157 protein-coding genes and 1 pseudogene (1 of these 158 cut by a window edge) are annotated in these 230,686 nt (G+C 64.4%); 75 read left to right on the plus strand and 83 right to left on the minus strand.

The features are described 5' to 3' along the window. The 3 genes from KF886_08050 to KF886_08060 form a co-directional block, all read left to right on the plus strand. The coding region (locus tag KF886_08050; GenBank protein ID MBX3177296.1) for a hypothetical protein at window positions 1–699 on the plus strand (699 nt) is incomplete at its 5' end. Window positions 700–717: 18 nt separating this feature from the next. Beyond that, window positions 718–1,725 carry a hypothetical protein gene (locus KF886_08055; protein ID MBX3177297.1) on the plus strand — a complete coding sequence of 336 codons (1,008 nt, stop codon included), beginning with the start codon at window positions 718–720 and terminating at the stop codon, window positions 1,723–1,725. Between the two features lie 45 nt (window positions 1,726–1,770). Then, window positions 1,771–2,253 (plus strand): hypothetical protein, encoded by a 483-nt coding sequence (locus KF886_08060; GenBank protein MBX3177298.1) that lies wholly within the window; start codon window positions 1,771–1,773, stop codon window positions 2,251–2,253. Window positions 2,254–3,294: 1,041 nt separating this feature from the next. Here the strand turns inward: KF886_08060 and KF886_08065 are convergent. Further along, window positions 3,295–3,381: pseudogene (locus KF886_08065) on the minus strand (DUF2497 domain-containing protein). A gap of 2,197 nt (window positions 3,382–5,578) precedes the next feature. Between KF886_08065 and KF886_08070 the strand changes: the two are divergent. The 4 genes from KF886_08070 to KF886_08085 are packed head-to-tail and all read left to right on the plus strand — an operon-like array spanning window position 5,579 to window position 9,997. Next, complete coding sequence (locus KF886_08070) at window positions 5,579–6,880, plus strand: 3-deoxy-D-manno-octulosonic acid transferase (GenBank protein MBX3177299.1); 1,302 nt, start codon at window positions 5,579–5,581, stop codon at window positions 6,878–6,880. Between the two features lie 4 nt (window positions 6,881–6,884). Then, window positions 6,885–7,871, plus strand: a complete 987-nt coding sequence (locus tag KF886_08075; GenBank protein ID MBX3177300.1) for a sugar ABC transporter permease — start codon at window positions 6,885–6,887, stop codon at window positions 7,869–7,871. Beyond that, window positions 7,868–8,677 (plus strand): carbohydrate ABC transporter permease, encoded by an 810-nt coding sequence (locus tag KF886_08080; GenBank protein ID MBX3177301.1) that lies wholly within the window; start codon window positions 7,868–7,870, stop codon window positions 8,675–8,677. The genes KF886_08075 and KF886_08080 overlap by 4 nt, the downstream gene beginning before the upstream one ends. A gap of 6 nt (window positions 8,678–8,683) precedes the next feature. Further along, window positions 8,684–9,997 carry an extracellular solute-binding protein gene (locus tag KF886_08085; protein ID MBX3177302.1) on the plus strand — a complete coding sequence of 438 codons (1,314 nt, stop codon included), beginning with the start codon at window positions 8,684–8,686 and terminating at the stop codon, window positions 9,995–9,997. Window positions 9,998–10,064: 67 nt separating this feature from the next. Here KF886_08085 and KF886_08090 read toward each other — a convergent pair whose 3' ends face one another. After that, window positions 10,065–10,286, minus strand: coding sequence for a hypothetical protein (locus tag KF886_08090; GenBank protein ID MBX3177303.1), 222 nt, complete (start codon window positions 10,284–10,286; stop codon window positions 10,065–10,067). Window positions 10,287–10,487: 201 nt separating this feature from the next. Between KF886_08090 and cysC the strand changes: the two genes are divergently transcribed. Continuing rightward, complete coding sequence (gene cysC / locus KF886_08095) at window positions 10,488–11,099, plus strand: adenylyl-sulfate kinase (GenBank protein MBX3177304.1); 612 nt, start codon at window positions 10,488–10,490, stop codon at window positions 11,097–11,099. A 655-nt stretch (window positions 11,100–11,754) separates the two neighbouring features. Here the strand turns inward: cysC and KF886_08100 are convergent. Next, a complete protein-coding gene (locus KF886_08100) occupies window positions 11,755–14,382 on the minus strand; it encodes a hypothetical protein (GenBank protein ID MBX3177305.1) in 2,628 nt (875 codons plus the stop codon). Between the two features lie 219 nt (window positions 14,383–14,601). Between KF886_08100 and KF886_08105 the strand changes: the two genes are divergently transcribed. Both KF886_08105 and KF886_08110 read left to right on the plus strand, forming a co-directional pair. Continuing rightward, on the plus strand, window positions 14,602–16,806 hold the full coding sequence (locus KF886_08105) for a serine/threonine protein kinase (protein MBX3177306.1): 2,205 nt from the start codon (window positions 14,602–14,604) through the stop codon (window positions 16,804–16,806). Further along, the gene (locus KF886_08110) at window positions 16,806–19,079 is read left to right on the plus strand and encodes a hypothetical protein (GenBank protein MBX3177307.1); all 2,274 of its coding nucleotides are present in this window, start codon (window positions 16,806–16,808) and stop codon (window positions 19,077–19,079) included. The genes KF886_08105 and KF886_08110 overlap by 1 nt, the downstream gene beginning before the upstream one ends. A 10-nt stretch (window positions 19,080–19,089) precedes the next feature. On the opposite strand, the gene rfbA is transcribed toward KF886_08110, so the two are convergent. The 3 genes from rfbA to KF886_08125 form a co-directional block, all read right to left on the minus strand. Then, entirely contained in the window at window positions 19,090–19,968 is an 879-nt protein-coding gene (gene rfbA, locus KF886_08115; protein ID MBX3177308.1) for a glucose-1-phosphate thymidylyltransferase RfbA, read from the minus strand. After that, window positions 19,965–20,981 carry a dTDP-glucose 4,6-dehydratase gene (gene rfbB, locus KF886_08120; protein MBX3177309.1) on the minus strand — a complete coding sequence of 339 codons (1,017 nt, stop codon included), beginning with the start codon at window positions 20,979–20,981 and terminating at the stop codon, window positions 19,965–19,967. Before rfbB ends, rfbA begins: the two co-directional genes overlap by 4 nt. Before the next feature lie 238 nt (window positions 20,982–21,219). After that, a complete protein-coding gene (locus tag KF886_08125; GenBank protein ID MBX3177310.1) occupies window positions 21,220–22,215 on the minus strand; it encodes a PEP-CTERM sorting domain-containing protein in 996 nt (331 codons plus the stop codon). A 785-nt stretch (window positions 22,216–23,000) separates the two neighbouring features. On the opposite strand from KF886_08125, the gene KF886_08130 reads away from it, so the two are divergent. The 15 genes from KF886_08130 to KF886_08200 all read left to right on the plus strand — a co-directional run bounded on the left by KF886_08130 (window position 23,001) and on the right by KF886_08200 (window position 48,019). Further along, on the plus strand, window positions 23,001–23,813 hold the full coding sequence (locus tag KF886_08130) for a PEP-CTERM sorting domain-containing protein (protein MBX3177311.1): 813 nt from the start codon (window positions 23,001–23,003) through the stop codon (window positions 23,811–23,813). Between the two features lie 911 nt (window positions 23,814–24,724). Then, entirely contained in the window at window positions 24,725–27,172 is a 2,448-nt protein-coding gene (locus KF886_08135) for an SEL1-like repeat protein (GenBank protein ID MBX3177312.1), read from the plus strand. A gap of 654 nt (window positions 27,173–27,826) precedes the next feature. Continuing rightward, a complete protein-coding gene (locus KF886_08140; protein MBX3177313.1) occupies window positions 27,827–28,546 on the plus strand; it encodes a hypothetical protein in 720 nt (239 codons plus the stop codon). Between the two features lie 1,080 nt (window positions 28,547–29,626). Then, window positions 29,627–30,400 carry a hypothetical protein gene (locus KF886_08145; protein ID MBX3177314.1) on the plus strand — a complete coding sequence of 258 codons (774 nt, stop codon included), beginning with the start codon at window positions 29,627–29,629 and terminating at the stop codon, window positions 30,398–30,400. Between the two features lie 729 nt (window positions 30,401–31,129). Then, window positions 31,130–31,861, plus strand: a complete 732-nt coding sequence (locus KF886_08150; protein ID MBX3177315.1) for a hypothetical protein — start codon at window positions 31,130–31,132, stop codon at window positions 31,859–31,861. Window positions 31,862–32,200: 339 nt separating this feature from the next. Beyond that, a complete protein-coding gene (locus tag KF886_08155) occupies window positions 32,201–38,185 on the plus strand; it encodes an Ig-like domain-containing protein (GenBank protein ID MBX3177316.1) in 5,985 nt (1,994 codons plus the stop codon). 125 nt (window positions 38,186–38,310) lie between these two features. Next, complete coding sequence (locus tag KF886_08160; GenBank protein MBX3177317.1) at window positions 38,311–39,513, plus strand: polysaccharide pyruvyl transferase family protein; 1,203 nt, start codon at window positions 38,311–38,313, stop codon at window positions 39,511–39,513. Between the two features lie 35 nt (window positions 39,514–39,548). Then, window positions 39,549–40,961: an oligosaccharide flippase family protein gene (locus tag KF886_08165; GenBank protein MBX3177318.1), complete on the plus strand. Its 1,413-nt coding sequence runs from the start codon at window positions 39,549–39,551 to the stop codon at window positions 40,959–40,961. Between the two features lie 5 nt (window positions 40,962–40,966). Continuing rightward, window positions 40,967–41,758 carry a CatB-related O-acetyltransferase gene (locus KF886_08170; protein MBX3177319.1) on the plus strand — a complete coding sequence of 264 codons (792 nt, stop codon included), beginning with the start codon at window positions 40,967–40,969 and terminating at the stop codon, window positions 41,756–41,758. Window positions 41,759–41,844: 86 nt separating this feature from the next. Then, entirely contained in the window at window positions 41,845–42,999 is a 1,155-nt protein-coding gene (locus KF886_08175) for a Coenzyme F420 hydrogenase/dehydrogenase, beta subunit C-terminal domain (protein ID MBX3177320.1), read from the plus strand. Window positions 43,000–43,027: 28 nt separating this feature from the next. Next, on the plus strand, window positions 43,028–44,335 hold the full coding sequence (locus KF886_08180; protein ID MBX3177321.1) for a hypothetical protein: 1,308 nt from the start codon (window positions 43,028–43,030) through the stop codon (window positions 44,333–44,335). Next, window positions 44,332–45,333: a glycosyltransferase family 2 protein gene (locus tag KF886_08185; protein ID MBX3177322.1), complete on the plus strand. Its 1,002-nt coding sequence runs from the start codon at window positions 44,332–44,334 to the stop codon at window positions 45,331–45,333. The genes KF886_08180 and KF886_08185 overlap by 4 nt, the downstream gene beginning before the upstream one ends. After that, a complete protein-coding gene (locus KF886_08190) occupies window positions 45,330–46,280 on the plus strand; it encodes a sulfotransferase (GenBank protein MBX3177323.1) in 951 nt (316 codons plus the stop codon). The genes KF886_08185 and KF886_08190 overlap by 4 nt, the downstream gene beginning before the upstream one ends. A gap of 32 nt (window positions 46,281–46,312) precedes the next feature. Next, window positions 46,313–46,972 (plus strand): polysaccharide deacetylase family protein, encoded by a 660-nt coding sequence (locus KF886_08195; protein MBX3177324.1) that lies wholly within the window; start codon window positions 46,313–46,315, stop codon window positions 46,970–46,972. Between the two features lie 492 nt (window positions 46,973–47,464). Continuing rightward, entirely contained in the window at window positions 47,465–48,019 is a 555-nt protein-coding gene (locus KF886_08200; GenBank protein MBX3177325.1) for a peptidoglycan bridge formation glycyltransferase FemA/FemB family protein, read from the plus strand. 54 nt (window positions 48,020–48,073) lie between these two features. On the opposite strand, the gene KF886_08205 is transcribed toward KF886_08200, so the two are convergent. The 7 genes from KF886_08205 to KF886_08235 form a co-directional block, all read right to left on the minus strand. Continuing rightward, the gene (locus KF886_08205) at window positions 48,074–49,036 is read right to left on the minus strand and encodes a class I SAM-dependent methyltransferase (protein ID MBX3177326.1); all 963 of its coding nucleotides are present in this window, start codon (window positions 49,034–49,036) and stop codon (window positions 48,074–48,076) included. A 109-nt stretch (window positions 49,037–49,145) separates the two neighbouring features. Further along, window positions 49,146–53,228 carry a tetratricopeptide repeat protein gene (locus KF886_08210; protein MBX3177327.1) on the minus strand — a complete coding sequence of 1,361 codons (4,083 nt, stop codon included), beginning with the start codon at window positions 53,226–53,228 and terminating at the stop codon, window positions 49,146–49,148. Window positions 53,229–53,561: 333 nt separating this feature from the next. Then, window positions 53,562–56,033, minus strand: a complete 2,472-nt coding sequence (locus tag KF886_08215; GenBank protein ID MBX3177328.1) for a hypothetical protein — start codon at window positions 56,031–56,033, stop codon at window positions 53,562–53,564. Beyond that, on the minus strand, window positions 56,030–56,698 hold the full coding sequence (locus KF886_08220) for an exosortase-associated EpsI family protein (GenBank protein ID MBX3177329.1): 669 nt from the start codon (window positions 56,696–56,698) through the stop codon (window positions 56,030–56,032). The genes KF886_08215 and KF886_08220 overlap by 4 nt, the downstream gene beginning before the upstream one ends. A gap of 103 nt (window positions 56,699–56,801) precedes the next feature. Then, the gene (gene xrt, locus KF886_08225) at window positions 56,802–59,423 is read right to left on the minus strand and encodes an exosortase (GenBank protein MBX3177330.1); all 2,622 of its coding nucleotides are present in this window, start codon (window positions 59,421–59,423) and stop codon (window positions 56,802–56,804) included. After that, window positions 59,420–59,818: a UDP-N-acetylglucosamine--LPS N-acetylglucosamine transferase gene (locus KF886_08230; protein MBX3177331.1), complete on the minus strand. Its 399-nt coding sequence runs from the start codon at window positions 59,816–59,818 to the stop codon at window positions 59,420–59,422. Before KF886_08230 ends, xrt begins: the two co-directional genes overlap by 4 nt. A gap of 536 nt (window positions 59,819–60,354) precedes the next feature. Next, entirely contained in the window at window positions 60,355–63,981 is a 3,627-nt protein-coding gene (locus KF886_08235; protein ID MBX3177332.1) for a PKD domain-containing protein, read from the minus strand. Window positions 63,982–64,866: 885 nt separating this feature from the next. Here KF886_08235 and KF886_08240 point away from each other — a divergent pair. From KF886_08240 to KF886_08255, 4 genes are all read left to right on the plus strand, one after another. Continuing rightward, window positions 64,867–66,828 (plus strand): DUF1592 domain-containing protein, encoded by a 1,962-nt coding sequence (locus tag KF886_08240; GenBank protein ID MBX3177333.1) that lies wholly within the window; start codon window positions 64,867–64,869, stop codon window positions 66,826–66,828. A 203-nt stretch (window positions 66,829–67,031) separates the two neighbouring features. Further along, on the plus strand, window positions 67,032–68,324 hold the full coding sequence (locus tag KF886_08245; GenBank protein MBX3177334.1) for a DUF1552 domain-containing protein: 1,293 nt from the start codon (window positions 67,032–67,034) through the stop codon (window positions 68,322–68,324). A gap of 100 nt (window positions 68,325–68,424) precedes the next feature. After that, complete coding sequence (locus KF886_08250; protein MBX3177335.1) at window positions 68,425–70,248, plus strand: BamA/TamA family outer membrane protein; 1,824 nt, start codon at window positions 68,425–68,427, stop codon at window positions 70,246–70,248. Further along, window positions 70,245–74,987: a translocation/assembly module TamB domain-containing protein gene (locus KF886_08255; GenBank protein ID MBX3177336.1), complete on the plus strand. Its 4,743-nt coding sequence runs from the start codon at window positions 70,245–70,247 to the stop codon at window positions 74,985–74,987. Before KF886_08250 ends, KF886_08255 begins: the two co-directional genes overlap by 4 nt. A gap of 6 nt (window positions 74,988–74,993) precedes the next feature. On the opposite strand, the gene KF886_08260 is transcribed toward KF886_08255, so the two are convergent. Beyond that, window positions 74,994–77,093 carry a hypothetical protein gene (locus KF886_08260; protein MBX3177337.1) on the minus strand — a complete coding sequence of 700 codons (2,100 nt, stop codon included), beginning with the start codon at window positions 77,091–77,093 and terminating at the stop codon, window positions 74,994–74,996. Window positions 77,094–77,464: 371 nt separating this feature from the next. On the opposite strand from KF886_08260, the gene KF886_08265 reads away from it, so the two are divergent. The 7 genes from KF886_08265 (at window position 77,465) to KF886_08295 (ending at window position 88,008) form a co-directional block, all read left to right on the plus strand. Next, a complete protein-coding gene (locus KF886_08265) occupies window positions 77,465–77,911 on the plus strand; it encodes an OsmC family protein (protein ID MBX3177338.1) in 447 nt (148 codons plus the stop codon). Window positions 77,912–77,968: 57 nt separating this feature from the next. Continuing rightward, on the plus strand, window positions 77,969–78,868 hold the full coding sequence (locus KF886_08270; protein MBX3177339.1) for an SMP-30/gluconolactonase/LRE family protein: 900 nt from the start codon (window positions 77,969–77,971) through the stop codon (window positions 78,866–78,868). A 105-nt stretch (window positions 78,869–78,973) separates the two neighbouring features. Next, window positions 78,974–79,369: a VanZ family protein gene (locus tag KF886_08275; GenBank protein ID MBX3177340.1), complete on the plus strand. Its 396-nt coding sequence runs from the start codon at window positions 78,974–78,976 to the stop codon at window positions 79,367–79,369. 403 nt (window positions 79,370–79,772) lie between these two features. After that, a complete protein-coding gene (locus tag KF886_08280; GenBank protein ID MBX3177341.1) occupies window positions 79,773–82,037 on the plus strand; it encodes a PBP1A family penicillin-binding protein in 2,265 nt (754 codons plus the stop codon). A 788-nt stretch (window positions 82,038–82,825) separates the two neighbouring features. After that, window positions 82,826–84,100, plus strand: coding sequence for a Gfo/Idh/MocA family oxidoreductase (locus KF886_08285; GenBank protein ID MBX3177342.1), 1,275 nt, complete (start codon window positions 82,826–82,828; stop codon window positions 84,098–84,100). A gap of 155 nt (window positions 84,101–84,255) precedes the next feature. Beyond that, the gene (locus KF886_08290; GenBank protein ID MBX3177343.1) at window positions 84,256–87,168 is read left to right on the plus strand and encodes an insulinase family protein; all 2,913 of its coding nucleotides are present in this window, start codon (window positions 84,256–84,258) and stop codon (window positions 87,166–87,168) included. Window positions 87,169–87,354: 186 nt separating this feature from the next. Continuing rightward, the gene (locus tag KF886_08295; GenBank protein ID MBX3177344.1) at window positions 87,355–88,008 is read left to right on the plus strand and encodes an NTP transferase domain-containing protein; all 654 of its coding nucleotides are present in this window, start codon (window positions 87,355–87,357) and stop codon (window positions 88,006–88,008) included. Window positions 88,009–88,678: 670 nt separating this feature from the next. Here the strand turns inward: KF886_08295 and KF886_08300 are convergent. The 3 genes from KF886_08300 to miaA form a co-directional block, all read right to left on the minus strand. After that, on the minus strand, window positions 88,679–89,638 hold the full coding sequence (locus KF886_08300) for an SDR family oxidoreductase (protein ID MBX3177345.1): 960 nt from the start codon (window positions 89,636–89,638) through the stop codon (window positions 88,679–88,681). A 93-nt stretch (window positions 89,639–89,731) separates the two neighbouring features. Further along, a complete protein-coding gene (locus KF886_08305; protein ID MBX3177346.1) occupies window positions 89,732–91,030 on the minus strand; it encodes a hypothetical protein in 1,299 nt (432 codons plus the stop codon). After that, entirely contained in the window at window positions 91,027–91,935 is a 909-nt protein-coding gene (miaA, locus tag KF886_08310; protein MBX3177347.1) for a tRNA (adenosine(37)-N6)-dimethylallyltransferase MiaA, read from the minus strand. The genes KF886_08305 and miaA overlap by 4 nt, the downstream gene beginning before the upstream one ends. A gap of 184 nt (window positions 91,936–92,119) precedes the next feature. On the opposite strand from miaA, the gene ppk1 reads away from it, so the two are divergent. Together ppk1 and KF886_08320 are read left to right on the plus strand one after the other, a co-directional pair. Continuing rightward, window positions 92,120–94,141 carry a polyphosphate kinase 1 gene (gene ppk1 / locus KF886_08315; protein MBX3177348.1) on the plus strand — a complete coding sequence of 674 codons (2,022 nt, stop codon included), beginning with the start codon at window positions 92,120–92,122 and terminating at the stop codon, window positions 94,139–94,141. A gap of 14 nt (window positions 94,142–94,155) precedes the next feature. Then, window positions 94,156–94,674: an NYN domain-containing protein gene (locus KF886_08320; GenBank protein ID MBX3177349.1), complete on the plus strand. Its 519-nt coding sequence runs from the start codon at window positions 94,156–94,158 to the stop codon at window positions 94,672–94,674. A gap of 31 nt (window positions 94,675–94,705) precedes the next feature. On the opposite strand, the gene coaD is transcribed toward KF886_08320, so the two are convergent. The 9 genes from coaD to KF886_08365 all read right to left on the minus strand — a co-directional run bounded on the left by coaD (window position 94,706) and on the right by KF886_08365 (window position 105,279). Beyond that, the gene (gene coaD / locus KF886_08325; protein ID MBX3177350.1) at window positions 94,706–95,203 is read right to left on the minus strand and encodes a pantetheine-phosphate adenylyltransferase; all 498 of its coding nucleotides are present in this window, start codon (window positions 95,201–95,203) and stop codon (window positions 94,706–94,708) included. After that, window positions 95,196–96,608 carry a nickel pincer cofactor biosynthesis protein LarC gene (gene larC, locus KF886_08330; GenBank protein ID MBX3177351.1) on the minus strand — a complete coding sequence of 471 codons (1,413 nt, stop codon included), beginning with the start codon at window positions 96,606–96,608 and terminating at the stop codon, window positions 95,196–95,198. Before larC ends, coaD begins: the two co-directional genes overlap by 8 nt. 86 nt (window positions 96,609–96,694) lie before the next feature. Then, window positions 96,695–97,456 (minus strand): nickel pincer cofactor biosynthesis protein LarB, encoded by a 762-nt coding sequence (gene larB / locus KF886_08335; protein ID MBX3177352.1) that lies wholly within the window; start codon window positions 97,454–97,456, stop codon window positions 96,695–96,697. A 63-nt stretch (window positions 97,457–97,519) separates the two neighbouring features. Beyond that, window positions 97,520–98,791, minus strand: a complete 1,272-nt coding sequence (locus KF886_08340; GenBank protein MBX3177353.1) for an insulinase family protein — start codon at window positions 98,789–98,791, stop codon at window positions 97,520–97,522. Window positions 98,792–98,940: 149 nt separating this feature from the next. Further along, on the minus strand, window positions 98,941–101,253 hold the full coding sequence (gene pnp, locus KF886_08345; GenBank protein ID MBX3177354.1) for a polyribonucleotide nucleotidyltransferase: 2,313 nt from the start codon (window positions 101,251–101,253) through the stop codon (window positions 98,941–98,943). Window positions 101,254–101,546: 293 nt separating this feature from the next. Beyond that, complete coding sequence (gene rpsO / locus KF886_08350; protein MBX3177355.1) at window positions 101,547–101,816, minus strand: 30S ribosomal protein S15; 270 nt, start codon at window positions 101,814–101,816, stop codon at window positions 101,547–101,549. A 114-nt stretch (window positions 101,817–101,930) separates the two neighbouring features. Further along, window positions 101,931–103,124, minus strand: a complete 1,194-nt coding sequence (locus KF886_08355; protein MBX3177356.1) for a phosphoglycerate kinase — start codon at window positions 103,122–103,124, stop codon at window positions 101,931–101,933. A gap of 2 nt (window positions 103,125–103,126) precedes the next feature. Continuing rightward, window positions 103,127–104,125: a type I glyceraldehyde-3-phosphate dehydrogenase gene (gap, locus tag KF886_08360; GenBank protein MBX3177357.1), complete on the minus strand. Its 999-nt coding sequence runs from the start codon at window positions 104,123–104,125 to the stop codon at window positions 103,127–103,129. Window positions 104,126–104,757: 632 nt separating this feature from the next. Then, window positions 104,758–105,279: a hypothetical protein gene (locus KF886_08365; GenBank protein ID MBX3177358.1), complete on the minus strand. Its 522-nt coding sequence runs from the start codon at window positions 105,277–105,279 to the stop codon at window positions 104,758–104,760. 203 nt (window positions 105,280–105,482) lie between these two features. Here KF886_08365 and KF886_08370 point away from each other — a divergent pair, with 203 nt between their 5' ends. From KF886_08370 to dut, 3 genes are all read left to right on the plus strand, one after another. After that, window positions 105,483–108,746, plus strand: a complete 3,264-nt coding sequence (locus tag KF886_08370; GenBank protein MBX3177359.1) for a PD40 domain-containing protein — start codon at window positions 105,483–105,485, stop codon at window positions 108,744–108,746. Window positions 108,747–108,831: 85 nt separating this feature from the next. Next, window positions 108,832–110,943, plus strand: a complete 2,112-nt coding sequence (locus tag KF886_08375) for a penicillin acylase family protein (protein ID MBX3177360.1) — start codon at window positions 108,832–108,834, stop codon at window positions 110,941–110,943. Window positions 110,944–111,052: 109 nt separating this feature from the next. Beyond that, complete coding sequence (gene dut / locus KF886_08380) at window positions 111,053–111,502, plus strand: dUTP diphosphatase (protein ID MBX3177361.1); 450 nt, start codon at window positions 111,053–111,055, stop codon at window positions 111,500–111,502. A 388-nt stretch (window positions 111,503–111,890) separates the two neighbouring features. Here the strand turns inward: dut and KF886_08385 are convergent, their stop codons facing one another. The 5 genes from KF886_08385 to KF886_08405 all read right to left on the minus strand — a co-directional run bounded on the left by KF886_08385 (window position 111,891) and on the right by KF886_08405 (window position 118,759). Next, complete coding sequence (locus KF886_08385; protein MBX3177362.1) at window positions 111,891–114,593, minus strand: hypothetical protein; 2,703 nt, start codon at window positions 114,591–114,593, stop codon at window positions 111,891–111,893. Between the two features lie 48 nt (window positions 114,594–114,641). Then, window positions 114,642–115,571 (minus strand): decaprenyl-phosphate phosphoribosyltransferase, encoded by a 930-nt coding sequence (locus KF886_08390; protein ID MBX3177363.1) that lies wholly within the window; start codon window positions 115,569–115,571, stop codon window positions 114,642–114,644. Continuing rightward, window positions 115,544–116,302: an SDR family oxidoreductase gene (locus tag KF886_08395; protein MBX3177364.1), complete on the minus strand. Its 759-nt coding sequence runs from the start codon at window positions 116,300–116,302 to the stop codon at window positions 115,544–115,546. The genes KF886_08390 and KF886_08395 overlap by 28 nt, the downstream gene beginning before the upstream one ends. Then, a complete protein-coding gene (locus KF886_08400) occupies window positions 116,302–117,615 on the minus strand; it encodes an FAD-binding oxidoreductase (GenBank protein ID MBX3177365.1) in 1,314 nt (437 codons plus the stop codon). The genes KF886_08395 and KF886_08400 overlap by 1 nt, the downstream gene beginning before the upstream one ends. A gap of 151 nt (window positions 117,616–117,766) precedes the next feature. Beyond that, entirely contained in the window at window positions 117,767–118,759 is a 993-nt protein-coding gene (locus KF886_08405; protein ID MBX3177366.1) for a 3'(2'),5'-bisphosphate nucleotidase, read from the minus strand. Between the two features lie 256 nt (window positions 118,760–119,015). Here KF886_08405 and KF886_08410 point away from each other — a divergent pair, with 256 nt between their 5' ends. From KF886_08410 to KF886_08435, 6 genes are all read left to right on the plus strand, one after another. After that, the gene (locus KF886_08410; GenBank protein ID MBX3177367.1) at window positions 119,016–119,663 is read left to right on the plus strand and encodes a PilZ domain-containing protein; all 648 of its coding nucleotides are present in this window, start codon (window positions 119,016–119,018) and stop codon (window positions 119,661–119,663) included. 202 nt (window positions 119,664–119,865) lie between these two features. Next, window positions 119,866–121,599 carry an N-acetylmuramoyl-L-alanine amidase gene (locus KF886_08415; GenBank protein MBX3177368.1) on the plus strand — a complete coding sequence of 578 codons (1,734 nt, stop codon included), beginning with the start codon at window positions 119,866–119,868 and terminating at the stop codon, window positions 121,597–121,599. 287 nt (window positions 121,600–121,886) lie between these two features. Further along, complete coding sequence (locus KF886_08420; protein MBX3177369.1) at window positions 121,887–123,062, plus strand: LL-diaminopimelate aminotransferase; 1,176 nt, start codon at window positions 121,887–121,889, stop codon at window positions 123,060–123,062. Window positions 123,063–123,118: 56 nt separating this feature from the next. Further along, window positions 123,119–123,568 carry a PTS sugar transporter subunit IIA gene (locus KF886_08425; protein ID MBX3177370.1) on the plus strand — a complete coding sequence of 150 codons (450 nt, stop codon included), beginning with the start codon at window positions 123,119–123,121 and terminating at the stop codon, window positions 123,566–123,568. Between the two features lie 115 nt (window positions 123,569–123,683). Further along, complete coding sequence (locus KF886_08430; GenBank protein ID MBX3177371.1) at window positions 123,684–123,878, plus strand: hypothetical protein; 195 nt, start codon at window positions 123,684–123,686, stop codon at window positions 123,876–123,878. 104 nt (window positions 123,879–123,982) lie between these two features. Next, the gene (locus tag KF886_08435) at window positions 123,983–124,732 is read left to right on the plus strand and encodes a glycosyltransferase family 2 protein (GenBank protein MBX3177372.1); all 750 of its coding nucleotides are present in this window, start codon (window positions 123,983–123,985) and stop codon (window positions 124,730–124,732) included. 119 nt (window positions 124,733–124,851) lie between these two features. On the opposite strand, the gene KF886_08440 is transcribed toward KF886_08435, so the two are convergent. The 10 genes from KF886_08440 to KF886_08485 form a co-directional block, all read right to left on the minus strand. Then, a complete protein-coding gene (locus tag KF886_08440; GenBank protein ID MBX3177373.1) occupies window positions 124,852–125,778 on the minus strand; it encodes a glycosyltransferase family 9 protein in 927 nt (308 codons plus the stop codon). Then, window positions 125,762–126,958, minus strand: coding sequence for a glycosyltransferase family 4 protein (locus KF886_08445; GenBank protein ID MBX3177374.1), 1,197 nt, complete (start codon window positions 126,956–126,958; stop codon window positions 125,762–125,764). The genes KF886_08440 and KF886_08445 overlap by 17 nt, the downstream gene beginning before the upstream one ends. Continuing rightward, window positions 126,955–127,521, minus strand: coding sequence for an acyltransferase (locus KF886_08450; protein MBX3177375.1), 567 nt, complete (start codon window positions 127,519–127,521; stop codon window positions 126,955–126,957). Before KF886_08450 ends, KF886_08445 begins: the two co-directional genes overlap by 4 nt. A 46-nt stretch (window positions 127,522–127,567) precedes the next feature. Continuing rightward, window positions 127,568–128,326: a class I SAM-dependent methyltransferase gene (locus KF886_08455; protein ID MBX3177376.1), complete on the minus strand. Its 759-nt coding sequence runs from the start codon at window positions 128,324–128,326 to the stop codon at window positions 127,568–127,570. A 1-nt stretch (window position 128,327) separates the two neighbouring features. Beyond that, window positions 128,328–129,194, minus strand: coding sequence for a glycosyltransferase family 2 protein (locus KF886_08460; GenBank protein MBX3177377.1), 867 nt, complete (start codon window positions 129,192–129,194; stop codon window positions 128,328–128,330). Next, window positions 129,191–130,360, minus strand: coding sequence for an MFS transporter (locus KF886_08465; protein MBX3177378.1), 1,170 nt, complete (start codon window positions 130,358–130,360; stop codon window positions 129,191–129,193). The genes KF886_08460 and KF886_08465 overlap by 4 nt, the downstream gene beginning before the upstream one ends. Before the next feature lie 1,110 nt (window positions 130,361–131,470). Further along, complete coding sequence (locus tag KF886_08470) at window positions 131,471–132,877, minus strand: sulfatase (GenBank protein ID MBX3177379.1); 1,407 nt, start codon at window positions 132,875–132,877, stop codon at window positions 131,471–131,473. A 44-nt stretch (window positions 132,878–132,921) separates the two neighbouring features. Beyond that, window positions 132,922–134,352: a hypothetical protein gene (locus KF886_08475; GenBank protein ID MBX3177380.1), complete on the minus strand. Its 1,431-nt coding sequence runs from the start codon at window positions 134,350–134,352 to the stop codon at window positions 132,922–132,924. Window positions 134,353–134,494: 142 nt separating this feature from the next. Next, a complete protein-coding gene (locus tag KF886_08480) occupies window positions 134,495–136,690 on the minus strand; it encodes a CehA/McbA family metallohydrolase (GenBank protein ID MBX3177381.1) in 2,196 nt (731 codons plus the stop codon). After that, window positions 136,687–137,352: a hypothetical protein gene (locus tag KF886_08485; protein MBX3177382.1), complete on the minus strand. Its 666-nt coding sequence runs from the start codon at window positions 137,350–137,352 to the stop codon at window positions 136,687–136,689. Before KF886_08485 ends, KF886_08480 begins: the two co-directional genes overlap by 4 nt. Before the next feature lie 231 nt (window positions 137,353–137,583). Here KF886_08485 and argS point away from each other — a divergent pair, with 231 nt between their 5' ends. Beyond that, window positions 137,584–139,281, plus strand: a complete 1,698-nt coding sequence (gene argS / locus KF886_08490) for an arginine--tRNA ligase (protein ID MBX3177383.1) — start codon at window positions 137,584–137,586, stop codon at window positions 139,279–139,281. A gap of 12 nt (window positions 139,282–139,293) precedes the next feature. Here argS and KF886_08495 read toward each other — a convergent pair whose 3' ends face one another. The 3 genes from KF886_08495 to KF886_08505 all read right to left on the minus strand — a co-directional run bounded on the left by KF886_08495 (window position 139,294) and on the right by KF886_08505 (window position 143,137). Next, window positions 139,294–139,593 (minus strand): HigA family addiction module antidote protein, encoded by a 300-nt coding sequence (locus KF886_08495; GenBank protein ID MBX3177384.1) that lies wholly within the window; start codon window positions 139,591–139,593, stop codon window positions 139,294–139,296. A gap of 169 nt (window positions 139,594–139,762) precedes the next feature. Next, window positions 139,763–141,061, minus strand: a complete 1,299-nt coding sequence (gene hcp, locus KF886_08500; GenBank protein MBX3177385.1) for a hydroxylamine reductase — start codon at window positions 141,059–141,061, stop codon at window positions 139,763–139,765. A 162-nt stretch (window positions 141,062–141,223) separates the two neighbouring features. Continuing rightward, window positions 141,224–143,137: a hypothetical protein gene (locus KF886_08505; GenBank protein MBX3177386.1), complete on the minus strand. Its 1,914-nt coding sequence runs from the start codon at window positions 143,135–143,137 to the stop codon at window positions 141,224–141,226. A gap of 305 nt (window positions 143,138–143,442) precedes the next feature. On the opposite strand from KF886_08505, the gene KF886_08510 reads away from it, so the two are divergent. Together KF886_08510 and KF886_08515 are read left to right on the plus strand one after the other, a co-directional pair. Next, entirely contained in the window at window positions 143,443–144,321 is an 879-nt protein-coding gene (locus KF886_08510; protein MBX3177387.1) for a ThuA domain-containing protein, read from the plus strand. 64 nt (window positions 144,322–144,385) lie between these two features. Then, the gene (locus KF886_08515; protein MBX3177388.1) at window positions 144,386–146,263 is read left to right on the plus strand and encodes a DUF4838 domain-containing protein; all 1,878 of its coding nucleotides are present in this window, start codon (window positions 144,386–144,388) and stop codon (window positions 146,261–146,263) included. 9 nt (window positions 146,264–146,272) lie between these two features. Here the strand turns inward: KF886_08515 and KF886_08520 are convergent, their stop codons facing one another. The 7 genes from KF886_08520 to KF886_08550 form a co-directional block, all read right to left on the minus strand. Continuing rightward, a complete protein-coding gene (locus KF886_08520) occupies window positions 146,273–147,334 on the minus strand; it encodes a Gfo/Idh/MocA family oxidoreductase (protein ID MBX3177389.1) in 1,062 nt (353 codons plus the stop codon). 107 nt (window positions 147,335–147,441) lie between these two features. Continuing rightward, window positions 147,442–148,209, minus strand: a complete 768-nt coding sequence (locus KF886_08525; protein ID MBX3177390.1) for a hypothetical protein — start codon at window positions 148,207–148,209, stop codon at window positions 147,442–147,444. Between the two features lie 398 nt (window positions 148,210–148,607). After that, complete coding sequence (locus KF886_08530; GenBank protein MBX3177391.1) at window positions 148,608–149,780, minus strand: glycosyltransferase family 4 protein; 1,173 nt, start codon at window positions 149,778–149,780, stop codon at window positions 148,608–148,610. After that, on the minus strand, window positions 149,777–153,361 hold the full coding sequence (gene smc, locus KF886_08535) for a chromosome segregation protein SMC (GenBank protein MBX3177392.1): 3,585 nt from the start codon (window positions 153,359–153,361) through the stop codon (window positions 149,777–149,779). Before smc ends, KF886_08530 begins: the two co-directional genes overlap by 4 nt. A 79-nt stretch (window positions 153,362–153,440) precedes the next feature. Then, window positions 153,441–154,232 carry a TIGR00282 family metallophosphoesterase gene (locus KF886_08540; protein ID MBX3177393.1) on the minus strand — a complete coding sequence of 264 codons (792 nt, stop codon included), beginning with the start codon at window positions 154,230–154,232 and terminating at the stop codon, window positions 153,441–153,443. Between the two features lie 351 nt (window positions 154,233–154,583). Continuing rightward, window positions 154,584–156,146 carry a ribonuclease Y gene (rny, locus tag KF886_08545; GenBank protein ID MBX3177394.1) on the minus strand — a complete coding sequence of 521 codons (1,563 nt, stop codon included), beginning with the start codon at window positions 156,144–156,146 and terminating at the stop codon, window positions 154,584–154,586. A gap of 375 nt (window positions 156,147–156,521) precedes the next feature. Then, window positions 156,522–156,989, minus strand: coding sequence for a hypothetical protein (locus KF886_08550; GenBank protein ID MBX3177395.1), 468 nt, complete (start codon window positions 156,987–156,989; stop codon window positions 156,522–156,524). 145 nt (window positions 156,990–157,134) lie between these two features. On the opposite strand from KF886_08550, the gene KF886_08555 reads away from it, so the two are divergent. Further along, the gene (locus KF886_08555; GenBank protein ID MBX3177396.1) at window positions 157,135–157,425 is read left to right on the plus strand and encodes a hypothetical protein; all 291 of its coding nucleotides are present in this window, start codon (window positions 157,135–157,137) and stop codon (window positions 157,423–157,425) included. Between the two features lie 56 nt (window positions 157,426–157,481). On the opposite strand, the gene KF886_08560 is transcribed toward KF886_08555, so the two are convergent. Next, a complete protein-coding gene (locus KF886_08560) occupies window positions 157,482–158,849 on the minus strand; it encodes a sigma-54-dependent Fis family transcriptional regulator (GenBank protein MBX3177397.1) in 1,368 nt (455 codons plus the stop codon). Between the two features lie 85 nt (window positions 158,850–158,934). Continuing rightward, on the minus strand, window positions 158,935–160,695 hold the full coding sequence (locus KF886_08565) for an FHA domain-containing protein (GenBank protein MBX3177398.1): 1,761 nt from the start codon (window positions 160,693–160,695) through the stop codon (window positions 158,935–158,937). A gap of 369 nt (window positions 160,696–161,064) precedes the next feature. Here KF886_08565 and KF886_08570 point away from each other — a divergent pair, with 369 nt between their 5' ends. The 5 genes from KF886_08570 (at window position 161,065) to KF886_08590 (ending at window position 169,461) form a co-directional block, all read left to right on the plus strand. After that, a complete protein-coding gene (locus KF886_08570; protein MBX3177399.1) occupies window positions 161,065–162,078 on the plus strand; it encodes an AAA family ATPase in 1,014 nt (337 codons plus the stop codon). Then, entirely contained in the window at window positions 162,075–164,096 is a 2,022-nt protein-coding gene (locus tag KF886_08575) for a hypothetical protein (GenBank protein MBX3177400.1), read from the plus strand. The genes KF886_08570 and KF886_08575 overlap by 4 nt, the downstream gene beginning before the upstream one ends. 49 nt (window positions 164,097–164,145) lie before the next feature. Further along, entirely contained in the window at window positions 164,146–165,624 is a 1,479-nt protein-coding gene (locus KF886_08580; GenBank protein MBX3177401.1) for a polysaccharide biosynthesis/export family protein, read from the plus strand. 4 nt (window positions 165,625–165,628) lie between these two features. Next, entirely contained in the window at window positions 165,629–167,887 is a 2,259-nt protein-coding gene (locus KF886_08585; GenBank protein ID MBX3177402.1) for a polysaccharide biosynthesis tyrosine autokinase, read from the plus strand. 62 nt (window positions 167,888–167,949) lie between these two features. Beyond that, the gene (locus tag KF886_08590) at window positions 167,950–169,461 is read left to right on the plus strand and encodes a hypothetical protein (protein ID MBX3177403.1); all 1,512 of its coding nucleotides are present in this window, start codon (window positions 167,950–167,952) and stop codon (window positions 169,459–169,461) included. A gap of 66 nt (window positions 169,462–169,527) precedes the next feature. On the opposite strand, the gene KF886_08595 is transcribed toward KF886_08590, so the two are convergent. Next, a complete protein-coding gene (locus tag KF886_08595; GenBank protein MBX3177404.1) occupies window positions 169,528–171,030 on the minus strand; it encodes a PilT/PilU family type 4a pilus ATPase in 1,503 nt (500 codons plus the stop codon). 177 nt (window positions 171,031–171,207) lie between these two features. Here KF886_08595 and KF886_08600 point away from each other — a divergent pair, with 177 nt between their 5' ends. Further along, on the plus strand, window positions 171,208–172,713 hold the full coding sequence (locus tag KF886_08600; protein MBX3177405.1) for a sugar ABC transporter ATP-binding protein: 1,506 nt from the start codon (window positions 171,208–171,210) through the stop codon (window positions 172,711–172,713). A gap of 755 nt (window positions 172,714–173,468) precedes the next feature. On the opposite strand, the gene KF886_08605 is transcribed toward KF886_08600, so the two are convergent. From KF886_08605 to fliQ, 6 genes are read right to left on the minus strand one after another with little or no spacing between them, the layout of a single operon-like run. Further along, on the minus strand, window positions 173,469–174,335 hold the full coding sequence (locus KF886_08605; protein MBX3177406.1) for a MinD/ParA family protein: 867 nt from the start codon (window positions 174,333–174,335) through the stop codon (window positions 173,469–173,471). Further along, the gene (gene flhF / locus KF886_08610) at window positions 174,328–175,635 is read right to left on the minus strand and encodes a flagellar biosynthesis protein FlhF (protein ID MBX3177407.1); all 1,308 of its coding nucleotides are present in this window, start codon (window positions 175,633–175,635) and stop codon (window positions 174,328–174,330) included. Before flhF ends, KF886_08605 begins: the two co-directional genes overlap by 8 nt. A gap of 1 nt (window position 175,636) precedes the next feature. Beyond that, entirely contained in the window at window positions 175,637–177,724 is a 2,088-nt protein-coding gene (gene flhA, locus KF886_08615; protein MBX3177408.1) for a flagellar biosynthesis protein FlhA, read from the minus strand. Continuing rightward, entirely contained in the window at window positions 177,725–178,840 is a 1,116-nt protein-coding gene (gene flhB / locus KF886_08620) for a flagellar biosynthesis protein FlhB (protein ID MBX3177409.1), read from the minus strand. A 10-nt stretch (window positions 178,841–178,850) separates the two neighbouring features. Beyond that, on the minus strand, window positions 178,851–179,618 hold the full coding sequence (fliR, locus tag KF886_08625; protein MBX3177410.1) for a flagellar biosynthetic protein FliR: 768 nt from the start codon (window positions 179,616–179,618) through the stop codon (window positions 178,851–178,853). A gap of 45 nt (window positions 179,619–179,663) precedes the next feature. Beyond that, window positions 179,664–179,936 carry a flagellar biosynthesis protein FliQ gene (gene fliQ, locus KF886_08630; GenBank protein ID MBX3177411.1) on the minus strand — a complete coding sequence of 91 codons (273 nt, stop codon included), beginning with the start codon at window positions 179,934–179,936 and terminating at the stop codon, window positions 179,664–179,666. A gap of 302 nt (window positions 179,937–180,238) precedes the next feature. Between fliQ and menB the strand changes: the two genes are divergently transcribed. Genes menB through KF886_08650 form a run of 4 tightly spaced genes read left to right on the plus strand, consistent with a single transcriptional unit; the run spans window position 180,239 to window position 184,520 of the window. Continuing rightward, window positions 180,239–181,063 (plus strand): 1,4-dihydroxy-2-naphthoyl-CoA synthase, encoded by an 825-nt coding sequence (gene menB, locus KF886_08635; protein MBX3177412.1) that lies wholly within the window; start codon window positions 180,239–180,241, stop codon window positions 181,061–181,063. Between the two features lie 24 nt (window positions 181,064–181,087). Then, window positions 181,088–181,981, plus strand: coding sequence for a 1,4-dihydroxy-2-naphthoate polyprenyltransferase (locus KF886_08640; protein MBX3177413.1), 894 nt, complete (start codon window positions 181,088–181,090; stop codon window positions 181,979–181,981). Then, a complete protein-coding gene (gene menC / locus KF886_08645) occupies window positions 181,978–183,114 on the plus strand; it encodes an o-succinylbenzoate synthase (GenBank protein MBX3177414.1) in 1,137 nt (378 codons plus the stop codon). The genes KF886_08640 and menC overlap by 4 nt, the downstream gene beginning before the upstream one ends. Further along, window positions 183,111–184,520 carry an AMP-binding protein gene (locus KF886_08650; GenBank protein ID MBX3177415.1) on the plus strand — a complete coding sequence of 470 codons (1,410 nt, stop codon included), beginning with the start codon at window positions 183,111–183,113 and terminating at the stop codon, window positions 184,518–184,520. Before menC ends, KF886_08650 begins: the two co-directional genes overlap by 4 nt. A gap of 280 nt (window positions 184,521–184,800) precedes the next feature. On the opposite strand, the gene KF886_08655 is transcribed toward KF886_08650, so the two are convergent. From KF886_08655 to KF886_08695, 9 genes are all read right to left on the minus strand, one after another. Further along, on the minus strand, window positions 184,801–186,033 hold the full coding sequence (locus tag KF886_08655) for a glucuronate isomerase (GenBank protein MBX3177416.1): 1,233 nt from the start codon (window positions 186,031–186,033) through the stop codon (window positions 184,801–184,803). A gap of 68 nt (window positions 186,034–186,101) precedes the next feature. Further along, entirely contained in the window at window positions 186,102–187,157 is a 1,056-nt protein-coding gene (locus KF886_08660) for an FAD:protein FMN transferase (GenBank protein MBX3177417.1), read from the minus strand. Between the two features lie 4 nt (window positions 187,158–187,161). Further along, window positions 187,162–188,385: an NADH:ubiquinone reductase (Na(+)-transporting) subunit F gene (nqrF, locus tag KF886_08665; protein MBX3177418.1), complete on the minus strand. Its 1,224-nt coding sequence runs from the start codon at window positions 188,383–188,385 to the stop codon at window positions 187,162–187,164. A gap of 105 nt (window positions 188,386–188,490) precedes the next feature. Next, the gene (nqrE, locus tag KF886_08670) at window positions 188,491–189,105 is read right to left on the minus strand and encodes an NADH:ubiquinone reductase (Na(+)-transporting) subunit E (protein MBX3177419.1); all 615 of its coding nucleotides are present in this window, start codon (window positions 189,103–189,105) and stop codon (window positions 188,491–188,493) included. 6 nt (window positions 189,106–189,111) lie between these two features. Next, window positions 189,112–189,741: an NADH:ubiquinone reductase (Na(+)-transporting) subunit D gene (locus KF886_08675; protein ID MBX3177420.1), complete on the minus strand. Its 630-nt coding sequence runs from the start codon at window positions 189,739–189,741 to the stop codon at window positions 189,112–189,114. A 2-nt stretch (window positions 189,742–189,743) separates the two neighbouring features. Continuing rightward, a complete protein-coding gene (locus KF886_08680) occupies window positions 189,744–190,508 on the minus strand; it encodes a Na(+)-translocating NADH-quinone reductase subunit C (GenBank protein ID MBX3177421.1) in 765 nt (254 codons plus the stop codon). Next, window positions 190,495–191,748 (minus strand): NADH:ubiquinone reductase (Na(+)-transporting) subunit B, encoded by a 1,254-nt coding sequence (locus KF886_08685; protein ID MBX3177422.1) that lies wholly within the window; start codon window positions 191,746–191,748, stop codon window positions 190,495–190,497. Before KF886_08685 ends, KF886_08680 begins: the two co-directional genes overlap by 14 nt. A 16-nt stretch (window positions 191,749–191,764) precedes the next feature. Next, a complete protein-coding gene (locus tag KF886_08690; GenBank protein MBX3177423.1) occupies window positions 191,765–193,144 on the minus strand; it encodes a Na(+)-translocating NADH-quinone reductase subunit A in 1,380 nt (459 codons plus the stop codon). A 210-nt stretch (window positions 193,145–193,354) separates the two neighbouring features. Beyond that, complete coding sequence (locus KF886_08695; protein MBX3177424.1) at window positions 193,355–194,551, minus strand: NTP transferase domain-containing protein; 1,197 nt, start codon at window positions 194,549–194,551, stop codon at window positions 193,355–193,357. 136 nt (window positions 194,552–194,687) lie between these two features. Here KF886_08695 and KF886_08700 point away from each other — a divergent pair, with 136 nt between their 5' ends. The 3 genes from KF886_08700 (at window position 194,688) to KF886_08710 (ending at window position 196,620) form a co-directional block, all read left to right on the plus strand. Then, window positions 194,688–196,004 carry an alpha-L-fucosidase gene (locus KF886_08700; protein MBX3177425.1) on the plus strand — a complete coding sequence of 439 codons (1,317 nt, stop codon included), beginning with the start codon at window positions 194,688–194,690 and terminating at the stop codon, window positions 196,002–196,004. 61 nt (window positions 196,005–196,065) lie between these two features. Further along, on the plus strand, window positions 196,066–196,314 hold the full coding sequence (locus tag KF886_08705; protein ID MBX3177426.1) for a hypothetical protein: 249 nt from the start codon (window positions 196,066–196,068) through the stop codon (window positions 196,312–196,314). Between the two features lie 3 nt (window positions 196,315–196,317). Beyond that, a complete protein-coding gene (locus tag KF886_08710) occupies window positions 196,318–196,620 on the plus strand; it encodes a type II toxin-antitoxin system RelE/ParE family toxin (GenBank protein ID MBX3177427.1) in 303 nt (100 codons plus the stop codon). Between the two features lie 334 nt (window positions 196,621–196,954). On the opposite strand, the gene dauA is transcribed toward KF886_08710, so the two are convergent. Continuing rightward, window positions 196,955–198,652 (minus strand): C4-dicarboxylic acid transporter DauA, encoded by a 1,698-nt coding sequence (gene dauA / locus KF886_08715; protein MBX3177428.1) that lies wholly within the window; start codon window positions 198,650–198,652, stop codon window positions 196,955–196,957. Between the two features lie 176 nt (window positions 198,653–198,828). Then, entirely contained in the window at window positions 198,829–200,298 is a 1,470-nt protein-coding gene (locus KF886_08720; protein MBX3177429.1) for a hypothetical protein, read from the minus strand. 288 nt (window positions 200,299–200,586) lie between these two features. Here KF886_08720 and KF886_08725 point away from each other — a divergent pair, with 288 nt between their 5' ends. The 7 genes from KF886_08725 (at window position 200,587) to KF886_08755 (ending at window position 212,432) form a co-directional block, all read left to right on the plus strand. Then, window positions 200,587–201,471, plus strand: a complete 885-nt coding sequence (locus tag KF886_08725; protein MBX3177430.1) for a ThuA domain-containing protein — start codon at window positions 200,587–200,589, stop codon at window positions 201,469–201,471. A 170-nt stretch (window positions 201,472–201,641) separates the two neighbouring features. Next, window positions 201,642–202,625: a Gfo/Idh/MocA family oxidoreductase gene (locus KF886_08730; GenBank protein MBX3177431.1), complete on the plus strand. Its 984-nt coding sequence runs from the start codon at window positions 201,642–201,644 to the stop codon at window positions 202,623–202,625. A gap of 41 nt (window positions 202,626–202,666) precedes the next feature. Further along, a complete protein-coding gene (locus KF886_08735; protein ID MBX3177432.1) occupies window positions 202,667–203,662 on the plus strand; it encodes a Gfo/Idh/MocA family oxidoreductase in 996 nt (331 codons plus the stop codon). 326 nt (window positions 203,663–203,988) lie between these two features. Then, window positions 203,989–207,618, plus strand: a complete 3,630-nt coding sequence (locus tag KF886_08740; protein ID MBX3177433.1) for a hypothetical protein — start codon at window positions 203,989–203,991, stop codon at window positions 207,616–207,618. Window positions 207,619–207,841: 223 nt separating this feature from the next. Continuing rightward, a complete protein-coding gene (locus tag KF886_08745) occupies window positions 207,842–208,186 on the plus strand; it encodes a PilZ domain-containing protein (GenBank protein ID MBX3177434.1) in 345 nt (114 codons plus the stop codon). Window positions 208,187–208,283: 97 nt separating this feature from the next. Continuing rightward, window positions 208,284–210,539, plus strand: coding sequence for an alpha/beta fold hydrolase (locus KF886_08750; GenBank protein MBX3177435.1), 2,256 nt, complete (start codon window positions 208,284–208,286; stop codon window positions 210,537–210,539). Between the two features lie 195 nt (window positions 210,540–210,734). Then, window positions 210,735–212,432 (plus strand): hypothetical protein, encoded by a 1,698-nt coding sequence (locus KF886_08755; GenBank protein MBX3177436.1) that lies wholly within the window; start codon window positions 210,735–210,737, stop codon window positions 212,430–212,432. Window positions 212,433–212,541: 109 nt separating this feature from the next. Here KF886_08755 and KF886_08760 read toward each other — a convergent pair whose 3' ends face one another. Next, the gene (locus tag KF886_08760) at window positions 212,542–213,162 is read right to left on the minus strand and encodes a hydrolase (GenBank protein MBX3177437.1); all 621 of its coding nucleotides are present in this window, start codon (window positions 213,160–213,162) and stop codon (window positions 212,542–212,544) included. Between the two features lie 127 nt (window positions 213,163–213,289). Here KF886_08760 and KF886_08765 point away from each other — a divergent pair, with 127 nt between their 5' ends. Then, the gene (locus KF886_08765; GenBank protein MBX3177438.1) at window positions 213,290–213,622 is read left to right on the plus strand and encodes a helix-turn-helix transcriptional regulator; all 333 of its coding nucleotides are present in this window, start codon (window positions 213,290–213,292) and stop codon (window positions 213,620–213,622) included. A gap of 74 nt (window positions 213,623–213,696) precedes the next feature. Here the strand turns inward: KF886_08765 and KF886_08770 are convergent, their stop codons facing one another. After that, complete coding sequence (locus tag KF886_08770; GenBank protein MBX3177439.1) at window positions 213,697–215,355, minus strand: hypothetical protein; 1,659 nt, start codon at window positions 215,353–215,355, stop codon at window positions 213,697–213,699. Continuing rightward, window positions 215,355–216,116 (minus strand): ABC transporter ATP-binding protein, encoded by a 762-nt coding sequence (locus KF886_08775; GenBank protein MBX3177440.1) that lies wholly within the window; start codon window positions 216,114–216,116, stop codon window positions 215,355–215,357. Before KF886_08775 ends, KF886_08770 begins: the two co-directional genes overlap by 1 nt. Window positions 216,117–216,286: 170 nt before the next feature. Here KF886_08775 and KF886_08780 point away from each other — a divergent pair, with 170 nt between their 5' ends. The 3 genes from KF886_08780 to KF886_08790 all read left to right on the plus strand — a co-directional run bounded on the left by KF886_08780 (window position 216,287) and on the right by KF886_08790 (window position 218,822). After that, complete coding sequence (locus KF886_08780) at window positions 216,287–216,784, plus strand: hypothetical protein (GenBank protein ID MBX3177441.1); 498 nt, start codon at window positions 216,287–216,289, stop codon at window positions 216,782–216,784. Continuing rightward, window positions 216,733–217,755, plus strand: a complete 1,023-nt coding sequence (locus KF886_08785; GenBank protein MBX3177442.1) for a Gfo/Idh/MocA family oxidoreductase — start codon at window positions 216,733–216,735, stop codon at window positions 217,753–217,755. Before KF886_08780 ends, KF886_08785 begins: the two co-directional genes overlap by 52 nt. 83 nt (window positions 217,756–217,838) lie before the next feature. Continuing rightward, on the plus strand, window positions 217,839–218,822 hold the full coding sequence (locus KF886_08790) for a Gfo/Idh/MocA family oxidoreductase (GenBank protein MBX3177443.1): 984 nt from the start codon (window positions 217,839–217,841) through the stop codon (window positions 218,820–218,822). Between the two features lie 526 nt (window positions 218,823–219,348). Here the strand turns inward: KF886_08790 and KF886_08795 are convergent. The 9 genes from KF886_08795 to KF886_08835 all read right to left on the minus strand — a co-directional run. Beyond that, window positions 219,349–220,209: an oxidoreductase gene (locus KF886_08795; GenBank protein MBX3177444.1), complete on the minus strand. Its 861-nt coding sequence runs from the start codon at window positions 220,207–220,209 to the stop codon at window positions 219,349–219,351. Continuing rightward, window positions 220,206–220,412, minus strand: coding sequence for a hypothetical protein (locus tag KF886_08800; protein ID MBX3177445.1), 207 nt, complete (start codon window positions 220,410–220,412; stop codon window positions 220,206–220,208). Before KF886_08800 ends, KF886_08795 begins: the two co-directional genes overlap by 4 nt. Window positions 220,413–220,414: 2 nt before the next feature. Then, entirely contained in the window at window positions 220,415–220,996 is a 582-nt protein-coding gene (locus tag KF886_08805) for an RnfABCDGE type electron transport complex subunit A (GenBank protein MBX3177446.1), read from the minus strand. After that, a complete protein-coding gene (locus KF886_08810; protein MBX3177447.1) occupies window positions 220,986–221,624 on the minus strand; it encodes an electron transport complex subunit E in 639 nt (212 codons plus the stop codon). Before KF886_08810 ends, KF886_08805 begins: the two co-directional genes overlap by 11 nt. After that, the gene (locus KF886_08815) at window positions 221,621–222,319 is read right to left on the minus strand and encodes an FMN-binding protein (GenBank protein ID MBX3177448.1); all 699 of its coding nucleotides are present in this window, start codon (window positions 222,317–222,319) and stop codon (window positions 221,621–221,623) included. The genes KF886_08810 and KF886_08815 overlap by 4 nt, the downstream gene beginning before the upstream one ends. Further along, complete coding sequence (locus KF886_08820) at window positions 222,312–223,361, minus strand: RnfABCDGE type electron transport complex subunit D (GenBank protein ID MBX3177449.1); 1,050 nt, start codon at window positions 223,359–223,361, stop codon at window positions 222,312–222,314. The genes KF886_08815 and KF886_08820 overlap by 8 nt, the downstream gene beginning before the upstream one ends. Continuing rightward, entirely contained in the window at window positions 223,358–224,701 is a 1,344-nt protein-coding gene (gene rsxC, locus KF886_08825) for an electron transport complex subunit RsxC (protein ID MBX3177450.1), read from the minus strand. The genes KF886_08820 and rsxC overlap by 4 nt, the downstream gene beginning before the upstream one ends. A gap of 253 nt (window positions 224,702–224,954) precedes the next feature. Beyond that, window positions 224,955–229,847: a 2-oxoacid:acceptor oxidoreductase family protein gene (locus KF886_08830; GenBank protein ID MBX3177451.1), complete on the minus strand. Its 4,893-nt coding sequence runs from the start codon at window positions 229,845–229,847 to the stop codon at window positions 224,955–224,957. A gap of 81 nt (window positions 229,848–229,928) precedes the next feature. Beyond that, on the minus strand, window positions 229,929–230,686 hold the 3' portion of the coding sequence (locus tag KF886_08835) for a 4Fe-4S binding protein (GenBank protein ID MBX3177452.1). Its footprint extends 124 nt past the window's final position; 758 of the gene's 882 nt are visible here — the last part of the coding sequence; the start codon falls outside the window, past its right edge; its stop codon occupies window positions 229,929–229,931.

The following is a 230,686-nucleotide window of genomic DNA, read 5'->3' on the forward strand; positions in this document are numbered from 1 at the left end:
GGCGGCCCGGGAATCGGCGGTGGCGGCCTGGGCGGCCCGGGAATCGGCGGTGGCGGCCAGCAGGCCGATCAACCCTCGGTCGCGGGCGAGAGCGTTTATAGTACGGGTTTTCCCGGCGTTACGGCGCAAAACATGGGCGGGCGTGGCCTCGGTGGCCCGGGCGGCATCTTTGGCGGCTATGACGACGAAGATGAAGACTATGGCATGGGCGGGGGGCTGGGCGGCGGCATGGGAATGCCTGGAGCGCGGGCCCAGCAGCAGGAGCTTCCACAACCCAATGGATTGCGCGTAATCGGTTTTGCCGAATCCGTAAGCGGAATACAGCGCTTCGTGGAGACGCTTCGGGCGAGCGAACGCACCGTGACGGGAGGCCCGACGATCTCGGTCAAGAAAGTGCACTTCAGCGAAGCGAGCGTGTTGAAGGTGCCGCGTCAGGTTCTGATGCAGGCTCCGGTCACCAGCATGCGCACGGCGCTTGGCCGGGGAAACATGGGCGCAAGCCCGATCGAAGAGCAAAACGTCTATGCGTTTGAGGTCAACGTCGAATTCGATGGCCCGTATTACCAGTCACTGCCGGAAAACCCGGTGGTCCCGGGCATGGGTCGGGGAGCGGGCGGGGCGTCGATGGGGCCCGCGTTCGACGCGGATGATGACGATGATGGCGGGCGCGGTCGTGGTGGCCGTGGCCGTGGCCGCTGAGAAAGGTAGCTCACGAATATGAATAGAGATCGCATCATCTACTTCGTGGTACTGCTCTCGGTGTTTGCCGCGTGTTTTGCCGTGTACCAGTTTTACTTTAAGGCGAAGCTGGAAAAGTACGCGCAGGACAAGCAGTTGCTGGAGAATCTGAACAGCACTTATTCCAGCCTGAGCGGCGCCTTCCGGGGAGAGGACCCCGATACGGTGATCGCGCAGTATCGCAGCGTCGTCCAGTCGTGGCGTGATGCGATCGACGCGCGCGTGGGCTATTTCAACGACGCGGAATGGCGCGACTACCAGAATCCGCCGGAGGACGTCTTTATCCTTCAGTACTGGTACGGCGAGCGTACCCGCGAGATGACGGCGGCGCTCTGGGAGAAGGCGCAGGGGAAGTACGGCGCCGAAGTCTACCAGCGCTTCCCGGCGGACATTCAGGGGATGCTTGGCGTGCCGTATGCGGAGCAGTGGCAGGGATACGACATCCAGCGCAGCCACGTCACCAGTAATCTGGAACGTCTCAGCTACGGCATTTCGGTGCTGGATTTGCTGCTGGACAGCAACGCGCAGGCGATCCGGCAGGTGGCCATGTACGACCCGCAACCATCGCGAACCATCGGCGCCGACGTGGTTTACCACCGGCTTGGCGTGTCTTTCGTAATTGAGGTGAAGGACTTCGTGGGCATGATCGAGAAGTTCCGCGCGGCCGACCGTTACTTCAACATCGAGGGAATGAAGGTTACGCACCCGTATATCGCCGTTCGGTACGAGCCCCGCCTGGAGGTGGAAATGTTTATCGTTCGGACCAAGCCGAAAGAATCATTCCTTGCGGGCACGGTGGCGGCGGGCGGGCCGGCCTCCAACGTACAGCAGGCCTTCAGCGCCTTTTCCGCCGGTGGGGGCGCGCCGCTCCAGAATCCGTTCCGCCTCCAGGGCGACGACGATGAGGAATATGTCCGCGAGCCAGAGCCCACGGGTGTCGCGCGAGCGTGGCGCTGGTTCAAGCGGACCGTGCTGTTTACAAACTGACGACCGGGCGCGGACAGCGCCGGCGTTCGGAAAGAAGTGGAAGCAATGGATAAGCTGCAAAAATTCTTCAAAGCCATCTGGCGGTACAAGGAACGAATTGTCTTTGTCGTGCTGCTGGGCGTGCTGGGGTACCGCGTGTACCAGCTGTTTAACCCGCAGGAGCCGGTTTCCGCGGCAAGCCCGCCCACAGGCGCGCCGGAGCCGCCCCAGATAGCACCCAACGCGCCATCGCCGGATCCGCCGGGTCAGTATTACAACATGATACACCGCAGCCCGTTTTCCTATTACTCGGACGCGGAGGTCGATCCGAACCGCGTTCGCCCCGAGGATCTAGGTCTCCAGTTGCTCGACATCAAGCCGGTCGGCGGGAAGTTGCGCGCCCGGGTCAAAACGGAATCGGCGCGGAAATGGTACGACGAGGGGGAGAGTTTCGAGGAGTTTATCCTGGAGTCCATTGACGCCGAAGACCGGTCCGCCGTGGTTTACGTGGAACGGCTCGGCCAGTCGGTGACGCTCCGGTTGCCTTGATAATTGACTTGGTCGCAGTTTGCACCTTTGGAACGCATTTCGGTATAGTGCTGAGAACAAGCGGAAGGAAGACACGGTAATGAAAAACGGCTACAAGCGCGCCAACGCATGGGGTTGGTTGGTGGCTCCCATGGCGCTCGTCCTGCCCTTGGTGGCGCATGGGGACCAGCGAAGCCACGCGACTCGCGATGAGAACAAGCCCGTTCGGATGGTACTGGCCCAGGCGGCCACGGCCACGCCGGCGGAAGAGGCCTTTCAGCGGGGAGTCGCCTTCTACAAGGAGGAGCGTTTCCGCGAGGCGCAGACGGAATTCAACCGCGCGCTTGCCCTGAATCCGGCCTACGCCGAAGCGCGGGAATTCCTGGAAAAGAGCAACAGCCGGCTCATGCTCGAATCCATCGGAGACGCGCCCGTCGCCGCGACGTCATTCGAGACCTATGATCCGGAAGCCATCAGCGCGAGCGAGACGCCGTCGCTCTCCCCGGAGGAATTGAAGCGAATCAGGGTTCGCGAGCACCTGAAATACGCGAAGCTGTACCTCGAACAGCAACTTTTCGCGCAGGCGGTGGAAATCTACAGCCACGTTCTTCAGCTCGACCCACAGAACAAAGAGGCCAAGGAAGGCCTGCACCAGGCATCGCTCGGCCGCAGTTCGGAGGCGATGCAGGACGAACTGCGCAACGTTGATCTGGACCGTGACAAGATCCGTCGCTATGTGGAGGAGTCCAAGCAGCTTCCGGAAGGCGCCGACGCCAAGGGAATCAAACAATACGTATTCCGCGTTCCCGAAATCGAAGAGGATTTCAAGGAAGAGCGCCAGATATCCGAGATTGAGCTCAAACTCCGTTCCGCCGTCAATATCGAATTCGAAGATATTCACATCAAAGACGTCATGGAGTTCATCCAGGACAGCTTCGACATTAACGTGGTCATCGACAAGCGCGCCGTGGATCCCGAAGTCGACAGAACTCAGGCCGCAACGGCCCTCCCGGGCGGCGGCGCCTTTGGCGGTCCCGGCGGCGCCTTTGGCGGTCCCGGCGGTTTTGGCGGCGGCGGTTTTGGCGGCGGCGGCTTTGGCGGCGGTGGCTTTGGCGGCGGCGGCGGCGGAGTGGGAATCGGCGGCGGTGGGCCGCGCGGGCGTTTTGATACAGACGATGACGAGCCCGGCTTTGCCTTCGGGCCGGGTTTTGGCGCTGGCGCGGGCGGCTTCAACCAGGCCGGCAGCCAGTTCAACCTGCAAAATCTGGACGAGTTTTACGGATCCCGTAGTAACGGGATGATCCCCTACATCAACCTGAAGAACACACAGTTGGGCGAAGCGCTGAAGGCGCTGTTGCGCCCCCTCGGCCTCGCCTACAAGATCGAGCCCGGCTTCCTCTTTGTAAGCAAGCCCATAATCCTTCAGCGCGAGTCCTTCGAGGACATGGATACACGGTACTACGAATTGCGTAATGCTGGCGCCGAGACGCTCTTCAAGATCGTGCTTCGCAATCGCTTTGCGGTCAGCCCGCTTGGCGGCGGCGGCGGCGGCGGCTTCGGCGGCCAGGGCGGCGGCGGTTTTGGCGGTGGTCAGGGTGGCTTCGGTGGCGGCTCAGGCGGCTTCGGCGGCGGCGGCTTTGGCGGCGGCGGCTTTGGTGGTGGTACAGGCGGTTTTGGCGGAGGCTCGGGCGGTTTTGGCGGCGGCTCGGGCGGTTTTGGCGGCGGCGGCTTTGGTGGCGGCGGTTTTGGCGGTGGCACAGGCGGTTTTGGCGGAGGCTCGGGCGGTTTTGGCGGCGGCGGCTTTGGTGGCGGTGGCTTTGGTGGCCAGGGCGGCGGCGGCTTTGGCGGTGGCGGCTTTGGCGGCCAGGGCGGCGGCGGCTTCGGCGGCCAGGGCGGCGGAGGCTTCGGCGGCGGTGGCGGCGGTGGCAGCGATGTCACGGCAACCAGCAATATCTCCGAATTGTTCTCAACGATTGACGACGCGATGGTGGGTGAAATTCCGGCGACGCAGTTCATCGTCGGACTGGAGGGAGGCGGCACCGGCACCGGCGGCGGACTGAACCAGCGGGGCGGTCTCGCTGGCGCGCAGGGCGACGACGGCGGCGCGGGCCTCGGCGGTACCGGCGGCACGCAGCAGCTCAGCGGCGAGTCGCCGATACTCGAGCTCCTCCAGCGCCTGATCCCCGATGTGTATGCGCCGTCCTCCGAAGAGCGGTTGTCGGACATGATCTACAATCCGTCCAACAACATGCTTATCGTTACCAATACGCCGTCGAATCTGGACCGCTTTGAGGAACAGCTCGCCCAGCTCGACGTCACCCCGAAACAGGTGAGCATCGAGGCGAAATTCCTGACCATCCGCGTGGATGATATGGACAAGGTCGGGTTCCAGTGGGACATCAGCTCCGAGAGCAACCGCGGCACGCGCTTGCCCACCGGCCTGGAAAACCAGACCTACGAGTATGACATCAATGGCGACAACGTGTTGGAGACCATCCCGATCACGGAGCGCCCGGACGGCTCGAACGCCTTCAGCAACCGCTTCCGCGAGAGTGTCGTCGGAGCCGTGGTGAATCCGGGTCCCGGATCCTCGACCTTTAACCTCGTCCACTCCATTCTCGACAATGGCAGCGGCGACAGCCTCTCCGTTACCTTCGACTACCTCAACAGCCTGGAGGAATCCGAGCTGTTGAGCGCCCCGCGGGTCACCACGATGAACCGCAAGCCGGCCGTAATCGTCGACTACACGACGGAGTGGTTCCTGGTGAACGTTGACACCATCGTCGTGCCGGGTAACCCGGGCGGCGGTCTGGGCGGCGTAACGCAGCCCATCGTGGCGACGAATCCGGTGCCGGCGCCGTTCAACTTCGGTATCGGCCTCTCGGTGACGCCGCAGATTCGCGACAACGACCAGGTGCGCCTCTGGCTCAACCCCGAAGTGCGCACGCGCATCGGCGAAAAGACGTTCCGCACGACGAACACCATCGGCGAGACGGAGTCGGTGAACACCATCACGCTTCCGACGACGTCGTGGCAGGCGGTGTGGACCAACGTGATCGTGCATGACGGCGACACGCTGGTGCTGGGCGGCCTCGTTCAGGATCAGTCGATCAAGAACAACCAGAAGCTGCCGTACATTTCGGACCTGCCGGTCATCGGCTTCCTCTTCCGCGGCAAGTCGCGCGAGGTGACCCAGTCGAGCCTGCTCATCTTTGTCACCCCGGATATCATCGACTCCACGGGCGCGCGGTTCTTCGACATCGCGTCCGCCCGCTAAACGGCGTCGAGCGAAAGCAACATTCGCGGGCGGTCCAGCGAGTCTGGGCCGCCCGCGTTTTGCATGTTCATGAGATTCCTGATCTATAGCCTGACCCTGGCGCTTCTGGCGCCGGCAACCCGCTGGTGGCTGCGCCGCGACGCACGGCGCCGATCCCTGGCCGATCGCTTCGACCCCGGCTTTCCCGAACTGCCGGAGCGCCCGATCTGCCTGCACGCGTGCAGCCTGGGCGAGGTGAACGCGGCCCGCACCCTGGTCGAAGGACTTATCCAAGCCTATCCCCACGCGCCAATCATGGTCACCACCTCCACATGCGCGGGGCGCGCGCGCGCGGAGGAGCTCTACGGTGCGGATCGCGTTGCCTGGTTCCCGTTCGACACCCGCCGCGCGGTCTCTCGTTTCCTCGACCGCGCCAACCCCCGTATACTCCTGCTCTTCGAGACCGAGCTCTGGCCCAACGTACTGTCCGGCTGCCGCGCCCGGGGTATTCCCGCCGTCCTGGTGAACGGGCGCCTCAGCGACCGCCACGAGCGGCGCTACCGGTGGCTGGCCTGGTGGTATCGCGCCATGGTTCGGGACCTGTCCGCCGCCTGCATGCAGACCGAGCGGCACGCCGAGCGCATTATGGCGCTGGGCGCTCCCCGCGAACGCGTCCACATCGCGGGCAACCTCAAATTCGACGCCGTACGGACAAGCACGGAGCCTCGCGCCCGCCACCAGCTGCGGGCGGCCTGTGGAATGAAGCCCGGCGCGCCCGTATTGGTGTTTGGCAGCACGCGCCCGGGCGACGAGGCCCTCGCGTCGGCCTGCTGGGCCACGCTCCGCGAGGAATGCCCGGAACTCCGGCTCGTCGTCGCGCCGCGCCACGTCAATCGCGCGGAAGAGGCGATCGCCCCGTTCAGCGAGCCGGTCATTCGGCGCTCCGCCATGCGGGTGGGGGGCAGGAGCCGGGGTGAGCGGGTAATTCTGCTCGATACGCTCGGCGAGCTGAGCGACTTCTACGCTATCGCCAGCGTCGCGGTTATTGGCGGTAGTTTCTACCCCGGCGTAAACGGGCACAATCCGCTGGAGCCCGCCGCGCTCGGTGTTCCCGTCGTGTTCGGCCCGTACATGGCCAATTTCGCGGATTCCGCGCCCGTGCTCGTGGCCCGGGGCGGCGCCCGCCAGGTCGCCTGTCCCGAGGACCTCTACCTCGCGTTGAGCGAACTCCTGGGCAACGCCGCCGAGCGGCGGCAGATGGGTACGCGCGCGCGGCGCGCCGTGCTCGAGAATCAGGGGGCCACGGAAAGAACGGTCGCCCTGTTGGCATCCTGGATTTATCCCGGGGAACGCGGCCGGAGCAGCGGGCACACCCCCGCCGCGGAGCGGTAGCGCCATGCGGGTACTGGACGCCGCGTTCGCCTGGATCGACGACCGCCTGTCGCGCGGGGGGCGTCCGGAGCGCGATGGCTGGCGGGCCGCCGGGGTATTGCTCGCGCCGGCGCTGGCCATCATCGGGGTCTTCGGCCTGCTACCCGTAATTTACGCGATCTACCTCAGCCTCCACGATGGCCAGTATACTCGGGGCGCTTTCGCGGGCCTGGCCAACTATCGTGAGGCGTTGGGGCGCCCCGCATTCTGGAACAGCGTCCGCGTCACCGGATGGTACATCTTCGGGACCGTACCGGCCACGATTGTCATCGCATTTTTTCTCGCACGGCTTCTGATGCATATCACCCGTGCACGCGCGCTGTTCCGGACGATCTACTTCCTGCCCTACATCACCTCGGCCTATGCCGCCGCACTGGTCTGGCGCGCCATGCTTCACCCCCAGGGCGGCTTCGCCAACGCGCTGCTCGGTTGGCTCGGGCTTCCCGCGCAGCAGTGGTTCCTCGAGCCCCGCGGGGTGCTCCACCTGGTGAGCGGGGGAGTGCTGCCGCCGGACATGGGGCCCAGCCTCGCGCTCTGCTGCGTTATCGCCTTCGACATCTGGCACGGCCTCGGTTTCGCGGTCGTCATTCTGCTCGCGGGCCTCTCCGCCGTGCCGCGCGAACTCGAAGAGGCAGCCCGGGTCGATGGCGCCGGCCCCCTGCGCGTCCTGTGGCACGTGACCCTGCCCGTGATCAGCCCCTCGATCTATTTTCTCTTCATTCTCGGCACAATAAAATCCCTCCAGGCCTTCAATTCGTTCTATGCGATGACACAGAGCGGGGGAAACACACTGGGAACCACCGAGAACCTCGTGCTCTATCTTTTCGCCCAGTTCTACGAAAACGGGCGCTGGGGCTACGGTTCCGCCATCGCCGTGTTGCTGCTGGCCGCCATCATCGGGCTCACACTGCTTCAGGCCGTGCTGGCGCGCCGATGGGTGCACTACGCATGAAACGCGCCCTGCCATACATCCTCCTCGCCCTCGGGGCCGCCATCATGGGCTATCCGTTCCTGTGGATGCTGGGGACCGCCTTCAAGACCTTCCCGGAGTCCCTGGCCACGCCCTCCTCGCCCTTTCCGAAAACGTTGCAATGGGGCAATTTCGCCGAAGCGTTCCGCGCGGCCCCGTTCGGCCGCTATTTCCTGAACTCGCTCATCACGAGCACCCTTTCCGGCGCGGCGGTGGCCGTCACGTCGCTCCTCGCGGGCTACGCCTTCGCGCGCATTGCGTTTCGCGGGCGCACAATCCTCTTCGGGCTACTGCTCGCGACGATGATGGTTCCCTTCGAAGTGACCTTCATCCCCAATTTCGCCACCATCACCTGGCTCGGCTGGTACAACACCTACGCGGCGCTCATCGTGCCCTGGTGCGCCAACGTATTCGGCATCTTCCTCGTCCGGCAGGCCTTCCTGGCGATACCACCGGACCTCTACGACGCCGCGACCATCGATGGCTGCGGGCACCTGCGCTTCCTGCGGCACGCCGGCGCGCCCCTCGTGCGCCCCGCGCTGGCCGCCGTCTTTCTCTTTTCCTTCCTCGGCAGTTACAATGCCCTCCTGTGGCCGCTCATCGTCACCGGCGACACCTCCATGCGCGTCGTGCAGGTGGGCCTGGCCGCGTTCCTCCTCGATGCCGGGGTGCGCCTGAATCTGCTCATGTGCGCATCCTCGATAGTGATTGTGCCGGGCATTCTTCTGTACCTGGCGACCCAGCGCCACTTCGGCGAGAGCAATCTCGGCGCGGGATTGAAAGGCTAGAACCCGTTGAAACGCACCGCAAGCACCCCTTTGATCCTCCTGGCGGCGCTCGCCACACTCGCGGCCGCGGGCTGCGCCCAGAAACCGTCCGGAGACGCGCCCTTCGCGCCGATAGACGAGGCGCGGGCCGTGTTCTGGGACCGCCAGACCACCGAGACCGGCGCGCTTATGGAGAAAATTGCGAACCGCTTCAATGAAAGCAACCCGCCGCTGCCCCTGAAGATCGAAACCACCGGCAACTACGGCGACATCTTCCAGAAGGTCATGGCCAGCATTCGCGCGGGACGCCTGCCCGCCATGGCGGTGTCGTATGAAAGCATGACCGCGCAATATGCCGCGTCCGGCGCCGCGCTCCCACTCGATCCACTGATCGAGGCGCCCGGGACCGGCTTGACGCCGGAGGATCTCGCGGATTTCTTTCCCGCCGTGCTCGAGAGCAACCGCTTCTCGGAAGAGGGGGGCGCCATGCTCTCCTTCCCGCTCACCAAGAGTGTGCTCATGCTCTACGCCAACCATCGGGTGCTGCGCGAAGCGGGCATCGAGCGTCCCCCGGGAACCTGGGACGAATTCCTCGGCCAAAGCCGGGCCATCAAGGAAAAAACCGGCAAGCACGCCTGGGCCGTTGCGGTGGACTGCTCCACCATCAGCGCCATGATCTTCAGTCGCGGCGGAGAGGTGCTGGTCGGCGGCGTTCCCCAATACGATCAGCCGGCATCGCTCCAGACCTTCGAGTTGCTGGAGACCCTCGTGAAGGAAGATCTGGTCTACACCATCCCCGCGCGGACCTTCGAGGACGAGGCGGCCTTTGCGGCGGACCGCATCGCCTTCACGCTTCGCACGAGCGCCGGCAGCGCCAACATGGCTATCGCGATGGGCGGGAAGAACGCGGAGTGGTCGCTTAACCCGATCCCGCAGTCCGATCCCGCGCGCCCGGCCACGGTGCTTTTTGGGCCCAATGTGACCTTGTTTGACGTGGGCGCCGATCAGGCCGCCAGCGCCTGGGGCTTCACCCGCTACTTCACCTCGCCCGAGGTGATGGCCGAGTGGTGCCTCGCCACGGGATATGTCCCCATTCGCCGGTCCGTGGCGCGGGATCCGCGGCTCGTGGCCTATTTCGAGGAATGGCCCTCAAACCGCGCCCCCTTCGACAGCCTGGCGTTTGCCCGAACCGAGCCCAACGTGCGCGGGTGGCAGGCGATTCGAAAACAGGTCGAGCAGGCCCAGGCCGCCGTCATGTCCGGGCTTCAAGGCGGCCGCGAGGCCGCGCTGGCGCTCCAGCAGGCCGCTGTGGAAGAACTCGCGCGCGGCGCGGGCCAATAAGAAAAGCGGGCCCAGAACCCCGGGGTCCGGCGCCCGCCATTGGAATCTGATTCGCATTCCGCGCGCGCTATATGCGCCCGTCGTGCTCCTCCGCAAAGTCTTCCAGCGCCTCCTGAATCATGCGCTTGTGATCCGTTTCGTACAGCTCACGGTCCGCCTTGCGCCGGAAGTTCTTGCGCTGTTCGTGGTCGAAGGGAAAAGCCTGCGCGCTGCGCCGGTTGCTCTTGCGCCGGTCGGGCTGCCAGTTTCCGAATTCGTCCTTGTAATAGCCTGCTCGGTGTTCGGTCATGTCGCTCTCTAACCTTTGTTTCGTGACGATCGCACGCGCTGTATCATTCGCGCAAGTATAGAGTTAGCGCGGATCGCCAATCAATTCCATCGTATCGGGTCGCGCCCGTTGCCCTTCCCTTGTTACACTACCAATCTTACCCCATTTACCCGGGATTGCAACCCGGGCGGCCAGAATCAGCCACAGGAGCCCGCGTCCCGCATGCAGCCAGAATCGAAGTCCAGCAATATCACCTGGCACGACGCCGCGATCACCGCCGATGACCGCGCCGCGCTCCACGGGCACCAGCCGGCCCTGCTCTGGTTCACCGGCCTTTCCGGATCGGGCAAGTCCACGCTGGCCAACGCCGTCGCGCGCGCCCTCCACGATCGCGGCGTCCATACCTACGTCCTCGACGGCGACAACGTGCGCCACGGCCTCAACCGCGACCTCACCTTCTCCGCCGGGGACCGCGTGGAGAACATCCGCCGCATCGGCGAGGTGGCGAAGCTCTTTGTCGACGCGGGTCTGGTGGTAATGACCGCGTTCATCTCCCCCTACCGCGATGATCGTGCGCGCGCGCGAGAGATCGTGGGCGATCGTTTCATCGAGGTGCACGTCGACGCCGACCTGGCCACGTGCGAGCAACGCGACCCCAAAGGGCTTTACAAGAAAGCCCGCGCCGGCGAGATTGGCGATTTCACCGGCATCTCCGCGCCCTACGAAGCCCCCGAGAATCCCGAGCTGCGCGTCGACACGTCGGCGATGCCGCTCGAAGACTGCGTGGCGGAAGTCGTGGCGTACCTCGAAGCGCGCGGAGCCTTGCGTCCGTAACCCAGGCCGTATGGCAGCATTGGGTAAGTCCCGCGCCGCAAAGGATCGCGGACATTCCGCGGCAAAACAAGCCACAAGACCAGAAGCGCCTTTCCCCCTTCGCTCTACCCGCTTCACGCTTCACTCTTCCCCCTTCACCACCCGGAACTCGTTCCCACGGTCCACCGTGGGGATGCATACCGTTCCGCTCAGCGGAACAATCCCCACACAAGAATCCGTAAACCCTTTCCGCAAAAAGTAGGATAGCCGTCCCGGCTGTCCACCGCGCCGAAGGCGTAAAGGATCGCGGACATTCGTGTCCGCGGCAGTTTGAACCCCAATCCTCGCGAAAGCCCGGCGCCGGAGCGAAGGCCATGCATTGTATGAATCATGGGCGGGGTGCGGCCAACATTCCAGCGTTTGCGCGCTCGTCGATAGCCAAAGCTTCCTCTGCCGCGGAATGTCCGCGATCCTGTGCGCCTTGCTGCGCGGGCGGCTTTGCCGCCGGGGACAGCCGGGACGGCTATCCTACATTTGCGCCTTGCGGCGCTGAACACAGGCGGGACGCCTGTGCCACTTTCTTTTTGCGGTGGCTTTGGTGGGGCGATGTGCTCCCGTCTGATTTGCGCTTCCTCTGCCGCGGACAAGAATGTCCACGATCCGCTATCCGGCGCCATCATTCCTTCTTCAACAGCCACGCCTCCGAGCAGATCGTGCCCCAGCCGCCGGAGTTGCGCCATTGCTCGACGGTGACGCGGTCGCCGCGGGCGACGTCGGGGGCGCGTTCGAAGTGGATGGTCAGCTTGCCGTCTCGGGTGGCTTCGGCGGGGATGTCGAAGGTGAAAAAATCGCTCATCTGCGGGGGTAGTTCGATATTGTCGGCGATCTTCACGCCATCCGCGAAAATGCTCTGCGACTTCTGGTTCATGCGCATGGCGTAGCGCTCCTGGTACCACGGGCGCACGAGCGTAAACCGGATCTGATAAGCCGCGGCGGGGTCGAGATCGCGGTATTCGAGTGTGACGCCCTGGTCCTCGTCCTGCGTGAAGTGCATCGAGCGCTGGCTGGGGCGGTTGCCTTCATCCAGCATCCCGTGGACGTAGGGTTGGCCGTGATCGTAGGGGTAGCCGGCCATCACGTTCGGCGCGGGGTTCGCCGTGCCCAGGTTGTCGTAGTGCCCGCCGGGGCCCGGGTCCTCGTAGGCGGTGATCATGCGCAGGAGATCCGCGCGTTCCTCGCCTTCGGCGGCGTGCGCGCGTTCCAGCTGTCGCTTCAGCCAGCCGAGCCCGATGAAGTCGTGGTCGAGCGTGAAGAGGCCGTCGTTCCGCACGCCGTAGAGCTCGTTGCTTTCCGCGCCGAGGCGTTCCGCTTCCTCGCGCAGCGCGCGCATTTCGAGCGTCTCGCCCAGGCCGCTGAACCACCCCAGCGCTTCCGGGATGGCCACGTCCTCGCCGCCGGACGCCAGGGCGTCGGCGATGTGCGCTTCGATGCGCGACTGGAGCGCGACCTGTTGCCGCGCGTTCATCTGGGTGTAGCGGTCCAACGCGCCCTTCTGCATATACTCGCGCCATAGCCAGTTGTTTTTCATCCAGTGCGCGGGCATTTTCTCGCCGGCGGCCTTCACGCGCTCGTAATATTCACCGACGCTCGCCTTCTCCGGCAGGGGCTCGCCGGGAATCTCCTCCATGTTGCGTTCAAGGAGGTAGAGGGCTGCGGCCATGTCCTCCGCGGCTTCCGGCCCGAACCACGTGCGGCAGTATTCCCCCACCACCTCGTCGACCGTCAGTCGCGGATCAACCAGCAGGCGCATCCACATCCACTGGTTGAAATGGTCGTGATGGCCGCTGGAATGTGTAATGTCTCCGACGCCGTAGGGCATGAGGTCGTGGAACACGCGGTAATAAAAGCGCGGCCAGGCGTAGAAGGAGAGGCGGTTGTAGACCATGGTGAGGAACTGGTCGGGCCGGCGCTCGTAGATCTCGTGGCTCCAGTGCGGCGGCAGGTCGCCGTTTCGATCGGCGCGCGGATACATCTGGATGTAGGCGTGCTGCGCGTACTTCCAGTGCGTGATCTCATTGTAATAGACCAGCGCGTGTCGCTTCGGCATCTGGTGCAGGATTTCCTTCGGATACAGCCCGTAGGGGCCGTAGCCCGGATAGCGGAAGAGGTCCATGCGGTGCGTCTGGCGGTGGCCCGGCTGCCACGAGGCCGCATCCGAACCCGGGCCATAGCCCCACGCCCACAGCCAGTCCCGCGGCGCCTCGTTCAGGTAATCGAAGACGGCGTTGTCGTCCGCGTTCTGAAACTTCTGGTTGGTGAAGTAAATGCGCGTGTCCGGATGGTGTTGGTGGATGCGTTTCGCCATTTCCTCCACGGTCTGGATGAAAATCAGCCCATACGGGTGGCACAGGTCGCACTCGCAACCGCCGCCGTCCCCGCCGTGGAACTTGATGAAGTCGTAGGCCGGCGCGTTCTTAAACTCGTTCTCGCACTTCTCGATCATGTAGGCGCGCGCCTCGGGCACGGAGAGGCAAACGTAGCCCGTGCGCCCGATGGACTCCTTCGCTTCCCACTCGGGCTTGTCGGAAGGCAGGCCCGTGTTCGCTCCGAAGCCGCCCAGCGCCATCAGGTCGAAGGACTTCAGGAAGTCGTACATCGGCCCCGGGCCGCAGTCGAAGACGTTGGCGCCCGCAAGCGCGTAATCGAGAATGGCGCGGTGCAGCTCCGCCTCGGTCCAGTCGCGCACCTGCGCCACGCTCTTCGCGATGTGACTCTGGCCCACCTGCGTACCCCGGACCTCGAAGGCCGGCGCCGTGCGCACGTGCAAATCATCTGGGAACGTAACGCTTCCCGCGTCAAACGTGGCCTGGCGGAGCAGTTCGCCGGCGGCGTAAAGACAGCCCCGCCGATCGATGCCCGCCGCCAGGATCGCCGGCCCGCCCGCGGTCTCGACCGTGCGGACGAGATAGCCCTCCGGCCCCGGCGCCAGATCGGTCAACGGGGGAATGCGGTACTGCTCGAACAGCGCCGCAATGCTCTTGTGGTGCGCCGGGATGCCGAGCAGGATGCGGGGGGCGCCCGTCGGCCGCGCGGTTTCGGGACGCACGACCACCTTGACGCCCGTTCGCTCGCTCAGCCGATCCGCCAGCAGGCGCGCCACGTTCATCTCAACGGGCGTGGAGGTCTCTCCCACGACGATGTCGAAGCTGGTGGCCGTCAGGGCCGGGGCGGATGGGGCGAAGGCGGCCAGGGCGCAGGCGGCGAGGGCCAGCAGCGCGCAATGCGGGCGGCGGTAGCGGCGCATGGGTCGGGTACTTTCCGGGGGTTGGTTGAAACGGGGCATATTCCGGGAACCATTGTAGCGCGCGCGCCGATTGAATAAAAGCCCGGAAATCTCGAATCCTTTGCCGGCGCCTCATCGATCCCGCATGTGGGAAGTGCGCTCGTCCGCTTGCGGCGCACCCGCGGCCTCGGTTATCGTGGGGGGGCGATGGCACGCCATGGGCGCGTGGGGATGGGTCGTTTGAACGAATGGGCAAGCGAAGAGGCCCGCCGGATCGGGAAGTACGCGATCCTGCGCGAGTTGGGACGGGGGGGCATGGGGGTCGTGTATCTGGCGCGCGACACGGATCTGGATCGCGAGGTCGCCCTGAAAATGGTGCAGCCGTCCCTGGCGCGGGACGAGCGCAGCCTGGCGCGCTTCAAGAAGGAGGCGCGCGCGGTCGCGGCCCTGAGCCATCCAAACATCGTGCACATCAACGCCCTCACGGAAATCGACGAGTTGCTCCTGATCGAGATGCCGTTTCTGCCGGGTGGATCGCTGCGGGATACGGGCGCCGCGCGCCCCTCGCCGGCGATAGTCGCGCACGTGCTCGACCGCATGCTGGATGCGCTTGGCCGCTGCCACGAGCGCGGGATCATCCACCGCGACGTGAAGCCGAGCAACATTCTTTTCGACGCCGATGGCGTTCCCAAACTCACGGACTTTGGCGCGGTGGCCCTTATGGAAAGCGAATGGGCGCAGGCCCGCGGCGAACGTACGCTGACCATGACTTTTTCGGGCACGCCGCAGTACTGTTGCCCGGAGGCGTGGGACGGCCAACCCCCGACGCCCAGATGGGATCTGTACGCGCTGGGCATGGTCGCGCGGGACATGCTGTCGGCCCAGGGTATTCGCCCGGTGACGACCCCGCTCGCGCATATCCGGCAGCTGCTCGAATCCGAAGAGCCGCCCATCCGCGAGCTGGTCCCCGATCTCTCCGAGGCATTCGCGGAGTTGGTGGACCGGCTGACGTCCCGCGACCCCGACCGTCGCCCCGCCAGCGCGGGCGAAGCGCTCGCGCAACTGCGCGATACCCCGGAGTTTGTGGTTTCCGCGAGCGCGGATGCGCACACGATCAACCTGCCCGGCCCCATGCGTGGCCTGACTTCGGAACCGTCCTCCATAATGACGCGCGGTTGGCGCCGGATCCGGCGTCCGTTGCGCCGTGCGGCCCCGTGGCTGGCCGTGCTGCTGGTTGCGGTGTTCTGGGCCGTCGAATACGCGACGCGCGCGCCCGTAATGCCCCCGGACGCGGAGTCGGCTCAAACCGGCCGCGCCGCGCGGGCGCCGAGCCAGCGCGAAACCTTTGAGACGGCGGCCCCGGCGGCCTCGGCGATTCCACTGCTGCGCCACGATTCGGTTCTGGGGCGCTCGGGCCTGTATACGCTCCGCACGGCCCGCCAGCCCGCCAGCGACGCCCATTTCGTGTTCCGGCGCCAGCCCGGCGATGATCGGCTGGTCGCCCTGGGCCTGCTCGGCGGCCAGATCCACTATCTGGAGCTGGAGCCGCCCGCCGCCCCCGGCGGCGCGTATACCATGACGGGCTTTTCGGGCGATTACACCCCGGCCTCCGCACCCCTGATCCAACTTTCCCGTATTCGCGGCGAGGCGGAATGGGACGGGAATTTTGACGCCCCGATGTGGCTCGCGCTGCGCTCGGAAAGCGAAATTTACCCCGAGTCCTGGAGCGACGCCGTACTTGCGGTCCCATACGCCGGCCCGATGACGGACACGGCGGTGGTGATGGACTGGGAGGCCCACCCGACCGCGCTGCCGTTCTTCCTGCGCGAAATCGTGCCGCGCCACCCGCGCGCGCTCACGCTGGAGAGCGTGCCGCTGCCGTCCATCGCCGGCGCGCGCCTGGTCGCGGATGCCGGTGGCGACGCCCGGGACCTGTCCGGCGCGGAATCGCTGGCGGCGGCCGCGGATCGGTTTACGGCGGTGCTGCCGGGGCGTCCCCACGCGCGCGGGAGCTGGCTGGCCGCCGATCACGATGGGGCGCGGGCGCGCTTCGTGATTGCGGTTCCAGATGCCGATCGCGCCCTGATCGCGGTTGACCTGTGCATTCTGCCGCGCTACCACGCCCCGCGCGAGGACTCGCCTTTTTTTCATGTCTATCGGGGCGAATCCGGCTGGCGCGCGGAACGGATCCAGGCGGGCGAGCGCGCGCCGATCGATCGCGGGTGGTCCGCCGCCACGGCGATCGTCTCGGACGGCCACCTGGCCACCATCGAGTTCGATCTAACGGCGCTGGGTCTGGAGGCGCCGCCGCTGCCCCAGACATGGATCCGCGTGAACGCCTCGGCCGAACAGGAAGCGCGGGGGGGCGATGCCGGCGTACATATCTGGGGCTGGCCCGAGGTTGAGGCGGCCTGGCGCGGAGCCCTTGTGGAGCTGCGGCGCTGATGCGCCCGCATCCGGCAGTCCGCGTTGCCCGGGCCCTGGTGGCCGCCGCGCTGCTGGCGTGCGGCGCCGCCGAAGCCGCCCCGCCGCGCCCCCGGCTGGAGCCAGACACCGGTTCCCGGCCTTCGTTTCTTACGGTAGCGGGCGATCACCTCTTCTTCATCGCGGACGACGGCTTCGCCGGACCACAAATCTGGGCGCTGGACGAACACGGCGCGGCCCGCCGCCAGAGCCTCTTCCGGCCGCAGCCCGGTGGCGCGCCACCCGGCGAGCCCAGAGCGGCGGGCGGGGACGTAATCTTTACCGCGCCCGATGGCGGGGGGCTGTACCAGACGCGCGTCGGCCGGGGGCCCGCCGTGGCCCGGGCCTTCGCGCCGCCCGACACAAGGATCACCACCGCCGCCTCCTGGAACGGGCACGTGTACTTTGGCGTGAGCGGGTCGGGCAGCCTCGGCGAGTTGTGGTATGCCGGCGCTCCCGGCGAACAGGCCCGCCGGTGGCGCGGGCCCGGCGAAGGGCAAGACGCGCTGACGCCGTCGCTCGCCCGGCTCTTCTCGCTGCCCTCCGGCGTCGTGTATTCACACTTCGGGCGGGAACTCGATCTCAGCCGGAACGAATACCGCCTGCTCACCGCTCCCGACCAACCCGCCCGCCGGTTGGGCGCCCCCGGAGAGCCCATCGAGGGCGTCCACGACATGTTTGCGACCGGCGAGGATCCGGTGTGGTATTTCGCGTCGAACATGGGGCTCTGGCGCGCGAATCTCGATACCGGGGAGGCCATCCAACTGATCGATACGCAGGCCGGGCCGGTGCGGCGGGTGGGCGTGCCGGTCCTTTCGGGAGGCCGCCTGTTCTTTCAGGGCCACACCGCGGAAACCGGCGCCGAGCTGTGGACCTCCGATGGCGCGCCCGAGGGCACGCGACTGGTCAAGGACATCGCCCCCGGCGTATCGGATGGCGGGGCCTACTACCTCGCGCCATTGCGCGGCGGCGTGTGTTTCGTGGCCAAGGACAACGCCCACGGCGGCGAACTGTGGTTTTCGGATGGGACGGAAGCGGGCACGCGCCTGGTGCGCGACCTGATACCCGGGCCGCGCAGCGCGGAGCCCTACCAGCTCACGGCCTGGAATGGCCACGTGTATTTTTCCTGCTACAACGACACCTACGGCGAGGAACTGTGGCGGACCGACGGCACGGAGGAGGGTACGGAACTTGCCGCCGAGATCAACCCCGGCCCCGGCAGCAGCGAGCCGTACTATATCACCGTGTTTCAGGACGCGCTGTACTTCTCCGCAACCGATGGGGTCAACGGTTTCGAAATCTGGCGATCCCGGGGAACGCCGGAAACGACCGAGCAGGTGACCCGAATTCGCCCGCCGGCCTCGCTGGTCCGTTCGTCATCTCCCAGGGAATTGACCGCACTGGGCGACGTGGTGTACTTCACCGCCGTCCTGCCGGATCGCGGGCGCGTGCTGTGCGCGAGCGATGGATCGGCGGAGGGCACGGGCCCGGTGGCCTATCCGGAGGGAGACGGCGCGCCGCTGAATCCGCGCGGGCTCGAAATTCACGACGGCGCGCTCTACCACCAGACCGGTCCCGAGGAAGCGCCGCAATGGTGGCGGATCGGCGCCGCGGGTGGCATGCCGGAAGCCGCCGCGCAGGGGCCGGCGCCGACCCCCGAGACGCTGCCCGGCGCGGAGGCCGCGGGGCTGCGAGTCGTTCCCGGAAGCCCGGTCGCCTTCGCCGGCGGCTATGTCTGCGCGGCGTACACCCCGGAGCACGGCATCGAGCCGTGGCGCCACGATCCGGAAACGGGACGCTTCGACCTGATGGGCGACGTGTTCGCCGGGCCGGCCAGTTCGGCCCCCGCCAATTTCACGGTGTCCGGCGAGAGTGTGTATTTCACCGCCAACACGCCCCACGGCGGGACCGAGCTTTTCAGGAGTGGCGCGGCGCCGGGATCGGTGGAGCAGGTGTGGGATCTGCATCCCACTCCCATCAGCAGTATGCCGGACCGCCTCCACGCCGATGCCAATGGGGTGTCGGCCCTGATTCGATCGCATCCCGAGGGGTACCTTCCCCAGGGCGCCGGGCGCGGCGAACAGGCGCCCCACTGGCTCGCCCCCTATGTCCAGCCCGGCGAGTTCGCGGTTACGTCGAACGCGGAGTTTTTCGTGTGCGATACGCCCGACACCGGCGCGGAGCTCTGGCTCAGCACCGAAGGCCACGCCAGCGCCTGGCTCGTGCGGGATCTTTACCCCAACGTGACGCCCTGAGGCGGCGCGTTCAGGGGCGCCGCCGCGACTTCAGCAGATCGCGGAGGTAATTCCCGTACATGCTCTTGCCCATCTGCTCCTGCGCCCGCTCCACCATCGCCCGCGTGATCCAGCCCTGGCTCCACGCGATCTCCTCCAGGCAGGCGATCATGAGGCCCTGGCGCTCCTCCACCGCCTGCACGAACTGGCTCGCCTCCAGCAGGCTGTGGTTCGTGCCCGTGTCCAGCCAGGCGATGCCCCGGCCCAGCACGGACACCGAGAGCCGGCCCTGCTCCAGGTAGATCCGGTTCAGATCCGTGATCTCCAGTTCCCCGCGCTTGCCCGGCTTCAGATTTCGCGCCAATTCCACCACGTCGGGCGAGTAGGCGTAGAGCCCCGGCACCGCGAAGCTGCTCTTGGGTTCTTCGGGCTTCTCCTCCAGGCTGATCGCGCGGCCCGATTCATCGAACTCCACCACGCCGTAGCGCTCCGGATCGCGCACGTGGTACGCGAAGATCATCCCGCCGTCCTGGAGCCCGCGGAGAGACGCCAGCGTGTTCGTCAGGCCGTGGCCATAGAAAATGTTGTCGCCCAGGATCAGGCAGGCAGGCGAATCGCCCACAAAGTCCGCGCCGATGGTGAAGGCCTGCGCCAGGCCCTTCGGCTCTGGTTGCTCGGCGTAGGCGAACCGCATCCCGAGTTCGCTCCCGTCGCCCAGCAGCTCGCGAAACATCGGCAGGTCGCGCGGCGTGGAAATGACCAGCACCTCGCGGATCCCCGCCAGCATCAGCGTGCTCAGCGGGTAATAGATCATCGGCTTGTCGTACACCGGCAGGAGCTGCTTGCTCACCACCCGCGTCAGGGGGTGCAGCCGCGTGCCCGCGCCGCCCGCCAGGATAATCCCCTTCATGCCCCGGCCTCCTGGCGTTCCTCGTACTGCCGGCGGTAGTACTCCTTGAACTCGCCAGACTTAATCGGACGCCACCAGGCCTCGTTCTCCCGGTACCACGCCACCGTCGCCGCCACGCCCTCCTCCCAGTCCATCTCCGGGGCCCAGCCCAGCGCGCGCAGCTTCGACGCGTCAATCGAGTAGCGGAAGTCGTGCCCCGGGCGATCCTTTACCAGCCGGATGAACGACGCGTCCCGCCCGCAGAGCTCCAGCAGCTTGTGCGTGAGGACGATGTTTTCCCGCTCGTTGCCGCCCGCCACGTTGTACACCTGGCCCGGCGTCCCGGCGCGCAGCGCCGCGTCCACGCCCGACGCGTGATCGTAGACCCAGAGCCAGTCGCGCACATTGTGCTCGCCGCCCTGGTACAGCGGGACCTGCTCGCCCTCGATCAGGTTCGTGATAAACAGCGGCATCACCTTCTCCGGGTACTGATACGGCCCGTAGGTGTTCGACCCCCGCGTGATCATCACCGGCGTCCCGAAGGTCTCGTGGTGCGCCAGCGCGATCAGCTCCCCGCCCGCCTTGCTCGCCGAATACGGGTTGCGCGGCCCCGGCGGGTCCGACTCCGTGAAGGATCCCTCCCGGATACTGCCGTACACCTCGTCCGTCGACACCAGCAGCACGCGCGGCGTCCCCAGCTCCCGGGCCGCCTCGCAAATGTTGTACACCCCCGTGCAGTTCGTCGCGATGAAATCCGTCGCGCCCATGATGCTGCGGTCCACATGCGTGTCCGCCGCGAAATTCACGATCGCGTCGCACCCGTCCATCGCCGCCTGGATCGCCGCCCGGTCCGCAATGTCGCCCTGGACAAACGTATGCCGCGCCGGATCGCAATCCTGCACGTTCGCCAGATTCCCCGCGTACGTCAGCTTGTCAAAGTTCACAATGTGAACGTCCGGATACGTCTCCAGCTGATACCGGACAAACGCCGATCCAATAAACCCGGCGCCGCCGGTCACACAGATCCTTTTCACCCGATCGATCTCCCTGCGCTGCGGTTACGTATGTCGTCAAAAGCCGCCCCGGCGGTGTTCTCCCACGCCCGGTGGAGTATAGGGGGCGGGGACGAAGGAATTCCAGCAATTGGCGGGCTGGAGGGCCGCGTAGACTGCCGAGCCGGGGCAAAAAAAGCGGGTGACAGATTCCCATTGCTCTGTCACCCGCTCGATTCGATTTGTTCTACACTCCGCGACAGCGAAGCGTGTTGGCGCATCAGGCCGCGGCGCGCTTCCGACGGCGCGCGAACGCCACCAGGCCAAGTCCCAGCAGCCCCATCGGCGCGGCGGCCGGAACGGGGACTACGGGGGTGTTGAACGTCGTACCGGTAGGAAGATAGCCTGCGGCGTTCAAAAAGTCGTTGCCACAACTCATTGTCCAGTGCACCGTCCATCCCCAGCCATAGTTATTTCCGGTGTCGGCGTAAATCAACTGGTTCAGGATGCTCTGGTCGGTGATTTCATAAGAGAATTCGTAGACGTTGTGGTCTTGACTGGCTGTCCAACCATCCAAGGCGCCATTGTTGCTATAACCGAACGCAACGGCGCCGGACTGAAGCGTGCCGCCGATCGCGCTTAATGGCCCCGAATTATAGCCAGGCGCGCCGGTGGGGGAATCGTCAATGACGAACGGAGCTTGTCTCGCATCCAGCGAGGTGTCGCTTGCCGTCGCACCTGCAAGGATAAACGCCAGATCCCAGCTTCGCTGGCCGGCATGCAGATCGTAGACATTGTCCGAATCAGGCAGGTAATTGCCGAAATCAATGAAGACATCGCCCGCAAAATAGTTGATTCCACTGACCGTCTCACCCTCGATATCAAATCCCGTCACGAGCGCCACGTAGAGCCTGTTTGTGCTTATATCGAATCCGGTGTAAAGGGCTTCCACGTCGAAATTCTGACCACCATATCCCGGCCCGACGTAACCGTTCGAACCCGTCACGGAATCTTCCTGCACCCAACCCGCCCCCAAGTTATTCGTGGGCGTCCAGTTGTTGCCGTTCACTCCCGTTGGAGTGGCCACACCCCAATCGGTGCCGATGCTACCATCCACCGTAATCCCGCTAACCAGGCCGGCGCCGGCAACCGAGCAGTATCCCGCAGCCAGCGCACAAGTAGCCGCGATCTGGAACCTTCCAATTCGTTTCCTCATCTTCATTTCGCAAAACCCCTTCTTGGTTGTGTTGGCCACCTTGACGTGTTTCGCAACCACGTATGGACCCAATTTCTTACGAACTTCACACCACATACACTACCTGTAGAACACATTGCACTCGCTTCGCGGGAAGGAGACGAGCGAACGGTCCCGGTTTAAACCCATTGACCGAACCCGTAGATCCTTCCAAGTAACACCTAATCGCTCGCACGTTTTGTGCCATTTCCGAATGTCTTATATTGCAATTACTTACAACATACGGAATGCTATCGAGCAGCATAAGATTGTCACCTGTGACAACTATATGACACCTGCGCCTCGAAAAATTACACACGGTGTGGGGCATTTCACGCGCCTGCGCTATTCGTGCACGATTTTCCGGATCCCGTTCATGGTGAGTGTTCGGAGGTGGCAGCCCTGCCCTGCCGGCACTCCCCGTTGGATAGGCGCCTTGTCCCCGACACCCGCCCCCGGCAGGCCGTGCCCCCTCGTGAATCCACCCCAACTGCCCGACGCCACGCGCCGCCGATGTTGTCGCATGTCAGAAAGTTGTCATACGTGACACAATCGTGCGCCTCACGCGCTGCAATGTCCACCCGAGCATAACGTCCCGCAAGCGGGGAAACGTTTTCAGGGTAGAGGCTTAGCGCCAACTCTGCGAATCCGGAACAAATCTTGCTCCAACGTGGGACACTTGGCGAGGGAGCGGTCGGCGATTCGGCGGTGTGACTTGGGATGGGTCGTCGCGCTTTTTCTCATCGGTTCACGAGAAGGTCGGGGTGTGCCCGGCCCGGTGTGTGAAGCAATGGGGCAATGCGCCCCGAGAAAAGGAGATACGGGCTTTGAAGAACAAGATGATGTGCCTGGCAGCCGTTGTGGCGACTCTGGGAATGGCCGGGACCGCGCATGCGGCGATCGAATTCAATCAGGACGTGACGCCGGACGTGATTTTCGGCAGCGGCAACGCGAACGGGAGTTTCACGACGGACCGCGACAATGGTGTTGAACTGGGCTTGCGCGGCAAACTCCGGCACAATGCCGCCGGACAGCCCGAAAATACGTTCAACAGCAACGGGGACGGGACGTACAGCTTTGCTGCGGGCGTGGCGCCGACGCAGTCTTCTCCGACGGCAGTCTGGAGTTTCGAGTGGTCGATCAATACCGATTTCGATGGTTCCAGCGGTCTTAACCTGGATGATCTGACCTACACTCTCGGTCTGGATATGGATCCCAGCCAGGGTACGAATTTCTTCACATTTGATCCCATCAATGATGCCAATCCCGCAACGGGTTTCACGGTTCAGTGGGATCACGCTATTGGGGACAATTCCACCGGCAACGGTGGAGGAGCCTCCATCGCGAACAACACGTCCAATACCGCACTCTATGCCCAGCGGATCGCGGACAACAATGTCGCCCAGAACTCCTGGAAGCCACACTGGTTTATCGCTGGTTTCGACCCAACCCTCGACGCGACATATGATTTCTACCTGGCTGCGTTCGACAGTCTCGGAAATCAGCTGGCCCGCACCAACATCCAGATTATCGTTGGCGCTGGCGGCGCCGTCGTCCCCCTCCCGGGCGCGGCGGGGCTCGGCCTGCTGGGCCTCGGCCTGGTGGGCTATATGCGCCGGCGGAAGTCGGTTCAGGCCTGATCTTTCGCCCTGAAGCATTCTACGGGGCATCCGGTTGATACACCGGATGCCCCGCTTTCGTTTGTGCGTAGGTACGTCGCGCGAGTCAAGGGACGGACTCGCGCCGGTGACCTTGCGTTCGTATCGCCCGATGGCGTCCAGCAATAGGCCCGGCCGTCACCCACACACGCCACAGGGCGCGTGCCCGTCCCGGCTGGGGTAGTCTGCGGTGGCGTGATACCGCGTCAGAGCCTGGCGCCACTCCGAACGCAGGCGCGCACAAAGAAGGTTGGGCATCTTGCCCGACGCAACACAAGCTACACGCCAGCAAGACCGCGACATTGGCGGACAAATCCCCGTGCCACGCGATGGCGCCCACCCGCCTTCGTGTGCCTGGAGCAAGGCGTCCCCCGACCCCGCCAATACCACCCCGCACGAGCGGCGCCCCAGGAGGTTGGGCATCCTTCCCGACGCAGCGGGCGCCACAAGTCATCACGACGGCGACATTGGCCGGTAACCAGGCGTAGGGTCCTATTCAGATACGCCACGGCAGTTTTCCGTCCCGAGCTCACCCTGCGTCGGGCAAGATGCCCAACCTCCCTTTGTGCCGCTCGGTTGGGCGAGGGTTCTTGGGATTGGGGTGACGTGACCACGGGCACACGAAGGCGCTGGGGCGCCATCGCGTGGCACGGGCGTGGGGAGCCGCGGCCCTTTGTTGGCCAATGACTCGGTTTTGCTGGCGTCTGGCGCCAGCTGCGTCGGGCAAGATGCCCAACCTCCGGTGTGTCTGGCGCGAAACTTGCCGCCAAATTGCATATCCCGCTGTACACCGCGCGCGATCGTGCGGTACACTTCAGGGGCTTCAAGGATGGGCTCCGGCGGGGGAGGCTCTGGCGCGGAGGGCGCGCCGTTCCAAAGCTGGGTTTCGGGCGATGATCGAATTCAATTGCGAACACTGTGACGCGCTGCTGCGCATGGACAACGCCTTCGCGGGGCGCGATGGCTGGTGCCGCGAGTGCAAACGGATGGTGGTGGTTCCGGATGGCGCGGTGGTCCCGCGGGTGACGGATCTGCCGCCGGACGAGGCGATCGCGCGGCTCCAGCAGCTGCTGAGCTACGCCGCGCGCAAGGCGGACCTCTACAAGCAGCACGTGGCGAAGGCGCCGGACGCGAAGAAGGCGCTGGAAGCGCTGGAGGTGGAAGCCCGCACCGCGCGCCAGGCGCTCCACCAGGAGCAGCGGCGCACCGCCGATCTCCAGGATGCCCTGAAGGCGGCGCGCGCGGCCCTGGCGGGAGCCGAATTGCGCCAGCGGGAAACGGACGCCGCCCGGGATGTCGCGGGCCGCGCCGAGATCGAGGCGATTCAGGCGCAACTTGCGGACGCGCAACAGGCCCGTTCCGAGGCCGAGACGCGCGCCAATCGCCTTGCCACGGAGTTGGAAACCGCGTGCGGGCAGGCGGAAGGCGCCTCGGACGCCGAAAAACGCGCCTCGTCGGCGGAATCCCGCGCGGAATCACTTGCTGCGGAGCTGGAAACCCTGCGCGCCGAGCTGGAAGCCGCTCGCGGACAGGCCGAAGGCGCGTCAGACGCCGAAAAACGCGCCTCGTCGGCGGAGTCCCGCGCGGAATCACTTGCTGCGGAGCTGGAGACCCTGCGCGGGCAGCTAACGGGCGCGTCGGACGCTGAAGCACGCGCCTCGTCGGCGGAATCGCGTGCGGAATCACTCGCCAATGAGCTGGAGGCCCTGCGCGCTGAACTGGAGACCCTGCGCGGGCGGGCAGAAGGCGCGTCGGACGCCGAAAAACGCGCAGCGTCCGCAGAATCGCGCGCGGAGTCGCTCTCGGCCGAGCTGGAGGCCCTGCGGGGGCAGCTAACGGGCGCGTCGGACGTCGAAAAACGCGCAGCGTCCGCAGAATCGCGCGCGGAGTCGCTCTCGGCGGAACTGGAATCCCTGCGCGCCAAACTGGAGGCCGCACGGAGCCAGGCGGCCGAAGCCACCACCCAGGCGGAGAACCTGGACGCGGAAATCACGTCCAACCGCGCGTTGCTGGAGGAGTCCGAGCGCGACCTGGAACAAGCGCTGGAGGAAAGCCGCGCCCGGGAAGCGGCGCTGGCGTCGCTCCAGTCCACCCAGGAAGCCCTCGAGCGCGAACTGGCGGATCTGCGGGCGCAGGCGGACTCGCGCGCGGCGGAGGGCGATTCGGACGCCCAGGCCCTGGATCAGGCGCTTCAGGCGCGCCACGCGCTGGAGCACGAGTTGGTCTCGCTCCACGAACGGCTCGCCGCCGCGGAGGCCGAGCGCGACGAATTGCTGGACGCGCCACAAGGGGACGCGGCGCCGGATTGGGCGACCGAACTGGAACATTTGCGCGAGCGTTGCGCCGCGCTGGAGTCCGAGCGGGATCAGCTGCGCCACAGCCTCGAAGAGGCCTTGGCGGAGCCCGCCGCACCGCCAGCCGCGACCGACGCCTCTCCTGCTTCGGAGCGCCCCGCGGTCTCCACAACACCCGCGCCTCCCGCGCCGGACGCCCCATCGGCCCCACGTCCGGCGGAGCAGGTGGATCGATCGGGCTTCGTCGCGCGGTGGCGCCGCGAGGCCGAAGAAGAAGGCGCCGTGAAGGCGCAGTTCCGCCTGGGCGTCCGCTACGAAATGGGCCTGGGGGTCGCGCGCGACGAGGCCGAGGCGCACCGCTGGCTGGTGCGGGCCGCCGAGCAGGGCCACGCCGGCGCGCAGTACCACCTGGGCCGGATGTGCCTGGACGGGCGCGGCGTCGCGGCGGATCGGGCCGCCGCCATCGGTTGGTTCCAGAAAGCCGCCGACCAGGGCGAAGGTGGCGCGCTCTATGAGCTCGGGCGAATCTATTTGCATGGGGAGGGCGCCGCGAAGGATGAGGCCCTTGCGCGCGAATGCTTCCGGAAGGCCGCCGACGCGGGCGAGGCCCCGGCGGCCTACGAGCTGGGGCTGCTGCTCCAGGCGGGCCGCGGCGGCGCGCCGGATCCCGTCCGCGCGGCGGGCGCGCTGCGCCAGGCGGCGGAATGCGACCACGCCGACGCCCAGTTCGCGCTCGGCCAGTTGCTGCTCGAGGGCGAAGGAGCCGGGCGCGACGAGCCCGGCGCCGTGGCTTGGCTGGGCCGCGCCGCCGCCCAGGGCCACGCCGCCGCCCAGGAGCGCCTCGGCGAATGCCTGGAGCAGGGGCGCGGCGCCGTGCAGAATCCCGTCCGCGCCTACGCCTGGTACGCGCTCGCCGCCGTCCAGCGCGAATCCGCCCGCGACGCCCGCGATCGCCTCGCCGCCGCCCTGCCGCCCGATCAGGTGGCCGAGGGCCAACGCCTGGCGGAATCCCTCCACGCCGGCGCCCGCGACAGCGCCGTGGCGTAGAAGGTGCGGCACGTCCGCCGCAGGCGGAAAGGGCGAAGGGTGCGCCGCAGGCGCAATACTATGGAGCGCTGGCGGCCCGCCGGCATCGCGCCGCAAGGCGCAAGCCAGCTATGTAGCGCCGGTGGCCCGCCGGCATCGCGCCGCAGGCGGAAAGGGCGAAGGCCAATCGCACCGAAACTCGATCTCGGTATATGGACGTGAACTTGAGTCGGTTTGGAGACTTGAATCAACGAAAGTGAGCGTTTTGGAGCGCCGGCGGCCCGCCGGCAGATTGCGCCGCAGGCGCAATACAGCTATGCGCTCGGTTCGAGCGGGAAGTTTAAATGCGTCCGCCGCAGGCGCAATGCGGGCGCCGGAAATTGGGCGATTTTACGGTTGTCGGAAGAAAATGCCGGGGGGTCAATACCTTGTCAACAGTGAGTACATTTGAACGCCGGACGGGGTGTTTGGCGGATTGGTCGGTGCGTAAGTCGTGTAATGACAACATTTCGCTCGTTGGCATGGATATTGCCAACAATCTGGCAGTAAAAACCGGGTTGTGGGGAGTGCAGTACGCATGGCGGTCGATCGGCGCGCGCTACTCATGGGGGTAGCCAGGCGCCGCCCGGTAGGTGTTAGAGTGTGTGAAGGCTTTCAACAACGAAAGGCAGGAACATGAGAAGATTGAAAAAGATTGGGCTGCTGGCCATGGCGCTCGCTTGTGCGGGATTGATCGCGCCGGTGGCCGGGGCGGCGACGATCGACACGTTCGCTGGCGATTTCCAGCAGGTATCGGATAGCACTTCGGACAATGTGGCGGTGACCAGCGTTTACGACTCGAGCTTGGCACCCGACGCAATTGGTGGCTATCGTGAGCTGTATGTTAACCGAGACGCTGGTGTGCCAGGGTTTACATCGCTGACGGTAGACGGAGGGGTTGCGTTCAGCAACAATAATCCCGTCGTCGGTATGCTGAACTATGGTGTAGCCCACATAACGTGGGACGGGACTGCTAATATCGCAGGCCCAGCACCGATTACCGAATATGCTCTCGGCGAAGACTTCACGGCTTGGAGTCAATTTCACATCGTCACCCCAGGTAATCTCCTTAACGATTCAATGGTCAGTGTCGAATTGTGGGATTCTTCAGGAAGTTACAGTGGGCCCGTGTCTTGGACGCTTGCAAACAACACAGCGAACCACTATCTTAGTTTTTCAAATTTCGCTGGTTTCGATTTTGCGAATGTGGGTGCCATCCGATTGAACTTCCTCACCGATAACGTATATATCACCTCCTTCGGTGTCGTTCCGGTACCGCCGGCGGTGGGCCTTGGCCTGCTGGGCATGATGGTTGTCGGTGGGCTTCGTCGCCGGAAGAAGGCCTCCGCGGCCTGATTCCTGTACTTGCGTCCTTCATCGCGGGCGCTCCGTTCTCCCCATGGGATGGAGCGCCCGCGGTCTTTTTTGTGGGTAACACTTTAGCGGAATGAAGTTGGCTTGATTCCTCGACGACACAAACCCGCCCCGCAACGGAAGGGCGGACCAATGGGAGCGCGGGCGGCCCGCCCGCATCGCGCCGAGGGCGCGATTTTGATCAACGGCGGTGGTCCGGGTCCAATCTTCCTCCCAATCAAATGTGCCGATATTGCGAACATGCTATGCACCTCCGGTGCATTGCAGGCGGGGACGCCCTCCACGGCGCGTCTTCGACCTGCGCTCCCAGCCTTGCGCGCTCTCCTCGTAGTGTCGCGGCAAGCTAGAAAAAAGACTGGCTCAACTTCAGTCGGCTAAAGTATTACTTTTATGGGGGGTTGGGCATCCCGCCTTGGCAAGATGCCCAGCCTCCTGGCGCCGCTCGTGCGGGGTGGTGTTGGGAAGTTCGGGGACGCCTTGCTCCAGGCACACGAAGGCGCGGGGGCGCCATCGCGTGGCACGGGGATTTGTCCGCCAATGTCGCGGTCTTGCTGGCGTGTAGCTTGTGTTGTGTCGGGCAAGATGCCCAACTTCCTGGGGCGCCGCTCGTGCGGGGTGGTATTGGCGGGGTCGGGGGACGCCTTGCTCCTGGCACACGAAGGCGCTGGGGCGCCATCGCGTGGCACGGGATGACGCGCGGGGGGTGGGGTGTTGTGGTGTCGGGGGGCTATTGCGGCGTCGGGCGGGTCGGGGACGCGCCGTGGCGGGATGCCCAATCCGCCTGCGGCGGACTTTCAGCCCACATCGGCGTTGGCTGCGACTCCCACAAGAATTGTTCATAATTGCGCAAGGTTTGTTTTTCGGAAGCTGGAATTCCCCGAAAAGCCCTGTAAGTCGAATAACTACGCGCCAAATATTTGGCACAAATTTCGCTACTCTCGGCTGTCGGTGCGAAAGATTCCGCCACGACGCGGGTTCGTCCGCAACCGACAGGCGGCAGCGGATGGCTTCATCCCTTCCAGCAAGTACGGCAGGTCGTTCAGTAACCCCAGGAGAGGTAGTATGAAGGCGACGCTTTTAATGAGTGCGGATTTCGCGCGCGGTGGAATCCGGGCCGTGTTTGCGCTGGCGCTGTTGCTGGCGGCGTACGTGGCGCCGGCGGACCCGGTCTACGATCCCACCGCTTGGATCGATTTCGAGTTCACCGGGCTGTTCTACAATGTGGGCGACGACGCGTCGGGCCTTTCCACCACGCTGGCGGGCCAGGTCTCCTTCCTGGTGACGATGCCGGCGGCGGACCGCGCCAGCTTCACGATCTTCTTCGACGACGACCCGCACGATACGGGCTTCATCAACCGGGTCTACTGGGACACGCATACCCCCCGGGTGTTGAATCAGTTTGTCGCCTTGCCGACCGGTTGGAGCGTGGGCGCCAAGCCGGACGACCTGCCCGAGGGCAATCATGCGACGCCCGCGTTTGACGCGGTGCTCGCCAGCGATGTGGATCCGCCGATGGGCGGCAGCAACCCCAATGTCATCAGCCCCGGGGAGTCCGCCACCTTCACCTTCAGCCTGCTTTCCGGCGCCAGTTGGTTCGACCTCGCCCGGGAGCTCCTGGAAGACGACCTCCGGATGGGCTTGTTCGTCGCCGGGATTGACGGCCCGAACGGGAACGGCCGGAGCGACCACTTCGTGTCGTACGTTCCGCCGCCGCCGCCCGGCCCGAATGATCCGCCGGGAACCGTGGTTCCTGTGCCTGGTGCGGCGGGCCTGGGCCTGCTGGGCCTCGGGTTCGTGGGCTATTTGCGCCGGCAGAAGAAGGCCGCGCTGGCCTGATTTCTGGACTTGCTCCCATTATCGCGGGCGCTCCGTTTTCCCCCAGGGGATGGAGCGCCCGCTTTTTTTATGTGGGGGGTTGGGCATCTTGCCCAACCTCCTTTTTGCCGCTCGTGCGAGGTGATGTTGGGAAGTTAGCGGACGCCTTGCTCCTGGCACACGAAGGCGCTGGGGCGCCATCGCGTGGCACGGGGGTGGATGCCCATGTCGCGGTCGTGATGTCTTGTAGCTTGTGTTGTGTCGGGCAAGATGCCCCAATCCGCCTGCGGCGGACTTTCAGCCCACATCGGCGTTCGCTGGAGGGCTGGGGTGGATTGCGGAGGGGTGCGGTGGAAATCGACACTCGCGTTGCGCCGTCGCAGGATGCCGAGCCTCCTGGCGCCGCTCGTGTTTTATCGCCTTCATTGAATCGACAATGAATTGTCAGCGGTGCATAACATTTCCGTGGGTTCATCGACCCGGATCGGCAGAATTTCGTCGTAACCCCTTGGCGGAGAATAACAATCGATTCTGGCGCGAAAATTGCTGTGTACTGGCAGCGACTTGGGATGGGGAGAAGTCCCCATGGCGGTTATCGTGGTGTATATCGCTCGGCGACCACGAAGTTGGGTGCGTTCGTCGATGGATGCGGTGTATGCGACTTCGTCAAATGGAATGGATCACAGGCGCGTCGTTGGGGTTGTGAAGACGGGCGGCGCGCCCGGGAATTCCTGACCGAGGAGAAATGGGATGTGCGAAGAACTCAGAAGGAAAATAGTGGGGGTGGGGTGCGCGCTGGCGTTGCTGTTGGCGTTGCCTGCGTCGGCTGCGTCGATCAGCGATTTCTCGCTTTCGACCGCCATCGACACCCAAGGTGGACAGCAACAGTTTGCCCTCACTCAGCTTGCGCGAGATATGCCTCCTGTATCGCAGGGGCTGGACATCGGTATGCTGGTCAGTTACGGTACGATCAACGCGGGCGAGTCTGACGAATTCACGGGGATGTTTTTCGAATTTGTCAATCGCTCCGTTGCCCCAAACAGCAGTTCCGTTCTCACCAGTATCCTCTTTGAAACGAATGCATTGATCAGTACACCGAGCTATGACGACTGGTCTGGAACACAAGTCAGTTACAGCATCGGTGGCGCATTCAACGGTGGTGGCTTTGGGATAACGTTCGCAACGACGGCGAATCCAGGTTCACCCCCACCAAAGAATGGTATCGGAGCGGGTGAGAACCTCCTTCTTGGCTTCACGATCAATCCCAATACCCCCACGCAGTACGAGAGCCTGCTCGCTGGCCTCGTCGGGGGCAATTGGATCGTCGCCGCTCACCTTCAGGAGGTCAGCGATCACCCGGATGGGTCGCTCTGGCTTCAAGCACAGCCCGTCGTCCCCCTCCCTGGCGCGGCCAGCCTCGGCCTGCTTGGCTTCGGCATGGTGGCCTTCCTCCGGCGCAAGCGCGCGGGCGGATTGACCTAACGGGTAGCGCTCGCGGCGCGTCCGTTACCATGCTCAGGGACGCGATGCACGACAGAAATGCCGGGCGGTTCCGGTGGTGAACATTCCACCGGGACCGCCCTTTTTCACGCGGCGTCGAAGGTTCCCCGGGGTGGCCAGGGCCAACGCTACGCCCGAAAGCCCGCTCCGCCTTGACAAAACCTTGAACTTCGCGGAGAATTACTCTAGTCTCTCTGTTCGAAGTACTTGTGCACGGGTTTCGCGGTGCGCGCGCATGTTTTGCGCGTGTTCCATACGCCGCCGGGCGGGCTGGCGTTGGGCCCGTGTGTTTTTGTGGGGATTCAGCGAGGAGTAAATGGGATGAGGATGTTATCCGCGGGAATCGTGCTGCTTGCGCTCGGGCTGGCCCTGATGGGCTGTCCCAGCGGATCGGCGTCCCCGCAGATCAGCATCAGCCCACGCTCCGCCGAGCTGGAAGTGGGGCAATCCACCACCTTTACTGCTTCTTCGTCCGACAGCGCCGACAGCTTTACCTGGGCCTCGGACAACACCGCCGTGGCCGGGGTATCGAACCAGGGGCGGGTGACGGCGGTGGGCGAGGGCACGGCCCGGATCACCGCGACGAGCGCCCGCAGCGGCGCCAAGGCCACGGCCACGGTGGTCGTGGTGGGGCCGGCGGTGGAGCCGGGCGCGGTGACGGTGACGCCTTCGGCGGCGACGATTGTCGTGGGGGGGAGTGTCCGACTTGAAGGGGTTACGTCGGGCGATCCTGTGTCGTTTCTCTGGTTTTCCAACGACGAGTCCATCGTCACGGTGAACGCCAGCGGGCTCGTGACGGGCGTGGGGCCGGGGACCGTGACCGTGGAGGTGCGGGTGTCCGGCGGAGCGCCCTCGGAGCGCGCCGAGGCGACCATTACCGTGGTGGAGCCGGCGGTCCATTCCGTATTGGTGCGCCCGCTGGGCGCGAGCATCCTGGTGGGGGAGACGGTGGCGCTCTCGGCGCTTTCGACCGATCCCGAAGACGAATTTGAATGGAGCACGGAGTTCGCCAGCACCGCGACCGTAAGCACGGGCGGCCTGGTGACCGGCGCGGGCCCGGGCGGCGTGGTGATTAACGCGCGCGGGACGCATAGCGGGGCCATTGGCAGTTCCGTGGTGACGGTGAGCGCGCCGGCCGAGCACCAGGTGACGATTTCACCCACCACCCTGACCCTCTCCGTGGGGGACACGGTGGTCTTCAAGGGCAGCACGACCCGCGAGGACGGCATTTTGAATTGGTCGTCGGACAATCCGGCGATCGCTTCTGTCGGGCCATCGGGCGCGGTCACGGGGACCGGTGTGGGCGTGGCGGCGATTGTGGTGGAGGGATCCGGCCCCTCGGAGCGCGCGTCGGCCATGGTCCGCGTGCTGGAAGGCCGGCCCCGGATCGCCAGTGTGCGCCCCGTCAGCTCGAGCATCCCGGCGGGCGAATCCATCGCGCTCACGGCGACCTCCAGCGACATTGCGGAACGGTTTACCTGGACCTCGGACGCAACCGGCATTGCCACGGTGGACGATGCCGGCGTTGTGACGGGCGTCGCGGCGGGTGAGGCGCGGATTACGGCGGTGGGCCAGACCACCGGCGCGACCGGCCAGGCGATCGTGCTGGTCACGGCAGCCGTGCCGCACCGCATGGCGATTTCGCCGGCCGCGGCAAGCCTGGAAGTGGGCGAGATGTTCCGCTTTAAGGCCGCAAGCACCCGCGCGGGCGACCGGATCGAATGGACTTCGGACGATGAGGCGGTGGCGACCGTGAGCCCCGTTGGCGTGGTGACCGGGGCGGGCGCGGGCGCGGCGACTATCACCGCGACAGGGCTCGACTCCGGCGTATCGGCCTCGGCGGCGGTTACGGTTTCCGAGCCGGTCGCGCATGCGGTGGAGGTGCACCCGCTCGCGGCGACGATCGCGCCGGGCGAGACGGTGGAACTGACGGCCAGCTCGACGGAGCCGGACGATCGCCTGGAGTGGTTCGCCGAGAATGAAGACATTGCCACCGTGGGCCTGGACGGCGTCGTAACCGGCGTGGCCCCGGGCGTTTCGGCGGTGGTCGTGCGCGGGGACCTCACCGGCGAGGAGGCCAGCGCGCAGATTACCGTGGCGGAGCCGACGGTGCACGAGATGCGCGTGCTCCCGCGTGGCGCGACCGTGGAAGAGGGCGATTCCGTCCAGCTGAGCGCCGCCAGCACGCGCGACGGCGACCTTCCGATCTGGACCACCTCGAACGCGGGTGTGGCCACAGTAAACGGGGCGGGGCTCGTCACGGGCGTGGCCGAGGGCACGGCGGCGATTACGGCCACAGGGTCGTTGACCGGCGCGGCGGACGACGCCACGATCACGGTGACGCCGCGCGAGGCGGAAGTAGCGCTTATCCGGCCCATCGAGGCGAGTGTGCTTGTGGGCGAGATTGTGGAGTTCTCCGCGGAGTCCTCCGACCCCGAAGAGAGCTTCCTCTGGGAATCCAGCAATGCGGCCGTGGCCAGCGTGGACGCCGTGACCGGCGTGGCGGCGGGCGTGGCGGCGGGCAGCGCGACCATCACGGCGACCGGGCAGAACACCGGCGCGACCGGCAGCGGCACGGTGCTCGTGAGCGAGCCGGTGGTCCATGAGGTCTCCGTCACCCCATCCGAAGTGCTGCTGGTGGCGGGCGACACCATACAACTTACGGCCTCCAGCACGCGCGCGGGCGACAGCTTCACCTGGTCCTCCAGCGCAAGCGGGGTGGCGTCGGTGAATGCGACGGGCCTGGTATCCGCCGCAACGGCGGGCGACGCCACGATTACGGCGCAGGGCGGCGTGCCCAATGAGCGCGCAACGGCGCGGGTGACCGTGGTGGATCCAGTGGTGCACACCGTTAGCGTGCAGCCCCGGAACGCCAGCATCACGGCCGGCGCGGCAATTCAGTTCTCCGCAACCTCCACCGATCCGTTGGACTCGTTCACGTGGACCAGCTCCAACGGCGCCGTGGCCACGGTGGACGCGGCGGGCCTGGTTACCGGGCTTGGCGGCGGCGGGGCAGAGATTCGCGCGCGCGGGACGCATAGCGGCGTCACCGCGACCGCCACCATCGCCGTGGCCGAGGCTGAAATGGAGTTTGTGGCCGTGCTGCCGCAAACCGCCACCGTCGAAGTGTCCGCGACGCTGTCGCTCTCCGCCACCTCGACCGTGCCCGGCGATACCTTCGCCTGGAGCTCGTCCAACAGCGCGATCGCCACCGTCAGCGCGTCGGGCGTGGTGAGCGGAATGGGCGTGGGCACGGTGAATATCACCGCAACGGGCTCCGTGAGCGGGCTTTCCGCGTCGTCCGCCGTAACGGTCATCGACACCGTGCCGCCAACCGTGGCCATCGGGCCGCCCTCCGTCGCCGCGACGCGATCCGGCCCGGTGGAATTCCAGGTTGCCTACAGCGGGGCCTCCGCCGTTACACTGACCAGAGACGACGTTAACGTACACGCCACCGGATCCGTGACGGCGCTCCTCGGCGATGTGGTCGTCGCGGGCGCCACCTCGGCCACCGTGCGCTTCACGTCCATCGCGGGCAACGGCACGCTGGGCATCTCCATCGACGCCGGCACCGCGACCGATCCGGCGGGCAACCTGGCCCCGGCCGCCGGCCCAAGCGCCACCGTGCTGGTGGACAATATCGCGCCGGCGCTCTCGATCGGGGCGCCCTCCGTGACGCACACCCGGAGCGGCCCGATCAATTACCGCGTATCCTACAGCGGGGCCGACCAGATCACTCTGACAAAGGCCAACGTCTTCCTCAACGCCTCCGAAGGCATCGCCGCAACCCTCGGCGACGTCCAGACGACCGGCGCCGCAGAACGCACCGTCACCTTTACCAGCGTCAGCGGAAACGGCAACCTCGGCATCTCCATCGACGCCGGCACCGCGCGCGACACCGCCGGCAACGAGGCCCCCGCCGCCGGCCCCAGCGCCACGGTCGTGGTCGACAATACGCCGCCCACCGTTATGATCGGCGCGCCCTCCGCAACCACGACGAACACCGGCCCCCTCAGCTTCCGCGTGACCTATGGCGGCGCATCGGCGATTACGCTCGCGGCCGCCGATGTCGTGGTCAACAGCACCGGATCCGTCGTGACCTCCCTCCCGACCGTCACCGAGACCGGCGCAAACGAGCGCACCGTCACCTTCGAAACCATCGGCGGCGACGGCGCCCTCGGCATCTCCCTCGCCGCGGGCACCGCCGCCGACGAAGCCGGCAACCAGGCCCCCGCCGCCGGCCCGAGCGCCCAGGCGACCATCGACAACACGCCCCCAACCGTCGCCATCGGCGCCCCCTCCGTCGCCGTCACCAGCGCCGGACCCGTCGTCTACCCCGTGACCTACACCGGCGCGAGCGCCGTCACCCTGCGCGCGCAGGACATCACCATCAACGGGACCAACACCGCCTTCGCCACCGTCCAGTCCGTGGCCGACGCGGGCGGCGGCGTATGGATCGTCACCCTCGCCAGCGTCATCGGCAACGGCCAGATCACCATCAGCCTCGCCCAGGGCACCGCCGCCGACACCGCCGGCAACCCCGCCCCCGCCGCCGGACCCAGCGCCGCCTTCACCGTGAACAACGTCGCGCCCACCCTCGCCATCAGCGCGCCCTCCGCCGAGAACACCTTCGAAGGCCCCGTAACCTACACCATCACCTACGCCGACGCCGCCGCCGTCGCCCTGGCCCCCGCCGACATCACCCTCAACAGCGCAGACGGCGTCACCGCCAGCATCGCCGTCACCGGGACCGGCACGGCCCAGCGCACCGTCACCCTCAGCAACATCGCCGGTCTCGGCCACGCCGGCATCAGCATCGCCGCCGCCACCGCCACCAACACCGGCGGAACCCCCGCCAACGCCGCCGGCCCCAGCGAAACCTTCCGCGTCAACCCCCTCCTCGAAGCCGGAACCGGCTTCACCCAGCCCACCCCCCAGCCCGACCCCATCGGCGACCCCGGCGACTTCGGCATCGACGCCAAAGCCATCGCCCGCTGGGACGTGGTGCCCTACCAGACCTTTGACGCCTACTTCGAAATCGGCGTCGTCGCCTTCCACATCAACGGCATCGACCGCGTCGAATTCTCCGTAAACAACGGCCCCTGGACCGCCGTCCGCGAAATGACCCTCAACCCCAGGACCGACGTCGTGGAATACTGGGTAGGCCTCGACGCCAGGGACTTCGCCGACGGGCCGATTGAAGTGCGGGCGGTGGCCTATCCCGTGGTGGGGGAGGCGCGGGTGCTCGAAGGCCCGCAGCAAAGTGAGAAGACCAGCCGTGGTGAATTCTCGCTCTTCCTCAATACGAACGCCAATGGGACCTTGCCGGAAATCGAGACATACGTCTCGATATCGGGCAGCGATGACTCCGGAGACGGTTCCGAGGGAAATCCATACCGTTCCATAATGCGTGCGGCCCGGGCAATACAGGACGCATCACCACTCGGCATGGCGGACGGGGGCACGATTTTTCTTGAGGCGGGCGAATATCGTATTGGGACATATTCCTTCGCTCTGAATACGCTAACGTCTGATCGCTGGTTGACGATTCGTCCGAAAGTGAACTTGCCGAAGGGGGCTGCACGTATCGTGGGGGCGGATGCGGGCGGGCTAAGGACGAAACTAGTGCGGTTAGATTCACTTTCAGTGACACCGGCTTCGTCCTCGGATCAAAACGTTATTAGATCTAGTGGTCCTCTAGAAGATTATTATTGGGTATCGAATTGCGAATTGATTGGTCCGGGACGTGAGGTAAATGGACAGTGGGTCAGCGGCATTTCTCTAGTCTTCGTTTCCGGGACCTTCGTGACCAATTCACGAGATGGTTTGGCAGGAGCGATTGTTCGAAATGTTAGGGTGGAGAGTATCGGTTCGGACGCATTTACTGGGTCCGATCTGGTGCTTAACAGTTCGGCTTTCCGACTGGACAACACGGGCACTCCATTTCATGCAGATGTCCTTCAGTACTTTACCTTGTTGACTATTGAAAACAAGATCGCCTACGGCGTGAGCGCTGAATCAGCACGCGGCCAAGGATTCTTTGCTGGGAATGAAGTTTCGATAAAGGACATTGCATTTGTGGACTGTTCAATAAACAATCAGCTTGAGCCCAATATATCCCGAGTATTTCAGTTCGCCGGGCCAACAGAGAATTTGTATGTATTACGGTGTATGTTCAATGGGCCGGCCAATTGGAGGACCGACTTGAGTTTCTCAGCCCACAACGTTGTTGTCGAAGACACAATTTTTACCAATGGCGGAGTTCAGGTTTCGCTCCCATTAGTGCCGGGCGTTGAATATCGATGAGAGAGGATTGGCAAAGGATTGAGTGTGAAAGCGATTTGACACTGGGCCTTTTTGGGGCAAGCATGGAAACCGGAAACTTGGGTGTATCGGCTCTTGGTACATCGATAGTTGCGGGGATTGCATCGATGTCGCCACGAACGTCGCTGATTGTATTTGGCTATGGTCGCGGTATCAGTGTGGCCAGACGGACTATCGGCACTCATACTTTTGAGTTCCGGCAGTGTGGCGCATATCACACGAGGCGCGTCTATCAGCCCGAATCACTAGCAAATATTAGGGTCTGCGCGAGGTTGGGAGGGCTGCACAATGCGTCCGCCAGCGCGATTCGGTCAGCGGACGCGATACTGGATATAAGTGGGGGCGACAGTTTTTCGGACATATATGGTTCGCGGCGATTTCGGGCAGTAACGCTTCCGAAGATTATCACGCTTCAGCAAAACAAGCCCCTGATACTATTGCCACAAACATTTGGGCCGTTCAAGAAAGCTTCCAATGCGTCAGTCGCGAAGAGAATCGTCAGCGCTGCAACTATGTCTTGGGCGAGAGACACTCGAAGTTTTTGCGTGTTGCAGGAATTATTGGGGCGCTCTTTTGACCCCGAGAAGCACCGAGTCGGAGTCGATGTGGCGTTTGGTCTCCCCGCAACGCGCCCTAGCGACTCAGTATTGGGATACGCTTCGGACTGGTTGGAGGACAAAGGTACCGCGATTGTGGGGATAAACGTGAGCGGTTTGTTGCACAACGCCCCTGATGCGGCGACCGCGCAGTACGGTTTTAGGGCTGACTATCGACAGGTGATAACGGCGTTTATTGGACGCTTATTGAGTGAAACGGGCGATCGGATCTTGTTAGTGCCCCATGTCGTAAGTTCACCGGGGCACTATGAATCTGATATTCAGGCGTGTCTTGACGTCGCGGACTCGTTTCCACACGAGTTAGGCGTCAGGGTCGCGGTATCTCCAGTTGTCTCCGATCCTTGCGAAGCGAAATGGATTATTTCTCGCTGTAAATGGTTCTGCGGAACAAGAATGCATTCCGCAATTGCGGCGCTGTCATCGGGCGTGCCTGCAGCGGGCATAAGTTACAGTCCGAAGACATTGGGCGTCTTCGAGTCGTGTGGACAAGGTGAAGGCGTAACCGATCTTCGCAACCTAACCTCGGAGGAGGCAATTGAGCAGTTGTGGCGGGCATATCTGGGACGTGAGAATTCCCGGCTTGCTCTCGAGGAGAAACTTCCAATGGTATTGCACCAAGCTCGGGTACAATTGGAGGAAATACTGTCCACTTGTTGTGAACTGGGCTCGGTACAGGAACACGGATTCCTTTAATGGGCTTTCGGCGGAAGTTGTTAGGGGGCGGCGGAATGCTCCTGGGGGGACAGGCGCTCGGGCAGGCGTGTTCTTTTGCCCGCAACGTCGTCGTGGCCAGGTTGCTGACGCCCGAAGACTTTGGAATTGCCGCCACCTTTGTTATCGCAGTGTCCCTGTTCGAGATGATCAGCAACCTTGCGGTGGATCGTTTGTTGGTCCAAGCGGAAGATGGCGACGATCCGGACTTCCAGGCCACGGCCCATGCGTTTCAGGTGGTGCGCGGCATCGGCATGGCGCTGTTCCTGTTCCTGCTGGCTTGGCCATTCTCCCGATTGTTTGGCATTCCCCAAGCCTTGTGGGCCTTTCAGTTCGTGGCATTGGTTCCCTTGCTCCGTGGATTCATGCACCTTGACCCGAAACGGTTGCAGCGGACATTCGGTTTTGGCGCCGACGTCGCCACCGAGCTCCTGCCGCAAATTCTCCTCGTACTTGCCGCGTGGCCCTTTGTGTGGTGGTTCGAGGACTACTCCGCGATGTTGTGGTTGCTTGTATTTCAAGCTGTCGTAATGGTGGTCGTGAGCCATGCGTTAGCGAAACGTAGTTACGGATGGAACTGGGATCGTAACTATATTCGGCGAATGGTCGCATTCGGCTGGCCGCTGTTGTTCAACGGTCTCTTGATGTTTCTTGTATTTCAGGGGGACCGCATGATTGTTGGCGCGGCGTATGACATGACGCAATTGGGTGTCTACTCGGTCGCGTTCACCACGACATTTGTTCCCACCATGGTGATTACGAAAGTGGCCTCGGCCTTGCTCCTTCCCCTGTTGTCTCGTGTGCAGACCGATATCCGGAGTTTCATGGAATACTACGCGCTTTCAGTCTGCGCATTGTGCCTGATAGGTGTCGCGTTCTCCACGGGATTCGTTCTCCTCGGCCAGCAGGTTGTGGTGCTGACCTTTGGGGAACGATACGGGGCTGTTGGTAGTTTCATTGGATGGCTCGGCGTAATGCAAATGATCCGTGTATTGCGGGTCGGTCCGACCATCGCCTCCATGGCCTGGGGGGACACCCGGATGCCGCTTGTGTCGAACTTCGGTCGCATTTCCGTAATCCCGCTGGCCATCTGGCTGGGTCTGACGGGGAAGCCGTTGATGTGGGTCGTGATTGCGGGGTGTTTAGGGGAACTTGTCGCGCTACTGTTGATGATAGGAATCTTGCATCGTAGTCGAGCACTGATGGCCGGGCACACGCTCAAACCGATGTTGATAGGGGCGGGAGCGGTCACGATAGCCTTCGCATTGTCGCTGTCCGCGGAGCATCACTACTCGCTGATTGTCGCTGTGACGGGACTTGTAGTCATTGTTGTCGGTGCATTTGTGGCCATGGTTTGCTATATTCCCTTTTGTCGGCCGCATGTACGTAGTCTTGTGCGGAGCCACATGCCGCAACCAGGTCAGAAATGAATCATATGGAAACCATGGAAAGCAAAAACTCCAAGGCCAATCCCGATTTGGAATGCGCGGAACGGATTTCGTTCGCCACACTCGATAACGAGGATGGGCTTCGCCGGTCAAGCCGCGCGCAGGTGTTGGCGCGGGCGTGCGGCGCGTTGCGCAAAAAAAACCGGCGCTTGCTTTCCATTGCGGCCCGGATGGAAGGCGGTAGCTTCTTCTCGTACACATTGAGACAGGTCCTGTTGCGGCGGCACGGGGTATATGCGGGTGCGTACAGCTACGGTGCATGGACCGAGCCCGGAGCGTTTCCAGCAGGTGTGGTGATCGGGCGTTACGTATCGATTGCGGCCAACGTAAAGGTGTTTCTGAGAAACCATCCCTATGAGCGACTTTCCATGCACCCCTTCTTCTACAACAATGCGCTGGGATTTGTTAAAGAGGATACCATTGAGACGGGGAGTCTTTGGATAGGGCACGATTCCTGGATTGGTGAATCGGCCATCATTACGCCGGGATGCTCCCGTATCGGTATAGGGTCGGTTGTCGGAGCGGGCGCTGTGGTTACAAGAGACGTACCCGATTTCGCCATGGTGGGGGGAAATCCCGCCAAGGTCATCAAGTACCGGTTCGAAGAGCCCGAACGTACTCGAATTTTGGAGAGCCGATGGTGGGAACATACAGTGGAGGCCTTGATGCCGTATCTTGCGGAGTTTACCGCGCCCTTCGTCCAGATTGGCTCTAACCATCCATTGTTGACAGGCGCATTTCGATCATCTCTTGGAATCTCAGAAAAGGGGCATGCATGAGAGTCAGCAGTATTCAAGGTGTCGTCGATGCGCGCCTCTGCAGCGGCTGTGGCGCCTGCGCCTATGCGTCGCCGGAGGCCATCACCATGGTCGATATCGAAGCTGAAGGCCGGCGCCCGAAAATAAATCCGAGTCACGAGGTCGGCCCCGACGCATTGCGGGTTTGTCCCGGGGTCGGCCTCGCCCACGCCCCGGCAATGCCGGGAGATCCGTACATTCCGGAACTGCGTTCCGCGTGGGGGCCGGTCCTCGGCGTCTGGGAAGGCTATGCGGCGGATCCGGAAATCCGGTACTCTGGATCCAGCGGAGGCGCGGCCACGGCGCTCGCACTGTACTGCCTGGAAGTGGGCGGCATGAAACACGTGCTGCACACGGCGGCGCGCAGCGATGCGCCCTATTTAAACGAAACCGTGACAAGCCGCACCCGTGCCGATTTACTTCGCGCCACTGGATCGCGTTACGCCCCGGCCAGCCCGTGCGATGGCTTGCAGACTATAGAGGACGCCGGTGGCCACTGCGTGTTCATCGGCAAACCCTGTGACGTGGCCGGGGTCCAGAAAGCATGCAAGCTTCGGCCAAGGCTGGACGAAAACCTGGGGGTGACCATTGGATTCTTTTGCGCCGGCACCCCGTCGACGCGCGGCACGCTCGAGCTGTTGAGACGGATGGGCGTGGAAGAGCCATCCTCACTGGTGAGTCTTCGTTACCGGGGCAATGGGTGGCCGGGAAAGGCGACCGCCGTGTTTCGCACCAAGCGAGCTGAAGAATCGCGGGACTTGACGTATCAAGAGTCCTGGGGCGATGTGCTTTCGAAGCACCAACAGTGGCGTTGTAAGCTCTGCGCGGATCACACAGGTGAATTCGCGGATATCGCAGTCGGCGACCCCTGGTATCGCACGATTGAAGAGGGTGAGCCGGGACGTTCGCTGATACTTGCGCGGACCGAACGGGGCGCCATGCTTGTGCTTGCGGCCGCGAAAGCGGGTTTCCTTGAAGTACACGATGCGGATCCAGGCATATTGCCAAGTTCTCAGCCAAATCTATTGCGGGCTCGCGGGGCTCTCTGGGGTCGATTGCTCGCGTGTCAGCTCTTATGTGTATCATATCCAAAATATGTGAACATTCCACTATTTAAACATTGGTGCGTTCAACTAAATATACTCCAGAAGCTTAAGTCTGTATTAGGAACAATTCGGCGGATACTGACTCGAAACACAACTTTGGATCTCCGTAAGTCCTAATCGCCACAGTGGTTCGAGAGGCAATGGGATGGATGTATACATCGTCGGAATCAGAGAGTGGCACAATCAGACTACTTTGCATCCATTGGGGCTGACCGCGACACTTGTACTGGCTTTACTAATACTTACGCTACCCCGCCGGTTTGCGGTCTTGCCGATGATCCTGCTCGGATGCTTCATACCAGTTGCGCAGCGTATAGTTATTATGGGCAACGACTTCACCTTGCTCCGGATCCTAGTGTTATTCGCATGGGTTCGTTTGCTGGCTCGCAATGAGTACAGTGAGTTTAGATGGAATTCACTCGACTTGATGGTTGTTTCATGGAAGCTAAGTGGAACTATAATACATACGCTCGCATATGGTACGCTTTCGGCATTCATAAACCGTTGCGGATGGGTATTTGACGGAATTGGCATGTACTTCTTTTTTCGCTGCGTATGCCGCAGCAGGGAAGATATTATGTTTTTGGCGCGCTCATTTATGCTAGTTAGTGTTCCCGTTGCCATAGCCTTCCTGGTTGAGCGCTCAAGTGGTAGAAATATGTTCTCAGTATTTGGCGGTGTTCCGGAGATTACCGTAGTGCGGGATGGGAAACTACGTTGCCAAGGGGCATTTTCGCACGCAATACTAGCTGGATGCTACTGGGTGTTGACCATGCCGTGGATGATCGGAGCAATGACGCGCGGACGCACATTGTTAGGCATCGCAGGGCTTCTGTCAGGTCTAATAGTCGTAGGTTCTTGCGCGTCGAGCACGCCAGTGTTGGCGTTGGGATTCATGGCCATTGGAATGACGTTGTATTTCGTGCGAGAACAAGTTCGGGCAATTCGCTGGACATTCTTCCTGGTATTGTGTGTGCTTCACCTTATCATGGAGAAGCCAATATGGCATTTGATCGCCCGCGTCAATGTGGTGGGCGGTTCGACAGGCTTTCATCGGTACAAGATAATGGACGCCACAATCGAAAACTTTCCAAAGTGGTGGCTGCTTGGGGAGACAAACCCCATGAGTTGGGGGGTATGGGAAATGCGCGATGTTACAAATCAATACATTCTAGAGGGATTACGCGGTGGGTTAGTAACGTTGCTACTTTTCATAGGAGTAATCGTGGCTGCATTTAGACTGGTAGGGAGGGCTCTTGCGACAGAGAAGGATTCCGTCGTTATTTGGAGCTTAGGGGCAACATTGTTCGTCCACGCGTCGATATTTTTCTCGATTTCGTATTTTGGCCAGTTGATGATGCTGTGGTATCTTACTCTTGCCTTAATAGGCAGTTTGCCCGATATACTGAGATTAGAGAAAACCACGAACAGTGGCCTAGAGAATCCTGTATGAAGCATAGTGCCGAACAATTATTTCGCATTGATGACGTCGATGGAGCTGTACTTTCGATCATCATCGTAAACTGGAATGCGAAGCCCGAGTTATGCGCCTGCCTGGGCTCACTAAATATGGAGGCTTGGGGTGCCGCCATAGAGGTGATCGTCGTTGATAACGCGTCATCCGACGATTCCGTGGCCGTAGTAAAAGCTTGCTTTCCTTATGTTCACGTATTGGAGAATTCCACAAACAGAGGATTCGCCGCTGCGAACAATCAAGGGATGAGACAGGCAACCGGAAGGTACATACTATTACTGAACCCAGATACCGAACTGCGAACGGACACGTTGGAGGCCACGCTGACATATCTAGGTCGGCACCCCGATGTGGCGATCGTCGGCTGCCGGTGCATTCGAGCCAACGGCGAGATTCAGTCAACCACCTTTCGTTACCCGAGGTTGTCCGATGTTTTCATAAACGTTTTTGTGCCTAATTCAGTGATGCGCCGGAGTAAACTATTGGGGCGCGCAAGGTACGTGGGCGTCGATCCGGGACGTGAGCGCAATGTTGAAGTGATCGCCGGTTGCTATATGTTTTTCCGGCGACAAGTGTACGACACGATAGGCGGTTTGGACGAGCGGTTTTTCATGTACGGGGAAGAGGTTGACTGGTGCTATCGAGCAAGTGCGGCCGGATTCGTGATTCGTTACGTCCCGCATATCGAAATAACGCACCTTGGCGGCGTAAGCGCCGCGCAATGTGCGGAGGAAATGAGCTTGGCAATGGCTCGAAGCCAACTTTTGCTCATCCAGAAGATCCGCGGGACATGTGCTGCCTACGTGGCAAACCAACTCATGTTGTGGCGTGACGTCACAAGAGTCACAGTCTATGGGCTTGTATCATGGCTGCCGTCGGTTCGGCGCCTTGTGGCGAAGGAAAATGTTTCAATTGCTCGAAAGCGCTTACCAGTATACGTAAGAGGGCTCGTTAAGGCAGATTGGACTAATGAATGAAAAGAATCTTGATCGCTCCGATTCGGGCCGCAGCTACAGGAGTGTTGTATCCAGCAGAGTTGTTCCTGCGAAAGGCATGTAGAACAACGGTTAGACCCTGCTTCATCATTGGGGCACCGCGATCCGGTACGACACTCTTCTTCGAGGCCCTTGTAACGCGCTATAATTTCGCATACTTTTCAAACTTTGCACACAGGCTTCCCTACACGCCGGTCGCCGCAACTATGATTGCAAGAAATGCAATTGCCCGGCGAACCAGTAGTTTCTCGAGTAAGTACGGGCATGTCGCGGGATGGGTGGCTCCAAATGAAGGTGGATGGATTTGGAATCGATGGATTCCAGAGCGGTGTCACCTGACTGAGCATGATCTTCACGGCAGGCGAGTAGGTGAAATGCAATCGACGGTGAGCGGTGTTGCTACAGCACTAAGATCGCCATTCGTCAGCAAAAACGTGATGCATAGTGTCCATATGCGGTTGCTAGATGCCGCCTTTCCTGGGTGCAAGTTCATTCACATAGTAAGAAACAAGGTAGATAATATTCGATCCTTGGTACGTCTCAGAGAGAGTGGTGCTAGACTGCGTCCGCCGGAGAACTGGGTGTCGGTGAAGCCCCTTGGGTGGGAGCGGTACGCTTACGAGCATTACGTCATTCAATGTAGTGCCCAAGCTTTCCTAACAGATAGAAACATAGAACTGGATCGCGAGATCATTGGTAAAGACCGAGTCTTTCAGGTGAAATATGAGGAATTCTGCAGGGACCCAAACCACGCAATGGACAATTTGCGAGATTTCTTGATAACGGGAGGTATAGTTGTTCAAGAGCGGATTAAACTTCCAAATTCATTTGTGATTTCTACTGGCCATAGACTCCCAAACGGGTATGAACAGCTAATTGAGCAGTTCGTAGTTGAACACACTTCTCTTCCTGGCTTGGAGGGAAAATAGACTCAACTCATTGCCAACCAGGGAAGATAAGTGTGAAAAATGACAATTATAGAGTAGTTCTTACAGGGCACGGGGTTGGGGAGCCGCCCGCCACCATTAGGAACCCAACGCGAGAAATGTGGATGTCCGAGGAACACTTTGTACGTATCCTTGATGCCTTAGCGCCGACTTCAGAACTGACGTTTGACGACGGATTCAAGTGTTGTTTGGAAATCGTTGTGCCATTACTAGTATCTCGAGGTATTAGGGCAACATTCTTCGTATCTTGGGGTCACGTTAACACGCCAGGCTACTTGTCCGAAGAAGACTTGCGCGAAATGTGCCGACTTGGGATGGAGATCGGCACTCACGGGATGTATCACCGTCCTTGGAAGAAGCTCAAAGGGATTACTCTAAGGGAAGAAATAATTGATGCGAAAAGCCAGCTAGAGGATGTCTTGGATAGGCCTATCACCAAAGCTGCATGCCCATTCGGGGCATATGATCGGAGATCGCTAAAGGCCTTGAAACGATCTGGAATCGAGAGCGTTTACACAAGTGATCGTGCGCTGTGGAGGTCGAAGTCCCCGATCATTCCACGTTATACAATCAGAAGCTCGGATACACACAAATATATTGAAGAAGTGATATCTGGAAAGCACGATGCGTCTATCTTGGGCAAAATTAAGATGTTTGCAAAGCGCTGTCTATAACAGGAGAGTAAAGTGGCGTCTAGTGTGACTTCGAACGTGTGGATGGAGCCTGTTGACCGGAAGAGTTGGGAAAGCAGCTTCGTAGGATTTTGTGACGCGAACTATCAGCAAACGTGGGCATACTTGGATGAACTAGCGAATAGGCGTGGGTGCAGTCATGAGGAATTTGCATTCTGGTCGAAGGGGGAATTGATTGGACTCGCGTCCGCACGTGTCTGGAAGTCGCCATTGTTTGGATTTGGAGTCGCTTACATCGCGGGTGCGCCAATTGTCAATCGATGTCAAGTGGGAGACTTGACTCGATTGAGCGACTGTTTGAGATGTTTAATTGAAGAGTACGTGGTAGGGAGAGGGTATTCCTTACGCGTGCTTCCTCCGCTTGGTGACTTGTCTTGGAATCAGGCTGCCAGCGAGAGCATGAGAAAACTAGGGATGATAGAAAGTCGCGGTAAGCGGCGATATCGGACCATATTGCTTGACCTGAATCGGTCGTTGGACGAGATTCGGCGCGGTTTGGCGCAAAAATGGCGGAACTGCCTAAACTCTGCGGAAAGGAGCGGACTCGGTGTTAGTTGGACTACTGATAACTGTGCGTTTGCCGAATTTCGAAGGCGGCACGACGAGTTCGTGTCGAAGAAGGGCTTTGCACTTGATCTCAATTCGGAGTTTTTCTGTGCGGCTAGAATGAAAGAAGAGAGCTCCCCAACGCTGGAAATCGCAATAGTAGAACTAGATAGTCAACCTGTCGCAATGCATTTAGGAAGCTACGTCGGTGATACAGCAACGTATTTGTTGGGTTTTTCCGAATCAGTTGCGCACTCGACGAAGGCGACATACTTGTTGCATTGGGAGGTTATAAAGAGGGCTCACGGTGCCGGACTAAAATGGTATGATTTGGGTGGGATTGACCCTGACGAAAACCCTGGGGTATTCAAGTTCAAGAGCGGTTTTGGAGGCAAAGAGGTTGTATCCTCAGGGCCCATGGATTTATACCCTGGACTATTAAGTCGTTGGGCGTTGAGGGCAATCGAGTCCGTTAGGCGCTGAAGAAAGTCATAATCAAAATTGGTGTGCCCAAGTGTGAATGAAATCGCTATCCATTCACGATTTCCTTCTTATGTAGAATGATCCGGGTGGCCGTTCAGTGGACAGTTCCGGCACAACTGCGCCAAGTTCGTTCGGATGGTGGTGAAAGAGGTAGTTCAGGGCTCCCACGACTTGCCAGGAGGCATTGTGGCTCAAAAAAGCCTCCAGAAGATACTGTTCATTCCAGAACCTGACGTCCCGAGCAATCCATTGTTCGGGGTAGTTCTTCGGAGAAAAGATGTCGTGGATATGCACGATTACACCAGGTTTCAGGCTGGGCAAGAGCTCTAAATACTCGAAGAGCACATCGCCTTGCGGTCGGATTATGTGGGAGGAGTCAATGAAGAGAATATCATCCTCGTCGAGTTCGAGGAAGAACTCTCCGCCAACGTGCTCGACTGGCTTCCGGATAAGCGTTACGCCAGACCCGTCCAGCCATGGGCTCTCAAACGGCTCGATGCATACGTGTTTGCAAGCGTAATCAGGGTCGTCCTCGCGGTTCATTTCGAGAGCGAGCCGCGCGACGATCGTGGAGTTCCCACTACCTATTTCGAAGATTCTCTTCGGCTTAACCGCCCGTATGATCTGGTACCAGTAATCCGCGTCGCCGTAGGAAAAAAGGGAGTTTTGATACGAGAAGGGGGGTATACCTTCCAGCCTTCTGCCTTCCAGTTCCGCCAGTTCTCCGAAATGGGTGAACTTGCCTAGCATCCTCAGCTGCCCATCAACATTCCAATCAATTCCAGGGAGGCTTCGATCTTTGGCATAGCCACCCGCCAACTCTCTGTGATCAAATTGGGGCTCGTAATAGTGGTTTACCAGGGGGAAGACCCCTAGCCTAAAGAGGGCGTTTTTGCACAGCGGTAGCCGATGGACGCCGATCCGGCGAAATAGTTTCATTGGAACTGCACCAGGAAGCAAAACCATTAGCAGGAGAACGTCCAAAATGGCGTAAAGCTTCGGGTGTCTATTCCTCATTAGCTGGCTCTACTCGCCTTGGCGGCGGATAATGGTCGGACCAATTGCGTAAGCGAAGTCCCCCTATTCTAAACATCTGACTCATCGGAGTAAAGGCCTCGTATCGAGTCTACAATCCCACGGTCGTAGGCGATTGTCCAGGATTCCCAGCCCCCAACGCCGCCTCCGCCTTTTTCTGCTTGAACAGCTCGACGCGGTCGGTCCATTCGCGGTTTCGGGGTTGTAGCTCGGCGGCTTTTTCCAGCGCCTGGATGGCGGCGTCGAGGTCGCCCCGGGCGGCGTGGACCTGGCCGAGGGTGTCGTGGTAGTTGGCGTTGTTGGGGTCGGCCTGGGTGATCTCCTGCGCGAGCTGGAGGGCCTGGTCGAGGTTCCTTTCGCTGGCGACATAGCGCATGGCGAGGTTGTTCTTGGCGACGTTGAGGGTGGGGTCAAGCTCGAGGGCGCGCCGGTAGTGTTCCTCCGCGGCCTCCGGGTTGCCGTCGCGTTCGGCGGTGACGCCGAGGGCGAAGATGGTGCGCCCGTCTACGTCGGGGCGGCTCGCCAGCGCCTGGATGAGGCCCTCGGCCTTTTGCTTGTGGCCCGCGTCGCTGGTCTTTGCGGCGAGCTCGTACCACGCCGACGCCAGGGCGAGGCGCTCTTCGATGGCGTCCTCGGGGATGAGCGGCGCGACCTGGTCCAGCCATTCCGCCGCGAGGGCGTTGTCGGGGAGGTCGAGGACGGCGAGCTGGATCCAGAGCATGCGCCAGGGGCTGGCCTTGTCGAGGCGCGGCTGGATGAGCTCCGCAGCCTCGGGGACGCGCCCGGCGTTGATGAGGGCGCGGGCCTGGCTGGCGAACATGGGGGAGAACTGGTTCGGGTCGCCGCCCTCGCGCGCGAGGTAGGGGCTGATGGTGTCGATGGCCTCGCTCGACCGGTCCAGGCGGATCTGCGCCGTCGCGATCATGAGGTCCGCCGCGTCCGGGTTGCCCGGGGCGCGCCGGCGCCATTCGCGTGCCGCGCCCAGCGCGTTCACCCAGTCCTCGTTCGCCGCGTGGGCCTCGGCGGCCAGCAGCGCCGGCTCGATTTCGTTCGGGAAGTCGCGCATCGACTGGCTGGCGAGGTCGGCGGCGTCCTTGTGCCGGTTGAGGGCGGCGTACAGGCGCACGAGCTGCATTTTGAGCGTGAGGAACGTGGGGTTCTGCTCGGCGAGCCTGCGGAACTCGATAGCGAGCGTCTCCTGGCCCGTGGCGGCGCTGTCGCGGACAACTTCCAGCGCGCGGAGGGCGCGGTCCAGGCTACCGGGCTGCTCGATGGCGGCGAGGATGAACGGCGACGCGATCGCGTTGTCCCGCAGGCCTTCCAGCAGGTCGACCTTTTCGTTCAGGGTCGCGAAGGCCTTTTCATTCGGACACGCCGCGTGCGCTTCGGGCAGGCGCGCGAGAGCGTCGTCGATTTTCCCGGCGCGGACGAGGTAGGCGAGGTTGCGCCGCCAGATAATCGGGTTGTCGTCATCGGCTTCCAGGGCCGCCTCATACCAGCGGCCCGCTTCCGCTGGATCGCCATAGAAGCGGTTGAATTCGGCCAGGATCATCTCCCGCACGCCGGCGGGTGTCTCCTCCAGGGCGTCGAGCCGCGCCAGGACCTCCCGGCCCTCGTCTCGACGGCCCTGGGAGGCCAGCAGATCAGCCGTGAACTCGATCACGCTGGCGTTCGGTTCCTCCTCCAGCACGCGCCGGCAGATGGCCTCGGCGTTGTCATACTGGCCGGCGCGGCGGTAGAGCTGCGCAAGCAGCATGTCGCGTGGAGCCTCGCGTTCTTCTTCCGGGTGCAGCTGTAGAAGCACATCGATCGCGCGCTGCACGTTGCCCTGGCGCGCGAGCAGCGCGGCGGCGCGGCGGCGGTCGGCGGGCTGTGCGGTCGGCGTGTTCAAGACATGGTCCAAGTGGATGGAAGCTTGATTGCCCCGCCCGCTGTCGCCGTAGAGGCGCGCCAGCTCGAAGCGCACGGCGGCGGAATCGGGCGCGATTTCCACGGCCTGTTCCAAACGGTCGATGGCGCCCTGGGCATTGTTCAGGCGCTCCAGGGCGGTGGCCAGCAGGGTGTAGCGCTGGGCCTCCGGGAGGGAGGTGCGCAGGGTGTCGTTCACCAGCGCCGCCGCTTCCGCCGCCGCCTTCTGCGACGTATCGGTCAAGAGCAGCCAGCGCGCCCGTGCGACGCGCCAGGTGACCGCGCCTTCGCCTGTGATGGTCTTGAGCTTCTCGATAACCCGGTCGATCAGCGCCGTGTCGTCCCAGGCGCGCCGGGAATCGAGAATCCGCTGGAGCACCGCGGCGTTGTTCATGTCTTCATCCACCACGGCGGCCCACGCGGCGGTTGCGTCCGGCGAGCCGGCGGCGTCGAGGTACTGGGCGGTCATGAGCTTCCACTGGGGATTGTCCGGCGTTTCGGCGGCGGCTTCGTCGAGTAATCGCCGCCCGGCGTCGGCATCGCCGCTCCGAAGCGCCGATAGGGCTTGCGCGAGCACGGTGGCCGGCGTCTGTCCGACGGAGGCGCCGATGGCGTCGAAACAGGCCTGCGCCAGGCCGAGGCCGTGCGTATCGCTTGTTTGCGCCAGCTTGAGCAGCGTGGCCTCGGGCAGGGGCTGGAGCGCGTCGAGCGCCGCCTGGAGCTTGCTTGTCGCGGTTGCGGTGTCGCCCTGGCGCGCGTACAGCTCCACCACCAGCGGCAGTGTGCGCGGCTCGTTCGGACTCGCCTGCTGCACCTGCTCCGCGAGGGCCAGGAGCTGGCCAATCCGATCCTCGGGCAATGCGTCGATGTTCGACCCGATGATCTCCGCAGAGGCCGCCGCCACGCTCACATTTTGCGGCGCCCTGCGCATCGCCTCCTGTACCAGGCTGACCGCCTCCCCATGCCGCCCGATGCTAGCGAGCAGCCCCGCCCCCCGGAGAATGGGATCGATCCATGCCGGCGCCGCGCGGACCGCGTTCTGCCAGGCGACGATGGCCTGCTCCCGCTCGCCGAGTTGTTCGTAGGCGAGCCCCTGGAAGTAATGGAAATAAGGATTGCCCGGCTCGGCCTCCACAGCCTCCGAGCAAATTTGCACCACCTCCTGCGGCGATCCGGCGCCGCCCAGCCACACCGCCCGGAGAAGCGGGGCCCAGGCATCCGCCACGGTATCGTCCGAGCGCGCATCCAGTTCCGCGGCGATGGTTTCAAGCTCCGCAGTGTTGTTCTCGCGCCCGAGGGCCATCCCCCGGATCGCCAGCAACGTCGAATCCAGCTCCGCATAGGGCTTTTCGCCCGTCTGGGCGAGGACCTCGGCAATGTTGCCGGACTCGAAGAGCCGCTGGCAGTAAAGCTGGCGCAACTGGACGTTATCGGAGCCGGGCGCGGTCCGCGCGAGCAGCCCCAGCGAGTCATCGTAAAGCCCGAATCGATTCAGCAGATTGACCGTTACCGGAACATCGTCCGAGCCGGCCTCGACGGACTGTGCGGCTTCCCTGGCGAATTCACGGGCGCGGCCGTTGTCCCCCGCGAGTTGGTGCGCCACCGCCTGCACCAGCTGATACTTGGTGGTTCCCGGTTGGAGGCCCGGCTGGTTCCCGGCGTAAGCGAGCATCTCCGCGTCTGGGGCGGAGGCGTTCTCCATAAGCGCGAGCACCAGGAAGTGGTTGTCCGTGTTCTCCGGCGCGACTTCCGCGATCCGGCGGGCGCGCGCCAGGGCCTCGTCGAAGCGGCGGAGCATGGCCAGGGCGCGTGCTTCCGCGCCAAGCGCCCGGACATCGCCCGGGTCGCGCTCAAGGACCTTCTGCGCCAGGTCAAGCGTCTCCTGGCCGTATCCCGCGAGCACGTAAAGGTCGAGCAGTTCGTGCTGCGCCTTCGTGTAATTCGGATCGATCTCCAGCACCTGCAACAGGAGCGCTATCGACTGCGAAATGTGCCTCGCGTTGGGCAGAGGAATGTTCAAACGCGCGTGCGCGTACTCATAGAGCGCCTCGGCATCCTCCTTCTGACCGAATCGCTGGAGATAGGAGCCGAGACTATGCAACGCATCGCGATGGTTGCCGGCCTGGGCCGCTTCCATACCGCGCTCCCGGTTGGCCAGCGCGCGCTGGTCCAGGAATTGCTGGCGGAAAAATACCGCGCCACCGCCACCCGCGACTATTACTACGAGGAGGGTGACCAGGATGATGATGCGGTGTTTTCTGCGCATGAGCGATGTCTCCTTCGGGCCTGAGCCGCTGTGCTTCCGGGTCCGGGCCGTCAATTCCGCGCGCGGACCGCATTCCCCCGAGCCGATTTCAATCGGCGTTGGCTGCAAAAGTTCATACGATTGGGAGGGCGTTGCAAACGCCGCTTCCCGCGATGTCCTGGTTAATTGAAACTACGCAATGGATTCCCGCATCCCTGCACAGGGCCATCGCGATGCCTTTGTTCCTTTGTTCGCGCCGAACGCACATACGCCATGCCGGCGACCGGAGCGCGTGGCGCAATGGCGCTGGCGGCCCCGCCATCTCCCATTTGAGCTTCACCCTCCGCGCCGCAATCAAACGGGCGCGCCGGCCTCGGAGAAGACCGCCGGGTGCATCGTGGAGAGCCACACCGACTGCGGAAGCGGCCCGTACCGGGCAACTGTCTCCAGAAGTTCATTCATATTCGCGGCGATGGGTTCCTCGTGCTCATGTTCATGCGGATGCGCTTCCCGCTTGCCGCCGGAGACGGTGGAAGACGAATATCGAGAGCGTTCGATGTCGAGCGCGTCCGCGCGATTGAACACCAGGCCGACCACGGGCACGTGAAGTTCCTGCAGGTACTGCAGGGCCCGCTGTATATCGCCGCCCTGGTCCCCGCGCGACGCCACCATGATGACGCCGTCCGCGCACGTCGCCATGATCGTGGCGTCCGTCGGCCCGGGGACGGGACCGGCGTCAATGAGGATTACGTCGAAGGAGGCGCGCAGTTCGTCCAGCATGCGGCGCACCACAATGGGCGACATGGCGTGCGTCCGGGCGCCGTTGCGCCGGGAGGCCGGAAGAATACTCAAGTGGGGCACGCCCACATCCGCCAGACAGTTCTCCACCGGTTCCCCGGCCAGCGCGTCTCCCAGCCCAAGCCCGGCGTCCTTCTGCATGGAGAGGCCCTCCTCCAGATCCTGCTCGCTGATATAACCCAGCTCCAGAAGGGCATGGCCGATGGGGCGGCCGGAGCCCCGGGCCATCTCAAGCGCGTGGCGCGACTCCTCCTCGGTAATCACTTCGTACTTGCGGAGCACGTGGCCGAGTTTGCGCCGGGCCGTCGCGCCGGTGCGGCGGGTAAGGCCCGTACCAACCACATCCCCATCGATAATCAGCGTCCGCGCGCCGGCCGAGGCAAAGGAGAGCCCGAGTGACAGGGCGAAACTGGTTTTGCCGGCGCCGCTGTTGGACGCCGTGATGGTCAGGGCCAGGGGCTCGTGCGGCGGCATGTGGGCATGTAGAATCGTCCGGATCTGATGGACGCACTGGGCGGCGGAAAAGGCCTCCAGGGGATTTCCGATCGCGTCCGGCAGGAGCGGCAGCGCGCCGAGAAGCCTGGGCCGGATATCCTGCGCGTCTTCGATGTCGCGCAGGCGGGAATTGAGGAATCCGAGCGCCAGAACGAGCGCGACGCCTATGCCGCCCCCGGCCAGACCGCCCAGAATAGTGAACTGGGTCCGGCGCTTTGCGTTCGACGGCCCGGACGGCGGCTCCGCTTCACTCAAAACCGTGATGCGGCCCCCCAACGCGGCGGTGGACTCGAGGCTGAGCGCTTCGATTCGGGAGTTCGTGAGGCTCAGGCTCTCCTGAAGCCGGGCCAGATTGCTGCGAAGCTCACGTAACCTGAGATTCTTTCGCCCGATATCGAGTGTCCTGGTTTGCGCCTCGTCGTACATGCTTTGAAGCCGGTCCACGCGCGCGCGCAACTGATCGGCGGTCATGGCCGGAAGAAAATTCTCGTCGGCGCCGGCCGCGCCGGGCCCCCACAATATCGGGTTCTCCCGGTACGTCTGGGCGTACGATTCGATTTCGGCGTCCTGCAACTTGAGCGACTCTTTCGCGAGCCGGTACTCCGGGCGCGACTCCGGACGCCGCATCGTGGCCTCGAACGCATCGATCTCCCGCTGGATCCGCTTCTTCTCGTCGAGCAGGCTCTGCATCCGGCGGTCGCGCAGCGCTATTTCGTCAATGGTCAGCTTGGTGTGGTCCAGCGCGTCGGATTCGACGGGCTCCTGAGTCCCCGAACCGAACGCACTCAACTGAAGCTTGGCGGCTTCCAATTCCGACTGCAACGTCTGCACATTGTTCACTTCAAACGCGTGGGCCGCCGTGAGATCGTCGGATCCGAATTCGTGGGCGACCTCGAGTATTTGTGCGTCCAGTCCGTCGATCTGATTGTTCAACGAGCGGGCGCGTTCTTCCAGGAGTTGCAGGCGCTGATTCTCCCGGGCCTGGTCGGTTTCGCCATATATCGTCGTATAGGAGTCCACCACGGCCTTGGTGGCCGCGCGCGCGCGCGCCGGATCCCCATCGGTAAAGCTGACTTGGATAAGCTGGCTGCCCCGCGGTTGGACCACCTTCAGATTTTCCATGAAGTCCGTAAAGGCCTCCACGGAGTACTCGCCGCCCACCGACCGCCAGGTTGTGGTCTGCATGGCCATCTCGACGACCCGGCGGCTGGTAATGAGCGCCACCTGCGTATTCAGGAACGAGTCGAACATGGGCATCATGCTGTTCTGGTCGCTCTCGTACAGGATCTTCGGCAGCACGGGCGCAATCCGAATGGTGGAATTGCTCGTATACTCCAGCGGGAGCGCGAAGTAGCCGATGGCCGCGCCGCCCGGGCCGAGAATGCAGGCGAGAACGATCGCAATGAGATACCGGCCGCGCAACAGCTTGTGCACGAGCAGGAGCGGGTTCTCCGCCGGTTTGGGCCCTTCCATAGGGTGGGTCGGGCGCGGGGCGCCGGGATCGGCGGGCGCGGGAATCAATTCTCGGCTCATGAGGGAATTCCTGCCTGTACGGCGGCGAGCCAGGGGGCGGCCGCCTGGTAAAGCATTTCGTAGGTCTCGCGGCGCTCTTCTTCCGGCAGCCCGGCGGTCACGATGAACTGGACACTCGCGCCGCCGTAAAAGGTGAAGCGCCGATCGCGCGCCATGCCGTCCAGCAGGTTCATGTCCGGCCCGATTCGGCCGTCGGGCAGCACGGTAAAATGCAGGACTTCGAGCGAGCTCGACTGCTGGAGCAGGTCGTACGCGAAGACATACTCGGTAGCTGACTGTTCGCCGTCCGCTGAAGCGAAGGACTGTGGCGAAGCCGAAAGCTGGCTCCAGCCCTGAGACGGGTAGCAAACCGGCGGATAGTGCCCGAGCAAGCTTCTCGCATCCGCGCACTGCACCAGCAGCAGCGTCGCCGTGTCGCCGGTGATCAGGTGCCGGAAAACGCGGCTCACGGTGCTGTTCGCATCCAGGATTCGAAGCGCCTCCTGGCGGATTTCGGTATCCGTGCCCACCCAGTTCCCGACGTTATAAGGGATTTGCTCCACAGCCGCGCGGATGCTTTCGTGATAGGCGTCCACGCCCGCGGGAACACGGTGCCGCGCGGCGTTGCCAGCCGCAACGCCCGCCAGCAGAGCGCATGTCACCACGGGGGCAACCAGCTTAATCATGAAATCCTCCAGTACTTCGAATGCCCGCGCCCGGCCAACCGGTTCATGTCCGGCCGGAGCGCGCCGCGCCACCCGCCGGGGCTGCCATTGGGTCGAGCCGGCGTCATGTTTGAGAGTGTTTCGGCGCCACAAGGGGCGCCGCCGAAATGTCGTCTTTCGCCTCGGGATCTTCGCGCAGCGCCCACGTGAACAGGGCGTTGACGCCGATTAGTCCGAACAGCGCCACGGGCATCATCGCCCAGCCCATGAAGTCGTGAAAGGCCTCCGCTGTTTCCATGCTGGCGTAGCCGTAGAGATAGACCGTGGGCACGAGCCGCACCACATTGACGATGATCGCCACCACCGGGCTGGCCATCAATATCAAGAGGCGCGTTCCGGGGCGGAGTTCCGCGGAGAACGCATAAAAAAAACACACGAGCGCCAGCGCAAACACCATGCGTATGCCGTTGCAGGCCTCCGCGATGCCCACCGAGACGCCGTTCACGATCAAGACCTTGCCGCTCAGCGTTACCGGTTCACCGACCGTCTGCAATAAGTAGGCGGTCATTTGGGCGGTGATCGTCTGCATGGGCGGCGCGATTTGCGCGCGCACTATGGCCGGCACCGGGATCAGGAACAGAAGCACCACAAACGCGGGCCAGAGCCGGTACAACGCCTGGCGACCGATCACCGACGTGATACACCCCACGGCAATCAGGATCGCGCCAAAGTGCCAGATGCTCTGGTAAAGCTGCACATCGCCAAACCCGTAGAGAAACCAGCCAATAATTACCATCACGGGGCCGAGCCACGTGCCGGTACGCCGCGCGCCCGCGACATAGTCGCGCCGGATCCACGCGAGCCAGATCGCGGCCGGGATAGCGAGCAGGACATGGCTCGATTCCTCGTCCCGCATCCCGAGCCGGTGAATGTCCAGCCACGCATCGGAGGCGACCCAGACGCCCGCCGCGGCGAGCAGCGCCGCCATCGCCAGGATGGGCTTTTTCCAGTATCCACTGATCCCTGCCGAACCAGCCCCTCCCGCGGACGGTTCTGCTACGTTCACTGCCGCTGCTTCCTCCTGTTTAACCGCTTCAATCGCCTCCGGTTCCCGGAAACGAAGGCCCGCGTCCTTCAAAGTGCTCACCACCGCGGCGGCCTTGGCCGCCCACGTTTCGCCGGCAACCCGCGCCCGCAATACCGCCGCGTCGGGCGGCGATTCCAGCGCGGCGCGCACCGCTCCGGCGAACTCCGCCGGCGTCTCGGCAACCGACACGTACTCATTATACCGCATAAGTTCGTCAAATGGGGTGCTGACCACCGGACGCCCCACCGCCAGGTACTCCTTCAGCTTCACCGGGTTGCACGCCTTGATCCACGGGCTGCGGTTCCACGGCATGATCAGCACGTCACACGCCGCCATGTAGGCGGAGACTTCCTCGTACGGCTTGCGCCCGAGCAGGTGCACGTTCTCCAGCGCGCACCAGCCTTCCGGCAGGGAGCACCCGCCGACCAGCACAAAGGAACATTCCGGCATTGAGCGCGCGACCTCGAGAAAAAGTTCCGGGTCGAAGGTATGCCTGTCAATCCCGCCCACAAACCCGACTCGGGGGTGGGGGATGGAACGCACATCCTCGGGCTCCGGCCCGCCGGCGGCATTCGAGAAGGTATCGTAGTCCACGCCGTGGTCCACGAAGCCCGCGCGCAAGCATTCGTCGCGCTCGTCCTCAAAGACGCTCGTGGAACAGAAAACCGTCAAGTCCGCCTGGCTCTTCAGGGAAAGGTCGTAGGCGCGAATGCGCTCGGTGTTAACACCGGGGTAGTGTTCGAATCTGTCGGTGCGCTGATAGACCACGGCGGCCGCGGGCAGCCGCTCGATGACTTCGGCAGCGGGTGGGCAGGCGGCCCAGATCAGTGGATTGTTGATTCCCATCCAGGCAGCCGAATCTTGAACTTGTTCAATCAAATGGCGCTGCGCCCATGTTGATTGGTGAAACTTCGGTACCGAGACCGGACTCAGTACGCCGAAATTGGGGCGAATCAATTGCAACCCGCGCGACCAGCTCCGCAACTTCCGGGCGACTCGACCGAAAAAGACCCTTCCTTCTCCCACGGACGGCGTTCGCATCCCTATGGAATTCACGTAGAGCACTGGCATGTGCCGGCTCAACTCGCGCATCATCTGTATGTCGTAGTGTCCGCGGTTGTGGTACCACCAGTCCACACCACCGAAGCAAATGACCCCATCGATTGGGCGGGTCGCGCTTGGGTTATCAAGAAACTCGCCGATTGCATCACAAAGTTCACCGGTTGCGTATGGGGAGATCTGATGGCGGGCCTTGATGTCCGTCAGGCAGGTGTCCAGCCGCGCAGCCAGTTCGGATTCGTCCCAGGCAACGCTTACCAGATCCAGATGCTGCAGCTGTTTGGCCGTCGCTACCTGGTGATCGTTTCGCGTTTCCAGCAAGTCGCCCCGCCGCGGCATGACCAGGATCGGCCGTCCAGCCTGAAGCGACGTAATAATTGTCCCCATACCGGCATGGGCAACCACGACATCGGAGGATTGAACCAGCGTACGGAGCTGATCGGGAGTCACGAACTTGTCCCAGCGGATGTGCCGGGGTTCGTAATCCGTTTCGCCAATCTGAGCGTATACGTAGGCCTGTGTATTCCTGCCTGCCCATTCATCCACAGCCCTGATCAGGCGGTCGAACGGCATCTGGGCGCCCACAGTAACAAAAATCACAGCACGGCTCCCTTGCAGCGAAGGCCGATCTTGTCCACCGCCAGGTGAGGCCATTGCGTCAGCCACAGATCGGCGTACGGGCCGACCTGCGAACCCGAGCGCGACATGCGCTCCACGTTGGCGACGCTGTCGAGCCAGATCGTCTTCGCGCCGAGCATCTTGGCAATGCGCAGCGCGAAATAGCCGGGGGCGGCGCCCGTGGATATCACGATTTCAGGCCGTTCCATCAGCACGATATATAAGATCTGAAGCGCCTGGCGAACGAGTTTAAGCTTGTTCCAAGCCGTGGCGTCCACGATCGTGTACAGCTTCAAGCCCTTGATATCGCACGCGTACGCGGCGTTGACCGTTACAAACGTCACATCGTGCTTCTCGAGCAGGTGGAACAGCCTCATCAACTGAACCCAATGGCCTCCGCCCGACGATACAGCCAGCACCTTCCGCCTGACTTTGCGTCTTTCCACTTCGCAAACCCCTCGGTAATGAACGAAGCACAACGTTTGGGCCGTCGAACGGCCCACGCGCCTGAACTCCCCTTCGCACCGGGAGACACGCGCTATCGCGTTTCATTCGTTGTTGGTTCGTACTGACCTACGTCGCCCATCCCAGAAGACATCATGTAGATGCAGGTTTTGTGCCAGAACATAGTGCCTGAAATTCAACAACTTAGACAACAAATTCGCACATAAGAATCAAGAAAGAACAAGGAGTACTCAAAAAAGAACAATAAGTTTCAACACTTCGAAATCCGACACAACGCCCTATTCGCATCGAGATATGCTTCGGACCGACCGCCATGTGTCGGCGCGTGCGTCATGCTCCGACTTCCCACTGTAACCAGCAAGTCTCGGAACATCTCCATAGATTCTACATGAATGCGGGCTCTTGTCAAGTCTTCATCCGAGCCCGTATCCAATTACAACACATAATCTTAACGAAACGCGATGTGGCGCGCCGTCACGGCGGAAGTAGCCAGGACTGCCAGACTCGCCGTAAGCACATCGCCCCAGAATACGCGCAGTCCGGATCGGACTTCCTTCGCGAGCCGACACCCCGCGGGTTCCGGAGCGCGCCCCTCAAGTTCCTCTCGCGTCAGAAAGTTATCGCCATTGGCGTCGAGCGCCTGGAATTGCGCCTGGGTCAGATTCGGGATCGCATTACGGGCTTCGCCGAAGCTTAGCCGGCCATCGGCGTCGCTATCGATGGTCTCAAACGCGTCCAGCAGCACCTGCGCGGGATTAACGGGCTCGCCCTCGCCCTCACCCTCACCCTCACCCTCGCCCTCGCCCTCGCCCTCGCCCTCGCCCTCGCCCTCACCCTCACCCTCACCCTCACCCTCACCCTCACCCTCACCCTCACCCTCACCCTCACCCTCACCCTCACCCTCACCCTCACCCTCACCCTCACCCTCACCCTCACCCTCACCCTCGCCCTCGCCCTCGCCTTCGCCTTCAGCCCCGCCCGACCCGGCGGTGATATAACCCCGTCGGACGATGGTGTCGCTGCTGCCCGGGGCGGTGACACTCAGAGAGACGTCAAAGCGACCGTCTCGTGTGTAAACATGAGTTGGGTTGGCTTCAAAGCTCGTGGCGCCGTCGCCGAAGTTCCAGAACCAGGTTTGCACCGTAGCGCCTTCCACCGTTGAAGCATCACTGAAGTGCACGGTCAATGGAACCGGCCCACTGGTTATACTTGCGGTGAAGTCGGCCACAAGGATGATCTCACCTTCACCTTCCCCTTCCCCTTCCCCTTCACCTTCTCCTTCCCCTTCACCTTCCCCTTCACCTTCCCCTTCTCCTTCTCCTTCCCCTTCTCCTTCCCCTTCTCCTTCTCCTTCTCCTTCTCCTTCTCCTTCTCCTTCTCCTTCTCCTTCCCCTTCCCCTTCCCCTTCGCCCTCGCCCTCGCCCTCGCCCTCGCCCTCGCCCTCGCCGCCACCATCGTCGGTCACGATAAGCCAGACTTCCGCCAGTTGACAGCCGCGTCCGCTTACCAGGTCCCACTGCAACTCCAGTTCCCCGTCGGCGGTAGCGGCCATGGGAATGTCATACTCGCGCGGGGGGTAAATCTGGGTACCCACGGGGCCGTGGATTTCCATTCCATCGGCGCTCAAGGTCATGGTGGGGTTGAAGCGTCCCGCGTAGGTCGCCTTGACGCGGTATTGAGCGTTGGGATTCAGGCCGGTATAGCGCATTATCAGCGGTTCCCCGTACAGCGTGTACGCCTGATCCTGCCAGGACAGCCGCCCTCCGCCGCGGGTAGCGCTCGTGATGTCCAGGTTGTGCCAGGTGAACTCCTGCCCGGGAGACTGAACGTGCCCGGGGTCCTGTTCCCACGTGAGCGGGCGCACGAGGCGGGGCGCGCGGTCAATTGTGCCGAGGTCGTCGTAGAATCCGCCGGGGCCCGGCTCTTCCCAGTGTACGATCTCGTGAATTCGCGCGAGTTTTTCGTCCTCGCTCGCCATCGCCGCAATACTTTCAAACTGGTTCAATAAGAAGGGCCGGTCATTCGTCGGGTGGTCCAGCGTGTCCAGAATCGCGCCCCGTTCCGGGTTTCGCGCCAGGTACGGCGCATTCACGCTGGGCTGAAAACCGATATCAACCCACAAGCCATCGCACAAGGCAACGATCCGGTTGCGCAGCGCCTGCAATTCGGCGGGGAGCGTGTCGGCCTGCGCCAGCGCGGAGGCGGCGTTCGCCATGGCGTTGGCCGCGCCCGTGGCGGCGGCCTGGGCCAGGGCGGCGTAGGCCTCGGCCTCGTAGTCCGCTTCCAAAAGCGCCCGCTCGCGGATGTACGCATCGTAGTACGCGCGCACGAGGTTCAATTTCCAGCGCCAGTTCGATTCCAATCCGGGGTGGTCGGCTTCCAGGGCCTGCCACGCGGCCAGCGTACCATCGACTCCGGTGTTCGTGAGCACGGGGAGCGTCCAGTTCTCTTCCAGTGCGAGGATGCCGGCCGTCGCTTCTTCCGCCACGCCCGGGCTGAAGAAGAAGCGGGTATACTCCTCCATCATGGCCTCTACAGACATCGAACTATCCCAGCCGCGCATACTCCAGACATGCTTGTTCACATCGTCGTGGATGCCATCGGAATACGCGATAAACCCGATCGTGCTGGGCGCGTGTTGGTTGTGGATATGCGCGGTGTCCGCCGGCCGCGGATTGATCGCTTCGCGCCCGAGCAGGTGGGCGAAGGCGCGGTCAAAATCGCGCTGGGGGAACTGGCACCGCACGTTGTGCGTAATGTCGGGATAGTGGCGAATGGGGTACTGGTTCGGGGTGCGGTCGCGCGCTTCCTGAATCGTGTGCTTCGTCCACGGGCCGTAGACCACGCCCGTGAGCCAGCTGGGCATTTCGTTTTGGAGATATGCGAAGAATTCGTCGTTCTCCTCGTGTTCGAAACCCTGGTTGGAGACCCAAAGCTCCGCCCCGGGGAAATAAGATCGCAGGAGCGTCCCAAGCTGCGCCAGGTAGTTCATCACGTCGCCGGGCGCATTGCTGCCGGGGTCGCCGCCCGGCACAAAAATGGCATCGAGCCGCGGCAGTTGCTGAAAGAGCGCCTCGCTCGCCGCAAGATTTGACGCCGTGGCGCTGGGGACGATCCCTTCGATCGGCGTCCAGATCCAGTAGTCGATATCATACTCCGCGCAGATCTCGCTGATGTTAACGTGCATTTCCTCCGAACTGGGCGGAAAATGCGGGCTGCCATCTCCGGAAAACACGTTCTCAATCGCATTGGTTCCGAAAATGACCAATTCCCGGATGAACTGTGCGTACGTGTCGCGGTCCCAGGCGTCGTAGGCGTTGGCGGTATGCCGGTAGCCGAGTTGGTGGCCCCGGAGCGGGTAGTCCGGGATGGAATCGATCGCAGGCGCGGCGGGAAGCGTCGCGCTGCCCGGGCCCCATTCCATCAGGCGCAGGAGCTTGCCCGCCCCATAGAGCGCGCCGTGCGGATCGTGGCCAACAATCCAGATCGTCGTGCGGTCGCCTTGCACCTCCGAGAAGATGCGGAAACTGTCCGGCGCCGGCGCCGAGAGGAGGCCGGTCAGGTCTCGGGTGGTGATGGCGATCGACAGGCCATCGACCGGCACGCTTGTCGCCAGCGGGAGCGAAAGCCCCGTTCGTTTCTCGATCTCCTCGGCGAGTACGATGGCCGCCTTCGATTCCGCGGCGGGCCGCGTGCCCGCGTTCGTGACAATCGTGGCGCCCGACAGGTCGATGCTTCCGTTGGCGGGCGCGCTGGCGCCGCCAACGACAATGAAATCCTCTTTCGTGACCGAATAGTCCACGCCGCCCACGGTGACGGTCAGGGAAACGTCGTAGCGCCCCGGAGCGCTGTAGGCATGGCTCGGCTCGACGGCGACGTCCGTGGCGCCGTCACCAAAATCCCACACCCGCGCGGTAATTTCGCCCCCGCCCGCATCCGTCTGATCGGAAAACGTGACCGGTAAACCATCGATCGTGAGCGTGACGTCGGCGGAAAAATCAGCCGTGACCTGCGCGGGCGCAAGCCCCGCAGTTCCGGCCAGGAGCAGAAGGGCGCTTGCCAGATATCGCATCATTTACATCTCCCCGGGAGCGGCGCGAACGCCCCTCTCCCCATGTTCCTCCACCGCACGAATGGCGGCGAATGTTCCCCCGTGGCCCTACGCGCGACCGGTCCCTCGCTGACGCGAAATCTCTTCATCCGGTTGGCGCATGAACAGCTACCCCTATCGTAGCAACAACAGCCTGGTCTGGCAATGAAAAAGTCGGCTCATCCGGTTTGAAGGTACATCGGCAACGATGGCGGCAAATATGGGTAGTTTGCTCGGTTCTCTTTTCCGGACGGCGATGCTATGAGCGTATACAAGATTCCTTGGACCTTGTCTGTAGCGCAGACGGTATACTCGGTAGAAGAACTGGATGCCAACGCATTCTTTCGGCCCGAAGGGCCAACGGAGTTCTCAGCCCCGGGCAACGCCCGGGGATTGAGCGGCGGGTTTCTTATACGCCCTGAAAGGGCAGCGCAGTTGAACTTCAGAAACGCTGGACTGGCTCACCACTGCGCTGCCCTTTCAGGGCGGGGAAGGTGGCGCCCCCGTATTCCCCGGGCGTTGCCCGGGGCTGGGAGCTGCACTGGCCCTTCGGGCCGAAAGAGCAGTCGATACGATTACTCCGACAAAGGCCCCAACCAGCATACATGGGCGGTTCCAGATAATTCGGGCACGGAGAAACGCCTGTGAATAATCCCGTACGCTCAAACCGGATGAGCCAAAAAGTCGCGCGGAAGATCGGATTGGGGCGGGGTTTAGCAGTATACACACGACGGACTCGCTTGGAGGTCGCTTCCCCATCTGGTATCATGTCAGGGGCCGGTGCAGGCAGCATGTGGCCAGAATTGCCGCATGACAGGTGCGCGACCGGCGTCCCGGGCGCGCCAATGCCATTCGTTGTAGAGGTATCCCATGAATCGAATCGTGTCCGCCATTCCCGTGGCGTTTGGACTCACCGCGGCTGCGTTCGCGGCCGCGGAAGATCCCATCCCCTTCGAAACCGCCGTGCGCCCGCTGATTGTGGAGTATTGCACCGATTGCCACGACGAAGTCCTTTCCCGGGGCGATTTGAACCTGGATCGTTTCCAGACGCGGGACCAGGCCATCGAGTCGCTCGCGCTCTGGCAGCGGGCCGGAATGCGCGTTCAGAACAAGGAGATGCCGCCGCGCAATAAGAAAAAGCAGCCCACGGACGAGGAGCGCGCCCTGATCCTGGAATGGATCGGCACGCTGCAGGTCAACGAGGCGGACTGCAACCAGATCGCGAACGAGGAATCGACGGCCTGGTACCGGGGCGACGTGATGAGCCGCCGGCTGAACCGGCTGGAATATGAGAACACCCTGCGTGACTTGCTCGGGGTGGATTTGGCCGTCGCCGACATGTTCCCCGCCGACGGGGCGGGCGGCGAGGGCTTCGACAACAACGGCGGAGCGCTGTTCCTCTCGTCCATACAGATGGAGAAGTACCTGGCGGCGGCCGATCTGGCGATAGAGACCGCGCTGCCCCCGCGCACCGACAACCTGACGTGCGCCGTCGAGTGGACCGGCGCAACGGGCGTCGATCCAGCCGCCGACGCGCGGTATGCCGCCCTGATCCCCGAGGCGGGCGAGCGCGGCGCGGTCGGCCGGGATGCGGCGGAGCGGGTAATTGAGGCATTCGCGGCGCGCGCCTGGCGCAAACCGCCGGATCCACAGGCGCTGGAGCGGCTCCTGACCGCCTACGACACCGCCGCGGATCGCGGCGATTCCTTCACGGAGGCCGTTAAGTTTGCGATGAAGGGCGCGCTCGTCTCGCCGCGTTTCCTGTTTCTCGCGGAGCCGCAGCCGGAGAAGAAGGGCAACTACCCCCTGGGCGACTACGAGCTGGCCTCGCGCCTGTCCTATTTCCTGTGGTCCAGCATGCCCGATGCCGAACTCTTCGCGTTCGCGGCGGAAGGGCGCCTGCAGGACCCCAACGTGCTTCAGGGGCAGGTGCGGCGGATGCTCCGCGACCCGAAGGCCTCCGCGTTGGGCCGTTCCTTCGCGGGGCAGTGGCTCGGCATTACGCAGCTCGCCGAGACCGCGAAGCCCGACGCGGGGCGCTTCCCCGAGTTCAGCGACGACCTGAAGGCCGCGATGCAGGCCGAAGCCTACACCTATTTCACGGAACTCGTGCGCGAGGACCGGAGCCTGCTTGAACTCATCGATTCGGACTACCAGTACGTGAACACGTCCCTGGCCCGCCTCTACGGCATCGACGGCATCGAGAGCGACACGCTCCAGCGCGTGCAGGTGGCCGATGCCCGCCGCGGCGGCGTGCTGGGCATGGCCGCCGTCCTGACGGCCACCTCCCACCCCCTGCGCACCAGCCCGGTGCTGCGCGGCAAGTGGGTGATGGAGCAGATCCTGGGGGCGCACGTGCCGCCGCCCCCGCCGGACGCGGGCGCCCTTCCCGAGGATGACAAACACCCCGAGGGGCTGACCTTCCGCCAGCAGCTGGAAATCCACCGGGAAAAAGCCGAATGCGCCAGCTGCCACAGCAGGATGGATCCGCTGGGTTTCGGCCTGGAGAATTTCGATCCCATTGGACGCTGGCGCGACACCCAGGCGGATCAGCCGATTGACGCCTCCGGCGTTCTGCCCTCGGGCGAAGCCTTCAATGGCCCGGTGGAGTTGAAGGGTATCCTCATGCGGCAGAAGGATGAGTTCGCGCGGAATCTGACCCGGAAAATGCTGGGCTACGCGCTCGCCCGCGACCTGAACCGGTACGACAAATGCGTGATCGACGATTGCATGGAGGCGCTGAAGGAGAACGATTACCGCCCGAGCGTGCTTTTCACCGAAATCGTGTTGAGCTATCCCTTCCGGCACCGGTATAGCGCCGGTCAGTCGTGAGGGGAGATGGACCGAGTGGACGGGTTGGAGATAGCGGACGGCCGATTTCCACGCGGTCCACATCGTCCATCCGGTCCGCTTGACCTTGCAGGCGCCGCCCGGACATGGCTATAGTTAAGCCGTTGGCAGGAATACGAACCGCAGGAACCGTCATGAACGTTATCAAGAACCACCGCATTTCCCGCCGCACCATGTTGCGCGGCATGGGCGCAGCCCTGGCCCTTCCCGCCCTGGACATCATGGCGCCCGCCCGAGCCTCGGCCGCGGCGAAGCCCCCCGTGCGCATGGCGTGCATCTACTTCCCCAACGGCGTGTGGGAAAAGGCCTGGATCCCCGAGGCCTCCGGGACGGATTTCGCGTTGCCGTATTCACTGGAGCCGCTGGAAGCGCTGCGCGGCGATATCAATATCTTCTCCGGCCTGGACAAGGCCGCCAGCCGCCAGGGCGACGGGCACTACGCGAAAACCGCGAACTTTCTCACCGGCGAACCGGTCGCGAAGACGATCGGCAAGAACATCAGCGCCGGCGGTATCTCGCTGGACCAGCTCGCCGCGCGGCACGTGGGCGGGCAGACCCCGCTTCCGTCGCTCGAACTGGGCATCGACCCGGTTATTTCCGGTATCGACAGCAACGTGGGCTTCACGCGGCTGTACGGCTCCTACATCTCCTGGCGTTCGGCCACCCAGCCGGTCGCACGGGAGATCAATCCCCGATTCGTCTACGAGCGCCTCTTCGGCGACAGCGCTCAACATGAACTCCGCAACGACCGCTACCGCAGCCTGCTGGACATCGCGCTCGAAGACGCCCGGCAGCTCCGCGGCAGGCTCGGCCGCGACGACCAGGTCAAGCTGGACGAGTACATGGACGCGGTGCGCTCGGTGGAGGAGCGGATCGAGTTTGCCATGAAGCCGGATCCCCGCGAGTGGAAGCCCGAACAGGCGCCCGAGCTCGGCGGCGCGCCGGACCCCGAGATCCCGCGCGATTTCCCGGAGCATGTCCGGCTGATGCTGGACCTGATGGTGCTGGCCTTCCAGACGGATTCGACGCGCGTGCAGACCTTCATGTTCGCCAACGACGTATCCGGCCGGAACTTCAATTTCGTGGAGGGCGTGAACGCCGGCCACCACGATCTCTCGCACCACGAAAACAAGGAAGACAAGATCGAGCAATACAAGCGGGTCAACCGCTGGCATACGGCGCAGTTCGCGTACCTTCTGGAGAAAATGCGGGCGATCCCGGAGGGCGAGGGGAACCTGCTGGACAACAGCATGATCCTCTTCGGCTCCAGCATCTCCGACGGCAACCGGCACGATCCGAACAACCTGCCCATCCTGGTGGCCGGTAAAGCCGGCGGCGCCTTCAGGACCGGCCAGCACATCGCCAGCGAGAAGAATACCCCCCTGTGCAACCTGTATCAGACGATGCTGGGCGGCATGGGCGTGGAGGTTGAGCGTTTCGGCGACAGCACCGGCGTGATGAAGGAAGTAATCGCGTAGCAACGGGCTGCTGGCCCCCGGGCGCAATGTATTCTGGTTTGGGCGGGGTCCGCGCGGGCCCCGCCCGATTGCATTACGGCAGGAAGGAACCCGATCCGGCGTGCATGGTCTGGAACGAACGCGAGGAAGCGCCAGGCGGTGGGCCGCGCTCCTGGTGTTGGGGCTGGCCGCCTCGTGCGCGCTTTCCGCCGCCGCACAGGTGGCCTACGAGACGCGCATCGAAGGCGTGGAGGCGGGCCCGATGCGCGAACTGCTCTTCTCCGTCTCCGAATGTCTACGCAAACAGGGCGAGCCGCCCGCAAGCGCCCTGCACCTCCGCCGGCGGGCCGCGCGCGATCTCGAACGCTTCAAGGACGCCTTCCATTCCCGGGGGTACTACGGCGCCACGGTGAACGTGGCGCTGGACAGGGAGGCCCGCCCCATCACCGTAACCTTCTCCGCCGATCCGGGCCTCCCGTATGTCCTCGGAACGATCCGGGTGCGCGCCGCGGACGATCCAGACGCCGCGGCGAAACTGCCCGCCCCGGAAGCCGCCGGCCTGGTGGAAGGCGCCCCCGCGATGGCGGACGCCATAGCCGGGGCCAACGCGCGGATTTTGAACCACCTGCGCGCGCGCGGTTACCCGAGGCCACGGATTGCCCGGCGGGATGTTGCCGTCGATCATGCCGCGCGCTCCGTGGCCGTTACCTACGACGTCAATCCCGGGCCACGCGCCGTCTACGGGGAGCCGCGCTACGAGGGCCTGGAACGCACACGTCCCGCCGTGCTGGATCGCCTCCTGCCCTGGGCGCCGGGCGAGCCCTATGACCAGCGCCAGATGGGCGAACTGCGGACCCGCCTGTACGACACCGGTCTGTTTTCCACGGCGACGGTGGAACCGCTGGCGGGAGAAATCGGCGAGGACGGCGCGGCCCCCATTCGGGTGGCCGTGACCGAACGGCCGCCGCGCACGATGACCGCCGGCATCGAATACAAGACCGACGAGGGCGCGGGCGCGAAATTTGGCTGGGAAAACCGCAACCTCCGGGGCCTGGGACACCGCCTGGGCCTCGAAACCACCCTGGCGACCGAGCTGCGCGCGCTGGACCTGCGCTACCGGATCGACCGCTTCCGGCGGATGGACCAGGTGCTGAACGCCTCGCTTTTTATCGGGCAGGAGGAGCGCGAAGCCTACGACAGCGATCGCGTCGAAGGGCTCGCGCTGGTCGAGCGGACGCTGAGTCCCCGGCTTACGCTTGGGGCGGGCGCGGGCTTCCGGATCGGGCGCGTGGAGCAATTGAGAGCGCGAAACAGCCACGAGTTGTTCTATTTTCCGTTGGAATTGCGGCTGGACCGATCGAATGATTCGCTCGATCCCTCGAACGGGTTCAAATTTCGGGCCCGCGTCGCGCCCTACATCGACCCCCTCGGCGATCGCACCTATTTCGGGCGGGCCGACCTCGAATTCAGCTACTACCACGGCTGGGGCACGTTAAAATCCGCCGACGGGGCAACCATCCCCCTCTGGGTGCTCGCGGCGCGCGCGCGAATCGGGGCCATCGCGGGCGCCTCCCGGGATGAGGTCCCGGCGGATGTCCGCTTCTACGGCGGCGGCGGCGGCTCCATTCGCGGCTACCGCTACCTGACCGTGAGCCCCCTTTCGGGCGATGATCCGATCGGCGGGCGCTCGCTGGCGGAGTTCTCGCTGGAATTTCGCCGACGCCTGAGCGAATCACTCGGCGTCGTATTCTTCGTGGATGCGGGCTCTGCGTTTGAAGGGGCCTATCCCGATTTCAGCGAAGATCTCCAGGTGGGCGCGGGCGCGGGTATTCGCTACTACACACCGCTCGGCCCGCTTCGCTTTGACCTGGCGATACCAGTGAACAAACGCGGCAAAATCGACGACGCGTTTCAAATCTACCTCAGCATAGGGCATGCGTTTTGACGGACGATGCAACCAGGAAGAAACGCTGGCCGAAGCGGCGCGCGATGGCGCTGCTGGCCCTGGCGTGCCTCGCGCTGGCGGGCCTCCTGTTTGGCGCGCTGCAAACGCCGCCCGCGAAACGCTTCCTGGCCGCGCGGCTGGCGGAAACGCTCTCCGGCGCGCTGCCCTGGCCCGTTCACATGGAAGGGATCGGCGGCGTTCTGCCGTTTTCCGCGACCGTGGCCGCTTTTCACATCGGAGATGCGGGCGACCCCTGGCTGGAGGTGGCGGACGCGGGGGTCGCGCTGGATTTGTTCCCGCTCTTGCGGGGCCAGGTTGCGCTGGACCGCGTCGCCGCCGCCAGCGTGACGCTGCACCGCCTGCCGCCCCCCGGCCCGCCGGAACCCGAGGAACCCGCCGGACCGCTCGCCCTGCCCGCCCTGCGCGATCTGCCGGGCTGGCTTCGTGTCGGCCGATTGCAGGTGGAGCGCGTGGCGCTGGGCGCGCCGGTGCTGGGCGAAGCCCTCGCGATGTCGCTGGCGGGCGCCTACCACCCGGAAGCGAACGAGGCGATCCAACTGGATGTGCGCGGTCTCGGCGGCGCAGATCTGCGCCTCGCCGCACGCGCCGCGCTGCGCGATGGGGCCGTTCTGTTGCGCCTGGAGGCCCGCGACGGCGTCCTGGCCCCCGTCCGGGCCGGCCTGGACGGGCCCCTGACGGCGAAAGTCGCACTCGAAGGCCCTCTGGAATCCGCTGCCTTCTCGCTGGACCTGGACGCCAACGCATCGGCCCTGCTCGCACTGAAGGGAACCCTCGGCTATACGGAACCCCTCGCCATCCAGGCGACAGGCCAGGCAACGCCTCCGGCGGACCGCCTGCCAACGTCCGTTCGCGAGCGATTTGGATCGGCCTTCGACATTTCGCTCGACGTGGCCCTGGAGGACGGCCAGCGGGTGGCCGCGCGCGAAGTGCGCGTGGGCTTTTCCGGAGGCGACCTGACCATCTCCGGAGCGTTCGGCACACTGGATCGCGCGCTGGACGCGCTCGTCGCGTTCGACTACGACGACTTTCACCGCCTGACCGGCCAGCCGCTGGAGGGCGATCCCGTGGCGCTGGCGGCCCGCATTCCGCTCGGCGGCGCCCTCGACCGCATCGCAATTCAGCCCGAACTCACGGCGGGCGGCGCGCCGCTGCTGTCCGGCGCCCTGGACATCGCGCTCGCGGACGGCGTAACCGCGACCGGGGCCTTAAGGGCGCACCCCGCCGTCCCGGGGACCCCCGCCGCGATTGCGGACCTGCTCTCGGAGGGCGCCGGACTGGACATTGACGTACGCTACGCGAATGGCGAAGCGACCTTCACCGAAACCCGCCTGACAGCCGCGCCGGCATCCCTCCGCGTAAACGGGACCGTTGCTCCCGAGACTGGCGTGCTCGCGCTGGATGTGGAGGCCGTCGCGGAAAACTTGAACGCGTTCGAGCAATTGGCCGGCTTCCCCCTCGCCGGACGCCTTGCCGCGAACCTGGCGCTGAACGGGCAGGACGCCGGATCCTCCGCACGCGGCGAGATCGCCGTGGCAAACGTGCAAGTGAATACAATCACCGCGCCGGAGGGCGTGCTGGAGCTGGACATCAGCGCCGGACGCTTTCCCGACGCCCTGGCGGAACAGATCGAGGCGGTGCTCTCGGGGCGCTTCCCGGGATTCTCGCCCCAGCCGGGCCTGCAACGTGACCTCGATCTCGCGGGAACCCTTGTATTGGAGGACCTGCGGGGCCTGACCGTCCGGGGGCTCGACATCCAGGACGGCAACCTGAGCCTGACCGGCGATGGCGCGGTGGATTTGGAGTCGCGAACCGCTGACTTTCAGGCGGGGCTCAAGGTCGCACAGATCGGCGATTACGCGGGGGCATTCGGTCTTCCCTATCGCGGCGGAGTGGACCTTCAGGCCAGCGTCCGGTCGGGCGAGTCCCCGGGCGAACTCCTGGCCGACCTCAACGGGGCGCTGAATGCCCTGGACGGCCTGCCCGCCCCCGCCGCCGGACTCCTGGGGAAGCGCGCGACGCTTTCGGGGCAACTGGCTCATGCCGGGGAGCAACTTAAGCTAAACGCGTTCAAAATAGAGGGTGGCGGGGGTGTGACCGTGGAGGCCGCCGGGGACTACCGACTGGACGAACGCCAGCTCCAGGCCCGGGCATCCGGCCGCATAGCCGATCTGGGGCCGCTGAGCGGCGTGGCCGGGCGTCCCCTCTCCGGTGGGGCGACTTTCACCCTCGAAGCTGGCGGTCCCGTGGACCGGATGGCCGCCCGGGCGTCGGTCAGCGGAACCGGCCTGGATCTCGATGTGCTGATGGCGGACACTGCGGAAGTGACAATCGACGCCGCGGGAATCCCCTCGGCGATTGCCGGCGATGTATTGGTCACGCTGAACCGGGACGGGGCCGTTCTCAGCCTCCGGGCGAGCGGTGGCCACCGCGGCGGCCTGATTTCGATAGAGTCGCTGAATCTGGAGGCGGGAGGGAACCGCCTGCGGGCGTCGGGCTCCTTCGTACCGGCGTCCGCCCGGGCAGGCGGAGAGGTTGAACTGGATGCGCCCGCCCTCGAAGGCCTCCAGACCTGGCTGAACCTGCCACTTTCCGGGAGCCTGCTGCTGTCCGCTTCACTGGACAGGGCCACGGGCGCTTTCTCCGGGGAATTGAACGCGCATGATTTAGTGCTGCCCGGATTGACGCTGGGGCGCGCTGTGGGACGGGCCGACGTAGCCAACCTGCGTGAATTTGCGGGCGCCGACGTGAACCTGGATATCGAAGCGGTTGCCGCAAGCGATATAGCACTGGACGCGGCAATCATTCGCGCGCAAGGGGATCGTGACGCGCTGGCGCTCACCGCCTCAGGTCAGGGCGAATTCCAGGATCTGACGCGCTTTAAGGTGGAGGCCGGCGGACTGTTCGGCGCCGGCGCCGCGACCTTCGAAATCAGCACGCTTGCCTTTCAATTGGAGGACGACGCCTTCGCGATAGAGGGGCCGGCCGTGATTTCGTGGGCGGATGGGGGCGCATCCCTGGGGCCGCTGGCGATCGCGGGCGACGCCGGGCGCGTGGAAGTGTCGGGCCGGTACGCCGCCGGCGCTGTGGACGTCCGCGCACAGTGGAGCGACGTTTCGCTCGGGCTCCTCGCGCTGGCCGGCATCGATCCCGCGGGGGGCGCGGTGTCCGGCGCGCTCTCCGTAACCGGCGATCCCGCCGCGCCCGAGGTGTCGCTCGACGCGGTGCTCCACGGCTACCGCGCCATGCTGGACGACATGGACACGCCCGGGCTGGACGCGAGGTTGATGGCGGAAATGGGGAGGGGCGGTGTGGAGGCCGCCCTGGAGGCCAGTGTGCCCGACGCGGCGCGTTTTGATGTCAGGGCGGCGCTACCCCTGGAGTTCGCGATTTCGCCCTGGCGATTCGCGATTCCCGAGGATGCCGCCTGGAGCGGCGTTCTGGCCGGCAATGCGGATCTCGCGGCGGTCGCTCCGCTCTTCGCGCTGGAGGGCCACGAGATTCGCGGCAAACTCAGCGCGGAACTGCGCGCGGGCGGCGCCGTGTTCTCTCCACGGCTGGACGGGGCCGTGACGATCACGGACGGCTACTACGAGAACGGCAACACCAGCACGATTTTGAACGCAATCAAGGCCTCGATTGAGGCACAGGGAGACACCCTGCGGCTCACCGAGTTCCACGCCGACGACACCGCCGGCGGCGTGTATTCGGCGGACGGCTATTTTGCGCTTCGGCCGGAAGAAAGGTCTCCCTTTGAATTCCACCTGCGGCTTGACGGGCCGAGGCTCGTTTATCGCGACGATCTGCGGGCGGAAGGGGATGGCGAGCTACATCTCGTGGGGGACAGCGGCGGCGCGTCGTTGACGGGCAATCTATCCGTGGGTCCGGCCTACCTGACCATACCCGAGGGATCGGGCGAGACCCAGATTACAACGGTGGAGTACCGGGTAAAGGGAGAGCGCGCGGAGGAGGAGGAGGAGGAGGGAAGCGCGGCGCCGGCGGGGTATCCGATTGCGCTTGACCTGGCGCTGAACCTGCCGGGGCGCATCTTCCTCACCGGCCCCGGGCTGGATTCCGAATGGTCGGGCAACTTCCGTATCAGGAACACGGCCAGCGAGCCCGGGGTCGAAGGTATCCTGCGGGTCAACAAGGGCACGCTCGACTTCCTCGGCCGCGCCTTCAGCCTGGCGGAAAGCACGATCACCTTCGATGGACAGCACCCGCCCTCGCCGTACCTCCGCATCACCGCCGAGACCGAAACGGCGGATGTACTGGCGCGCGTCCGGATGGAGGGGCTGCCGGAATCGATCAACATCACACTTGAATCCGAGCCCCCCATGCCGCAGGACGAGATTCTTGCGCGCGTTTTGTTTGGCCGGCGGCTTTCCGATGTGAGCCCCGTTCAGGCGCTCACGCTGGCCCGTTATGCGTCCCTGTTCAGGGGGCGGCAGCGCGGCGGGAGCGTCCTCGGGCGCCAGGGCCCGCAGCCCTTCCTCGTGGACCGGGTGAGCGTTCGCAGCGGTTCCGGCGTGGGAGATATGACGATCGCCACCGGCAAATACCTGAGCGACGATTTCTACCTGGAGTTCGAGCAGGGCCTCGGTGCGGCCCAGAGCCTCGTTTCGCTGGAGTGGCTCTTCGCCCCGCGCTGGTCGCTCAAGGCGCGCACCACCTCCCAGGGCGAGGGCGGCTTCGGCGTGTTCTGGAAGAAGGACTACTGACCCGGGCTACGCTTCGTCCCCGTCATTGCCGAGGCGGCGCAGCAGGAATTCATCGATCTCCCGCGCGATGCCCGTAAGCGTGGGTTCGATCGCGCTCGGCCGCATCCCCCGGGCTTCGAGCCGTTCAATGCCCTTCCGGTGCTCCTGGTGCAACCGCGCGATCTTCTCCGAATTTGTTACCCGAACCAGCATCCGCAGCGAGCGATAGCTGGATTCCAGGCGCGAGGTGGAGCTGGTGAGCGTGGTCCCGTCCTCGAAGCGGGTAAACAGGTCCCGCCACGCCATACCGAACGGCGCGGCGTAGGCGATGGCGAAGGCCTGCTCCGCCGGATTCGCGTAGCAGCGGAGGATCGCGCCGCCGACCTTCATGCAAACCAAATCGCCCAGATACGCGAAGCCCAACTCCCGGAAAGCGCGGTCGAAATCCTTCGCCTGATTCAGCGCGTTGCGCATGCCCTCGTCGATGGACTTGGCGTGGTAGTCCGGCGCCCGGAACTCGGATGCGCGGCCCTGGTAGATGCACTCGCCGGTTGCCGGGGGCGCGGACTCCTCCTCGATCTCGCGCTGCATCGCGATCCAGTCCGAGAAACTGGTCGCCAGGCGCGCTTCAATCGGCGCCGTGTCCCAGCGGTGTTGGTAGCGCCCCCGGAGAATCAGCCCCGCCAGGTCGCCCGCATCGCGCAACTTCGCCGGTTGGATCGCGAGGCCGTCTCGCCGGGGCATGGTGTCGTACAGGCCCATGTCCCGGGAAGCGAGCGCCATAATTGCCTCGGCCTCTTCCTCGTCCCGCGCCATCTGGGGCGCGCCCGTTTCCGCCGCGCGCGCTACGGTCATCAGCCCCGCAATGTCCTCCGGCGCCAGCGCAACGGCGGCGGCGTCCACCAGCCATTGCCCATCCGCCACCTTTCCCGTGAAGCGGTGGCGCGCGTACTCGCCATGGGCGAGCAGTTCGAGCCGCGCCCCGGCGGGCAGCGCGCTCAAAAGCCGCCCGATTCGCGCGCGGGCGCGCGGTGCGAACAGCACGCCGCCGCCCGAGCAGTAGAGGCTCGCTCCTCCGCCGTACCGAAACACCTGAATATAGGTCGGCGGGCGCTCCGCCGGCCAGGCGTCCCCGCCGGATTCGAAGGTGATACGAAACCCGAACTCCGGGTGGATATCCAGCGCGGCAGCAATGCGGCCCAGCAGCGGCGCTTCCTCCACCGAAACAACGGCGGGCCCGCCCTCCAACGGGTGGAGCGGGAGATCGCCCGCATGTCGCAGCACCGGTTCACACGGGTCGTACGGTTCCGCTTCATCCAGCGCGCGGCTCGCCTCTTCCGCCTCCACCACGGCCCGGTGAAACTGCTCGCCCAGCCCCAGGTGGTCGAGAAAGCGCCAGAGATTGCCCGTGTCATTGTCCAGTTCCACGCGGGAGATGTTCTCTCCCGTCAAGATGCGGATCACCTCCGCGCGATCGTGCGGGATCCCGAAGCGCGCCAGTTCCTTCGCGATCACTTCCGCGTGCAGTTCGAGGAATCGACGGTACAATGCCCGTCCCGCCAGATCCTCGAGTTCCCCAAGCAATTCGGGGGGCAGCGCGACCCCGCGCTCGGCGTACGCTTCCGCGATCGCCTCCAGCGGGCTCGTTTCGCCATACTCGTCCTCCTCATCGTCCTCTTCCTCGTCGTCCGCGCAGGGCTCGAAGAAGTCGTCTTCAAAGTCGAGGGGCGCCAGACGATGTTCCGGCAGCGGCGGAAGCGCGAGCAGATCCACCAGCTGGATGTCCCCATCCTCGCCGTAGATGTCGTCGTAATCGTCGTTCTCGGGCGCGCTTTCGCCCGCCCCGATCCAGCAGAATTCGTGAATTGTTGAGAAGGGTTCCTGTCCCGCCCGGCGCAGGTGCAGGATCCACCGGCACCCGTCCTCCGTGGTTGCGAGCAGTGCGGGGCCCTCCAACGCTTCCAGGGCCTTCAGCAGCTGGTCCGCGCCCGTCGTCCACACCGAGGCCATGGCCCAACACCAGCCATCCGCGGTTTCGACCGCGGAGACAGAGCAGTCCGCGAGGGCCGCGGACAGGGCATCGGGCGTGGTGTTGCGCGCGGCGGCGATGTGCCTTCGTACAGCCATGGGGGAACCTCCTGCGGCAATTACTCTATTGGAACTCCCCGCGCCGTAACAAGGGTGTTGCAAACATCCTGTCCGTATGAAGTTGGGCCGAAACGCTTACCGGTATTCCCTGATGCTGTGACGGGAGTGCGCAAGGCTGGAAGCGCAGGCGTCCCCGCCTGCATCTTGCGCCGCTGGCGCATCGAAGACCTGCCCTCCCAGCCTCGCACGATGGCATTCCAGGATCAGAATCGAGTTGTAAACTTCCGACGCCTGAAAGGCTCCGGCCAATTCTTCGGCGATTACCCCGCCGCCGGGCGTAAACCCGCACCCCGGGACGTCATTCATGGTACTATCACCAGATTGAACGGAATTACCGGAGGCAACGCACCATGTCCGAACACCGCGTGACGGTCCGCTGGGACCGCACTTCGCCCGACTTCACCTACGACACGTACAACCGCGAACATACCTGGACGTTTCCCGGCGGGCAATCGCTCGATGCGTCGTCCGCACCGGAGTATCTGGGCGACTCAACGTGTGTCAACCCCGAGGAGGCCTTCGCCGCGTCGGTGTCGTCGTGCCATATGCTGACCTTTCTTGCCATTGCGGCCCGAAAGCGCTATACCGTGGAGTACTACATGGATGACGCGGTGGCTGTGCTGGAGAAAAACGCCGATGGCGCCCTTGCCGTCACCCGGGTGGAGCTTAACCCGTCCGTACGCTTCAGTGGGCCGCCGACGCCAAGCCCGGAGGAAATTACCGCCCTGCACGAAAAGGCGCACCAGCACTGCTTCATTGCCAATTCGATCAAGTGTGAGGTCGTGGTGAACGAATAGGCCGCACAACGCCCGAATGGAACCCGCGGCCGCCGCCGCGGATATAAGGAGAACACCATGCTTACGAACCTGATAACATCCATCGCCCTGACCGCGCTTGCGGGCCTGCACGACCCGGCCTCCCTGGAGAAGCTGACTTCCGGCTACCAGTTTACGGAGGGGCCGGTGTGGCGCGCCGACGGGACCCTGCTCTTCAGCGATATTCCCGCAAACCGCATTTACACCGGTACCGGCGAAGTCTTCCGCGATCCGAGCCACCAGTCCAACGGGCTCACCCTGGATCGGGAAGGGCGCCTGATCGCCGCCGAGCACCAGTCCCGCCGCGTGACCCGCACCGAGAACGACGGCAGCATCACCGTGCTCGCGGAGACCTTCGAGGGCAAGAAGTTCAACAGCCCGAACGACGTAATCGTGCGAAGCGACGGCATGATCTTCTTCACCGACCCGCCCTACGGCCTCCCCGGGGGCATGGAGGACTCGGAGCTGGGTTTCACCGGCGTGTATGCGCTCGACCCCGAGACAAAAACAGTTACACTCATCGGAAAGGACTTCAACCGCCCGAACGGCCTCTGCCTCTCGCCCGACGAGAAGACCTTGTATGTGGCGGACACCGAGGGCGATCACGCGCCCAATACCAACGACAAAAAGGGCGATATCTGGGCCTTTGAGGCGGACGGGAGCGGATCCTATGGCGGCGGAAAACTTTTCTGCCAGCTCCCGTATCCCGATGGCATCAAGGCGGATGTCGAAGGCAACATCTGGGCCACCTGCACCGCGGGCGTCCAGGTGTTCAGCCCCGAAGGCGCGCTCCTGGAAACCGTCGAGACCCCGGAAGGTCCGGCGAATTGTGCTTTCGGCGGCGCCGATGGCAAGACGCTCTATATCACCGCGCGGACGAGCGTATACACCGTGCGGACCAATGTGCAGGGCATCTATCCGGCGAACCGGGATCGGTAGCGCGCGTTTCCGCCCACGGCGTCGCCGCCGCTGCCTGGCCCAGGCTTTGAACGTGTTCATGTCCCCGCCGGTGATCTTGCCGGCGCGACACGACGGAGGTAGATCGTGCAACGAGCCTATTACGCAGCCATCCTCTGCTATTGCGGCCTGATTTTCTGGATCTCCAGCCGCCCCGTTCCCGAGCTCAGCGGCCCGAAATTCCCCGGCCAGGACAAGCTGCTGCACCTGATGGCCTACGGCGTCCTGGCCGGGCTGGTGTCGCTTGGTTTGCACCGATCGGGCCGGGCCTACGCGCCGCGCCTCTTGTACTGGATTCCCGTGCTCGTTTCGGCGCTCTACGGCGTTTCCGACGAGATCCACCAGTATTTCGTGCCCGATCGCACCTTCTCCTTCGGCGATATGGCCGCGAATCTTACCGGCGCGCTGCTCGCCAGCGCCGTATGCCTTCTCTTCTTCCGCCGATTTCCCCGGTTGATCCCCGCGGAGGCGGAAGGAACCTGACACGCAGGCGAGGGATAACAGTCCATACGACTATCCGTCAACGGCTTCTCTTCTTTTCAGGATTCTCCGGTCCAATTCCGACAGAACCGTCACCGATCCACAATCACCCAAATAATTCAACGCCCGCCAACGTGGCTCAGCCTTCCAGGCTGAGGCAGCGCGAGAGGCGGTTTCGAACAGCCCATTGAGGCCGTGAACACAGCCTCGGAAACCCCAAAGCGAGACGATCCTTTCTTCATTCGTGTCCCTTCGCGTTAATTCGCGGTTCAACGTTGTTTGGTTACGGCCCGGGGCTGCGCGGTGCGCATTCCCGCCAGCCGTTGCCCCGGTTTGCGGGCGAATGCTAAGCTTATCGGCAAGCGCCGCGGGCAGTACCCGCCGGCCCCGATCACAGGAAACCCCAATGTCCACCAAGGCTCCCGGCCCCCCACCCCGAAAAATCACACGCGCCATGAACCGCGGCTGCGCGGGGCTGTTCTTCTTCCTGATGCTCGTCGCCGGATCGGTCTGGGGCGCGAGCCTCGGCGTCTTCGTTTGGGTGCTGGAGGACGCGAAATCCACCATCGAGGCGCTTGAGGAATTTCGCCCGAATATCGGCAGCAAGGTCTATTCTTCGGACGGCGAGCTGTTGGGCCAGTTTACCATCGAGGAGCGGCAGCTGGTGCCGCTCAACGAGATGCCTTTGCACCTGATCAAGGCGTTCCTGGCGACCGAGGATCACCCCTTCTACGAGCACCGGGGCGTGCGTCCCGACGCCATCATAAATGCGGCGCTGACCGGCCTGCAGACCGGGCATTTTCGCGGCGCCAGCACCATCACCCAGCAGGTGGTCCGGAATATCAAGGACCTTTCGGTGGGCACCGAGGTGACCCTCGAGCGCAAGATCCGCGAAGCGATCACGGCGCTCCAGGTGGAGCGCGAATTCACCAAGGACGAAATTCTCGAGCTCTACCTCAACCAGATTTTCCTCGGCATCAGCGCCTACGGCGTGGAAGCGGCCTCGCGCCAGTACTACGCCAAGAGTTGCCGGGAGCTGACCCTGGGCGAGGCGGCGACGATGGCCGGGCTGACCCGCGCGCCGAACATCAACAACCCCATCTACAACATGAGGAACGCGCTGGCGCGGCGGGACATCGTGCTGGGGCAGATGTTGGATAACCGCTTCATAACACAGGCGGAATACGAAGCGGCCCGGGCGGAGGACCTCGACGAGTCGGTGATCACGCCGGAAGAGCGCCTGGCCCTGGAGGACGCCCGCAGGGGGGTATGGGCCCCCACCAAGTTCAAGGCGCCTTACTTCGTGGAGGAGGTACGCAAATACATCTACGCCCAGTACGACAAGGAAGAAGTGCTGGAGCAGGGCATGGAGATTCACACCACGGTCGACATGCGGATGCAGCGGGCGGCCGAGGGGGCGCTCTTGAAGGCCCTCGACGATTTCGACCAGCGAAAGCTCACCTGGCTGACGAAGGTCGGGCGAGAAGAAGAGTTTGTGCCCGTCTCCGGCGCGCTCGTCTGCATCGACAACCGCGAAGGATACGAGGGGCAGGTCCGCGCCATGGTGGGCGGGCGCGATTTCGACACCATAAAATTCAACAGCGCCACCCAGGCCAAGCGCCTCATCGGCTCAAGCATCAAGCCCTTTGTCTGGGCCGCCGCCATCGCCGAGGGCATGAGCCCCTCAACCGTCATCGTGGACGAGCCCTTCGTCCGGCTCGACGGAAACCGAAAGCCGTGGGCGCCCAAGAATTTTGATGGCAATTTCCGGGGGCCCATGTCGATCCGCCACGCCCTGGAGCGCTCGACCAACATCGTCTCGGTCAAGCTCGTGGAGCGCCTCGGCGTGCCGGTCGTGCGTTCCTACCTCCAGAGTTGCGGCATAGAGACGGACGTCCAGGGGCTCACGATCGCGCTCGGCACCCCGCAGGTGTCGGTGCTGGAACTGTGCGCCGCCTACTCCACCTTCGCCCGCGGGGGGAAGCTCCACCGCCCGGTTATGATCACGGAAATCAAGGATCGCGACGGCCTGACGCGCTACCGTCAGCCCGATATCGCCCCCGAGATCGCCATGCGCGAAGACGTCGCCTTTGTCGTAAACCACATGCTCCAGGGCGTCGCCACCCCCGCGAGCGGCGGCTGGCAGCCGACCGCCTGGCGCACCCACGAGATCGGGCGGCCGCGCGGCGGCAAGACCGGCACCACCAACGACAGCCGGGATGCCTGGTTCGCCGGCCACACCGCGGATTTCACATGCGTCGTGTGGCTGGGCTACGCCGACAACCGGCCCCTCGGGACCGGCCGCGACGCCGAAGGCCGCACCTTCACGGGCGGACACCAGGCGGCCCCCGTCTGGATCGAATTCATGAAAGAGGCGCAGGAAGGGATGCCCGTCCGGGATTTCGAGGTCCCCGCAAATATCGAGTTCTTCAATATTGACCGGATCACCGGTGTGCAAGGCGGCAGCTACCGCGAGGCCTACCTCAAGGACGGGCCCAAGCCGCCGGGCCGCTGGTACGCGGACGTGCAGCGCGAAATCCAGGAAGTGGAGCAGTCCGTGGACCTGGAGTCCATCGCGCCGGACGATACCGGCTTCGCGCCGGGTTTTGGCCAGGCGCCGGGCCTGCAATCCGCGCCCCTGGCCCCGCTGGTCCCGCTCGAAGCCCTGTAGGCCACCAACCCGCCGTAAACCCCAGGTCATGCAACCCGCGCCAACGGGTGCTCCGTGTTCAAGCCGCCCATCAACATCGGAAACGCAGCCTCGGAATCCCACGTCATACGTGTGAATTCGTACCCTTATTCGTCATTTGCATGTTTTCCAGACAAGTCTTTCCGAAGTAAACTCGGAAGAGCCATAGTCACCCCACAGGTTCAACGCCCGCCAACGTGGCTTGGGCTTCCAGCCTGAGGCAGCGTGAGCGCCGGGTTCGAACGGCCCATTGATGCCGTGAATACAGCCTCGGATTCCCAATGCAAGATGGTCCTCTGTTCATTCGTATCCATTCGCGCTAATTCGCGGTTCAACGTTGTTCGGTTTCGGCCAACGACCGCCGCCCTGCGCCCTTCGTGGTGATCAATTCCTTGGTGGCGCCCAGCGGCTCCCCCGTGTTCTTTGTGTTCTTTGCGCGCTCTGTGGCTCCAAATCCAATCCCCCGACCGCCCAAACCGCGCGTCACGCCCTCGATCATCGTCTTTGCGCTTTCGCGTGACTATCAATCCTTCTCCAACTTCTTTCCTTCGTGCTCTTCGTGCCCTTCGTGGTGATCATTTCTTCGGTTGCGGCCAATGGTTGCCCTGCGTACTCGGTGTAATCTTTGCTCCCCCAATCCAGGTTCCCTCCGGCCGTGCCCCCGAGCCCCCCGGGCGATGCCCTTGGCGCCCCCGCCACCCATGGTGTACCATGCCCTCTTGCGCAGAAACGGGCGCACCACGCGCCCCCCGGTAGAAGGAGCTATGCCCATGCAGATGAACCGCCGCCATTTCCTCGCCCTGTCCGGCGCCGCCGCAGTGACCATCCTGCCCGCGTCCGCGCGGGGGGCCAACGAACGGATACGGGTCGGCGTCGCGGGCTTGCAGAACCGCGGCCGCAACCATATCTCCGGAATTCTCGCCGCGGAGCACGCCGACCTCGTCGCCGTATGCGATGTGGACCAGTCCGTGCTGGACCGCGAGGCGAAGGCCGCCGAGGAAAAGCTTGGCCGCCCCGTGAAGCAATACCGCGACTACCGCGACATGCTGGCGGATCCGGAGATCGACGCGGTCACCATCGCCATGCCGAACCACTGGCACGTGCTCGCCGCCATCTGGGGCCTGGACGCTGGCAAGCACGTCTACGTCGAAAAGCCGCTGTGCCATACCTACTGGGAGGGCCTGCAACTCATCGCGGCGGAACAGCGCGCCGGCAAGATCCTGATGCACGGCACGCAGCGCCGCTCCGAACCGCTCTGGCAGCGCATGGTGGAACGCGCCCGCGCCGGCGTCATCGGCGACATCTACCTCGCGCGCTGCGTATGCTTTAACCGCCGCGACGCGATCCCCGCGCAGCCGGATTCCGAGCCGCCCGCCGGCCTGGACTGGTCGCTGTGGCAGGGGCCCGCGCCGGAACAGGCCTTCAACCCGGCCTACGTGCACTACAACTGGCACTGGTTCTGGCGCTACGGCAACGGGGAAGTCGGCAACAACCTGGTCCACTTCACCGACATCGCCAATTGGGCGCTGGATCGGGGTCTCCCCGTCAAGATCCACACGCAGGGGGGCCGTTACGGGTATGAAGACGCCGCCGAGACGCCCAACACGCAGGTCAGCACCGCCACCTTCGCCGATGGCACGATGCTGGTCAACGAAGTCCGCGGGCGCTTCAGCCCGAAGGAACACAACACGCAGGTGGGCCTGTTCCTCTACGGTTCCGAGGGCTGGATGGCCGAAGGCAAGTTTTTTGACACGGCGGGCCAGGAAATTCCCGACGAGACCCCGTTGGAACGGGTCAACGCCACCGACGCGCACCTGAACAACTTTGTGGAGGCCATCCGGAACAACGACCCGCGGCGCATTACATCCACCGCCCGCCAGGGCCTGGAAGCGGCCGCCATCTGCCACTTGGGCGATATCTCGTACCGGGTCGGCCGCACGGTGCATTTTGACGCCGATCGCCACCAGATCCTGAGCGACGCCGAGGCGAACGCGCTGCTGACCAGGGAGTACCGGAAGGGCTTCGAGGTGCCCGCGCTGGCCTGACAGGCCGGGAACGCGCGCCAGGGTAGCTACACAGGTTTGGGCGGGTTCCGAATAGAGTGGAGCACGATGCGGCGGCGCCCGGGCGCCGGAGGATAACCGAATTAACCACGTACCGGCCGGATTGCCGGGAACGACAGCGTAAGGATGCTCATTTCATGGTAAGTACGCGTATCTGGTGCGCCGGCCTGATTCTGGCCCTCGCGGCCGTGTGGAGCGGCCCCGCGGCCGCGGGCTACAAACAGGTCAATTCGCCCAATCCCAACGACGAAATGGCCGTGTCGATCTATGAGCTGGACAACGGCCTCACCGTCTACCTGACCGTGAACCGCGAGACGCCCCGCTTCTACGCGGAAATCGCCGTCCGCGCCGGCAGCAAACAGGATCCGGCCGAATCGACCGGCCTCGCGCACTACCTGGAGCACCTGTTGTTCAAGGGATCCACCCAGCTGGGCACGCTGAACTACGAGGCCGAGCGCCCGCACATCGAGCGGATCGAGGAACTCTACCAGCAGCACTTCCACGAAACCGATCCCGAAAAGCGGAAAGCACTCTACGCGGAAATCAACGCCGAGACCATGAAAGCCGCCGAATACGCCATCCCCAACGAGATGGACCGCCTCTATAAGGCCATGGGCGGGACGATGCTCAACGCGCACACCTGGCACGAGGAGACTGTCTACAAGATCAACCTGCCAAAGAATCGCCTGGAGCAGTGGGCGGCCATCGAAGCGGAACGCTTCGCGAGCCCCGTGTTCCGCCTCTTCCAGACCGAGCTCGAAACCGTGTACGAGGAGATGAACCGCGCCCTCGACAATAAGGACCGGATCATCCAGTACGCCGTGGACGGCCAGCTCTACAAGACGCATCCATACGGCCAGCAGCCGACGCTCGGCAAAGTGGAGCACCTGAAGAACCCGTCGCTGAAGAATATCGGCGACTATTACGACACCTATTACGTCCCCAACAATATGGCCATCTTCATCTCAGGAGACATTGACAAGGACGAGACGATCGCGCTCATCGACCAGTACTTCTCGCCGTGGGCGCCGAAGCCGCTGCCCGGCCCGCAATCGTGGGACGAACAGCCGCTCCAGGGCCGCGAGGAAGTGGTCCGCACGTACCAGGGCGAAGAGTTCGTCATGCTCGCTTTCCGGACCGCCTCCAACAAGCACGAGGACTACGAGGCGCTCACCCTGCTCGACATGATACTCGACAATGCCTCCGCCGGCCTGATCAACATCAACCTCAACCAGCAGCAGCGCGTGCGCCAGGCGGGCTCCTATCCCGGAATCTACAACGACTACGGCGCCCAGTTCCTCTGGGGCATCCCGAAAGAGGGGCAGACCCTCGCCGAAGTCGAGGCGCTCCTGCTGGAGCAAATCGAGCGCATCAAGAACGGTGAATTCGACGATTGGCTCCTGCCCGCCATTATCAACGACTTCAAGAAGACCACCAAGCGCGGCCTCGAATCCGACCCCGCGCGCGTCGCGGACATGCGCTCCACGTGGCTCGAATTTCAGGACTGGGATGAGCACGTCGCCCGCTTTGAGCGCCTCGAAAAAGTGACCAAAGAAGACGTCATGCGCGTCGCCAAAACCTACTTCGGGGACAACTACGTCGCCGGCCTACGTAAAGACGCGCCGCACGAAGTGCCGGATATCGAGAAGCCCGAACTCGCCGCCATCAAGATCGACCCGCAGCGATCCTCGGAATTCGCGGCGCGCATCATGCAGATGCCGGTCGAGCCCATAGAACCGGAATTCGTCGACCGGGACAACGATCTGACCATCGTCGAACCGCTGAACGGGGTGCGCCTGTATTACGTGCAGAATCCCCTGAACGACCTCTTCAGCCTGTCGATTCGCGTCCCCGTGGGCACCCGCACCGACAACACGCTGAACATGGCCGCCATGCTTTTCGACAAATCCGGCACGAAGGACCTGAGCGCCGAGGATCTCCGAAAGGAATGGTACAAGCTCGGCACCGATCTCAGCATCGGCGCCGCGGAGGAGGAGTCCTCGATCAGCCTCTCCGGGCTCGACGAGAACTTCGCTTCATCGGTGTCGCTCCTCCAGGCCCTGATGTCGGATCCCCGCGCCGATGCCGGTGTCCTGGACGAACTGAAGAAGATCATTCTCGTGCAGCGCGAAGACGCCCAGAAACAGGTGGAGAGCATCGCGAGCGCGCTCGTGGCCTACAACCGCTTCGGCGCGGAGTCGGAGCACCTCACCCGCATGACGAACGCCGAGGTGCAAGCGATCGGCGCGAAGGCGCTCTACGCCAATGGCCGCGCGCTGTTGGACTACCCGCAGGACGTGACGTATGTGGGCACGTTGCCGCTGGAGACGGTGGTGGACGCCCTGAAGCGGTTCTATGGCCCGCGCAGGACCGTCAAGCCGGCCCCGGACTTGCCCGAACGCCCGATTCGCGCGCCGGGGAACACCGAAATTTACTTCGTGGACAAGGACGCGGCCCAGGCCCAGATCCGGCTGGAATTCGGCAGCGTGAAATACGACCCGGGTCTCAGCCCGGCCATTGACCTCTACAACAACTACTTCGCGGGGGGTATGGCCGGCATCGTGTTCCAGGAACTTCGCGAGGCCCGCGCACTGGCCTATTCCGCCGGCGCCCGCTACATCGAGGGCGACGAAATCGGCGACCAGAGCCTCATGGTGGGCGTCATCGGAAGCCAGGCCGACAAGACCGTCGAGGCGGTGAAGGCCTTTATCGAACTGCTCGACGATCTGCCCGCATCCGAGGAACGCTTCGCCACCACCCGGGAAGCCCTGATCAACCGCTACCGCACCGGCAAGATCGGGTTCCGCGGCGTGGCCGGCGCCGTGCGGGGCTGGGAGAAGCTTGGGCTGCCCGGCGACCCGCGTGAGGCCGCCTTCAACTCCGTGCTGGCGAGCAGCCTGCCAAACCTGCTCCAGTTTCACGGAAGCATCATCGCGGATCAGCCGAAGCTCATCTCCGTCGTGGGCGACGGCGACAAGATCGGAATGGAGAAACTCGCGGAGATCGCGCCGGTCCGGAGCGTGAACCTGAAGGAAATTTTTTCAGAGTGACTGCTGGCGCCGGGAAGGGCCGGGGCCAGCGCCACCGGCCCTTCCCGCGCGCCGTCTCGATCAGGATTCACGTGTAAGGCGCGGGAAGCCCGAACAGGCGTGCGCCACGCGTGAATCCTGTCTGCATTCGGGCAACGGGAGCGCCATAGCGCGGCGTATGGGAGCGCGGTCGCAGTGAATATCGCCATGATACCGGCGCGGATGGGAAGCCAGCGCCTGAAGCAAAAGAATCTGCGCCAACTCGGCGGCGTCCCGCTCATCGCGCGCGCCATACGCAAGTGCCACGCGGCCGGCTGCTTCGACCAGATCTGGGTGAACTCCGAGCACGAGGCCTTCGCGGAAATCGCCGCCGCCGAGGGCGCCGGCTTTCACCGCCGCCCCGGGGAACTGGCCGACAACGCCGCCACGAGCGAGCAGTTCGTGGGCGAATTCCTGCGCGCGCATCCCTGCGATCGCGTGTTCCAGGTGCATTCCATCGCGCCCCTCCTCACCGAAGCCGAAGTGCGCGGCTTCGTCGAGGCGATGATCGCCGGCGGCGAGGATACCCTGCTCAGTTGCACCCACGAGCAAATCGAGTGCGCGCTCGACGGCGTCCCGGTCAACTTCACGTTCGCGGAAAAGACCAACTCGCAGGATCTGCGTCCCATACAGCGCATCAGCTGGAGCATCACCGGCTGGCGCCGCGAACCCTACCTCGCCGCCATCGACGCCGGCGCAACCGCGACCTACGCCGGCCGCATCGGCTTCCACGTGATCGGCCGCCTCGCCGGACACATCATCAAGACCGAGGAAGACCTCCAGATCGCCGAGGCCCTGCTGCCCCGCTGCGAAGGCGCATAACCCCGGGGGACTGGAGCCCGCGACAGCATGTGCCCGGCCGCGAAAGCGCCCCAACCACCCAAAAATCGCGGGCGCCTGTACCCGCCACCTCCAGCGCGGCTGAAAGAGTAGGATAGCCGTCCCGGCTGTCCCCGGATTGCAACGCAATCCGAATCATTCCCCCAACCCTCTGACTGGTGTGACGGCAATCCGGGCTGCCGCGATCATGCTGTCAGATCTCTTCGGCCCGAAGGGCCAGCGCAACATAGCCCAAGGCATCGCCTCGGGAAATCCTTTAGCGGAATGAAGCTGGGCTTGATACCTCGACGATACAATCCCGCGCCGCAACGGAAGTGCGGACAAATGGGAGCGCGGGCGGCCCGCCCGCAACGCGCCGGAGGCGCGAATCTGTTAAACAGCGGTAGTCCGGTTCCAATCGCCTCTCCGATCACATGTGCCGATATCGCAAACACGCCATGCACCTCCGGTGCATTGCAGGCGGGGACGCCTGCGCTCCCAGCCTTGCGCGCTCTCGTCGTAGGATCGCGGCATGAAAAGAATGGGCTGGCGCTTCTTCAGACCGCTAAAGTGTTACGGAAATCCTTGCGGCTACAGCATCTGGAGGTTCGTGCATTTCCGTTCCATACGGCGACACACGCCATCCGCCCGATGCAGTCCCCCGGGCCCCCACCTACCCCCGCGGCAGCCCCCGAAACACCTCGATGTTATAATAGCGTGGTTGCCCCATGTCGCCGTACCCCGGCAGATGCTGGTACAGGTCGCGCGTGATGTCCGGGATGGCGTATTTCGGCTGGAAGCCCAGGTACGTCTTCGCGCGCTCACACGAAACCTTATAGTTACGGAAGTCCTGGATATCCTTAATCGTGACCCGCACCTTCCTCCCCGCGCACGCCTCCACCTCGTCCTTCACGAAATCGGCCACCTGGCCCACCGTGAAGTTGTCCTTCGCAATGTTGAACACCCCGCTGATGCCCCTGTCCGCCTGTACCGCGCGGAGAAACGCGCTGCACGTGTCCCGCACGTCAATGAGCGGGCGCCAGATCGCCGGGTTGTTCACCGTGATCACGCCATCCGCCATCGCGCACTTGAACATGGTGTTGATGATGAGGTCGAAACGCATGCGCGGGCTGTGTCCGCAGACCGTGCCCTGGCGCAACGCGATGGCGGAGAAGGAATCGTCCTGCAACTGCATGACGCCGTACTCGCCCGCCAGCTTGGAGATGCCATACGGGTACGCGCACGTAACCGGCGCGTCCTCGTTGTACAGCTCGTTGACCGTATAGCCATAGACCGAGCACGAAGAAGCGTACACAAAGCGGCGCACGCCCGCGCGTTTCGCCTGAAAGGCCAGGTAGGAGGGAAGCGCCCCGTTCTGCACAAAATTCATCGCGGGGTCAAACTCCGCCATGGGATCGTTGGAAAGCCCCGCGAGAAAAATGACTTGGTCGTACCCCTTCAGGTCGGCGTCCGTGAGCGTGAAGAGGTCCTTCTGAATGACCGGCGTGCCTTCCGGCAGGTGGTTGCCGAACCAGAGCAGATCGGCCACATCCACGTCATAGCCGTGCTCCTGGAGCATGGGAACCAGCACCGAGCCAATGTAACCGGCCCCGCCGGCGGCCAGAATGCGCATGAATACCCTTCCTTCCGTCGCGCGCGCCCCGGTGAGCGGGCGCGCAGGTCGGGCATTATAGCAACCGTGCGCGCCGGGGGCGTAATGCGCCGTTCAGGGGCGCCACGCCCGAAGCTGCCCGATCAATGCCCGCTGGCCGTCCAGATCGTCCCGCATCGCCGCGCAAGGGACCACGGGAAGGCCGATCCCACGCCACTGCGCGACGCGCCCGATGGCCTCGAACAGGTCCTGCCGCGGAAAACCGTGATCGCGGAGGTGGTGGACGAGTTTTAACGTGCGGAAGGCGTCGAACCATTGGTGGAATTGCCGCGTGCGCTGTTCCATGCCGCCGCCCTGCCGCAGGATGTTATCCCAGGCCGCCTCAAGACCCTGCGCGGCCAGAAATCGCGCGAGTTCCGGGCTGATCCGCGCGGCGCGCTCCAGGAGGCGCGCGCCCGGTTCGGCCAGCGCGCCGGGCGCCGATTCAAGCCAGGCCTGAAGCACCTGAAACGTCTCCGGATGGTAGGTCCGGTAGGCGTCGTCCGGGTCCGCCGCGAAGGCCCCCACCTTGCGGCCGGTGCCGAATGGGACGCGGTGCGAGGGGCGGCCCGACGGGCGCACGGTGGTCTCCCAGATCCGCCCGATCTCGCCCGTCTTCGCGAGCTGTTGCAGGAAGTAGAAATCTTCGCCCGCCTGGCGGCGGTTCATGCCGCCGGACGCCGCATAGGCCCGGGCGGTGCAGGCCATGGCGGAGCCGATCGCGGGATAGGCGTACGGCGAGCCCGCATAGCCCCAGGCAAGCTCCTGGTAGCGGAGGTAGAGCTCGTAGCTGAGAATCGGGCGGGCCGTTTCGGGCGCGCCAACGACCGGGTGCGCGTAGGCCACCGCAACGCCCCAGCGCGGGCCGGCTTCGAAGAAGGCGTAAAGGGCTTCCAGGTAGTTCGCGTCGACCCGCGTGTCCGCGTCGAGACAGATAAGCGGCGCCTTGGGCTGGCCGGCGGCGTGAAGTCGTTCCAGCGCCGCGTCCAGCCCGATCTTTCTTGCGAGGCCGACGCCTTCCCGGGGGCCGAGTTCGCGCCCCGGGGAGGCGGCGTCGATCCAGGCGAGGCGGAGTTCGGGATGCGCCGCGGCGAAGTCCGGCAGCGCGCGGAGCGTGCGCTGGTTGTCGGCGATATCGGTGTCCCGCGCGATGCCGGGGGCCCGGTTGTTGATCACGCAGAGCACCAGGGTCCTGGCCAGCAGCGCGGGTCCGCAACAGGCGAGATCCCGGAGCGTATCGAAGAGGCGATCGTGTTCCGCGAGCGCGGGGATCACCACGGCCCCGGCGAGGCCATCGGGCTGATCGTGACCGTGCGCTGGAAGCCAGGCGGCGTGCGCGGCGCGCTTGCCCAGGTAGCGCGCGATGGGGGTCACTGGGCCGCCCGAATCGCGGCCAGGGCCTCTTCCAGGCGGCCTTCGGGAATCCACTGGATCGGCACGCCCTGGCGCTCCATCCGGCGGAACCACGTATCCTGCCTTTTGGCGAAGCGGCTGATTTCGCCGCTGAGCTTCTGGTACAGGTCGTTCCGGTTCTTGATGGCGCCGCGAACATAGCGCGAAACGTAGCGGTACTCCAGGCCGAGCTGTTCGAGGCGCTCCCACGGCACGCCGGACGCCATCAGGTCCTCCACCTCCTCGATGAGGCCCTCGTCGAGCCGGATATTGAGCCGCCGCGCGATGCGCTGGCGCAGGACCTTGCGGTCCCAGGCGACGCCCAGCACGAGGGGATTGAGCGGCGGCGCGGGTTCCGGGGTGCTGTTGTCGGTGTGCACCGCGATTTCGATAGCGCGCAGAACGCGGTCCCGATCCAGAAGGTCCGTGGTGTTGTGGGTATCGGGCCGCAGGGCGACCAGGCGCTCCGCGAGCACCTCGGTGGACATGGGCTCCATGGCGGCGCGCAGTTCGGCGTTGTAGGGCACGGGGACCATCATTGCCGGGGAGAGCGCCGCTTCGAGGTAGAGCCCCGTGCCGCCGGCGGTGATGGGGAACTTGCCGCGCGACTGCACCTCCGCAACGGCGGCGAAGAAATCGCGCTGGAACTGAAACACGCTGTATTCGTCGCGCGGGTCCACGATATCGATCAGGTGGTGGCGCACGGGCGGGCCACCGATTTCGTATTCGTGGAGGTCTTTTCCAGTCCCGATATCGAGGCCCCGGTAGACCTGCCGGGAGTCCGCCGAGATAATCTCGCCGTCCAGGATGCGCGCCAGGGCGATCGCCAGCGCGGTCTTGCCGGATGCAGTGGGTCCGAGAATGATTAGGGAATCGTTAGCGGGCATGGGCGGGGACCTTGTACTTCCAGCGCTTTTCCGTGCATCGGGGGGCGTGTGGACCCGCCTCACGGAAAACTGACACAATAGCAGGCTCTATTATACGCGAAGCGGGCAGCCGTTGCGCGTGGGGGCGGGCCGCGCACGGTTGTGCGGCCCGACCGCGCGCCGCCGCGCTTCAAGATTCGGGGTTATGAAGAACGTACACCAGATACGCGAAATCTCGACCCTTTCGTTCAACGAGCGGGTCCTCCAGGAAGCCGAAGACGAACGGAATCCGCTCCTCGAGCGGCTGAAGTTTCTCGGCATCTTCTCGTCCAACATGGACGAGTTCTTCAAGGTCCGGGTGGCGAGTATCCACCGCCGGATCGAGCTGGGAAAGCGCGGCTTCCAGGGCATCCTCGAGGTGCTCAACGACAAGGCGCGCGGGCTGGACGAGCGCTTCCGCGCGGCCTACGACCGCATCACGCGCGAACTGGCGGACAAGGGCATCCGGATCGTCACCGAGATGGATATCGTCGCCTCGGGCGATGGCATGGAAACCTGGGTTAAGGACTACTTCCGGGCGAACATCCTTCCGGGACTCGTGCCGCTCATCTGCTACAAGACCCAGCCCTTCCCGCAATTGACCGACGGCGCGCTCTACCTGGCGGTCGTGATGCGGGGAAAGAAAAAGCGCTACGCGATCCTCGAGGTGCCCCCGGAGGTGCCCCGCTTCGTGGAATTGCCCAACGGCAACATCATGTACGTGGACGACGTTATCCGGCTCAACCTGAACGAGCTCTTCTACATCTTCGAATACGAGGAGATCGGCGCCTACGAGTTCAAGGTTTCGCGCGACGCCCAGCTCGACATTGACAACGATTTCACGGAGGGCTACATCCGCAAGATGGAGCGGGTCCTCAAGCAGCGCAAGGGCGGGCGGCCCACCCGGCTCGTGTACGACGCCGCCATGCCGCAGGGGTTCCGGCGCATGCTGCAGAAAGAGCTGAATATCGACGAGGACGATACCCTCATCCCGGGCGGGCGCTACCACAACATGAAGGATCTCATGCAGTTCCCGGCGAAGCGGGAGGACCTCATGTTCCCCAGGCTCCCCGCACTGCCGCATCCGGTGCTCGATTTCGACGTGCGCCCGATGATGGACACCATCCGCGAGCGGGATGTGCTGATCACCTACCCGTACCAGTCCTTCGGCCACGTGATCCGGCTGCTGCGCGAAGCGGCCATCGATCCCCACGTGAAGTCCATCAAAATGACGATGTACCGTTCCGCGAACCATTCGCAGGTGGTGAACGCGCTCTACAACGCGGCGCGAAACGGGAAAAAGATCTTCGTATCCATCGAATTGCAGGCCCGCTTCGACGAGCAGCACAACATCCATATCGCGGAAACGCTCACGGAGGTTGGGGCCCACGTGGTCTACGGGGTGCCGCCGCTCAAGGTGCACTCCAAGCTCCTGCTGATCGAGCGGCGCACGAGCCTCTTCGCCGGCCTGTCGACCGGCAACTTCAACGAGGCGACGGGCCGCCTGTACGTGGACAGCATCCTCCTCACCAGCGACAAGCGCATGACCGCCGAAGTGGCCGAGGTCTTCTCCTATCTGGAGACCGCCGCGATGATGCGCGCCGTGACCGCGCCGCGCTTCAAGCACCTCCTCGTCTCCCCCTTCAATTCGCGCCGCCAGCTGATGGCCCTGCTCCAGCGGGAGAAGGAAAAGGGCGAGGCGGGCTACGTCCTCCTGAAGACGAATCACCTGACCGACCCGAAGATCATCAAGAAGCTCTACGATCTGGCCGACGCCGGGGTCCAGATGGATTTCATTGTGCGGACGACCTACGCGATGAAGCCCCACCCGAAGATCCGGGCCATCTCCATTCTCGATCGCTACCTGGAGCACCAGCGCATCTATATCTTCGGAACGGGCAAGGACCGGCGGGTCTTTCTTGGTAGCGCGGATCTCATGGAGCGGAACCTGGACTGGCGAGTCGAGGTCGCTTTTCCGCTCCTGAACGAGCAGCTCGCCGAACACGTGCACGACCTCATGCAAATCCAGATCGCGGACACGGCCAAAGCGCGTATACTGGACGATACCCAGAGCAACCCCTACGTGGGCGACAACGCGGATGGCCTGCGCGCCCAATGGGCCACGCGCGCGCATTTTGAGTCCCTGCTGGCGGAGAACGCCAACGCGGTGGACGCCGCCGCGACGTAAGAGGAACGGCCGGGATGGCGGAGAAACTGCTGGTAGACGGGTACAACGTGTTGCACCACTCGCGGAAGTTGTTGCGGCTGGTGCGTCAGGACATGGAAACCGCACGCGAAGCCTTGATCGACAAGGTCGCCCACTACTGCATTCAGACCGGCCACCAGGTGACCATCGTGTTTGACGGGCAGGGCGCGCAGGTGGTGCAGCGGGTCGAGCACTACCGATCCGTGCCGGGGCTCGAAGTGCTCTACGCGCCCGGACAACTGACCGCGGACGCCGTCATCGAGCGCATGGTCTACCAGACGCCGCGCAAGATGGACGTGGCCGTGGTCACGAGCGATCGCGGCGTGCGCGATCTGTGCCGGGGCATGGGCGCGCTGGTGATGGACGCCAACAACTTTTTGCAGAGCATCCAGGATTCACGCGCGGACGCCGGGGAAACCGTCCGCAATACCCAGAAGCCGGCCCCGGTCAACGTGGAAGACCGCCTTGACGAACGGTCGCGGTCGATACTGGAGCAGCTCCGGAAGAAGCTGTAGCCACCGCTCCCGCCCCCCGAAATCACCCCGCTCAGGCCTTGCGTTCTTCCTCAAGTTTCTCCTTGAGCCGCTTTTCCACCGCCGGGCTCACGAAGTGGCTGAGCGATCCCCCAAAAGCCGCAATTTCCTTCACAAGGCGCGAGCTGAGGAAAAGATACGGTTCGCTCGGCATCAGGTTGACGGTGTCGATTTCGGGGGCGAGCTTGTGGTTGTTGATCGCCATCGTAAGCTCGAATTCGAAGTCCGAAACCACCCGCAAACCCCGGATCAGCGCCACCGCCCCCTTCTTCTGCGCGAACTGCACCGTGAGCGACTTGAAGTGATCGATCGATACCCTCGGAATGCCCGCGACCATCTCCGTGAGCATCTCGACGCGCTCCTCCACGGAAAACAGGCCCACCTTGGCGTCATTCACAGCGACGGCCACGATGACGTGGTCGAAAATGTTTACCGCGCGCTCGATGAGGTCCAGGTGGCCGAGTGTGGGGGGGTCGAAACTGCCGGGATACACCGCGATCCGCTCAGGCATCCGTATACTCTCCTTTTACCGCGGCCGCCAGGGCGCATTCGTAGACCTTGCGGACGGGGACGCCCGCCTGGGCCGCCGCCCGCATGCAATCCTCGTATTCCGGCGCGGTGCTGATGGCCTCGCCGTCGCGCGAGCCGATCTTTATCCGAACCGGGCCCCACGGTGTGGCCACCGTCTTCCAGTCGCGGTCCAGTATCACGCGCTGCTCCGTTCGCGTGCGCACGCCCAGCGTCGTGGAGTGGCTGAACAGGATGTCGCACAGGGCCCGGGCGCGGGATTCCTCCGCCAGCACGGTGACCTTGTGTGCGGGGCGGCCTTTCTTTCCGATGACCGGCGTCAGGAAGGCATCCAGGGCGCCGCCGTCCATTAGTCCGGCAACCAGCGGTGCCAGCAACTCGCCCGACATGTCGTCGAGGTTGGCTTCCAGCACCTGGATGGATTCGGTGGCGCCCGCGGCGCCCTCGCTCTCGCCAATCAGGACGCGCAGCACATTGGCGCGGTCCGGCAGGTTTTTCGTGCCGCTGCCGTAGCCGATGGCCTCCACCCGCATGAGGGGCGCCGGGCCAAACTCGCGCACGCGGTGGTCGACCAGCGCGGCGCCGGTCGGCGTGACGAGTTCGCCGTCCACCGCGCCGCCGTAGGTCGGCTTGTTCTGGAGGAGGCGCGCCGTAGCGGGCGCGGGCACCGGCATAATGCCGTGATCGCATTTGACTGTGCCCGACCCCACGTGGAGCGGCGAACACACGAAGCGCTCGATGCCCAGCAGGTGAAAGCCCAGCTGCGCGGCGACGATGTCGACGATGGAATCGACGGCGCCCACCTCGTGAAAGTGGACCTTGTCGATGGTGGTCCCGTGGACCGAGGCCTCCGCGCGCCCCAGCGCCTGAAAAGTCTCGATGGCCGCATCTTTCACCGGCCCGGGCAGCGCGCTGTGCTGTATGAGCTTCTCGATATCCGCCAGATGCCGGTGCGGCTGTTGGTGATGATGGCCATGATCATGATCGTGGTGATGGTGATGCCCGTGACCATGCTCATGTTCGTGATCATGATCATGATCGTGGTCATGGTGATGATGCTCGTGGCCAGGATCATGGTCATGATGATGCCCGTGCCCGTGCCCGTGCCCGTGCCCGTGGTCGTGCTCGTGATCATGATGATGGTGATGGCCGTGGTCATGATCATGGTGGTGATGGCGCCCGTGTTCGTGGCCATCCTCAATCACCTTGAATTGCGTGGCGTGCACGCCTTTCTTGAGCACCTTCTCCGCCGTGACGTGGTAGCCCTCGACCCCCAGCGATTCGAGGCCCGCCTGTATGGCGGCAAAATCGGCCCCCGCGTCGATCAGGGCGCCCACCGTCATGTCGCCGCTGATGCCGCTGTAACAGTCAAAATAGATGGTTTTCATGGTTCGCCTTTACCGCGGCGCGGCTTGTTCGTTGGTCTTGCGGCCAGAGAATTCCGCGACATCTCGCGGGCGCCGCTGGCGCGCCGTCATGCGCATCCGCTCGCCATGCGGTTGATGGTGGAAGCGGCCACGGCGGCCCCGAAACCGTTGTCGATATTGACGACGGTGACCCCCGTGCCGCAGGAGTTGAGCATACCAAGCAGCGCCGCCAGGCCGCCGAAACTCGCGCCGTATCCGACCGAGGTTGGCACCGCGATGATGGGGCAACGCACGAGGCCGGCGAGCGCGGACGGGAGGGCGCCTTCCATGCCGGCGCAGCAAATGATCACGCTGGCGCGCAGCAGCTTGTCGCGCTGGTGAAGCAAACGGTGGATCCCCGCCACGCCGACATCGGTAATGGTCTCGACCGGATTCCCGAGCAGTTCACAGGTAACGCGCGCCTCCTCGGCCACGGGCAGATCGCTCGTGCCCGCGCAGACCACCGTAATCGTGCCCTTTGCCAGTTCCGGCGTCTTGATGGTTATGCTGAAGGCGCGAGCGAGCTCGTGGTGGACCGCGTCTGGGTGGGCCGCGCAGACCGCCTGGATCACCTCCGGCGAGCACCGGGTGCCCAGCACACTGGTGTTCCGCTCGCGCATCCGCCCCGTAATGGCGACCACCTGTTCGGGGGTCTTGTACTCGCAGAAGATCGTCTCAGGATAGCCCTTGCGCAGCTCCCGGTGATGATCAATCTTTGCGAAGCCGAGATCCTCGAAAGGCAGGTGGCGCAGGTTTTCGACCGCATCGGTCGGCGCAAGGCGCCCGCCGGCGACGTCTTCCAGTAGTGCTTGCAGCGTTTGATGGTCCATAGTGACTTACCCGTTCCCCGGGAACACGGGGGTAGACAAAGTGTAGCGTAAGGGATGTCTGAATTACAGCGCGATCACGTCCGGCATCGTCTGTTCCTCGGGCCCGAGCACGAGCAGCGCGCTCTGATCCGGAGTGAAGATTTCCGCGCAGCAGGTCTTGACGTCCGCCAACGTAACAGCGTCGACCCTTGAGATTATTTCGGATATCGGAACAAGCTTGCCGTAGTACATCATGGACTTCGCCATACGCGCCATCCGCGTAAAGGTGCTTTCCATCGCCATAAGCATGCCCCCCTTGATCTGCTCCCGGTTCAGCTCCAGCTCCTCCTCCGAGAGACCATTGTCGCGCAGCTTCCGGAGTTCCGCAAAAGTCAATTCCAGGGTGTTCGCAAGCTGTTGCGGAGCCACGGCGGCGTACACCCCGAGCGAGCCGGCGGTCAGGTAGAACGCGTCGAAGGTGTAGATGCTGTACGCCAGCCCCTCCTCCTCGCGAATGCGCTCGAAGAGGCGCGACGTCGAGCCGCCGCCCAGGATGTTGCTGGTCATGTCGTAGGCGTACTTCCGCTCGTCGTAGAGCGAGGGGGCGGGAAAAGCCAGCGTAATGTGCGATTGGGCGATGTCGCGGTGCACCGCCCGGATCCCGCTTTGGAACCGGGGCGCCGCGTCAAGCGGCGGAACCGCGCCCACCGAAATGGAGCCAAACTCCGCCGACACCTGATCGATCACCGCGCGACGGTCGAAGTTGCCGGCAATAGAAAACACCATGTTTTCCGGGCGGTACCAGCGCCGGAAGAAGTCAACCACATGGTCGTAGCCCAGTGCCGAAACGGATTCCGCCGACCCGGAGATCGAGCGCCCGAGCGCGTGGCCCGGCCAGTGATGTTCCGTAATCAGGTCGTGAACGTATTCGTCCGGCGTGTCCTCGATCGAGGCAATCTCCTCCAGAATGACATTCCGCTCCTTCTCCAGATCGCAGAAGAGGGAGTTCTTGACGAGGTCCGCCAGGATCTCGATGCCGGTGGCGACGTGCTTTTCGAGCACCTTGACGTAGAGGCAGGTGTATTCGCGCGAGGTGAAGGCGTTCAGCTGGCCGCCGCGGCTTTCGATCGCCGCCATGATCTCGTGAACATTCCGGTTCGATGTCCCTTTGAAAAACAGGTGCTCCAGAAAGTGGGCTATCCCGTTCTCGTCCGCGCGCTCATTGCCCGATCCGGTCCGTATCCAGACGCCGATACTGGCGGAGTGCAGGTACGGCAGCGGCTCCAGGCAGACCGCCAGGCCGTTGTCCAGCGTTATGACCTCCGCATCCTCCTGCGTGTAGACGATATCACTCAACGGTTTGCATTCCTTCCAGCACGTGTGCGCGACTCAGGCCCGCGCGCTCCTGAAATGGCCGCCGCGCCGGCAGCGGTAGCGCGCCGGCGCGGGGCCTCAAAAAAATGGCGCTTCCACGGGGAAGCGCCATCGTATCCATACATTCCCGATTACCGGCGCCCGCCGCGGTCGCCGCCGCCGCGCCCGCCGCGATCACCACCGCGCCCGCCGCCACCGCCGCGTCCGCCGCGATCACCGCCACGTCCGCCACGGTCGCCGCCGCGCCCGCCCCGGTCACCCCGGTCGCGGTCACGGCTGGCTTCCTTCTTTTCAAGCTCGCTCGGGTCCACCCGGCCCAGCTCGACGTCGGCCTGCACTTTGGACAGGTTGACGCGGCCCATCTTGTCGATCTCGATCACCTTGATGTCGATCTCGTCGCCGACGTCCACCACGTCCGTCACCTCGTTTACGCGGCCGGGGGCCAGCTCGGAGATGTGGATCATGCCTTCCTTGTTGCCCACCACGGTGCAGAAGGCGCCGAAGTTCATGATGCGCGTGATGGTGCCCTTGTAGAGCGCGCCCACCTCGACGTCCGCCGTGATTTCCTTGATGAGGTCAATCGCGGCCTGCGCGCTGGCGGCGTCCACCGCGGCGACATTGACGGTGCCGTCATCTTCCACGCTGATTTCCGAACCCGTTGAGGTCTGGATTTCGCGGATGACCTTGCCTCCCGGCCCGATGATGTCGCGGATCTTGTCGACGTCAATCTTGATCGTGTAGATGCGCGGCGCATACGGCGAGAGGTCCTCGCGCGGCCTGTCGATGCATTCCAGCATCTTGCCGAGAATGTATTCGCGGCCGGCCTTGGCCTGTTCGAGGGCCTTCTGCATCGTTTCGCGGGAGAGCCCCTTGATTTTGGTGTCCATCTGGAAGGCCGTGATGCCGTCCTTCGTTCCGCAGACCTTGAAATCCAGGTCGCCCAGGTGATCCTCGTCGCCCAGGATGTCGCTCAGGATGCGGATCTCGTCGCCTTCCTTGATCATGCCCATGGCGATGCCCGCCACCGGCGCCTTGATCGGGACGCCGGCGTCCATCATGCAGAGCGTGCCGCCGCAGACGGTCGCCATCGAGCTCGAACCGTTGCTTTCGGTCACCTCCGACACAATGCGGACGGTGTACGGGAAGTCCTTGAGCGTTTCATCGGCCGCGCGCTCTTCCTCGCTCACAAACGGCACCATGTTCATCAGCGCGCGCTCCGCCAGTTTGCCGTGGCCGATTTCGCGGCGGCCCGGACCCATAATGCGGCGCACTTCGCCCACCGACCAGGAGGGGAAGTTGTAGTGCAGGAAAAAGCGGCGGAATTCATCGCCCGTGAGCTCATCGAAGCGCTGCTCGTCGCGGGTCGTGCCGAGGGTTGTGGTCACGAGGGCCTGGGTTTCGCCGCGCGTGAAGAGGGCGGAACCGTGGGCGCGCGGAAGCACGCCAACTTCGATCGTGATATTGCGGATTTCGTCGAGTGCGCGCCCGTCCATGCGGCGGTTGGTCTCGATGACCTGGCCCCGCATGACGCGCTTCTTCAAGTCGCTGAACGCCGCCTTCGCGTCGCCTTCGAGCTCCGCCCAGCGCTCCTCGCCGTATTTCTCCGCGAGCGCGGCGAGGGCTTCGTCCTTGATCGCGTCGATGGTTTCGTAGCGCACCTGCTTTTCGGAAATCGCCTGCGCTTCCTTGACGCGGCCGGCGTACCCTTCGATGGCCGCCACGATTTCGTCGTTGAGGTTGATTACCTCCACCGGCATCTTCTCCACGCCCGCCTTTTCGCGGAGCTCGTGGATCGCTCGGATGATCTTCTGGATGTGCGCGTGGCCGAATTCCAGGGCGTCCAGCATAAGGGACTCGGGTACTTCGTGTGCGTGCCCTTCCACCATCGTGATCGCGTCGGCCGTGCCGGCGATGACAATGTCGATATCGCTCTCGGGCATCAGCTCCATCGAAGGATTGACCACAAGCTGGCCGTCAATCATCCCCACGCGCACCGCGCCAATCGGCTCGGAAAGCGGCACTTTCGAAATGTGCAGCGCCGCCGAGGCCGCGTTGATGCTCATCACATCCGGATCATTGACATTGTCCGCCGAAAGCACGGTCTGGCAGACCTGAAGCTCGTTCAGGAAGCCCTTGGGGAACAGCGGACGCAGGGGGCGGTCCGTCATGCGGCACACGAGGATCTCGCGCTCCGAGGGGCGCGCCTCGCGGCGGAAGAAATTCCCCGGGATCTGGCCCACCGCGTAGAACTTCTCGCGGTAGTCGACCGTCATCGGGAAGAAATCCTGGCCCGGCCGCGCGTCGGGCGCAACGCAGACCGCCGAAAGGACCATGGTGTCGCCGCTGCGGCAAATCACCGATCCGTGGGCCTGCTTCGCGATGCGCCCCGTTTCAAATTCCAGTGTTACGTCGTCCAATTGGACAGAAAGGCGTACTGTTGACATAGTTCTTCTAACTCCGTGGACACAGTATCGCCTCCCACAACGATCGGGCCCGTCTTTTTCATCTCTTCTTCTTCGTTCTTCCATGCGCCGTCGGCGGCGCAACGCGCGTAGTGCGCGGGCGGACGCCAGGGGGTCTGCTGCTGTCCTGGGCTGGTCCGCTTTTCGGCCTCGCCCGGCGGGGGCCGGTGAGGCCAGGTCCTTCCCGGCGGTAGCCGCGCAGTGCGGGGAGCCGCCGGTAAGGCATGCGTGATAAAACACTCGGGGCGGCGCTACCGCCGCCCCGAGGGCATTCCTTACTTACGCAGGCCGAGCTCCGCGATGAGCGCCCGGTAGCCTTCCAGATCGTTGTTCCGGAGGTAGGCCAGCAGATTGCGCCGCTTGCCCACCAGCCGCAGCAAACCGCGCTGTCCGGCAAAGTCCTTCTTGTGCACCTTGAAGTGCTCGGTCAGGTCGTTGATACGCTGCGTCAGAAGCGCGATCTGCACTTCCGTCGACCCCGTATTCTTCTCGTCCTTCCCGAATTTCTTGATGACTTCCTGCTTCTGTTCCTTGGTTATCGCCATGGATTCACCTTTCGTTGTATTCACCCGGGCCAAGTGCGCCGCCGGTGACCGCGGTCGACCGAGCGCCGGGCAACTCCACAAAATCCCGGCAAGACGCCGGGCGATTCAACTGTGCTATTTGTCCGTCAACGCGGCGATGCCCGGAAGGATCTTCCCTTCGAGCATCTCCAGCGAAGCGCCGCCGCCCGTAGAAACGTGCGACATCTTCTCCGCCAGGCCGAACTGCGCGACCGCGGCCGCGGTATCGCCGCCGCCGATCACGCTCGTGATGGTCTCGCTTTCGGCAAGCAGATCCGCGATGGCGCGGGTGCCGCCGGCAAACTTCTCCATCTCAAACACGCCCACCGGGCCATTCCAGACGACCGTGGCCGCCTTCTTGATGGCTTCGAGGAACTGTTCCCGGGTCTTGGGCCCGATATCCAGGCCTTCCCAGCCGTCCTCGATCTCGCCCAGGCCGCAAACCTTCGTGTTCGCGTCGTTCGAGAAGGCGTCCGCGACGATATTGTCCACGGGAAGGAGCAATTCTACTCCTTTTTCCTTCGCCTTTGCCATCACCTGATTCGCCGTGTCGAGGCCGGCCTCGTCGAGCAGCGAATTGCCGATGGCGTAGCCCTGCGCCTTCATGAAGGTGTAGGCCATGCCGCCGCCGATGATCAGCGTGTCGACGAGGTTGAGCAGGTTGTCGATGACCGTGATCTTGTCCGACACCTTCGCGCCGCCCAGAATCGCGATCAGCGGCCGCTTCGGGCTGTGCAGCACGCCGCCGATGTACTCGATCTCCTTGGCGACCAGGAAGCCCGCCGCGCTCTGCGCCACGTACTTCGTCACGCCCTCGGTCGAGGCGTGTGCGCGGTGCACCGTGCCGAACGCGTCGCTGACGTAGACATCCGCCAGCTTCGCCAGCTGCTCGGAAAGCGCCGGATCGTTCTTCGTTTCACCGGGGTGAAAGCGCGTGTTCTCCAGCAGGAGAATATCGCCGGCGGCCAGCTTGGCCACCGCCGCCTCCACCTCGGGGCCCACGATGTCGTCGGCCTTGGACACATTGCCGCCCACCAGCTTGCGCAGCTCGTCCGCGACAGGATCCATCTTGAACTTGCTGTTGTCCTCGCCGGCTTTGGGGCGGCCCAGGTGCGACATCAGAATCAGCTTCCCGCCCTGGTCGCGGACGTACTGGATGCTCTTGAGCGCCGCCACAATGCGGGTGTTGTCCCGCACCGTGCCGTCCGCGTTCTGCGGGACGTTAAAGTCCACCCGCATGAGCACGCGCTTGTCCTTCAATTGAAGGTCGGTGATACTCAGCTTGTTCATGACTAGCCGGCCATCTTCTTGAACAGGTCGATGCAGCGGCAGGAGTAGCCCCACTCGTTGTCGTACCAGGATACAACTTTGGCGAAGTTGCCGTCCATGACGGTCGTGCTCAGCGCGTCGAATACGCTGGAGTGCGGGTTGCCAATCACGTCCACGGAGACAATGGGATCTTCCGTGTACTGGAGGATGCCCTTCAGGGGGCCGTCCGCCGCGGCCTTAACCGCCGCGTTGATTTCTTCGGCGGTCGTGCTCTTGTTAAGTTCGACCACCAGGTCGACCACGGAGCCGTTAATGACCGGGACGCGCATCGCCATGCCGTCCAGCTTGCCCTTCAAGTCGGGCAGCACCTGGCCCACGGCGCGCGCGGCGCCGGTGCTGGTCGGGATGATGGACTGGGCCGCGGCGCGGGCGCGGCGAAGGTCCTTGTGGGGCTGGTCCTGGGCCGGCTGGTCGTTCGTGTAGGCGTGAATGGTGGTCATGAGACCGCGCTTAATGCCAAAGTTCTCGTGCAGCACCTTCGCGAAGGGGGCCAGGCAGTTGGTTGTGCAGCTCGCGTTGGACACGATCTTGTGCTCGGGCTTGAGGATATCGTCGTTCACGCCCATCACGACGACGGCGTCGATCGCGTCCTTGGGTGGCACGCTGAGGAGCACCTTCTTCGCGCCTGCCTGCAGGTGCATTTCGCACTGCGCCTTCGCGCGGAAAACGCCCGTGGATTCCAGCACCAGTTCCACGCCGAGCTCGCTCCAGGGCAGCTCGGCGGGGTTCTTGATGGCCGTAATCTTGATTTCCTTGCCGTTGACGACGATGGAGTTTTCTTTCGCCTCCACGGCGCCCTTGAAGTTGCCGTGGACACTGTCATACTTGAGCAGGTGGGCGAGGGTCTTCGCGTCGGTCAGGTCGTTAATCGCCGCAACTTCAAAGCCTGGCTCTTCGAGCAGCAGCTTGAAGACGTTGCGCCCGATACGGCCAAAGCCGTTGATTCCGATTTTCGTAGCCATGGTACATTCCTTTCGCTTGTTCGAGACACGTAAATACAGTCAGCGCGTCTGGTTCCCGCCGCGGTTCGCGCGGCACACCGGTCTTGGCCGGTATTCGGAACGCATCCGTGAATGAAGGAGAAAGACGTTGCTTGCGGCGCTCGGGGGCGCTGGATTGCCCCACAATCCGGGCCGGATCGGGGGATCGTCCGGCCTGCGCAGTAACTTTCAACCCTGTCCGTCTTCGCAGGGACCTGTTTTTCCATTCACGAATCGCGGAAAGTATGTCACATCGCCGCGCCGCAAGTCAATTCGTCCGCCGCGCCCGACGGGGCGTCGGTCGTGTCTGGAAAAGGAGGGGAGGGGCCCCGGGTGGTCAGCTCCAGGGCCCCTCAGGGAAGAGAGTCATAGAAACGGTTGTTCTATACCCGAAGTATAGCGCAAATTCTTAAATACGTCAAGACGGAATTGCTGGTTTCCGTAAAAAAATATACGCCCAAAAGGGTGGGAAGTCATAAGTGCTTTCAAAAAAATAACTTGTGACGATGCTTGTGGTCGCGCCAATCCTCGTTCTTGCGCCGGAAGGGAATAGAAAAGCCCGCAGTCGCTGGCGACCGCGGGCTGAACCCGGCATGGTGACGCGTCTCGGGTGATCAGTCGTCGTCGAGATCGTCGAAATTGAAACTCTCGCCATCGCCATCGTCGCCATCATCGTCGTCGTCATCAAAGCTGAATGCGGCCCCGTCGCCCTCGTCGCCGGATTCATCATCGTCATCGTCATCATCATCATCATCATCATCATCATCGCCGTCGTCGTCGTCAAAGCTGAAGGACGTATCGTCATCGTCCCCCGCATCGGCGCTTGCCTCCTCCTTTTTGCCATAGTAATCGTCGTCGTCGTCCTCGTCGTCCTCCACCTCGAAGCCAAGCGCGCGCGCCAGCGCCTTGATATCGGCGTTCCCCTCCATCGCCTTGCGCTTCTCCTCCTCGAATTTCACGTCGCCGGCCTTCTCCTTGCAGCGGACGTCAATGAGCTGCGCGTTCTCGAAGCACTGGCCGATTTCGGAGAGGACCTCCTTCAGCGCATCCTTGAAGTTCTGGTCGCCCTTCATGGCCGCCTCGGCCTTGCCGCGGTCCTTTCCGGGATTCGAGCTGAGTCCGATCTTGAATGACATGCGGAGTTCTCCAGTCACTGGGGGAGCGGCGGCGGACGCGCCCTGGCTGCCGCCCGCGCCGTCCTCCCTGCCAGCCGCCAGTCTAGCAGAAGGGCGGCGCGCCGGCAAGCCATTTTCGCGCGCGCCGGGCAACGGGACGGCGCCGGGTGCTATCATAGCGCCCGCGGGTCCCCCCGGGGTCCGCGAAACCAACAGGAGACAATATGTCTGGATACTACCGGCAGCCCACGGTGCATGGAGACACGGTCGTTTTTGTTTCCGAGGATGACCTCTGGCGCGTGCCGTTGGCCGGCGGGACGGCGTTGCGCCTCACCGCGAGCCAGGGGGCCGTCGCGACGCCATGTCTCGCGCCCGATGGCAAATGGATCGCGTTCAGCGCGCGGGAAGAGGGCGCGTGGGAGGTCTACGTCATGCCCGCGAATGGCGGCCCCGCGGAACGGCTGACCTTTCAGGGGGGCGTCGCCGTCGTGGTGGGCTGGGTGGGCGACGGCGCCGAAATTCTCTATTCGAGCGACGCGGACGCCCCATTCAGCCGCGCGCGCCATCTGTGGTCCGTGCCGCGAACGGGCGGCATTCCGGCGCGGCTGCCGTGGGGCATTGCGAACCACCTGAGCCGCGGCCCCGGGAACAGTGCGGTTATTGGAAGAAGCACGGGCGACCCCGCACGGTGGAAGCGCTATCGCGGCGGCAACGCGGGCCAGCTCTGGGTCGATCGCGAGGGCGAGGGAACATTTGAACGGATCAATCCCGTTGAGGGCAACATCACCGCGCCCATGTGGATCGGGAAGCGCATCTACTTCATTGCCGACCACGAAGGCGTCGGCAACCTCTACAGCTGCACGCCCGCCGGGCGAAACGTCCACCGACACACGCACCACGAGGACTTTTACGCGCGCGGCGCGAGCACCGACGGCCGCACGGTCGTCTATCACGCGGGCGGCGACCTCTATCGCTACGACATCCGCGAGGACACCGCGCAAAAAATACCCGTGGACCTGCCCAGCCCCCGCGTGCAGCGGAACCGGCGTTACGCCCCGGCGGACAAGTACCTTCAGGGATACCAGCTCCGGCCCGACGGAAAGGCGCTCGCCCTGACCGCGCGCGGAAAACTGTTCACGATGGGCAACTGGGAAGGTCCCGTCTTCCAGCACGCCAACGAACCCGCCGCGCGCGCCCGGCTTTGCGCCTGGCTGAACGACGGCAAGCGCGTGGTTTTTGTATCGGATCGCACGGGCGAAGAGCGCCTCGAAATTGCGGACACCACGGGAACGGGGAAGCCGCGCACGTTGAAGAAAATCGATATCGGCCACGCCATGGGACTTGCGGTTTCGCCGATCACCGATCGCGTTGCGGTGGAAAACCACCGCTTCGAGCTTATCGTGGCCGACCTGGCGTCCGGCAAGAGCCGCACCGCGGACCGCAGCGAATTCGGCCCCATTACGGGCGCGGCCTGGTCGCCCGACGGCCAGTGGATCGCCTATTCCTTCCCGGATACGTCGCGGACCCGCGTCATTCGGCTCTACCACGCCCCCACCGGAAAGCGGTTCTGCGTCACCCGCTCCGAATTCTTCGACGCCGCGCCGTCGTGGGACCCGGAAGGCAAATACCTCTACTTCCTGTCGTTTCGCGCGTTTAATCCCGTCTACGATACGCTCCACTTCGATCTCGGCTTCCCCAAAGCGATGCGGATTATGGTGGCTCCCCTCCGGCTGGACGTGCCCGATCCCTTCGTGCTCCGCCCGGATCCCCCCGAGACCCCAAAGGCCGATGCCGAAAAAGACAAGGACAAAGAGAAGGACAAAGAGAAGGGCACGAAGGTCGCTCCGATCAAAATCGATACCGCCGGCCTTACGGACCGGATCCTGATGTTCCCGCGCGAAGCCAGCCGCTACGGCCGCGTCGTCGGGCTCAAGGGCAAGCTGCTCTACAGCGAATACCCCATACGCCATGCCCTCGGCGGCAACGGGGGATCGGGCGAGGGCCGCGGGAGCGTCTACTGTTTCGACCTGGCCTCGATGAAGGAGGAACAGATCCTCACCGGGGTCGATGGTTTCTCGCTCTCGCGCAATCGCGCCATGCTCATCTATCGTTCCGGCAAGAAACTGCGCGTGGTCAAGGCGGGGGAGAAGCCGGCCGAACAGAAAGCAAACGGCCTGGTGCGCGACGGCGGCAAGTCGACCGGCTGGATCGATCTCGACCGCATCAAGGTCGCCGTCGATCCGCCTCAGGAATGGCGGCAGATGTTCCGCGAAGCCTGGCGGCTCCAGCGCGACTATTTCTGGGACGAAAAAATGTCCGGCGTGGACTGGAAAAAAGTGTACCGCCGCTACGAACCCCTCCTGGAGCGTGTCTCCTGCCGGGGTGAATTGTCCGACCTCCTGTGGGAGATGCAGGGCGAACTCGGCACGTCGCACGCCTACGAATACGGAGGCGATTATCGAAGCGCGCCCCACATGCCGCAGGGAATGCTTGGAGCCGACCTGGCCTGGGACGCGCGCGGCAAGGGATATCGGATCGGGTCCATGATCGCCGGCGATTCGTGGGATGAAGACGCGCACTCGCCCCTGCTCGCGCCGGGAACGGGCGTGGCGAAGGGCGATCTGATTCTGGCCATCAACGGGCAGCCTCTCTCCAAAGCGGTGACGCCCGGGCACGCCCTCGTGAACCGGGCCGGCCAGCAGGTGGCCCTGACCGTGCGCCGCAAGAAAGCCGCCCCGCGCGTGGTGACCGTGCGCGCGCTTGGCGGCGAGCAACTACTCCGCTACCGCGCCTGGGTCAACGAGAAGCGCGCCGAGGTCCACCGCCGTGGCGGCGGGCAGGTTGGTTACGTGCACATCCCCGACATGGGCGCGCGCGGCTATGCGGAATTCCACCGGGGCTGGCTGCCGGAGCTGCATTACCCGGCGCTGATCGTCGATGTGCGCTTCAACGGCGGCGGGCACGTCTCCCAGTTGCTGCTGGAAAAGCTGGCCCGCAAGCGCCTCGGCTACGACGTGGCGCGCTGGCATGCGCCGGAGGCCTACCCGCGCGAGTCGGTTCAGGGGCCGATGGTCGCGCTGACCAACGATTTCGCGGGGTCCGATGGCGATATCTTCTGCCATTGCTTCAAGCGCATGGGCCTGGGCCCCCTTATCGGCTCCCGGACCTGGGGAGGCGTCATCGGAATCAGCCCGCGCACCGCGCTCGTCGACGGAAGCGTGACCACGCAGCCGGAGTTCTCGTTCTGGTTCGACGATGTCGAGTGGGGCGTGGAAAACTACGGCACGGATCCCGACCAGGAGGTCTATATCACCCCCCAGGACTACAAGGCCGGGCGCGATCCGCAACTTGAGGCGGGTCTGGAGGCGATTCTGGGCTTGCTGAAGGAGAACCCGCCGGCCTTGCCGCCGTTCCAGAAGCGGCCGGCGCGGAATCTGCCCCGCCTGCCCCGGCGCGATGGCGCATCCGGGGGGAAACGAAGCCGGTAAAAGCGATACAATCAGGGCCCGCGCGCCGGTCCCTCCAACACAACCACCGCGCGCTACCCCAAATAACCGACCAGGAGTACTGCTCATGTTCCGTCCACGCATTCTCGCCCGTGCCCTTCTCGTTGCCGGACTGGCCTGCGCCTCCCTGGCGTCCGCCGGAACGGTGACCATTTACCGCGATACCTTCGGCGTGCCGTACATCTACGGCGATACCGACGCCGGCGCCGCCTTCGGGCTTGGCTACGCCCAGGCGGAAGACCGGCTCGACGATCTCTACATCAACATCCGGCAGGCGGTCGGACGCATGGCCGAGGTGCTCGGCAAGGATCACCTGCAGTCCGACTACATGATGCGCCTCGCCCGCAACGCCGAGCGCTGCGCGGAATACTGGCCCACCGCGCCGGAGCCGCTTCGCGCCATCGGCGACGGGTTTGCGGCCGGCGTGAACGCGTGGCTCGCCGACAATCCCGGAAAGGCTTCGCCCTACGCCCTCGACCTGGAGCCGTGGCATGGCCTCGCCGTCATGCGCGCCATGATCCTGAACTGGCCGCTGGGCAACATTCGCGACGAGCTACGGCAAAAAGGGAACACGCTGGGCTGGGGCTCCAACGAGTGGGCGGTGGCCCCCGAGCGCAGCGCGGACGGCAGCGCCATCCTGCTGGCCGATCCGCACCTCACATGGCAGGGCATGTCCGTGTTTTACGAGGCGCACGTGTATGGCGACGCGCTGGCGGAGCAGCACGGCTTCTTTCTCGTGGGCGTGTACCTGCTTGCCTACGGGCACAACCAGCACGTCGGCTGGGCCCCCACCACCGGCGGCCCCGACACCGGCGACGTGTACGCCATGAAGCTCAACCCGGACAACCCCACCCAGTATGAATACGATGGCGAATGGCGCGACGCGAAGGTCGGGATGATCTCCATACCCGTGAAGGGCGGCGACCCCGTCCAGATGCCCACCTACACCACCCATCTTGGACCCGCGTTCGCGGAGCCGAACATCGAAAAGCAGACCATCCTCGTCGGCGCAACGCCGTACTTCGATCAGATGCAGCTCCTCGAACAAGGCTACAAGACCCTCCAGGCGCGCAATGTGGACGAGTTCACGGAAGCGATTTCGATGAACCAGTTCATGCAGCAAAACCTGATGTCCGCGGACCGCGACGGCAATATCGCGTATGCGCGCGTGGGCATGACGCCCATCCGGCCCGAGGGCTACGACTGGGGCGCGCCGGTGCCCGGGAATACCTCGAAAACAGCCTGGCTCGGCATCCATCCCCTCTCGGATCACGTCCAGATCAAGAATCCGCCCCACGGCTACATGCAGAACTGCAACATCAGCCCCGAGTTCATGATGGTCGACTCACCGCTCACCCCGGACAAGTACATCGACTACCTCTACAACGTCAGCTGGGATACCCGGAACAGCCGCGGTGATCGCGCGCTCCAGGTCCTCGACGCGGACGACAGCCTCACCCGGGAAGAGGCCATCGACCTGGCCTTCGATATCACCGATCCCTACTGGGCGGGTTGGAAGTCGGCCCTGGAGAAGGTGGCCATTGGGCCCGCGAAGGTCGCCCTGGAAGATGCTGGCTACAAAACCGACTTCGACCGCCTCCTGAACTGGGATGCCCGCTACCACCGGGACAGCACCGCCGCCCCGCTCGTGCGCTACTTCCGCCTGACAGCCTTTGAGAAAGTCGACCCCGGCAAGGTCAACGCCGGGCGCCACCTCAATATGGACGAGCTCTTCGCCTTGAAGGACGCGCTCGACGAGGCCCGCGAGCAGATGATCGCGCTCTACGGGCGCACCGATATCGCCTGGGGCGACATGATCACCGTGGGCCGCGGCGGGAAATTCTTCCCCGCGTCCGGCGGCGACTACGGCGGCGGCGAAAACGACAAGCGCGTTCGAAGCCTCCTCAGCCTCGGGGTGCGGGAGACGGAACAGGGGAGCGGCAAATACCTGGCGAACAAGGGTTCCATGGCCATGATCCTCATGTTCATGCACGAGGACGGGGTGGAGTCCTACACCTGCGTCCCATGGGGTCAGAGCGCCGATCCCGATTCGCCGCACTACATGGACCAGGGCGAGAAGCTGTTCACCCAGCGCAAGTTCAAGCCGGTCTTCCGTACGAAGGAAGCCCTCCTGGAAAACACGACCTCGGAGAAGACCCTGACGTACGACCCCAGCTGACTCGGGGCGAAAATAGACTGCCGACTACCGCCTCCTCGCGCCGCTTCACCGTGAGCGCGGGGAGGCGTTGCCGATAGTACGATGGGCCGACGCCCGGAAAGGACTCGTTGTGAAGCATATCCGCGTCGCCATAACCCGCGACCCCGGCACGGAAGACCTCCCCCTGCCCGCCTATGAATCGGCCCTGGCCGCCGGGATGGATCTCCGCGCCGCAGTGGCGGAGCCGCTCACCCTCGCGCCCGGTGATCGCGCCATGATCCCCACCGGCATCCGCATCGGGCTGCCCCCGGGCGCGGAGGCGCAGGTCCGCCCGCGAAGCGGGCTCGCCATCCGCCACGGCATCTCCATGGTCAACAGCCCCGGCACCATCGACGCCGACTACCGCGGGGAGGTCCAGGTCCTGCTCATCAACCACGGCCGCGAACCTTTCACCATCCAGCGCGGCGATCGCATCGCCCAGCTCGTGGTCGCGCCCGTCTTTCACGCCGGGTGGGACCTCGTCGACGCGCTCGACGAAACGCTTCGCGGCGATGGCGGCTTCGGGCACACCGGGGTATAGGGACGGGCGCGGCTATCGGCGCGGGAGACAAGCGGGCCGCGGGTCACATTGCTTGTCGCGGTGGTCCTGGAGGGAATAGAAGGATTCTTGCAAGCGGGCCCACGTTGCAGCGGATACGACAGTCTGAGCCCGGGAAGGCAATTCGATTCCCAGTAGAGCAGCCTCCCTCCCGCCCGCGGCGCAATACAGCTACGGAGCGCCAACGGCCCGCCAGCAGATTGCGCCCCCAGCGCAATACAGCTATGGAGCGCCGGCGGCCCGCCGATAGATTGCGTCGCCGGCCCGCCATGCACACCGGCTCCATTAGTAAAAACACATACTGTTCCGCACTACAGAGCGCTAAAGTGTTACGGATGTGGAAATGTCGGTTGAAAATTCGCGGCGCGAATTAATAGCCCGAGGGTTTCTCTGGATCGGGCTGGGGGTCGCCTTCCGGAGTGGATTCTGCTTCGGGGGTTTCGATGCCGGCCTGTTCCGGTGTGTCCTGACCAACGAGTTCGACTGCGGGGGGGTCGGGATGCCTCGCCTCGTTCTCCCCGCTCTCATCCAGGGGGGCTTCGGGCGTCCAACCCTCGGCATCGGGGTCGGCTTCCCCGGCGGTTACGGACGCCTCCACGCGATCCTCGTCGGGGGATGGGATTTCTTCGTAATCGTCGGTCTCCGATTCGGCGTCTTCCAGTTCCGTTTCATCGATGGATTCCGCGGAGTCGGGCTGGAGGGGATCCGCGTCGAAGGTCCCGTATGGGGCCTCTGCCCCACGCTCGCCGCCATCGCCGCCATCCCGCGATCCGGAGGGATCCCCGGACTCGGGCTCGGCATACGCCACGATGTGGGCGTCCTGGGCGCCGCCCTCCGAAACGGCCATGGCCGCATCGCCGCTGCCTTCAATCCGGGCCGCAGGGGTTGCGGTGGCGAGCGCGGCCTGCCAGCGCTTGCGATCATGGTAGTGGTACAGGATCACCGCGCTAATCAGGAAGAGCAGGACGTAGTACAGGTTGAAGGCCATTTCGTTCCAGTTGGTGATGGGGCCGGTGATGGCCTGGCCGAGTATGTTCTGCACGACAAGCACGAGCGCGACCAGCAGCGCGGCGTGTGGGAAGGGGTCACGGGCAGACTGCGCGGGCACGCGGCGGAGTAGCACGAGCAGCACGATGGCCGCGAGCACGGCGAGCATGCCGGGACCAATGTAACGCCAGTAAATGTCACCCCAGTACTGCTCGCTACCGAGTTCCTGGAGGTAGATATTGGCCCAGCCGCGCGTGCCGTTTTTCAGGGACATGCCGAGGCCCACGAGGAGGCCCAGGTAGACGCCCAGCCGTTCGAGGTTCGGCTCCTCGCGGTGGGGCTCGGTTTCCTCCAGGGAGATCGTTTCGCCCCAGGGCATGATGGCGAAAACGAACGCGGCGACGCCGAAGCCGGCGAGCACGGCGGGCCCGAGCAGGACATACCACCGCGCGGGCTCCTCCGCCGCCATCCAGAGCCATCCCTTCCAAGCCGGGAGCTCGCCCTGGAGAAACGCGGCGCCGATGGCCAGGAGCAGGAGATAGACCGCGAGCCAGTCGGGGTTCGGGTACCGCAGGAACACGGAAACGCGGGGCTTCTTCCCGTGCACGTTGCGCGCCATGGCGCGGAGCATGTAGAGCGCCACGTAGACCGCGCCATAACCGGCGGCGATCACGAGCAGGTAGAGGTCGAAGCGCGCCCACCAGGGAAGGGGGTTGTCCCCGCGCCCCAAGCGCATCCGGGTCGAGAGGAACCACACGATGAGTACGAAGAGGCCGTAGCGTGGAAGCCAGTTACTGAGGGGCGGCACCGGGGACGGCTCGCCGCCCCCCTCCGCCCGCCGCACGCGCCACAGGTGATGCGCATAGAGCGCGGCGCCGGCGAGCAACACGGCGGCAAAGGCGATCGTATCAAGGTGGTCGCGCCACTCCGAACCAAACATCTGTCCCCCGCGCTCGACGAGGAACCAGACAAGCAGGACGGCCATCAGGAATGCGGAGAACGCGCCGAAGTAGAAGTCGGTCCGGCGCGGCGCCGAGGCGGCGGGCAACGGGGCCGGCGCGGGCATGGGGCGGTTCACGAGGTAGTAGGCCACGCCCAGTGCGACGCCGATACTGATGCCGCCGCAGGACTCCCAGCAGCGCCACCAGTTGAATCCGGCATCGCCGAAGACGCCCGGGGCCCATTTCCAGTTCTGGCAGAGCGCCCAGCCGGCGCCGTTAAGCAGGCCGACGGTGGAGATCAGGGTGACATTGCGCCAGTCGCGGCGTCCGATTTCGAAAAGGAGGAACCCGAGATAAAAGCCCAGGTGGCGGATCGCGTTGCCGTTGTCGTTCATCAGGCGGCGGAGATTCGGGTTCGCATCAAGGTCCTGGTAGCGCTCCTGGATGCTGCTGTAAAGCGGCAGGAACCACTGCGGGTGCTGCTGGTAGAGCTGGTCGAGGAAATAGGCCATACCGAAGCCGCAGAAGAGGCGCACGCCCCACTTCCAGGCGGCGAGGGGCCGCTCGGCGGCGCACCAGGCCAGCATGCAGGCCCCGATCCCCGCCCAGGGCACGCCGGCGATGAACAGCCAGATGAACCCGTACGTCGGGTCAATTTCCACAAATTCACCCGCGCCCGTGTTCGTCTGGAGCTTGCCCTCGAAGAAGCTGGACCACTGCATCCAGCCGCGCGCGCCCGAAAGGCCGATGCCGATGGTGAGCGCAAGCACGATCCAGCCGGAGGCGTAGCGCCGGATTGGCGGGCCGCCGGGGTTGCGGGCAATGAACCACCACGCCGCGCCCCACATGACGCCCGCGAAGACACACCCCTTCACCGCGCCGAAGCCGGAGGACCCGCGCACGGCCCACGTGAAGCCGCCCAGCGCCGCAAAGAGGAGCACGGGCAGGAAGAAATCGTGGACGAGGTCGTCCTTGCGGCGCGCGGCGCAGAACGCGGCGAGGCCGAGGGCGATCGCCCCGAGGACCGCCACGAATTGGGGCACGCCCTGCAGTTGATTCGACCAGCCAAAGACGCCCAGCGCGGCGAGCGCCAGGATGCCGGTAAGGATGGCCCCGGCGGGCTTGGAAATCGTGTGTGTGTTCATGGTGCGAACTATAGAGAGCGGCGGCGCGCCGCTTCAAGTTGGCGGCGGCTACAGGGACGGCAGGTAGATGAGGGCGGCGCAGGCGGCGGCCCAGAGGAGTACGGTGACGCCGAGCGGGCGGTCCTGCAGGAGGGTGCTGCTGGGGTCCCCGCCGCCGGTCTTGTGGTGGATGAGGTGCAGGTAGCGGAACAGGCCGTACACCACAAAGGGCAGCGTCACATACAGCTTGTCGGTGCCGAGACGCTCGATGACCTCGGGAGAACACGTATAGATGGTGTAGGTAAGGAGCGTTCCGCCGGCCATGATGAGAATCAGCTGGTCGAGGTAGTTCACGGTATAGTGCTGCAAGACCTGGCGATGGGACTGGGCCCCGCCTTCGAGGAGCATGATTTCCTGGCGGCGCTTGCTGAGGCCGAGAAAGGTGGCGAGAAACAGCGTGCAGACCACCAGCCAGTTGGAAAAGGGCACGTCCAGCGCCAGGGCGCCGGCGACGGCGCGCACGACGAAGCCCAGCGCGATGGCCATGACGTCGATGATCATGAGGTGCTTCAACTGCAGGGAGTAGGCGATGGTGAGCGCGACGTAGGCGATGAGCGCCGCGAGAAACGGCAATCGGATGTACGCGGCGAGCGCCAGGCTGACCCCGAACAGCGCCACGACCATCAACAGGGCGGCGGGCACGCTCAGGGCCCCGCTGGCCAGGGGGCGGTGGCGCTTTTTGGGGTGTTCGCGATCGCTCTCGATGTCGAGGATGTCGTTGAAGATATAGGTTGCGCTCGCGGCGAGACAAAACGCGGCGAAGGCGAGCGCGCTAATCCCGATGCGCGCGGGATTGCCAAGTTCCCCGGCGAAAACGAGCGCCGCAAAGAGCAGAAGGTTCTTGGTCCACTGGTAGGGGCGCATCGCGCGGATGCATACCCCGGTGGCCGGCATTAGACTGCGCGCGGCCATCACATCCGCATCTTCTTGAACTGCCATCGCGGGATGCACCGGATGATCCACATGATGTAGCGCCAGAAGAAGGGCACATAGGCCTCGTCGCGCCCGCGGCTGACGGCGCGGAAGATCGCGCGGCCGGCCTGCGCCGGCGAGGCGACGAGGGGGCCGGGCAGGGGCAGCCCCCAGGTCATGGCGGTATCCACGAAGCCCGGCTGGATGGTGGTCACGGAGACATTCGACTTGTAGAGCCGGACGCGGAGCCCTTCCAGGTAGCAGGTGAGGCCCGCTTTCGTCGCGCCGTAGATGTAGTTGCTCTGCTTGCCGCGATCGCCCGCCACCGACGAGAGCACGCCGATGAAACCCGATCCCCGCTCCTCAAAGACGGCGGCAAACTGTTCGAGAATCGAGATCATCCCGGTCAGGTTGACGTCGATCATAGCGCGGGCCACGGCGATGTCGCGCTGGGCCGCGGCCTGATCCGCCATGGCGCCGAAACCGGCGACGACCCCGGTGGGGCGCGTGCCGAGTACCGCCTCGCACTCATTCACGAAGGCCGCGTGGGTATCGGTTGCGGCGGCGTCGAAATGCAGCGCGTGCACGGGCACACCATGGCGGACGGAAAGGTCCCGCGCGCGGATCGCGTTTTCCTCATCGTCGCGCGCGCCGAGTATCAGGGCGTACCCGGCGGCGGCGTAGTTCTGGGCCAGGGCGTGCATGATGGCGGAGGTCGAGCCGAGCAGGACGGCGCTATGACGGAATTCCACGGCCATCAGACGATCCCCAGCCGCCGCGCCATCGACGAAACGAGCACACCCCGGGGGTCGAGGCGTTTCCGGATTTCCCGGAATTCATCGAGGCGCGGATACATGGCCGCGATGGTTTCCGGCTTCGCCACGGCGTCCTTCGCCAGATAAAGGCGCCCGCCGTATTCGAGCAGGATGCGATCGAGCTCGTGCAGGAAGGGCGTCAGGCCCGCGTGGTTCGGGATGTCCAGGGTCAACGTATAGCCCTTCATCGGATGCGAGAGCAGCCCCGGATTCTGTTCGCCGAAGGTCTTGAGCACCGCCAGGAACGAAGCCCGCCGCGACTCCGAAAGGCGCTCCAGAATCTTGACCAGGCCCTGCTTACTCTCAAATGGGAGCGTGGCCTGGTACTGGGCGAAGCCCCGGCGCCCGTAGAGGCGGTTCCAGTGATGGATCGCGTCGAGCGGGTAGAAGTACGAGTCGAAATCCACGATCTTTCCGATGGCCGTCGGATGCAGGGCGTAGAAGGCCTTATTGAACGCCGTAACGGCGGCGGGATTCAGCACGAACTGGGGGCAGGGGAAGGGCACGGCCTTCGGCAGGCCTTTCTTCACCGCAAAGGGGCGGGAGCGGCGCCTGCCGGTAAGCTGGCGGGGGCTGGCATGGTCGCCCTGCATCAGCACCGATCGCCCCAGGTTCGCGCCGCGCGCCAGGCAATCCACCCAGGCCACGGAGTACTTGTGGGCGCTGTCGGTCGCCGCCATGGCCTCCAGCGCGTGCTCCAGATCCGTGCAGCGCGTATAGTCCGCCGAAATGTACGCGCTCTCGACGGGCAACAGGCGCAGCCGGGCGGTGACGATGATGCCGGTAAGCCCGATCCCGCCGGCGGTCGCCCAGAAGACATCGGTATTTTCCGACTTGGAGCAGATCAACACGTCGCCGGAGGGCAGCAGCAACTCGAAGGACTCCACGAACTCGCAGAATGTGCCGTCGCCGTGGTGGTTTTTTCCGTGCACATCGTTGGCGATCGCCCCGCCCACGGTGACATATTTCGTGCCGGGCGTAACGGGAACGAAATAGCCCCGGGGCAGAAAGACCTCGATGATCTCCGCCAGGCTGACCCCGGCCTCGCACTCCAGCACGCCCGTTTCCGCGTCAAACGCGATCATCCGGTTCAGGCGCGTCATGTCGATCACGCCGCCGTCGCCATTGACGGCGGTGTCGCCATAGCTCCGCGCGAGGCCGCGGGCCAGGGTGGTCGGGAGGATCTTACAGGCGATGAGTTCGCGCAGGGCGCGGCGGCGTTCGGGCCGGAACACCGCGCAGGGCTCGGGGTTCATTCCCCCCCAGCCACTCAGACTCTGTTCCCTGGATACCTCGGCCACGAAAGGGCTCTCCTGGACCGCGCGATGGCGCGCAACGTTCCCAACACCAACAAGATAACCGTGCAAGTATACCGGCCGCCGCGGATCGCGCACAAGACGCGGGCGGTCAGGGCAGCTTGCAGACCTGGGCGATAGCCTCCAGGCCGGCCTCGTGAAGGGGGCCATTCGAGGCGAAAACGCCCGTGTTGGCGGCCAGTTTCCGCCCCTGCGTGAAATCGAGCGCGCGCCCTTTGAGGTCCGTGATGCGGCCGCCCGCCTCTTCCAGGATGATCGATCCCGCCGCCTGATCCCAGATGCATTCCTTGTAGTCTTCGCGGCCCGGATTCAGCAGGCGGAAGAGCAGCTCGCCGCCGCCCGCCGCCAGCACGGCATATTTCGCCTGGCTGTCCATGCGGACGGGCTCCGCCGCGATCCCCAGGCGGGCGCCCAGGGCGTCGATCGCCCCGGCGTTCGTGTGGCTGTCTTCCGCCGATCGCATGACCCGCGCCCGCCGCATTTCCCGGCAGGCCGACACGCGCAAGGGGGTGAAGTCGCTGGCGCCGCCGAGGGAGAGCCAGGCCCCTTCGCCACGCCGCGCGATCAGCACCGCCCCGCCGCCGTCCGCCGGCGCGCAACCCTCCCCCAGATGGGGGCAGGCCAGCGCGCCAAGCACCACTTGGCCTTCCTCGACGAGCGCCAGGGCCACGGCATATTGCCCGCCCCGCAGGTAACCCTTCGTGCCGTCGATGGGGTCGAGGGTCCAGAAACGCGACCCCGGCTCGCCCAGGCCGCGATCGATCCAGTCGCATACGGCCTCTTCCGTGGCGCCGGGGGCGACTTCGCCGGCGAACTCGGCGACAAGCCGGCGCACTTCGCTCGCGTCGGGGCCGCGGAGGGCCGCGGCGCTTTCCTCGCCCACCAGCGGGGTATCGGGTGAATGCGCCTGCAGGGTGCGCGCCGCGAGGGCCTGGGATGCGAAATCCGCCACCGTAACCGGCGAACAGTCGCTTTTTGTCAGGTCGCGCGCCGCGAGCCGTTCCTGGACGCGCAGCGCCACGGCGGCGCCCTCGCGCACGATCGTCAGGGCAAGATTCACTTCCGGATGGCGGGTGTCCAGCATGGTGTGCGTTCCTTCGCGTTCAGGTTGCGCGCGGTCCCGGCGCCCCATTACGAGGCGCCGGCGCTTCGGGCGTCAAAAGCCGGTAGTGTACCCCACGCGGCGCCCCCCGATCCCGCCGCGCCTTCCCGCCCGGGCAACCCGAACTTTTCTGGACTTCCGGCGCGCGGTCATGTATACAATGAACAGGATCGTGTTGGAGTCAGGCTGCGGGTTGTCGTATCGGGCGCGGCCGGGAACGGAAATGGGAGAAAGTATCGTGGCTTCATCCGCTGAATCACACGCGGCCGACAAGTTCTTTGCGCCCGGGAATCGGTGCCTGCTCATCATCATGAAGCAGCGCTTTCTCGTGAGTATACAGAGCGTCACCGAGAACAGCATCGAAGTGAGTTTTCCCGTTCGGGATTTCCCCGTCGAGGGGATGCGGGTCTTCCTCGAATTCCATGACCTCGAGGGCTATACCCGCTATGAGTCGGAGGTGCTCGTCGCGCCGAAGGAGCCGGGGGACTTTCTCGTGCTCCGGCGCCCGCCGGATTACGTCCGCAATTACCACCGGGGTTCCTGGCGCGTGCCGGTTGATTTCAAGGCGGAGGTAAAGGGGCACGTGCATCCCCGGCGTCTCCACGTTCCCGTGGTCAATCTCAGCACGGGCGGCATGCTGCTGCTTTCCGACAGCGCGATGGAAGTCGATGACGTGATCGAGTCCTGGCTGCCCATTCCGGAGCTGGAAGGGGAGAAGATGACCTGCAAGGTCGTCCACCGGCACGAAAACCGGCAGGACGGCGGCCTGCCGCAGGTGGGTTGCGCGTTTATCAGCCCGGACCCCACGAACCTCAAGGTCATTTCGAACTACATCTGGGACCGAATTCGCGCGCTGGGTCCGGACTATCCCCCGGTTGAGACCTGACCGCCCGCTTTTTCATTTGCGGGGCCAAATCCCATATGTTGTGCTTGCGCATCGGCACTCAATACTGTATATTGATGTCCATTGCAGCCGTTAACGCAACACAACTATTGGCGCCGCTGGAAGTATGTACCCGGATCAACGTGCTCTACAAGTCCCACGCCGTCCTTTCTTCGCCCCGTACCTGCGGTGTGTCCTGCTGTCGTTGCTGATTGCCGCGCCGTTGGGGGTCGAAGCGGCGGAGGTGGTTCGCAAGCCGCTTGAGGCCGATGTCACCATTGCGCTGAAGGGCGGCCGGACCCTCTACCTGGAATGCCGTCCGCCGCGCCGCGGGAGCCGCCAGGCGTTCCTCCAGCGCTATCTCGCCGATGAGGGCTCCGCCAGCCGCTACCGGACGCTCTCGACCGTGCCGCTGATGTACAAGGATCTCAAGCCCGAGGTCCAGCGGCGCGTAATTGAGACCATCTTCCCGGACGATTTTGCGGATCCCGCGGGCTGGTGGCATACCGTGACGTACGACGGGTCCAGCGGCGTGGAAACCTGGTGGAACCTGGCGGAGTGGCTTACGGGCAAGGGCACCGACTACAAGACACTTGAGGCGCTGCCGGAGAACCGCCGCTACAACGGCGGCCTGGCGAAGGGCAACGTGGTGCTGATCCCGCGCGATATGCTGCTGGAGGTATTCCAGCGCCCGACCCCGGGGCGGGAGCGCCGCGTAATACTCGAGCCCCTTGACGTGGCGGACGATATCGTTCTTGGGGTCGATGAACAGAACGGGCCGGACCTGGCCGCGGTGGCGCCGGGGGAAATCCGATACGGCCGTGACGGCAAGGGCGAGTATGCGGCGTACCGGCTGAAGAAGGGTGAGGCGCTGTACACGTCGGTGGTGATCCGCTTCACGGATCTCCGCGAGGTGGCGGCGGTGCAGGAAGCGGCGGCGGACATCCTCGCGCGAAACAATATCGCCGACCCGCATAAGATTCACGTGGGCCAGGAAATCCGTATACCGCTCGACATGCTTTCGGACAGCCTCCAGCCGGCGGGCAGCGAGCGCCGCGACGCTTTTGACGCGTCCATTCAGGAAGCGCGGCGGCTTCGAACCACGTCTCAAAACGTGAAGGACCTCGACGGCGTGGTCATCGTCCTCGATCCCGGCCACGGGGGAACGGATCAGGGGGCCAGCCACGGCCCGGGAATCCTCGAAGACGAGATCAACTACGATATCGCGGTGCGCATCAAGCACAAGCTCGAAACCACGACGCGCGCGCGGGTGTACATGACCCTGATGGATCTGAGCGAGAAATACACCATCTCGAACGCGACCAGCTTCGTCCACGATACGGACGAGGTCGTGCTGACCAACCCGCCCTACCACTCGACCGACGTCAAGGTGTCGGCCAACCTGCGCTGGTACGTCGCGAATGACATCTACCGCAAGGAACTTGCCCGAGGGGTGAAGCCCGAGAATATGCTCTTCATGTCCATCCACTGCGACGCGCTCTACGAGAAGCTGCGGGGCACGATGGCCTATATTCCCGGAGCCGCCTACCGGGACGGCGATCGCAGCCTCAATAGCGGCGTCTACGCGCGGTACACCACCGCGGGCCATACGACGGCAACATCCACCATGGCCGAGCGGCGGCGGGACGAAGCCCTCTCCCGGAATTTCGCCGAAACGCTGATGCACTCCCTGCGCACAAACAACCCGCCGATCGCCGTGCACCGGGACAGCGACCCCATCCGAAACGTGATCCAGCGCAGCCGCAACGAGCGCTGGATTCCAGCGGTGCTCAAGCACAACCAGATTCCCACCAAGGTGCTTGTCGAGGTCGCGAACCTCAAAAACCCGACGGACCAGCAGCGAATAACGGATCCGCAGTGGCGCGACTGGTACGCGGACGCGGTGGTCCGCGCAATCCGGGCGCACTTCGCGGCGTGATCGTGGCCCCCGCCGCTATCACAATTCGCATTTCCGGGTTTTCGCGAGCTTGAAACCGGATGGGCGGGGGTGTAAGATCAGGGCTCCGCGATCACGTCTTGGGAACGAAATGCCCAAATCGCCGCCCGGCCCAGGCCTGCCGCGCGCGCGCGAACGAGACTCCACAATACAGACCAGCGGGCGCATGCCGTGAAATGACCGCGGCCTCCCGCGTGTTACCCGTAAGGGGCCGGTGGAGTTCACCCACGCAAGCCCACAATGGAAACGCAGTAAAGGATTGTATGTCGATGCAGACCGCCGACCGGCTGAAAAAGATCCCCCCGTACCTGTTCATGACCTTGCGCAACAAGATCAACGAGGCCCGGGCGCGGGGGATCGATGTCATCAGCCTGGCGATTGGCGACCCGGTGGAGCCCACCCCGCAGCCCGTGATCGACGCGCTGGCGAAGGCCGCCCAGGACCCCGCCAACCACCCCTACCCCACGGATGAAGAGTGGGGCATGCGCGCGTTCCGCGACGCCATCGCCCGCTGGTACAAGCGCCGCTATGGGGTCGAGTTGGACCCGGCGAAGGAGATCGTGGCGCTGATCGGTTCGAAGGAAGGTTGCCACCACTTCGGCATGGGCGTCATCAACCCGGGCGACACCGTCCTGGTGACCGACCCGGGCTATCCGGGCTACAAACCCGCCATCTGGTTCGCCGGCGGCGAGCCCTACGCGGTGCCGATGAAGGCGGAGGACGATTTTCTCCCGCGTTTCGAGGATATTCCCGCCGATATCGCAAAAAAGGCCTCGGCCTTCTTCCTGAACTACCCGAACAATCCCACCGGCGCCGTCGCCACACCGGAATTCCTCAATAAGCTCGTGGAATTCGCAAAATCCAACGACATCGTTGTCTGCTACGACAACCCGTACAGCGAAGTGGTGTTCGGCGCCCCCCGCTTGAGCTTTCTGAGCGCCCCCGGCGCAAAAGAGGTCGGCGTCGAGCTGAATTCGCTCTCCAAGCCCTACAACATGACCGGCTGGCGCATCGGCATGGCCAGCGGCAACGCCGACATCGTCAAGGCTATCGCGACCTCCAAGGCAAACACGGATTCCGGAATTTTCAACGCGATCCAGTACGCCGGTATCGAAGCGCTGGACAACTGCGACGCCCATATCGAGCACATGCTCGAAATCTATGGGCGCCGGCGCGACAAGGTTATTCAAACTCTGCGCGACCTGGGCTGGACCTACGACCCGCCCAAAGGCGCATTTTACCTGTGGGCGCCTGTACCCCAGGGCTTCACCTCGGCGGAATTCTGCGACCACATGCTCGAGAATTGCGCCGTCGTGCTCGCTCCTGGCGCCGGCTACGGTGTGAATGGGGAAGGATTCGTGCGCTTCTCGCTGACCGTGTCCGATGAGCGGCTGGACGAGGCGCTCGGTCGCATGCGCGACAAGCTTTCGCCGTTTACCTTCTAATTCAAACACCGGAGCACGCCAGCGTGGTCGAAGCCGCCCGCCAATTGATTGCCCATATGAGCGCATTTGGACTGGAAATCTCGATTGACCAGATTTGCGTCGTGCCTGGAGGTATCTCCAAGCATGACGCGCTGGAAACCCTTATCGCCGCCGTCGGCAAGAACCCGGTGATTCGCGACGTTTCCGCGTTTCGCAACGCCGTGTTTGAGCGCGAGGCCATCATGAGCACCGGTATCGGGGAGGGCATCGCCATTCCCCACGTCCGCATTCCGGAGGTCTCCGAGGCGACCGTGGGCGTGGGCGTGGCGCCCGAGGGCATCGACTTCGATACCCTCGACAACAAGCCGGTCCACGTGCTGGTGCTCTTCGCCACGCCGGCCAATTCCGACAAGGAATACCTGCGCCTCCTGGCGCAGGTCATGCTCGCGCTGCGTAACAAGGATCTGTTTCAGCGCCTGACGGCCTGCAAGACGCGGCAGGACGTGTTCGACGTTCTCAACAGCTGATATCAGGAAGCGTGCGCCTGCTAATTCGGTAAGAGGCGCCAAAAACGCGATCCGGGCCGTTGGCTCATCCCGCCAAAAATGATACAATGCGGTGTTGAGGCTTGGAGGATAGCGGATGGCCACGTTTGAATACCATGCGATTCGCGCCGAAGGCGATGAGGAAAAGTCCTTCGTCGGCGGCGTCATTATTGCCAAGGATCGCCACGATGCAAAGGCAAAGCTGATGGAGAAGGGGCTGAAGGCGACGATGTTGAAGCAGGCGCGCGGCGTCATGGCCGTCATCAAATGGCTTGACGCCGATATCCGGTAAGCCGCGCCGCCAGCCGGCGCGGAGGGGGCTCGGGGGGGCGAATTCTCGAAGCGGTGACTTGCGCCGGCGCGGCGCAACGAGTCCGCCCAATCCAGGAGGCTCCAATGAAGCTTTCGGTCGTCGTGCCGGTGTATAACGAGGAAGCTACGCTTGAACCCCTGGCGCGCGGCATTGCGGAGCAACTCAGCGCATACGATTACCGGATACTCTTCATCGATGATGGCAGCACGGATGGCTCGTATGCGGCGCTCCTGCGCCTGCGGGCGGAAAACGACCGGATCGATGTGATCAAGTTCGCGCGCAACTGTGGCAAGACCCAGGCCCTGGCGGTGGCATTCGCCCAGATAACCGGCGAAGTCGTCGTGACGATGGACGCCGACTTGCAGGATGATCCGGTTGAGTTGCCGCGGATGCTTGCGAAGCTCGAAGAGGGCTATGACGTGGTGTGCGGCTGGAAGGCCAACCGCCGTGACCCATTCCACAAGACCATTCCATCCCGCTTTTACAACAAGGGCGTCAACGCGCTCTTCGGCCTCGACATCCACGATGTAAACACCGGCTTCAAGGCCATGCGGGCCCCGGTGGCCAAGTCCTTGACCCTGTACGCCGATCTGCACCGGCTCATTCCCGTGATGGCGGCCCAGGCCGGCTTCCGCGTCACCGAAATCCCCGTGACGCATCATCCCCGGCGATTCGGCCACTCGAAGTACGGTTTTTCGCGCTTTTACCAGGGCATGCGCGATGCGGCCCGCCTCTGGTTCCGCGGCCACGCCGCCCGCGCCGCTGAGGCGCAGTCCGAACTGGCCCAGGCGCAGGCCTGTATCGAGACGAGCCACGTGGGGGCGGCGTCATAAAGCCTGAACGGCCCTCCCGGAAGAGCCACCGCGAGATCCCGGACTGCTCCGGGGAATATACGCGATCCCGCGGAAAAGGATCGCGGACACGTATTCCCATCTGAGAACCCCCCCCGCCTTCATACCCCCCCGGCGTCCTCCGCCAACCGCGCCCGAACCGCCTCCAGCACCCGATCCACCGCAATGTCCTCCAGGCAGCTCCCATGCCCCGCGGGACACACCCCGCCCGCGCCCGCGCGCGCCGCGTGGTTCCAGAACCCGCTGCACGGCAGGCCACTTCGGATCGCGGTCAGGTTGGGATCGCCGCGCACCAGGAATTCCGGATCCGTCGGGCCGAAAAGCCCCACCACCCGGGTACCCGACGCCAGGGCCAGGTGCAGCAGGCCGGAATCGCACGCCACCGCCACATCCGCCGCATGCAGCAGGCAGGCCGCGTCGCGCACCGAGGTCTGGCCCGTCAGATCCAGCCCCGGGCCGAGCCCTTCGCCCGCGGCCCCAACCACGATCACCCGCAGGCCGTCTCGGTGCAGTGCCGACGCCAGTTCCGCCCAGTGTTCGCGGGGCCAGCGCTTGATGGGCCACGACGCCCCCGGCGCCAGCGCAACCAGCGGCGCCGCGTCGCGCGGCACGCGCGCCAGCAACTCCGAGTCCCAGTCTCGATAGTGCAGGCGCGGGCGGGCGTCCGGAACCGCGATTCCCGCCTTGCGGCTGTACTCCGCCAGGCGCCACATACGCCGGCTCGCGCCCCGCAACAGCACGTAGCGATCCGGCCGTGGATGCGCCGGGTTCACCGCGCGCACCGCGGGATGATCCTCAAAGAGCGCGGGGTAATTGCTGATGACCTCAATGGCGGCATCTGGATAGCGCGTGTGCAGCGCCTCCAGCACGGGCAGCGCCATGATCTCGTCGCCCAGGCGCCAGTTCAGTTCCACCAGCAGCGTACGCGGGCGGCGCAGCAGCCCCTTCAGACGCCACCGAACCGCGCGCGCCAGTCGGCCCGCGCGCCGCGCGATAGCGCCCCGCCGCTCGTCATACGTCGGGTGCACGGGCGTCTCCCCGGCGCGCATCGCGCATCTCCGCGTAGACCCGCGCAAGCCCCCGGGTATAGGCGTCCAGCCCGAATCGACGCTGCGCCAGTTCGAGGCCCCGGTCCGCATACGTTTTTCGAAGGGACGCGTCTTCCACCAGCTGTTTGATCTTCTCCCAGAGCGCCAGGAAGTCGTTCGGCTGGCATAGCATCGCCGCGTCCTCCACGATCTCCGGGATCGCGCCGCTGTAGGTCGTGACCACCGGCGCGCCACAGGCCAGGCTCTCGATAAGCGACATGCCAAACTGCTCCTGCCACGTATCCGTGGCGATGCTCGGCAGCACGAACACATCCGCACTGCGAAACACGGCCGGCATCGTGTCGTAGGGGCGCGCGCCGAGAAACGTGCAGTGCTCCGCGACGCCCAGCCGCGCCGCGAGCCGGTCCACCCGATCGCGTCCCGGCCCCGATCCCACAATTGCCAGGCGGAACTTCGTACCGGCAAGTTCGGGCGCGTGGATCAGTTCGCGCAGCGCGAGCAGCAGAAAATCGATCCCCTTGCGCGGCAGCATCCAGCCGACAAACAGGATCACAAACTCGTCTTCCGCCAGTCCGAGCGCCGCCCGTTCCCCGGGTCCGGGGCAGAAACGGGCCAGATCGACGCCGGGGTCAATCCGCGTGATCCGCGCCGGATCCGCGCCCTCGATCAGCAGGGTCCGCCGGGATCGCTCCGTGTGCACAATGAAATGGTCCGCCTCCGCGATGCACCGGGCCTTGCGCGCGCGGATCACGTCCGAACGCTCCATGTTGAAGGGAATGTTGTCCCAGACCATGACGCTGACCGGCACGCCCCACTTCCGCCGGGCTTCCAGCGCCTGCTCGGTCCAGTCCGTGAACAGTTCCCAGGTCTGAATCAGGTCGAAATCCCGGAGCTGCTCATGAAACGGCAGGATACGGGGCGGCCGGTTTCGGTAGCGCGTCGCGATAAGGTTCGGAAGGCGCCGCCACGCGGGTCCGGCCTGGTAGTCGAAGTAGATCGGGCGCGTCTCCAGGCCGCTGGCGTCCGCGCCGCGCTCCGCGAAATAGCGCTGGATCTCCGAGTCCGCGCGGAACGCCACCGCATCCGTGTTCGGCAGTCCGGAAAATGCCGCCAGGTGCCACGGATTGAAGCGGTTCCCCTTCAGGACGGCCAGCTTCATTCCGTATCCGCCCCGCCGCCCCAGAAGCGCGCCTCCAGCATCCGCCGCGCCGCCGCACGATCCGTGGGAATGTCGATGTGGCGCGCCAGGCATTTCTCCTCGTACTCGGCCATCGTGCAAATCACGCGCGCCGGATTCCCCGCCACCACCGTGTCCGGCGGGACGTCCTTCGTCACCACGCTGCACGCCCCCACGATGCTGTTTGGCCCGATCGTCACGTGCGGCAGAATGGTCGCGCGCACCCCGATCTGGCAATTATCTCGAATGTCGATCGGCCCGAAGCCCGTCAGCGATTCATACTTCTCCTGGAACGGCCAGTTCAGCCCGTGGTTCACAAAGGTCACGTCGTTCGAAATGCACACCCGGTTGCCGATCCGGATAAGCCACGGTTCGCCGCCGAAATCCGACGTGTAGATCCGGCACCCTTCCCCGATGCGCACGCCCATCTCGCGGAGCGTCCGGATCACGGTCGCCTGCGATCCGTAGCGAAGTTTGAGCTTTTGAATAAGGTGTCGTAGAGACATGGAAGGTGGCCAGAGTTCGGTACGCGGTTTCACGCCCATTCAATCAGAACGGGGCGCGCCTTGGCAATATCTGGCGGGCGTTCCCTCAGCCACCCGGCTTGTCCATCCGCCAGAACAAATGCAGGCTCGCGGACGGCGCCCAGTCCACCACCCGCGGTCCGACCGCCGAGAAGAGCCGTTGCAGCCGGAACTGTATGGATTCCGGCATGCGCGGGTGATCCACCCACGGGAACAGCCCCAGCCCCACTTCGGGCGCATGGCCAATTGCACGCGTCACCTGAAAGCCCGCTTCACCGTAGATCTGCCTTACAAAGCCGGGCGTCAGCGGTTGCTCCAGTTCCTGCGGCTGCCACCGGCCGAACGGGGCCCAGGTATGCTTCTTGTACAGGCCGACGCCCTCGCAGGCCCACTTCACCAGCCCCGCCACGTTGCCGTAGTTCGGCGCGCTCAGAAAGAAGACGCCCCCCGGCCGCAGCACGCGATAGAACTCCAGCGCCGCCGCCGCCGGATCCGGGAAGTGCTCCGACGAGTCCACGCACAGCAGCACGTCCGCGCTCCCGCTGGCAAAGGGCATCCGCGCCACATCCGCGCGGATCAGCGGAAAGCCCTTCCGGCTGATCACAAAGTCCACCCCGGCGTAATGCCCGCCGCGCGCCGCCACCAGATCGGCGATGTAGCCGCGCCCGCATCCGGCATCGACCACGCGCCTCCCCGAGAAGTCGATGCCGAGCTCGTCGAGCACCGTGGAGAGCAGCGTCGTGTTGATGCCGTCGATCCCGCCGAACGGCGAGCTGATCATCCGCGGGTTGCTCTCGTAGAAGCGTTGAATTGGATCGTAGGGCATACTAATACCATACCATTTTCCGCGCAAACCGGCTGCCGGTATAGACCGCCAACGGCCGCAACACCGGGTACAGCAACGCCGCGCTGTTCCGCAGGCTGCCGCGCTTCAATTCCCGCAGCCACTGCGCGTATTTCGCCGGGCTCGCCAGATCCGCAATCAAGTCCGCCTCCGTGTAGGCGCAGCCCATCTCCCGCAGCGCGAGCCCCTCGTTCCGGCAGCGCCGGAATACGCCGCGCAGGCTGTAATTGTGGTGGTGCAGCACCGGCGCGTCGTCTGGAAACACGATTGTGACGCCCGCCGCGTGCAACTTCTTCTGGAAGCCGAAATCTTCGCCCGTCGCCTGTGGATCGATGCGGAGCGGTTCCCAGACCGACCGCCGCACCGCCGTGTTCGCGAAGGAAAGCCCCTTCCCATACCGCGCCGTGAACTTTGCAATCTCCCGCGTGAAGTAGTAGTACCCGTTCTTCTCCCAGGGAAACTGCGGGAAGGCGCGATCCGGGTCGGGAATGGACGATCCGCACGATACTCCAACCCCCGGGTCCGACAGGGGCGCCACCAGCCGCTCCAGCCAGTCCAGGCGCGCGGGAACCGCGTCCTGCGAAAGGTTTACCACGAGCGCCCCGCGCGCTTCGGCAAAGATCCGCTCGCGCAGCCGGCCCCAGTCGAATGCCGCGGGGTCCACAGGGACGACCCGGACCGGATAGGCCGCCAGGGCCTCCAGCGTGCCGTCCGTGGAGCCGGAATCATATGCGACCACTTCGAAGTTCCGTCGCGTCTCCTGCGCGAAGACACGGTCCAGCGCGCGCCGCAGGATTTCCCCGCCGTTTCGGCACGGGATGCCGATCGTAATCTCCGGCGCCCCGGTCATCGCCGCGCGAATCCCATCCGGTCCCCGAACATCAGGAAAACGACCAGGAGCAGCGGATAGGCCGCGCCCAGCCCGAGCGCCGCGCGCAGCCCGATCTGCTCCGCCAGGAGCCCGCAGATATACGGGGCCAGCAGGCACCCCGCGTTACCCGCCGCCGACATCGCTGCGAAGAGCGTGGCCCCGCCCTGCGGAAAGGCCTCCGCCGCCATCGCCAGGGCCGTGGGCCAGAGCACGCTGCAACCCAGGCCCACCAGGACACACGCCCCCAGCGCCACGCCCGGCGCGGAAGCCCCCAGGGCCGCGCCCGCAGCAAAACCCGCGCTGCACAAGAGCGCGCCGCCCACCATCATCAGGCGTCCCGGGAGGTTGCGCCCGTATCCGCTCGCCAGCAGCCGCCCGCTGCCCATCGCCAGTGCAAATCCACCCAGACCCAGCCCCGCCGCCGCCTTGCTGAAACCCAACTCGCGCTCCGCATAGGCCGGCAGCCATTGCGCCATCCCTTCCTCTGTCGCTCCTATCAGCAGGATCCCGATCAGGCCCGCGTAGAACAGCGGAATCCGCGCGAGCTGCCGCAGGCGCAGACGTTTTTTGCTTCCGCTCACCAGGGGCGGCACGGGCTCCACCGCGAAGCCCGCAAGCACCAGCGCGGGCGCCGCCGCAAACCCGATCATCACAACGCGCCAGTTGACATCGAGCCGGATCAGCAGCGAGGCGATCAGCAGGGTGGTGAGCGCGCCGGCGCAGTAGAAGGCGTGGAGACGGTTCAGGGCCGCCGCGCGGTGGGAGACCGACAGCGCCGACACGATCGGGCTCATTACCATATCGATAACACCCGCCCCGAACCCGGTCACGAAACACGCGGCGAGGAGCGTCGGAAAACTGAACGCGTCCGCCAGTAGGATCAGCCCCGCCGCGCTGAAGCCCGCGCCCGCCAGGCAGAACGGCTTCGCGCCCAGCCGGTCCGCCAGCGGCCCGCTCAGGAGGATGCCGCTCACGAACCCGGCATACAGCAGACCGGCCATCAGGCCCATCTGGCCCTCCGCCAGCCCGCCCATCGCCTCGCTCAGCGTCGTCAGGTAGACGGGGATCAGGCTCGTGCCAATCGCCACGCACATCATGCCGGCATAGCAAAGGCGCAAGAGCACCTCATCGCGGTAAATCGTCATGCCACCTTCTTTCCAGAAAAAGCAACGGAGTTGGGCAACACTTTAGCCGCCCGAGGCATCATATTGAAAATCGGCAGCACGACAACCGTCCGATGCGGCGGCGCGCAGAAACGGCGGCAAGCGAACCGGCGAATTACACAACATTTCAGCAGTCTGGTGTAAGGCGCCCGGTAACATTTTAGCCGGCTGAAGCAAAGAAGGTTTTCAACCACGAATGAACACGAATTCACACGAATAAGAGAGACTATTGACCCGGTTCGAAGACTCAAATGGAACGGTAATAGGTCCGCCTTTTATCCTTTGAGCCCATGAAGAGGAGAATTTTCCCACAGATTTGCACAGATCGCCACAGATAGGAGGTAGAGACCGGCAGCCGGTACCGGCACACAGGTGACGGATTAGTATTCGAAATAGGCGATCCTCTGGTTTAGGTAGGTGGAGCATTTCTGATCTATCTGTGCGGATCCGCGCGAAGCTTTGGGAAGACCCCTTCGTTGGGGCGAAAGGGTTGAGCTATGTTCTCCGCGGCCAATCAGGTTTCTCGCTGCTTGGTTGCCTGGCTGCGGGCCTGGGTAAAGGCCGGCCTCATGAACTGAATCTCGGTTTCTTATTCGCGTCTATTCGTGTCCATTCGTGGTTAAACCACTTTTCAACTTCATTCCGCCAAAGTCTTACAAGAATCCAAACAAGTCACATCGGAAACAGCACGCAGCCGCCTGCAAACCCCAACGACCGAAATCATTTTCTGTTTTCTATCCGTGTCATCAGTGCAATCCGTGGGCACAATTCTTGATCACCGCCAGCGGCTGCTCCCGATGCATTCGTGTGCATTGGTGTTCATTCGTGGTTAAGAATGCGCTCTCGATCATCGACCCAATCCATCTGCGTAACAGAAATCACCCTATGCGCTCTCTGCGTTCTATGCGGTTAAAGCTATTCTCTTTTTTTCTTCGTGACCTTCGTGCCCTTCGTGGTGATCAATTCCTTGGTTGCGGCCAGCGGCTGCCCCGTGTTCATTCGTGGTTCACTTTGTCTTCGTTGCGGTCAATGGTCGCCCCGTACTACGCAACGTTCCCGTTCTATCGGATGCGTGGCCCAAACCAAAGGGCCTTACCCCTCAAAACCCGGATTCAGCGTGTGCCGCACCTCGCACACCCCCTCCAGGTACGCATTGAGTTCCGCGCGCAATTCCGACACCTTTTCGGGCATCTGTTCCGCCAGATTGGCGCTCTCGGATAGGTCCGCCTCCAGATCGTACAGTTCCACATCCACCGGATCGTAGGTCTCGATCAACTTGTAGCGCCCCTTCCGGATCGCCACGCCCGGGCGTTTCGCGCGTTCGTGGTAATGCGGGTAATACCAGACCTGGGGCTTGCGATCGATCTCCGCGGCGCCCCGCCAGAGCGGGCTCAGGTCATACCCGTCAATGGTCTCCGCTGCCGGTTCATCCGCACCGGTCACCGCGTCAATGGTCGGCAGGAGGTCCGTGCCCATGGAGATCTGATCGGTCACCGCGCCCGCCGGAACATGCCCCGGCCAGCGCACGATCAGCGGCACCCGGATCCCGCCTTCGTACAGCGTGCCCTTGCCCTCGCGAAGTGGGGTCTGAACTCCGCTGGTTTCCAGGCCGCCGTTATCGGAGGTGAAAACAACAAATGTCTCCTCTTCCAGGTCCAGTTCCTTCAACGTGTCGAGCACGCGACCGACGTTCCGGTCCATATTTTCGACCATCGCGGCATAGGCGGGATGAATACCCGTTTCCTTCCCGGCGAATTTCGCGCGGTATTTCTCCTCCAGGCCGCCCGGGGCCTCGAGCGGCGTGTGCACCGCGTAGTAAGTCAGGTACAGGAAGAACGGCTGCTTGCGGTGCTCCCGAACGAACGCGATAGCCTCGTCGGTCAGCCGATCGGTGAGGTACTGGCCTTCCGGCCCCGGTTTCAGCGTGGGAATGCGCGCGTTCCAATCCTTCTCCGGGTTTTCGTACGGGTAGTAGTAGGTCGGCGGGCTCCCGTGGGTCCAGCCGCCGATGTTCACATCAAAGCCCTGGTCCTCCGGCCAGTAGCCTTCGTGGCCCAAATGCCATTTCCCCACGCTGGCCGTGGCGTACCCCTTCGCCTTGAGCACCTCCGCGATCGTCACTTCTTCGTGCGGCAGATACATGCGGTCCTGCGGCGGGATGATGCGCCCCTTTTCCGGCCAGCGGTGGCGGCCGATCGCCGTAATGTGACCCGTGAAGCCCAGCCGCGCGGGATTCTTCCCCGTCATCAGCGCGGCGCGGCTCGGGGAGCACACGGGACAGTTTGCATACGCCTGCGTGAAGCGCAGCCCCTCCCGCGCCAGCTGGTCGGTGTGTGGCGTCTCGTACAGCGCGCCGCCGTAGCAGCCCAGGTCCTTCCAACCCAGGTCATCGATAAGGATCAGCAGCACGTTCGGCTTGCGCGCCGCCAGGGCGCGGCGGTCCCATGCGAGTCCACCCAGGGCAGCGGCGCCCGCGGCCAGGAATTGGCGTCGATTCATCTATTTGGCCTCCTGCATTCGTGGTTTCGGAAACGGCGGACGCATCACCAGGGACCCGTTCCTCGGAAATCCAGGCGCAGCGGGTTCCGCATCCGCCGCGCGGCCGCGTCCAGTTTTTCGTGCGCCGCGTCGGGTTCGTAGACCACCAGCATTTCCTCCGTGCCGAATATCGCGCCGGCGGCGACCGCGGTGTTCAGGTCAAGCGGGGAATTCAGCGCGCCCAGGGGATACACCATGGGCCGCGACCAGTACACAAAACCCCAGCCATACTGGCCGAGGTACGTGCACGGCGCGGATTGGGGCGTCTCGCCGCCCAGGTAATTGCCCGCGAACTGGTTCAGGCGCACCGTCGCCAGCCCGAAGCCCAGCGCCGCATTGTAGCCCGCCACCCACACCGCGTCGCGATCCAGCACGGCCAGCCCGCCAGGCGTGAAACCCGCCACCGCCGCCTCGCCCGCGACGCTTCGGAAGGCGTTGATCTCGCGCGACACCGGCGCGGTGTCTCCGGCTCGCCACGCGTAGTGTGTGAACAGCTCCGGCGACTCCGGCTCTCCGCCATCGGGGCTGCCCGGCGGTCGGCGCGAATGGCTCACCACGATCTCGCCCATGCGTATCGCGTGCGCGGACCGGGCCCGCGTCAGGCGCATGGTCGACGACACGTGCACGTGCGGATTGCGAGCGTAAAAAGTGTAGGTGATCGAAACCTCCACATCGCGGTAATTGTGCAGCGGCCCCCAGCGGCGGTAGCGGAGCGCGAGCGGACCGCCTTCCAGCGCGTGGTTGGGCGGCGCCGGCCAGTCGTAATCGTGGTCCCACGGCTGGGGCGGGCTCCAGATGTCCACCCCGAAGTGAATCGGGATGTTGCGGTAGAACAATTCCATGTCCTCGCCCTGCTTCGCGGGCAGGATACGCTGAATCGCGCCGGACCTGGGATCGAGCGCCATCCGGTAGAATTCGTTTGCCACCGTCAACCCAGGCGCCTCGCCCGCGATGTCGAGCCCGTCCGTGATTGCCGCCGCCGGAATTGCCGCAGGCGCCTCGCCCCCGTCGGGTACCCCCCAGTGCAGCCGGTAGGTCACCGTTTCCCCCGCCGGGCAGTCCGCCAGAAAGACCACGTTGATGCTCGCGGCCGGATGCGGGGTATCCCCATCCGGCTCGGCCACGCCGCCCGCCGTCACCTCCCCCAGCGTCTGATGCGGAACCAGCGCGCCCCTGCCGTTCTCAAGCACCCGCGTCACGCGAATCGAGTCCCGCCACCGGCCGGGCGGATCCCCCGCCACGGTGAGCGTAACCTCCACCGGCTCGGCGCGGCGGGCCAGGCCGGCCGTCTCCTGAAGCACATAGTCGTAGGTATGCGCGTAGCGCCTCGCAAAGTCCGAAAGCGCGATCTCCATGGCCGCCGGCTGGGACTCCAGGCACAGCAGCGCTGCGCACGGAAAGCAAAGAAGAAAATGTACCACTCGCCGCGCCGCCATGCGCCTGATATCCTTCCGGTTATGTGGCCCGATTCGCTCGCCCGGACCCTTCTATCACGCGCCTCCATCGGGAGTCAATGACCGGGCAGCCGTCTGCGCGGACCCTGATAGGCGAATTCATTCGGCGCGGGGGGGAGGGGCGTCAGGGACGCGCGTTCTCCAGCGTTCCGCGCGCCGCGGCTTCACGGGCGAAGGTCTCGCGCAGGGCCTCGTAGGCAGCCCGCGCCTCCCGCACGCGCTCCTTCAACGCTTCCGCCTGAAGCGCGAGCTCCTCGATCCACTTGTCGGCGCCGATGGCGCCTTGCGCCTGGCGCGCAAGCGCGTCCGCGATTACCGTGTCGATTTCGTCGAGGCTCGCGCCGCGTTTGACCAACAGCGCGTCCACCGAATCGTACTTCCAGAAGCGGAGGTCCTCCCGCACCACATAAACGGGCGTCGTGTGGGCGCGATAGCCTTCGGTCGCCTCGGCCCGCGCGGCGATCCAGCAACCGCCCGCCGGGTCCACCTCGATCTCGGCTTCCAGCACCGGTTTTCCGCCGGGACCCGCCTCAACCGTATGAACCACCTCGCCATGCTGGACGATTTCCAGCTTCACCGGCGTGGTGAAGCCGTCCGCCCCCCAGGTGCGCGCCCGGACCCGAACCGTTTTGCCCGGCGTGGCCGCGATTTCGTCTCCGGGAAGCGCATCGTCCACCCGCAGGTCGATCATCGGGCCGTTGGTGACGAAGGTGCGGCCACGCTCCACCGCGTCAAACCACGTGTCCGCCGTGAACTGCCCCGGGCCGGTGTAGGCGTAGACGCGGACCTCCCCGACGGTGCCGCCCCAGGGTACATCCGATCCCGCCGAGGCCGTCACCTTGATGCCGAGGTTCAGGAAGTCGTAATAGAGGTCCGTGCCCAACTGGGCGAACTGAAGCAGCTCCACGAAATCGATCAGCCCTTTCGGCGCGACCAGGGTCATGCCCCGGTGCACGTGAAATATCCCCGAATTCACGTGCGCGAAGCCCGAGAGCCCGCCCTGCGCCGACACCTGCTCGAAAATGTCGTCGTAATGGTAGTAGCGCGCCGTATCCCGCACCATATCCGTGATGTTCAGCGAGATGGTGTGCCCCAGTTCGTTATGCGTGCGCGGGCATTCCTGGCCCGGCACGATGATATAGTCGTCCTCCTGGATGCGGAAGTCCGGACCGAACCCGCGCTGCTCGAACCAGGTGCGGTACATATCGCCCATTTTCAGCGCGTTGCCCAGGTGCACATCCTCGGCCTTCAGCCAGGTCATAAGCTGCTGTGCGTCGAAATCGCTCAGCAGTTGAAAATGAACATGGTCGTCGCCGCTGTACCACCCGCTTTCGCGCATGTCCACCCACCGCTTCGGGCGGTAGCTTCGCTCGACCGCACCGCCGGGCTGCACCGTGAACCGATCGATCACCGGAATGTGCTCCGTGCCGCGCCGCACCACCACTTCCCAGTCGCCGGGCGGCAGCACCATGTCCACCGGGCCCGGCACGCACCAGTAATTGCCCCGCAGCGCGCCGTGTAGGTTCGCCGTGCGTTTGCCCGTGCTCATGCCCGATTGCGAGTCAAACTGCGGCGTGAAGTCGAGCGCGTTCCGGGGCCGGTAGTCGCTGCGGTTGTTCAGCCAGTACAGGCGAACCATTGCGGGCGCCGGTTCGCCGGTGTCGTCGGAGAGCACCGTCATTTGCAGCCGTCCCGGCGCCGGCGTGGCCAGGTCCACGGGCAGGCTGAACGCGGCGCCGCCGGCGGTGCGGAGCTCCACCACGATCGAGGTCGTGCGCGCCGGCGCGTTGTGCAGGGAAACCAGCACGTAACTCGTCCGGGCGGGATCGATCTCCGGCGTGCGTACCGTGCTGAGCCCGTCGGCGAAGTCCAACTCGATCGCGATGCACGCGGGATTCCCGGCATCCTTGTTGATGCGGAAAAGCAACGATCCCGTATCGCCGGGGAGCGTCACCGTCTCGGGTTTCGGCAGCGTCGCCGCCGGCGCGGGCAGCGACAGATCACGCAACGACGGGATACGGCCGATCATTGAGAGCAGTTCCGCCGCGCGTTCCGATCGATCCGCTTGGGCGGCCGCGCGCGCCTCGTCGGTCTGGGCCTGATCCACGGCGCGGCCAAACTGCCGGAGTTCGCGGTTAATGAGGTCCAGTTGGGCGTGCTCTTCCTGTCCCAGCAGGCCTCCGTGATGTTGGAAGAGCGCCCCCGCCAGATCCGCCGCTCCGGGGTAGGGCGTCGGCTCCTGGGATCGCGCGGAAAGCGTGAATAGCGTCAGGAGAAGCAGGCTCGCGGTGATGAAGATCATGGGGCGCGGTGGATTCATGGCGGGCTCCCTTCAGATGGGTCCTGGGACGGGGTCTTGGTCGAATTCAAAGGCGCGTGTTCGGGCGATTCGCGGATCAGCAGCGCCTCCAATGGCAGTGGTTCCTTCGCGCCGGCCGCGCGCGACATCGATTGGCCGACTTCCGCCGCGCGTACCCGCACGCCATCGCGCCCGGCGACATGCAACGCGGTCATCGCGGCAAAGTCGGGAAAGAGGCCGTTCCGAAGCTGCACAAGCGCCTCGGCCCTCCCGGCCGGCGGAACAGGCGCGAAAAACACCAGTTCAATCTCGAAGCGCCGGTGTGGCGCGTCGCCCGGGGGAGGCGCGGTTATGGACGGATCGTGCAGCGGCGCCAGCTCGACTGGTTCGCCATCCACGGAAAGCGCCAGCTCCCGCGCCGCCTGCTCCAGCACGTCCCGGCCGTACGCGGACCGCTCGGGGCGGCTGATGTGGCCGTCGCCATCCGCATCCGCAAACGCCTCCTGCACGGCCGCGTGTCGGTCGAAAAAGGTCAGGCGCACGGTCAGGTCGATGTAGTCCGGGCCGGCCTCCAGGAGAATGTCGTGCTGAACGCAATCCGAGAGCGTGGGGTGGGCCGGCGCGGGCGGCGACAACAGCGCGCACCAGGCGCCGATCATGCACAAGAGAATTCCCCGAAACATTCGTCCTCCCGATCGCCCCGGGCGCGGGGCGTTGAAGCCGAATCCACGCTCCTATTAGAGCAGAACGCCCGAATTTGCGCAAGCGCCCCGCGCGCCACGGCCCCGGCGAACGCGCGGTCCGCCGCGCCGCCGGGACCCCGCCGCAGCCCGCGATCTGGCCGTGCGCATGGGAAATGCGCTATTATAGGCGGCTCAACACATCCATCCCGATTGCCCGTGAGGAGTATCTCCGTGAATCCGTTTGAACGTCTTGTCACCCCCATTCTGGCCGCGTTTCCCGAGCTGGGCGCCGAGGACATTTCGGTGGGCGCGCCGCCAAAGCTGGATATGGGCGACGTGGCGATTCCGATGTTCCTGGCCGCCAGGAAGCTGAAGGCCGCGCCCCCGAAGCTTGCCGCGGAGGCCGCGCAGAAGGTGGCGTTTGGTCCGGAAGTGACCGAGGCGAAGCCGATGGGGCCGTACCTCAACCTGCGGCTGGACCGGGGCGCGTTCGGGCGGGCGATTGTGAGCGGGGTGCTGGAAGCGGGCGACCGCTTCGGCTCGAACAACCTGGGCGCGGGCAGGAAGGTGGTGCTGGAGCACACAAGCATCAACCCCAACGCCAGCCCGCACGTGGGCCGCGCGCGGAACGCGATGATCGGCGACAGCCTCGCACGGCTCTTCCGCTTCGAGGGCCACGACGTGGAGGTGCACTATTACGTCAACGACATGGGGCGGCAGATCGGGCTGCTGGTGCTCATCGCGGAGGAGCTCCAGGACCTGACCTTCGACCAGATTCTCGATGCGTACGTGGCGGCGAACGAGCGGGCGAAGGAGGACGAGGCCTTTGCGCAGGCGGGCTACGAATTGCTCGCAAAAATGGAGCAGGGCGACCCGGAGACGCAGAAAAAATTCACGGCGGTGACGGATCTGTGCCTCAAGGGCCAGCTCGACGTGCTCCAACGGCTCGGCGGGACCTACGACGTCTTCGATCACGAGTCGAAGTACGTGAAGGACCCGCGCCTGGACGAGATTGTGGCGCGGCTGAAGGAGAAGGACGCGGTCTTCACGGACGAGGACGGCCGGCTGGTGGTGGATCTGGCGCAGATCGGGCATACGCAGGACGAGGGCCGTTTTTTTGTGCTGTTGCGCGGCAACGGCAGCTCGATGTATGGCTTCCGCGATCTGGCCTACACGCTGGACAAGGAAGCGCTCGGCGCGGATATCAACCTGATGGTCCTGGGCGAGGATCACAAGCTCTACGCGCAGCAGCTGGCGCTGATTCTCGAAGCGGCGGGCCACTCCGCGCCGGAGCCCATCTACTACGCCTACATCCTGCTGAAAAGCGGCAAAATGTCGACGCGCCAGGGCAAGGTGGTCCTGCTGTCGGAATTCCTCGACGAGGCGTCGCGGCTTGCGCACGAGCGCGTGGCGGAACAGTGCCAGGAGCTCTCGAAAGAGGAGCAGCACGCGATTGCCGAGCAGGTGGCCGTGGCCGCGATCCGCTTCAGCGTCCTGCGCGTGACGCCGAACAAGAACGTGATCTTCGATATGGAGGAGAACATGAAGTTCGTGGGCGACACGGGCCCCTACATCCAGTACTCCTGCGCGCGGATCAACTCCATCATGCGGAAGTACGAAGGCGCGCTCCCCGATGCGCCGCCCACGGATTTCCCCCTGGCGGCGGACGCCGAGTGGGCGCTATTGGCGAAGATCAACGAGTTCCCGAATGTCGTCGCCGCCGCGCTCAACCAGCGGGTCTGCGCGCCCATCGCGAACTACGCCCTGGAGCTCGCGCGGCTCTTCTCCAGCTTCTACAACGACTGCCCCGTGCTCAAAGCCGAAAGCGAGGCGCTCGTCGCAGCGCGTCTACTGCTTTGCCGCGCGACCTTGCAGACGCTCAAGAACGCGCTGGGGATTCTGGGGATTGAGGCGCCCGAACGGATGTAGGGGGGCACTGGGTCAGGAGAGCTCCGGCGGCAGCGCAACGGGATGAACCACAATCTGGTTGGCCCGCTTTCGAACCAGATTCAAGTCGTAGTTGACCTGCAGCCGCAGCCATCCATCGGCGGCGCCCCATCCCATCTTCTCGAGGCGCACCGACATTTCCGGAGAGATGCCGGACTTTTCATTCAGGAGGTTGTTCAGGGTTTGCCGCGCTACCCCAAGGGCCCTGGCGGCATCGGTCACCGACAGGCCGAGCGGCTCGATGCAGTTCATTCGCACGTGGCGTCCCGGGTGGGGTGGATTCTTCATGGGCATGATGTGTTTCCCTTTGATCGGTAGTCCACCCAGTCTATTCCAGCAAGTCCAGGTTTTTCCACGGCCGCGCGACCGGCAGCAAGCCTTGCGCCGGCGGATCGACAACGGCGCGAAGGACCCAATCAGAGATCGGACCCATCGCGCCGGTGGTTTCGCTTGAGAGGGCGCCCTATACGCCGGCGAGCAGCGCCTCGACGTCGGCTTTGGCGTCGGTTCCGACGGGTTTCAGGCCGTACTTCTTCTGCAGGAGCGCCAGCACGTTGGGCGTGACGAAGGCGGGCAGGTTGGGGCCGAGGTGGATGTTGTGGACGTCGAGGTAGAGCAGCGTCAGCAGCACGGCGACGGCCTTTTGCTCGAACCAGCTGATCATGAGGGAGAGCGGCAGGTCGTTTACACCGCACTCGAAGGCCTTCGCGAGGGCCAAGGCGACCTGGATGGCGCCGTAGGCGTCGTTGCACTGGCCCATGTCGAGGAAACGCGGGAGGCCGGCCACGGTGCCGTAGTCGTAGTCGCGGATGCGGTACTTGCCGCAGCCGAGCGTGAGCACGAGGGAGTCCATGGGCGTGTTCTGCGCGAAGTCGGCGTAGTAGTTTCGTCCGGGTTCCGCGCCGTCACAACCGCCGATGAGGAAGACGTGTCGGATGTCGCCATCCTTGAAGGCCTTGACCAGGGTGTCGGCGAGATTCAGAATCTGAGTGTAGTGGAAGCCGATGGTGGAGGTTTTGAGCTCGGTGGGCTTCAGGGGGCCGATTTCCAGCGCACGCTCGATAATCGGGCCGTAGTTGTTGTCCGTGATCCGCGTAGCGCCGGGCACGGCGGTGGTGCGGGTGGTATAGAAGCGGTCGAGGTAGGTGTTGGAATCCCAGGGGATGAGGACGCAGTTGGTGGTGCCGAGGATGGGCCCGCCGAAGCGCTCGAATTCGACGCGCTGCTTCTGCCAGGCCGAACCGAAGTGGCCCTTCAGGTGCGGGAAGCGCTTGAGGCCGGGGTAGCTGTGGCCGGGGAGCATCTCGCCGTGCGTGTAGACATTCACGCCCGCGCCCTGCGCCTGGACGAGAAGATCCTTGAGATCCATGAGGTCATGGCCGGTGACGAGGATGCCCGGGCCTTCCTGAATGCCCTCGGTTACTTCGGTGGGCTCGGGGGTCCCGAAGTTTTCCACGTGGCCATCGTTCAAGAGCTGCATGGTCTTCAGGTTCATGCGGCCGCACTCAAGCGCCATCTCCACGAGCGCGCCGAGATCGAAGTTCACGTTCGTCATGGTGGCGAACAGCGCCTCTTCGATAAAGGCTTCCACCTCGGGGTCGGTCTTGCCCAGGCGCCGGGCATGGTGCTTGTACGCCGCCATCCCCTTCAGGCCGTAGAGCAGGATCTTCTGCACGGACTCGACATCGGGATCTTTTCCGCAAATGCCGCGCTCCACGCAGCCGGTACCGCGAAAGGTTTGTTCACACTGGTCGCAAAACATGGTGGCCATGGCCGTTTCTCCCTGCTGCTCCGCCGGACAATCCCGGCGGTAAAACATACATTCTGAATGCATTTTATCTCGCAGGGAGAAGCGCCCGCAACCTGTATGCTGAACAGAAGTCGGCGCGCTGCGCGCCCGCATATCCGCCCTGCGTCAACGCGGCTATTCCGCGGGCACGGCGTAGCTGTAGAGGTGCGATCCGCTGCCGAAATAGATGCGCCCGTCGAGGAAGGCGCCGCCGGGTCCGATGGGCACGGGGGACTCCGAGAGGAGGGTGATGGCGTGGGTATTGAGATCAACCCGGGCGATGCCCTTGCGGAAGAGCATGTAGAGCGCGCCGCCGGGCGTCGCGACAAAGACGCGCGGCCCCTGGTGTGAGATGGTGCTGCCGAGGGTCTCGCTGGTGTCGAACTGGTGCACGATTTTTCGTTCGACCGGGTCGAACACGAAGAAGTGGCGCTGGTCGGCGACGCCGTAGAGTTGGCCTTCCGGCGCAGCGTAGAGGTCGGTGTAGCTGTTGGCGCCGGGGATAACGGGCGCATGCCAGACGACCTTCTTCTCCGCGAGATCGAGCAGGTAAAGCTCGGCCACCTCGGCCTTTTTCTCGCCGCCGGTGCCGGCCGCCGTCGTCGTTCCGCCGGCGATCAGGCCGCCCGGCAGGGGCGCCAGGCTCATGGTGGAGAGATCCGGCAGGAGGTCGGTGTGTTTCAGGAGGGTGTGCGTTTGCGCCTCGCGATCCCAGAAGAGGAGGCCACCGCCGGTATACCCGTAGCCCGGGGTTCCGGCGAGGATCAGGTGTTTGCCGTCGGGGTGGGCCAGCAGGTCGTGGGGCCGGTTGATGTCCGGCGCGGACTCCGCCAGGAAGCGCGGGTTGCCTTCCGGATCGCCCTTTACGGTTTCCTTCCACGGTTGCGCGGGATCCCACTCGAGGAGGAAACCGCCGCCGTATCCGCCGACGAAAAAGCGATCGCCGTGGCGGGCCACGGTATTCCACTGGCCATAGCTGGCGCGGTTCTCCCACTCATCCTTCGCGGGGTCGTAGCTGAAAAAGCGCATGGGGAAGGCCGTGCCACCGGCGATCATCCCGCCGGGCGCGTCCGACACCCCCATGATATGCGCGCCCTCGCTGGTGTAGTCGAAGGCGTGGCGAAGGACCTGGCCCGTGGCCGGATCTTCGATTTCGAGCACGCGCTCCACCGTATCACAGCGCTTGAGGCGCTTGCCGTCGGGGAAGTCCTTGTGCACGAGGCCCTGGTGCCCGGTGATGATCGGCTTTGCGTTCACCGTTGGCTTGTCGATCGGGGTGGCGGAACCCTGGTGGAGCTCGTACCAGCGCTCGCCATCGCCCGCGTGGCCGTAGACCTTCCCGTTCACGTCGCGCACGACGAAACCGCTGCCGGTGATCCGCTGCTCCTCCGGTACGATGGGCGCAGCGGTTCGGGCGGCGGGGTCGAAGGCGATGATCTGGCTCGCGGTATTGCCGACGCCGAAATAGACCCAGCCGGCGTCGTCCGCGGCGACCTGGCGCTGGTACTGCGCCCAGTTCTCCGCGTGCACGTGGCCGTAGTCCGTGAATTCGCGCGATTTCGGGTCGAAGGAGGCGACCCCGCTGTTGGGATAGGTCACGGACCAGATGACGCCGCTGTCGTCCTCCGTCATGCCCATGGCCATCTGCGGGACGGTCTGCTGGTGAAACGTAAAGGCGCGCTTCACCGGATCGAACTCGGTGAAATAGCTGTTGAAGTGGGTGTAGTACTTGTTGTCGCTCGAGAGGATGGACGCGTAGGGGCAGTCGCCGCCGGGCGGGAACGGCACGGGATACTGTTCGGCCTCGCCGGTGGCGGCGTCGATCATGAGGATGGCGTAGCCGCCGGTGTGGTCGAAGAGCCACACCAGCACGACGTTGCGCCCCTCGCCGTCGACGGTGGCGACGATGCCCCGGTGGTTGCTCACGGGCGTGGCGACGCCGTGGTGCTGGAAGCCGTTGCCGAGGTCCTCGCGCTCGGCGAATGCGGGGACGGCGAGCAAGGCGGCGGCGAGCAGGGTGAACGCGATTCGGCGGGAATCGATGCGCATGGTGCGGAATCTCCTTATCCTCTGGTCGTTGAACGCGCATCTTAGCAGTTGACAGTTGACAGTTGACAGTTGGGAATAGGCTTTAGGCTTTAGGCTGTGGGCTTTGGGCTTTGGGCTTTGGGCTTTGGGCTTTGGGCTTTGGGCTGTGGGCTGTAGCGAGTCAAGGGGTGAGGGCTGGTGGCTGGGGGGCTGGTAGTTGGGGGCCATCTTCCGGCTTGACCGCCGTGGCGCGGGGTGCTTAAATGGTGGCGCGTGTTTTTTCTTACCCATCCGCGGGCTGGTTTCCGCGATTGAAGGAGTTTTTCATGCGATTCATTGCCCTCGCCCTTGCGGCCCTGTATCTCCTGGGCGCCTTGCCCGGCTCCGCCGAAGAGAAGAAGAAAATCGTGTTTGTGGCGGGCAAGCCGAGCCATGCGCCGGGCGATCACGAGCACCGCGCGGGTTCCATGTTGCTTGCGAAGGCGCTGAACGAAAACATGCCCAACGTGGAGGCGGTGGTGACGTGGTATGGATGGCCGGAAGACACCAGCATCTTCGAGGACGCGGCGGCGGTGGTCATTTACTGCGACGGCGGCGGAAACCACGTGCTGAATCCGCACCTGGACTATTTCCAGGGGCTGATCGACAAAGGCGTGGGCCTGGCCTGCATCCACTACGCCGTCGAGACCACCAAAGGCGAATGCGGGGACAAGTTCCTGGAGTGGCTGGGCGGCTACTTCGAGATTGACTGGTCGGTGAATCCGCACTGGGACGCCAACTACACGAAAATGCCCGAGCACCCGATAGCGTCGGGCGTGCCGGCGTTTGAGATCAACGACGAGTGGTATTACCACATGCGCTTCGTGGACGGGATGAAGGGCGTCACGCCGATCCTGACCGCGCTTCCCCCCGAATCGACCCTGACGCGCCCGGACGGCCCGCACAGCGGCAACCCGCACGTGCGCGCGGCCGTCGCGCGGGGCGAGGAACAGCACACCGCCTGGGCGTTTGAACGTCCGGACGGGGGGCGGAGCTTCGGGTTCACGGGCGCGCACTTCCACCGCAACTGGCAGGACGACAACTTCCGCACGCTGGTGCTGAACGCCATCGTCTGGACGGCGGGCCTGGATGTGCCCGAAGGCGGCGTGCCCTCCCGGACGCCGACGGACGATGAAATGAAGGAGAACCTCGACGAGAAGGGCTGAGGCGCTCCGGCGCGTCCGTCCGACCGATCGCAACGCAGCCGTTCGAGGCTGGGGAGGAGCCGGCATGGGTTTGCTAAAGGCGGTACCGGCCGTTATCGGCTTGATGTCAGTCCTGCTTTCTCCGGCCGGCGCGAGCGCTCCCCTGCTGATCGCGGCGGAAGGTTCAAGCGCATACACCATTGTTTTGTCGACGGACGCCCTGCCGGCGGAATCGCGCGCGGCTGCGGAATTGCAGTATTTTCTACGCGAGATGACGGGCGCCACGCTACCGGTTGAACGTGGTGAATCGGCGATTCCGGAACGGGCGATTGTCCTGGGCGACGGCCCCCATCTTCGGGCCGTCGCGCCAGAACTTGCGCTGGACGGACTCGGCGAAGAAGGGTTCGTGATCCAGACGCTGGGCGAGCGCCTGATTATCGCGGGGCCGGGCAAGCGGGGGACGATGTACGGCGTGTACACATTCCTGGAGGAATACCTCGGCTGCCGCTTCTTCGCGCCGGAGGTCACGCACATTCCGAAGCGCCCCCGGCTGGAGATCGGCGCATTGAATATACGCCACACGCCCGTGATGGAATACCGCGAGGTGTACTATGCGGCCTCGAAAGACCTCGACTGGTGCACACGGAACCGGCTCAACGGGCACCTGACCGAACTGGGCGAGGAGCACGGGGGCAAGGTTGCCTATCACCCGTTTGGCCATTCGTTCTGGACGCTGATCCCGCCGGAGGAGTATTTCGAAACGCACCCCGAGTGGTTTTCGCTGGTGGACGGCGAGCGTACGCTAACCGGACGCTTCACACGGACGCAGCTTTGCCTCACGAACGAGGCGCTGATCGAGGAAGCCATCCGGCGGACGCGGCAGTGGATCGAGGAGAATCCCGACGCGACGATTATCAGCATTTCGCAGAACGATGGCCCCGGCGGCTGGTGCGAATGCGAGAACTGCGCGGCGATGGAAGCGGCGCAGGGCGGGGCCCATTCCGCGCCGGTAATTCACTTCGTCAACCGAATCGCGGAGGCGCTGGGCGGCGACTACCCGAACCACGTATTCGACACGTTCGCCTACTCATACACCACGGGGGCGCCGCGCGACCTCAAACCGCTTCCCAACGTCGTCGTGCGGCTGTGCACGTCGGGCTGCAAGTCCCACGCCTTCGACGATCCGAAGTGCGCGACCAATGAAGGCATCCGCGGCGCGGTCCGCGATTGGTTTCGGCTGACGGACCGGATTTATATCTGGGACTACACGATCAATTTCCGGCAATACCTCCTGCCGTTTCCCAACCTGCACACGGTCGGGCCGAATGTCCGGTTCTTCGTGAACCACGGTGTGCGGGGCATGTTTGCGCAGGGGAGCGGCGACGTTTCGCACAGCGATATGGGCCCCTTGCGTTCCTATCTGCTGGCCAAGTTGCTGTGGAATCCGGACTATGATCGGGAAACGGCGATCAACGAGTTCCTGGCGGCGTACTTTGGCCCCGCGGCGGAGCCCATGCGCGCCTATGTCGACCTGCTGGAGGCGGAGGTGCGGGGCAGCGACTACCACGCGTTGCACATGAGCAACTTCGAGCCAAAGATTGAAGCGGCTTACCTCGGCCCGAAGGTGCTCGCGCGCGCCACCGTACTGTTTGAAGACGCCGAGGCCCGCTGCGCCGATGCGCCCGCGTTTCTTGGACGTGTCCAGCAGGCCCGGCTCTCCATCGATTACGTCAAGGTATCGTTTGCGGCGCTCGTCAACGCGATGCTGACCGACGCGGAAAAACAGCTGCCGGCGGGCGCATTCTTCCCCGACGCGCTGGACCGTTTCTTCGGCGCGGCGGAGCGAACCGGAGTCGAGTACATGCGCGAGTCGTCGCGCAGCAACAGCTCGATGGAAGAATTCAGGCAGATGCTCGAATCCAGCGCGTGGCGCCGGGAAGGCGGCGGCACGGAAATCGAATAGCCGCCGGCGCTACACGTCCTCGCCGCAGGCCCGGAGCACGGTCCGCTGCACGGCATAGTCGTGTGACGTCGGGTAGGCGAATTCCGATTCCCCGCGAATACAGGCCGCCAGGTCGGTCAGGTCCGCCACGTGGCGCGGGAGATTCTCGAATGGCACGGGCTGGACGCCCTTCTTGTATTCGCCCCAGTCGCGGCGCAGGCTGAGCGTGCCGGCGGGCGGCTCCAGCGGCATGAGGGTAAAGCTGCCCTCCGTGCCCACCACGCGAAAACGGCGCGAGGCGAAGGCGTTGGGTTCCCGCGCGCCGCTCTCGACGGTGACCAGGGCGTTGTCGTACTCGAGCACGGCCAGTGTGTTGTCGTTGAGGGTGTCATCGATGCCGGTGTCGTGCCGGAGGAAGGATGTCACCTTCGATGGCTCGCCCATGAGCAGCACGATCATGTCGATCAAGTGGCAGCCCAGCTCCAGCATCAAGCCACCGGGATGAAACAGCAGCTCCTGGCGCTTCGCCGGTGACAGATCGGTGCACATGCTCGCGTGGATGCTGTAGATGTCGCCCAGCATGCCCTCCTTCACGAGTTTGCGCAGGAAGTCGAATCCAGGGTTGTAGCGGTACATGTAGCCCATCTGGACGAGAAGATCCTGCCGGTCCGCGGCGTCGAGCAGCGCGCGCCACTCCTCCAGGGAGGTCCCGGCGGGCTTGTCGAGGTAAAGATGCTTGCCCGCATCCACGACCGCGCGCCCGAGCTTCAGCAGGCGCTGCACATCGCTTTCCACGGCAATCATCTGGATGTCCGGGTTTCCGAGGAGGGCGTCCTGATCCAGCCAGGGGATGTCCCGCATCAGCTCGTGGTCCGCGAACGCGGCGCGCCGATCGGGATCCGGCTCGCATACGCCGTTCAGTGCGTAGTCGGGCGACTCGCGGAGTATTCGCAGCACGCTCAGGCCGTGGGCGTGTCCGAGGCCGAGGATCCCGCAGGGTATGGGACGCTTCATCGTGTTCTGTCCGGCGGCGAGCAGTTGCGGCCCGGCCAGCATGCCGGCGACCGCGCCGAGGAATTGGCGGCGTTTCATCGTGTTCTCCCTGTCTCCGTTGCGGGCGCCAGAGGCGCTCATTCGCGCCCCATCTTCCCGCGCGCGCCGCGCCAATGTCAAAGGCGGGACCGCCGCGGCGTCCGCGCTCAGTACCCGTCGATCAGGATCGCGCCCACCTCCGTGCGCAGCTGGATTGTCGCGCCGCCCTCTCCGGTCGCGCCCGCCGCCGAGGCGCCCGTGACGTTGTAGCGCGCCGTGTCAATCGGGAATGCGTCGGATATCTGTATCGCGCCGATATCCGTCCGTGCGTCCAGCGTGAAGACGCTCGCGGCCGGCAGCACCACGTGCAGATTGCCCACGCCCGTCTCCCCGGTAATGTCCTCGTCGGCTTCGGGCGCCGTTACGCGTTCGAGATAGACGCCGCCCGAGTCCAGCTCGAAATCGATCGCGCCCCGCATGCCGTACACGGTGACCGCGCCCATGTTCACCCGCAGATCGGTGATGGCGTCCGCGGGCGCCTCGATGACCAACTCCACCGCGCCGCTGAAGGACGCGCTGTTGGCGGGGACGCTGCCTGAAACGTTGACCGTGTTCCCGGAGCGCGTTACGCGCACCTCGATCTGGTTGAGATAGACGCCCGGCGCCTGCCGATTGGTCGCGTTCTCGGGGATATAGGCGACCTTCACCCAGGAGACGTTCACCGTCTCCTCTTCGGTCCCCACCAGCGTGATGGGCCCGACGTGGTTCGTGATGTTGAGGCGTCCGCCCGCGGGCAGCGCCTGCGACGCGGTACCGTCCTCGCTCGCGTATTCAATGTAGATCGTCGGGGCCTGCGGCGGGCATCCGGACAGCGCGGCAAGCATCGCCACAAGCACAACTACCAGCAATAACCTCGCATGCAACAGGGCAAACATGGCGACATACCCTCCCGGGTAGCGCCCCGCAAACGCTGTACAAGGCCAGTATAGGCCGGAACGGGAGCGCCGTCAATGGAAAGATCTCTGGCTCCTCCGGCGCGGTGCGGGCGGGACGGCTATCCTGCTTTTGACGCGAACAGGAAAGATACCTGACGCCTTCGGCGCGGTGCGGGCGGGCCGCCCGCACCTCATAGACCTGTTCTGCGCTCACCAAGTGTTGAAACGCAGTGTATGGAGCGCCAGCGGCCCGCTGGCCCGGTGTCGAAGACACCGGAATTCCGAGGAACAAGACGTAACTGAAGCCTTTCTTAGAAGGTACTCAGGCTGCGCGGACGGTCTCAATTGCGCCGTTAGCGCAATGCGGGCGGGCCGCCGGCGCTCCATAGAGTTACCTGCTACGAGAGAAAGGAAAGCATTCGCCCATAAATCGCATGCACCGCCGCGGCCTGGACTTCTAGCGTATATCGCGTTTCGGCAAGCACGCGTGCGGCAGCCCCCATTTGCGTGCGACGTTCGGGCTCTCCACCCAGGCCTTCCAGCGCATCGAAGAGCGACGCTGGCCTGCCATCCGTCACCACGCCGCTTTCCCCGTCAACCACGATTTCCCGCAGCATGCCCCGATCCGCGACGACCAGGGGCTTCCCCATGGACAGAATCTCCCGGGCAGCACGACAGGTGCCGTCGCTGCCGGGAACGAGATAGACCCCCACGTCAAATGATTGAATGGCCGCGATGAGTTCATCGCCTTCCACATAGCCGGTGATGTGAACGTGGTCCGCGATGCCCAGTTCCCGCGCGGGTTGCTCCACCACGGTCTTTTGATTCGTACCTCGACCGACAATGAGCAGGTGGGTATTCGGAACTACCTCAATGAGCCACTTCGTCGCTTCGAGCAAGTCCTCGAAGTGGCGGTGGGTCTGCATGCGGGCGACGATACCCACGACGTAGGCATCCGCCGGGATATTCCACCGGGCGCGCAAGTCCTGGATCCCCGCGTTCGCGGGGATGGCGGGCGGGGAGAGGTTTAATGCCCTCTTCGGGTCGAAGCGCTTCGTATCAATTGCATTCGGCGCCACGGCCACCTGCTCCAGGCGCAGGCCATAGATCTCCACGTCATGCTCCCGGGCCATCTCGGAGGGCTCGATCAACACCGCGGTCCGGGCCATCATCGCGCGCCGGCGGCGGTTTGGCGCGAGACCCACGCCTTCGTAGCTCGTGCGCACGAGGGGGATGTCCAGCCCGCGCAACGCGCGCGCGGCGATTTCATGGTCGTTGTCGAGGTGACAATGCACAATATCGACGGGGTGTTCGTGCAGGTAGCGGCGCAGGCGCCGGACATCCAGGAAATTCTTCAGCGGGTGGCGGTGCTTGCGCAGGTGGAATTCGAGGATGGGCTCGATGCCCCGTTCCCGGGCCGACTCGACGACCCGGTTCACCGACTTGCCGGCGTCCGGCGCGCAGGCAAATTCCGCCTCCACGCCGAGCCCGCGCAGGCGCCAGCAAAGGTTCAGGGCCGGCTCGGCCGGCCCTGTCCATTTACTGTTGCTGAAGAGATGCAGAACCCTCATGCCGCGTTTTCGTCTTTGACATCCTCAAACTTCACCGAGACCAGCTGCGACACGCCGCGCTCCTGCTGCGTGACGCCGAAAATGGCGCCGGCCTTGGCCATGGTCAGCTTGTTGTGCGTGATGATGATGAACTGGCTCTGGCCGACGAATTCCTCGACCAGCTCCAGGAAGCGGCCCACGTTCGCGTCGTCCAGCGGCGCGTCGACTTCGTCGAGCACGCAGAAGGGGCTCGGCTTGGCCGTGAAGATGCTGAACAGCAGCGCGATCGCGGTCATGGCCTGCTCGCCGCCGGACAGCAGCGAGATGGTCTGCGGCTTCTTGCCGGGCGGGCGCGCCTCGATCTCGATGCCGCTCTCGAGCGGGTCGTCCTCGTCGAGCAGGTACACCCGGGCCTGGCCGCCGTTGAAGAGGCGGCGGAAATAGTTCTTGAAGCACTCGCTCACCGTCCGGAAGGTCTCCATGAAGAGCTCCTTGATGGTGGTGTCGATGCGGTCGACCACGCCCAGGAGGGTTTCCCGGGCCTTGCGGAGGTCTTCCTCCTGCGAGCAGAGGAACTGATCGCGCTTTTCGAGCGCCTCGTATTCCTCAATGGCCATCAGGTTCACCGTGCCCAGGCGCTGGAGGTCCTTCCGGTGCTCCTTGATGAGCTTTTCGCGTTCCTGCTCGTCGTACTCGTCGGTGCCGACATCCTTTTCTTCGAGCGAGGCCAGCGCCAGGTTGTACTCGGTCAGAATGCGCTCCTGGTGGAAGGCGATTCGGTCTTCCCGGTGCGTCAGCTCCAGCTCCAGCGTGTGGACTTCCTTCTGCGCGCGCGAGGTTTCAGCGCGGAGCTCCTTCAGGTCGCGCGCGAGGGCGCTGGACTCCTCGTTCAGCGCGTTCTGCTCCTTCTGCGCCTCCAGGACCTTGTCGTGCGCCTGCTCCTTCGTCTCGGAGAGGGCCTGCGCGCGTTCGAGGTGGTCCGCGATGCCCGCTTCCAGGTCGCGCACCTTGACGGCGAGATCCGCCATGACTTTGTCGCGGCGGGCCGCCTCTTCGAGCGCCTCCTGGTGCTCGCGCGCCTCGCGGAGCCGGTTGCGCTCCGCCTCTTCCAGGCTCTGGGTCAGCGAGGCGACCTTCACGCGCAGATCCGCCAGCGCGTCGCTGCACGTCGAGAGCGCGGCGCGCATTTTCGCGGCGTGATCCTGCGCCTCGGCGGTCTCCCGTTGGATAAGGTCGTCGTCGCCTTCCATGGCGTCGATCCGGCCCTGCGCCTCGGCGCGGCGCGCTTCGAGCTCCTCCCGCTGCGCCAGCAGCTTGTCGCGCTGCTCGCCCAATTGCGATCCCGACATGGTCAGGGTGTCGACTTCGGTGGCCAGGCGCGCCACCTCGACGCCGGCCTTGTTCAACTGCTGCCGGAGGCCGTCTTCCTTCTCCTCCAGGCCTGAGATATTGCGCGCCAGCTCCTGCAGGGCGGCGGTCATCTGCTGCGCCTGCTGCACCAGCGTGTTGATCCGGCCCGCCGCCTGTTGCACCGCCCCCTCCAGCTCCTCGATCTCCGCACTGCGCCCGAGCATGCCCTGGCTCTCGTTGCGTGTGCGCCCGCCGGTCACCGCGCCGGACGAGGTCACGACGTCGCCATCGAGCGTGACCAGGCGCGGGTAGCGCCGTTCGGACCGCGCGATGCGGATGGCGTCGTCAATGGTCTCGACGATCATGGTGTTGTACAGCAGATATTCGACCGCGGGCATGATGCGCGCTTCGCACTGCACGTAGTTGATCGCCTTGCCGATCACGCCGGCGGCGCCGCGGAGCGTATCGGAGTCGTCGCGGTTGTTGCTGCGGATCGTGTCCAGCGGCAGGAAGGTTACGCGGCCCGCGCGGTGCTGCTTGAGGAAGGCGATGGCTGATTTTGCGGCGTCCGCGTCCTCGCAGATGATGTTGTTGATGTTCCCGCCGAGGGCCGCCTCGATGGCCTTGCCGTACGCCTTCTCCGTGGAAAGCAGATCGCCCACCGGGCCGATAATCCCGTCCACCTCCGGCATTTCGTGCTGCCTGGCCTTCATCACCGCCTTTACGCCCGTCGCAAAGCCTTCGTAGCTGTCGCGGAGTTCGCGCAGCGAGTTTAGCCGAGCCTCCTTGCTGCTCTTTTCTTCCCGGAGCCGCTGCCATTCGTCGTTGGCGGCCTTCATTTGCTCGGAAATACCGCGGTGCTTCTCCTGGGTTTCCTTACGCGAACCCACAGTCTCGGTAAGCTGCTTCTGGACCTCCGTCTCCTGCTGGCGCGCCGTGTTCAGCTGCCCGGTGAGGTCCTCATGGCGCGTGCTCTGCGCCTTCTGCCGGTCGAAGATGCCCGCGAGCTGGTCGTCCACGCTCTTTAGGCTCACCGCGACCGTCTCGAGCTCGGTCTGTGTGCGGTTGCGCGTATTGATGGTATCGAGGGTTCGCGCGCGCGCCGCCTCCACCCGCTGCTCCGCCGCCGCGACCGCGGCCTCGGCTTCCGCGTATTCGGCCTGCTTCTCCTTCGTGGCGGCTTCGGCGCGTTCGATTTCCGCCGTGAGCTCCGAGCTCTTCGCGCCGGTTTCGCCCTGGGTGTCCTTCACCGATTCGGCGCGCTTGAGAAACTCCTCCTTCTCCTTTTGCGCCTGCTCGTGGCGGGTCTGGGAGAATTCGATTTCCTTGCGAATTATTGCGATCTCGCTCTCGATCTTCTCCATTTCGGAGTCGACCTGGTATTCGCCCTCGCGCCGGGCCATGAGCATGCGTTCGAGCCCCACGCGCTTGAGGCCGAGCTCCTCCTGCCGCGCTTCGAGCTTGCTCGTCCGGGAGGAGGCCTTTTCGTAAGCCTTTTCGGCGGCGCCGTACCGCTCCTTCAGATCGTCGATCTGGCCGCTAAGCTCGTTGTAGTGAAGCCACGCGTTGCGCACTTCCAAATCGCGCAGGGCCTCCGTCAATTCGCGGTGGCGGATAGCGGCGTTCACCTGGCGCTTGAGGTTGCGCATCTGGCGCTGGACTTCCGTGATGATGTCCGAAAGCCGCAGCAGGTTCTGCTCGGCGCTGTCGAGCTTGCGCAGGGCGACCTTCTTCCGCGCCTTGTACTTGATGATGCCCGCGGCTTCCTCGAAGAGAAAGCGGCGGTCGTCGGGCTTGGAGCTCAGCACCATGCCGATCTTGCCCTGGCCGATGAGCGAGTACGCGTTGGTGCCGATGCCGGTATCCATAAACAGTTCCTGGATATCGCGCAGGCGGCACGGGGCCTTGTTGATCAGGTATTCGCTCTCCCCCGAACGGTAGACGCGCCGCGTGACCTGGACTTCCGCGAAGTCCAGCGGCAGCTTGTTGTCGGCGTTGTCGAAGGTCAGCGTGACCTCGGCCATCCCCATGGGCGAGCGCTGCTCGCTGCCGTTGAAGATGATGTCCTGCATATGCGAGCCGCGCAGGGCCTTTGCGCTCTGCTCGCCCAGGCACCAGCGGAGCGCGTCGAGGATATTGCTCTTTCCGCAGCCGTTCGGGCCCACGATGGACGTCGTTCCGGCCTGGAGGTCGATGTGGGTCTTGTCCGCGAAGGACTTAAACCCGAAAAGGTCTATTCGCTTAAAGTACATGCATTCACCGTTCTAATGGAAAGCGCCCATGCGGGGGCGGTGTTATTGAATAAGGCGCAACGGCGCGGCCCCGGCCGCTTCACTTCGCGACGCCGTCCCGGAGGAGAATCCGCTCAATGGCCGTCGCGCGCCCGGAGGCGTCGTCGATTTCGAGGTAGACCGCGGAAAGCAACGCCGGCCCCCGCGCCACCACGAACTTTTCGGGCATGCCGGAGATAAACCGGTTCACCACGATATCTTTGTCCGTGCCGATCACGGAATGGTAGGGGCCGCACATGCCCGCATCCGAAATATAGCCGGTGCCGCCCGGCATGATCCATTCGTCGGCGGTCTGGACATGGGTATGGGTCCCGATGACGGCGGAGCAGCGCCCGTCCACGTGCCAGCCCAGCGCAATCTTCTCGGAAGTCGCCTCGGCGTGCATGTCGATAAGGATGACCGGCGTCTCCCGGCGCAGTTCCGGCAGCAGGCTGTCCGCCATGCGGAAGGGGCATTCCACCGGCTCCATATAGATGCGCCCGATCAGGTTCAGCAGGCCGAGCTTGCGCCCATCCGGCAGCGAGATAACCGTGTGGCCGTGTCCGGGCATTCCGGGCGGGAAATTGGCCGGCCGCACGAGCTCCGGGTAGGACGGCATGACCGGGATAATGACCTTCTTCCGCCACGTGTGGTTGCCCATCGTGAAGCCGCCGATGCCCAGGCGCTTGAGTTCGGCCAGGGTCTCCGGCGTGGCCCCGAGGCCCCCCGCGGAATTCTCGGCGTTCGCCACGATGATATCGGGCGACCAGCGGTCGCGGATCTGCCCCAGCCGCTGGGACACAATCTGGCGGCCCGGTTTGCCGACGATATCACCAAGGAAGACGAGTTTCATATAGTTAAGAGGCTTTGGGTTCAGAGCTTCAGGCTTTAGGCTGGAGGCTTTTGGGATTCGAAAATCCTTCTCGAACCCTGTATGCAAAACAAAACACCCAACCTGCCCTTGCAATTGCGATTGTATAAAATCCAGCGGCAAGAACCACATGCCGACGGTGCGATACAGGTTAGTACCCGATCCGAGAACCAGAAGCCCCGATTCTGGACCCTTAACGCTTAAACCCTACAGCCTAAAGCCTACAGCCTACAGCCTACAGCCTACAGCCTAAAGCCTACAGCCTACAGCCTACAGCCTAAAGCCTAAAGCCTAAAGCCTAAAGCCTAAAGCCTAAAGCCTAAAGCCTAAAGCCTATTTAGCCATTTCCACCGCGCGCGTCTCTCGGACCACGGTGACGCGGATCTGGCCCGGATACGTCATTTCGGACTCGACGCGGCGCGCCACATCGCGCGCCATGGCGGCCGCCTCGGCGTCACTCACGCGGTCCGGCTGGACCACCAGGCGCACCTCGCGACCGGCCTGGATAGCGAAGGCCTTCTCCACGCCGTCGAACTCGTGGGCGATCTGCTCAAGCTGTTCAAGGCGCTTGATGTAATTCTGCATCGTCTCGCTGCGCGCGCCCGGGCGGGACGCGGACATCGCGTCCGCCGCCTGCACGATCATGGAGATCGGCGAGGTCATCGGCATTTCGTTGTGGTGCGCGCCGATGGCGTTGCAGATGACCTCGTGCTCCCCGTGCCTCTTGGCAATATCGTGGCCGAGGATGGCGTGGGACCCTTCGATCTCGTGCGTGAGGGCCTTGCCCATATCGTGGATGAGCCCGGCGCGCTTCGCCTCCTGCACATTCAGGCCCAACTCCGCCGCCATGATCCCCGAAAGGTGGCACACCTCAATCGAGTGCTGGAGCACGTTCTGGCCGTAGGAGGTGCGGAAACTCAAGCGGCCCAAGAGCTTAACAATCTCCGGATGGAGCCCGTGCACGTCCGCCTCCAGGCAGGCGGCCTCCCCACGCTCCTTGATCGTCTTGGCCATCTCCTCGTTGACTTTCTCCACCATCTCCTCAATGCGGGCGGGGTGGATGCGGCCGTCCTGGATAAGCCGTTCGAGGGTGATGCGGGCAACCTGACGCCGGATCGGGTCGAACCCGGACAGGATAACGGCTTCGGGGGTATCGTCAATAATGACGTTGATGCCCGTCGCGTTTTCCAGCGCCCGGATATTGCGGCCCTCGCGCCCGATAATCCGGCCCTTCATTTCGTCGTTAGGCAGATCGACCACCGAAACCGTGGTCTCGGCCACGTGGTCTGAAGCACAGCGGCCAATGGCCTCGCCTATAATCCAGCGGGCCTTCTTCTCCGCCTGTTCCTTCAGTTCGTCTTCGGTGCGCTTGAGCTGGAGCGCGCAATCGCGCTTGACTTCGTTCTCCAGCGTAACAAAAAGCTCGCGGCGCGCCTGTTCCGCCGTCAGGCCGGAAATGTCCTCCAGCTTCTTGGTTTGTTCAGTGATAACGTTGGCGACCTTTTCGAGCTCTTTCTCCAGGTCTTTCTCGCGCTTGACCAGGTTGCGCTCTTCCGCGGCCAGATCGAGCGCGGTCTTATCCAATGCGGTGGCGCGCTTATCGAGGGTTTCCTCCTTGGAAAGCATCCGCTTTTCAATCGCCGCGATTTCCTTGCGCTGCTCGCGGGCTTCCTGCTCCATCTTCGCGCGCAGGTCGATCTCCAGTTCCTTGACCTGCGTCCTGGCTTCTTTCTGGAGAGTCGCCGACTCCCTTTCGGCGTCCGTCAGGATTTGGGCGGCGTCCCGCCGGGCCTTCCCCATGAGGCCCTTGCCCCGGGCTTGCGCCAGGACAATACAAAGAAGATAGCCGGCGGCGAGGCCCGCGGCCAGGCCAATGCCGAGTGCTGTAAAATCCATCTACATAAACCTCCGCCCCATGCAGGGTTATAGGTTAAGAACAACCGGCGGAAGGTATATGAACAGGCAGGGATCTAGATCAGATTGTCAGTCCGGGAAAAGTAAACAGCGGCAATCGCTCGGTTGACAAGACACGACATGAAAAACTCACCGTATAAATGAATATCCAGCGGCCCAGCCAAACCCGGCTGCTGGGTATTGACCTAAATCCTTGCTTCTCACGTACCTGATGCCGGATCAGCAATATTGATTGAACCTAATTATAGGGGCGCGGATGCCCGAAGTCAACGCGGTGCAGGGGCTTGTGACGTAGTCATCTCAGGCGCCGGCGCGGGACCGCCCGCCGGGCAGGCGCCCCAATAAGGATTGGATTCGTCAACGGACCTGGAAACGGCCATGCTCCAGAAGGAATTGTCCGCCGTCCTCCAGGCATTGCCCGACACTTATGATCGGGTGCGTTGTGTCCATAATAATGAATGGCGCTTCGCCAAGCATCGGTATCTGACGGGATTGGAGGCGGCCCCAGAATTCGAATCGCACACGCGGTTTGGCTTCCACACCGCCGATCGGCATCGGGAATAGGCCGCTGTGGGGCAACTCAATGTTTACCTTCCTATTCCCGGACTCGGTCAGTTCCACACCGATCCGCTCAACGAGCCGGGCCTCTCCCGGGCTGTCGAAACTCGGGGCGCGACCCGGGATGACATGCACGGGCGAGCCCGTATCAAGTATCGCATCGTCCCATTCCAGAGAATATAATACCCCTCCCGACGAATTCGGAATGTAAAGCCGCAACGATGTTCGCCACATTCGCCGCGCAAAAAAGCCCCATGACTGCGTCATCGATTTTAACTCCCGTCTTTCCGCGGTTCTCGCACGACCACCAGACGCGCCGCACAACGGAAGTCTAACGAATCGGCGAGGTCTTGCCAAGGACCGGAGCATGGCGCGTATTGCCAGCTATTCGCCAATCCGGTATACTTAGGGTATGTCAAAGACCATGCTCCATACTGAAGCTGGGCTTCCTGAAGGCGCCGTGGTGGATCCTGATCGCGACGAGGCGTATTTCCGGTCGCAGCAAGATCGCTTGCTTCGGGACTACGCCAACAAGTTCGTGGCTGTTCGCGACCAGCAAGTTGTGGCCACTGCGAATACGTATTTCGATCTTCACGCCCAGCTGTGCGCGAGATACGGACAGCCCGTGTACGCCCTTGTTCGGCGGGTTGTTCCGTCGGCATTTCAGGCGCGCGATACCGACCCCGTCAATATTGTGCTGTAAGCACAACCTATGGACCAGCGGGCCATAGGCGGTCCGTGATCGCGTTTTACCCACCCCTACGCCTCGATCCCGTATTCCTTCATTTTCCGCCACAGCGTCGATCGCGATATCCCCAGCAGTTTCGCCGCTTTCGTCTGATTGCCGTTAAGCGATTCAAGCGTCGTGCGGATGTGGGTCTCCTCGACTTCCGCCAGGGATCGCACGGTGCTGCCCGCGTCGTGCGCGAGGCGCAGCCGGGGCGACAGCCCGAATTGCACCTGCTCCGGCAGGTCCGCGGCCCGGATCATGTCCCCGTCGGCCATGATCACGGCATGCGCGATAATCGTCTCCAGTTCGCGCACATTTCCCGGAAACTCGTAATTCATCAGCAGGCTCCGGGTGTGATCGTCCATGCCCTGCACCTGCTTGCCGAAACGGCTGTTCGCCAGCTTGATGAAATGCTGGATCAGCCCCGGAAGCGCCTCCATGCGTTCCCGGAGCGGCGGGATGCGAATTTGAACCACATTGAGCCGGAAGTATAAGTCTTCCCGGAACTTATGGTCCGCAACCGCCTGCACGAGATCGCGGTTGGTCGCCGCAATAATCCGGACATTCACCCGCGACGGCACGCTCGATCCGACCCGCCGGATCTCGCCGTTCTGAAGGACGCGAAGCAGTTTCGCCTGCGTGATCGGGGCCATATCGCCGATCTCGTCCAGAAAAATCGTCCCGCCGTCGGCTTCTTCAAACAAACCCACCTTGTCCTGGTCGGCGCCGGTGAATGCGCCCTTTACGTGGCCAAACATCTCGCTTTCGAGGAGCGCCTCCGGCAGCGCGGCGCAGTTGATCGCCACGAAGGCCTGATCCTTGCGCTTGCTCAGCCGATGCACCGCGTTTGCCAGGACTTCTTTGCCGGTGCCGCTCTCGCCCAGCAGCAGCACGGTTCCGTCGGTCGGGGCCACCTTCTGGATGAGCCGGATGACTTTCTGCATGGCGGGGCTGTTGCCCGCCAGCTCCTCCACGAACCCCTGGGCGTACTGGTCGGCCGTCGAGGTCAGCTCCTGCATCTGACGCGCCTTCGCGACCGCCAGCGCTACATCCGAAGGCGGGCTCGATTTGGGCAGGTAGAAAAAGGCCCCCTGGCGAACCCCCTCCAGCGCCGCCTCGAGATCGTCGATGTCGAACAACAGCACAAGCCGGGTATGGGGGTACTGCTCCCGGACGAAGGAGACGAGCTCGACGTCGCTCTCCCCGCCCAGCTCCAGATCGAGGATAATCACGTCGAAGCGGCGGCGGCTCGCCAGCCGGAGCACGCCGGCGGCGTCGTGGCACCGTTCCGTTTCGGCGCGTTCGGCGGCCAGGAAGTTGGCCAGCGTGGCGCCATAGTCGAGATCGGTGCAGGCCACAAGAATCCGGGAGGGGTCGGTTGCGACCGCGTTCTTCATTGCAACACGCGAAGCCTTCATGGGCGGAATTGTAGCATAACGAAGCGGATCCGGGGCGCGTGGGAATGCCCTGCGCCCCGCCCGATCAGCCGCGATCGCTCTCCGTCATCGAATAGCTCATGCGGGGCTGGGACGTGCGCCGGGCCTCGGGAACCAGCTCGCCAAACCACGCGTCGTTCTTTCGCATCACCTGTACCGCGCGGTGGCACACCTCGCACGACACCTCCGCCCCCTCGGTCGTGGCTTCGTTCAGCTGGATGAAGGTGCTGCAGAACGGGCAGGCGATGCTGCGCTCGGAACTCTTGTAGTAATCCTGGAGGATCCGGTCGATTTTTCCGTTGCGGAAGCAGCGGATCAGCGCGTCCGCACACGCGGGATCGAACTGGGTGCCCTTGTTCTCCTCGATGATCTGGATGGCCTTTTCCGGATCGAGTCCCTTGCGGTACGGGCGGTTGCTCGTGAGCGCGTCGAAGGTGTCGCCCACGGCCAGGGCGCGGCCCTCAATGGGTATGTCTTCCCCGGCGAGGCCCTTGGGGTAGCCCTTGCCGTCGTAGCGCTCGTGGTGGTACAGGCAGTACGGGATCAGCGGCTCCAGGAAACTGACGTCTTGCAGGAGTTGCGCGCCCTTCTCCGGATGCACCTTGATCTTATCGAACTCCTCGTCGGTGAGGCGGTCGGGTTTCCGGAGGATCGCGTCGTCCACGGCGATCTTGCCGACATCGTGGAGTACGCCGCCCATCCTGACTTCCTTGATCTTTTCCTCGGACCAGCCCAGTTCGCGCGCCACCTCGATCGTGAAATTCGTCACGCGCCACGTGTGGCCCACGGTGTAGTGGTCCCGCAATTCGATGGCGTTTGCGAGCACGAGCAGCGTGTCTTCGTAGGCTTTTTCCAGCATGCGGACATATTGCGCATTCTTGATGGCGACGCCGGCGGGGCCCGCCAGGGCGACGAGCAACTCCAGGTCGCTGTTGACGAACGCGTTCGTGGCGCCCCGGGTATCCACGTAAATGACCCCGAGCCGCTCGCTCTGGCAGGTGAGCGGCGCGCACATCGCCGACGCGATATTGTGGCTGATGATGCTGGCGCCAGTCTCGAAGCGGGAGTCGTCGGCGGCGTCAAACGTAATAATCGCCTCGCCATGCTCGAATGCGCGGTTCACGATCGAGGAACTGATCTTCACGTCGACATTCTGGTTGCCCGACCGCACGTACTCCGTCACCAACTCGTCGCTGCCGGGCGCCTGGAGCAGGATCACCCCGTTGTGGGCCGGGATGAGCTGGAAGATTTCCTCCATGACCCGCGCGAAGAGCTTGGAAAGGTTGCGCTCGCTCGTGATGATTTCGTTCGCGGAGTACACCGCGCGGAGGCGCTGCTGGATTTCGGCCAGCTTCGCGTCGCTCGCCGCCGCCCCCGGGCTCTGAAAAAACGTCTCGTACACGTTGGCGGCCTTGGCCGTCTCGTAGCGCGTACCCATGGAGTTGTCGAACTTCACGCCGCTGCTACCGCGCTCCGCTTCGCGGGTGGCCTCGGCCTGGACCTCTCCCTGATCCACGGCTTCGGACTCAAAGCGCAGATCGTGGGTGCCGAGCCGGATGATGTTCCCGCTGGAGAGCTTGTACTCCACGATCTTGCGATCGCCAATCCAGGTGCCGTTGCCGCTGCCCAGATCCTTGACGACGGTGGCGTGCTCTTTCTGCTCGATCACGGCGTGCTGCCGGGATATCTGGAGATCCTCAAGCTGCAAGTCGTTGTCGGGGTTGCGCCCGATCGAGAGCTTGCCCTTGATCTCCACCGACGACCCCTGAAGGGGGCCAGTGAGTATTACCACCCGTTCTTTTCTCATCGCATTGCGACTCCCGGTGCGGACGGCTCCAGCCCCGCCGTTGTACGCTACTGCTCAAGGTTATAGCACGATTGCCGCCTGAAACCAAGTTATTTTCACCGACCGCGGCTTGGATCCCGACAGCCGCCACGGGTAATCGGTTGACAGCGCTAAACCGTTTCGATATCATGGCTTTGGTGAGTTAGCGCCCGGACCGGCGCCGCCTCGCTGGCGCCCGGGCGGGTGCGCCCCGGAGACTGGCGCGCGCCAACACGCCCCCGCCCCCGGGAGGCCCTGGCCGCGTGGTCGGGCAGCGACCGGCGGCGATCGCTTCATCGCAGGGTCCCGGGCGCGCGTCCCCCGGAGTCCCCGACAACCTGGGCTAAGCGCATGGATGAATCGCAGTCGTATCTTGGCCTGCTGGGCTTACGGGAGCAGCCCTTTGCACCCACCGCGGACCCCGTGTATTTCTTCGCCACCCAGGGCCACAAGGAGTGCCTCTTCCGCCTCTGGAACGCGATTGACGCCCGCCATGGCATTGCCGTCGTGCTCGGGAACTACGGCACCGGCAAGACCACGCTCCTGCGCAAGTTGCTCACCGGCATGGCCGCGGATCCCGACCGCTACCTGACCGCTGTCGTTGGCTCGCCCATCCCCTCCTGGACGAGTTTTGCGCTGCTGGAAAGCATCGTCGCCCAGTTCGGGCTGCGCCCCCGGGAAAACTCCTTCGTCGCCCACATGGAGGCGCTGAACCAGCACCTGCTCGAGAACCGCGGCCGCATCTGCACCCTGATCATCGACGACGCGCAAAACCTCAACAAGCGCGGCCAGCTCGAGCTCCTGCGGCTGATACAGAACCTCGAAACCCAACAGCAGAAACTGCTCAACCTGCTCCTCTTCGCTCAACTCGAATGGGTCCAGGTGCTTCGCGCAGCCCCCAATTTCGAGCAGCGCGTCAACCTCACCTACACCCTCCAGCCCATCGAGTTCGAGGAAATGCGGCAGTTCATCGACTTCCGGCTGCGCCAGGCCGGCGCGGATACCGGCACGGGGCCCGCCTTCGAGGACGCCGCCCTCCGCGCTATCCATGCCTGGGCCGAGGGCAGCCCCCGCGTCATCGTGACGCTCTGCCGGAACGCGCTGCTGCTCGCCGCCCAGTTACAGACGAAGACCATTACGCCCGAAAATATCCTGCACACCATCGACAAGACGGCCCTTCCCGACCCGGAACGCCGCGCCCGCGCCGCCGCGGCGGCGGGAATGCCCGCGCGCGTGCTCGGGGAAACGACCGGCGCCGGAATCTTCCGGGAACCGGCGCCGAGGACCCCACAGGCCCGCGATCGCCGCGCCGCCGACATGCTGCTGCGGTCGGCCCGCGATCGCCAGGGAGCGGGCGGCGAATGAGCGCGGAAGCCGAACACGATCGGGCCCCTCTCGCCACCGGCGATGAATGGCAGTCGTCTGACGTTGATGATTCTCTGGAGGGCGCGCTCATGCGCGGGATTCCCGCGGATGCCCGCCTCGACAGCGGCGTACCCGAGGGGCAGCGCGCGAATGCGCTCGACTTCATTCAAATGTCCGGCTTGACGCGCCCGCCCGCCCGCGCCACCGAAGCGCCCGATCCCGATTTGAACCCGTCCGCGCCCCTGAGCTTCTACGAGGCCGGCGTGGCGGATGTCGACGAGGAGGCGAGTCTCGCGGCGCTCTCCAGCGGTCCCCGGGACCTCACACTCGACGCCAACCTGGCCCCCGATCCCGCCGGGGAGACCCTGGGCGCGGAAAGCGAGCACGCCGCGGCGGCCTTTCAGGCAATTATTGACGCGTTGGAAGCCGGGCGGGCGCCCGGTCACGTGCTCGAGGATCCACCCGCGCCGGCCCCCGAAGCCGTCGAGCTCCCCGAGGGCCTGGATGCGCATGGCGTGGATCCCGGCCCGCTCCCGGAATCGGCCAATCCCATCCGTGATCACCGGCCAGTTGCGTGGCGATCGGCGCCGTCCGCCGGCGATCCCGAGGAGGACGGGCCCGCCGTGCCCGATCCGGATCCCGGCGGCGCCGGCGTGGAGTTCGCGGTCCCGGAAGCGATTCCCGGCGAGGACGGCGACTTCGACAATTTTCTGGAAGACGGGGTCATCCATTCCGCCGTGGACGAGGCGCCCCACCTGGAGCTGGCGGCTCGCGCGGAACTTGATTGCGATCCGGAGGGAATGGCGCCGGAAACCGCCCCGTCCGTTTCCAGCCCCCACCGCGAGGCGCTGCAAAAAGCCGAGCAATTGATGAATTCCCTCGGGCAGCCGCCAGCGGCCGGAATGCCCGCCCTCCCGGAAATCCACATTGGCGAAGAACCCGCCGCCGCTCCGCCTCGTGCGCTGGAGCTGAACGGGAGTGGGGGAGAGGAAAGCTACAGCCAGGCCCATGCCCGCCGCCGGTCGCGCCGGCACTCCCGCCTCGCCCGAAGGATGTGGCGCACCGCGCGTCTGATCGCCGGCGTGGCCACGGCCGCGGCCATCGTGGCGGGAATCTGGTTCTATGTGCTCGCGCCGGGGCTCGTCCGAACGGAAGACCGCGCCGCGCAGGCTGCCCGATTCATGGTCGGCCGGCAGTACGCGGATGCCGCCGCGGCGTATGAGCAGGTCGCCTCCCGCGGTGGCCCGAGCCGCGCCGACGCGCTGTTTCACGCCGCGAACGCGACCCTGCTTTCGGTCGGGAATGACACCCCGACCGACGCCGCCCGGCCCCGCTACGAGCGGGCGCTCGCGCTTTTCGCGTCCTTTGCCGAAGAATTTCCCCAGCACCCGAAGCGCCCGCGGGCGCTCGCGTTGACCGGACGGGTGCACTTCGAAGCGCAAAATTACGACGCGGCGATCGCTGTGCTACGCGATCAAATCGTTCCCGCGGACGATCCCGCGGCCGCCTTGATGGTCCTGCGCTACCTGGCGCGGGCCTACCGGATGAAGGGCGCGTACGACGAGGCCGAAACCGCATACCTACAGGCGGCCACGCTCCCCGACAATTTCAGCGCGGAGGTCGACTACCGGGAACTGGGCGATATGCACCGCACCCGCGCCGGCCTCGCCGAAACCGACGCGGACGCGCGCCGCGCGCACGAAGAAACCGCCTCGCGATACTGGAACCGTGCGCTCCAGACGCCCGGAATCGCCCCCGCGGCGGCGGCGGAACTTCACGAGCGCCTTCAGTGGCAGTCTTTCACAGGCGATCCGCCCGCAACCGCGGCATCCGAGCCGGTGGCCGTGGCGCGGCCCGCGGCACAGACGCCGGCGGATGATACGGCCGAATTCGGCGTGGCGGCGCCGGGTGCGCCCGCCCCGCCATACGATTCGCCCGTCGAGCGCCGGGAGGACCCGGGGGCCGAACTGGAGGCCTGGACGCGCGGCGCTGCCGCCGCGGGCGCTCCGCATGAATAGCGCCGCCGGGATATACGCCAGGCTCGAGAACCACACAGGGAGTAATGCGATGATAAGCATGGTGAAAATCGGGTGGGCCGCCGCCCTGATCGCGGCCCTGTGCGCGGCGGCCACGGCTCCCGCGCAGCCCGCGGAGGATGGCCCGCTGAAGCCGGGCGATCTGGTCTACATCAACGTACACCGCCAGCCCGAGCTGTCCGCCGCCACCCAGGTCGATGGGAATGGCAACGTGGAAATGCCCTACATCGGCAACGTTGCCGTTCAGGGCCTCGCGCTCGAAGCCGCCGCCGACCGCATCGCGCTCGGGCTCAAGAGCGTACTGAAAAGCCCGCGTGTTACCGTGACCCGTAGTTCGGAACGGGGAGCCTTCCCCCAGGCGTACATGCGAACCCAGTCCATGCAGACCCAGGTCGTTCCGCTGGACAACGCCGATGCGGCAACCCTCGAAGCGGCCCTGTCCGGTATGTCCAGCGGCGGCGGAAGCGTCAGCTTCGATCCGGCGACCAACAGCATGATTCTCACCGACGAGCCCGCCGTGTTGCAGAACATGATGGGCGTCATCCGCGAGCTGGACCAGATGAAATCCCAGATCACGCAGGTGCTGATCGAGGCCAAAATCGTCGAAGTCGAGACGGAGGCCGCCAGGGAGCTGGGTGTGCGCTGGTTCGTGCAGGGCGATCGCGCGGGCGGCGGCTACACCCCCTCGCCCCGCCGCGACGCCCTCCTCAATTCAATCCGCCAGTTCTCGGGGCCCAACGCCAACGAGTCCCTCCAGAGCAACGCCCGGAACACGGGCGCCGCCCTCAACAGGCGCTTCATCGACGAGGACATGTTCGACCGCCGGCTCCAGGTGCCCGTCCAGGTCGCCGCGCCCGGGCAGATGTTCTTCGGCTACATGAACAGCGGCATCGACCTCGGCCTCATGCTCGATGCCCTCGTCGCCGACGGCAAGGCCGAATTGCTCGCATCCCCCTACATCGGAACGGTAAACCACCGGTCGGCCTCGATCCGCATGATCGAGGAATTCCCCTACACCGAACTCGGAACCGCCGGCTTTTCCGCTGTGGAACACATCCGCTTTCTGGAAATCGGAATTAAGATGGACGTGACGCCCCATGTACGGCGGGATCCCGACGGCGAGCGCTACATCCTCGTGGAGCTCTCGCCCGAAGTCTCCACCGCCGTCGGCGTTTCCAACGGCGTGCCCGTACGCGCGGTCCGCTCCAGCGAAAGCCAGCGCATCGTCCGCGACGGACAGTCCCTCGTAATCGGCGGGATCGTCATGGCCGACAACCACACCGTGATCCAGAAGCTGCCCGGGCTTGGGAGTCTGCCCATCTTCGGCAATCTCTTCAAACACAAGGAGCGAAGCCAGACGAGCCGTGAACTCATGATCTTCGTGACACCCACCATTCACGACCGCCCCGAGGATATCCGATGGGAACGCAGCCTCGACCTGCAGGGATTCGGCCACGACGACGCGTTCCTGGCCGCCCTCGAAGCGCGCGCCGAGGTGCGAAAAGACTAGCGCCATGTCCACGAGCCTCGATACCCCCATACTGGACGACGCGCCGCGCCAGGGAAGAGACAACTTCCGATCCGTGCTCAACGTGCTCGCGGATCGGTGGCTGTTGCTACTCGCCGGCACGCTGCTCGGCGCGCTCGCGTTCGGCGGGGGGATGTGGCTCACGCGCGAAGTCACCCCGGCGCGCTACCAGGCCACCGGAAGCCTCTATATCAAGCCGGCCCAGTACTCTATCCTCTCCCCTCAGTCACCGCGCTCCGATTTCACGCTGCGGGCGGAACAGATCGTCAAGGAAACCAGCGTCGCCGCGCTCGCCGAAAAGGTGGCGCAGGCCCTCATACAGCGCGACATCGCCACCGGCGGGCCGCTCAGCGGCGTCGTTGCCCCGGAGGAGTTCAAGCGCGAGGCCGCCCGGATCGAGGCCCGGCTCGCCCTCAGCCCCCTGACCGAGGACGGCGTCGGAAAGGTCGAGATCCACGTGCGGGATTGCGCGTCTCCGGGCGAGGCGGAGGATATTGCCGAGTACGCCTCCCGGGTCTTCGTGGAAATGAACCGGCAGGTGCACCTCGAAGACGTCCGGGAGAAACACGCCTTCATACGGCGCCATATCGAATCCCTCAGGACGGCCCTGGCCGGCGCGGAAGCCGATCGCCTCGCCTTCAAGCAGCGCCACAGCGGACGCCCCTACGAAAACATCGACGAGGAATTGGCGCGCAAGGACCGCGAACTGCGCGAAATCGAGGCCGCAGGCGAGGCCGCGGCGCGGAAACTGAGCGATCTCGAGGCGGAGCTTGTGCTTGCCGGGGAGCAGTTCCCGGAAGCCCTGAACCAGCCCAGCGACAACCTCGTGGCCGGACTGTTCGCCGAGCTGGACGCCCTGCTCGAAGAGAAAATGACCCTCAGCGCAATCTACCAGCCCGCATGGCCGCGTCTCGTCGAGCTGGAGGAAGAGATCGCCGAGGTCCGCGAGGTCATCCTCGAAGCGGAGCGGAGGCGCGATTCCGGCGTCCCCGGAGGCAGCGATATCTGGGCCAAACGCAAGGAAATATACCAGCAGCAGATCGACCTCCGGCTTCAGATGGCCTCCCTCGAAATCCAGGCCGGGGCCATCGAGCGAGAGCGGGAAACCCTCCTGCCCCAACTGCCCGAACTCGCCAACCTCAAGTGGACCGCGGACAGCCTCAAGCGCGAAGTCGACAACATCGAGGAGCAACTCAACAAAGCCTCCGACAGGGAGCTCGAAGTGCGCGCAAGTATCGAGCACGGCCTCGGCACCGTGGAGCGGTCCGCCTCCGCGCCCATCGTCGGCGTGCCCGAACGGCAGCCGGGCAGCCGCAATGTCTGGATCAACTTCCTGATTGGCGGGCTGGCCGGCGCGCTACTTTCCTTCGCCCTGGCCATGGCCGTCGAGTTTAACGATACCTCCATCCGCAGCATCGACGATGTGAACGAATACATCGGACTCGAAGTCATCGGAACCATCCCCCGAATGCGCTTCGGCCGCCCCCGCGGAAACCGCCGCCGCCGCGCAACCTACGTCAGCACCGTCGACGAGGAACAGATCGACAGCTGCATCGTCACCCAGCACGACCCCAAGTCGCCAATCTCGGAGGCCTACCGCACCCTCCGAACCAACTTCCAGTTCGCGACCATTCAGAAGAAACCGCGCACCCTCATGGTGACCAGCGCGGTCCCCGGTGAAGGCAAGACCACCACAGCCGTGAATCTTGCCGTGACCATGGCCGACCGCGGCATGCGCGTCCTCCTCGTCGATACCGACCTGCGCCGCCCCAACGTACACCGCGTCCTCCGCATGGAGCGCGGCCCCGGGCTCGCCGATGTCTTGCGCGAGGGCGTTGACCCCGACACCGTCATACGAAAAACACGCATCGACAACCTCTGGGTCGTCTCCAGCGGGCGCGTGCCGCCCAATCCGTCCGAGCTGATGGGCTCCGACGCAATGGAGCACCTCATGCGCAAGCTCGGAGCCGCCTTCGACCTCGTCATCTGCGACGCGCCCTCGGTACTCGTCGTGACCGACCCCGTCCTCCTCGCCACCCATGTCGACACCTGTATGATGGTCGTCTCCACAAACAATGCCCGCCGCGAGACCGTTGTCCGCGCGAAAAAGCTCCTCCTCACCGCCAAAGTCGATGTCGCAGGCGTCGTCGTGAACGGCCTGGAGACCACCCGCCGCCACTACTACTATTACTATTACTACTACGACGACGGCTCCGCCGGCCGCCGCAAGTGGTACCACTTCTAGCCATGCGCCGCCCCCATCTCGCCAATGGCCCGTTTCGCGCCCCGGCCACGAGGTGACCGGAAATGGCCCTGTTCCGATCAGAGCGCGGCATCGGCCGCGGCGAAGTCGCCGAAAGCCAGATCGAAGTCCCCGTGTTCGCGGCCTGCATGCTGCTGTGCAGCCTCTGCCTGGTGCTCCAGCATCTCATCCTGGCCAACGACAGCCTCACACTGGCCCTCGCCGTAAGCCTCGTTGTCTTCGGCGGGACCGTCCTCAAGGTCGAAGTCGGCCTCTTCGTCCTCCTCGCCGCCATGATGCTCTCCCCCGAGATCGAATTGGCGGAAGGCTCCAATGTGCTCCGGAGCGTTACCGTGCGCTACGGCGATCTCCTGATCGTCATTATCTTCCTCGGCGTCATGGTGAAGCTTACCTTCGAGGGCCGCGTCAGATTGTGGCAGCCCAGCCCGATCAACGCCGCTATCGTGACCTACTACGGCGTGTGCATACTCTCGACCCTCCTGGCGCTCGAACGCGCCCTCCCCGCCTGGGACCGCGTCGACGCCTTCTTCGTCATGGTCAAAATGCTCGAGTTCTACCTGATCTTCTTCCTCGTCGCGCACGCGGTCCGGCGCTCCCGGGAGATTCGCGCCCCCCTCGCCATGCTCTACCTCGTCATGCTGGCCGTCAGCATCTACGCCATCTACAGCATCCGGACAACGCCGAGGGTGAGCGCCCCCTTCGAGCACGGCGGCACCGAGCCCAATACCCTCGGCGGCTATCTCGTGCTCTGCCTGTGCGTGGCGTTGGGGCTCCTGTTGCAGGCGCCCCGCCCCCGCCAGAAGCTCCTCTTCCTCGCCATCGGCATCACGGGCTTCATCCCCCTCCTCTACACCCTTTCGCGCGCATCCTACGGCGCGCTCGTCGCCGGCGTCGTCGTCATCGCGCTCGTTACCCGAAACTACATCATTATCGCCGCCGTCGCGGGCGTACTCCTGTTCTCGGCCGCCATCATGCCCGAACGCGTCATCGAGCGCGTCACCAACACCGTGCCCGATCAGGGAGGCGTGCAGCTCGAAATCCTGGGCAGGGACCTCGGGGTGAGCGTCGACAAATCCACCTACGAGCGCGTCCACGTCTGGCGCAAGGTGGGCTTCATCCTCTCCCTCGGCGCGCCCTATTTCCTGCTTGGCGGCGGCGTGGCCTGGGAGTCCGTCCTCGACAGCCAGTACGCGCGCGTGCTCCTGGAAACCGGCTTCCTCGGATTCCTCGCCTTCCTGTTCCTCCAGTGGCGGCTCCTGAAAACCGCCCGGGAAGCCTACCTCTGGACCGAGGATTGGATGTCGCGGGGAATTGCCCTGGGCATGCTGGGAGCCACCGTCGCCCTCATCGTCCACTCCATCGGAACGATATCATTCCTGATCGTGCGGATTATGGAGCCGTACTGGTTCCTGATGGCCCTCGTCGTCTCCATTCGCAACGAGGCCCTCGCTATACACTGGCATCGGCACCGTGCCAGGAAGCAGGCCCCGCCAACCCGGGAAACGCCCGAAACCCCAGATCCGGCGGTACACGGGACTGGCGTTTCGCCGGTATAGACAGCCGGGACGGCCGCCCTGCCTTCACGCGGGCTTCTCGCCGGTCCAGGTCGTCGGCACGGGCCGTTAGTGGCCGCGCGCGGAGTCCAGCCGCGGCACCGCGTAGGTCCCCATGCGAATCTGGTCAAACATGCTCTGGTCCGTCGCGAAGGCCTGCGCGTGCTCCAGGTCAATCATCTTGTCCTTGAAGAGCTTATGCAGATAATGCTCGAACAGGAACGAATGCGAAACCGTCTGCTGCATCCCGACCCGGATATGGTCGGTGCTCCCTTCCATGATGCCGTCCGCAATGGCCTTCACATCGTTCAGCATCATCTCCAGCGCGGGGACGCGCCCGCCGCCGATCCGCGGCACCAGGCGCTGGTTAATCACGCACTTCAGCGCGTCGCGCAGCTGGAGCTTCACCAGATCGCGCTCGACCGGGTCGAAGAAGCTGACGACCCGGTTGACCACCTCCGCCGCCGTGTTCGCGTGCAGCGTGCTGATCACCAGGTGCCCCGTGGCCGCCGCGTTGATTGCGGCCCGGATCGTGTCCGGATCGCGCATCTCGCCGATAAGGATCACGTCCGGATCGTGGCGCAATGCGCCCGTGACCGCATCGTAGAACGACTCCACATCCGCGCCCAGGTTTCGCTGCGAGAGGATGGACTTCTTATTCGAGTGCACAAACTCGATCGGGTTCTCGATCGTGAGGATGTGGCTCGACCGGTTCGCGTTGATCCAGTCGACCAGCGCCGCCACCGTCGTGGTCTTGCCGCTGCCGGTCATTCCGGTCACGAGCACCAGGCCCCGGTGCAGCTTCGCCATCTGCTCCATCGTCTTCCGCGGCACGTGCAGATCCTCGAAGCTCGGGATCGTCTCCGGGAGGTACCGGATCGTGCAGTGCGGCGCGCCGGATTTCAGGAACGCCGAAATGCGCGAATAGCCCAGGCCGGACTGGTGGTAATTGAAGCTGGTTTGCTTGTGCTCGACGAACTCGTTCCAGTATTCGTCCAGCGCCACCTCGCGGATAAGCGCCGTGATCTGCACCGCCGAAAGCGGCCCCATCAGGTCTGACGTGCGGGTGTCGCCGTCAATGCGGAATACCGGGCTGCAACCCGGCGAAAGGTGCACGTCGCTCGCCTTGTACTGGACCATCGCCTGGAACAACAGCTCCACGCTCACGCGATCGATCCGGTACTTGTCGCCCTCCGCGCGCCAGACTTCCGGAATGCTCAGGCCCGCGCACAGCGCGTCGAGCTTGGCCAGGCAAGCCTGCGCCGATCCCGGATCCGGCGGCGCAAACGCGATCCGCAGGGAGCCGCCGTCCCGGGTGCACGCGCAGCAATCCGCCATGGCCCCGGCGCGGCGCTCCATTTCCGCGGCCAGCGGGTGATCCGGCTCCAGCGTGATCCAGAAATGGGTGAACGGCCCCTCAAACTCCGCGCGCTCCGCCACAAAATGAAACCCACCGCTCGTGGCCGAAATCTTCCGGGGAACGCCCTCCGTGCGCACGGCATGCTTCACCAGCATATCCGAAATCTGGCGCAGATTCTTCTGCGCTCCCGTACCTAACAAAAACAAGGCCATGGTGCGTCCTCCGGCGTAGGCGTTTGCAGGCGGTGGTATGATCCCCGTCCGCTATGGTAGCGCGGGCGGGCGCGCCGTTCAATGAAAATCGTCGGGCGGGAACGCGGCCCCCCGTATGCGCTACTATACCCGGGCCGATTCACGGGCGCGAGCCCCACAAACCCAGCAGGAGCCGCCATGGGCGAATACATTCTGGAGATGCGCGGAATAACCAAACGCTTTCCCGGCGTCGTCGCGCTGAAGGGCGCAAACCTGGAGCTGCGTCCCGCCGAGGTGCATTGCCTCCTCGGAGAAAACGGGGCCGGCAAGTCCACACTGATGAAAATCCTGGCCGGCGCGCAGCCGATGGACGAAGGCGAGATCCTGATTGAGGGGGAGCCCGTCTCCATCCAATCGCCCCTGCACGCCCAGGAACTGGGCATCAGCATGATCTACCAGGAGTTCAACCTCAGCCCCTACCTCAGCGTCGCGGAGAACATCTTCCTCGGTCGCGAGCCCTGCCTCGGCAACTCGCCCATTATCGACTGGAAGCGCCTCTACCGCGAGGCGGAGGCCATACTGGAGCGGATCCGCGTGCGGCTTGACGTCCGGCGCCCCGTCCACGAGTTGAGCATCGCCCAGCAGCAGATGGTCGAGATCGCAAAGGCCCTCTCGGTCAACGCGCGGATTATCGTGATGGACGAGCCCTCCGCCACGCTCACCGACCACGAGCTGGAAGCGCTATTCGCCCTCATCCACACCCTCAAGCGCCAGGGCATCGCGCTCGTCTACATCTCCCACCGCCTGGAGGAGGTCTTCGAGATCGGGACCCGCGCCACCATCATGCGCGACGGGGAACACATCCATACCGGCGACCTCTGCGACCTCTCCCGCGAGCGCATTATTCAGATGATGGTCGGCCGCGAGCTGAAAGACGAGTTTCCAAAAGAGATCTTCGATCGCGGCGCCGAGCGCCTCCGCGTCGAAGGCCTCGCCCGCCGGGGCGTCTTCGAGGACGTCAGCTTTTCGATCCATTCAGGCGAGATCGTAGGCCTCACCGGCCTCGTGGGCGCCGGGCGAACCGAGGTCGCGCGCGCAATCTTCGGCGCCGACCGGCCAGACGCCGGCGCGCTCCACCTCGACGGCCAGCCCATCACCGTCCGGAACCCGCAAGACGCCATCCGCCACGGCATCGGCCTCCTCACCGAAGATCGCAAGAACCAGGGGCTCGTGCTCGGCATGACCGTCGCCGAGAACACGACCCTCGCTAACCTCAAGTCGCTCACCCGCCGTGGGCTGCTCGACCGGCGCCGCGAACGGATCGCAACCGAGGAATACATCCAGAGCCTCCGCATCAAGACCCCCGGCGCCGGCCAGGCCGTCCAGAACCTCTCCGGCGGCAACCAGCAGAAAGTCGTTCTGGCGAAGTGGCTGTTCACGCAATCGCGCCTGCTGATCTTCGACGAGCCCACCCGCGGCATCGATGTCGGGGCGAAAGTCGAAATCTACAAGCTCATGAACGCGCTCGTGCGCCAGGGCGTCGGCATCCTCGTGATTTCGAGCGAGCTACCCGAGGTCATCGGAATGTGCGACCGCATACTCGTCATGCACGAAGGGCGCATCGCCGGCGAAATCGCCCGCGACAAGGCCACCCAGGAAGCCATCATGCACCTCGCCACCGGCGCCGTCGAGGCCCCTGCCTGAGACGCCGGATCCCGCCACGCTGCGCTGTCCGCCTACGGCGCGTCTTCGACCTGCGCTCTCAGCCTTGCGCACTCTCGTCGTAGTATCGCGGGAAGCGAACAAAGAGACTGGCTCAACTTCATACGGGGTAAAGGATCGCGGGCATTCTTGCCTGCGGCAACGCCAGCTTCGGCTTTCAACGGGCATGGCTGGCCTGGAATGGAAATCCCCGCGCCCCCAAAACCGGATTTCAATGGGGACCTGCTGTGGGCTATGGATAACCAACGTGGCTACTATAAGAAATGTCCGCGATCCTTTCGCGCCGTTGGCGCGGTGGACAGCCGGGACGGCTATCCTGCATTTGCCGCGGACAGGCCGAAAGTGCGCGGCGGCGGAAATCTCCACGAACCTTCGATTCACGCTCTCCTGCCGGGGGATACTTCATTCCGCTAATGTGTCACGAATCTTCGAACCGGGTCATTCGTCTTTCTTATTCGTGTCATCCGTACTACTATCCGTCATTTTCGTAACATTTTAGCCGCCTGAAGCAGTAACGCGCGGAAATAGCACGAACGGACCGTTAATAACGAGGAAGCGCGCCCCAAGATCGCGGACATTCCGCAGCAACGTGAGCCCACTTCCAAGAGTTCTCCTCCCCCCCGCCAAAACCACCGTGCAAGGAAAGTGGCACAGCCGTCCTGGCTGTGTTCAGCGCCGAAGGCGCCCCAGGATCACACCCGGCTTGACCGATTCACCCTTTCCGGCGGGCGCCCCCCTCACCCATTCCCCGCCAGGCCGAAGCTTTGCGCGAAGCGCCGGAAGAATCCGCCCTCCTTGTGCCCATCCTGCGGCGCATGCTGCTGGAGCAGGCGGCTCGCGATCTGATTCATGCACTGCGACACCGGCGCGTGCGGGTAAGCCACGAGAAACGGCTTGCTCTGCATGACCGCCTGCGACACGTGCGGATCGCGCGCCAGGTGGCCCAGGTACGAGATATTGCGCCCGAGGTAGCGCTGCGACACGCCGGAGAGCTTGGTGTACACCGCCTGCGCCAGCGCCGGATTCGCCACCATGTTCACGATCAGCCGCACTACCGTTTCCGGGCGGTTGGCGTACAGCGTCTTCAGCATCGCGTACGCGTCCACAATCGCGGGGTGCTCGGGTGTCGTAATCAGCAACACCTCGTCCGCCGCCAGCGAAAAGGCCACCGCGTTTCGCCCGATCCCGGCCATCGTGTCGAGCACAATAAAATCGCTCTGCGCCTGGAGGTCGCGCAGGCCGCCAATCAGGTTCTGGCGCCCGACATGCGTCAGGTCCGCAATCTTCGCCAGCCCCGACGACCCCGGCACCACGTAAATGCCCCCCGGCCCGCGCACGAGAATCTCCGGCATCGTCTTCTCGCCCTCGATCACGTGCTCCAGGTTGTGCAGCGAACTCAGCCCAAGCACCACCTCCACATTCGCCAGGCCAAGATCCGCGTCCATCAGGATCACCCGCTTCCCCTGCGCCGCCAGGGCAATCGCCAGGTTTACGCTGGTGTTCGTCTTGCCGACACCGCCCTTGCCGCTCGTCACCGCGATGACGCGCGCCGCCCGGTTCTTGTTCCCGACCATCGTTCTCAATCGCTGCGCTTGATCAGCCACGTCGTATGCCACCTTCCAGGATCAGGTTCGCCAGGATGGCCGGTGAGGCCAGGCAGATGTCGTCGGGCACGTTCTGCCCCGTGCTCAGATAACTCGCCGGCAGGCCGCTTTCCGCCAGCACGCTGAGCATCGCGCCGTATTGGCGTGTTTCGTCGATTTTCGTAAACAGGATGGACGTCGGATTACAGCAATTGAAATTCGCCACGATATTCCGCATGTCCCCCAGCGGCGTGCTCGCGCTCATCACGAGGATCGTCTCGTGAGGCCGCGCCGCTCGCAGACAGCCTTTCAATTCATTGATCTGCTCGAGGTTGAACTGGCTGCCGCCCGCCGTATCGATCAGCACCAGATCGTAGCCCCGGAAAGCCTCCAGCGCCTCCGCCATGTCCTCCTCGCCGTGCGCGATCCTCATCGGCAAACCGATGATATTCGCGTACACCCGCAACTGCTCGGGAGCCGCCACGCGGTACGTATCCGACGTAATCAGCGCCACCCGCGCGCGCTCGCGCACGCTGAAGTGCGCCGCGACCTTCGCCAGGTTCGTCGTCTTGCCCACGCCCGTGGCCCCGCAGAACGCCACCACCCGCGCCGAGCCCGCCTGCACCGCCAGCCCGCCGGTCCCGTGGATGATCTTCCGGATCTCCATGTGCAGACGCTCGGCGAAAACGCGCCGGTCCCGCATGAGCGCCGGGTCGCTGTTCTTGACCGCCGACCCGATCAGGACCGCCGCCACCTTCCGCGAGACGCCTCGATCCACCAGCGCGCGGTAGTGCGGCGCAAACTCCGACGGCAACCCCGCGCCCGGGCTCTCCGCGTACAGCACCTCCATCATCTCCCGGATTTCCTGAAGCTCCCGTTGCAGGGCCGCATTGGGCTGCGCCGGCTCCTGGCGCGGAAAAGGCACCACCGGCGCCGCCGCCCCCGTTGCCTGGCCCTGCGCGCGCGCCACGCCGCCGTTTGGCGAGGAGGCCGCCGGCGAAGCGTTCATCCGCTGCTGGGCGTCGCGCACGAGGCGCTCAAAGTACTCCACCGTCTCCGCCGGGCGCGCGGGGGCGGGCGCGCGGCTCGTTTCCGCGTACTTGCGGGCGGCGGGGCCCGGCGCCCGCACCTGGGCCGCAAGCGCGCCGGCGGGCACGGAAGCCGTCACCTCGACCATCTTCCGGCCAAAGAGCCCGAACAGGCCGCCGTCGCGCACTTCGCTGGTGTTGATCACGAGCGCCTCCGGCCCGAAGCGCCGGCGCACTTCTCGCCACGCTTCCGCCAGGGTGCGGGCGCGGATTTTGTGGAACTCTTGGGCCATCTTATACGCTCACCTGACCCGCGCTCTCCAGGGCCACCGCCGGGTCAATTTCGTTATAGGATAGCACAACGACCTTCGGAATGCGCCGCTCCACAACGCGGCGGAAATAGCGCCGCACCGGCGCCGACGTAAGCACCACCGGGTCGAGCCCGCTGGCGATGAGCGGCTGCAGGGCCCCCGCGCACGCATTGCTGATCGCGTCCGCGCGTTCGGGCGGCACCGGCACGTAGTCGCCCGTCTGCGACGTGTTTACCGCCTCCAGGATCTCCTGCTCCAGCGCCGGCGACAGCGTCACCACGCGCAGCACCCCATCCTCGTCCGCGTAGCCCGCGCAGATTTCCCGCGCCAGCGCGTGGCGCACGTACTCCGTAAGCACCTCCGTGTCCCGCGTGCGCGGCGCGTAGTCGCACAGCACCTCCAGCACCACCTCCAGGTTGCGGACAGACACCCGCTCGCGAAGCAGGTTGTGCAGCACCTTCTGCAGCTCGCCCATGCTCAGCAGCTTGGGAAGCAGTTCCTCCACCACCGTCGGCGCCGATTCCTTCGCGTGGTTCACCAGCGCCTGCACATCCTCGCGCGTCAGCAGCTCGTCCGCATGGCTCATCAGCAATTCGGTCAGGTGCGTCGCCACCACCGCCGTCGGCTCCACGATCGTGTAGCCCAGGCGCTCGGCCTTGTCCCGATCGCGCGCGGGCACCCACACCGCCTGCAGCCCGAAGGCCGGCTCCTGCGTCGGGTAGCCCTCGATTTCCTCCTCCACCAGCCCCGGGTTCATCGCCAGGAAGTGATCCGGCATGAGCTCGTAGGTCGCGATGACGGATTCGCGCAATTTCACCTGGTACTCGTTCGGGCGCAGGCGCATGTTGTCCACGATCCGGATGACCGGAACGATAAAGCCCATCTTCGTGGCGAGTTGCTGCCGGATGACCTGGATACGCGTCAGAAGATCGCCCCCCTGGCCCGGATCCGCCATGCTGATAAGCCCGTACCCGAGCTCGATCTTCAGCGCGTCCACCGTGAGCAGGTCCTCGGTCCGCGCCGGAGGAGGCGCCTCCGCCTGCGCCACCTGCCGCGCCTCCAGCTCGGCGACCTCCAGCGCCTGCCGCACCTGCATCTGCGTCGAGAGGTAGGTGAGACCGGCCAGAAACGCCGCCACCGTCATAAACGGCAGCGTCGGCATCCCCGGCACAATACCGAAGCCCGCCAGCATCAGCGCCGACACCCCCAGCGCCCGCGGATACTTTGTAAGCTGGGTGCTCAGATCGCGCCCGAGGTTCTCGTCGGAAACGGTCCGCGTCACGACCAGGCCGGCCGATATCGAAATGATCAGCGAAGGCACCTGCGATACGAGCCCGTCGCCGATCGTCAGAACCGTGTAGCGGTTCGCCGCCTCCGGGAAGGTCATCCCGAGCACATAGATGCCGATGATCAGGCCCATGAGGATATTGATAATCGTGATGATCAGGCCCGCGATCGCGTCCCCGCGCACAAACTTTGTCGCGCCGTCCATCGCCCCGTAGAAATCCGCTTCCCGCTCGATCGCGCGCCGCCGCTCCCGCGCCTCCTGCTCGGTGAGCAGCCCCGCGTTCAGGTCGGAGTCGACGCCCATCTGCTTGCCCGGCATCGCGTCCAGCGTGAAGCGCGCCGCCACTTCGGAAATGCGCGTGGCGCCGCGCGTGATCACCACGAACTGGATAATCACCAGGATGCTGAAGATCACGATGCCCACCAGCGGGCTGCCCGCCGTCACGAAGCCGCCAAACGCCTCCACCACGTTGCCCCCGTCCGCCTGGCTCAGGATAAGCCGCGTCGTCGCCACGTTGAGGCTCAGCCGGAACAGCGTCAGCAGCAGCAGCAGGGAGGGGAAAACCGCGAATTCCGTCGGGCGCTGCAGGTAGATCGTCGCCAGCAACACCACCACCGACAGCGAAATGTTGATCGTCAGCATTACGTCGATGGCGGTCGTCGGGATCGGGATGATAAGAATCAGCAGAATGCCGATCACCAGCACCGATAGCGCAATGTCCTGGTTCTGGCCCAGGGATCCGAGGATCGCCCCGCCCCGGCTCTGTTCCGCGGGCGCCGCCATCTATCGGCCGCCTTCCGAAGCCGCCCAGGCCGCCTCGCGCGACCGCGCCTTCTCCGCGCGCCGGTCGATCCGGTACACGAACGACAACACTTCCGCCACCGCCCGGTACAGGTTCTCCGGAATCCCCTGGCCCACCTCAATGCTCTTGTAAAGCGCGCGCGCCAGCTCCGGCTTCTGCACGATCGGCACCTCGTTCTCCGCCGCGATCTCGCGGATGCGCTCCGCCACCTTCCGCGCGCCCTTCGCCACCACCACGGGCGTCTCCATCTCGCCCATCTCGTAGCGCAGCGCCACGGCAAACCGCACCGGGTTCGTGATCACCACGTCCGCCTGCGGCACATCCTTCATCATCCGCTGCATCGCCATCTGGCGCTGGAGCTGCCGCACGCGCCGCTTGATGTGCGGATCCCCTTCCAGCTCCTTCGCCTCCCGCCGCGCCTCCTGGTGCGTCATGCGAAGGTCGCGCAGGTGCTGCCAGCGCTGGTAGCCGAAGTCGAAAAGGCCGAGCAGCACCATCACCAGCGCGATCCGCCACCACACCGAAAATACAAGCGCCGCCACCTCATAGGTGATCCCCGCGGGCGTCAGCGCCATCAGCATGATGATCTCGTCCAGCCGGCTGCGCAACGCAAACCAGACGACCGTTACCACCAGCACGAGCTTCAGGATGGACTTTATCAGTTCAATGAGCGACCGCAACGAAACGAAGCGCTTGAAGCCGCTGATCGGGTTAACGCGGGAGAACTTCGGCGTGATCGGCTTGGGCGTCAGCAGCAGCCCAACCTGCATCACGTTGGACACCACGCCCGAAACCACCAGTACCAGCGCGATGGGGAGGACGCACAGCGCAAGCACCCAGATCGCGCCGGCGGCCAGCCCCGCCAGGCTGCTCCGCTCCGGCGTGATCTCCGGCGCGTGCGCTATGTAATACCGCGACGACGCCAGCAACGTCTCAAACATGCTCTGGCCGAACAGAACGATGCCAAGCAGCGCCACGGCCAGCGCGATGCCCGCACTGAGGTCCTGGCTCCGCGCAATGTTCCCCTCTTCGCGCGCGCGCCGGATTTTCTGCGCGCTCGCCGGGAGTGTCTTTTCGCCGCCGGTGTCTTCCGCCACGGATCAGCCCTCAACCCAGCCCGCGAATGAGCAGGTCCACCCGCTCAAACGTCCGGTGAAACATCCCATCCAGGATACGCACGTAGATTCCAATGCTCAGCGCCGTGATAAACAGCCCCGTCGCGATCGTCAGCGGAAATCCCACCACAAACAGCTGGATCTGCGGGATTACACGCCCGATCAGGCCCATCGTCACGTACGCGAGCATCATCGAGGCCGCCACGGGAGCCGCAATTATCAGCCCGTCGATGAACATCGCGTCGCCCCAGCGGCTTACCTCCCAGAGCAGCGCGGGCCGCGCCATGAAGCCCCCGATCGGGATGACCTTGAAGGTGTGCGCGAGCCCGATGATCATGAGGTGATGGAGGCTGGTGACAAGCATATAGAGCACCGCGAGAATAAAGAGGAAGAAACCGAAAATCGGGAACTGGGTCTCCAGCGCCGGGTTGAACACGTTCATCATGCCGAAGCCCGTCTGCAAGTCCATGATCTGGCCGCCCACCTGCACCGCCGCAAACACAAGACCCACCACAAAACCGATCATCAGGCCGATCAGAAACTCCCCGATCGCAAGCACCGCAAACGGAAGCGCCGCCGAAGGAAGACCCGTCTCCAGCACCGGAAGCAACGGCGTAATCAGCATCGCGCCGAAAAAGGCAAGCCCGATCTTCGCCGCCACCGGCACGTTCGTCGATCCCAGCACCGGCGCGGATACCATCAATCCCGAGAAGCGCACCATCACGAGCAGGAACAACTTGAAGATTTCAATCTCGGCCATTCCGACACGCTTTCTCCGGCGCTGCCGGGCGCCGCGCCGGCGCGCCTACCGCAGCACGATCTGATCGAAATTTCCGTACAGTTCCTGGACAAAACGCAGGATCGTATCGGACATCCACGGCAGGAACAGGATGAACGCCACCAGCACAAAAACAATCTTCGGCACGAAGGTCAGGGTGATTTCCTGGATCTGGGTAACCGACTGGAAAATACTGATCACCAGCCCGACGACCATTCCCGTCAACAGCATCGGCGCGGAGGCCAGCAAGGTGACCAGCATCGCCGTCTGTCCGATGTCTACGATATCATCAACCGTCATGAAAACCCATCCGGCGCCCGCCCGGGGGCGCAGCCTTCGAGCCATGGGAACACAATACCACAACATATAGTGTCTGTCAAGCGAGCCGTGCGTCCTAAAACTAAAATTGACAACAGGTTGCGCCCGGCTTCCATCCCTCGAATCCGCCCGGCGGCCTACATATAGTAGTCGCTCTCCGCTGGCGGCCACGGGCCGGTTCCTGATACACTATGCGCCTGGCAACCCATGGCGCGTACGCGGCGGCGCTCGGCCCCAACCGGCCCGCCAACACACGCCCCACCCGCACCTGAGGAACAACCGGCATGGCATCGATTAACTGGACCACAGCCAAAGAATACTCCGAAATCCTGTACCACAAGGCCGACGGTATCGCGAAAATCACCATAAACCGGCCCCACGTGCGCAATGCCTTCACCCCCACGACCAATGACGAGATCAGCGACGCGCTGCGCGACGCCCGGTTTGATTCGAATGTCGGCGTCATCATTCTCACGGGACAGGGCAGGGAGGCCTTCTGCTCCGGCGGCGACCAGAAGATTCGGGGAGAGTCCGGGTACGTCGACGGCGGCACGGGCGTGCATCGCCTGAATGTGCTCGACCTGCACCGCCAGATCCGCACCCTGCCCAAGCCCGTCATCGCGATGGTCGCCGGCTACGCCATCGGCGGCGGCAATATCCTCGCCATGGTCTGCGACCTGACCATCGCGGCGGACAACGCGATTTTTGGCCAGACCGGCCCGAAGGTGGGCTCCTTTGACGCGGGCTATGGCTCCGCGCACCTGGCGCGGATGGTGGGCCAGAAGAAGGCGCGGGAGATCTGGTTTCTCTGCCGCCAGTACAACGCGCAGCAGGCGCTCGACATGGGCCTCGTGAACACCGTCGTGCCTTACGACCGGCTCGAAGAGGAGACGGTGCAGTGGTGCCGCGAAATCCTGGCGAATTCGCCGACCGCCATCCGCTGCCTCAAGGCCGCGCTCAACGCCGATGAAGACGGCCAGGCGGGCCTCATGGAGCTCGCGGGCAACGCCACCTCCCTCTTCTATCAGACCGAGGAGGGCCAGGAGGGCCGCAACGCCTTCAACGAGAAGCGCAAGCCGGATTTCAGCAAGTTCCCGCGCAACCCCTGACCCCGCGCGAATCAACCCCGTAGAGTGCTTCCCAACGTGCATCCCGCAAAGATATGGCTGCTGGCGGCCCGGCCCAAGACCCTGGCGGCCGGCCTCACGCCCGTTCTCATCGGCTCGGCGCTGGCCGCCGGCGCGGGCGCGTTCCATCTCACCGCGGCGCTCTGCGCGGGCCTCGGCGCCCTCCTGATCCAGATCGGCGCCAACTTCGCCAACGATTACTTCGACTTCGTAAAGGGCACGGACACCGAGGACCGTGTCGGGCCGCTCCGCGCAACGCAGGCGGGGCTCGTCGCGCCCAAGACCATGCTCGCGGCCACCATCATCGTCTTCGCGCTGGCCTTTCTCCCCGGCGGCTGGCTCATTTACCGCGCGGGCTGGCCTTTGCTCGCCATCGGTGTCATTTCCGTGGTGTGCGGCCTGCTCTACACCGGCGGCCCCTACCCCTTGGGCTACCTCGGCCTCGGCGATGTGTTCGTCCTCGTGTTCTTCGGGCCCGTGGCCGTCGGCGGAACCTACTACGTCCAGGCGCTGGAACTGCCCACCGAAGTCCTCATTGCCGGCCTGATGCCCGGGCTCTTCTCCACCGCGATACTGACCGTCAACAATCTCCGCGACGCGGACACGGACGTGCGCACGGGCAAGCGGACCCTGGCGGTGCGCTTCGGCAAGGGATTCGCCCGCTGGGAATATCTCGTCTGCATCGTGCTCGCGGCCGGCGTTATTCCCGTCTACCTCTGCGCCCGCGCCGGCGGCAATTGGGCCGCGCTGGCAGGCTGCCTCGTGCTGCTTCCCGCCGCGCGCATGATCCGCACCGTCTTCACCTCGGCGGACGGCGAAACGCTCAACACCGTTCTGGCGAACACGGGCAAGGCGCTCCTGATCTTCGGCCTGCTGTTCTCGGCCGGGTGGCTGTGGTGAAGATCGCGCGGGCCGAAGTCTTCGCCTACCGGCTGCGCCTCGATTCCCCGATCCCCTTGCGCGGGCGCGATCTGCCGGAACGAACGGGCCTCCTGCTGCGCCTCGAATCGGAATCCGGTCGCCAGTCGTGGGGCGAGGCCGCGCCGCTGCCGGGCTTCAGCCGCGAGACGGTAGCCGCATGCCGCCGCAAACTCGAAGAAGCCCTCGCCGCCCTCCGCAGTCTCGAAGGCGGCGCGGAGCGGGACTCCATTCGCGGGCTGCGCGCCTTTCGCGGGCCCATCGCGCACAGCGCCTCCTACTTCGCGGTCGAATCCGCCTGGCGCCGCCTCCAGGCCGAGGATCACGGCGTCTCCCCCTGGCACGACAAGGCCCCGGATCGCGCGCCCATCATCCAGCTCAACGCGCTTCTCGCCGGAACCGAGGAACGCATCCTCGCGCGCGCGCAAGAGGCCGCAACGCAGGGGTACCGCGCGGTGAAGCTCAAGGTCGGGCGGGACCGCATGACCGACGACATCCGCGTCGTGCGCGCAGTCCGCGAGGCCATCGGCCCCGGCGTCGCGCTGCGGCTCGACGCCAACCAGGCCTGGTCCATCGAAGACGCCGTCCTGTTCGGCAAGGCCGTCGCCGCATCGGATATCGCCTACATCGAAGAACCCTGCCAGCAATTCGGCGACCTGCCGGCCTTTCGTCTCCGGACCGGAATCCCCTACGCCATCGACGAGTCGATCTTCACCGTGCACGACATGCTGCGCGGGCGCGGGAAGACCCCGCTCCCCGAGCGAGCGCTCGCGGGCATCGTCCAGGAAGCGGAGGCGCTGGTCTGGAAGCCCACGCTCGTGCACACCCCGACCCTCGGCGACCTGCTCTTTCACGACGTGGCCCAGGGCCAGTCCAGCCGCATCGTGATCAGCGCGGCCTTTGAGTCCGGCGTGGGGACCGCCGCCCTGGCCAACTACGCCGCGATGTTTGCCTCGCCGGACACGCCAGCGGGCCTCGACACCTACACCTGGATCGCCCCGGACATTCTCCGGGAACGCCTGCCGCTACAGGGGGGGGCCGCCGACCTCAACGCGATCAACGCCGCCGCTGAAACGGTGGATACGGATCGCCTCACCCGGGTGTGGGCGCTATGACGGCCTGCAACTGCCCCGTCGCCGCGCTGGCGGCCGAAAATCCCAACGGCCTGGCCATCTGGTCGCCCGAAAAATATATCTCGTACGCGGAGTGGCACGCCGCGATCGTCAACGCGGCGGCGTCGTTCCGCGACGTGGGCCTTGATGCGGGCGGGCGTATAACTTTCTCCCTACCGCTCCGGCCCGGGGCCCTGACCATTCTGCTCGCGGCCTTTCGGGCCGGCATCGTGGTCTGCCCCCTGGATCCGGCGTTTCCCGAGGAATACCGCCAGAAATTCGTGCGGCGCTTCGACGCCAAGTACGATATGACCTGGGACGGCGTCCCCCTGCCCGTTCGTTCGGAGGCGGAACGCGCCATCGTCCCCATGGCGGCCGAGCCGCATCCCGGCGAATTCATCTGGCCCGATCTCGAAGGGCCCGCCACGGCAATCCTCACCTCGGGCAGCACCGGAACGCCCAAGATCGCCGTCTTGAGCCTCGCGAACCACCTGGCCGCCGCGCGCGCCTCCAATGCGAACATCCCGCTCGGGCCGGACGACGCGTGGCTGATGTCCCTGCCGCCACACCATGTGGCCGGCCTGGGCATTCTCTTCCGCTGCCTCGCGGCCGGCGCCATGATCGCGTTTCCAGGCGATCTGCCGCTGCGCGAGGCCATCGAGCAGAGCGGCGCCACCCACCTTTCGCTCGTCCCGGCGCAGTTGGCGCGCCTGCTCGACGGCGGCCCGGTCCCGCCCCTGAAAGCCATCCTCCTCGGGGGCAGCGCCATCCCCGCGCGCCTGCTGGACCGGGCTTTCGACGCGGGGCTGCCGGTGCACACCAGCTATGGCATGACGGAAATGGCCACGCAAGTCGCAACGTCGCCGCCCGGCGCCTCCCGTGCGATGCTAAGCTCCTCCGGGCGGCCGCTGATTCCGGGGACGCTCCGCATCGGATCGGACGGACGCCTGCACGTCAACGGCCCCGCGCGCTTTCTCGGGTACTGGATCAATGGCCAAATCGAAATGCCGTATAACTTCGAGGGATGGTTCGCCACGGGCGACTGCGGCCATCTCGACGAAGACGGCTGCCTGCACGTAACCGGGCGCGCCGACAACATGTTTGTCGCGGGCGGTGAAAACGTGCAGCCGGAGGAGATCGAGCGCGCCCTGCTGCGCCTTCCCGGCGTGGCACAGGCCGTCGTCGTCCCGGTTCCACACCCCGAGTTCGGCGCGACGCCCGTGGCCTTCGTGGAGACGGACGGACCGCTGGATCCGGACGCGATGCGCGCCGCCCTGGCGCCGGCCCTGCCGCGATTCAAAATCCCGCGGCGCATCCTCCCCTGGCCCGAGGGCCTCGCAGGCGGGGGCATCAAGATCGCCCGCGCCGCATTTATCGAAGAAGCCATACGCAGGATCGAGAAAGAATAGGTGTAATACTTTAGCGGAATGACGCTGGCCTGAATCCTCGGCGACACAATCCCGCGTTGCAACGGAAGTGCGGACCAATGGGAGCGCGGGCGGCCCGCCCGCATCGCGCCGAAGGCGCGAATTTGATTCGTGGCGCCAGCCCGGGCCGATCTTCTTCCCGATCAAAGGTGTCGATATTGCGATCACGCTATGCACCTCCGGTGCATTGCAGGCGGGGACTCAGGCATTGCCGCCCGAGAGAATCGCGCACGATCCCAGACATCCTCCACCCGCCCCGGCGCTACAGCTTCAGGTCGATGAAGCGCCAGAAATTTCCGCCCAGCAGCTGCGCGGCGTCACGCTGGATCTCCGCCTCGCTGACCGTCCATCCGGCCTCGACGAGATCCGCGTACTTGTGCCGGAGCACCTTCGCGATAATCTCTCGGGAATGGCGCCACTTGTAGATCACCTGGTCCAGAACGCGCGCGTCGGAATGCTGGGGAATGACCGACGGCCCGAGCAGTTCCAGGCGCATTTCGGTCATCTCCTGGATGAGGCTGGGGTTGTTCAGGAACCACCAGCAGCCGAATATCAGAAGGTTGCGGAACTTCCGCCCGGTTACGCAGAGGCTGTGCTGGTCCTCGCGGGAGAGGGTGGTGATCATGAACTTGTTGTGCGGGTATTTCGCGCAGAGGTATTCCACCGGCTTCATGCTCGATGGCGCCACGCTGTCGCCGGCCAGCCGCAGCAGCGGGTTGATCTGGCGGGTCACCCCGATCATCATCGCGAACGGGATGTTGAACTCGCGCGCAACGGGGAGAATGCACTCCTCGATGAGCACGGCCCGGGCGGACTCCTCGGGCATCATGAAGTCGGGCGGCAGCGACACCGCCATGTAGAGCGCCTTCATCCGTTTGACCCAGTCGGTCAGGAACCGGCGCACCTCGGCCCGGGTTTTCTCGTTGAGCGACGGCTCCACGTCGTAACCCCACCCCTTCAGCATCTCGTAGCTCCCGCCCCAGCCGTTCAGGAGCGGGTCGATGCGGAGCACGCCGTAGAAGCGAGCGTCCGTCTGATAGGCGCCTTCCCAGACCGGACGTTCCTGCGGGTCGAAGGGGTCATTCGTCATCACGGCGCACTTCAGGTTCGCCACTTCAAAGACCCGGTCCACGTGCCCGGCGGTGTCCTGCGCGGCGAACCAGGCGCGATACCCGTGGAGATCGCGCGCGGAAACATCCAGCCCGAGCGCGTCCAGCACCGTGATCACCCCACGGCATGCCTCGCTGATCGGGCTGTTCTCGATAAAGAGCGTCTTCCAGATCGCGTCGGCCTGGGCCGGCTTGTCGAGCGCCCAGAACTGCTCGTACGGCATGTCCGACAGCCGGAAAAACTCGGCGATGAGATAATGGTAGGTGAGCAGCTCGTCGATACCCCAGAGCAGAAGGCCGCCGAAGTCGGTGGCGTAGAGGTGCGTGTGGATGTCCGTGACGGGCGTTTCGGTGACGGCGCGGTTGACCGCCGCGCGAAGTCCCACGGCGTCGCCGCGGGAAAAGACGGGCGTTTCGGGTGCGTTCATGGTGCTCCTGCTGATTCGTTCTGGCGTCAGGGGGCGCTCGGGCGCGCCACCACATACGGGGCGAAGGCGGGCGTCTCGCGAACAAGCAGTTCGTCGCCCTCGCCGTGAACTATAAACAATACCGCGAGGTCATGCGCCCGCGCAAAGGCCTCGCCGGCGTCGGGGCCGAGCGCCATCAGCGCGGTGGCGTAGGCGTCCGCAAGCGCGCATTCCTCGTGAATCACGCTGGCGGAGGCCAGGGCGTGGTTCACCGGCTGCCCGGTTTTCGGGTCGATCGTGTGGGATACGCGGCGCCCGCCGGATTCGTAGAAGTTTCGGTAGTCCCCGGATGTCGCCAGCGAGACCCCGTCGAGCGCCACGACCTCCTGCACGGCCCGCTCGTAGTCGCGCGGCTTCTCGATCGCGATCCGCCAGGGCACGCCATTGGCGTTGCGCCCCGCCGCGCGGACCTCGCCGCCGACCTCGACCATGTAGTTGGCGTGGCCGAGGGCGTCGAGCGCCGCGGCCGCCCGGTCCACGGCGTAGCCTTTGGCGATCGCGGAAAGATCGCAATACACGCCGGCCTCCGCCTTGGTGACCGTTTTGGCCTCGGCGTCGAGCGCCAGCTTGTCCGGCCCGGTCAGCGCGCGCAGCCGCGCGATCTCCTCGGGCGGCGGATCCCGGCCCGCTTCCGGGCCAAAGCCCCACGCGTTCACCAGCGGCCCCACGGTGATGTCAAAGGCCCCGCCCGATTTCGCGCCAACTTCCACCGCCAGCGCGATTACCGCGAAGGTTTCCTCCGACAGGGGAAAGGGCTCTCCGGCGCCGTGCTGATTCAAGCGCGAGATTTCCGAATCCGGCTTGTAGGTCGACATCAGGCCGTCCACCCGTTGCAGGGCGGCGTCCACCGCCGCAGCCGCGGAATTGGTCGCGGCGGGATCCAACTCGCCCACGACCTTCACATGGTAGGTCGTGCCCATAATCGCGCCGGAAAGCACGGTGGTGTCCGGAACGGGCGGGCGGCGCGTGCAGCCGGCCGCCAGACAGCACAAGAGCGCGGCGAGGGCCGCGCTCTTGAAAGCGATTGGTCGGGGGCGGGACACGGGTTCAGCCGAAGTCGTCGTAGGCGATCATGTCGTCTTCGACGCCCAGGTCGTGCAGCATATTCGTGACTGCCGCAAGCATCATCGGCGGGCCGCAGAGGTAGTATTCGATGTCCTCCGGCGCCGGGTGTTCCTTCAGGTAGTTCTCCAGCAGGACCTGGTGAATGAACCCGGTGTGGCCGGTCCAGTTGTCCTCGGGAAGCGGCTCGGAAAGCGCCGTGTACCACTTGAAGTTCGGGTTCTCCGCCTGGATCGTGTCGAAGTCGTCCTCGTAGAACATCTCGCGCTTGCTCCGCGCGCCATACCAGAAGGTGACCTTCCGGTCGGTGTGGACCCGGCGGAACTGGTCGAAGATGTGCGAGCGCATCGGAGCCATGCCGGCGCCGCCGCCCACAAAGCACATCTCGCGCTTGGTTTCCTTCGCGAAGAACTCGCCGAAGGGCCCGGAAATGGTCACTTCATCGCCCGGCTTCAGGCTGAAGATGTAGGAGGACATGATGCCCGGAGGAATACCCTCGCTCCGCGGCGGCGGCGTGGCGACGCGCACGTTGAGCATGATCACGCCCCACTCTTCCGGGTAGTTCGCCATGGAGTAGGCGCGGGTGACGGGTTCGTCCACCTTGGACACATACTGCCAGAGGTTGTACTTGTCCCAGTCGGGGCGGTATTCCTCGCCGATGTCGAAATCCTTGTAGTGGACCTCGTGGGGCGGGCATTCGATCTGGATGTAGCCGCCGGCGCGGAACGGCACGCTCTCGCCCTCGGGAAGCTCGAGCACGAGCTCCTTGATGAACGTGGCCACGTTGTCGTTGCTGCGCACCTTGCACTTCCACTTCTTAACGTCGAAGACTTCGGCGGGGATCTCGATCGAGAGGTTGTTCTTGACCTTCACCTGGCAGGAGAGGCGGCAGCCCTCCTTCGCTTCGCCGCGGCTGATCCAGTTCTCTTCCGTGGTGAGAAGCGATCCGCCGCCATCCTTGACGTTGACCTTGCAGACGCCGCAGCTGCCCTTGCCGCCGCAGGCGGAGGGGATGAAAATCTTGTTCTGGGCGAGGGTGTTGAGCAGGGTGCCGCCCGCCGCGGTGGTGATGGCCTTCTCGGGGTCCCCGTTTATCGTGATGGTCACGTCGCCCGACGCCACGAGCTTGGATTTCGCGGCGAGCACCACCGCGACCAGCCCGAGAATGACGGCGCAGAACATCACCACGCCCATAAAAATGGTTGTCATCGGGAAATCTCCTTCGTGCCTGATCCCGTTGAAGGCCTGAACAACTACAAGAAACTTCGCGGCGCCCCGCCGCCTCCACCGCCATCCCGGGGCCGCGCCCGGCCCTTAGAGCTGGATGCCCGAGAAGGCCATGAAGCCGATGGCCATCAGCCCGGTCACCAGGAAAGTAACGCCCAGGCCGCGCAGGCCCGCCGGCACGTTGCTGTACTTCATCTTCTCGCGGATCGCCGCCAGCGCCGTGATGGCGAGCAGCCAGCCCACGCCGGATCCCAGCCCGAAAGTCACGCTCTCGCCAAAGGTGTAGCCGCGCTCCACCATGAACAGCGACGCGCCAAGAATCGCGCAGTTCACCGCGATCAGCGGCAGGAAAATACCCAGCGACGCGTACAGCGTCGGAACGTACTTGTCCAGCACCATTTCCACAATCTGCACCATCGCCGCGATCGATCCGATGAAAGTCAGGAAGGAAAGAAAGCTGAGGTCAACATCGGCCAGGGACCCGCTCAACCACGCCATCGCGCCGGGCGCCAGAAAAAGCTGGTAGATGAGGTTGTTCAGCGGCACCGTAATGCCGAGCACGAAAACCACCGCGCAGCCCAGGCCGAACGCGGCGTCCACCTTCTTCGAGCAGCCGAGGAAGGTGCACATGCCCAGGAAAAACGCCAGGGCCATGTTCTCGATGAACGCGGAGGTTGTAAAAATACTGAGGTGGTGCTCAATCATGGCTCAACTCTCCTCGATTTGCTCGGGCTTCCACGTGCGGACCGCCCAGATGAAGAACGCGATCAGGAAGAACGCGCCGGGCGCAAGCACCATGAGGCCGTTCGTCGTGTACCAGCCGCCGTCCGTGTCCGGGCGCAGCAGCATGACCCCGAAAAGCGTCCCCGAACCGAACAGCTCGCGAAAAAATGCCACCACCATCAGCACGATGCTGTAGCCCACGCCGTTGCCGAAGCCGTCCAGCGCGCTCATGTAGGGGCCGTTCTGCATGGCGTAGCCTTCGGCGCGGCCCATCACGATGCAGTTCGTGATGATGAGGCCCACGAACACCGAAAGCTGCTTGCTGATGTCGTACACGTAGGCCTTCAGGATCTGGTCCGTCAGGATCACGAAGGTCGCGATAACCGACAGCTGCACGATGATGCGGATCGAAGGCGGGATGTTGTTGCGCAGCAGGCTCACCACAAGCGACGAGCACGTCGTGACCGCGATCACCGCCAGGCACATCACGAACGACGTTTCCATCTTCGTCGTCACGGCCAGCGCCGAGCAGATGCCCAGCACCTGGAGCGCGATCGGGTTGTTGTTGAACAGGGGGTCGAGTACGGTCTCGCGTTCTTTCTTACCGAATTGCATGATCAACCGCTCCGATGTTCGCGGAAGGTCTTCAGCCAGGGGCCAAAACCTTCCTCACCCAGCCAGAATTCAAGCATATGCGTCACGCCGCGGCTCGTGATCGTCGCGCCGCTCAGGCCGTCAATGCTGTGCGGATCCTCCGCCGCGGGGCCGGCCGCGCCCTTGATCACGTGGATGGCCACGTCGCCGTCCTCGTCATACGCTTTGCGCCCGGGCCAGCGGTTCTTCCACTTCGGGTTGTCCACTTCGCCGCCAAGGCCCGGCGTTTCCTTGTGATCGTAGTACGTAATCCCGCGGATCGTGTTCGTGTCCGCGCCGAGCGCCAGGTAGCCGTACAGCGTGCCCCACAGGCCCTTGCCCTCGATCGGGAGCACAAGCATGTCCACCTTGCCGTCCTTCATGACCTCGTAAATCTGGACCTTCTCGGGGATGGCCTTGATCTGGGCCATATTGGGCGACGGCGTCATCAGGGGCACGCTGTCCGGGTCAAAATTCGCGGGGTCGACGTCTTCGGCGACGGTGTCCGCCTTGAGGTCAACAATCAGCGGGGTGATGGACTGGAATTTTTCGCGGATTACCTCGGCGCTCAGCGATTCGCCCGGCTTCACCAGATTGGCCGCCTGCAAGACGCTCTTCTGCTTATCCAGGGTCTGGTTGATGACCTGCCGCTCCTTGAGCACCACGGCGGCCGTGGCCAGCAGAACCGAGCACCCCAGGCACAGGGCGAGCGTAAACCCGTAGGTATACTTCGTACTAAACTGCTGCATATCGTGCCAACCTTCTCTTGATGTTGGAGCGCTTCGCCATCCAGTCCAGGAGCGGGGAGAACATGTTCATAAAGAGGATGGCCAGCATCATGCCTTCCGGATAGGCCGGGTTCACCACGCGGATCAGGATCGCGAAGATCCCTATGAAGATGCCGTAAATGAAGCGGCCGCGATCCGTGTACGGCGCCGACACGGGGTCCGTCGCCATGAAGACCAGCCCGAAGGCCCAGCCGCCCAGCACCACCTGCCAGTGGAACGGCACGTTCATGAGCGCGTTCGTCTCGGAACCCACCGCGTTGAGCAGCAGGGTGATCGCCAGGCTGCCGATCACGCCGCCGGCCATGATGCGCCAAGACCCGATGCCCGTCAATATGAGCAGGGCCGCTCCAAGGAGGCACGCCAGCGCGGAGGTTTCGCCCATCGAACCCGGGATCGTGCCCAGGAACGCGTCCAGCCAGCTGACCCCCATGCCGTCCAGCGCGGATCGCCAGGCGTCCGGCGCGCTCGGGTCCAGGCTGCCCGCGATGCGGCCCAGCGCCGTCGCGCCGCTGTAGCCGTCGATCTGGTTGGCCTCGGTAACCGCGGTCCAGACCTTGTCGCCCGAAATCTGCGCGGGGTACGCGAAGAACAGGAAGGCCCGCGCCATGAGCGCGGGATTGAAGATATTCATCCCCGTGCCGCCGAAGACTTCCTTGCCCAGAATCACGCCGAAGGAGATGCCGAGCGCAACCTGCCAGAGCGGGATCGTGGGCGGGAGAATCAGGGGGAAGAGCATCCCCGTGACCAGAAAGCCCTCGTTGACCTCGTGGCGCCGGATGATGGCAAACGCCACTTCGATGTGGCCGCCCACGATGAAGGTAACGAGGAGAACGGGAAGGTAATACAGCGCCCCGTGAAAGACGCAGGCCAGCGGGTTGGTCGCGCTGTAGCCGAAGCCGAGCACGTCCATCACCCAGCCGCGCCAGCTTTCGGCCGAGGCCCCGTCCGCCAGCGCGATATTCGCCTGGTACCCGGTGTTGTACATGGCCACGAGAATGCACGGGATCAGCGCAAAAACCACCGTCACCATCAGGCGCTTGAGGTCCAGCGTGTCCCGAACGTGCGAGGCGCCGCGCGTCACCTGCCCCGGCGTGAACAGGAGCGTGTCGTGGGCCTCGTACATCGGGTAGAGCTTTTCCAGCTTACCGCCCTTGTGGAAGAGGGGTTCGAATTTATCGTGTAGCTCGCGAAGGAATTTCATAGTCGGACCGCCTCGGTTACCCTTCTTTTTCGATGGTGGTGAGGTTTCGGCGGAGAATTGGGCCGTAGTCGTACTTGCTCGGGCACACAAAGGTGCACAGCGCAAGATCTTCCTCGTCCAGCTCCAGGCATCCGAGCGCCTCGGCGTCCTCGATATCGTCCACGATAAGCGCGCGAAGGAGGAAGGTGGGCAGCAGGTCGAAGGGCATCACGCGCTCGTAGCTGCCAATAGGCACCATGGCGCGCTCCCCGCCGTTCGTGGAGGTTCCAAAGTCGAACTTCTTTTCCGGGATCAGGCTCGACAGGTAGGCCGACGTCACCGAAAACCTCTCGATGCCCGGATCCAGCCAGCCCAGGAACACGCGCTCGCGATCTTCCGCCAGTACGCTAACCTGCTGGTGAAAGCGGCCCAGATACCCGTGCACTTCGCCCATGGCGGCCCGTCCGGAGAGCACGGATCCCGAAATCAAGCGGTTTTCGCCGTCCGCCAGCTCGCCGCGCGCGAGATCGTCAACCGAGGCGCCGATCCGCGTCCGCAGGAGGCGCGGGCGCGTCACGGCGGGCCCGCCCAGGGCCACAATCCGCGCCACATCCAGCTCGCCCGTCCGGATCAGGTGGCCGATGGCCAGCACGTCCTGCAGGCCGATGTGCCACACCGTCCGGTGGTGGCTGACCGGCGCGATGGCGTGGATGTGAAGGCCAGCCGTGCCCGCCGGATGCGGCCCCTCGAACTCGTGCACCTCGACATTCGGCTCCCTGCCCGGGCGCAGCCGCGCGGCCGACGAGCGGCAGAAATGCACCTTCCCGCTCGTAAGCTTCGCCAGCGCGCGCATCCCGGCGTCCAGGTCGGCCTGGCGTCCTTTGGCGATCACGTCGGTGTCCGGCGCCAGGGGGTTGCTGTCCATCGCCGTAACGAAAATGGCGTAGGGTTCGGTGTCCAGCTTCGGCGTGCGGCTGAAGGGCCGGGTGCGCAAGACCGTCCACAGGCCCGACTCCACGAGCAGCGCGCGCATCGCGTCGCGGTCGTAGCTGGCCGTGTCGCCGCCCCGGTACGCGTCAAAGGCCACGCGATCGTCTTCACCGGTCTTGCCGCCGCGCTCGTTCTCGTTCAGTTCGATCACGACCGACAGCAGCGCGCGGCGATCGCCCCGGTTAATCGCTATGATCTTGCCCGCCGCGGGCGCGGTGTGCACCACGCCGGGCGTCTTCTTGTCCTCGAAGAGCGCCTGGCCGCGCTTCACCGTGTCGCCTTGCTGCACGAGAAAACCGGGCTTCATGCCCACGTAATCGGCGGCCACAATAGCGGCCCGTCCCGGTGTCGGACCGGCTTCCACCACCTGCACCGGAGCCCCGGTAATAGGTAGATCAAGGCCCTTCATGAATTTGTACTTGGCCATAAGGACGTTCCCGTTGGAGGTCTGCTGTACTTCTGGTCGATGAAGCGCGTACGAGAGGGACGCCGCACCTGGACTGGCGGCCGGCCCAGGGATGCCGACTCGATGCCAAAACGGGACGATTATGCCATACCCCCGCGCGCCCATACAAGCCGGGGGCGATATGCAACCATGAAAGGAGGCGGCCTGGCGGCCTGGCGGGGCCGGTTTCGGCTACTCCAGCACGTCGTCCCGCACGATGGCCCCCGGCAGGGTGCTCGCGTGCGGCCAGAGCTTGCGGCCCGGGTAGATCGACGTATGAATGCCCGTGTGGACGCCGTCCCCGATGATCGCGCCCAGCTTGCGGCGGCCGGTGTCGACGAGCTCGTCCTTGATGCGGCTGCGGTGGTTCTTGCCGTCGTGCCGGTAGTTCGCGGTGACGGTGCCGCAGCCGAGGTTGGCCTTTTCTCCGACGACGCTGTCGCCCACGTAGCTCAGGTGCGGGACGGCGGCCCCGTCCATGAGTATGCTGTTCTTCACTTCGCAGCCCTGGCCTACCTTGCAGCCGCGGCCGAGGACGGTGCCCGGGCGGAGGTAGCAGTTCGGGCCGACGCGGCAGCCCTCGCCGATCATGACGGGCCCCTCGATATAGACGCCGGGCAGGACGGTGCTGCCCTTGCCCACGTAGAGCGGGCCGTGGACGTGCGCCGCCGGGCTGACTTCGCCGTGGATCTCGCTGGGCATGTGGTTCTCCAGCATGTAGAGGTTGGCGTCGAGCAGGTCCCAGGCGTACCCGATGGGGAGCCAGTAGCGCTCGGCGGTCACGGCGCGGAAGTCGCCCCGGTCGGCCAGGGTCTGGATCGCGCTGGTGATCTCGATTTCGCCGCGCTCCGAAAGGGGCGTGTGCTCCAGGATATCGAAGATTTCCGGGGTAAACTTGTAGGCGCCGATATTGGCCAGGTTGGAGAAGACTTCTTTGGGCTTTTCGACGAGCCGCACAACGCGGTTGCCCTCCGCCACCTCGTAGATCCCGTACAGGCGCGGATCGGCGACCGTTTTCACGAGCGCGGCCTGATCCTGCCGCGAGAGTGCCTCGAAATCGTCCGCCGCGTAGAGGTCGTCGCCGTTGAAGGCCATGAACGGCGCGTCAATGCGGGAGGCGCATTGGAGCAGGGCGTGCCCGGTGCCCTTCTGTTCGGTCTGGGTGACGTATTCGATTCTCCGGCCACGGTACTCGGCGCCAAAGTAGTCCCGGATCATTTCCTCGCGGTAGCCGACGACCATGATCACCGTGTCCACGACGCCCGGCAGCGCCTCGATCTGGTGCGCGCCGATCGGCTTGTTCGCGATCGGCAGGAGCGGCTTCGGGCGCGTCAGGGTGAGGGGATAGGTTCGGGTTGACTTGCCGGCGGCGAATATAACGGCTTTCATGCAGGGCAGACTCCAATCACTGGGATTCAGGGGTTGAAAGGAGTATCATAGCGAATCGAATCGTTGTAAACGAGGTTTTCCGGTTCGCGGGCCTGTCGGAAGCCGGTTGCCATTTACCCCGGAAAGGTTTCGCGCCATGACACCTGTACTCTTGATCGCCCTGGCCCACGCGGCCCAGTTTGCCCAGCCCTACGAGCCCACGTGGGAATCGCTCGACCAGCGGCCCAACCCCGCGTGGTTCACCGACGCCAAGTTTGGCATCTTCATCCACTGGGGCGTCTATTCCGTGCCCGCCTGGGGCCCGAAGGAACGCTATTCCGAGTGGTACTGGCACGATCTGATCCAGGGCGACGGGCAGACGAAGGCCTTTCACGAGGCGACGTACGGGCCGAATTTCCGCTACCAGGACTTCGCGCCGCAGTTTAAGGCGGAGCTCTTCGAACCGGCGGACTGGGCGGATGTCTTCAACCGGTCCGGCGCGAAATACGTCGTGCTCACGTCGAAGCACCACGAAGGCTTCTCGCTCTGGCCCGACCCCACGAACTGGAACTGGAACAGCATGGATATCGGGCCGCACCGCGATCTGGCGGGCGACCTGACCGGGGCCGTGCGCGAGGCGGGGCTCAAGATGGGCTTCTATTACTCGCTCTACGAGTGGTTCAACCCGCTCTACCAGTCGGACGTCGACCGCTATGTGGACACGTACATGCTGCCGCAGATGAAGGACCTGGTGCAGCGGTACAAGCCCGATATCTTCTGGCCCGACGGCGAATGGAGCCACCCGAGCAGCACCTGGCGCAGCACGGAGTTCCTGGCGTGGCTCTTCAACGAGAGCGACGCGCCGGAGGACATCGCCATCAACGACCGCTGGGGCAAGGAGTGCCGCAACGTGCACGGCGGCTTCGCGACGCCGGAATACGGCCACCTGCCCGAGGGCAAGCTGATTCAGGAACAACGCTTCGAGGAATGCCAGGGCATGGGCCGTTCTTTCGGCTACAACCGCAACGAGCGCGCGGAGAACTACCGGAGCACGGCGGAACTGCTGCACCTGCTCATCGACAACGTAAGCCGCGGCGGGAACCTGCTGCTGGACATCGGCCCGACGGCGGACGGGCGGATCCCGGAGATCATGGAAGAGCGCCTGCTGGAGATGGGCGAATGGCTCGCGGTCAACGGCGAAGCCATCTACGGCACGCGCGCGCTGGCGAATGCGCCGACGGTGGAGGGGGTCCGGTTCACGGAAAAGGATGGCGCGGTCTACGCGATTTGCCTGCAATGGCCGGGCGAGGCGCTTTCCATCCCGCTGGAGCGGGCGGTCAGCCGGGTGTCGTTGCTGGGTTACGACAAGCCGGTCGCGTTTATGCAGAGCGGCCCGAGCATCACGATCCAGCCGCCCGCGCTGGGGGTGGACGAGGCCCCGTGCCGCCATGCGTATGTGTTCAAGATGGAATGACTATCTCCGTTGACAGTTCCTGACAACTGTGTCATCCTGTTGAAAAGGAGTCTCGCATTTTATGAGCCAGATTCAAATTGAAGTGACAACAGACCAACTCTCTACCCTTGAGGAACTTGCGAGAGCGTCAGGTCTTTCCGTTGGGGAATATCTACTGGAAACGGCGCTTCTTCAACGCAGCCTGGCCGAACAGAAACGAGATATGGTGGCTCTGCTGTCGTCTCGTGTGGAGGAAGCCCGATCGGGCAATTTTTCTGACCAGTCCGTGGAGGACATTGCGAAGGAATTGTTCGAGGAGATGGGTGTTTAGGGAATGGGGCGATACAGACTCACGCCATCGGCCAGGGAAGATATCAGGAATATACTCCGGCGTAGCGTGGAGAACTGGGGCAAGCCACATGCCACGAAGTACACCGAGAAACTTTCCGACTGTCTAACTCGCATCGGCAATAACGATATCCAGTGCAGGCGTATCGACGAAATTCCAGAACTCTACATGGCACGTTGCGAACCTCACAATGTATTCTTCCTGCGGGGAAAGCCCAACCAGGTTGTTGCCATCCTGCATGAACGCATGGATTGCCTGAAGCATTTGAAAGAGCGACTTTCCAGCTGACTCCTGGAATGACGGGGACTGGAGCCCGCGACGGTTTGCGCCCAGCCGCGCAAGCGCAAGATACCACCTTCGAATCGCGGGGGACTGTACCCGGAGAAATCGACTTTTGGGGGTACAGCCTTTCATGACGCTTCGCGTTACTCGTTAAGGATGAAATACTGCTCCTGACTGTTGGCGCTCTTCTGACGTCTCGCACCCACAAGCCTTTGCGGCGGAGCCGCAGAGCTTGAGGGTGGCACCCGCGGCTCCCTTTGAAATTTCAGAGCAGCCACTGGCTGGTTTGGGGCTGATTGCTCCGGATCTGCGCTGAATTGCCAGCCAGAAGCAGTTCCCCCTACCCCGCCAGCGCGGCGTCGACGGCTTCGTCCATGGACTGGGTGAAGCGGAGGAAGCCCGCTTCTTCCCGGATACCGGCCTTATCCAGCTTGCGAATAAGCGCGGGGTCGAGGTCGTTGATCACGGCGCGGATGCCGGATTTCCGGAAGTGCGCCAGGATGGATTCCAGCGCGACCATGCCGGTCATGTCGAGCATGTTCACGTCCGACATTTCGAGGATGACGGCTTCCACATCCCCGGGCACGCTGGTGAGCGCGCGGAGGGCCTTTTGCGCGGAGCCGAAGAACATCGCGCCGTTGATATCGTAGACCAGTACGCTGGAGGGCAATTCGCGCGAGCGCGGGTGCTCGTTGTGGGCGTGTTCGATCAGTTCGACGCCCGTGAGTTCGATGCTGCGCCGCACGAAGAGGACGGCGGCCAGGCCCATGCCCACGGCGATGGCGATTTGCATGTCGAAGAGCACGGTCATCCCGAAGCAATTCAATAAGGTGAAGATGTCGCGGCCCGGCGCCACCTTCAAAATCCGCGCGAAATGGCGCGCCTCGCTCATGTTCCACGCAACGACCAGCAGCAACGCGGCGATGGACGCCATGGGCACATAGGCCAGCAGCGGCGCGAGCACCAGAATCGACAGCAGAATAAACAGCGCGTGCACGACGGACGCCAGCGGTATGGTGGCTCCGGCGCGGACGTTCGCGGCGGTTCGCGCGATCGCGGCGGTGGCCGGGATCCCGCCGAAAAAGGGCACGATCATGTTGCCCAGGCCCTGGCCTATTAGCTCGTCGTTCGGGTCGTGGCGCTTGCCCGACATGCCATCGGCCACCACGGCGCACAGGAGCGACTCCAGGGCGGCGAGCATGGCGATAGCGAAGGCGGGCCCGATCAGATTGCGCAGCAGCGCATAGCTGAGGCCCACCGGCGCGCCGTCGCCGCCGGGCAGGGTCCACGGGAGCGCGAAACCCGGAAGCACGGGCGGAATCCCGCTGCCCGCGACGCCGTTGAGTTCATAGTGGAACTGCGATCCGATGGTGGCGACTTCGAAGCCCTCGATGTACCGGGAGGCCAGGAAGGCGGCGACGGAACCGGCGAGGATGCCCGCCAGGTGGTAGGGAAAGCGCGTGCGAAGGCGCATCCACACGAGAATCACGGCCAGGGTCAGCGCGCCCACGCCAGCTTCCCGCGCGTTGGCCTCGGGGAGCGCCCGCACCATGATGGCGACATGCTCGATGAAGTCGTTGCCGGTCGCAGTCACGGGGAGGCCTAGAAAATCCTTCACCTGCAGGGTGGCGATCACCACGCCGATACCCGCGGTGAAGCCCACGGTGACGGGGTAGGGCACGATCTGGATCAGGCCGCCGAGCCGGAGCAGCCCCATGCCCACCAGGATGCATCCCGCCAGGAAACCCGCGCACAGGAGGCCGCCGATGCCGTATTGCTGGACAATCGGCAGTAATATGACGACAAACGCGGCGGTCGGTCCGGAGATGTTCACCTTGGAGCCGCCGGTCAGGGCGATCACAATTCCCGCGACGACGGCGGTGTAGAGCCCGTGCTGCGGCGCGACCCCGCTGGCGATGGCCAGCCCCATCGACAGGGGCAGCGCCACCACGCCCACCGTGAGCCCGGCGAAAATATTCGCCTGGATCTCGGTACGGCCGGGCTTGCTCTGGATGGATCGGGTCAGTGCGGAAAACATGGTCGGGTTCTCCCGGGGCGGGCAGGGGAATGGGGCGGGGCCCGGGATTGGGCTCACTGGAGCGATCATAGCGGAGCAGGCTGGCGGAATGCGAGTTGGGGAGTGACTACGGAAACACCGGGCGCCCGGCAATGACGGCGCGGAGAGACTGACCTAGCGCGTGGGTGGCCTCCGCATCACTCGAATTCGATACCGTACAGCGCCGCCTGGTACAGTTTGAACGTCAAGGTCACCGGTTCCTCCAGTTTGTGAATTGCTTCGGTTTCGCCGCCCCAGCTTATGGGTGTCCAGTGCCGGTCGCCGATAACCGGATCGCAATGCTCGAAAGTACGTCCTTCGCTTCCGAGCACCTCCACCTTAATCCATCCGGTGCGTTTTGTCACGGCGTTGAGCTTGATCGTCTTTCCCGGTGGAATAATCGGGATCATCGTGAAGCAGCCTTCACCACCGGCCTCTAGTGCCACCATCCGCCCCTTCGGCCACACGGCGTAGCCCACCCCGCCCGAACGGATACCACGCGGGTACTTGTGTGAAACGTTGTGTCCGAGGTAGGGGAGGCCCCAGTCGCCATTCCCCAATTCCACGAGGTCCGGCATTCCCCAGATACAGCCCCCGTCCCACTGTCCAAAGGGCCGCGTTTCAAGCAGGTTTCCGCCGGGAACCCAGTGCCAGACCCGTCCATCGTGGCTCGAGGCCATGGTGATTCGCGTCGTGTCGTCGATGGACGCGTTCCAGAGGGTGGGAAACATCAGGTGCTGGTCCGGCGCGCCTGGCACCGTCGTATAGCTGTTCGTATACAACTGTTCCGACGGCAGCATGTCCGGCGACGGCTCCAGAATCATCGTCGAGGGTGGAAACTCGCGGAAATTGTCCGATTCAGTCCTTCCGATGGCCCGGCGGCCCACGCCGGTCCAGTTCCCGCGAATATCCACCGGCCAGTCCCCGGCGGCTGGCCCCACGGACCAGAAGCGCGTGTAAATAACATACTTCTTTCGCTGGACATCGTAGTAGGCCGTGTTCAGCGTGTCGCAGTATTCCACCACAAGCGGCTCGGGCAATGTGGTCCAGGCAATCCCATCCGGCGATACGCTGGCGCGGAGGCAGCTTACCTTGTCCTGTTCGCCCAGGAGGAAAACGGCTTTGGGCTCCCAGCCGTCCGGCCGCTTCTCGCGGAAGGCATCAAACTGCGCGCGGGTCAGGTGTCCGGTCCAGACCGCCTTAAACCGCTCTTCGGCCGGCGCGATCGGGTCAATGAAGATGTGCAGGACACCGTCCTCGTGCAGTGGGTCCAGAACCAGGTCCGCCTTCTTCTCCCATTGGAGACCGTCCGTCGACTCGTAGTACTCCGACGACGTCCAGCCCTTGTAGACGTCGCCGTCCTTGAGTATCATGCGATAGGGCATGTCAAGTGGCCCGATGACCTGAGGCTTCCGCGCGCGAATCGTGATACCGCGCGGCGGATGTATACCGACATGTTGAGCGCCCCACAGGTCGGAATCTCCTTCTACGTATACGCTATTTCCCGTGTCGTCGCGCCAGTCCAGGTCGCCCGGTTGGATGTAGTACCAGTTGGTGAATACGATGCGGTTGCCCAGCAGCTGGTAGGGCTTCCCAAGCACGACGCGGTCCGTGGTTATGCCAGGCAAGACCTCATACTCTGCACGCGCCTGAGATCCGGGTCCCAGCGCCAATAGAGCAATCGCATGCGCCACCCAGATCCCATGCCCAAGCCCAGCACTGGGAATCTTGCGTTCTACCCACATTGCATCACCTCTGCAAGTTGAAGCCAATGGTCACGAACCGTAGTATAATCTCCAACCGGCCCCGAGTTATCCAATATGCGCTCAGCAGAGGGATGGGTCTTGCCGACGTGCTTACCGTGTCCCCTTCTTCTTGCAGGGCCTGACCGGACCCGAAATAAAGGAGTAGCAATTATGTTTCGAACCGTCGCTTTCAATCTGGTCGGCCTGGCGCTGGCGGCTGGTTTTCTCACCCCTGCCCCCGCGGAAGGCCCGAAGAAGCTCCTGCTCATGGCGGGGACGCCGAGCCATGGGCCGGGCGAGCACGAGTTCAACGCCGGCGTGCTGTTGCTGGCGCAATGCCTGGAATCCGTGGAAAACCTGGAGGTCGTCGTGCAGCTCAATGGCTGGCCGGAAGACGAATCCAAATTCGAGGGCGTCGACGGCATCCTGCTGTACATGGACGGGGGCGCGCGGCATCCCGCGGTGCAGCCGGGTCGTCTCGAATTCCTGGGCAACCTCATGGATCAGGGCGTGGGCCTGATGTGCGCGCACTACGGCGTGGAGGTCCCCGCCGAGAACGGCGGCGCGGAGTTCAAGCGCTGGATCGGAGGCTATTACGAGACCGCGTTTTCCTGCAACCCCATGTGGAGCCCGGACTACGCCAACCTGCCCGATCACCCCATCGCGAAGGGTGTGCGGGGCTTCCAGATCCGCGACGAGTGGTACATGAACATGCGCTTCCGCGAGGACATGAGCGGCGTGGCGGAATTGCTGGTGGCGACGCCGCCGGACGAGGTACGCGATGGCCCGTATGTCTATCCGAAGGGCCCCTACGAACACATCCAGGCCGAGAAGGGGGAGCCCGAAACCATGATGTGGGCGGTGGAGCGCCCCGATGGCGGGCGGGGTGTCGGCTTTACCGGCGGCCACTTCCATAAGAACTGGGGCGACGACAATTTCCGCAAGGCGGTGCTGAACGCGCTGGTCTGGATAACCGGGATGGACGTGCCGGAGGGCGGCGTGGAATCGGTGGTGACGGAGGACGACCTGGCGAAAAACCTGGATCCGAAGGGCTGAAAGCGGGCGCGGGCGACAGTCATGGGACACAGAAGGACCAACGAGACTCAAGGCGGCAAAGGGCCCGCGACGACGAAAGTCCCTGCCGTCTCTGCTGTCCCTGACGTCCCTGCAATGCTTCACGGCGCGCAGGCCGTCCCCGCCGCCATACCCCCCACCCGGGAGACACCATGACCGATCAACCTATCCGCTGGGGAATCCTCGGCACGGGCGCCATCGCGAATACCTTCGCAACCGCGCTCGCTTCGCTCGACGATGCCGTCCTCCAGGCCGTCGGATCGCGTTCGCGGGAGAGCGCGGACCGGTTCGCCGATGCCCACGGCATTCCCAACCGCCACGGGACCTACGAAGCGCTGGCGGCGGATCCCGACGTGGATGTGGTGTATATCGCGACGCTGAACTCGCTCCACCACGACAACGCGATCCTGTGCATCGAGCACGGCAAGGCGGTATTGTGCGAGAAGCCCTTCACGATCAACCGCGCCCAGGCGGAGGTGGTGCTGGCGTTGGCGCGCGAAAAGGGCGTGTTCATCATGGAGGCGATGTGGACGCGCTTCATTCCGGCGGTCCAGCAGGCGCGCGCGTGGATCGACGAGGGCGCGATCGGCGCGGTGCGCATGGTGCAGGCGAATTTCGGGTTCCGCCACGACGCGGCCCCGCTCTTTGATCTCGCGCTCGGCGGCGGCAGCCTGCTCGACGTGGGGATCTACCCCATTACGCTCGCGCACTTCGCCTTCGGCGGAAACCCCACGCAAATTCGCGGCCTGGCGACGATTGGCCGGGGCGGCGTGGATGAGCAGGCGGCCTTCGTGCTGGGCTACGATGGCGGGGGCCTGGCCCTGCTGGGCAGCGCGATTCAGACGAAGACGCCCTACGACGGTTATATCATGGGCACGGACGGCCTGATCACGCTGCACGGGACCTTCTGGAACGCGGAGATGGTAAGCCTGGAGCGGCCCGGCCAGGACACGGTCACGCGCGAATTTCCGCACCCGTGCAACGGATACGAGTACGAGGCGCAGGAAGTGCACCGTTGCCTGCGGGCGGGCGCCCTGGAAAGCGCGACGATGCCCCACCAGACCACGCTGGAAATTCTGGAGACGATGGACCATATCCGGTTACAGTGGGGCCTCCGCTATCCGATCGAAGAATAGCCCGGGGGCAGATGCCTGGCCGGGACAACCAGGAGCCACGCATGGCCAAGACGTATCGCTGGGGTATCCTCGGCACGGGGAATATCGCCGCAAAGTTCGCCACCTGCCTCGGCGTGTGTGAAAACGCCCAGCTGCACGCGGTCGGATCGCGCAGCCGGGAGAGCGCCGAAACCTTCGGGAACCGCTTCCGGGCGCCGGTGCGGCACGCCTCGTACGAGGCGCTCGCGAACGATCCGGATGTGGACGTGGTGTATATCGCCACGCCGCACGCCCTGCACAAGGAAAACGCGATCCAGTGCCTGCGCGGGGGCAAGGCCGTGCTTTGCGAAAAGCCCTTCACGCTGAACATGGCCGAGGCCGAGGAGGTGTTTGCGGCCGCGGGCGAAGCCCGGCGCTTTCTCATGGAAGGGATGTGGACCCGCTTCTTCCCGGCCATACGGCAGGCGGAACAGTGGATCGCCGGCGGGGCCATCGGCGAGCCGCGGATGGTGCAGGCGAGCTTTGGCTTCCGGATGGACTACGCCGATCGCGGCCGCCTCTGGGATCCGGCGCTGGGCGGCGGCAGCCTGCTGGACGTGGGCATCTACCCGATCACCATCGCCTCCATTGCCTTTCAGGACGCGCCCGCGAGTGTCTGCGGCGCGGCGCACCTGAGCGATCGCGGCGTGGACGAGCAGGCCGCGTTCGTTCTCAAATACCTGGGCGGGAAGCTGGCGGTGCTGTCGAGCGCCATCCGCACGGTCACCAATTGGGACGCGTTCATATACGGCGAAACCGGCATGATCCAGATCCACAGCCCGTTCTGGCAGCCCGAAAAGGTGACGCTGATCCCCGCGCCGGACAGCGATCGCGAAGCGGTATGCTTTGAGAAACCGCACGAGAGCCTTGGCTTCGAATACGAAATCCGCGAGGTCATGGAATGCCTCGACGCCGGCCTGCTGGAGTGCCCCGCGATGCCGCACCGCCGCACCCGGGAAATCATGAGCACGATGGACGAACTTCGCCGCCAGTGGGAGCTTACGTACCCGGGTGAATAAACCCGCGGCGGGGGCCGTCTATCTTCGGCGAGGGGGATTGTGCGGGCCGCTTCTACCGGATAGTCGCATTGAAATCCGGCCGTGGCGCGAGGGCGTAACCGTGAGTCTATTTGGAGCCTTGAATCACGGAAAGCGAGCGTGTGGGAGCGCCGGCATCTCTGGCAAGGTCCGGCATTCGCCTCGGGCGAAACGCCAACGCTCCAGCGCGAACCTTCCGCAGCGCTCTCCGCGGTTTGTATGGCGACTCTCTTGTAAACAGAGTCTAAATGTATTTGCCCGGGCGCATTTACCGCCTCCGGGCGGATCCCTGTTAAAATAGGGCCAATATGGCAGGCAATTCAACGAATTCATCCCCGTCTTCCCGCCGCCGGCGCAGGAGGAGACGCCTACTCCTGATCCTGGCTCCGCTGCTCCTCGTGGCCGGGGCCTGGAAGATCGCCGAGCACTACATCGATATTGAACGGTATCGCGCGACTATCGACACGGAACTGGAGCAGCTTCTGCGCCTTCCGCTCGAATTCGAGGATATGGATCTTCAGGTTCTGCCCTCGCCGCGGCTGGTGGTCGAGAACGTGGCGCTGGGCGAGGGCGATTTCCTTGCGCGGGCGCCGTCGGTGGCGGTTACCGCGAGCCTCCGCGCCCTGGTTCGGGGCCGCCTCGAACTGCACGCCGTCACCCTGCGCGACCTGGAAGTGCGGCTGCCGGAGGACTCCGCCGAATTTCTGGGGCGCTGGTCCGAGTACCTGGCGGCCCTCCGGGAGCCCCGTCCGCCCCGCGATGGCGGCGGAGGAAAGGTGACGCTGGAGGCCATTCACGCCCGGGGCGCGACGATCTACCGTGGCGGGCGGGCCTGGGCCACCGGCGAACTCCACGTAACGAAGGTGACGGGCGGATCGCCGATCTTCACGTTCGAGGGCCGGGCCGATTCCATCCCCGGCGCGCCCGAGGCCCGGGGCGAGTTTACGATTTCCGCGCGCGGGAACCGGAGCGTGTACGGCGACGCCACCGTGGCGGGCCTGCCGCTGAAGCAACTCACGGGGGATCCCGCGCTGCCGCCCGTAGTGCTGGACGCCGGGATCAGCTTCAGCCAGTTCCGCGAGGGCGCGCTGGATGTGGAAGCGGAGGGGACGATCGCGCTTTCCGGGGATCCCGATCTCCTGGGCGCATTCGCGATCACCGCGCGGCGGGATGAAGGGGACTTGCGCTTCTCCCGATTCCAGATCGATACCGATCCGCTTGCCGCCAATGCCTCGTTGCACATACCGGCTGGCGGCGGATGGTCCCTGGAAATCAGGGAAGGCGAAATCCGCGACAGCGGCATCGGCTGGCTCACGGCGCGCTTTCCGGCCATCCCGTTCCGGGACAATTCCGGCGTGCGCTCCCGGGGCGTCCTCACGGGCGTGAAGATGGGCGACCAAGGCGCGGGATTCGTCATGCCGGAGGGCGCGATCCGCGTCGAAGGGGTGGATCTCCACGCGGGCGCCGGCATGGTCCTGCCGTCGTTGAACGGATCGGCAACGATCGCGGGCGGGCGCATCACGGTGGTGGAGGCGGCCAGTCCGCAGGTGAGCGCGTCCGGCACGGTGGATATTGATTACGCGGCGGATATTATCGCGGTGGATTTGAATGGGGAGATCCGGCTCGATCCGGCGTTTCCGCTGCCCGAGGCGCTGGCCGGAGCCTGGCGCGCCGAAAGCGGCGCGGTCGGCGTACAGGCGATCCGCGCCACGATTACGGAGGGCGTCTGGGATCTGGCGATGCTGGAACTCGACACCGCCATCGACCAGGCCGTGATTGCCGCGTGGGACGAGGCCGCCGGGACCTGGACGCCCGCACCCGCGATCTCCGGATCGATCTCGGCGGCGGAGGGAACGCTGCGGTTGGGAGACATCGAAGGAGCGGGCAGCGTGCTGAACGCCGAGTTGACGCCCGATGCCGAGCCCGGGCGCTGGTCCTTCGCCGGCCGCCTGGCCAGCGACCTGGCGTCTCCCATCTGGAAGCCACTGTACCCTCAGGATCGGATAACGATTACCCGTGGCGAGATTGAGACGACCGAACTGACCGGTACGATCGCGGGCTCTCCGCCGGCCCTGGCGTCGCTGCGGGTCGAAGCCCGCGCGCGCCAGGTTGAAGCGCGCGTACACGCGCCGGGATACGAGGATACCGTGACGGTGGCGGATGCGACCATATCGCTGAGCGAGACCCGGCTGTCGGCCCGGGGCGCGGGCGCCTCCGGGCGCTTCGGCCCCTTCGAGGCGGACGGAAACGCCGCGCGCGCCAGCGGGGTCGTGGAGGGCCGCGTGACGCTCCAACCCGCGCAGGCGCCCGCGTGGCGCGGCGGCCCCGCGGACGCGCTATTGCCGTACTTGACGCCGCTGCCGCTGGATATACGATACACCCCGGAGAACAAGCGCCTTACCTTCGAATCCTCCGGGCCGCTGCGCCTGGAGGGGGAGGCCGCGGCGCCGCCGGAAGGCGCATCGGGCGCGCCCGTGTCGATGGCCGCCCGCGCGGCGGCGCCGGCTTCGTGGCTGGCGCCGGGGGTCTTCGAGACGGCGGGCGGCGGCGATCTGGAGGTTACGCTGACCCTCGATCCCCAGAGCGGGCGGCTGATTGCGCGGGCGGACGGCACGGCGTCCGAATTCGCGCGGAGCGTGTTTCGCAAGACGGCGGGCTATCCGGCCGCTGTCGAGCTGGAAGGGACGTGGGGCTCCGGCAACCCGCGTTTCACGCACGGGCGCGCGGAACTGGGCGCGGCCTCGGCCCCGTTTGAACTCCGCGAGGATGGGCTCGCGAGCGACAATTTCTCCATCGATCTGGCGGCGCTCGCCCCCCTGATGCCGGGCGATGCGACGATTTCCGGGACCGTCCAGGGCCACATCGCGCAGAATTTCGGCGCGATGGATCTGACCCTGAGGGACGCGCGCGCCACGCTGGGCGACGATACGACCCGGGTTGCGGTGAGTGGCGCGCTGCGCCGCCGCGCCGCCGGATGGGACGCGCCCGCCATCGAGTGGGCGGCGGGAGAAAGCCGGGGCCGCGCGGCGATCGAACGGTCCGGCGCGAATCTGCACGGTGAAATCCGCGCGGAGCAAATTGATATCGATGGTCTGATGGCGGTCTACCGCGCGTGGAGTCCGCTTCGATCCGCCGACGCCCCGCCTCCCGCCGCCGGGGACCGAAGCTTTGGCCGATCCTTCACCGGCGCCATCCAAATTCAGAGTAATCAGCTCGATTGGGTTGATGCATCGGTCCTGGATGCGCGCGCGCTCCTGGCGGGAGGCCCGGAGGCCATCGAACTGCGCGGCGTCACCTTCCGGCACGGCGGCGGCACGGGTACGGGCGCGCTGGTGTACACGCGCGATACGGGGGCCGCGTCCGTGTCGCTTGATCTGTCGGAAGTCGACGCCACCCTGCTGGAAGGGCTGTTCCTGGCGAACGACCGGGGCTTGCGGGGGCAGCTGAGCGGCAGCGCGTCGCTCACCTTTCCGTTCGCCACAACGGGCAGGGAAATCCTGCACGGGCTGAGCGGGCGCATTGCCTTCGACGCCCGGGACGGCACCCTGGGCAAGGCCGGCCTCGCATCCAGGCTGATCACGGCGTTGCGCACGACCGACGTGCTTCGTCTGCGCGTGCCCCAACTCCGTGATCGGGGCCTGACCTTTACGGAACTGACGGGCGAGATCAACATTGAGCAAGGAGTCTTTCATCTGGCGCCCTACGCCATGGCCGACACCACGTATATCCTCAAGGCGGACGCGACCTTCGATTTTCCCGGGGATCGCGCGGATGGCCAGGTGGAAGTGCAGGTTCTGGAAGGGGTTACGGGTGTTGCTCGCCGAATCCCGCTGCTGGGAGACGCCGCAAACATGGTCAACAAAGTCTTCAGCGCCCCGCTTCGGGTCACCGGCCCGGCCACCGATCCGGTATTCCGCGTCGGCGTTCCGGGTGTTTGATGGCGCGGCACCCGAATTTCATGGCGCGGTTTCCAATTCTGTGTTATGCTGACTAGTGCAGGATAAGAGAGAGCAAGAAGGCAAGTCCGCCGGCGCCAAATGGTTGCCACAACGCGTGACGCTGCCTCGCCCGCCTGCCCGTCCGGCCTTGGCTGCGCAACCTTCGGAGCCGGCGCGGGTGACCAACCGGCGTGCGGGGTGCAGGCGTCCGGGAGGCAGTGCGATGGTCAAAACGAGCGATCTACGGGAATCCAACAGACGCCCCATTCATGGCCGGGCCGAGGTGCGCCTGGGCAACGGCGTGGTGGTCGAGGGGGAAGCCAAGGATATCAGCCTCCAGGGGCTTATGTTCCACTCCGAACGGCGGCTTCCCGTGGGCAAGTCCGTCCGCATTGTACTCATACCCGAATGCGATCCGCCGAGTTGCCGGATTAACGCGGGGGGATTTGTCGCCCGCCTTCACGACGAGGGCGTCGCCGTGCGCTTCACGGATATCGGGCCGGAGGCCCTGCAATACCTGAGCGAGGCCGTGCTCCACGCGTGCGCGGAACGGCGTCCGCACCTCTGACCCGCGTGCGCCGGGGCCGGTTGCATGGCGTTGACCATGTCGCGCGGGGGCCGTGCTATAGTGTTGAGGCTGACACACAACCCGGCGGAGAACCTGTATGGCCTCAACAGTAGCCCTGTCCCTGACCAAGTGGTCCCTGGACGTGGCGTCGCGGCTCATTCGTTCGGATGCGCGGCTGCATAATTACGAGGCGATCACGGATGACATGGCGATCATCTTCGTCGTCAACCATTTCACGCGCCTCGAAACGATGCTCCTGCCGTATATCGTCCACAAGCACACCGGCAAGGAGGTGTGGGGGCTGGCGGCCGGGGAGCTTTTCAAGGGGCGCATCGGGCGCTACCTGCGATCGACCGGCACGATTTCCACATCCGATCCCGACCGGGACCGGATCATTGTGCGGACGCTTCTGACGGGCGAGCACCCCTGGATGATCTTTCCCGAGGGGGCGATGATCAAGGACAAGAAGGTTGTCGACCCGTCGGGAGAATTCTCCATCTACAGCAACGGTAAGCGCCGCCCGCCGCACACGGGCGCGGCGGTGCTCGCGCTGCGGGCGGAGTACTACCGCCACAAGCTGGCCTGCCTCGATGCGCGGCCCGATGGCGATGGCGGCTTCGCGCGCGCGCTCGAGCACTTCGATCTGACGCCGGACACCGATGTGCTTTCCCGGCGCACGGTGATCATTCCGGTCAACATTACGTACTTCCCAATGCGCGCGCGGGACAATTTCGTCTTGCGGATGGCCCGGCGATTCGCGAAGGAGCTGGACACGCGCGCGGTGGAGGAACTCTCCGTCGAGGGAACGGTGCTCTCGGAGGACACGGACATCGACATCACGCTGGGGGAGCCGATCGATGTGCGGGAGTACCTGAACAAGCCCGAGTACGCCTCGGTGATGGCCTGTGGGCTGAACGACATGCAGGCGCTGGAGACCGACCCCGGGTCCCTGTTCAACGATGCGGCGCGCGACCTGATGCTGCGCTATATGGCGTCCATCTACCAGCTGACGACGATCAACTACGACCACATTTTCGCGACCATCATCCGGCACCAGCCGCCGCAGGCCTTTTCCGAACGCGCCTACCGCAACCGGATATTCCTTTGTGTCCACCAGCTGCGCAAGATCGGGCGCCACCGGCTGCATGGCGTGCTCGATCGCACCTACCGCGACATCGTTTTCGAGGACCCCAGCGCGAAGTTCGTCGACTTCATGACCTTGTGCCTCCAGGAGTCGCTCATTATTGAGGAGGGTGACCTGTACGTTAAGAACCGCGCGCTGGAGCGGGGGAAGGCCCCCTTTCACGCAATCCGGTTTCAGGAGCTTACCGAAGTCATCGCCAACGAGATCGAGCCGCTCGACGAGGTCACCGAGATTATCAAGAAGGTGGCGCACCTGCCGCGCCCGCTACTTTCCCGCCAGATTCGCGATATCTTTCTGGAGGAGGACGCCCGCTATTTCGAGGAGGATTACGCGGAGTATTACACGCCCGGTGAGAGCAAGAACCCCGAGATCGGGCGTCCGTACTTTCTCAAGCCCTTGCGGCCGCGGGCCGGCATCGTGCTCGCGCACGGTTACATGGCGGCCCCGGAGGAGGTGCGGGCGATGGCCGAATACTTCTACCAGCAGGGTTACGCGGTGTACGCCGTGCGGCTGCGCGGGCACGGAACGGCCCCCGAGGACCTCGCCGAGCGGACGTGGGAAGACTGGTATCACTCCTTCAACCGCGGGTACGCCGTCATCAAGAGCGTCACGGACCATATTATCGTCGGCGGGTTCTCCACGGGCGGCTGCCTGGCGCTGCTCGCGGCCGCGCGCAAGGGCATCAAGGTGCAGGCCGCGTTTACGGTCTGTGCGCCTCTGCAGGTCAACAACTACTCGGTGCGCCTGGTGCCGTCGATTGTGAGCCTGAACGCCATTCTCAAGCGCCTGGGGCAGGCCCGGGAATCCTGGGAATACATCGTCAACGAGCCGGAGAACCGGCACATCAATTATGATCGCAACCCGTTGAAGGGGGTGTACCAGCTTGTGCGCCTGATGAACGCCACGGAGCAGTGCCTCCCGGAAATCCGCGTGCCCACGATGGTGATCCAGGCGGCGCGCGATCCCATTGTGAATCCGATCAGCGGGCAGCAGCTGTTTGACCGGCTCGGGGCCGAATTCAAGGAGTTGATTCTGCTGGAACGGAACCGGCATGGTATCGTGAACGGGGAGGGCCGGGAGCATGTGTTTGCGCACCTGCGCCATTTCCTGGACCGCGCGCCGGCGCACGGAATCAGCAACCTGGCGGGCCCGGCATCCGCGGAAGCAAACAATGAATACTGCGAAAGCCCGACCTGGGGAATTCGTTGACACATCTTGACACCTTATGTTACCGTGATCACTGGATTTAGCGCGGTCGCAGCCGAAAAGGAACGAGCGCTTTTATTAGTTTCGATGCATTGATTGCGCCCGCATGCGCTATTGGGGTAGAGCATGTTAACTGGGCCTTGGCGCCCGCAGCCCGCGTCAGCCGAATTGGCCGGGGATTAATGGACAAGGACTATCATGACTCGTACATCGCAATTCCTTCGGTTAGCTGTCATTGTGGCGACGATAGCCGCCGTCGCCCATACCCACGCGTGGGGTCCGCGGGCGCAACGCACCATTACCGGCATGGCAATCCAGGTCATTCAGGGTAAGTTCCCCGGGACGTTTCGCCCGGGCGACGCCAACTATGAGCGCGATGTCCTGAAGGGGGCCGAAGCCGGATGGCGCAGCCTGGACGCCAGCAACATGGTCCGCTCGACGGACGATGCGATCCAGCTTGTGGCCGCCCAGATTCAACTGCTGTCGAAAGCCCGGACCTATGGCTCGGGCTCTTATTTTGCCTACCGTCTCGGGGTGCTGTCGTCGCTGGTCGCCGATATCATGCTGCCCTACGGGCTGGCGTGGACCCCGGAGCAGGAGGCGATGCAGGCGCAAGTTCGCGCGGATATCGAGAAGCACCTCAATGCCTACAAGTACGCGAGCCACAACACCCGGCGCGTGGATGTGGTGAACGCGCGCGAGTATTTCCAGCAGCGCCTTACCTTCCGCAACGACAACATCATCCTTATCGAGGACGACTACCGCCGCGGGCGCGGTTACAGCGGCTTGCTGAAGGAATCCAGCCAGCAGAATTTCGTCGATGCCGTCGACGCGGTCGCCGATGTGTGGTACACGATTCTGGAGGCGGGCACGACGAAGCCCGCGTCCGCGATGTCGGCGAACGACGATATGCTGGCCAACTTCTTCGTCGACGAAATCGCGTACCAGTTGATGGACAAGCGCAATTTCCACCAGGCGGGCGCGGTCTACGAGAATCTTGCCGCGCTCAATTCGACCAACCCGGCCATTTACGAGGAAGTGGGTGACCTCTACTACGCGTTCGAGACGCGCCAGAGCGCCGAGCGGAGTATCCGCGAATGGCGGATCGCGTACGAGCTCGGGGGCGCCAACCGCGACGCCGTGGCGAGGAAGATATCGGACCACTTCCTCCGGGAAGGCCGCGAATACCTGGAGCTTGCGGACGAGAAGGGCAAGGGCGAGACCGAGCTTCCCTCCGCGCTGGCCGCGTTTAAACAGGCGCTTCAGTACAACTGGACAAGCCAGGCGGCGGCGGACCTCATCAAGGACACCAACAAGCGGATCGCGGAGCGCAACGAGCGCCGCGAAATGACGGTCAGCATTATCGCCAAGGCGGATCAGATCCGCGAGGAATCGGACAACCTGGTGACGGCGGGCAACTTCGGCAACGCCATTCCGAATTACCGCAAGGCCGCGGAAATCCTGAACGCGGTCGATGATGAGTTCACGGACCAGAATGAAATCGCACAACAGCGTAAGCAGGCGATAAACAAGAGCATCAGTACGGCCATCTCCAACGTGCAGTCTCTCGCGAGCGACGCGATTGAAGAGGGCGAGCGCCTGGAGGAACAGCACAAGTACGACGAGGCGGAAAAGGCCTATGCCCGCGTGGCGTCGCTGGTGTCCGTCATTCCGGACGACCACACGAACACCACGACTCAGGACAAGCGCGACATCATCGCGCTGGCCGAGAAGAAGCTGGCCGAAGTGAAGACCAACAAGCAGCGCTGGGAAGCCTCGCAGCAGAACCAGCCCGGCGGCGCTCCCGCCGCGGGCGGTCTTGGCGCACCGGCGGCGGGCGCCCCGGCCCCGGCCCTGGGCGGCGGCGGCGGAGGTCGCGCCCGCGGTCGCGACTGATCACCGCGGAAAGATTGTAATAACGCCCCCGGCGGATTCGGTATCCGCCGGGGGCGTTTTTCTCGCGCCGTCCCAATGCTGCCGGCGACGTTGTGCTGGCCGCGCCGCCCTACTTCCCGGCCATATAACTGGTGATCAGGCAGCGGTACGATGGCAGGTGATTCGAGAAGAGCGCACCGAGGCCCTCGACGTCATTGCGCCAGTCCCGGTGCAGCTCGCACGCCGCGCCGAACCAGGTCAACAGTTGCGCGCCGGCGGATTCCATGCGCGACCAGGCGGCGTCCCGCGTGGTCTTGTTAAAGGTGCCGGAGGCATCGGTAACGATGAACACGTCGTAACCCTCCTCCAGGGCCGACAGTGCGGGAAAGGCAACGCAAACTTCGGTGACGATGCCGGCGATCAGCAGTTGCTTTTTCCCGGTCGCTTTCACGGCATCGACAAAATCCGGGTTGTCCCAGGCGTTAATCTGGCCCGGACGGGCGATATACGGGGCATTGGGAAACATCTGCTTCAATTCGGGAACCAACGGGCCGTTGGGACCATCCTCGAAGCTTGTCGTCAGAATCGTCGGCAGCTGGAAATAGGCCGCACTGTCGGCCAGGGCCAGCACGTTGTTCTTGAAGTCGTCCGGCGAGAAATCGTGAACGAGGTTGGTCAATCCGGATTGGTGATCGACCAGCAGGACGGCGACATCGTCCTTGTCAAGGCGGCGGTAGGTGTACTTGCTCATAGGGTGTTCCTTTCTTGAGTCTGCCTGCCCAAAACGTTGATATACGCACCCTATGTCAGGTACATACACTATGTCAATAACGTACATTTTTGTACTAAAGTATCCTGGAGGATAGTAGGAGGCTTCCATGACGGCGCCAAGTCGAAAGTCCGTGGGCTGCCCCGTCGAAACGACGCTGGCAATCGTCGGTGGGCGTTGGAAAGTCCTGGTGTTGCATCACTTGCTACAGGGAACCAGGCGCTTCGCCGAATTGCACCGCCAACTTGCCGGGATTTCACACAGGACGCTGACCAAGCAGCTGCGCGAGTTGGAATCCGCGGGCATAATTCACCGGGAGGTTTACCCGGTGGTTCCGCCGAAAGTGGAGTATTCTCTCACGGCGCTGGGCCGATCGCTGGAGCCGGTGCTTATGGCGATGCACCGCTGGGGCGAGGACTATGAGCGGCGGCGGGATCCGTGAAAGGGGGCCGTGCTGTGCGCTGTTGGCGACTATTGATACCGCCGCGGCGCTGGCCGCCGGCTGGCGCTCCGGCGCTACGCGGCGGTGCGTTGGAGGATTTCGAGGATTCGCTGTTCGCGGGTGACGAGGAGATCGCCGGCGTGGCGGAGTGCGGCGGGGTAGGCGGCGAGCGCCATGGCGACAAAGAGGGCGGAGAGCAAGACGCCGGCGGGCGCGTTTTCCAGGCCCCACCGCGCGGCGATGGCGTCGGCGGCGAAACAGAGCCCGGAGGGAAGCAGGAGCAGGCCAATAACCAATGGCATGACGATGGTCATAAGGAGCGAGCGGGACTTCTGCCCCTGCATCATGTTTCGCCCCATGGCGAAGGGGGCATAGATGGACAGGAAGGAGCCGGCCAGCGCGAAGAGGGTGAAGAGGAGCACGATCTGCAGGAGCGCGGTGGCGGCGGTGGCGGGCGGCAGGCCAAAGTACCAGCTGCCGCCGAGGGCGAAGATCAGGCCCAGGCCGCCGGCCAGCGGGAGCAGGGCGATGTGGTAGGCGAGGAGGACGCGGTGGCGCGGGATCGGCAATAGCATGATGGTGCGGAAGCCGCGCGTGTCCGCGCCGAACAGATTGAAGAAGAAGCTGCTGAAGAGGAAGAACGGCCACATCACGACGAGGATGGGCATGCCCAGATCGCGCCCGGACATGGCGGACTGGCTTTTCAGCGCGGCCAGCAGAATAATGATGCCGAAGGGGGCCAGCATCATCGCGCGCATGTGCGGGTGGCGCACGAAATTCAGAAAGGCGGCGATAGCGAGCGCGGCGGTGTCCTCGGCGAGGCCGGGGATCCTGCGCGCGGTCATCGGGAGCTTCCGTCCGGCGGTGGAGGGTGCCCCCTGGTGCTGGCCCGCGCCAAAGCAGTAGCGGAGGGTGGTCCGGTAGGCGCGGTGGTAGCCCAGCAGGGCGAGGGCGGCCAGACCGGCAATGGGCGCGGCGCTTGCGGTCTGGGAATGGCCCATTCCGGCCAGCGCGATTGCTATCCAGCCGGTCGGGAGCAGTTGCGAGGCCCGCGCCACCCGCGCCTGTTGCTCCGGCGCCCCGAGCCATTGGAGCAGGGCTTCCGCGGAGCGCCCGCCAATCATGCTCTGGCTCAGCAGGAGGGGCATAAACCCGGTCACCATGAAGAGCACGGGCAGAACGCTCAGCAGGACGCGGCGCCGGCGCTTGTCGGCCATCCAGACGGCCATCTGGCCGCGGAGGCAGTAGCCCCAGGCCGACACGGCGAGAAAGAAGACGGTTGCGGCGAGGTATCCGGCCAGGTAGCCGCCGCCCCGCGCCGATCCGATGCCCGTGACCAGGCCGGCGGCGGCGGCGACGTAGAAGAGGGACGGGAACGTGAAGAGGGACACCACGAAATTGAGGAGATTGATGGCGGCCAGGGGAACGGGGAAGTGGAGCATTTTTCGAATGTCGATGACGTCGGAGCGCTGCATTTCGAAGGCGAAACTCCAGAACCATACGAGCACGTAGAGGAGGGCGAGCAGGTGGAGAAGGAGCAGTTGCATGGCGTGCGGCTGCCGGGGCAGCCAGGCCGCGCCGGCGAGGTAGAAGAAGGCGCCGAGCACCCCGGAGAAGAGCGCGGCCCCAGCCACCACGGCGCCGATGAGGAAGACGGCGACGAGCTTGCCACGCGTCATGGTGTTGCGCGCGAGGTGAAATTGCAGCAGGAGCAGCGCGAGCAGGTACCGCATCAGGGTGCCGTTCTGGCGAGCCAGGAGAGGCCCTGGGGCGTCTCCTCGCGGCCGACGATGCGCACGAAGCGTGTTTCCAGGGATTCGCCGGCGGCGACGTCGGCGAGCGCGCCCTGGGCGATGAGGCGGCCCTCGTGGATGATGCCGACGTGGGTGCAGAGCTGCTCGACGATGGCCAGGATATGCGAGGTGAGGAAGATGGTCCGGCCGCGGGCGGTCATCTGAAGCAGGACGTCCTTTATCGTGCGGGATGCGACGGCGTCGATGCCTTCGAAGGGTTCGTCAAGGAAGAGCAGGTCGGGATCGTGGATGAGCGCCGCGGCGAGCGCGATCTTCTTCTTCATGCCGTGAGAGAATTCGAGAATAAGGGTCCGGTTGGCGTCCGCCAGGCCCAGGAGGGCGAGCAGCTCTTCCGCACGCGCGATCGCGACGGCGCGCGGCAACTTATACATGCGCCCGACGAAGGCCAGGTACTCGCGGGCGGTGAGGTTTTCGAAGACGCAGAGGTCTTCTGGGACGACGCCGATGCGGCGTTTGATCTGGAGCGGGTGGCGCCGAAGGGAGTGGCCGAGGATGCGGGCGTCGCCGGATGTGGGCGCAACGATGCCGGTGAGCATTTTGATGGTGGTGGACTTGCCGGCGCCGTTGGGGCCGAGAAAGCCGTAGAAACAGCCGCGCCGGACCTGTAGATCGAGATCCGCGACGGCCACGGTGTCGCCGTAGGTCTTTTGCAGCTTGAAAGTTTCGATGCACTGATCCATGAAGGTTCCCGCCGCATGATTTTGCAGTCGTTGCTCTGGGGAAAGGGTAGCATTCCGAGGGCGTGGGGATACAGGGGCGGTGGATTTTTTGGGGGGTGGCCGGAGGACAGTTGACAGTTGACAGTTGACAGTTGACAGTTGACAGTTGACAGGGGACTGGGGACTGGGGACTGGGGGCAGCAGGGACGGCAGGGACGGCAGGGACGGCAGGGACGGCAGGGACGGCAGGGACGGCAGGGACGGCAGGGACGGCTGGAACGGCTGGGACGGCTGGGACGGCTGGGACGGCTGGGACGGCTGGGACGGCTGGGACGGCTGGGATGGCTGGGACGGCTGGGACGGCTGGGACGGCTGGGACGGCTGGGGCGCTGGGGCGCTGGGGCTGCTGGGGGCGCTGGGGGCGCTGGGGGCGCTGGGGGCGCTGGGGGCGCTGGGGGCGCTGGGGGCGGCATGGAGGGCGGGGAGTGGGCGGTTGGTGGTCTTGTTTTGTGGGGTCTGGTTCGGCAATTGGGATTTCGCTGTGTTATCCTAGGTCCGGCGCGTATCGGGGGTGGTGGATCCTGTTTCGGTGCGCGCCCTGGTACTCATTGCAACCCACGCGGGAGAAGACTAGACCATGTTTGCCGATAGACAACAACACGTCGCTGCCGGTGCGCGCGCGTCCATGAACGTGGCGATCATCGGGTGCAGCGGGATGGGACGCATCCACGCGCAGATGGCTGCGAACTGCGGACTGAACATTGCGATCTGCGCGGATAAATCGAAGAAGGCCGCTTCGGAACTGGCGGCGAAGTATGGCGCGAAGGCGATGACGGATGGCCTGAAGGCAGCGTCGGCGGCGGGCATTGACTGCGTGCTGATCGCGACGCCGACGCCGTCGCACCTGATGTTTTTGGAGGCGGCGGCGCAGGCGGGGAAACACATCTTCTGCGAGAAGCCGCTTTGCCGTACGGTGGCGGATTGCAAGAAGGCGATCGCGGCGGCGAAGAAGGGGAAGGTGAAGCTGTTTGTGGGGCATGTGGTGCGGTATTTTCACGAATTCGAGGGGATGAAGGCGCAGATCGAGGCGGGGAAGGTGGGCGAGCCGGGGTATGTGAAGATCTCCCGGGGCGGCATTTTTCCGGGCGGCCCGGGCAGCTGGTTTGCGGATTACGCGGCGAGCGGCGGCGTGACGTTTGACTGCGCGATCCACGACATGGACTGGGTGCGCTATGTGTTTGGCGAGCCGGAGCGGATTTTCTGCCAGGCGCTGCTGAAGACGAAGCCGCTGCTGGCCGACTATTCGCAGAGCAATATCCGGCTGAAGAACGGGATGATCGCGACGATCCTGGGGACGTGGGCGCACCCGAGCGGGTTCCGTGTAAAGGCGGAGATCTGCGGGGATGGCGGGATGATCCAGTACGACAGTAACGAGGCGCCGCTGTCGAGCCTGTTCCGCGACACGGGAGACGGGCCGAGCATGATCGTGCCGGGCAGCCCGGTGGCGGAGAGCCCGTACCAGCGGGAGTGGGAAGACTTCATCGCGTGGGTGCAGGATGGCCGCGCACCGCGCGTGACGCCGGAGGACGCGCTGATAGCGGTGAAGATGGCGGAGTCGGCGCTGAAGTCCGCGGCGACGGGCCAGGCGGTCAAGCTTTAGTCAGGCGGTGGCGTTCCGTTTCTTGAATTGCACGAACAATGGATATCGTGGCGAGATGCGCCACGCAGGGAAGGCCCAATATCATGGCTAAGATTGGAATCATGAGTTTTGCCCACATGCACGCGCAGAGCTATGCGGCATGTCTGAACGCGCTGCCGCAGGCGGAGCTGGCGGGCATCTGGGACGATGACGCGAAGCGCGGCAAGGAAATGGCGAAGGCGTATGGAACACGTTTTACGCCGAACCTGGACGCGTTCCTCGCTGGCGATATGGACGGTGTCATCATTTGCTCGGAGAACGCCAAGCACCGGGCGATGGTGGAGGCGGCGGCGAAGGCGGGCAAGTGGATTCTCTGCGAGAAGCCGCTGGCTACGACGGTGGCGGACGCGAAGGCGATGATCGCGGCGTGCAAGAAGGCCGGGGTGGGCCTGGGCACGGCGTTTCCGTGCCGCTTCGCGCCGACGCTGATCGAGGCGCGCAATCAGGTGCGGTCCGGGGCCTTCGGGGAGATTCTGGCGATCGCGGCGACGAACCACGGGCAGTGTCCTTTTGGCTGGTTTGTGGATGAGAAACTGGCGGGCGGGGGCGCGACGATGGACCATACGGTGCACGTGGCGGACTACCTTCGCTGGATGCTGGGCCGGGAGTTCACGAAGGTGTATTGCGAGAAGGGGAACCTGCTGCACAAGAAGGACTTCAAGACGGACGACCTGGGCATGCTCAATCTGGAGATGGAGGGGGGGATCCAGGTATCGCATATTGCGAGCTGGAGCCGTGCGAAGAGCTTCCCCACGTGGGGCGACGTGACCCTGGAGATCATCGGCACGAAGGGTGTGTTGAATGTCGACGCGTTCAATCAGAAGGTCAACGTGTATAACGACAGCACGATGCGGACGGAGTGGGCGCCTTACGGGGACAACCCGGATCTGGGTCTGGTGGGCGATTTCGTGAACGCGGTGGACGAGCGGATCGCGCCGAGTGTGACGGGAGAAGACGGCCTGCGCGCGACGGAGGTGACGGTGGCGGCGTACAAGTCGGCGAAATCGGGCAAGATGGAGCGGATCTGAGGCGTAGTCCTTCTCAGGCGGGCTGTCGATTTAACTGGTTCGGACACCTCAAAACCTACAAGTTTGTGCTGCTGTCCTACAGCGTCATTCCCGCGGAGGCGGGAATCCAGTGGAATTCGGAGGTTTGCGTGATCGCGTTGCTGGATCCCCGTGTTCGGGGCTGTCGATTTAACGTGTGCGGTGAGCGCATTTCCTACAATTTTGTGCTAACGCCCTATGGCGTCATTCCCGCGAAGGCGGGAATCCAGTGGAATTCGGAGGTTTGTGCGTTCGCGTCGCTGGATCCCCGCGTTCGCGGGGATGACGGATCTGCTCATTCCTTCTATAGTGTAGGGCAAGTTAAGTAGACCGACAGCCGCGTTCGCGGGGATGACGGATCTTCTCATTCCTTCCATAGTGTAGGGTGAGATAAGTAAATCGACAGCCCCTCAGGCGGGAATGCCCGAGTCACTTAGTTCAGCCGGCCCCGGCGGCGTTTGGATGCCGCCGGGGCCGCTGTGTTATTCAGGAGGAGGCGCGGGCGCGATCAGTAGATCAGTTCCGCCCAGCGCCCGTCTTGCTTGAGGCCTTCCTGGACGGTCTGCCAGGCCGCTTCGGAGTCGGCGACGCGGGTCATGGTCCTGTTGAAGGCGTCCAGCGCGTTTTCGAGGCCGGCGACGTAGACGTAGGTGTTGGGTTCCTGGAGCATGTTCCAGACCTCTTCCCCGTTGTCGTTCATGTGGGCCTCCCAGGTGACGGGGGCCTGGACGTGGGGCCGGGGGCTGACGGCCTCGAAGGCCTTGAAGCTCTCTTCGTCGTAGTAGAGGTCGAAGTCGTTGACGAGGTCGTTCATGTAGAGGAGTTCGAGGCCGTGGTTGGCGCCGTAGAAGAGGCGGACCTTGCCTTTCCAGTACTCCTTCTCGTGGAAGATGCGCTTGACGAAGGCGCGGAAGGGCGCGATGCCGGTGCCGACGCCGACCATGAGGAGGTTCGCGTCGCGCGATTCGGGCATGGTGAAGTGGTTTCCGTAGGGGCCGGTGATGGTGACCTCGTCGCCCTCGCGGCGGTTGCACAGGAAGTTAGAGGCGATGCCCGGGTATTCTTCGCCGTTGACCTCGTCGATGTAGAAGCAGCGGCGGACGCAAATGGCGATGTCCGAGCCGTGGCCGTCCTCGCCGAGGCGCGAGCTGGCGATGGAGTACAGGCGCAGGTGGTGCGGGTTCCCGAACTGGTGCTGTCCGGAGATGAGCACGCCGATGCTTTGCCCTTCAACGAAGGAAAGGCCGCCGCTGGGGATGTGCAGGGTGATATGGCGCACTTCCACCGGGAAATCCTCGGGGGTAATCCGGTGGGAGTGCTTTACCACCGCGGTGTGCGGGTGGCTGATGTCGTAGTACGAGAGTTTCATGGCCGGTCCTCCTGATTCGCGCATATCGGTCGCGCCGGTTTGGCTGTAAGGCAGGCCCCCGCGGAGGGGCAGAATTGGCACCCGTGGCTACCGCCATCCGGGGCGCCGTCCGCGTGTTCGTGCGCCGCAACGCCGGACCAGTGGAGCACGGCCATAACGGCGGCCACGGCGAGGCATGCGGCGAGTGTCTTGAGAATAATCATGGTCAGCTCCCGAGTCCGGCGAAGCCCATGAAGGCGAGCGAGAGAATGCCCGCGACCATGAGGGTGAGGCCGGCTCCCCGGGCGATACCGGGAACGTCGTGGAGAGAAAGCTGTTCGCGCAGGCCGGACATGATCACCAGGGCGAGGGTGAACCCGCTGCCGGCTCCGAGGGCATACGCGACGCACTGGAGGAAGTTATATCCCTTGAAGGTCTGGAAGAGTGCGAGGCCGAGGATGGCGCAGTTGGTGGTGATCAGCGGCAGGAAGATGCCGAGGGCGCGGAAGAGGCCGGGACTGTATTTCTTGAGCACCATTTCGACGAGCTGCACGGAGGAGGCGATGACCGCGATGTAGCAGATGAGGCGGAGGAACTCCATGCCGAGCGCGACGAGGAGGCTGTTGATGAAATAGGCGCAGGCCGAGCTCACGAGCATGACGAACATGACGGCGAGGCCCATTCGGCTGGCGGTCTCGAACTTGCTGGAGACGCCCAGGAAGGGACAGATCCCCAGGAAGGCGCTGAGCACGAAGTTGTTGATGATGCAGGCATTCAGGAAGATGAAGCCCAGGGAATCATCCGACATGGCCCGACTCCTTTCCAGCGTTGCGGGCGGCGGCGCGATCCTTCAGCCAGGCGAACAGCAGCAGCCATGCGCCGAGCACGAAGAAGCCGCCCGGTGGCAGAATCATAACGGCCCATGGCTCGAATTTTGGGCCGAAGAGGTCGATGCCGAGGAGTGAACCGTTTCCGAGGAGCTCGCGCACGGCTCCGAGGCACAGCAGCGCGAAGGTGAATCCGACGCCCATGCCGAGGGCGTCCAGGATGGCCTTGATGGGGGTGTTTTTGGACGCGAAGGCCTCCTGGCGGCCCAGGATCATGCAGTTGACGACAATGAGCTGGATAAATGCGCCGAGCGCGAGGTAGATCTCGAGGCTGACCGCCTGAATCGCGTAATCGACGACGGTGACGAAGGTGGCGATGATCACGATGTAGGTGGCGATGCGGACCTGCTTCGGAATGGCCTTGCGGAGCAGCGAGATAAGCGTGCTGGACATCAGGAGCACGAAGGTTGTCGCCAACCCCATCGCGAGGGCGTTAACGACGGAGTTGGTGACGGCGAGCACGGGGCACATGCCCAGCAGCATGACGAAGACCGGGTTTTCGCGCCAGACGCCCTTGACGAAGATGTCCATGGAATTGTTTTCGCTCATGCCGGGGCCTTTCGCAGTTCATCGATGTGGGGGCGGAGGCGGGGCAGATCGCGGCGCAGGCCCAGATCGAGCATGTTGGCGATGGCGACGGAGCTGATGGTCGCGCCCGCGATTCCGTCGATTTCCCACGGGTCCTCCTTCTGGCCGCTCTTCACCGCCACGATGGTGTTGTGAAGGAGGTTGGTGGCGGGATCGGCGGCGGCGTCGAGCGCCTCGAAGTTGGCGAGGAAGGCGGGGTCCTTACCGATCTTGTCGCCCAGCCCGGGTGTTTCCTTGCTTTCGAGGACGGTAATGCCGGTGACGATCTGGCGGTCGGGGTCGTAGCCATAGAGAATGCGAATGACGTCCTGGTATCCCTGGGCGGAGGTTTCCAGCGCGACGCCCTTGAGGGCTCCCGACTCGTCGTAGACGGCGTAGAAGCGATCGCCGAACGCGGCGGCGGCGGGGTTGGGCTCGATACCGTTGCCGGTGTAGCCGTAGACCTGCTTGCTGGCTCCGCCGGGGACGACGGTGAAGATGGCGCGCTCGATCATGGCTTCGCGGTTGGCGTCGATGAACGGCAGCGTGAACTGGAAGACGCCCACGATGAGCAGGCCGGAGAGCGCGGCCACGCCCGAAAGTACGGCCACCATCTTTCGCGGGTTGCCGGCGGGTGAGCCGGCGGCGGGGAGCGCCTGTTGAACCATCTCAGCCATGCTTTTCCTTTCGCTCGCCAAAGATGCGCGGCTGGGTCCACTGGTCGATGAGGGGGGTCGTGGCGTTGCCGAGCAGGATGGCGTACATCACGCCCTCGGGGAGGCCGCCCTCGACGCGGATCACGATGGTGATGGATCCGATGAGGGCGCCGTAGATCCAGACCCCCAGGGGCGTCACCGGAGAGCCGACCATGTCGGTGGCCATGAAGATCGCGCCGAGCATCAGCCCGCCGGAGAAGAGCATGAAGACGGGGCTCGGGTTGGCGGCGGAATCGGCCAGGTAGAAAATGCCGCTGACGAGAAAGGCGGATCCCAGCATGGCGGCGGGGATGCGCCAGTCCATGATGCCGCGCGCGATGAGGTAGGCGCCGGCGGCGAGCAGGAGTATGGAGCAGGTTTCGCCCGCGGAGCCGGCGGTCATGCCGAGGGCGAGCTGGCCGATATCGGTCTGGACGTGCTCGAATTTCTGGATGGCCAGGGGCGTTGCGCCGCTGAAGCCGTCGGCGGCGCCGGCGAGCCACTCCCCGATGGCGGGGGGCTTGCAGAAGGGCAGCGCGAGCGACGACGGCACGAATTCGGTGAAGCGCCCGGGCGCGAAGGAGGGGGTCCAGGTGGTAATGGCGACGGGGAACGAGGCCTGGAGGAATGCGCGCCCGATGAGCGCGGGATTGAAGACATTGAACCCGATCCCGCCGAAGAGGGCCTTGCCCAGGGCGATGCTGACGAAGGCGCCCAGCGCGCCCATCCAGAGCGGGAAGCCCGGGGGCAGGGTCAGCGCGAGGAGGACGCCGGTGATGGCGGCGCTTCCATCGGAGATGGTTGCGGGGCGCTGCGCCAGGCGCGCGAAGAGGGCCTCCGTGGCCAGGCAGGTGGCCGTGCAGACGGCGAGCAGGGCCAGTGCGCTGAGCCCGAACTGCCAGACGCTGAAGGCGCATACGGGCGCGAGCGCGTAGAGCACGTGATACATGATCCGGTCAACGCTGATGGCCTTGTGGAGGTGGGGCGAGGCCTGAAGTTCGAGCAGGTGGGCATTGGTGCTCATGTGGCCGCCTTTCGTTCGCGCACGATCTGCTTGCTCACGCGGAACTGCTGCACGAGCGGGATGTTCGCCGGGCAGACATAGGTGCAGCAGCCGCACTCGAAGCAGTCCATGAGGTGAAAATCCGCCGCCATGCGATCGTATTCCCGAACGCGCGCCAGCTGCCCGAGAAAGCAGGGGTTGAGGTGGATCGGGCAGGCCCGCACGCAGGCCCCGCACTTGATGCAGGGGCGCGCGGCGGCAACGGCGTCCTCCTCCTCCCGTGGGAGGACGAGAATGCCGGAGACGCCCTTGGTGACCGGCGTGTCCCACGACACAATGGCCGAGCCCATCATGGGACCGCCGAAGATCACCCGGGCTTTTCCGTACTTCAGGCCGACGCAATCGAGAATGTGGCGAATCGGGGTTCCCAATGCGACGAGATAGTTGCCTGGTTTCTCGATGCCTTCGCCTGTCACGGTTATGATGCGTTCAATGAGGCCCTGCCTCGCGGGGACAAGTTCGCCAATCTGGGCGAGCGTCGCCACGTTGAAGACCGCGGCCCCGACATCGGCGGGCAGCCCGCCGGCCGGCACTTCGCGGTTGAGGAGGGATTTGATGAGCATTTTTTCGGCGCCCTGGGGATACTTGGTCTCCACGACGCACACTTCCACGCGGTCCTCGGGCTTGATGTGCTCGGCGAGGGCGCGCGCGGCGTCGGGCTTGTTCGCTTCGATGCCGATAATGGCGCGTTCGGCCGCGAGGGCCTTGCGGATGACCGCCAGGCCATAGAGCACGGCCTCGGGCTGCTCCACCATGAGGCGGTGGTCGGTGGTGAGGTAAGGCTCGCACTCGCAGCCGTTGACGATAATCGTGTCGACGGATTTGCCTTCGGGCAGTTTGAGTTTGACGTGCGTCGGGAAGGCGGCCCCGCCCAGGCCCACCACGCCGGCGTCCTGAACGGCGGCGACGAGGTCGTCGGGCGTCATCTGGTCGATGTCGCGTGGCGCGCCATAGAGTACGGACTGGTCGGAGCTGGGGTAGACGTCTATCACGATGGACGGCACGAGCTGGCCGCGCGGGGTCGGGATGCCCTGAATAGCGCGCACGCGTCCGGTGACGGGGGCGTGCATGGGCACGGATACGAAGCCCGCGGCCTTTGCGATGGGCTCACCGCGCACGACCTCCTGGCCGGGCTGCACCAAGGCTTCGGCGGGCGCGCCGGTGTGTTGCGAGAGCGGCACGTAGACGACGCCGGGGAAGGGGAGGCGCACGATGGGCTTGTCGGCGGTTAGCTGTTTGTGTTCGGGCGGATGCAGGCCGTGCGAGAAGGTCTTACGCCAACCGTTTAGGAGCGTCAGCATGGCGCACCTCCGGCGGGGACTGGCTCCCGAGCCGCAATACGCGGGGCCGCGCACGCGCTGGTAGAGCCGTGGCGCGAGGGTGCCTGTACCCCAAGAGCCAACGCCTTTTGGGGTACAGCCTCGGGCCGGTTCGGGACCATTGTTCCAGTGTTACGGTTGCTTGCCGGCCCGATGCAGTCCCCGCCGCGCTTGCTTTCCGGCCCGATGGAGTCCCCGCGGTGTTCATGATCCGCGGTATGTGCAACGAGAGCGCTCAATTGAACTTCTCCGCGCGCTTTACGAGTTTGTCGAGGCCGGGTTCGCCTGGGTTGGCCGGGGTTCCGGGGTGGATGACCTGGGCGGTGCATTTCTCGGCCGCCCGGACGATGTCCTTGAAGGGGCCGCCCTTCGGATCCTTGATGTAGGCCTTCTTGCTCTCGTTGTAGGCGAAGATCTTGGGGTTGATGTTGATGCATTCGTCGCAGGCGGTGCACTCGGCCGTGTCAATGTAGGCCGCGGTGAAGCCGCCGGCGGCGCTCCCATTCCCGGACGCCGCTTGCGCGGCGCCCGGGTCGCCTGTGGGGGCCGCGGTGGCATGCATGACAGCCGCCGTAACGCTTCCCCCATCACCACCGGCGAGTTGCAGCAGCTGGGCTGCAAGATTGTGGGCCATTTCGGTGCGGACGGTCGCGGCGATGGCTTCGCGGTCTGGCGCGGCCGGGGCCAGCGCGATGGCCTTTAGCATGGTCCAGAAGTGCTTGCGGTCTTCCGTGGCCTTGACGATGGGTTCGGCGGGGATGACGCGCATCAGCTCGTTCTTTTTGCCGACCATCCAGATGTAGGGGAAGAGCCCTTCGCGGTCTTCCGGCGCGAGTTCGACGAACTCGGCGAGCGGGACCATGTTTTCGTTCCAGGTGTCGCGGGGGGCCTTGCGGAACTGCTTCCGGAAGCGGCCCTCGGTCACCGCGAAGTCGGCGAAGGTGAGCGGGACCTCCAGCGCGGCGGGTTCGCCTTCCTCGTTCGTATAGTGGATGGTGTAGCTGGGCCAGTCGGCTTCGAGGGCGGGGTTGCCTTCGAGGTCGAAGCACTCCTGCGGGGCGACGCCGAGATCCGGGTTGTACCGGAAGAGCGGGTAGGCGCGGGATTCGACCGCGAGCTTGCTCTGGAGCTCGGCCACGTCGTCGCCGATGCCGTGTTCGGGCATGCAGGGGCTGTAGACGTTGAAGAGCGCGGGCCGGCGGGTGTTGAGCCCGTCGATGAAGCCTTCCAGCAGGTGTGTGACGTTGGAGATGCTGCCCTGGAGGCAGTAGGTGGTGCGGTGGGCCATGGCGATGAGGCCGATTTCCTTGCGGATTTCCTCTTTGCCTTGGAAGGCCTTGCCGTACTGGGCCATGTCGGAGATCTGGCCGGTGAAGCCGGAGGTGCAGGCCTGGCCGCCGGTGTTGGAGTAGACCTGGGTGTCGAGCACCATGACCTTGACCGGTTTCCCGGACATCATCAGGCGGGAGAGGTTCTGGAAGCCGATGTCGTACATGGCTCCGTCGCCGCCGACCGAAACCACGGGCGGGCAGAGCAGGAACTCCTCGTCGGTGAAGTTGCGCCAGTTGAAGTAGGTCAGCGTCTTCTCAAATTCGCGCCAGGGCATCTTGTCGGCCAGCGCCATTTCGGCGAGGCGGATGGCCTTGAAGCCATCGGCCATTTTGGCCATGTGCCCTTCGAAGATGCCCATGGCCATGCTGGGCGAATCCTGGAAGAGGTGGTTTGTCCAGGGGAAGGGGTAGGGGTTGAAGGGGAACGTCGAACCCCAAACCGAGGTGCAGCCGGTGGCGTTGATGATGCCCATGCTGGAACGGCCCTGGCGGGTGACGCCGGTGGTGTACTTCCAGTGAAGCTGCTTGAGCTGGGCCATGAGCCCGGTGACCCACTGGAGCCAGCCCGGATCGAGCGGCTCCTGGGCGTGTACGGCGTCGAGGCCTTCCGAGAGACGGCCGAGGGTGAGGTCGGTGTTCTTCGCGCTGTCGATGGCGTGCTGCACCGCCTGGGGGTTGCTCAGGTCGACGGTGCTGGCGAGCTTGAGGCGGACGTGCTGTTCGAGGTCCTTCATCAGGCCTTCGATGCGGGCCAGCTGCGCCTTTACGCGCGGCTGCATCAGGGCTTCGACAGTGGCCGTGAACAGGTGGAGGACGGTCTTCTCGCCGCAGCCGAGGCAGGCGCCGTCGCCGCCGGTCATGGTGAAGTAGGCCTTCTTGTCGAGGAGGAGCGTTTCGAGCGCGCCGATCTTCTCGTTGAGGTCGTCGATGCGGATGTATTCCTGGGAGGTTGTGGGCAGGGCGCGCCAGACGTCCCAGTCATCGCGTAGCTTCTGAAGGCTGCTGTCGGTCTGGGTGACGGGCCGGAGGGCGTCGTCTTCGCAGACCTTCACGCATTCCATGCAGCCCTTGCAGCCGTAGGGGTTGACGGTGATGGAGAGGAGGCCGCCGCTGCCCGGCTGCTGTTTTTCCTTCGTGGTGAAGTAGGGCTTGGTGATCGAGAACTGGAAATCGCCGAGTGCATCGGAGAACCAGACCAGCTCTTCCTCGAAGCGTTGGCGTTCGCCCTCGGGGACTGTCGCGACGGCGGCGACATCATCCATGACTTCGGCGAGCAGGGCGCGGACCGGGGCTGCTTCGCCTTCGGCGTTGAGGCGGCCGCGGAGCCGGTTCTCGACGACGCCGGCGGTCTTGCGGAGGTGCTTCGTGGCGCCGTGGGCCCTTTCCGCGCGCTGGATGGCCGTGTCGAACACTTCCTTGAGCGAGTGTACGAGGCCGGGAATGGCGCTGTCGGGGCAGACGGTGTAGCAGGAGCCGCAAGCGGTGCAGTTTTCCGGGATCCAGAGCGGGTGCTCGAATCGGATCTGGCTCATGTCGCGGAATACGCCGGTGCATGCGGGGACGACGCTGATGCCGATGAATGGGTCGACCAGGTTGTCGTTGCCTTTGCCGGTCATGTAGAACTCGCCGGTTTCCTCCCAGAAGCGGTGGACATCGCTGAACTTGTCGTCGCCGCGGGGTACGTCGCGCATCATGACCGGGAGCACCGGATCGCGGCGCAGCGCGACTTCGGAAGCCTCCGATATGGTCTTTTCGGTGATTTCACGAACTTCGTCGAAGCCGCGTGTCACCACGCGAATGTTGTCTTCCACGACCCGCGCGCCCTTGGCGCCGAACTTGTACTGTAGCTGTTTCTTGATGGCGTCGAAGAGGGATTCCTCGTTGAGGCCCTGCTTCTCCATGACCGGCGAAGCCTTGAAGAAGGCTCCCTGGAAGGCGTTGCCCTGCATGCGGAACTGGAGTTCCGGGTCGGCCGCTTCTTCGCGAGCGATTTTGAACGCGTCAAGGTAGAACACCCGGTACTTGTGGTCCACGATGATCTTCTGATAGGTCTTGGGAATGCTCTTCCAGACGGCCTCGGGCGTGGGCAGGTCGGACTGGATGATGAAGACGCCGCCGTCTTTCAGGCCGGCCACGGCGTTGCTGTGGTTGAAGACGTTCGGGTCCGGTGAAAGGACGACGTCGACGTAGAAGTACTCGCAGTTCATCCGGATGGGTTCCGGAGCTGCGGAAAGGTAATAGGTGGTGGGCTGGCCCTTCTTTTCCGAGCCGTACTTCGGGTTGGCCTTGATATGGTACCCGAGCAGGTCGAAGAGGGTCATGGCCAGGTTCTTGCCGGTCGTGATGGCGCCCCAGCCGCCCACAGAGTGGAACCGGACGGTGATGGCGTTCTTCGGCATGAGGTTGGGATTCTCGCTGCCGCGAATGGCCAGATCCTTGATGTTGGGGTAGGCCGCCTGGATGGCCTGCTGCTGAATTTCCTGTTTGGGCGTGTAGGCCTTGTCGTGGAGGAAATCGACGGAGAGGTAGAAGAAGCGTTTCTTCCCGCCGTCGGGGAGCATGTTCTCGATGGCGGCGATGAGGCCCTCGGGCTGGAGGTCGCGGCTGCCGAGGCCGAAGGAGCCGGAGTAGAGCGGCGGGGCGTCGCTGAGGCTCTTGTAGGTTGCGGCGCCGGGGTGGGGGAGCGGGCCCTTGCCGGCGAGGCCGTTTTCCAGGGCCTTGCTCACGGCGGAGCGCACTTCCTTCATGAGGGGCAGATCGGAGGCGAGCGGCTGATCGACGCGCTCAAGGACCACGACGCCCTTGCGGCCGCGAAGCAGCTCGCTGATGCGGTCGGTCGGAAAGGGGCGGAACATGATGAGGTTTACGACGCCGACTTTGATTTTCCGGGTTTCGCGGATGTAGTCCACCACGGCCTCAGCCGAGCTGACGACGCTGCCCTGGCCGAGGATGATGTAGTCGGCGTCCTCGCAGCGGTAGGTGTTGACCCGGGCGTAGGGGCGTCCGGTGAGGGCGGAGAACTCCGCAAAGCATTGGTCGGCGAGTTCCTGGATGTGGTCGAAGAAGAAGGGGCGCTGCGCGGCGACGCTTTGCATGTAGGCGTCCTGGTTCTGGACGGTGCCGGCCTGCATCGGGTTGTCGACGGTCCAGAGTTCGGGGATGCGGCGGCGGGTCTCGCCGTACATGAGGCGCTGCGCGGGGGTCGGCGAGGGGATGATGTCCTCGGGCTTGCCCAGGTATTCGGCGATGAGGTCGCGCTCGGGAAGCATAATCGATTCGATGAGGTGGGTGGTGAGGAAGCCGTCCTGTGCGACGATGCCCGGGGTGAGCGAGAGTTCGGCGATCTTGTGGGCGATAATGTTCAGGTCGCAGACTTCCTGCGCGCTCTTGCCGAAGACCTGGAAGAAGCCCGTGTCGTCGACCGCGTGGTAGTCGTCGTGTCCGGCGTGCACGTTGAGGCTGGACTTGGTCATGGCGCGGCAGCCCATGTTGAGCACGTAGGTGAGGCGCTTGCCGACGGCGGCGTACAGCGACTCGTGCATGTAGGCGATGCCCTGGCCGGAGGAGAAGTTGGTGGCGCGCAGGCCGGTCATGCTGAGGCCCGCGGTAACGGCGGCCGCGGCGTGTTCGCCTTCGGGCTCGATGAAGATGAGCGGGCGGTTCGAAATATTGATATGCCCGTTGGCGGTTTCCTCCGCCCAGTACTCGCCCATTTGGGTGGACGGTGTAATGGGGTAGGCGCCGGCGGCGTCGCTGGACTCCCGCTCGCACATGATCACCGAACTGTTTCCGTCCATCGCCTGGCGAACGCCGGGGTACTTTGCAGAACTCGCAGAATTTTTCATGGCCGACACCTCGATCGCGTTTCTTTCGCGCCCTTAGGGTTGCTTCATCGTCATCACGGGCAGGGGCGACTTGCGGACCACCGGCCTGGCCGCCGCTCCCCGGGTAACGGTTCCGTTATCCGAAATCCAGACAATCGCGCCCGTCGGGCAGCGCTGGATGATTTCACTGGTGAGATCCCGGTTGCGGCCGTAGTCCACAACGGGGAGATTGTCGCGCATGACGACGGCGCCGGCGGGCGCGTCCGCGGCGCAGCGCCCGCAGGCGTTGCAGGCCACGGCGCACTCGGCGAGAGCGTCGTCGCCCTCCGCGAGGCTCTTGCACGCCACCCAGAGATGATTGGTGACGGGCTGTATTGAGAAGAGATCCTTCGGGCAGACCTCGACGCAGTCGTTACACGCGGTGCATTTCGCCTCATTCACCACCGGGAGGCCGTGTTCATTCATGCGAATAGCGCCGAAATCACAAACGGCCTCGCAGTCGCCCAGGCCGAGACAGCCCCAGGAACATCCCTTGCCGCCGCCGGCGATGAGGGCCGCGCCCCGGCAGGTTTGCTCGCTTCCATATACGGCGCGGTTCCAGGCGACGTTGGCGCCGCCGGCGCAGGCCAGGCGGGCCACGCGCTTCACCGCGGCGCCCGCGTCGGTGCCCAGGTAGTTGGCGACGGCCTTGATTCCCTCGGGGGGGCTTACGGTGCAGGCGGCGGGCATCGCTTTCCCGGCGACGACGGCTTCGGCGAAGGCGCGGCAGCCGGCTTGGCCGCAGGCGCCGCAATTGGCGCCGGGGAGCATTT

Source organism: Candidatus Hydrogenedentota bacterium, from assembly GCA_019637335.1.
Lineage (GTDB): Bacteria > Hydrogenedentota > Hydrogenedentia > Hydrogenedentales > JAEUWI01 > JAEUWI01.

What these genes read in the sequence shown, in the direction of transcription:
- KF886_08055 (MBX3177297.1), top strand. Translation starts at nt 718, where the DNA reads ATGAATAGAGATCGCATCATCTACTTCGTGGTACTGCTCTCGGTGTTT.
- KF886_08060 (MBX3177298.1), top strand. Translation starts at nt 1,771, where the DNA reads ATGGATAAGCTGCAAAAATTCTTCAAAGCCATCTGGCGGTACAAGGAA.
- KF886_08070 (MBX3177299.1), top strand. Translation starts at nt 5,579, where the DNA reads ATGAGATTCCTGATCTATAGCCTGACCCTGGCGCTTCTGGCGCCGGCA.
- KF886_08075 (MBX3177300.1), top strand. Translation starts at nt 6,885, where the DNA reads ATGCGGGTACTGGACGCCGCGTTCGCCTGGATCGACGACCGCCTGTCG.
- KF886_08080 (MBX3177301.1), top strand. Translation starts at nt 7,868, where the DNA reads ATGAAACGCGCCCTGCCATACATCCTCCTCGCCCTCGGGGCCGCCATC.
- KF886_08090 (MBX3177303.1), bottom strand. Translation starts at nt 10,286, where the DNA reads ATGACCGAACACCGAGCAGGCTATTACAAGGACGAATTCGGAAACTGG.
- cysC (MBX3177304.1), top strand. Translation starts at nt 10,488, where the DNA reads ATGCAGCCAGAATCGAAGTCCAGCAATATCACCTGGCACGACGCCGCG.
- KF886_08100 (MBX3177305.1), bottom strand. Translation starts at nt 14,382, where the DNA reads ATGCGCCGCTACCGCCGCCCGCATTGCGCGCTGCTGGCCCTCGCCGCC.
- KF886_08110 (MBX3177307.1), top strand. Translation starts at nt 16,806, where the DNA reads ATGCGCCCGCATCCGGCAGTCCGCGTTGCCCGGGCCCTGGTGGCCGCC.
- rfbA (MBX3177308.1), bottom strand. Translation starts at nt 19,968, where the DNA reads ATGAAGGGGATTATCCTGGCGGGCGGCGCGGGCACGCGGCTGCACCCC.
- KF886_08135 (MBX3177312.1), top strand. Translation starts at nt 24,725, where the DNA reads ATGATCGAATTCAATTGCGAACACTGTGACGCGCTGCTGCGCATGGAC.
- KF886_08140 (MBX3177313.1), top strand. Translation starts at nt 27,827, where the DNA reads ATGAGAAGATTGAAAAAGATTGGGCTGCTGGCCATGGCGCTCGCTTGT.
- KF886_08145 (MBX3177314.1), top strand. Translation starts at nt 29,627, where the DNA reads ATGAAGGCGACGCTTTTAATGAGTGCGGATTTCGCGCGCGGTGGAATC.
- KF886_08150 (MBX3177315.1), top strand. Translation starts at nt 31,130, where the DNA reads ATGTGCGAAGAACTCAGAAGGAAAATAGTGGGGGTGGGGTGCGCGCTG.
- KF886_08155 (MBX3177316.1), top strand. Translation starts at nt 32,201, where the DNA reads ATGAGGATGTTATCCGCGGGAATCGTGCTGCTTGCGCTCGGGCTGGCC.
- KF886_08160 (MBX3177317.1), top strand. Translation starts at nt 38,311, where the DNA reads ATGTCGCCACGAACGTCGCTGATTGTATTTGGCTATGGTCGCGGTATC.
- KF886_08165 (MBX3177318.1), top strand. Translation starts at nt 39,549, where the DNA reads ATGCTCCTGGGGGGACAGGCGCTCGGGCAGGCGTGTTCTTTTGCCCGC.
- KF886_08170 (MBX3177319.1), top strand. Translation starts at nt 40,967, where the DNA reads ATGGAAACCATGGAAAGCAAAAACTCCAAGGCCAATCCCGATTTGGAA.
- KF886_08175 (MBX3177320.1), top strand. Translation starts at nt 41,845, where the DNA reads ATGGTCGATATCGAAGCTGAAGGCCGGCGCCCGAAAATAAATCCGAGT.
- KF886_08180 (MBX3177321.1), top strand. Translation starts at nt 43,028, where the DNA reads ATGGATGTATACATCGTCGGAATCAGAGAGTGGCACAATCAGACTACT.
- KF886_08185 (MBX3177322.1), top strand. Translation starts at nt 44,332, where the DNA reads ATGAAGCATAGTGCCGAACAATTATTTCGCATTGATGACGTCGATGGA.
- KF886_08190 (MBX3177323.1), top strand. Translation starts at nt 45,330, where the DNA reads ATGAAAAGAATCTTGATCGCTCCGATTCGGGCCGCAGCTACAGGAGTG.
- KF886_08205 (MBX3177326.1), bottom strand. Translation starts at nt 49,036, where the DNA reads ATGAGGAATAGACACCCGAAGCTTTACGCCATTTTGGACGTTCTCCTG.
- KF886_08210 (MBX3177327.1), bottom strand. Translation starts at nt 53,228, where the DNA reads ATGCGCAGAAAACACCGCATCATCATCCTGGTCACCCTCCTCGTAGTA.
- KF886_08215 (MBX3177328.1), bottom strand. Translation starts at nt 56,033, where the DNA reads ATGAGCCGAGAATTGATTCCCGCGCCCGCCGATCCCGGCGCCCCGCGC.
- KF886_08220 (MBX3177329.1), bottom strand. Translation starts at nt 56,698, where the DNA reads ATGATTAAGCTGGTTGCCCCCGTGGTGACATGCGCTCTGCTGGCGGGC.
- KF886_08230 (MBX3177331.1), bottom strand. Translation starts at nt 59,818, where the DNA reads ATGAGGCTGTTCCACCTGCTCGAGAAGCACGATGTGACGTTTGTAACG.
- KF886_08235 (MBX3177332.1), bottom strand. Translation starts at nt 63,981, where the DNA reads ATGATGCGATATCTGGCAAGCGCCCTTCTGCTCCTGGCCGGAACTGCG.
- KF886_08240 (MBX3177333.1), top strand. Translation starts at nt 64,867, where the DNA reads ATGAATCGAATCGTGTCCGCCATTCCCGTGGCGTTTGGACTCACCGCG.
- KF886_08245 (MBX3177334.1), top strand. Translation starts at nt 67,032, where the DNA reads ATGGGCGCAGCCCTGGCCCTTCCCGCCCTGGACATCATGGCGCCCGCC.
- KF886_08260 (MBX3177337.1), bottom strand. Translation starts at nt 77,093, where the DNA reads ATGGCTGTACGAAGGCACATCGCCGCCGCGCGCAACACCACGCCCGAT.
- KF886_08265 (MBX3177338.1), top strand. Translation starts at nt 77,465, where the DNA reads ATGTCCGAACACCGCGTGACGGTCCGCTGGGACCGCACTTCGCCCGAC.
- KF886_08270 (MBX3177339.1), top strand. Translation starts at nt 77,969, where the DNA reads ATGCTTACGAACCTGATAACATCCATCGCCCTGACCGCGCTTGCGGGC.
- KF886_08280 (MBX3177341.1), top strand. Translation starts at nt 79,773, where the DNA reads ATGTCCACCAAGGCTCCCGGCCCCCCACCCCGAAAAATCACACGCGCC.
- KF886_08285 (MBX3177342.1), top strand. Translation starts at nt 82,826, where the DNA reads ATGCAGATGAACCGCCGCCATTTCCTCGCCCTGTCCGGCGCCGCCGCA.
- KF886_08290 (MBX3177343.1), top strand. Translation starts at nt 84,256, where the DNA reads ATGGTAAGTACGCGTATCTGGTGCGCCGGCCTGATTCTGGCCCTCGCG.
- KF886_08295 (MBX3177344.1), top strand. Translation starts at nt 87,355, where the DNA reads ATGATACCGGCGCGGATGGGAAGCCAGCGCCTGAAGCAAAAGAATCTG.
- KF886_08300 (MBX3177345.1), bottom strand. Translation starts at nt 89,638, where the DNA reads ATGCGCATTCTGGCCGCCGGCGGGGCCGGTTACATTGGCTCGGTGCTG.
- miaA (MBX3177347.1), bottom strand. Translation starts at nt 91,935, where the DNA reads ATGCCCGCTAACGATTCCCTAATCATTCTCGGACCCACTGCATCCGGC.
- ppk1 (MBX3177348.1), top strand. Translation starts at nt 92,120, where the DNA reads ATGAAGAACGTACACCAGATACGCGAAATCTCGACCCTTTCGTTCAAC.
- KF886_08320 (MBX3177349.1), top strand. Translation starts at nt 94,156, where the DNA reads ATGGCGGAGAAACTGCTGGTAGACGGGTACAACGTGTTGCACCACTCG.
- coaD (MBX3177350.1), bottom strand. Translation starts at nt 95,203, where the DNA reads ATGCCTGAGCGGATCGCGGTGTATCCCGGCAGTTTCGACCCCCCCACA.
- larC (MBX3177351.1), bottom strand. Translation starts at nt 96,608, where the DNA reads ATGAAAACCATCTATTTTGACTGTTACAGCGGCATCAGCGGCGACATG.
- larB (MBX3177352.1), bottom strand. Translation starts at nt 97,456, where the DNA reads ATGGACCATCAAACGCTGCAAGCACTACTGGAAGACGTCGCCGGCGGG.
- pnp (MBX3177354.1), bottom strand. Translation starts at nt 101,253, where the DNA reads ATGTCAACAGTACGCCTTTCTGTCCAATTGGACGACGTAACACTGGAA.
- rpsO (MBX3177355.1), bottom strand. Translation starts at nt 101,816, where the DNA reads ATGGCGATAACCAAGGAACAGAAGCAGGAAGTCATCAAGAAATTCGGG.
- KF886_08355 (MBX3177356.1), bottom strand. Translation starts at nt 103,124, where the DNA reads ATGAACAAGCTGAGTATCACCGACCTTCAATTGAAGGACAAGCGCGTG.
- gap (MBX3177357.1), bottom strand. Translation starts at nt 104,125, where the DNA reads ATGGCTACGAAAATCGGAATCAACGGCTTTGGCCGTATCGGGCGCAAC.
- KF886_08365 (MBX3177358.1), bottom strand. Translation starts at nt 105,279, where the DNA reads ATGTCATTCAAGATCGGACTCAGCTCGAATCCCGGAAAGGACCGCGGC.
- KF886_08370 (MBX3177359.1), top strand. Translation starts at nt 105,483, where the DNA reads ATGTCTGGATACTACCGGCAGCCCACGGTGCATGGAGACACGGTCGTT.
- KF886_08375 (MBX3177360.1), top strand. Translation starts at nt 108,832, where the DNA reads ATGTTCCGTCCACGCATTCTCGCCCGTGCCCTTCTCGTTGCCGGACTG.
- KF886_08385 (MBX3177362.1), bottom strand. Translation starts at nt 114,593, where the DNA reads ATGAACACACACACGATTTCCAAGCCCGCCGGGGCCATCCTTACCGGC.
- KF886_08390 (MBX3177363.1), bottom strand. Translation starts at nt 115,571, where the DNA reads ATGGCAGTTCAAGAAGATGCGGATGTGATGGCCGCGCGCAGTCTAATG.
- KF886_08395 (MBX3177364.1), bottom strand. Translation starts at nt 116,302, where the DNA reads ATGGCCGTGGAATTCCGTCATAGCGCCGTCCTGCTCGGCTCGACCTCC.
- KF886_08400 (MBX3177365.1), bottom strand. Translation starts at nt 117,615, where the DNA reads ATGAACCCCGAGCCCTGCGCGGTGTTCCGGCCCGAACGCCGCCGCGCC.
- KF886_08405 (MBX3177366.1), bottom strand. Translation starts at nt 118,759, where the DNA reads ATGCTGGACACCCGCCATCCGGAAGTGAATCTTGCCCTGACGATCGTG.
- KF886_08420 (MBX3177369.1), top strand. Translation starts at nt 121,887, where the DNA reads ATGCAGACCGCCGACCGGCTGAAAAAGATCCCCCCGTACCTGTTCATG.
- KF886_08425 (MBX3177370.1), top strand. Translation starts at nt 123,119, where the DNA reads ATGAGCGCATTTGGACTGGAAATCTCGATTGACCAGATTTGCGTCGTG.
- KF886_08430 (MBX3177371.1), top strand. Translation starts at nt 123,684, where the DNA reads ATGGCCACGTTTGAATACCATGCGATTCGCGCCGAAGGCGATGAGGAA.
- KF886_08435 (MBX3177372.1), top strand. Translation starts at nt 123,983, where the DNA reads ATGAAGCTTTCGGTCGTCGTGCCGGTGTATAACGAGGAAGCTACGCTT.
- KF886_08445 (MBX3177374.1), bottom strand. Translation starts at nt 126,958, where the DNA reads ATGAAGCTGGCCGTCCTGAAGGGGAACCGCTTCAATCCGTGGCACCTG.
- KF886_08450 (MBX3177375.1), bottom strand. Translation starts at nt 127,521, where the DNA reads ATGGGCGTGAAACCGCGTACCGAACTCTGGCCACCTTCCATGTCTCTA.
- KF886_08455 (MBX3177376.1), bottom strand. Translation starts at nt 128,326, where the DNA reads ATGCCCTACGATCCAATTCAACGCTTCTACGAGAGCAACCCGCGGATG.
- KF886_08460 (MBX3177377.1), bottom strand. Translation starts at nt 129,194, where the DNA reads ATGACCGGGGCGCCGGAGATTACGATCGGCATCCCGTGCCGAAACGGC.
- KF886_08465 (MBX3177378.1), bottom strand. Translation starts at nt 130,360, where the DNA reads ATGACGATTTACCGCGATGAGGTGCTCTTGCGCCTTTGCTATGCCGGC.
- KF886_08470 (MBX3177379.1), bottom strand. Translation starts at nt 132,877, where the DNA reads ATGAATCGACGCCAATTCCTGGCCGCGGGCGCCGCTGCCCTGGGTGGA.
- KF886_08475 (MBX3177380.1), bottom strand. Translation starts at nt 134,352, where the DNA reads ATGGCGGCGCGGCGAGTGGTACATTTTCTTCTTTGCTTTCCGTGCGCA.
- KF886_08480 (MBX3177381.1), bottom strand. Translation starts at nt 136,690, where the DNA reads ATGAATCCACCGCGCCCCATGATCTTCATCACCGCGAGCCTGCTTCTC.
- KF886_08485 (MBX3177382.1), bottom strand. Translation starts at nt 137,352, where the DNA reads ATGTTTCGGGGAATTCTCTTGTGCATGATCGGCGCCTGGTGCGCGCTG.
- KF886_08495 (MBX3177384.1), bottom strand. Translation starts at nt 139,593, where the DNA reads ATGCCCATGAAGAATCCACCCCACCCGGGACGCCACGTGCGAATGAAC.
- hcp (MBX3177385.1), bottom strand. Translation starts at nt 141,061, where the DNA reads ATGTTTTGCGACCAGTGTGAACAAACCTTTCGCGGTACCGGCTGCGTG.
- KF886_08505 (MBX3177386.1), bottom strand. Translation starts at nt 143,137, where the DNA reads ATGCGCATCGATTCCCGCCGAATCGCGTTCACCCTGCTCGCCGCCGCC.
- KF886_08510 (MBX3177387.1), top strand. Translation starts at nt 143,443, where the DNA reads ATGCGATTCATTGCCCTCGCCCTTGCGGCCCTGTATCTCCTGGGCGCC.
- KF886_08515 (MBX3177388.1), top strand. Translation starts at nt 144,386, where the DNA reads ATGGGTTTGCTAAAGGCGGTACCGGCCGTTATCGGCTTGATGTCAGTC.
- KF886_08520 (MBX3177389.1), bottom strand. Translation starts at nt 147,334, where the DNA reads ATGAAACGCCGCCAATTCCTCGGCGCGGTCGCCGGCATGCTGGCCGGG.
- KF886_08525 (MBX3177390.1), bottom strand. Translation starts at nt 148,209, where the DNA reads ATGTTTGCCCTGTTGCATGCGAGGTTATTGCTGGTAGTTGTGCTTGTG.
- KF886_08530 (MBX3177391.1), bottom strand. Translation starts at nt 149,780, where the DNA reads ATGAGGGTTCTGCATCTCTTCAGCAACAGTAAATGGACAGGGCCGGCC.
- smc (MBX3177392.1), bottom strand. Translation starts at nt 153,361, where the DNA reads ATGTACTTTAAGCGAATAGACCTTTTCGGGTTTAAGTCCTTCGCGGAC.
- KF886_08540 (MBX3177393.1), bottom strand. Translation starts at nt 154,232, where the DNA reads ATGAAACTCGTCTTCCTTGGTGATATCGTCGGCAAACCGGGCCGCCAG.
- rny (MBX3177394.1), bottom strand. Translation starts at nt 156,146, where the DNA reads ATGGATTTTACAGCACTCGGCATTGGCCTGGCCGCGGGCCTCGCCGCC.
- KF886_08550 (MBX3177395.1), bottom strand. Translation starts at nt 156,989, where the DNA reads ATGACGCAGTCATGGGGCTTTTTTGCGCGGCGAATGTGGCGAACATCG.
- KF886_08555 (MBX3177396.1), top strand. Translation starts at nt 157,135, where the DNA reads ATGTCAAAGACCATGCTCCATACTGAAGCTGGGCTTCCTGAAGGCGCC.
- KF886_08560 (MBX3177397.1), bottom strand. Translation starts at nt 158,849, where the DNA reads ATGAAGAACGCGGTCGCAACCGACCCCTCCCGGATTCTTGTGGCCTGC.
- KF886_08565 (MBX3177398.1), bottom strand. Translation starts at nt 160,695, where the DNA reads ATGAGAAAAGAACGGGTGGTAATACTCACTGGCCCCCTTCAGGGGTCG.
- KF886_08570 (MBX3177399.1), top strand. Translation starts at nt 161,065, where the DNA reads ATGGATGAATCGCAGTCGTATCTTGGCCTGCTGGGCTTACGGGAGCAG.
- KF886_08575 (MBX3177400.1), top strand. Translation starts at nt 162,075, where the DNA reads ATGAGCGCGGAAGCCGAACACGATCGGGCCCCTCTCGCCACCGGCGAT.
- KF886_08580 (MBX3177401.1), top strand. Translation starts at nt 164,146, where the DNA reads ATGATAAGCATGGTGAAAATCGGGTGGGCCGCCGCCCTGATCGCGGCC.
- KF886_08585 (MBX3177402.1), top strand. Translation starts at nt 165,629, where the DNA reads ATGTCCACGAGCCTCGATACCCCCATACTGGACGACGCGCCGCGCCAG.
- KF886_08590 (MBX3177403.1), top strand. Translation starts at nt 167,950, where the DNA reads ATGGCCCTGTTCCGATCAGAGCGCGGCATCGGCCGCGGCGAAGTCGCC.
- KF886_08595 (MBX3177404.1), bottom strand. Translation starts at nt 171,030, where the DNA reads ATGGCCTTGTTTTTGTTAGGTACGGGAGCGCAGAAGAATCTGCGCCAG.
- KF886_08600 (MBX3177405.1), top strand. Translation starts at nt 171,208, where the DNA reads ATGGGCGAATACATTCTGGAGATGCGCGGAATAACCAAACGCTTTCCC.
- flhF (MBX3177407.1), bottom strand. Translation starts at nt 175,635, where the DNA reads ATGGCCCAAGAGTTCCACAAAATCCGCGCCCGCACCCTGGCGGAAGCG.
- flhA (MBX3177408.1), bottom strand. Translation starts at nt 177,724, where the DNA reads ATGGCGGCGCCCGCGGAACAGAGCCGGGGCGGGGCGATCCTCGGATCC.
- fliR (MBX3177410.1), bottom strand. Translation starts at nt 179,618, where the DNA reads ATGGCCGAGATTGAAATCTTCAAGTTGTTCCTGCTCGTGATGGTGCGC.
- fliQ (MBX3177411.1), bottom strand. Translation starts at nt 179,936, where the DNA reads ATGACGGTTGATGATATCGTAGACATCGGACAGACGGCGATGCTGGTC.
- menB (MBX3177412.1), top strand. Translation starts at nt 180,239, where the DNA reads ATGGCATCGATTAACTGGACCACAGCCAAAGAATACTCCGAAATCCTG.
- KF886_08650 (MBX3177415.1), top strand. Translation starts at nt 183,111, where the DNA reads ATGACGGCCTGCAACTGCCCCGTCGCCGCGCTGGCGGCCGAAAATCCC.
- nqrF (MBX3177418.1), bottom strand. Translation starts at nt 188,385, where the DNA reads ATGACAACCATTTTTATGGGCGTGGTGATGTTCTGCGCCGTCATTCTC.
- KF886_08675 (MBX3177420.1), bottom strand. Translation starts at nt 189,741, where the DNA reads ATGCAATTCGGTAAGAAAGAACGCGAGACCGTACTCGACCCCCTGTTC.
- KF886_08680 (MBX3177421.1), bottom strand. Translation starts at nt 190,508, where the DNA reads ATGCAGCAGTTTAGTACGAAGTATACCTACGGGTTTACGCTCGCCCTG.
- KF886_08685 (MBX3177422.1), bottom strand. Translation starts at nt 191,748, where the DNA reads ATGAAATTCCTTCGCGAGCTACACGATAAATTCGAACCCCTCTTCCAC.
- KF886_08690 (MBX3177423.1), bottom strand. Translation starts at nt 193,144, where the DNA reads ATGGCCAAGTACAAATTCATGAAGGGCCTTGATCTACCTATTACCGGG.
- KF886_08695 (MBX3177424.1), bottom strand. Translation starts at nt 194,551, where the DNA reads ATGAAAGCCGTTATATTCGCCGCCGGCAAGTCAACCCGAACCTATCCC.
- KF886_08700 (MBX3177425.1), top strand. Translation starts at nt 194,688, where the DNA reads ATGACACCTGTACTCTTGATCGCCCTGGCCCACGCGGCCCAGTTTGCC.
- KF886_08705 (MBX3177426.1), top strand. Translation starts at nt 196,066, where the DNA reads ATGAGCCAGATTCAAATTGAAGTGACAACAGACCAACTCTCTACCCTT.
- KF886_08710 (MBX3177427.1), top strand. Translation starts at nt 196,318, where the DNA reads ATGGGGCGATACAGACTCACGCCATCGGCCAGGGAAGATATCAGGAAT.
- dauA (MBX3177428.1), bottom strand. Translation starts at nt 198,652, where the DNA reads ATGTTTTCCGCACTGACCCGATCCATCCAGAGCAAGCCCGGCCGTACC.
- KF886_08725 (MBX3177430.1), top strand. Translation starts at nt 200,587, where the DNA reads ATGTTTCGAACCGTCGCTTTCAATCTGGTCGGCCTGGCGCTGGCGGCT.
- KF886_08730 (MBX3177431.1), top strand. Translation starts at nt 201,642, where the DNA reads ATGACCGATCAACCTATCCGCTGGGGAATCCTCGGCACGGGCGCCATC.
- KF886_08735 (MBX3177432.1), top strand. Translation starts at nt 202,667, where the DNA reads ATGGCCAAGACGTATCGCTGGGGTATCCTCGGCACGGGGAATATCGCC.
- KF886_08740 (MBX3177433.1), top strand. Translation starts at nt 203,989, where the DNA reads ATGGCAGGCAATTCAACGAATTCATCCCCGTCTTCCCGCCGCCGGCGC.
- KF886_08745 (MBX3177434.1), top strand. Translation starts at nt 207,842, where the DNA reads ATGGTCAAAACGAGCGATCTACGGGAATCCAACAGACGCCCCATTCAT.
- KF886_08750 (MBX3177435.1), top strand. Translation starts at nt 208,284, where the DNA reads ATGGCCTCAACAGTAGCCCTGTCCCTGACCAAGTGGTCCCTGGACGTG.
- KF886_08755 (MBX3177436.1), top strand. Translation starts at nt 210,735, where the DNA reads ATGACTCGTACATCGCAATTCCTTCGGTTAGCTGTCATTGTGGCGACG.
- KF886_08760 (MBX3177437.1), bottom strand. Translation starts at nt 213,162, where the DNA reads ATGAGCAAGTACACCTACCGCCGCCTTGACAAGGACGATGTCGCCGTC.
- KF886_08765 (MBX3177438.1), top strand. Translation starts at nt 213,290, where the DNA reads ATGACGGCGCCAAGTCGAAAGTCCGTGGGCTGCCCCGTCGAAACGACG.
- KF886_08770 (MBX3177439.1), bottom strand. Translation starts at nt 215,355, where the DNA reads ATGCGGTACCTGCTCGCGCTGCTCCTGCTGCAATTTCACCTCGCGCGC.
- KF886_08775 (MBX3177440.1), bottom strand. Translation starts at nt 216,116, where the DNA reads ATGGATCAGTGCATCGAAACTTTCAAGCTGCAAAAGACCTACGGCGAC.
- KF886_08785 (MBX3177442.1), top strand. Translation starts at nt 216,733, where the DNA reads ATGTTTGCCGATAGACAACAACACGTCGCTGCCGGTGCGCGCGCGTCC.
- KF886_08790 (MBX3177443.1), top strand. Translation starts at nt 217,839, where the DNA reads ATGGCTAAGATTGGAATCATGAGTTTTGCCCACATGCACGCGCAGAGC.
- KF886_08795 (MBX3177444.1), bottom strand. Translation starts at nt 220,209, where the DNA reads ATGAAACTCTCGTACTACGACATCAGCCACCCGCACACCGCGGTGGTA.
- KF886_08800 (MBX3177445.1), bottom strand. Translation starts at nt 220,412, where the DNA reads ATGATTATTCTCAAGACACTCGCCGCATGCCTCGCCGTGGCCGCCGTT.
- KF886_08805 (MBX3177446.1), bottom strand. Translation starts at nt 220,996, where the DNA reads ATGTCGGATGATTCCCTGGGCTTCATCTTCCTGAATGCCTGCATCATC.
- KF886_08810 (MBX3177447.1), bottom strand. Translation starts at nt 221,624, where the DNA reads ATGAGCGAAAACAATTCCATGGACATCTTCGTCAAGGGCGTCTGGCGC.
- KF886_08815 (MBX3177448.1), bottom strand. Translation starts at nt 222,319, where the DNA reads ATGGCTGAGATGGTTCAACAGGCGCTCCCCGCCGCCGGCTCACCCGCC.
- KF886_08820 (MBX3177449.1), bottom strand. Translation starts at nt 223,361, where the DNA reads ATGAGCACCAATGCCCACCTGCTCGAACTTCAGGCCTCGCCCCACCTC.
- rsxC (MBX3177450.1), bottom strand. Translation starts at nt 224,701, where the DNA reads ATGCTGACGCTCCTAAACGGTTGGCGTAAGACCTTCTCGCACGGCCTG.
- KF886_08830 (MBX3177451.1), bottom strand. Translation starts at nt 229,847, where the DNA reads ATGGACGGAAACAGTTCGGTGATCATGTGCGAGCGGGAGTCCAGCGAC.